The sequence below is a fragment of the Pseudonocardia sp. Ae331_Ps2 genome (assembly GCF_001932405.1).
Classification (GTDB): Bacteria; Actinomycetota; Actinomycetes; order Mycobacteriales; family Pseudonocardiaceae; genus Pseudonocardia.
In genome coordinates this window covers 1,058,498-1,283,080 of the sequence record NZ_MCIM01000001.1, presented here as the reverse complement: position 1 = coordinate 1,283,080, position 224,583 = coordinate 1,058,498, and the positions used below count along the sequence as shown (strand labels likewise).

General features: G+C 74.4%; 214 protein-coding genes and 4 pseudogenes (2 of these 218 only partly in view). 125 read left to right on the top strand and 93 right to left on the bottom strand.

The features are described 5' to 3' along the window. The 7 genes from Ae331Ps2_RS05980 to rimI all read left to right on the top strand — a co-directional run. Positions 1 to 689: the end of an NAD(P)H-hydrate dehydratase gene (locus tag Ae331Ps2_RS05980; RefSeq protein ID WP_075310184.1), read on the top strand. The gene continues 850 nt to the left of window position 1, outside the view; only the last 689 of its 1,539 coding nucleotides appear in the window; its start codon lies beyond the left edge, outside the window; the stop codon is at positions 687 to 689. Between the two features lie 51 nt (positions 690 to 740). Next, positions 741 to 2,165: an argininosuccinate synthase gene (gene argG, locus Ae331Ps2_RS05975; protein ID WP_075310186.1), complete on the top strand. Its 1,425-nt coding sequence runs from the start codon at positions 741 to 743 to the stop codon at positions 2,163 to 2,165. 146 nt (positions 2,166 to 2,311) lie between these two features. Continuing rightward, a complete protein-coding gene (gene alr, locus Ae331Ps2_RS05970; RefSeq protein ID WP_075312782.1) occupies positions 2,312 to 3,436 on the top strand; it encodes an alanine racemase in 1,125 nt (374 codons plus the stop codon). Next, a complete protein-coding gene (locus Ae331Ps2_RS05965) occupies positions 3,433 to 4,686 on the top strand; it encodes an alpha/beta fold hydrolase (protein ID WP_075310188.1) in 1,254 nt (417 codons plus the stop codon). Before alr ends, Ae331Ps2_RS05965 begins: the two co-directional genes overlap by 4 nt. Then, positions 4,683 to 5,159 (top strand): tRNA (adenosine(37)-N6)-threonylcarbamoyltransferase complex ATPase subunit type 1 TsaE, encoded by a 477-nt coding sequence (gene tsaE / locus Ae331Ps2_RS05960; protein WP_075310190.1) that lies wholly within the window; start codon positions 4,683 to 4,685, stop codon positions 5,157 to 5,159. Before Ae331Ps2_RS05965 ends, tsaE begins: the two co-directional genes overlap by 4 nt. A gap of 10 nt (positions 5,160 to 5,169) precedes the next feature. Then, complete coding sequence (gene tsaB / locus Ae331Ps2_RS05955) at positions 5,170 to 5,892, top strand: tRNA (adenosine(37)-N6)-threonylcarbamoyltransferase complex dimerization subunit type 1 TsaB (RefSeq protein WP_075310192.1); 723 nt, start codon at positions 5,170 to 5,172, stop codon at positions 5,890 to 5,892. Then, positions 5,889 to 6,380: a ribosomal protein S18-alanine N-acetyltransferase gene (gene rimI / locus Ae331Ps2_RS05950; protein ID WP_075310193.1), complete on the top strand. Its 492-nt coding sequence runs from the start codon at positions 5,889 to 5,891 to the stop codon at positions 6,378 to 6,380. The genes tsaB and rimI overlap by 4 nt, the downstream gene beginning before the upstream one ends. Here rimI and Ae331Ps2_RS05945 read toward each other — a convergent pair. Together Ae331Ps2_RS05945 and Ae331Ps2_RS05940 are read right to left on the bottom strand one after the other, a co-directional pair. Continuing rightward, entirely contained in the window at positions 6,359 to 7,270 is a 912-nt protein-coding gene (locus tag Ae331Ps2_RS05945; protein ID WP_083695280.1) for an aldo/keto reductase, read from the bottom strand. The genes rimI and Ae331Ps2_RS05945 overlap by 22 nt on opposite strands. Before the next feature lie 17 nt (positions 7,271 to 7,287). Further along, positions 7,288 to 8,882: pseudogene (locus Ae331Ps2_RS05940) on the bottom strand (alkaline phosphatase). 276 nt (positions 8,883 to 9,158) lie between these two features. Between Ae331Ps2_RS05940 and groES the strand changes: the two are divergent. Continuing rightward, entirely contained in the window at positions 9,159 to 9,449 is a 291-nt protein-coding gene (gene groES, locus Ae331Ps2_RS05935) for a co-chaperone GroES (RefSeq protein ID WP_020623960.1), read from the top strand. Positions 9,450 to 9,569: 120 nt separating this feature from the next. Continuing rightward, positions 9,570 to 11,192, top strand: a complete 1,623-nt coding sequence (gene groL / locus Ae331Ps2_RS05930) for a chaperonin GroEL (protein WP_020623961.1) — start codon at positions 9,570 to 9,572, stop codon at positions 11,190 to 11,192. 130 nt (positions 11,193 to 11,322) lie between these two features. Here groL and Ae331Ps2_RS05925 read toward each other — a convergent pair whose 3' ends face one another. After that, positions 11,323 to 11,664 carry a WhiB family transcriptional regulator gene (locus Ae331Ps2_RS05925; RefSeq protein WP_075310195.1) on the bottom strand — a complete coding sequence of 114 codons (342 nt, stop codon included), beginning with the start codon at positions 11,662 to 11,664 and terminating at the stop codon, positions 11,323 to 11,325. Between the two features lie 84 nt (positions 11,665 to 11,748). Between Ae331Ps2_RS05925 and Ae331Ps2_RS05920 the strand changes: the two genes are divergently transcribed. The 4 genes and pseudogenes from Ae331Ps2_RS05920 to Ae331Ps2_RS05905 all read left to right on the top strand — a co-directional run bounded on the left by Ae331Ps2_RS05920 (position 11,749) and on the right by Ae331Ps2_RS05905 (position 16,217). Beyond that, on the top strand, positions 11,749 to 12,798 hold the full coding sequence (locus Ae331Ps2_RS05920; protein WP_075310196.1) for a hypothetical protein: 1,050 nt from the start codon (positions 11,749 to 11,751) through the stop codon (positions 12,796 to 12,798). A 202-nt stretch (positions 12,799 to 13,000) separates the two neighbouring features. Further along, positions 13,001 to 13,597 (top strand): response regulator transcription factor, encoded by a 597-nt coding sequence (locus tag Ae331Ps2_RS05915; protein WP_010225624.1) that lies wholly within the window; start codon positions 13,001 to 13,003, stop codon positions 13,595 to 13,597. Positions 13,598 to 14,463: 866 nt separating this feature from the next. Then, a pseudogene (locus tag Ae331Ps2_RS05910) lies at positions 14,464 to 15,037 on the top strand (sigma-70 family RNA polymerase sigma factor). Next, complete coding sequence (locus Ae331Ps2_RS05905; protein ID WP_075310197.1) at positions 15,030 to 16,217, top strand: anti-sigma-D factor RsdA; 1,188 nt, start codon at positions 15,030 to 15,032, stop codon at positions 16,215 to 16,217. The pseudogene Ae331Ps2_RS05910 and the gene Ae331Ps2_RS05905 overlap by 8 nt, the downstream one beginning before the upstream one ends. Positions 16,218 to 16,317: 100 nt before the next feature. Here Ae331Ps2_RS05905 and Ae331Ps2_RS05900 read toward each other — a convergent pair whose 3' ends face one another. Further along, positions 16,318 to 16,725 carry a DUF5319 domain-containing protein gene (locus tag Ae331Ps2_RS05900; RefSeq protein WP_083696187.1) on the bottom strand — a complete coding sequence of 136 codons (408 nt, stop codon included), beginning with the start codon at positions 16,723 to 16,725 and terminating at the stop codon, positions 16,318 to 16,320. 149 nt (positions 16,726 to 16,874) lie between these two features. Here Ae331Ps2_RS05900 and guaB point away from each other — a divergent pair, with 149 nt between their 5' ends. Further along, positions 16,875 to 18,386 carry an IMP dehydrogenase gene (gene guaB, locus Ae331Ps2_RS05895; protein ID WP_020622332.1) on the top strand — a complete coding sequence of 504 codons (1,512 nt, stop codon included), beginning with the start codon at positions 16,875 to 16,877 and terminating at the stop codon, positions 18,384 to 18,386. Between the two features lie 50 nt (positions 18,387 to 18,436). Continuing rightward, a complete protein-coding gene (locus Ae331Ps2_RS05890) occupies positions 18,437 to 19,561 on the top strand; it encodes a GuaB3 family IMP dehydrogenase-related protein (RefSeq protein ID WP_075310199.1) in 1,125 nt (374 codons plus the stop codon). Positions 19,562 to 19,652: 91 nt separating this feature from the next. Here Ae331Ps2_RS05890 and Ae331Ps2_RS05885 read toward each other — a convergent pair whose 3' ends face one another. The 3 genes from Ae331Ps2_RS05885 to Ae331Ps2_RS05875 all read right to left on the bottom strand — a co-directional run bounded on the left by Ae331Ps2_RS05885 (position 19,653) and on the right by Ae331Ps2_RS05875 (position 21,920). Continuing rightward, the gene (locus Ae331Ps2_RS05885) at positions 19,653 to 20,750 is read right to left on the bottom strand and encodes a Fic family protein (protein WP_212567604.1); all 1,098 of its coding nucleotides are present in this window, start codon (positions 20,748 to 20,750) and stop codon (positions 19,653 to 19,655) included. A gap of 165 nt (positions 20,751 to 20,915) precedes the next feature. Further along, positions 20,916 to 21,293, bottom strand: coding sequence for an NUDIX hydrolase (locus Ae331Ps2_RS05880; RefSeq protein WP_075310200.1), 378 nt, complete (start codon positions 21,291 to 21,293; stop codon positions 20,916 to 20,918). Between the two features lie 138 nt (positions 21,294 to 21,431). Beyond that, a complete protein-coding gene (locus Ae331Ps2_RS05875) occupies positions 21,432 to 21,920 on the bottom strand; it encodes an FBP domain-containing protein (RefSeq protein ID WP_075310201.1) in 489 nt (162 codons plus the stop codon). Positions 21,921 to 22,019: 99 nt separating this feature from the next. Here Ae331Ps2_RS05875 and Ae331Ps2_RS05870 point away from each other — a divergent pair, with 99 nt between their 5' ends. Continuing rightward, on the top strand, positions 22,020 to 22,454 hold the full coding sequence (locus Ae331Ps2_RS05870) for a hypothetical protein (RefSeq protein ID WP_020622337.1): 435 nt from the start codon (positions 22,020 to 22,022) through the stop codon (positions 22,452 to 22,454). A 3-nt stretch (positions 22,455 to 22,457) separates the two neighbouring features. On the opposite strand, the gene Ae331Ps2_RS05865 is transcribed toward Ae331Ps2_RS05870, so the two are convergent. Beyond that, complete coding sequence (locus Ae331Ps2_RS05865) at positions 22,458 to 23,306, bottom strand: hypothetical protein (protein ID WP_075310203.1); 849 nt, start codon at positions 23,304 to 23,306, stop codon at positions 22,458 to 22,460. Between the two features lie 179 nt (positions 23,307 to 23,485). Here Ae331Ps2_RS05865 and guaA point away from each other — a divergent pair, with 179 nt between their 5' ends. From guaA to Ae331Ps2_RS31825, 3 genes are all read left to right on the top strand, one after another. After that, positions 23,486 to 25,036 carry a glutamine-hydrolyzing GMP synthase gene (gene guaA / locus Ae331Ps2_RS05860; protein ID WP_075310204.1) on the top strand — a complete coding sequence of 517 codons (1,551 nt, stop codon included), beginning with the start codon at positions 23,486 to 23,488 and terminating at the stop codon, positions 25,034 to 25,036. 225 nt (positions 25,037 to 25,261) lie between these two features. Further along, complete coding sequence (locus tag Ae331Ps2_RS05855; protein WP_075310206.1) at positions 25,262 to 26,461, top strand: IS701 family transposase; 1,200 nt, start codon at positions 25,262 to 25,264, stop codon at positions 26,459 to 26,461. After that, a complete protein-coding gene (locus Ae331Ps2_RS31825; protein WP_170917006.1) occupies positions 26,458 to 26,625 on the top strand; it encodes a hypothetical protein in 168 nt (55 codons plus the stop codon). The genes Ae331Ps2_RS05855 and Ae331Ps2_RS31825 overlap by 4 nt, the downstream gene beginning before the upstream one ends. Positions 26,626 to 26,643: 18 nt before the next feature. Here the strand turns inward: Ae331Ps2_RS31825 and Ae331Ps2_RS05850 are convergent, their stop codons facing one another. Both Ae331Ps2_RS05850 and Ae331Ps2_RS05845 read right to left on the bottom strand, forming a co-directional pair. Further along, positions 26,644 to 26,850, bottom strand: coding sequence for a hypothetical protein (locus Ae331Ps2_RS05850; protein WP_020626386.1), 207 nt, complete (start codon positions 26,848 to 26,850; stop codon positions 26,644 to 26,646). Next, the gene (locus tag Ae331Ps2_RS05845) at positions 26,843 to 28,084 is read right to left on the bottom strand and encodes a PspC domain-containing protein (protein ID WP_075310210.1); all 1,242 of its coding nucleotides are present in this window, start codon (positions 28,082 to 28,084) and stop codon (positions 26,843 to 26,845) included. The genes Ae331Ps2_RS05850 and Ae331Ps2_RS05845 overlap by 8 nt, the downstream gene beginning before the upstream one ends. A 214-nt stretch (positions 28,085 to 28,298) precedes the next feature. Here Ae331Ps2_RS05845 and Ae331Ps2_RS05840 point away from each other — a divergent pair, with 214 nt between their 5' ends. Beyond that, positions 28,299 to 29,618: a PspC domain-containing protein gene (locus Ae331Ps2_RS05840; protein WP_075310212.1), complete on the top strand. Its 1,320-nt coding sequence runs from the start codon at positions 28,299 to 28,301 to the stop codon at positions 29,616 to 29,618. Next, entirely contained in the window at positions 29,615 to 30,322 is a 708-nt protein-coding gene (locus Ae331Ps2_RS05835; protein ID WP_020623003.1) for a response regulator transcription factor, read from the top strand. The genes Ae331Ps2_RS05840 and Ae331Ps2_RS05835 overlap by 4 nt, the downstream gene beginning before the upstream one ends. Before the next feature lie 105 nt (positions 30,323 to 30,427). Here Ae331Ps2_RS05835 and Ae331Ps2_RS05830 read toward each other — a convergent pair whose 3' ends face one another. Beyond that, positions 30,428 to 31,813 (bottom strand): hypothetical protein, encoded by a 1,386-nt coding sequence (locus Ae331Ps2_RS05830; protein WP_075310214.1) that lies wholly within the window; start codon positions 31,811 to 31,813, stop codon positions 30,428 to 30,430. 302 nt (positions 31,814 to 32,115) lie between these two features. Continuing rightward, entirely contained in the window at positions 32,116 to 32,430 is a 315-nt protein-coding gene (locus tag Ae331Ps2_RS05825) for a chorismate mutase (RefSeq protein ID WP_020624867.1), read from the bottom strand. A gap of 263 nt (positions 32,431 to 32,693) precedes the next feature. Between Ae331Ps2_RS05825 and Ae331Ps2_RS05820 the strand changes: the two genes are divergently transcribed. Beyond that, entirely contained in the window at positions 32,694 to 35,144 is a 2,451-nt protein-coding gene (locus Ae331Ps2_RS05820) for a UvrD-helicase domain-containing protein (protein ID WP_075329817.1), read from the top strand. 3 nt (positions 35,145 to 35,147) lie between these two features. On the opposite strand, the gene Ae331Ps2_RS33955 is transcribed toward Ae331Ps2_RS05820, so the two are convergent. From Ae331Ps2_RS33955 to Ae331Ps2_RS05805, 3 genes are all read right to left on the bottom strand, one after another. After that, positions 35,148 to 35,771, bottom strand: coding sequence for a DUF1707 domain-containing protein (locus tag Ae331Ps2_RS33955; RefSeq protein WP_075310216.1), 624 nt, complete (start codon positions 35,769 to 35,771; stop codon positions 35,148 to 35,150). Positions 35,772 to 35,820: 49 nt separating this feature from the next. Next, a complete protein-coding gene (locus Ae331Ps2_RS05810; protein ID WP_020624864.1) occupies positions 35,821 to 36,675 on the bottom strand; it encodes a M23 family metallopeptidase in 855 nt (284 codons plus the stop codon). A 338-nt stretch (positions 36,676 to 37,013) separates the two neighbouring features. Then, complete coding sequence (locus tag Ae331Ps2_RS05805; RefSeq protein ID WP_075310218.1) at positions 37,014 to 37,988, bottom strand: triacylglycerol lipase; 975 nt, start codon at positions 37,986 to 37,988, stop codon at positions 37,014 to 37,016. A gap of 261 nt (positions 37,989 to 38,249) precedes the next feature. On the opposite strand from Ae331Ps2_RS05805, the gene sucC reads away from it, so the two are divergent. From sucC to Ae331Ps2_RS05760, 9 genes are all read left to right on the top strand, one after another. Beyond that, entirely contained in the window at positions 38,250 to 39,440 is a 1,191-nt protein-coding gene (gene sucC, locus Ae331Ps2_RS05800) for an ADP-forming succinate--CoA ligase subunit beta (RefSeq protein ID WP_255407945.1), read from the top strand. Positions 39,441 to 39,443: 3 nt separating this feature from the next. Then, positions 39,444 to 40,328, top strand: coding sequence for a succinate--CoA ligase subunit alpha (sucD, locus tag Ae331Ps2_RS05795; RefSeq protein WP_020623374.1), 885 nt, complete (start codon positions 39,444 to 39,446; stop codon positions 40,326 to 40,328). Between the two features lie 159 nt (positions 40,329 to 40,487). Beyond that, positions 40,488 to 41,732, top strand: coding sequence for a DUF5336 domain-containing protein (locus Ae331Ps2_RS05790; protein WP_139318924.1), 1,245 nt, complete (start codon positions 40,488 to 40,490; stop codon positions 41,730 to 41,732). 77 nt (positions 41,733 to 41,809) lie between these two features. Further along, positions 41,810 to 43,438, top strand: coding sequence for a DUF6350 family protein (locus Ae331Ps2_RS05785; protein ID WP_075310224.1), 1,629 nt, complete (start codon positions 41,810 to 41,812; stop codon positions 43,436 to 43,438). 126 nt (positions 43,439 to 43,564) lie between these two features. After that, positions 43,565 to 44,191 (top strand): phosphoribosylglycinamide formyltransferase, encoded by a 627-nt coding sequence (purN, locus tag Ae331Ps2_RS05780; protein WP_075310226.1) that lies wholly within the window; start codon positions 43,565 to 43,567, stop codon positions 44,189 to 44,191. Next, on the top strand, positions 44,184 to 45,743 hold the full coding sequence (gene purH, locus Ae331Ps2_RS05775; RefSeq protein ID WP_075310228.1) for a bifunctional phosphoribosylaminoimidazolecarboxamide formyltransferase/IMP cyclohydrolase: 1,560 nt from the start codon (positions 44,184 to 44,186) through the stop codon (positions 45,741 to 45,743). The genes purN and purH overlap by 8 nt, the downstream gene beginning before the upstream one ends. Before the next feature lie 284 nt (positions 45,744 to 46,027). After that, positions 46,028 to 47,119 (top strand): hypothetical protein, encoded by a 1,092-nt coding sequence (locus Ae331Ps2_RS33055; RefSeq protein WP_075310230.1) that lies wholly within the window; start codon positions 46,028 to 46,030, stop codon positions 47,117 to 47,119. Further along, positions 47,116 to 48,978, top strand: a complete 1,863-nt coding sequence (locus tag Ae331Ps2_RS05765) for a DNA polymerase Y family protein (protein ID WP_075329699.1) — start codon at positions 47,116 to 47,118, stop codon at positions 48,976 to 48,978. The genes Ae331Ps2_RS33055 and Ae331Ps2_RS05765 overlap by 4 nt, the downstream gene beginning before the upstream one ends. Continuing rightward, the gene (locus Ae331Ps2_RS05760; RefSeq protein WP_075310234.1) at positions 48,920 to 49,150 is read left to right on the top strand and encodes a hypothetical protein; all 231 of its coding nucleotides are present in this window, start codon (positions 48,920 to 48,922) and stop codon (positions 49,148 to 49,150) included. Before Ae331Ps2_RS05765 ends, Ae331Ps2_RS05760 begins: the two co-directional genes overlap by 59 nt. Positions 49,151 to 49,238: 88 nt before the next feature. Here Ae331Ps2_RS05760 and Ae331Ps2_RS05755 read toward each other — a convergent pair whose 3' ends face one another. Continuing rightward, positions 49,239 to 50,750 carry a M28 family peptidase gene (locus tag Ae331Ps2_RS05755; RefSeq protein WP_083695274.1) on the bottom strand — a complete coding sequence of 504 codons (1,512 nt, stop codon included), beginning with the start codon at positions 50,748 to 50,750 and terminating at the stop codon, positions 49,239 to 49,241. 486 nt (positions 50,751 to 51,236) lie between these two features. Between Ae331Ps2_RS05755 and Ae331Ps2_RS05750 the strand changes: the two genes are divergently transcribed. Beyond that, positions 51,237 to 54,578: an error-prone DNA polymerase gene (locus Ae331Ps2_RS05750; protein ID WP_075312792.1), complete on the top strand. Its 3,342-nt coding sequence runs from the start codon at positions 51,237 to 51,239 to the stop codon at positions 54,576 to 54,578. A 92-nt stretch (positions 54,579 to 54,670) separates the two neighbouring features. On the opposite strand, the gene Ae331Ps2_RS05745 is transcribed toward Ae331Ps2_RS05750, so the two are convergent. Further along, positions 54,671 to 55,336 carry a GPR1/FUN34/YaaH family transporter gene (locus tag Ae331Ps2_RS05745; protein WP_075310236.1) on the bottom strand — a complete coding sequence of 222 codons (666 nt, stop codon included), beginning with the start codon at positions 55,334 to 55,336 and terminating at the stop codon, positions 54,671 to 54,673. 229 nt (positions 55,337 to 55,565) lie between these two features. Here Ae331Ps2_RS05745 and Ae331Ps2_RS05740 point away from each other — a divergent pair, with 229 nt between their 5' ends. Both Ae331Ps2_RS05740 and Ae331Ps2_RS05735 read left to right on the top strand, forming a co-directional pair. Continuing rightward, positions 55,566 to 56,420, top strand: a complete 855-nt coding sequence (locus Ae331Ps2_RS05740; RefSeq protein WP_075310238.1) for a bifunctional methylenetetrahydrofolate dehydrogenase/methenyltetrahydrofolate cyclohydrolase — start codon at positions 55,566 to 55,568, stop codon at positions 56,418 to 56,420. Positions 56,421 to 56,439: 19 nt separating this feature from the next. Next, positions 56,440 to 56,748, top strand: coding sequence for a DUF3017 domain-containing protein (locus Ae331Ps2_RS05735; protein WP_043276732.1), 309 nt, complete (start codon positions 56,440 to 56,442; stop codon positions 56,746 to 56,748). 449 nt (positions 56,749 to 57,197) lie between these two features. Here Ae331Ps2_RS05735 and Ae331Ps2_RS05730 read toward each other — a convergent pair whose 3' ends face one another. After that, positions 57,198 to 59,426, bottom strand: coding sequence for an NADP-dependent isocitrate dehydrogenase (locus Ae331Ps2_RS05730; RefSeq protein ID WP_075310240.1), 2,229 nt, complete (start codon positions 59,424 to 59,426; stop codon positions 57,198 to 57,200). 258 nt (positions 59,427 to 59,684) lie between these two features. Here Ae331Ps2_RS05730 and Ae331Ps2_RS05725 point away from each other — a divergent pair, with 258 nt between their 5' ends. The 9 genes from Ae331Ps2_RS05725 to yhjD all read left to right on the top strand — a co-directional run bounded on the left by Ae331Ps2_RS05725 (position 59,685) and on the right by yhjD (position 68,611). Then, positions 59,685 to 60,014, top strand: coding sequence for a hypothetical protein (locus Ae331Ps2_RS05725; protein WP_139318925.1), 330 nt, complete (start codon positions 59,685 to 59,687; stop codon positions 60,012 to 60,014). A gap of 43 nt (positions 60,015 to 60,057) precedes the next feature. Next, positions 60,058 to 60,900 (top strand): exodeoxyribonuclease III, encoded by an 843-nt coding sequence (locus Ae331Ps2_RS05720; protein WP_075310244.1) that lies wholly within the window; start codon positions 60,058 to 60,060, stop codon positions 60,898 to 60,900. Continuing rightward, complete coding sequence (locus Ae331Ps2_RS05715; RefSeq protein ID WP_075310246.1) at positions 60,897 to 61,709, top strand: protein kinase; 813 nt, start codon at positions 60,897 to 60,899, stop codon at positions 61,707 to 61,709. Before Ae331Ps2_RS05720 ends, Ae331Ps2_RS05715 begins: the two co-directional genes overlap by 4 nt. A 61-nt stretch (positions 61,710 to 61,770) precedes the next feature. Then, complete coding sequence (locus tag Ae331Ps2_RS05710) at positions 61,771 to 62,283, top strand: YbaK/EbsC family protein (RefSeq protein ID WP_051050060.1); 513 nt, start codon at positions 61,771 to 61,773, stop codon at positions 62,281 to 62,283. 82 nt (positions 62,284 to 62,365) lie between these two features. Further along, on the top strand, positions 62,366 to 65,035 hold the full coding sequence (locus Ae331Ps2_RS05705; RefSeq protein ID WP_075310248.1) for a bifunctional FO biosynthesis protein CofGH: 2,670 nt from the start codon (positions 62,366 to 62,368) through the stop codon (positions 65,033 to 65,035). Positions 65,036 to 65,139: 104 nt separating this feature from the next. Continuing rightward, positions 65,140 to 65,355 carry a hypothetical protein gene (locus Ae331Ps2_RS05700; RefSeq protein ID WP_075310250.1) on the top strand — a complete coding sequence of 72 codons (216 nt, stop codon included), beginning with the start codon at positions 65,140 to 65,142 and terminating at the stop codon, positions 65,353 to 65,355. A gap of 197 nt (positions 65,356 to 65,552) precedes the next feature. After that, positions 65,553 to 66,464: a helix-turn-helix domain-containing protein gene (locus Ae331Ps2_RS05695; RefSeq protein WP_139318926.1), complete on the top strand. Its 912-nt coding sequence runs from the start codon at positions 65,553 to 65,555 to the stop codon at positions 66,462 to 66,464. A 25-nt stretch (positions 66,465 to 66,489) separates the two neighbouring features. After that, positions 66,490 to 67,503 (top strand): tryptophan--tRNA ligase, encoded by a 1,014-nt coding sequence (trpS, locus tag Ae331Ps2_RS05690; RefSeq protein WP_075310254.1) that lies wholly within the window; start codon positions 66,490 to 66,492, stop codon positions 67,501 to 67,503. Positions 67,504 to 67,546: 43 nt separating this feature from the next. Next, complete coding sequence (gene yhjD, locus Ae331Ps2_RS05685) at positions 67,547 to 68,611, top strand: inner membrane protein YhjD (protein WP_083696184.1); 1,065 nt, start codon at positions 67,547 to 67,549, stop codon at positions 68,609 to 68,611. Between the two features lie 317 nt (positions 68,612 to 68,928). Here the strand turns inward: yhjD and Ae331Ps2_RS05680 are convergent, their stop codons facing one another. Then, entirely contained in the window at positions 68,929 to 70,254 is a 1,326-nt protein-coding gene (locus Ae331Ps2_RS05680; protein ID WP_075310256.1) for a D-alanyl-D-alanine carboxypeptidase family protein, read from the bottom strand. Between the two features lie 79 nt (positions 70,255 to 70,333). Between Ae331Ps2_RS05680 and Ae331Ps2_RS34160 the strand changes: the two genes are divergently transcribed. Continuing rightward, complete coding sequence (locus tag Ae331Ps2_RS34160) at positions 70,334 to 70,522, top strand: PT domain-containing protein (protein ID WP_139319213.1); 189 nt, start codon at positions 70,334 to 70,336, stop codon at positions 70,520 to 70,522. Here Ae331Ps2_RS34160 and Ae331Ps2_RS05670 read toward each other — a convergent pair. Next, positions 70,500 to 70,949, bottom strand: coding sequence for an SRPBCC family protein (locus tag Ae331Ps2_RS05670; RefSeq protein ID WP_075310258.1), 450 nt, complete (start codon positions 70,947 to 70,949; stop codon positions 70,500 to 70,502). The two genes, Ae331Ps2_RS34160 and Ae331Ps2_RS05670, sit on opposite strands and share 23 nt — an antisense overlap. A 193-nt stretch (positions 70,950 to 71,142) precedes the next feature. On the opposite strand from Ae331Ps2_RS05670, the gene Ae331Ps2_RS05665 reads away from it, so the two are divergent. The 6 genes and pseudogenes from Ae331Ps2_RS05665 to Ae331Ps2_RS05640 all read left to right on the top strand — a co-directional run bounded on the left by Ae331Ps2_RS05665 (position 71,143) and on the right by Ae331Ps2_RS05640 (position 77,831). Continuing rightward, on the top strand, positions 71,143 to 72,291 hold the full coding sequence (locus Ae331Ps2_RS05665; RefSeq protein ID WP_083695272.1) for a BMP family protein: 1,149 nt from the start codon (positions 71,143 to 71,145) through the stop codon (positions 72,289 to 72,291). Then, positions 72,203 to 73,799: pseudogene (locus Ae331Ps2_RS05660) on the top strand (ABC transporter ATP-binding protein). Before Ae331Ps2_RS05665 ends, Ae331Ps2_RS05660 begins: the two are co-directional and overlap by 89 nt. Next, positions 73,796 to 74,875 carry an ABC transporter permease gene (locus Ae331Ps2_RS05655; protein WP_020627201.1) on the top strand — a complete coding sequence of 360 codons (1,080 nt, stop codon included), beginning with the start codon at positions 73,796 to 73,798 and terminating at the stop codon, positions 74,873 to 74,875. The pseudogene Ae331Ps2_RS05660 and the gene Ae331Ps2_RS05655 overlap by 4 nt, the downstream one beginning before the upstream one ends. Next, on the top strand, positions 74,872 to 76,107 hold the full coding sequence (locus Ae331Ps2_RS05650) for an ABC transporter permease (RefSeq protein WP_075310260.1): 1,236 nt from the start codon (positions 74,872 to 74,874) through the stop codon (positions 76,105 to 76,107). The genes Ae331Ps2_RS05655 and Ae331Ps2_RS05650 overlap by 4 nt, the downstream gene beginning before the upstream one ends. Before the next feature lie 39 nt (positions 76,108 to 76,146). Beyond that, complete coding sequence (locus tag Ae331Ps2_RS05645) at positions 76,147 to 76,548, top strand: cytidine deaminase (RefSeq protein ID WP_060714343.1); 402 nt, start codon at positions 76,147 to 76,149, stop codon at positions 76,546 to 76,548. Beyond that, entirely contained in the window at positions 76,545 to 77,831 is a 1,287-nt protein-coding gene (locus tag Ae331Ps2_RS05640) for a thymidine phosphorylase (RefSeq protein WP_075310262.1), read from the top strand. The genes Ae331Ps2_RS05645 and Ae331Ps2_RS05640 overlap by 4 nt, the downstream gene beginning before the upstream one ends. A gap of 58 nt (positions 77,832 to 77,889) precedes the next feature. Here Ae331Ps2_RS05640 and Ae331Ps2_RS05635 read toward each other — a convergent pair whose 3' ends face one another. Further along, positions 77,890 to 78,714 carry an enoyl-CoA hydratase/isomerase family protein gene (locus Ae331Ps2_RS05635; RefSeq protein WP_075310264.1) on the bottom strand — a complete coding sequence of 275 codons (825 nt, stop codon included), beginning with the start codon at positions 78,712 to 78,714 and terminating at the stop codon, positions 77,890 to 77,892. A 247-nt stretch (positions 78,715 to 78,961) separates the two neighbouring features. Here Ae331Ps2_RS05635 and murJ point away from each other — a divergent pair, with 247 nt between their 5' ends. Continuing rightward, positions 78,962 to 80,947 carry a murein biosynthesis integral membrane protein MurJ gene (gene murJ, locus Ae331Ps2_RS05630; RefSeq protein WP_075329697.1) on the top strand — a complete coding sequence of 662 codons (1,986 nt, stop codon included), beginning with the start codon at positions 78,962 to 78,964 and terminating at the stop codon, positions 80,945 to 80,947. A gap of 273 nt (positions 80,948 to 81,220) precedes the next feature. Here the strand turns inward: murJ and Ae331Ps2_RS05625 are convergent, their stop codons facing one another. Continuing rightward, positions 81,221 to 82,546: a hypothetical protein gene (locus Ae331Ps2_RS05625; protein ID WP_075310268.1), complete on the bottom strand. Its 1,326-nt coding sequence runs from the start codon at positions 82,544 to 82,546 to the stop codon at positions 81,221 to 81,223. 186 nt (positions 82,547 to 82,732) lie between these two features. On the opposite strand from Ae331Ps2_RS05625, the gene Ae331Ps2_RS05620 reads away from it, so the two are divergent. Next, complete coding sequence (locus Ae331Ps2_RS05620) at positions 82,733 to 83,836, top strand: adenosine deaminase (RefSeq protein ID WP_020625439.1); 1,104 nt, start codon at positions 82,733 to 82,735, stop codon at positions 83,834 to 83,836. Here the strand turns inward: Ae331Ps2_RS05620 and Ae331Ps2_RS05615 are convergent. Further along, a complete protein-coding gene (locus Ae331Ps2_RS05615) occupies positions 83,833 to 85,095 on the bottom strand; it encodes a primosomal protein (RefSeq protein ID WP_075310270.1) in 1,263 nt (420 codons plus the stop codon). The genes Ae331Ps2_RS05620 and Ae331Ps2_RS05615 overlap by 4 nt on opposite strands. An 85-nt stretch (positions 85,096 to 85,180) precedes the next feature. Beyond that, positions 85,181 to 85,417 (bottom strand): hypothetical protein, encoded by a 237-nt coding sequence (locus Ae331Ps2_RS05610; protein ID WP_010230125.1) that lies wholly within the window; start codon positions 85,415 to 85,417, stop codon positions 85,181 to 85,183. 523 nt (positions 85,418 to 85,940) lie between these two features. Here Ae331Ps2_RS05610 and upp point away from each other — a divergent pair. Continuing rightward, positions 85,941 to 86,564, top strand: coding sequence for a uracil phosphoribosyltransferase (gene upp / locus Ae331Ps2_RS05605; protein WP_020625437.1), 624 nt, complete (start codon positions 85,941 to 85,943; stop codon positions 86,562 to 86,564). Positions 86,565 to 86,571: 7 nt separating this feature from the next. Further along, positions 86,572 to 87,321: a GDSL-type esterase/lipase family protein gene (locus Ae331Ps2_RS05600; protein WP_075310272.1), complete on the top strand. Its 750-nt coding sequence runs from the start codon at positions 86,572 to 86,574 to the stop codon at positions 87,319 to 87,321. A gap of 6 nt (positions 87,322 to 87,327) precedes the next feature. Here Ae331Ps2_RS05600 and Ae331Ps2_RS05595 read toward each other — a convergent pair whose 3' ends face one another. From Ae331Ps2_RS05595 to Ae331Ps2_RS05580, 4 genes are read right to left on the bottom strand one after another with little or no spacing between them, the layout of a single operon-like run. Further along, on the bottom strand, positions 87,328 to 87,789 hold the full coding sequence (locus Ae331Ps2_RS05595) for a flavodoxin family protein (protein WP_075310274.1): 462 nt from the start codon (positions 87,787 to 87,789) through the stop codon (positions 87,328 to 87,330). Next, the gene (locus tag Ae331Ps2_RS05590) at positions 87,786 to 89,405 is read right to left on the bottom strand and encodes a phospho-sugar mutase (protein WP_075310276.1); all 1,620 of its coding nucleotides are present in this window, start codon (positions 89,403 to 89,405) and stop codon (positions 87,786 to 87,788) included. The genes Ae331Ps2_RS05595 and Ae331Ps2_RS05590 overlap by 4 nt, the downstream gene beginning before the upstream one ends. Then, complete coding sequence (locus Ae331Ps2_RS05585) at positions 89,405 to 90,208, bottom strand: purine-nucleoside phosphorylase (RefSeq protein WP_075310278.1); 804 nt, start codon at positions 90,206 to 90,208, stop codon at positions 89,405 to 89,407. The genes Ae331Ps2_RS05590 and Ae331Ps2_RS05585 overlap by 1 nt, the downstream gene beginning before the upstream one ends. Positions 90,209 to 90,245: 37 nt before the next feature. Next, positions 90,246 to 91,922, bottom strand: coding sequence for a serine/threonine-protein kinase (locus Ae331Ps2_RS05580; RefSeq protein WP_249265632.1), 1,677 nt, complete (start codon positions 91,920 to 91,922; stop codon positions 90,246 to 90,248). 481 nt (positions 91,923 to 92,403) lie between these two features. Between Ae331Ps2_RS05580 and Ae331Ps2_RS05575 the strand changes: the two genes are divergently transcribed. After that, the gene (locus Ae331Ps2_RS05575; RefSeq protein WP_075312800.1) at positions 92,404 to 93,651 is read left to right on the top strand and encodes an amidohydrolase; all 1,248 of its coding nucleotides are present in this window, start codon (positions 92,404 to 92,406) and stop codon (positions 93,649 to 93,651) included. Between the two features lie 104 nt (positions 93,652 to 93,755). Here the strand turns inward: Ae331Ps2_RS05575 and Ae331Ps2_RS05570 are convergent, their stop codons facing one another. After that, a complete protein-coding gene (locus tag Ae331Ps2_RS05570; RefSeq protein WP_020624005.1) occupies positions 93,756 to 94,220 on the bottom strand; it encodes a gamma-glutamylcyclotransferase in 465 nt (154 codons plus the stop codon). Positions 94,221 to 94,363: 143 nt separating this feature from the next. Between Ae331Ps2_RS05570 and Ae331Ps2_RS05565 the strand changes: the two genes are divergently transcribed. Continuing rightward, positions 94,364 to 95,767: an NAD(P)H-quinone dehydrogenase gene (locus Ae331Ps2_RS05565; protein WP_020624004.1), complete on the top strand. Its 1,404-nt coding sequence runs from the start codon at positions 94,364 to 94,366 to the stop codon at positions 95,765 to 95,767. On the opposite strand, the gene Ae331Ps2_RS05560 is transcribed toward Ae331Ps2_RS05565, so the two are convergent. From Ae331Ps2_RS05560 to Ae331Ps2_RS05500, 13 genes are all read right to left on the bottom strand, one after another. Then, entirely contained in the window at positions 95,742 to 96,521 is a 780-nt protein-coding gene (locus tag Ae331Ps2_RS05560; RefSeq protein WP_158071536.1) for an ESX secretion-associated protein EspG, read from the bottom strand. The genes Ae331Ps2_RS05565 and Ae331Ps2_RS05560 overlap by 26 nt on opposite strands. After that, entirely contained in the window at positions 96,514 to 98,463 is a 1,950-nt protein-coding gene (locus tag Ae331Ps2_RS05555) for a PPE domain-containing protein (RefSeq protein WP_075310282.1), read from the bottom strand. The genes Ae331Ps2_RS05560 and Ae331Ps2_RS05555 overlap by 8 nt, the downstream gene beginning before the upstream one ends. After that, positions 98,460 to 98,825, bottom strand: coding sequence for a hypothetical protein (locus tag Ae331Ps2_RS05550; protein WP_075310284.1), 366 nt, complete (start codon positions 98,823 to 98,825; stop codon positions 98,460 to 98,462). The genes Ae331Ps2_RS05555 and Ae331Ps2_RS05550 overlap by 4 nt, the downstream gene beginning before the upstream one ends. A 139-nt stretch (positions 98,826 to 98,964) precedes the next feature. Next, positions 98,965 to 99,471 (bottom strand): hypothetical protein, encoded by a 507-nt coding sequence (locus Ae331Ps2_RS05545; RefSeq protein ID WP_051050033.1) that lies wholly within the window; start codon positions 99,469 to 99,471, stop codon positions 98,965 to 98,967. Between the two features lie 312 nt (positions 99,472 to 99,783). Continuing rightward, positions 99,784 to 100,368 (bottom strand): GNAT family N-acetyltransferase, encoded by a 585-nt coding sequence (locus Ae331Ps2_RS05540; RefSeq protein WP_139319212.1) that lies wholly within the window; start codon positions 100,366 to 100,368, stop codon positions 99,784 to 99,786. 4 nt (positions 100,369 to 100,372) lie between these two features. Continuing rightward, positions 100,373 to 102,151: an acetyl/propionyl/methylcrotonyl-CoA carboxylase subunit alpha gene (locus Ae331Ps2_RS05535; RefSeq protein ID WP_075310286.1), complete on the bottom strand. Its 1,779-nt coding sequence runs from the start codon at positions 102,149 to 102,151 to the stop codon at positions 100,373 to 100,375. Positions 102,152 to 102,266: 115 nt separating this feature from the next. Continuing rightward, positions 102,267 to 102,701 carry a hypothetical protein gene (locus tag Ae331Ps2_RS05530; protein ID WP_139318929.1) on the bottom strand — a complete coding sequence of 145 codons (435 nt, stop codon included), beginning with the start codon at positions 102,699 to 102,701 and terminating at the stop codon, positions 102,267 to 102,269. Next, a complete protein-coding gene (locus tag Ae331Ps2_RS05525; RefSeq protein ID WP_075310288.1) occupies positions 102,698 to 103,591 on the bottom strand; it encodes a DUF692 family multinuclear iron-containing protein in 894 nt (297 codons plus the stop codon). The genes Ae331Ps2_RS05530 and Ae331Ps2_RS05525 overlap by 4 nt, the downstream gene beginning before the upstream one ends. Before the next feature lie 93 nt (positions 103,592 to 103,684). Next, positions 103,685 to 104,635 (bottom strand): TIGR04222 domain-containing membrane protein, encoded by a 951-nt coding sequence (locus tag Ae331Ps2_RS05520; RefSeq protein ID WP_075312804.1) that lies wholly within the window; start codon positions 104,633 to 104,635, stop codon positions 103,685 to 103,687. A 168-nt stretch (positions 104,636 to 104,803) separates the two neighbouring features. Beyond that, positions 104,804 to 105,268 carry a SufE family protein gene (locus Ae331Ps2_RS05515; RefSeq protein WP_020622450.1) on the bottom strand — a complete coding sequence of 155 codons (465 nt, stop codon included), beginning with the start codon at positions 105,266 to 105,268 and terminating at the stop codon, positions 104,804 to 104,806. After that, entirely contained in the window at positions 105,265 to 106,155 is an 891-nt protein-coding gene (locus Ae331Ps2_RS05510) for a sulfurtransferase (protein ID WP_075310290.1), read from the bottom strand. The genes Ae331Ps2_RS05515 and Ae331Ps2_RS05510 overlap by 4 nt, the downstream gene beginning before the upstream one ends. A 40-nt stretch (positions 106,156 to 106,195) precedes the next feature. Beyond that, complete coding sequence (locus Ae331Ps2_RS05505; RefSeq protein WP_075310292.1) at positions 106,196 to 106,813, bottom strand: nucleoside triphosphate pyrophosphatase; 618 nt, start codon at positions 106,811 to 106,813, stop codon at positions 106,196 to 106,198. An 11-nt stretch (positions 106,814 to 106,824) separates the two neighbouring features. Beyond that, positions 106,825 to 108,639, bottom strand: a complete 1,815-nt coding sequence (locus Ae331Ps2_RS05500) for a helix-turn-helix domain-containing protein (RefSeq protein WP_075310294.1) — start codon at positions 108,637 to 108,639, stop codon at positions 106,825 to 106,827. Positions 108,640 to 108,776: 137 nt separating this feature from the next. Between Ae331Ps2_RS05500 and Ae331Ps2_RS05495 the strand changes: the two genes are divergently transcribed. From Ae331Ps2_RS05495 to Ae331Ps2_RS05485, 3 genes are all read left to right on the top strand, one after another. Then, the gene (locus Ae331Ps2_RS05495; protein WP_075310296.1) at positions 108,777 to 109,589 is read left to right on the top strand and encodes an N-acyl homoserine lactonase family protein; all 813 of its coding nucleotides are present in this window, start codon (positions 108,777 to 108,779) and stop codon (positions 109,587 to 109,589) included. Then, positions 109,589 to 110,884: a hydroxyacid-oxoacid transhydrogenase gene (locus Ae331Ps2_RS05490; protein WP_075310298.1), complete on the top strand. Its 1,296-nt coding sequence runs from the start codon at positions 109,589 to 109,591 to the stop codon at positions 110,882 to 110,884. The genes Ae331Ps2_RS05495 and Ae331Ps2_RS05490 overlap by 1 nt, the downstream gene beginning before the upstream one ends. 62 nt (positions 110,885 to 110,946) lie before the next feature. Further along, positions 110,947 to 111,426 (top strand): zinc ribbon domain-containing protein, encoded by a 480-nt coding sequence (locus tag Ae331Ps2_RS05485; RefSeq protein WP_075312806.1) that lies wholly within the window; start codon positions 110,947 to 110,949, stop codon positions 111,424 to 111,426. Positions 111,427 to 111,526: 100 nt separating this feature from the next. Here the strand turns inward: Ae331Ps2_RS05485 and Ae331Ps2_RS05480 are convergent, their stop codons facing one another. From Ae331Ps2_RS05480 to Ae331Ps2_RS05460, 5 genes are all read right to left on the bottom strand, one after another. Then, the gene (locus Ae331Ps2_RS05480) at positions 111,527 to 112,177 is read right to left on the bottom strand and encodes a response regulator transcription factor (RefSeq protein WP_075310300.1); all 651 of its coding nucleotides are present in this window, start codon (positions 112,175 to 112,177) and stop codon (positions 111,527 to 111,529) included. Further along, positions 112,174 to 113,355: a sensor histidine kinase gene (locus Ae331Ps2_RS05475; RefSeq protein ID WP_075310302.1), complete on the bottom strand. Its 1,182-nt coding sequence runs from the start codon at positions 113,353 to 113,355 to the stop codon at positions 112,174 to 112,176. Before Ae331Ps2_RS05475 ends, Ae331Ps2_RS05480 begins: the two co-directional genes overlap by 4 nt. Before the next feature lie 39 nt (positions 113,356 to 113,394). Then, positions 113,395 to 113,892 carry a hypothetical protein gene (locus Ae331Ps2_RS05470; RefSeq protein ID WP_075310304.1) on the bottom strand — a complete coding sequence of 166 codons (498 nt, stop codon included), beginning with the start codon at positions 113,890 to 113,892 and terminating at the stop codon, positions 113,395 to 113,397. A gap of 154 nt (positions 113,893 to 114,046) precedes the next feature. Next, positions 114,047 to 114,304 carry an acyl-CoA carboxylase epsilon subunit gene (locus tag Ae331Ps2_RS05465; RefSeq protein ID WP_075310306.1) on the bottom strand — a complete coding sequence of 86 codons (258 nt, stop codon included), beginning with the start codon at positions 114,302 to 114,304 and terminating at the stop codon, positions 114,047 to 114,049. Next, on the bottom strand, positions 114,304 to 115,944 hold the full coding sequence (locus Ae331Ps2_RS05460) for an acyl-CoA carboxylase subunit beta (RefSeq protein WP_043280731.1): 1,641 nt from the start codon (positions 115,942 to 115,944) through the stop codon (positions 114,304 to 114,306). The genes Ae331Ps2_RS05465 and Ae331Ps2_RS05460 overlap by 1 nt, the downstream gene beginning before the upstream one ends. Before the next feature lie 145 nt (positions 115,945 to 116,089). Here Ae331Ps2_RS05460 and Ae331Ps2_RS05455 point away from each other — a divergent pair, with 145 nt between their 5' ends. The 3 genes from Ae331Ps2_RS05455 to Ae331Ps2_RS05445 all read left to right on the top strand — a co-directional run bounded on the left by Ae331Ps2_RS05455 (position 116,090) and on the right by Ae331Ps2_RS05445 (position 118,570). Further along, positions 116,090 to 116,938, top strand: coding sequence for a biotin--[acetyl-CoA-carboxylase] ligase (locus tag Ae331Ps2_RS05455; RefSeq protein WP_075310308.1), 849 nt, complete (start codon positions 116,090 to 116,092; stop codon positions 116,936 to 116,938). Positions 116,939 to 117,017: 79 nt separating this feature from the next. Beyond that, complete coding sequence (locus Ae331Ps2_RS05450; protein ID WP_075310310.1) at positions 117,018 to 117,641, top strand: PH domain-containing protein; 624 nt, start codon at positions 117,018 to 117,020, stop codon at positions 117,639 to 117,641. Positions 117,642 to 117,661: 20 nt separating this feature from the next. Beyond that, positions 117,662 to 118,570 (top strand): hydroxymethylglutaryl-CoA lyase, encoded by a 909-nt coding sequence (locus tag Ae331Ps2_RS05445; protein ID WP_233147660.1) that lies wholly within the window; start codon positions 117,662 to 117,664, stop codon positions 118,568 to 118,570. 20 nt (positions 118,571 to 118,590) lie between these two features. Here the strand turns inward: Ae331Ps2_RS05445 and Ae331Ps2_RS05440 are convergent, their stop codons facing one another. Then, positions 118,591 to 119,409, bottom strand: coding sequence for an inositol monophosphatase family protein (locus Ae331Ps2_RS05440; protein ID WP_051050249.1), 819 nt, complete (start codon positions 119,407 to 119,409; stop codon positions 118,591 to 118,593). 65 nt (positions 119,410 to 119,474) lie between these two features. On the opposite strand from Ae331Ps2_RS05440, the gene Ae331Ps2_RS05435 reads away from it, so the two are divergent. Continuing rightward, the gene (locus tag Ae331Ps2_RS05435) at positions 119,475 to 120,131 is read left to right on the top strand and encodes a response regulator transcription factor (RefSeq protein ID WP_043279754.1); all 657 of its coding nucleotides are present in this window, start codon (positions 119,475 to 119,477) and stop codon (positions 120,129 to 120,131) included. Positions 120,132 to 120,138: 7 nt separating this feature from the next. Then, complete coding sequence (locus Ae331Ps2_RS05430) at positions 120,139 to 121,413, top strand: HAMP domain-containing sensor histidine kinase (RefSeq protein ID WP_075310314.1); 1,275 nt, start codon at positions 120,139 to 120,141, stop codon at positions 121,411 to 121,413. On the opposite strand, the gene Ae331Ps2_RS05425 is transcribed toward Ae331Ps2_RS05430, so the two are convergent. Then, positions 121,410 to 121,943 (bottom strand): GtrA family protein, encoded by a 534-nt coding sequence (locus tag Ae331Ps2_RS05425; RefSeq protein WP_020625224.1) that lies wholly within the window; start codon positions 121,941 to 121,943, stop codon positions 121,410 to 121,412. The two genes, Ae331Ps2_RS05430 and Ae331Ps2_RS05425, sit on opposite strands and share 4 nt — an antisense overlap. A 34-nt stretch (positions 121,944 to 121,977) precedes the next feature. Here Ae331Ps2_RS05425 and Ae331Ps2_RS05420 point away from each other — a divergent pair, with 34 nt between their 5' ends. The 3 genes from Ae331Ps2_RS05420 (at position 121,978) to Ae331Ps2_RS05410 (ending at position 125,120) form a co-directional block, all read left to right on the top strand. Then, positions 121,978 to 123,222 (top strand): 5-(carboxyamino)imidazole ribonucleotide synthase, encoded by a 1,245-nt coding sequence (locus Ae331Ps2_RS05420; RefSeq protein ID WP_255407942.1) that lies wholly within the window; start codon positions 121,978 to 121,980, stop codon positions 123,220 to 123,222. Continuing rightward, on the top strand, positions 123,219 to 123,734 hold the full coding sequence (gene purE / locus Ae331Ps2_RS05415) for a 5-(carboxyamino)imidazole ribonucleotide mutase (protein ID WP_020625222.1): 516 nt from the start codon (positions 123,219 to 123,221) through the stop codon (positions 123,732 to 123,734). Before Ae331Ps2_RS05420 ends, purE begins: the two co-directional genes overlap by 4 nt. A 462-nt stretch (positions 123,735 to 124,196) precedes the next feature. After that, the gene (locus tag Ae331Ps2_RS05410; RefSeq protein ID WP_075312810.1) at positions 124,197 to 125,120 is read left to right on the top strand and encodes a hypothetical protein; all 924 of its coding nucleotides are present in this window, start codon (positions 124,197 to 124,199) and stop codon (positions 125,118 to 125,120) included. Positions 125,121 to 125,247: 127 nt separating this feature from the next. On the opposite strand, the gene Ae331Ps2_RS05405 is transcribed toward Ae331Ps2_RS05410, so the two are convergent. Next, the gene (locus tag Ae331Ps2_RS05405; protein WP_075310316.1) at positions 125,248 to 125,955 is read right to left on the bottom strand and encodes a TetR family transcriptional regulator; all 708 of its coding nucleotides are present in this window, start codon (positions 125,953 to 125,955) and stop codon (positions 125,248 to 125,250) included. Between the two features lie 60 nt (positions 125,956 to 126,015). Between Ae331Ps2_RS05405 and Ae331Ps2_RS05400 the strand changes: the two genes are divergently transcribed. After that, entirely contained in the window at positions 126,016 to 127,170 is a 1,155-nt protein-coding gene (locus Ae331Ps2_RS05400) for an acyl-CoA dehydrogenase (protein WP_075310318.1), read from the top strand. A gap of 47 nt (positions 127,171 to 127,217) precedes the next feature. Here the strand turns inward: Ae331Ps2_RS05400 and Ae331Ps2_RS05395 are convergent, their stop codons facing one another. The 9 genes from Ae331Ps2_RS05395 to Ae331Ps2_RS05355 all read right to left on the bottom strand — a co-directional run bounded on the left by Ae331Ps2_RS05395 (position 127,218) and on the right by Ae331Ps2_RS05355 (position 133,334). Beyond that, positions 127,218 to 128,447 (bottom strand): site-specific integrase, encoded by a 1,230-nt coding sequence (locus Ae331Ps2_RS05395; protein ID WP_075310320.1) that lies wholly within the window; start codon positions 128,445 to 128,447, stop codon positions 127,218 to 127,220. A gap of 3 nt (positions 128,448 to 128,450) precedes the next feature. Next, complete coding sequence (locus tag Ae331Ps2_RS05390) at positions 128,451 to 128,633, bottom strand: helix-turn-helix domain-containing protein (protein ID WP_075298826.1); 183 nt, start codon at positions 128,631 to 128,633, stop codon at positions 128,451 to 128,453. 20 nt (positions 128,634 to 128,653) lie between these two features. Further along, entirely contained in the window at positions 128,654 to 130,153 is a 1,500-nt protein-coding gene (locus tag Ae331Ps2_RS05385) for a replication initiator (RefSeq protein ID WP_075310321.1), read from the bottom strand. A 6-nt stretch (positions 130,154 to 130,159) separates the two neighbouring features. Beyond that, complete coding sequence (locus Ae331Ps2_RS05380; protein WP_075310322.1) at positions 130,160 to 130,480, bottom strand: hypothetical protein; 321 nt, start codon at positions 130,478 to 130,480, stop codon at positions 130,160 to 130,162. 80 nt (positions 130,481 to 130,560) lie between these two features. After that, entirely contained in the window at positions 130,561 to 130,938 is a 378-nt protein-coding gene (locus tag Ae331Ps2_RS05375; RefSeq protein WP_075310323.1) for a hypothetical protein, read from the bottom strand. Beyond that, the gene (locus Ae331Ps2_RS05370; RefSeq protein ID WP_198932224.1) at positions 130,935 to 131,258 is read right to left on the bottom strand and encodes a hypothetical protein; all 324 of its coding nucleotides are present in this window, start codon (positions 131,256 to 131,258) and stop codon (positions 130,935 to 130,937) included. Before Ae331Ps2_RS05370 ends, Ae331Ps2_RS05375 begins: the two co-directional genes overlap by 4 nt. Beyond that, positions 131,255 to 131,542: a hypothetical protein gene (locus Ae331Ps2_RS05365; protein ID WP_139318930.1), complete on the bottom strand. Its 288-nt coding sequence runs from the start codon at positions 131,540 to 131,542 to the stop codon at positions 131,255 to 131,257. The genes Ae331Ps2_RS05370 and Ae331Ps2_RS05365 overlap by 4 nt, the downstream gene beginning before the upstream one ends. A 46-nt stretch (positions 131,543 to 131,588) precedes the next feature. After that, entirely contained in the window at positions 131,589 to 132,428 is an 840-nt protein-coding gene (locus tag Ae331Ps2_RS05360) for an FtsK/SpoIIIE domain-containing protein (protein ID WP_075310326.1), read from the bottom strand. 90 nt (positions 132,429 to 132,518) lie between these two features. Next, a complete protein-coding gene (locus Ae331Ps2_RS05355) occupies positions 132,519 to 133,334 on the bottom strand; it encodes a hypothetical protein (protein ID WP_075310328.1) in 816 nt (271 codons plus the stop codon). A gap of 356 nt (positions 133,335 to 133,690) precedes the next feature. On the opposite strand from Ae331Ps2_RS05355, the pseudogene Ae331Ps2_RS30260 reads away from it, so the two are divergent. Next, positions 133,691 to 134,516: pseudogene (locus tag Ae331Ps2_RS30260) on the top strand (transposase family protein). Here Ae331Ps2_RS30260 and Ae331Ps2_RS34155 read toward each other — a convergent pair. Next, the gene (locus Ae331Ps2_RS34155; RefSeq protein WP_075310330.1) at positions 134,517 to 134,876 is read right to left on the bottom strand and encodes a restriction endonuclease; all 360 of its coding nucleotides are present in this window, start codon (positions 134,874 to 134,876) and stop codon (positions 134,517 to 134,519) included. Between the two features lie 164 nt (positions 134,877 to 135,040). Here Ae331Ps2_RS34155 and Ae331Ps2_RS33830 point away from each other — a divergent pair, with 164 nt between their 5' ends. Together Ae331Ps2_RS33830 and Ae331Ps2_RS05340 are read left to right on the top strand one after the other, a co-directional pair. After that, the gene (locus Ae331Ps2_RS33830) at positions 135,041 to 135,190 is read left to right on the top strand and encodes an acyl-CoA dehydrogenase family protein (RefSeq protein ID WP_249265207.1); all 150 of its coding nucleotides are present in this window, start codon (positions 135,041 to 135,043) and stop codon (positions 135,188 to 135,190) included. 157 nt (positions 135,191 to 135,347) lie between these two features. Beyond that, positions 135,348 to 136,169, top strand: a complete 822-nt coding sequence (locus Ae331Ps2_RS05340; RefSeq protein ID WP_233147658.1) for a squalene cyclase — start codon at positions 135,348 to 135,350, stop codon at positions 136,167 to 136,169. Positions 136,170 to 136,186: 17 nt separating this feature from the next. Here the strand turns inward: Ae331Ps2_RS05340 and Ae331Ps2_RS05335 are convergent, their stop codons facing one another. The 3 genes from Ae331Ps2_RS05335 to Ae331Ps2_RS05325 are packed head-to-tail and all read right to left on the bottom strand — an operon-like array spanning position 136,187 to position 137,552. Beyond that, positions 136,187 to 136,720, bottom strand: coding sequence for a helix-turn-helix transcriptional regulator (locus Ae331Ps2_RS05335; protein WP_075312816.1), 534 nt, complete (start codon positions 136,718 to 136,720; stop codon positions 136,187 to 136,189). A 48-nt stretch (positions 136,721 to 136,768) separates the two neighbouring features. Then, complete coding sequence (locus Ae331Ps2_RS05330) at positions 136,769 to 137,008, bottom strand: MerR family DNA-binding transcriptional regulator (RefSeq protein WP_083695266.1); 240 nt, start codon at positions 137,006 to 137,008, stop codon at positions 136,769 to 136,771. Between the two features lie 25 nt (positions 137,009 to 137,033). After that, a complete protein-coding gene (locus Ae331Ps2_RS05325) occupies positions 137,034 to 137,552 on the bottom strand; it encodes a DUF1097 domain-containing protein (RefSeq protein ID WP_020627729.1) in 519 nt (172 codons plus the stop codon). A 234-nt stretch (positions 137,553 to 137,786) separates the two neighbouring features. Here Ae331Ps2_RS05325 and Ae331Ps2_RS05320 point away from each other — a divergent pair, with 234 nt between their 5' ends. Further along, positions 137,787 to 138,965: a benzoate/H(+) symporter BenE family transporter gene (locus tag Ae331Ps2_RS05320; RefSeq protein WP_075310334.1), complete on the top strand. Its 1,179-nt coding sequence runs from the start codon at positions 137,787 to 137,789 to the stop codon at positions 138,963 to 138,965. Between the two features lie 9 nt (positions 138,966 to 138,974). Here Ae331Ps2_RS05320 and Ae331Ps2_RS05315 read toward each other — a convergent pair whose 3' ends face one another. The 4 genes from Ae331Ps2_RS05315 to Ae331Ps2_RS05300 are packed head-to-tail and all read right to left on the bottom strand — an operon-like array spanning position 138,975 to position 143,016. After that, the gene (locus Ae331Ps2_RS05315; RefSeq protein WP_226360665.1) at positions 138,975 to 139,247 is read right to left on the bottom strand and encodes an MSMEG_0570 family nitrogen starvation response protein; all 273 of its coding nucleotides are present in this window, start codon (positions 139,245 to 139,247) and stop codon (positions 138,975 to 138,977) included. Positions 139,248 to 139,305: 58 nt separating this feature from the next. Continuing rightward, positions 139,306 to 140,571: a threonine ammonia-lyase IlvA gene (gene ilvA / locus Ae331Ps2_RS05310; protein WP_051050468.1), complete on the bottom strand. Its 1,266-nt coding sequence runs from the start codon at positions 140,569 to 140,571 to the stop codon at positions 139,306 to 139,308. Between the two features lie 22 nt (positions 140,572 to 140,593). Further along, positions 140,594 to 141,340, bottom strand: a complete 747-nt coding sequence (locus Ae331Ps2_RS05305) for a TIGR03089 family protein (RefSeq protein ID WP_083695264.1) — start codon at positions 141,338 to 141,340, stop codon at positions 140,594 to 140,596. A gap of 17 nt (positions 141,341 to 141,357) precedes the next feature. Then, positions 141,358 to 143,016: an LCP family protein gene (locus Ae331Ps2_RS05300; protein WP_083695262.1), complete on the bottom strand. Its 1,659-nt coding sequence runs from the start codon at positions 143,014 to 143,016 to the stop codon at positions 141,358 to 141,360. A gap of 404 nt (positions 143,017 to 143,420) precedes the next feature. Here Ae331Ps2_RS05300 and Ae331Ps2_RS05295 point away from each other — a divergent pair, with 404 nt between their 5' ends. The 6 genes from Ae331Ps2_RS05295 to Ae331Ps2_RS05270 are packed head-to-tail and all read left to right on the top strand — an operon-like array spanning position 143,421 to position 149,289. Beyond that, a complete protein-coding gene (locus Ae331Ps2_RS05295) occupies positions 143,421 to 144,299 on the top strand; it encodes a glycosyltransferase family 2 protein (protein ID WP_233147657.1) in 879 nt (292 codons plus the stop codon). A 38-nt stretch (positions 144,300 to 144,337) separates the two neighbouring features. Next, positions 144,338 to 145,408, top strand: a complete 1,071-nt coding sequence (locus tag Ae331Ps2_RS05290; RefSeq protein ID WP_020625544.1) for a sugar phosphate nucleotidyltransferase — start codon at positions 144,338 to 144,340, stop codon at positions 145,406 to 145,408. Positions 145,409 to 145,419: 11 nt separating this feature from the next. Continuing rightward, positions 145,420 to 146,367: a DNA-3-methyladenine glycosylase gene (locus Ae331Ps2_RS05285; protein ID WP_249265206.1), complete on the top strand. Its 948-nt coding sequence runs from the start codon at positions 145,420 to 145,422 to the stop codon at positions 146,365 to 146,367. Positions 146,368 to 146,386: 19 nt separating this feature from the next. Beyond that, positions 146,387 to 147,385, top strand: a complete 999-nt coding sequence (gene cofD / locus Ae331Ps2_RS05280; RefSeq protein WP_075310338.1) for a 2-phospho-L-lactate transferase — start codon at positions 146,387 to 146,389, stop codon at positions 147,383 to 147,385. Then, complete coding sequence (locus tag Ae331Ps2_RS05275; RefSeq protein WP_075310340.1) at positions 147,378 to 148,754, top strand: coenzyme F420-0:L-glutamate ligase; 1,377 nt, start codon at positions 147,378 to 147,380, stop codon at positions 148,752 to 148,754. Before cofD ends, Ae331Ps2_RS05275 begins: the two co-directional genes overlap by 8 nt. Before the next feature lie 4 nt (positions 148,755 to 148,758). Beyond that, a complete protein-coding gene (locus tag Ae331Ps2_RS05270; protein WP_020627715.1) occupies positions 148,759 to 149,289 on the top strand; it encodes an NUDIX hydrolase in 531 nt (176 codons plus the stop codon). 173 nt (positions 149,290 to 149,462) lie between these two features. Here the strand turns inward: Ae331Ps2_RS05270 and Ae331Ps2_RS05265 are convergent, their stop codons facing one another. Further along, on the bottom strand, positions 149,463 to 150,230 hold the full coding sequence (locus tag Ae331Ps2_RS05265; protein WP_139318933.1) for a site-2 protease family protein: 768 nt from the start codon (positions 150,228 to 150,230) through the stop codon (positions 149,463 to 149,465). A 221-nt stretch (positions 150,231 to 150,451) separates the two neighbouring features. Here Ae331Ps2_RS05265 and Ae331Ps2_RS05260 point away from each other — a divergent pair, with 221 nt between their 5' ends. Further along, complete coding sequence (locus tag Ae331Ps2_RS05260; RefSeq protein ID WP_043282017.1) at positions 150,452 to 150,742, top strand: WhiB family transcriptional regulator; 291 nt, start codon at positions 150,452 to 150,454, stop codon at positions 150,740 to 150,742. A 168-nt stretch (positions 150,743 to 150,910) separates the two neighbouring features. Here the strand turns inward: Ae331Ps2_RS05260 and Ae331Ps2_RS05255 are convergent, their stop codons facing one another. Further along, positions 150,911 to 151,396, bottom strand: coding sequence for a metallopeptidase family protein (locus Ae331Ps2_RS05255; RefSeq protein WP_170917003.1), 486 nt, complete (start codon positions 151,394 to 151,396; stop codon positions 150,911 to 150,913). A 134-nt stretch (positions 151,397 to 151,530) separates the two neighbouring features. On the opposite strand from Ae331Ps2_RS05255, the gene Ae331Ps2_RS05250 reads away from it, so the two are divergent. The 5 genes from Ae331Ps2_RS05250 to manA all read left to right on the top strand — a co-directional run bounded on the left by Ae331Ps2_RS05250 (position 151,531) and on the right by manA (position 156,027). After that, positions 151,531 to 151,881, top strand: coding sequence for a DUF3499 domain-containing protein (locus Ae331Ps2_RS05250; RefSeq protein WP_020627719.1), 351 nt, complete (start codon positions 151,531 to 151,533; stop codon positions 151,879 to 151,881). 64 nt (positions 151,882 to 151,945) lie between these two features. After that, the gene (locus Ae331Ps2_RS05245; protein ID WP_075329696.1) at positions 151,946 to 153,358 is read left to right on the top strand and encodes a phosphomannomutase/phosphoglucomutase; all 1,413 of its coding nucleotides are present in this window, start codon (positions 151,946 to 151,948) and stop codon (positions 153,356 to 153,358) included. Between the two features lie 110 nt (positions 153,359 to 153,468). Beyond that, positions 153,469 to 153,672, top strand: coding sequence for a Trm112 family protein (locus Ae331Ps2_RS05240; RefSeq protein ID WP_020627721.1), 204 nt, complete (start codon positions 153,469 to 153,471; stop codon positions 153,670 to 153,672). Beyond that, on the top strand, positions 153,669 to 154,787 hold the full coding sequence (locus Ae331Ps2_RS05235; protein WP_139318934.1) for an SIS domain-containing protein: 1,119 nt from the start codon (positions 153,669 to 153,671) through the stop codon (positions 154,785 to 154,787). Before Ae331Ps2_RS05240 ends, Ae331Ps2_RS05235 begins: the two co-directional genes overlap by 4 nt. A gap of 28 nt (positions 154,788 to 154,815) precedes the next feature. Further along, complete coding sequence (gene manA / locus Ae331Ps2_RS05230) at positions 154,816 to 156,027, top strand: mannose-6-phosphate isomerase, class I (protein ID WP_075329695.1); 1,212 nt, start codon at positions 154,816 to 154,818, stop codon at positions 156,025 to 156,027. A 40-nt stretch (positions 156,028 to 156,067) separates the two neighbouring features. Here manA and Ae331Ps2_RS05225 read toward each other — a convergent pair whose 3' ends face one another. Beyond that, a complete protein-coding gene (locus Ae331Ps2_RS05225) occupies positions 156,068 to 157,297 on the bottom strand; it encodes an NAD(P)/FAD-dependent oxidoreductase (protein WP_075310348.1) in 1,230 nt (409 codons plus the stop codon). Between the two features lie 75 nt (positions 157,298 to 157,372). On the opposite strand from Ae331Ps2_RS05225, the gene Ae331Ps2_RS05220 reads away from it, so the two are divergent. Then, a complete protein-coding gene (locus Ae331Ps2_RS05220; RefSeq protein ID WP_020623596.1) occupies positions 157,373 to 157,963 on the top strand; it encodes a TetR/AcrR family transcriptional regulator in 591 nt (196 codons plus the stop codon). A gap of 61 nt (positions 157,964 to 158,024) precedes the next feature. On the opposite strand, the gene Ae331Ps2_RS05215 is transcribed toward Ae331Ps2_RS05220, so the two are convergent. Further along, positions 158,025 to 158,528 carry an Lrp/AsnC family transcriptional regulator gene (locus tag Ae331Ps2_RS05215; protein ID WP_020623597.1) on the bottom strand — a complete coding sequence of 168 codons (504 nt, stop codon included), beginning with the start codon at positions 158,526 to 158,528 and terminating at the stop codon, positions 158,025 to 158,027. 96 nt (positions 158,529 to 158,624) lie between these two features. On the opposite strand from Ae331Ps2_RS05215, the gene ald reads away from it, so the two are divergent. The 14 genes from ald to secA all read left to right on the top strand — a co-directional run bounded on the left by ald (position 158,625) and on the right by secA (position 176,648). Further along, positions 158,625 to 159,725 (top strand): alanine dehydrogenase, encoded by a 1,101-nt coding sequence (gene ald, locus Ae331Ps2_RS05210; protein ID WP_075310350.1) that lies wholly within the window; start codon positions 158,625 to 158,627, stop codon positions 159,723 to 159,725. Between the two features lie 94 nt (positions 159,726 to 159,819). Next, the gene (locus Ae331Ps2_RS05205) at positions 159,820 to 161,355 is read left to right on the top strand and encodes an amino acid permease (RefSeq protein ID WP_075310352.1); all 1,536 of its coding nucleotides are present in this window, start codon (positions 159,820 to 159,822) and stop codon (positions 161,353 to 161,355) included. A gap of 84 nt (positions 161,356 to 161,439) precedes the next feature. After that, positions 161,440 to 162,984 (top strand): amino acid permease, encoded by a 1,545-nt coding sequence (locus Ae331Ps2_RS05200; protein WP_075310354.1) that lies wholly within the window; start codon positions 161,440 to 161,442, stop codon positions 162,982 to 162,984. Between the two features lie 186 nt (positions 162,985 to 163,170). Next, on the top strand, positions 163,171 to 164,508 hold the full coding sequence (locus Ae331Ps2_RS05195) for a glutamate mutase L (protein WP_075310356.1): 1,338 nt from the start codon (positions 163,171 to 163,173) through the stop codon (positions 164,506 to 164,508). A gap of 264 nt (positions 164,509 to 164,772) precedes the next feature. Beyond that, positions 164,773 to 166,260 (top strand): adenosylhomocysteinase, encoded by a 1,488-nt coding sequence (gene ahcY / locus Ae331Ps2_RS05190; RefSeq protein ID WP_020622194.1) that lies wholly within the window; start codon positions 164,773 to 164,775, stop codon positions 166,258 to 166,260. 143 nt (positions 166,261 to 166,403) lie between these two features. Beyond that, positions 166,404 to 166,883 (top strand): NUDIX hydrolase, encoded by a 480-nt coding sequence (locus tag Ae331Ps2_RS05185; RefSeq protein ID WP_075310358.1) that lies wholly within the window; start codon positions 166,404 to 166,406, stop codon positions 166,881 to 166,883. Positions 166,884 to 166,901: 18 nt separating this feature from the next. Then, positions 166,902 to 167,546, top strand: coding sequence for a dTMP kinase (locus tag Ae331Ps2_RS05180; protein ID WP_075310360.1), 645 nt, complete (start codon positions 166,902 to 166,904; stop codon positions 167,544 to 167,546). A gap of 25 nt (positions 167,547 to 167,571) precedes the next feature. Next, entirely contained in the window at positions 167,572 to 168,249 is a 678-nt protein-coding gene (gene mtrA, locus Ae331Ps2_RS05175; protein WP_020622190.1) for an MtrAB system response regulator MtrA, read from the top strand. A 28-nt stretch (positions 168,250 to 168,277) separates the two neighbouring features. After that, positions 168,278 to 169,615, top strand: a complete 1,338-nt coding sequence (locus tag Ae331Ps2_RS05170; RefSeq protein WP_371336323.1) for a histidine kinase dimerization/phospho-acceptor domain-containing protein — start codon at positions 168,278 to 168,280, stop codon at positions 169,613 to 169,615. Beyond that, a complete protein-coding gene (locus Ae331Ps2_RS34150) occupies positions 169,545 to 170,060 on the top strand; it encodes an ATP-binding protein (protein WP_371336321.1) in 516 nt (171 codons plus the stop codon). The genes Ae331Ps2_RS05170 and Ae331Ps2_RS34150 overlap by 71 nt, the downstream gene beginning before the upstream one ends. Next, the gene (locus Ae331Ps2_RS05160) at positions 170,057 to 171,781 is read left to right on the top strand and encodes an LpqB family beta-propeller domain-containing protein (protein WP_075310362.1); all 1,725 of its coding nucleotides are present in this window, start codon (positions 170,057 to 170,059) and stop codon (positions 171,779 to 171,781) included. The genes Ae331Ps2_RS34150 and Ae331Ps2_RS05160 overlap by 4 nt, the downstream gene beginning before the upstream one ends. 117 nt (positions 171,782 to 171,898) lie before the next feature. After that, on the top strand, positions 171,899 to 172,627 hold the full coding sequence (locus tag Ae331Ps2_RS33950; protein ID WP_083696178.1) for a ComF family protein: 729 nt from the start codon (positions 171,899 to 171,901) through the stop codon (positions 172,625 to 172,627). Positions 172,628 to 172,951: 324 nt separating this feature from the next. Next, positions 172,952 to 173,611 (top strand): ribosome hibernation-promoting factor, HPF/YfiA family, encoded by a 660-nt coding sequence (gene hpf, locus Ae331Ps2_RS05150; protein WP_020622735.1) that lies wholly within the window; start codon positions 172,952 to 172,954, stop codon positions 173,609 to 173,611. A gap of 211 nt (positions 173,612 to 173,822) precedes the next feature. Continuing rightward, positions 173,823 to 176,648: a preprotein translocase subunit SecA gene (gene secA / locus Ae331Ps2_RS05145; RefSeq protein WP_139318935.1), complete on the top strand. Its 2,826-nt coding sequence runs from the start codon at positions 173,823 to 173,825 to the stop codon at positions 176,646 to 176,648. 140 nt (positions 176,649 to 176,788) lie between these two features. On the opposite strand, the gene Ae331Ps2_RS05140 is transcribed toward secA, so the two are convergent. Then, a complete protein-coding gene (locus Ae331Ps2_RS05140; protein ID WP_139318936.1) occupies positions 176,789 to 177,559 on the bottom strand; it encodes an Rv3235 family protein in 771 nt (256 codons plus the stop codon). Positions 177,560 to 177,816: 257 nt separating this feature from the next. Between Ae331Ps2_RS05140 and Ae331Ps2_RS05135 the strand changes: the two genes are divergently transcribed. From Ae331Ps2_RS05135 to Ae331Ps2_RS05120, 4 genes are all read left to right on the top strand, one after another. After that, entirely contained in the window at positions 177,817 to 178,320 is a 504-nt protein-coding gene (locus Ae331Ps2_RS05135) for a MarR family winged helix-turn-helix transcriptional regulator (RefSeq protein ID WP_175581823.1), read from the top strand. 16 nt (positions 178,321 to 178,336) lie between these two features. Next, positions 178,337 to 179,323, top strand: coding sequence for an ABC transporter ATP-binding protein (locus Ae331Ps2_RS05130; RefSeq protein WP_075310368.1), 987 nt, complete (start codon positions 178,337 to 178,339; stop codon positions 179,321 to 179,323). Then, positions 179,320 to 180,084, top strand: a complete 765-nt coding sequence (locus Ae331Ps2_RS05125) for an ABC transporter permease (RefSeq protein WP_020622729.1) — start codon at positions 179,320 to 179,322, stop codon at positions 180,082 to 180,084. Before Ae331Ps2_RS05130 ends, Ae331Ps2_RS05125 begins: the two co-directional genes overlap by 4 nt. Before the next feature lie 288 nt (positions 180,085 to 180,372). Further along, entirely contained in the window at positions 180,373 to 180,777 is a 405-nt protein-coding gene (locus Ae331Ps2_RS05120; RefSeq protein WP_020622728.1) for an HAD-IA family hydrolase, read from the top strand. Positions 180,778 to 180,904: 127 nt separating this feature from the next. On the opposite strand, the gene Ae331Ps2_RS05115 is transcribed toward Ae331Ps2_RS05120, so the two are convergent. Genes Ae331Ps2_RS05115 through Ae331Ps2_RS05105 form a run of 3 tightly spaced genes read right to left on the bottom strand, consistent with a single transcriptional unit; the run spans position 180,905 to position 183,263 of the window. Beyond that, positions 180,905 to 181,156 carry an antitoxin gene (locus Ae331Ps2_RS05115; RefSeq protein WP_020622727.1) on the bottom strand — a complete coding sequence of 84 codons (252 nt, stop codon included), beginning with the start codon at positions 181,154 to 181,156 and terminating at the stop codon, positions 180,905 to 180,907. An 18-nt stretch (positions 181,157 to 181,174) separates the two neighbouring features. After that, a complete protein-coding gene (locus tag Ae331Ps2_RS05110) occupies positions 181,175 to 182,446 on the bottom strand; it encodes an alpha-hydroxy acid oxidase (RefSeq protein ID WP_075310370.1) in 1,272 nt (423 codons plus the stop codon). Between the two features lie 22 nt (positions 182,447 to 182,468). After that, the gene (locus tag Ae331Ps2_RS05105; RefSeq protein WP_075310372.1) at positions 182,469 to 183,263 is read right to left on the bottom strand and encodes an RNA methyltransferase; all 795 of its coding nucleotides are present in this window, start codon (positions 183,261 to 183,263) and stop codon (positions 182,469 to 182,471) included. Here Ae331Ps2_RS05105 and Ae331Ps2_RS05100 point away from each other — a divergent pair. Together Ae331Ps2_RS05100 and Ae331Ps2_RS05095 are read left to right on the top strand one after the other, a co-directional pair. Then, positions 183,262 to 184,698, top strand: a complete 1,437-nt coding sequence (locus Ae331Ps2_RS05100; RefSeq protein ID WP_020622724.1) for a wax ester/triacylglycerol synthase family O-acyltransferase — start codon at positions 183,262 to 183,264, stop codon at positions 184,696 to 184,698. The genes Ae331Ps2_RS05105 and Ae331Ps2_RS05100 overlap by 2 nt on opposite strands. 22 nt (positions 184,699 to 184,720) lie before the next feature. Further along, positions 184,721 to 185,227 carry a hypothetical protein gene (locus Ae331Ps2_RS05095; protein ID WP_043276975.1) on the top strand — a complete coding sequence of 169 codons (507 nt, stop codon included), beginning with the start codon at positions 184,721 to 184,723 and terminating at the stop codon, positions 185,225 to 185,227. Positions 185,228 to 185,241: 14 nt separating this feature from the next. Here Ae331Ps2_RS05095 and Ae331Ps2_RS05090 read toward each other — a convergent pair whose 3' ends face one another. The 4 genes from Ae331Ps2_RS05090 to aroA all read right to left on the bottom strand — a co-directional run bounded on the left by Ae331Ps2_RS05090 (position 185,242) and on the right by aroA (position 189,320). After that, complete coding sequence (locus Ae331Ps2_RS05090) at positions 185,242 to 186,066, bottom strand: crotonase/enoyl-CoA hydratase family protein (RefSeq protein WP_075310374.1); 825 nt, start codon at positions 186,064 to 186,066, stop codon at positions 185,242 to 185,244. A 77-nt stretch (positions 186,067 to 186,143) separates the two neighbouring features. After that, positions 186,144 to 186,941: a hypothetical protein gene (locus Ae331Ps2_RS05085; protein WP_075310376.1), complete on the bottom strand. Its 798-nt coding sequence runs from the start codon at positions 186,939 to 186,941 to the stop codon at positions 186,144 to 186,146. 65 nt (positions 186,942 to 187,006) lie between these two features. Continuing rightward, a complete protein-coding gene (gene rsgA, locus Ae331Ps2_RS05080; RefSeq protein ID WP_020622720.1) occupies positions 187,007 to 188,026 on the bottom strand; it encodes a ribosome small subunit-dependent GTPase A in 1,020 nt (339 codons plus the stop codon). Between the two features lies 1 nt (position 188,027). Continuing rightward, a complete protein-coding gene (aroA, locus tag Ae331Ps2_RS05075; RefSeq protein WP_020622719.1) occupies positions 188,028 to 189,320 on the bottom strand; it encodes a 3-phosphoshikimate 1-carboxyvinyltransferase in 1,293 nt (430 codons plus the stop codon). A 35-nt stretch (positions 189,321 to 189,355) separates the two neighbouring features. On the opposite strand from aroA, the gene Ae331Ps2_RS05070 reads away from it, so the two are divergent. The 3 genes from Ae331Ps2_RS05070 to Ae331Ps2_RS05060 are packed head-to-tail and all read left to right on the top strand — an operon-like array spanning position 189,356 to position 191,772. Then, positions 189,356 to 190,174, top strand: a complete 819-nt coding sequence (locus Ae331Ps2_RS05070; RefSeq protein ID WP_075310378.1) for an SOS response-associated peptidase — start codon at positions 189,356 to 189,358, stop codon at positions 190,172 to 190,174. After that, a complete protein-coding gene (locus tag Ae331Ps2_RS05065) occupies positions 190,171 to 190,773 on the top strand; it encodes an alpha/beta family hydrolase (RefSeq protein WP_075310380.1) in 603 nt (200 codons plus the stop codon). Before Ae331Ps2_RS05070 ends, Ae331Ps2_RS05065 begins: the two co-directional genes overlap by 4 nt. 51 nt (positions 190,774 to 190,824) lie before the next feature. Further along, positions 190,825 to 191,772: an ABC transporter substrate-binding protein gene (locus Ae331Ps2_RS05060; RefSeq protein WP_212567599.1), complete on the top strand. Its 948-nt coding sequence runs from the start codon at positions 190,825 to 190,827 to the stop codon at positions 191,770 to 191,772. On the opposite strand, the gene Ae331Ps2_RS05055 is transcribed toward Ae331Ps2_RS05060, so the two are convergent. The 3 genes from Ae331Ps2_RS05055 to ybaK all read right to left on the bottom strand — a co-directional run bounded on the left by Ae331Ps2_RS05055 (position 191,769) and on the right by ybaK (position 195,399). After that, entirely contained in the window at positions 191,769 to 193,970 is a 2,202-nt protein-coding gene (locus Ae331Ps2_RS05055) for a bifunctional diguanylate cyclase/phosphodiesterase (protein WP_075310382.1), read from the bottom strand. The two genes, Ae331Ps2_RS05060 and Ae331Ps2_RS05055, sit on opposite strands and share 4 nt — an antisense overlap. A gap of 20 nt (positions 193,971 to 193,990) precedes the next feature. Continuing rightward, a complete protein-coding gene (locus Ae331Ps2_RS05050) occupies positions 193,991 to 194,812 on the bottom strand; it encodes an SAM-dependent methyltransferase (protein ID WP_075310384.1) in 822 nt (273 codons plus the stop codon). 110 nt (positions 194,813 to 194,922) lie between these two features. Next, positions 194,923 to 195,399, bottom strand: a complete 477-nt coding sequence (gene ybaK, locus Ae331Ps2_RS05045; RefSeq protein WP_075310386.1) for a Cys-tRNA(Pro) deacylase — start codon at positions 195,397 to 195,399, stop codon at positions 194,923 to 194,925. Between the two features lie 318 nt (positions 195,400 to 195,717). Between ybaK and Ae331Ps2_RS05040 the strand changes: the two genes are divergently transcribed. Beyond that, positions 195,718 to 196,362: a sigma-70 family RNA polymerase sigma factor gene (locus Ae331Ps2_RS05040; RefSeq protein WP_254849651.1), complete on the top strand. Its 645-nt coding sequence runs from the start codon at positions 195,718 to 195,720 to the stop codon at positions 196,360 to 196,362. A 41-nt stretch (positions 196,363 to 196,403) separates the two neighbouring features. After that, positions 196,404 to 196,742, top strand: a complete 339-nt coding sequence (gene rsrA / locus Ae331Ps2_RS05035) for a mycothiol system anti-sigma-R factor (RefSeq protein ID WP_043277336.1) — start codon at positions 196,404 to 196,406, stop codon at positions 196,740 to 196,742. 95 nt (positions 196,743 to 196,837) lie between these two features. Here the strand turns inward: rsrA and Ae331Ps2_RS34145 are convergent, their stop codons facing one another. After that, on the bottom strand, positions 196,838 to 196,912 hold the full coding sequence (locus Ae331Ps2_RS34145) for a 50S ribosomal protein bL37 (RefSeq protein WP_369804880.1): 75 nt from the start codon (positions 196,910 to 196,912) through the stop codon (positions 196,838 to 196,840). Positions 196,913 to 197,004: 92 nt separating this feature from the next. Here Ae331Ps2_RS34145 and Ae331Ps2_RS05030 point away from each other — a divergent pair, with 92 nt between their 5' ends. Beyond that, positions 197,005 to 198,519, top strand: a complete 1,515-nt coding sequence (locus Ae331Ps2_RS05030) for a sensor histidine kinase (RefSeq protein ID WP_075312834.1) — start codon at positions 197,005 to 197,007, stop codon at positions 198,517 to 198,519. Positions 198,520 to 198,903: 384 nt separating this feature from the next. On the opposite strand, the gene Ae331Ps2_RS05025 is transcribed toward Ae331Ps2_RS05030, so the two are convergent. Both Ae331Ps2_RS05025 and Ae331Ps2_RS05020 read right to left on the bottom strand, forming a co-directional pair. Then, the gene (locus tag Ae331Ps2_RS05025; protein ID WP_043277332.1) at positions 198,904 to 199,155 is read right to left on the bottom strand and encodes a WhiB family transcriptional regulator; all 252 of its coding nucleotides are present in this window, start codon (positions 199,153 to 199,155) and stop codon (positions 198,904 to 198,906) included. 475 nt (positions 199,156 to 199,630) lie between these two features. Next, a complete protein-coding gene (locus Ae331Ps2_RS05020) occupies positions 199,631 to 200,581 on the bottom strand; it encodes a diacylglycerol kinase family protein (RefSeq protein WP_020623034.1) in 951 nt (316 codons plus the stop codon). 83 nt (positions 200,582 to 200,664) lie between these two features. Here Ae331Ps2_RS05020 and Ae331Ps2_RS05015 point away from each other — a divergent pair, with 83 nt between their 5' ends. After that, complete coding sequence (locus Ae331Ps2_RS05015) at positions 200,665 to 201,093, top strand: hypothetical protein (protein WP_060710703.1); 429 nt, start codon at positions 200,665 to 200,667, stop codon at positions 201,091 to 201,093. Here the strand turns inward: Ae331Ps2_RS05015 and Ae331Ps2_RS05010 are convergent. After that, the gene (locus Ae331Ps2_RS05010; protein ID WP_020623032.1) at positions 201,090 to 201,575 is read right to left on the bottom strand and encodes a GNAT family N-acetyltransferase; all 486 of its coding nucleotides are present in this window, start codon (positions 201,573 to 201,575) and stop codon (positions 201,090 to 201,092) included. The two genes, Ae331Ps2_RS05015 and Ae331Ps2_RS05010, sit on opposite strands and share 4 nt — an antisense overlap. Further along, entirely contained in the window at positions 201,572 to 202,192 is a 621-nt protein-coding gene (locus Ae331Ps2_RS05005) for a histidine phosphatase family protein (RefSeq protein WP_075310388.1), read from the bottom strand. Before Ae331Ps2_RS05005 ends, Ae331Ps2_RS05010 begins: the two co-directional genes overlap by 4 nt. 161 nt (positions 202,193 to 202,353) lie before the next feature. On the opposite strand from Ae331Ps2_RS05005, the gene Ae331Ps2_RS05000 reads away from it, so the two are divergent. The 3 genes from Ae331Ps2_RS05000 to Ae331Ps2_RS04990 all read left to right on the top strand — a co-directional run bounded on the left by Ae331Ps2_RS05000 (position 202,354) and on the right by Ae331Ps2_RS04990 (position 207,913). Then, a complete protein-coding gene (locus Ae331Ps2_RS05000; protein ID WP_075310390.1) occupies positions 202,354 to 203,358 on the top strand; it encodes a hypothetical protein in 1,005 nt (334 codons plus the stop codon). A 283-nt stretch (positions 203,359 to 203,641) separates the two neighbouring features. Beyond that, on the top strand, positions 203,642 to 204,811 hold the full coding sequence (locus Ae331Ps2_RS04995) for an NADP-dependent malic enzyme (protein WP_075310392.1): 1,170 nt from the start codon (positions 203,642 to 203,644) through the stop codon (positions 204,809 to 204,811). Between the two features lie 315 nt (positions 204,812 to 205,126). Beyond that, positions 205,127 to 207,913 carry a bifunctional diguanylate cyclase/phosphodiesterase gene (locus Ae331Ps2_RS04990; RefSeq protein WP_139318937.1) on the top strand — a complete coding sequence of 929 codons (2,787 nt, stop codon included), beginning with the start codon at positions 205,127 to 205,129 and terminating at the stop codon, positions 207,911 to 207,913. Between the two features lie 39 nt (positions 207,914 to 207,952). On the opposite strand, the gene Ae331Ps2_RS04985 is transcribed toward Ae331Ps2_RS04990, so the two are convergent. Together Ae331Ps2_RS04985 and Ae331Ps2_RS31815 are read right to left on the bottom strand one after the other, a co-directional pair. Beyond that, positions 207,953 to 209,194 (bottom strand): acyl-CoA dehydrogenase family protein, encoded by a 1,242-nt coding sequence (locus Ae331Ps2_RS04985; protein WP_075310394.1) that lies wholly within the window; start codon positions 209,192 to 209,194, stop codon positions 207,953 to 207,955. A 60-nt stretch (positions 209,195 to 209,254) separates the two neighbouring features. Further along, positions 209,255 to 210,034: a hypothetical protein gene (locus Ae331Ps2_RS31815; protein ID WP_075310396.1), complete on the bottom strand. Its 780-nt coding sequence runs from the start codon at positions 210,032 to 210,034 to the stop codon at positions 209,255 to 209,257. Between the two features lie 153 nt (positions 210,035 to 210,187). On the opposite strand from Ae331Ps2_RS31815, the gene Ae331Ps2_RS04975 reads away from it, so the two are divergent. The 5 genes from Ae331Ps2_RS04975 to Ae331Ps2_RS04955 are packed head-to-tail and all read left to right on the top strand — an operon-like array spanning position 210,188 to position 214,415. Further along, on the top strand, positions 210,188 to 211,270 hold the full coding sequence (locus Ae331Ps2_RS04975) for an ABC transporter ATP-binding protein (RefSeq protein ID WP_075310398.1): 1,083 nt from the start codon (positions 210,188 to 210,190) through the stop codon (positions 211,268 to 211,270). 7 nt (positions 211,271 to 211,277) lie between these two features. Beyond that, the gene (locus tag Ae331Ps2_RS04970) at positions 211,278 to 211,931 is read left to right on the top strand and encodes an ABC transporter permease (RefSeq protein WP_075310400.1); all 654 of its coding nucleotides are present in this window, start codon (positions 211,278 to 211,280) and stop codon (positions 211,929 to 211,931) included. Further along, positions 211,928 to 212,647, top strand: coding sequence for an ABC transporter permease (locus tag Ae331Ps2_RS04965; protein WP_075310402.1), 720 nt, complete (start codon positions 211,928 to 211,930; stop codon positions 212,645 to 212,647). Before Ae331Ps2_RS04970 ends, Ae331Ps2_RS04965 begins: the two co-directional genes overlap by 4 nt. Before the next feature lie 32 nt (positions 212,648 to 212,679). Then, positions 212,680 to 213,615, top strand: coding sequence for an ABC transporter substrate-binding protein (locus tag Ae331Ps2_RS04960; protein ID WP_020623163.1), 936 nt, complete (start codon positions 212,680 to 212,682; stop codon positions 213,613 to 213,615). Beyond that, the gene (locus Ae331Ps2_RS04955) at positions 213,615 to 214,415 is read left to right on the top strand and encodes an MOSC domain-containing protein (RefSeq protein WP_075310404.1); all 801 of its coding nucleotides are present in this window, start codon (positions 213,615 to 213,617) and stop codon (positions 214,413 to 214,415) included. The genes Ae331Ps2_RS04960 and Ae331Ps2_RS04955 overlap by 1 nt, the downstream gene beginning before the upstream one ends. Positions 214,416 to 214,421: 6 nt before the next feature. Here Ae331Ps2_RS04955 and Ae331Ps2_RS04950 read toward each other — a convergent pair whose 3' ends face one another. Continuing rightward, positions 214,422 to 215,780, bottom strand: coding sequence for an Nramp family divalent metal transporter (locus tag Ae331Ps2_RS04950; protein ID WP_075310406.1), 1,359 nt, complete (start codon positions 215,778 to 215,780; stop codon positions 214,422 to 214,424). A gap of 260 nt (positions 215,781 to 216,040) precedes the next feature. On the opposite strand from Ae331Ps2_RS04950, the gene Ae331Ps2_RS04945 reads away from it, so the two are divergent. From Ae331Ps2_RS04945 to Ae331Ps2_RS30965, 3 genes are read left to right on the top strand one after another with little or no spacing between them, the layout of a single operon-like run. Further along, on the top strand, positions 216,041 to 216,301 hold the full coding sequence (locus Ae331Ps2_RS04945) for a hypothetical protein (RefSeq protein WP_020623160.1): 261 nt from the start codon (positions 216,041 to 216,043) through the stop codon (positions 216,299 to 216,301). A 19-nt stretch (positions 216,302 to 216,320) separates the two neighbouring features. Further along, the gene (locus Ae331Ps2_RS04940; RefSeq protein ID WP_083695258.1) at positions 216,321 to 219,191 is read left to right on the top strand and encodes an FtsK/SpoIIIE domain-containing protein; all 2,871 of its coding nucleotides are present in this window, start codon (positions 216,321 to 216,323) and stop codon (positions 219,189 to 219,191) included. After that, positions 219,188 to 219,550 carry a hypothetical protein gene (locus Ae331Ps2_RS30965; RefSeq protein ID WP_139318938.1) on the top strand — a complete coding sequence of 121 codons (363 nt, stop codon included), beginning with the start codon at positions 219,188 to 219,190 and terminating at the stop codon, positions 219,548 to 219,550. Before Ae331Ps2_RS04940 ends, Ae331Ps2_RS30965 begins: the two co-directional genes overlap by 4 nt. Before the next feature lie 43 nt (positions 219,551 to 219,593). Here the strand turns inward: Ae331Ps2_RS30965 and Ae331Ps2_RS04930 are convergent, their stop codons facing one another. Together Ae331Ps2_RS04930 and Ae331Ps2_RS31810 are read right to left on the bottom strand one after the other, a co-directional pair. Then, positions 219,594 to 221,033, bottom strand: coding sequence for a CitMHS family transporter (locus Ae331Ps2_RS04930; RefSeq protein ID WP_075310408.1), 1,440 nt, complete (start codon positions 221,031 to 221,033; stop codon positions 219,594 to 219,596). A 125-nt stretch (positions 221,034 to 221,158) separates the two neighbouring features. Beyond that, positions 221,159 to 221,335: a DUF6104 family protein gene (locus Ae331Ps2_RS31810; protein WP_020623156.1), complete on the bottom strand. Its 177-nt coding sequence runs from the start codon at positions 221,333 to 221,335 to the stop codon at positions 221,159 to 221,161. A gap of 87 nt (positions 221,336 to 221,422) precedes the next feature. Between Ae331Ps2_RS31810 and Ae331Ps2_RS04925 the strand changes: the two genes are divergently transcribed. Together Ae331Ps2_RS04925 and Ae331Ps2_RS04920 are read left to right on the top strand one after the other, a co-directional pair. Beyond that, positions 221,423 to 222,631 (top strand): DUF418 domain-containing protein, encoded by a 1,209-nt coding sequence (locus tag Ae331Ps2_RS04925; RefSeq protein WP_075310410.1) that lies wholly within the window; start codon positions 221,423 to 221,425, stop codon positions 222,629 to 222,631. A gap of 193 nt (positions 222,632 to 222,824) precedes the next feature. Further along, positions 222,825 to 223,301 (top strand): hypothetical protein, encoded by a 477-nt coding sequence (locus tag Ae331Ps2_RS04920; protein WP_075310412.1) that lies wholly within the window; start codon positions 222,825 to 222,827, stop codon positions 223,299 to 223,301. Between the two features lie 64 nt (positions 223,302 to 223,365). On the opposite strand, the gene Ae331Ps2_RS04915 is transcribed toward Ae331Ps2_RS04920, so the two are convergent. Next, positions 223,366 to 224,583: the final stretch of a multifunctional oxoglutarate decarboxylase/oxoglutarate dehydrogenase thiamine pyrophosphate-binding subunit/dihydrolipoyllysine-residue succinyltransferase subunit gene (locus Ae331Ps2_RS04915; RefSeq protein ID WP_020625998.1), read on the bottom strand. The gene runs 2,670 nt beyond the window's last position; the window shows 1,218 of its 3,888 coding nt (coding positions 2,671-3,888); the start codon falls outside the window, past its right edge — the gene reads right to left on this strand; its stop codon occupies positions 223,366 to 223,368.

The following is a 224,583-nucleotide window of genomic DNA, read 5'->3' as shown; positions in this document are numbered from 1 at the left end:
CCGCGGCCCTGGCCACCTCCGGGATGGTGCGCTTCGCCGGGTCCGCCGCCGACGAGGTCCGCAGGCACTGGCCGGAGATCGTCGCCACCGGGGACATCACCGACGCCGGACGCACCCAGGCCTGGGCGGTCGGGCCGGGGCTCGGCACCGGTGGGCAGGGCCTGGCCGTGCTGGAGGAGGCACTGGGCCGGGAGGTGCCGCTCTGCCTCGACGCCGACGCGATCACCCTGCTCGCACAGCACGCGCACCTGCGGGACCGGATCCACGGCGAGCCCGTCGTGCTCACCCCGCACGCGGGGGAGTTCGCCCGGATCGCGGGCGAGGTCGGGCCCGACCGGATCGGCGCCGCCCGCCGCGCCGCCGCCGACCTCGGGGTGACGGTGCTGCTGAAGGGGAACGCGACCGTCGTCGCCGCACCGGACGGACGGGTGCTGGTCGACCCCGCCGCGGACTCCTGGGCCGCGACCGCGGGCTCCGGCGACGTGCTCACCGGCATGATCGGCGCGCTGCTCGCCGCCGGGCTCGACCCGTGGTGGGCGGCGGGCTGCGCGACGCTGGTGCACGCCCGCGCCGCGACGGCGGCCGCCCGCGAGCACGGCCTGCCGCCGGTCCCGGCTCCGGCGTCGGCGATGCAGGCGGCGATCCCGGTCGCGCTGCGGGCGGTGCGGGCGGCCGCAGCCCCGTACTGAAGCGGCACACCGGCGGACCTGCGCCGGGAGCGGGTTGTTAGCGTTCCGCGCGTGCCGAAGATCCTGACCAGCCTCCCCGTCGGCGAGCGCGTCGGCATCGCCTTCTCCGGTGGCCTCGACACCTCCGTCGCGGTCGCCTGGATGCGCGAGAACGGCGCGGTCCCCTACGCGTACACCGCCGACCTCGGACAGCCCGACGAGCCCGACCTCGTCGCCGTCCGCGAGCGCGCGCTGGAGTACGGCGCCGAGGCCGCCCGCGTCGTCGACTGCCGCCGCGCGCTGGTCGACGAGGGCATCGCCGCGATCGCCTGCGGTGCCTTCCACATCCGCGCCGGCGGGATGCCCTACTTCAACACCACCCCGATCGGCCGCGCCGTCACCGGCACGCTGCTGGTCCGCGCCATGGCCGACGACGGCGTCTCCATCTGGGGCGACGGCTCGACCTTCAAGGGCAACGACATCGAGCGGTTCTACCGCTACGGCCTGCTCGCCAACCCGGCCCTGCGGATCTACAAGCCGTGGCTGGACGAGGCGTTCGTCGACCAGCTCGGTGGCCGCGCGGAGATGAGCGCCTGGCTGGGGGAGCGCGAGCTGCCCTACCGGGACTCCGCGGAGAAGGCGTACTCGACCGACGCCAACATCTGGGGCGCCACCCACGAGGCGAAGAAGCTGGAGCACCTCGACACCTCGATCGAGATCGTCGAGCCGATCATGGGCGTGCGGTTCTGGGACCCGGCCGTCACGGTCGAGACCGAGGACGTCACCGTCGAGTGGGAGTCCGGTCGCCCGGTCGCGATCAACGGTGTCCGCTACGACGACCCGGTCGCGCTGGTCGCCGAGGCCAACCGGATCGGTGGCCGGCACGGCCTGGGCATGACCGACCAGATCGAGAACCGGATCATCGAGGCCAAGAGCCGGGGCATCTACGAGGCCCCGGCGATGGCGCTGCTGTTCGTCACCTACGAGCGCCTGGTCTCCGCGATCCACAACCACGACTCGCTGTCGGCCTACGAGGAGCAGGGCCGCCGCCTGGGCCGGCTGCTCTACGAGGGCCGCTGGTTGGAGCCGCAGTCGCTGATGCTGCGCGAGTCCCTGACCCGCTGGGTCGGCAACGCGGTCACCGGCTCGGTCACCCTGCGGCTGCGCCGCGGCAACGACTGGTCGGTGCTCGACACCCGCGGCCCCGCCCTGGCCTACGCCGAGGACCGGCTGTCGATGGAGCGCGTCGAGGACGCCCCGTTCACCCCGGGCGACCGCATCGGCCAGCTCACCCTGCGCAACCTGGACCTGGCCGACTCCCGCGCCAAGCTGGAGCAGTACTCGGCCACCGGGATGCTCGGCGGCGAGTTCGGCACCTTCGTCGGCGAGGTCGAGGCCGGGCGTGCGGCGGAGATCACCGCGACGCCGTCGGACCCCGACGCCGAGCAGGCAGAGGAGTCCCTCGACCGGGCCGCGATGGAGGCCGGGAACGACTGAGCCGGGCGCAGGACCGGGCCCCGTCGGGCCGGGATGCGATGATCGGGGCCGTGTCACCCACGACCGACCACGCTCCCGGCCCGGGACCCGGACGCACGTACGGGCCCGGCCACGGTCGCGTCCCCGGCGCACCGGCGGCCGAGGCGGTGGTCGACCTCGACGCCGTCCGGCACAACACCCGGTACCTGTCCGGTCTCGCCTCGGGCGCCGAGACGATGGTCGTGGTCAAGGCCGACGGCTACGGCCACGGCGCCGCCGCCGTCGCCCGGGCGGCGCTCTCGGCAGGGGCGACCCGGCTCGGCGTCGCCACCCTGGACGAGGCGCTCGCGCTGCGTGCCGAGGGGGTCGACGCGCCGCTGCTGTCCTGGCTGCACCTGCCCGACGAGAACTTCGCCGCCGCCGTCGCCGCCGGGGTGGAGCTGTCGGTGTCCGGCCGTGAGCACCTCGCCGCGGTGCTGGCCGGTGCCCGCGCCGCGGGCCGCAGGGTCCGGCTGCACCTCAAGGCCGACACCGGGCTGTCGCGCAACGGCTGCCCGCCCGGCGAGTGGCCCGCCCTGCTCGACGCCGTCGCGGACGGGGTCGCCGACGGCACCTGCGAGGTCGCGGCCGTCTGGTCGCACCTCGCCGCCGCCGACGAGCCGGGCCAGCCCGCCGTCGACAGCCAGGCCGCGCGGCTGCACGCCGCCGCCGCGCTCGCCCGGGACCGCGGGTTCGCACCGCAGCTGCACCTGTGCAACTCCGCGGGCCTGATGACCCGCCCCGACCTGCACCTCGACGTCGTCCGGCCGGGGATCGCCGTCTACGGCCTCGACCCGATCGCCGACCCCGCCGACAGCCCGCTGCGCCCGGCGATGACGCTGCGCGGCCGGGTCGCGCTCACCAAGACCGTCGAGCCGGGCGAGGGCGTGTCCTACGGCCACGAGTGGGTCGCCCGCGAGCCCCGCACGCTGGCACTGGTGCCGCTGGGCTACGCCGACGGCGTCCCGCGCCGCCTCAACGACGGCGGTCGGATGCGCGTGCGCATCGGCGGCACCGTCCGGCCGGTCGCCGGGCGGGTCTGCATGGACCAGTTCGTCGTCGACTGCGGTCGGCCGGGGACGCTGCCGGTCGCGATCGGCGACCCGGTCGAGCTGTTCGGCACCGGCACCGAGGGCGGCCCGACCGCCCGCGAGTGGGCCGACGAGCTGGGCACCATCCACTACGAGATCGTCACGGGCGTCCGGGGGCGGGTCCGCCGCACGGTGACCGACGGGCGCGGGGGAGTCGCATGAGCCGCAGGGGATGGACCGTCGCCGGGATCGCGGGCGGTGTGGTCGGCGCGGCGGGCGCCGCGGCCGGGGTCGGTGTCGCCGCGCAGCGACGCAAGATCGCCGCCACCCGCCGCAGCCTGGCCACCGAGATGTCCGCGCACGCCGAGACGCCGCCGGGCACCGTCGGCGAGGAGATGTCGGTGATGGCCGACGACGGCATCCGCATCGCCTGCGAGGTGGTCGCGCCGGCCGACGGCTCGGAGCCCGCGCTGACCGTCGTGCTCGTGCACGGGTTCGCCCTCGACCGGCGCACCTGGCAGGAGCAGCGGCCGCACCTGGCCGGGCTGACCGGCCCGTCGGTGCGGATGGTGCTCTACGACCAGCGCAGCCACGGCCGCTCCGAGCGGGCGCCCGCGGACTCCTGCACGATCGACCAGCTCGGCCGCGACCTCGACGCGGTGATCCGCTCGCTGGCTCCCGAGGGGCCACTGGTGCTGGTGTCGCACTCGATGGGCGGCATGACCGTGATGGCGCTGGCCGAGCAGCACCCCGAGCTGTTCCACGAGCGCGTCGCCGGGGTGGCGCTGGTGTCGACCTCGGCGGGGGAGATGGCGTCCTCGGGGCTGCCGGGGACGTTCCTGTCCCGGCGCAACCCGATCATCCGGACCCTCGGTGGGCTCGCCGCGTGGCAGCCCGGCCTGGTCGAGACGGGCCGGCGCGCGCTGGGCGACATCATCTGGATGTTCACCAAGCGCTTCGCCTACGGCGACCGTCAGGTCGACCCGCGGATGGTCGACCTCGTCGACACGATGATCGACTCGAACGCCGTCGGCGCGCTCACCGACTTCGTCGACACCCTCGGCACCCACGACCGGCTCGCGGCGCTGCCCGGCCTGTCCGGCTGCGAGGTGCTCGTCCTGGCGGGCGACGGCGACCGGATCATCCCGTGGCGGCACAGCGAGGTCATCGCCGAGGCGATCCCGACCGCACGGCTCGTGCGGCTGCCCGGGGTCGGGCACATGCCGATGCTGGAGCAGCCCGAGGTCGTCGACGCCGAGCTGGACGGGCTGATCGCCCGCACCACCGAGCGCACCGCGGGCGGCGAACTGCGGGCCAAGCGGCCGCCGCAGGTCACCGACGCGACCGAGGACGACCAGGCCGCGGCGGGCGGCAGCGCCCTGCAGGGACTGCTGCGCAGCGCGGGCCGGGTCCGCCGGGGCAGCCGCGTCCCGGCCAGGGCCGGGCGGTCCCGGAAGAAGGACCGGCCGTGATCCCCGCTCCCGGCGCGGACGCCGTCGTCGCGGAGCTGCCGACCGTCGCCGACACCGAGTCCTTCGGCGAGACGGTCGGCCGCGAGCTGGTCGCCGGCGACGTGGTGCTCCTGGCCGGTCCGCTCGGCGCGGGCAAGACCGCCCTGGTCCGCGGCCTGGCCCGCGGGCTCGGGGTGACCGGCACGGTGGCCTCGCCGACGTTCGTGATCGCCCGTGAGCACCCCTCCGCGGGCGACGGCCCGGCGCTGGTGCACGTCGACGCCTACCGGCTGGGCGGTCCCGACGGGGACGTGGACGTGGCGGCCGAGCTGGACGACCTCGACCTCGACACCGAGCTGGACCGCGCGGTCGTCGCCGTCGAATGGGGCGTCGGGGTCGCGGAGCGGCTCGCCGGGTCCGCGGTGACGATCGCCCTGGAGCGCCGCGACGACGACACCCGGGTCGCGACGCTGCGCCGTACCGCGCGTCCGTAGGCTCGCGGGCGTGCTGGTACTGGCCCTCGACACCGCGACGACCGTCGTCACCGCCGGTCTCGTCGACCTCCGCCCCGACGCCGCGCCGGTGACCGTCGCCGCCCGCGCGCACGACGGCCGCCGGCACGGCGAGCTGCTGATGCCCGCGGTCCGCGCGCTGTGCGCCGAGGCGGGCCGTGCGCTCACCGAGGTCGAGGCGCTGGTCGTCGGCGCCGGACCGGGCCCGTTCACCGGGCTGCGGGTCGGGATCGCCTCGGCCGCCGCGCTCGGCCACGCCCTCGACGTGCCCGTGCACGGTGTCGTCACCCACGATGCGATCGCGTGGAGCGCAGGCGGAACGCACATCGACACTGCCTGGGGGCTGCACACCGGCGGGAACCTCCTGGTCGTCACCGACGCCCGGCGCAGGGAGGTCTACTGGGCCGCCTACGACGCCTCCGACCCCGCCGACGCCCACTCGGTCCGCAGGCTGTCCGGTCCCGCGGTCGAGGCCCCGGAGGCGCTGGCCGCGCGCCTGGACGAGCTGGCGATCGGCACCGTGATCGGTGATCCGGCGTTCGCCGACCGGCTCGGTCGCGACATCGGCGGCCCCGGCGCCCCGACCGTCGAGGGGCTGGTCGGCGTCGCCGCGGCGGACCTGCTCGCCGGCCGGGCCCCCGCCCCGGTCGAGCCCCTCTACCTGCGCCGCCCGGACGCCGTCGAACCGACCGGGCGCAAGCGCGTCACCGCATGAACGCCACCGTCGCGCTGGGCCCGCTGTACCGGTCCGACGCCCGGCGCTGCGCGGAGCTGGAGCAGATCCTGTTCCCCGGGGACGACCCGTGGACCGCGCAGGCCTTCCGCGACGCCGTGACCTCCGGGCAGCTCTACCTCGCCGCCCGGGCCGGGGACGAGCTGGTCGGCTACGCCGGGCTCGCCGTCGTCGCCGGGCCGCCGATGGCCGAGGCGGAGGTGCACACCATCGGCGTCGATCCGGCCTGGCAGGGCCACGGCATCGGCCGCGCCCTGCTGAACGGGCTGCTCGCCGTCGCCGACGAGCTGGCGGCCACGGTGTTCCTGGAGGTCCGCACCGACAACGAGCCGGCCCGGGCCCTCTACGAGAGCGCCGGGTTCACCGTCGTCGGGGTGCGCAAGCGCTACTACCGGCCGTCGATGGCCGACGCCTACACGATGCGCCGCGACCGCGTGCGCACGCCCGCTCAGGACGTCGCGGACAGGTAGGACAGCAGGCGCAGCTCGTCCTCGGTCAGCTCCAGGGTGAGCATCGGCAGCAGCTGCTCCAGCTGCTCGGGATTCCGCGCGCTCGCGATCGGCGCGGTCACCGCGGGCTGTGCGGCCAGCCAGGTCAGCGCGATCGCCGGGACCGGCACGCCGTAGCCGGCGGAGATCTCGTCGAGCCCGGCCAGCACGGCGCGGCCGCGGGAGTCCAGGTACGCCGCCGCGCCCTCGGCCCGCGGGCCCTCCGGCGCGGGGGAGTCCGGCCGGTACTTGCCGGTGAGAAAGCCCTTGGCCAGCCCGAAGTAGGGGTGGACGGCCAGCTTCTCCGACTCGGCGAGCGGGGCCAGGCCCGCCTCGAAGTCGTCGCGCTCCATGAGGTTGTAGTGCGGCTGGATGGCGCTGAACGCGGTCAGCCCGTCGCGCGCGGAGATCTCCAGCGCCGACCGCAGCCGCTCCGGGCTGAAGTTCGACGCGCCGATCTCGCGGACCAGCCCCTCGCGGACCAGTGCGTCGAACGCGTCGAGGGTCTCCTCCTGCGCGGTCGCCTCGTCGTCGCGGTGGGCGTAGTACAGGTCGATCCGGTCGGTGCCCAGGCGGCGCAGCGAGTCCCGCGCCGCCGCCGCGATGTTCTCCGCCGACAGACCCTCCCGGCCGGGCAGCGCGCCGACCTTCGTCGCGAGGTGCAGCGCGTCGCGGTTGCCGCGGGCTGCCATCCACTCGCCGAGGATCGTCTCGGACTCGCCGCCGGAGTTCCCCGGTGCGCGCCACATGTAGGAGTCCGCGGTGTCGATCATCCGTCCGCCGGCGGCGACGAAGGCGTCGAGGACGGCGAAGGAGGTCTCCCTGTCCGCCGTCCAGCCGAACACGTTCGCGCCGAGAACCAGGTCAGCCACGTCGCCGAACCTACTCCTCAGACGGGCCGCAGGCCGGGCCGCCGGTCCTCGGTCACGAACCGTCCGCGCGTCTGCACCGGGGCGCCCGGCTGCTTCACGAACGGCACCACCTTGAACTCGGCCTCCATCCGGTCCGCGGTGAACCGGGTGCTGACGTAGCCGCGGCGGTTGTTGTGGAACCGGATGTGCGGGTTCTCGGCGAGGACGGTGTCGGAACCGTTCTGCTTCTCCGAGCCGTCACCGCCCGAGGTGATCGAGCTGGACACCAGCTCGGTGCCGACCACCGGCGAGGCGGGGTCGTCGAAGCGACGCTTGACGTCGGCCCCCAGTGCGCGTGCACGTCACCGGTGAGCACCACGAGGTTGCGGGCCCGGCCGCGCTGCGTGGCCGCGACCCAGGAGTCGACGACGCGGTCGCGCGAGCCGGGGTAGCCGTCCCACGCGTCCGGGTTGAAGCCGCGCCCGGCGCCCGGGGTGTAGTCGACCTGGGAGAAGAACACCTGCTGGCCGAGCACGTCCCAGCGGGCGCGGGAGCGGGCGAAGCCGTCGGCGATCCAGTGTTCCTGTGCCGAGCCGGGCAGCGAGCGGGCCGGGTCGGTGCGTTCTGCGCAGTCACTGCGGAAGGTGTCGCCGCAGGGCTGGTCGCCGCGGTACTGACGGGTGTCGAGCATGTGGAAGGTGACCAGCCCGCCGTAGCCGACGCGCCGGTACAGCCGCATGGCCGCGCCGCGGGGGCGCTGGGCGGCGCGCAGCGGCATGTTCTCCCAGTACGCGCGGAACGCGGCGGCCTTGCGGGCGGTGAAGTCGCCGGGTGGGTCGATCGGCAGCTCCCGGACGTCGCCGGCCCAGTTGTTCTCGACCTCGTGGTCGTCGAACACGACCAGCCAGGGCGCGGCCGCGTGGGCGGCCTGCAGGTCGGCGTCGGCGTGGTACTGGGCCAGGCGCTGCCGGTAGCCGGCCAGCGTCGTCGTCTCCGGGCTGGCGTGGTCGCGCACGTTCCCGCCGGGCGCGACGTAGTCCTTCGCCGGGTACTCGTAGATGTAGTCGCCCAGGTGCAGCAGGACGTCCGGGCGCTCCTCGGCCATCCGCCGGTACGCGGTGAACCAGCCGTGCTCGAACTGGGAGCAGGAGGTGAAGGCCATGTGCACCGGCGTCATCGAGGCCGGCGGGGGCGCGGTCCGGGTGCGGCCCGCGTCGGAGACGGTGCGGCCCACGCGGAAGCGGTAGTGGTAGTCGCGGCCCGGGCGCAGGCCCGGCACCTCGACGTGCACGCTGTGGCCCGCCTCCGGCCCGGTGCGGACCCGGCCGCGACGCACGACGCGGGTGAAGCGCTCGTCGTCGGCGATCTCCCACTCGACGTCGGTGGCGCGGTTCCCGACACCGCCCAGGCCGTCGTCGGCGAGGGGGTCGGTGGCGAGCCGGGTCCACAGCACGACCGAGGTCGCGTCGGGTTCCCCGGAGGCGACGCCGAGACCGAACGGGTCGCCGGGCGGCCGGGCCGGTGCGGGCCCGGGCGCCGCGACGGCGGCGCCCGGCAGCAGGGGTGCGGCGGCGGTGACGGCGGCGGCGGTGAGTCCGGCGCGCAGCAGCGAACGGCGGGAGGTGACCACGATGTGCAGTGCAACGTTCCCGATCGAGTGACACCCGGCGGCCCGGCGACGAGGACGTGAACAACGGGCGACGACCGGGAACTCCGGACAGTCCCGAACGGTGCGGTTGAGCCCCCGCTCGGCTTCTGGCACTCTCATGGATAGAGTGCCAATGCGCGCGGCGGACGACCTCCGCTCCGACACCCGCGACGGCGGGGCGGGAGTCGTCACGTGCGCGCTGCTGACACCGCTAGAGAACCCGTGACACCGGATTCACCCCAGGAAGGGGAGGTCATCGTCGTGGCGAACATCAAGCCGCTCGAGGACAAGCTCGTCGTCCAGGCCAGCGAGGCGGAGACCACCACCGCCTCCGGCATCGTCATCCCGGACACCGCCAAGGAGAAGCCCCAGGAGGGCAAGGTCCTGGCCGTCGGCCCGGGCCGGGTGGACGACAACGGCAACCGCGTCCCGCTCGACGTGGCCGTCGGCGACGTCGTCATCTACTCGAAGTACGGCGGCACCGAGGTCAAGTACAACGGCGAGGAGTACCTGATCCTCTCCGCGCGCGACGTGCTGGCCGTCGTCAACTGACGCGAGCCATCGCCTGACGTACCGCCCCGGGTGGTCCACCCCACGGTGGTCCGCACCGGGGCGGTCGCGTTTCTCCCCCGAGAACCAGAGCGAAACTCCGAGAGGTAGCGAGAACAAGACATGGCGAAGCAGATCAGCTTCGACGAGGACACCCGTCGCGCGCTCGAGCGTGGCGTGAACCAGCTCGCCGATGCCGTCAAGGTGACGCTCGGCCCGCGTGGCCGCCACGTCGTCATCGACAAGAAGTTCGGCGGTCCGACCGTCACCAACGACGGCGTGACCATCGCCCGTGAGGTCGACCTCGAGGACCCGTTCGAGAACCTCGGCGCCCAGCTGGCGAAGACCGTCGCGACCAAGACCAACGACGTCGCCGGTGACGGCACCACCACCGCCACCGTGCTGGCCCAGGCCCTGGTGAAGGAGGGCCTGCGCAACGTGGCCGCCGGTGCCGCGCCGTTCGCCCTCGGCCAGGGCATCGCCGCCGCGTCGGCGAAGGTCTCCGAGGTGCTGCTGTCCAAGGCCACCCCGGTCGACGCCAAGAGCCACATCGCGCAGGTCGGCGCCATCGCCTCGCGCGAGCAGGAGATCGGCGACCTGATCGCCCAGGCGATCAACACCGTCGGCAAGGACGGCGTGATCACCGTCGAGGAGGGCTCCACGCTCTCCACCGAGCTGGAGATCACCGAGGGCCTGCAGTTCGACAAGGGCTACCTGTCGCCGTACTTCGTCACCGACTCCGAGTCCATGGAGGCGGCGCTCGACGACCCGTACATCCTGCTGCACCGCGACAAGATCAGCTCCATCCAGGACCTGCTCCCGCTGTTGGAGAAGGTGCTCGGCGAGGGCAAGCCGCTGCTGATCATCGCCGAGGACGTCGAGGGCGAGGCCCTGTCCACGCTGGTCGTCAACTCGATCCGCAAGACCGTCAAGGTCGCCGCGGTCAAGTCGCCGTTCTTCGGTGACCGCCGCAAGGCGTTCATGGACGACCTCGCGGTCGCCACCGGCGGTCAGGTCATCAACCCCGAGGTCGGCCTGAAGCTGAACGAGGCCGGGCTCGAGCTGCTGGGCCGCGCCCGCCGCGTCGTCGTCACCAAGGACGCCACCACGATCGTCGAGGGCGCCGGCGCCAAGGCCGACGTCGAGGGCCGTGTCGCGCAGCTCAAGCGCGAGATCGAGGAGTCCGACTCCGACTGGGACAAGGAGAAGCTCCAGGAGCGCCTGGCCAAGCTCTCCGGCGGCGTCGCGGTCATCAAGGCCGGTGCCGCCACCGAGACCGCGCTCAAGGAGCGCAAGCACCGCATCGAGGACGCCGTCGCGGCGACCCGTGCGGCGGTCGAGGAGGGCATCGTGCCCGGCGGCGGTTCGGCGCTGGTGCACGCCGCGGCCGAGCTCGACGGCGGCCTGGGCCTGACCGGGGACGCCGCGACCGGTGTCGCGATCGTCCGCAAGGCCCTGTCGGCCCCGCTGTTCTGGATCGCCGAGAACGGTGGCGACGAGGGCGCGATCGTGGTGTCGAAGGTGGCCGAGGGCGGCTGGGGGACCGGGTACAACTCGGCGTCCCGCACCTTCGGGGACCTGCTCGCCGACGGCGTCATCGACCCGGTCAAGGTGACCCGGTCGGCCGTGGAGAACGCCGCGTCCATCGCGCGCATGGTGCTGACCACCGAGAGCGCCGTGGTGGACAAGCCGGAGGAGGCCGACCCGGCCCCGGCCGGTGGCCACGGGCACGGTCACGGGCACTGAGCCCTGGCTCAGCTCCACCCCGAGCACGACGACGGCGGGCGACCCGAGGGTCGCCCGCCGTTGTGCGTTGCGGGGCAGGAAGTGGATGTGCCGTCCGTCGGGAGATGGGAGCCCCCGTCGGTCGGGGCTCTCAGGCGGTGTGGACGGGAATCTCCACCGGCTGGACGGCCGCCTCGGCGGCGACCTTGAGCGTGCGGCGCGGACCGCGGATGATCGCGTCCCGCTCGGACTCCGACAGGCCGCCCCAGATGCCGTAGGGCTCGTGCACCTTGAGTGCGTGCTCGCGGCACTGCTGCACCACGGGGCACTCGGAGCAGACCTGCTTCGCTCGGGTCTCGCGACGGGCCCTGGCGGGACCGCGCTCACCCTCGGGATGGAAGAAGAACGCGCTGTCCATCCCCCGGCAGGCTCCCTCCATCTGCCAGTCGTAGATGTCGGCGACCGGGCCGGGAAGCCTCCGGATGTCCGCCATGTTCGTCACCTGCCTTCGCTATCGAACCTGACGACGCTCAGATTCCCTGGCCACGGCGGCCGCAAACCTGATTCGAGGTGAACGATGGTGCACGTCCGACAGGGTGGTGCAGACCGAGAGCCGTCGGCCGGGATCCGGGCCCTGATCACCGGGGCGGCGACGGACCGGGAGGTGGCCGGGGCGGCGCGCCCGGACGGGGCACCGGAGCTGCGGTGGGCGGCCGCGGTCGCCCGGGGCGGCTCCGGGCACTACGCGGCCGCGGCCGCGCTGCTCGACGGGGTGCGCCGTGACCCGGCGGCCGGGGTGGTGCCGCGGGCACACGCGACCGTCACCCGGGCCTCCCACCTGCGGCAGCTCGGCGGGCACCGCGCCGCGGCCGCGCTCGACGGCGCCGCGCTGCGACTCGTGCTGCCGGACGCGGGGACCCCGCGTGACCCCGGGCCGTGGGGCCTCGACCGCGCCGCGGCCGTCGCCGACGCGCTGACCGGTCTCGCCGCCGACGCGCTCGGTCGCCTCGACGTCGCGACCGCCGCCGCGCTGCTGCGCTGGGCGCGGCCGTGGTGCGGCCCGCAGGGTCACCGCACCCGGGTCCGGTACGGATGGGTGCGGGCGGAGACCGCGCTGGTCGCGGGGGACCCGGCCGCGGCGCTCGCCGCCGCCGACGAGGCACTGGCCGGGGCGCTGGCGCTCGGGTCCACACGGCACGTGCTCAAGAGCCGTCTGGTCCGGGCGGTCGCCGCCGGGGTGGCGGGGCGGGACCGGGCGGGCGCCGTCGCGGCGCTGGACGCGGTGGCCGCGGACGCGCTCGCACACGGGCTGCTCCCGCTGCACCGCCCCGCGCTGCTCGCCCGGGCCGGCCTCGCGGGGCCAGGGCCGGACGGGGCATCGGAGCCGGCCGGGGGTGGCCCGGATGCCGTACCCGTCGGGCCGCACCGCGGGCGGGCGGGGGCCGATCGGGCGACGCCGGACGCCGGTTCCGGACCGGTCGCCGCAGCGCGACACGCCGGAGCGTCACCAGTCGATACGCGCAGTCGCCGAGCGGATGCGGAGGGTCGCCGACATGCGGTGTTGCACACGGTGAGCGTCCTCTATACGCGAAGTGACCGTAGCGGGCGGGACCTGCTGCGGGAGTAGTGCCCGAAGTCCGGTCCGGACGATGTACCGTATGGACTACTCCATTCGGCGACGCTTCACCCACATGACGCTGAGGCACGTGGATCAGCGCGCCGAACGGAGGGCACAAAATCGCCCCGACCGTGTCAAGGTGAGAGTGTCACCCGCCGATTCGGAGGGTGAAGAATCACCCGGCTGCAGGAAGCTGCAGGAAGGAATCGTCGTGACGACGGTACTCATCTGCGACGATCGTCGCAGCGTCCGCGAGGGACTGACTCGCGTCATGTCCGCGGTCCCGGGGGTCCAACGCATCGACTGCGTCGCCCACGGGGACGAACTCCTCGCCCGCTACGCCCGCCAGTCCGTCGACGTCGTCCTGGTCGGGACGCAGCGTGCTGTGCCCACCGGGGTGGAGGCCACCCGCCGACTGGTGGCCGCTCACCCGCAGGCCAACGTCATCGTCTTCGGAGCCCCGGACGACGCCGGCAGCATCGCCGCCGCCATCGCCGGTGGGGCGCGCGGTTACCTGCGCTGGGACGCCTCGCGTCCCGAGCTGGTCGCCGCGCTGGCACACACCCTGGCCAGCACCTCGGTGCCGACCCCGCGCGTCCCCACCGACCCGGGGGTCCAGCTCACCGAGCGCGAGCTCCAGGTACTGCGCGGGATGAGCCAGGGCAAGAGCAACGGCCAGATCGGCCGCGAGCTCTACCTGTCCGAGGACACCGTGAAGACCCACGCACGCCGGCTGTTCCGCAAGCTCGGCGTCCGTGACCGCGCGCAGGCCGTGGCCCACGGCTTCCGACGCGGCCTGGTGTCCTGACCGGGTCCCCACCCGGAACGGCACGACCCCGCACCGCCGAGCGACCGACCCCGAACCGGCCGCTCCACCCCACCCGCGCGCGGGTGGGCATCGTGAGCCGGACCGACCCCCGCGGTCCGGCTCCACGCCCCGGACCCCCGTGTCCGGACCCCACGCACACGGGCCGCTGCCGACCTCGCGGCCCGCACCCGGGACATCGCGCCCGGGTCGTCCGCACCGACCGGCTCCGGCCGGTCCGCCGCCCCGCCGACGGGACGCCGGTCGTGCTCCCCGCGACCGGACCCCGCCGAATCCCACGACCGGGACGCCCGCCCGGCAGGTGACCGACCCCCGCCGGCGTGTGACGGTCCCCGCCGGGCACGCGGGCGGCCCCGGGCCGAGGGCGACGACGGATGCGCCGGACGTCGTAACGGCGGCCTCCGATCGGCCCTCGCTCGGCGAGCGGTCGACGGGACGCCGGGAACTGTCACCCGGTGTCCCCCACGTCCCTGGGATCACACGCGTCACCGCAGTCCCGCGACCTCGACGACGACCGTCCGGATCCCGCGCCGAACCGGACGCGACCCGCGCCGGGCGGTCCACCGCCGGTGATCGGACGCGGACGATCTTCACTGCGTCCGGTGACCGCATTCTGCGGTGGGTGACGAACCGCTTGCCGACCGTGGTCGCCCCGTGGACGTGTTGCGGACGGGCCCCGCGCAACCCGGAACTGTGCACGATCGTCTGATCTGGCATGGAGCGACTCCCGTCGGCGAGTCCCGCTCGGATACGGTGGATCCGAGCCGATCTCACCTGCGCGAACGCGGGTTGCTTCCACGATCGGATGACACTGCTGGATGCTCGTAACGCCTGGGCGGTTCCCCACGATGAGTGAATCAAGAGACGTTCCCGACGAGTGGATCGAAGCCGCCATGGCCGGCGACCGGTCCGCGGTCGAGCGCGTTCTCGCCATGATTCGGCCCCTCGTCGTGCGCTACTGCCGCGCCCGACTCGGGACCGACCGAGGGTCCGTCTCGGCGGACGACGTCGCCCAGGAGGTCTGCGTGGCCGTGCTCACGGCGTTGCCGGGGTACCGGGTGCAAGCGCCCGTTCCTCGCCTTCGTCTACGGCATCGCGTCCCACAAGGTCATCGACGCGCACCGGGCTGCGTCCCGGAACCGCTCCGAACCGATGGCCGACGTGCCGGACCGCATGGAGTCCTCCGACGGCCCCGAGTCCCGGGCCCTGCAGGTGGAACTGTCGCAGGAGATGTCCAAGCTCCTGGAGATCCTTCCGGAGAAGCATCGGGAGATCATCGTGTTGCGCGTGGTCGTGGGACTGTCCGCGGAGGAGACCGCGGCGGCTGTCGGCTCCACTCCGGGCGCCGTCCGCGTCGCCCAGCACCGGGCGCTGGCCCGGCTGAGGAAGATGATGAGTGAGCAGGTGGTCCGGGATGCGTGACCAGGGTCCGCACGGTCCGGGCTTCCCCCCACCCGGTGAGGGCTGGGAGCGTCCGCCCGCGCCGGTGACGCGTGGCCGCTTCGGCGAGCCCCGCCCGCCCCGCACCAACGGCCACTCCCACCCGCTCGGTCACCGGGGCCACCCGCTGCCGTTCGACGCGCACACCGTCCCGCAGCCGGTCGTGCGGCGGCACGCCGCCCGCGGCGACGACTGGGACGCCTTCGACGACATCGAGGACGAGGGCCCGGTCGACCTCGTCGAGCTCCAGGCCGACGACGAGCTGATCAACGCCCTGTCCTCCGGGCTCGGCGTGTCCGGGCCAGGCCGGCGCGGCTACGACGTCGACGACCACCTGGCCGCGATGCTCTCGTCGTGGAAGGACGGGGTGGACCGGGACCCGATCCCGCAGCTCGTCGACACCGACGAGGCCGTCCAGATCCTGCAGTCGGCGAAGCCGTCGCGGAAGGTCTCCTTCCTGCGCCCGCTCGTCGCCGCTGCGGCGGTCGCGGCGTGTGCGCTGGCCGTCGTGTCGATCAGCGCGCACGAGGCCCAGCCGGGCGACGCCCTGTGGGGGGTCTCCCGGGTGCTCTACAGCGAGCGCGCCGAGCAGGTGCAGGCGGCGGCCACGCTGCGCGAGGGCATCGAGCGGGTCAACGCCAAGCTCGCCGCCGGGGACACCGTCGGTGCGCAGCAGGAGCTCGCCGCGCTCGGCCCGCTGGTCGACCGCACCGCACCGGACGTGCGCGACGACTTCGAGCAGCAGAACCGCTTCCTGAGCCAGAAGGTCGCCGAGACCCCGCCGGGCACACCCACCGACCCGCGGTCGCCGCTGCGCGACGGGACCCCTGCCCCGCCGCCTCCGGTCACCGAGGGCGACGAGGACACCCCGACGCCGTCCCCGCCGCCGTCGGAGGGGACGACCACCCCGGGTGGTCCGACCTCGCCGGAGGGCACCACCGACCCGTCGGTGCTGAGCGGGCCGGGGGAGACGGCACCCACCCCGGCGCCGTCGCCGTCGGAGACCTCGCCGACGACGGAGGGCCAGGCGGACCCGACGACCCCGACGACCTCGCCCACGACCCGGCCCACCGCAGCCGGGGAGGGGCAGAGCGACCCGGCGGACGACACCACCCCGCCGTCGTCGACGACGACCGGCGCGGTGAGCAGCAGGCCGAACTGACGCCGAACCGACGCGATGACGCGGTACGGCACCGAGCACGGCGAAGGGCCCCGGAGGATCTCCTCCGGGGCCCTTCGTGTCTGGTGGGGTCGCGCCGGGCTCAGTCGGCGAGGGTCGCGTCGGCGTACCCGCGGCAGTACTCCCACGTGACGTAGTGCGCCGGGTCCGGGTCGTAGGCCGGCTCGTGCGGCCGCATCCGGCCCTCGTCGAGGAGCTGCTGCAGGCTCGCGCGCAGCAGGTTCCACTCGTGGAAGTGCTGCTCGCCGCAGTCGGCGCAGTCGACGACGATCCCGCGGACGCCGCGGCCCGCCAGCAGTGCCTGGTAGACGGCCAGGTCCGCCAGGTCGGCGAGGATCTCGCCGCGGTCGGTCTCGTTCAACGGGGTTACCTCCGGGTCACCGGAACCCGGCCACGCGCCGTCACCACGGTCGTCGTAGGCCTGCATCGACAGCGCAGGATCATCCGGGTCTCCGGCGAACGGGTCCGGTGGCAGCGCCTCTGGTGACACGGTGTACACGGTACCGGTGCGGGGGGTCGGGGCCCGGCCCACCCCGGGGTGGTGGACGTACGATGGCGGCCTGCGGCGGGAGCCCGCCGTCAGCGTCGACCGCACCGCCTCGACAACACTGCTTCGACCGCTAGAGGAGCCCCGGAGAGATGACGAGCGAGATGGGCGGCCTGCCGGACAAGTTCGCGATGCTCGGGCTGACCTTCGACGACGTGCTGCTGCTGCCCGCCGAGTCGGACGTGATCCCCAGCTCGGCCGACACCTCCAGCCAAGTGACCCGCCGGGTGCGGGTCCAGGTGCCGCTGGTGTCGTCCCCGATGGACACGGTCACCGAGTCCCGGATGGCGATCGCGATGGCCCGCGCCGGTGGTCTCGGGGTGTTGCACCGCAACCTCTCCCCGGACGCGCAGGCGGCGCAGGTCGAGGTGGTGAAGCGGTCCGAGGCCGGCATGGTCACCGATCCGGTGACCTGCAGCCCGGACGCGACCCTGGCCGACGTCGACGCGTTGTGCGCCAAGTTCCGGATCTCCGGCGTGCCGGTGACCGACGAGACCGGCCGCCTGGTCGGCATCATCACCAACCGCGACATGCGCTACGAGGTCGACACCGACCGGCCCGTGTCGGAGGTCATGACCCGCGCGCCCCTGGTGACGGCCAAGGTCGGCGTCACCGCGGAGGCGGCGCTGGGCCTGCTGCGCCGGCACAAGCTGGAGAAGCTGCCGATCGTCGACGGCGACGACATGCTGCGCGGCCTCATCACGATCAAGGACTTCAACAAGACCGAGCAGTACCCGCTGGCGACCAAGGACCCGGACGGGCGGCTCGTCGTCGCCGCCGCGGTCGGGGTCGGCGACGACGCCTACGCCCGCTCGATGCAGCTCGTCGAGGCCGGTGTGGACGTCCTGATGGTCGACACCGCGCACGGTCACTCCCGTCGGGTGCTGGAGACCGTCGCGAAGCTGCGCGCCGAGGTCGGCGACCACGTCGACGTCGTCGGCGGCAACGTCGCCACCTTCGACGGCGCCAAGGCGCTCGTCGAGGCGGGCGCGGACGCGGTGAAGGTCGGCGTCGGGCCGGGCTCGATCTGCACCACCCGGGTCGTCGCCGGGGTCGGGGCCCCGCAGATCACCGCGATCTACGAGGCCACCCGGGCGTGCGCCCCGGCCGGCGTCCCGGTGATCGGCGACGGCGGCATCCAGTACTCCGGCGACGTCGCCAAGGCGATCGCGGCCGGCGCGTCGACGGTCATGCTGGGCTCGCTTCTGGCCGGCACCGCGGAGTCGCCCGGCGAGGTCGTGCTCGTCGGCGGCAAGCAGTTCAAGACCTACCGCGGCATGGGCTCGCTGGGCGCCATGCAGGGCCGCGCCGGCGCGGCGGGCCGGTCGTACTCGAAGGACCGCTACGCCCAGGACGACGTGCTCAGCGAGGACAAGCTCGTCCCCGAGGGCATCGAGGGCCGGATCCCGTTCCGCGGGCCGCTGTCCTCGGTCGTGCACCAGCTCGGCGGCGGGCTGCGCTCGGGCATGGGCTACGTCGGCGCGCAGACCATCCCGGACCTGCAGCAGGCGCGCCTGGTGCGGATCACCGCGGCCGGTCTCAAGGAGAGCCACCCGCACGACATCACGATGACCGTCGAGGCCCCCAACTACGCCGCGCGGTAGTCACGGGGGCCCCAGCACCGCTCTGAGCAGCGCCGCTTAGGGTGGTGCCCGTGCGTGACCTCGTGGAGATCGGGATGGGCCGGGAGGCCCGTCGTGCCTACGACCTCGACCAGATCGAGATCGTCCCGTCGCGGCGGACCCGCAGCTCGAAGGCCGTCTCGACGGCCTGGCAGCTCGACGCCTACCGCTTCGACATCCCGCTGCTGACCCACCCCACCGACGCGGTGGTGTCGCCGGACTCGGCGGTGCGGATCAGTGAGCTCGGCGGTCTGGGGGTGCTGAACGCGGAGGGTCTGTGGGCCCGGCACGCCGACCCGAAGGGCGCCCTGGAGCGCATCGTCGCGGCGGCCACCGGCGACGAGCCGGACTCCGCGGTCGCCCTGCTGCAGGAGCTGCACCAGGCCCCGATCCAGCAGGACCTCATCACCGAGGCACTGCGCCCGCTGCGCGACAGCTCGCACACCGTGGCGGCGCGGGTCAGCCCGCAGCGCGCCCGCGAGCTCACCCCGGCGCTGCTCGCCGCGGGCGTCGAGATCCTCGTCGTGCAGGGCACGATCGTCTCCGCCGAGCACGTCTCGGACGGCGAGCCGCTGAACCTGAAGGACTTCATCGCCGACCTGGACGTCCCGGTCGTCGCCGGTGGTGTCGGGGACTACCGCACCGCGCTGCACCTGATGCGCACCGGCGCCGCCGGCGTGATCGTCGGGTACGGGCAGGCCACCTCGACCACCACTGACGAGGTGCTGGGGGTCGGCGTCCCGATGGCGACCGCGATCGTCGACGCCGCGGCTGCCCGTCGTGACTACCTCGACGAGACCGGCGGCCGGTACGTGCACGTGATCGCCGACGGCGGCATCGGCACCTCGGGTGACATCGCGCGTGCCGTGGCCTGCGGCGCCGACGCGGTCATGCTCGGCGAGCAGCTCGCCGAGGCCGCGGAGTCCCCGGCCGGCGGGCTCTACTGGACCTCCTCGGCGGCGCACCCGTCGCTGCCGCGGTCGGAGGTGACCGGGCTCGCCCGGTCCGGCCGGTCCCTGGAGCAGGTGCTGTTCGGGCCGACCGACAGCCCGTACGGCACCACGAACCTGTTCGGCGCGCTGCGCCGGGCGATGGCGAAGACCGGCTACTCCGACCTCAAGGAGTTCCAGCGGGTCGGGTTGAACCTGCGGACCTGAGCCGGCCCCCCGAGCCGTAGTTCCGCCGTCCGGCGGGACCACGAGCTGGTGGTCGTCGTCGCCGGTCAGCGCTCGCACTCTTCGTGCTCTGTCACTCAGGGCGAGTCAACACACTCAGGAACTCGTGGTTGACGAAGAGGGTCTCTCGACCGGCCTTGACGTCGTGGAGAAGGCCTGCCTCGACCAGGGCGTGCAGCCAGGTGGAAGCGGTCTGGCGCGATACGTCACACCGGCGTGCGACAGTGCTGATGCGGCAGTAGGGCTGTTCGAACAGCACGGCCAGGAACTGCGCGTCCCGTCCACCCGAGGTGGCAGCGCGAGCTCGCTCGGCGATGTCCTCCTGGCACGTGCGGATGGCTCCGATCTTTCGCGTCGTCGACACAGCGGACTCGCGGACGACGTCGAGCATGTAGAGGACCCACTCGATCCAGGCGCCGTCCTCTGTCACGGCTCGCAGGAGTCGGTAGTAGTCGTTCTTGCGGGCGATGATGGCGCGTGAGAGGTAGAGGATCGGGTCGTTCAACAGACCAGCCTCGATGAGCATCAGGATGTTGATGACGCGGCCGGTACGACCGTTGCCGTCGTGGAAGGGGTGGATGGCCTCGAACTGATAGTGGCCCACCGCCATGCGCACCAGTGGATCGAGATCGTCGTCAGCGTGGACGAAGCGTTCCCAAGCCGAGAGCTTGTCGCGAATGAGGTCCGCACCCTCGGGCGGTGCGTACACGACTCGCCGTGTGGCCGGGTTGGCGATGCGCGTGCCGGGCACCGCACGAACGTCTATCTCCCGGCCCTGCAACTCGGAGCAGATTCGAGCTGCTGTCACAGACGTGAGCGGCCGGTCCCTGATCGACTCGACCCCTGCGAACAGCGCGCTGCGGTAGCGCAGTGCCTCCGTGGTGGCATGATCTCCCCCGCCGGAGTCGACGTGCTTGAACAGCTCATCGGCCGTGGTCACGATGTTCTCGATCTCGGAGCTGGCCTGCGCCTCGAGTAGCGGGACAGCATGGAGCAGGATGTTCGGGTTCGGCAGGAACTGGCCGGCCTGGGCGAGTGTCGCCAGCGCTGTTCGGGCTTCGATGGTCGCTTTGAGCACGGGCTTCGGCTCGAGGTCCAGTCCGGCCGGCGGCAGCGGGGGCAGATCGTTGAAGGAACGTCGGGGCTCCAGGGCACGCGTCGACTCCTTCACCTCATCCGTTCCACACGTTAAAAAATTCGGATGAACCTAACACGTTGGCCGGACGTGTCAGGTCTCGTGACACGTCCACGCCACGCCTTGCCCGACTGATCCTGGTCGCGTCCCACGGCTCTCGGCCTCCGAGCCGTTCTTCGTGTCGTCGGGGCGACCGGCCGCTCACTCCTCCCCGAGGTACTCGCGGACCGGGCCGAACAGATCCGGCATCAGCTCGCTCAGCTCGACCGGGGACACCCACCGAACCTCGGCCAGCTCTTCCGGCGCCGCGACCGGCTCGACCTCGCCGACGGGGCGACACGCAACGTAGACCATCAGCCGTCCGGTCCGCGGGTGGCGACGGCGCCCGATCTCAGTGACGACGTCGACCACGAGGCCCGTCTCTTCGGCCGTCTCCCGCACGGCGGCCGCGGCAGGGGTCTCGCCCTGCTCGACCTTTCCGCCTGCGAACACCCACAGCGGGATGCCATCAGCCCGGCGGCCGACCAGGACGCCGTGCGGGCCACGAACCACCGCGACTGCAATCAGCTGCTGATCCACCGGTCGAGTAGATCAGCACCACCACGCGCGGGCGCAGTAGCCGCCGGTCAGCGGTCGTGTCCTCTCCTCGTCGTCGTTGTCGCAGGCAGCGACGAGGGAGCCGATGACGACAAGCGATGCGAGCAGGGGAGTGCTGGGTCACCCGGTGACGGCGGCGACGAACTCCACGGCCCGCTCCCGCAGCCCGGCCCGTCGCTCGTCGACGGTCGTGCCGGGGGTGGGCTTGAGCGCGGCCGTGGCCGTCTCCACACGGACGTGCTCGGCGCAGGCGAGGTCGGCGCAGATGTAGGTGCCGACGGTGTCGCCCTGGCGTCCCTTCGCCCCGCGCCGGGGAGCGGCGAACAGCGCGACCCCGCCGGCGGTGTGGGTGGTCCGGCACAGCGCGCACATCGCGGCGGACCGGGCGCCGCCGGAGGCTGCGCGCAGGACGACACCGGCCGGGCCGTCGTCGGTCGGGACGAGCAGTACCCCGCGGTCGGGGGCCTTCGGGTCACGCCAGCCGCGGACGTCGTCGAGCCGGTCCGGGTCCAGGTCGCGGACCCACGCGGGCAGGACCAGCCGCGTCGCCTCCCCCTTGGAACAGTTGGTGAGGGCGCGGCGGATCCGGGTCTCGGTCGGGCTGGTCACGGCGGACCACGCTAGGCGCCTCCGGTGACGGCGGTCGAACGGGTTTCGCCGCGGTAGGTTCGGGGGTGACGCCGTCGTCACCCCAGGAGGAGCCCGCCGATGAGCCGCCCCACCGCCGGAGCCGCCATGGGCGGCGGACGTGCCTTCGTCGACGCGACCGGGACCCCGGTGCCGCTGCGCGGGCCGGTCGTGCGGGTGGTCGCGACCGATCCCCGGGTGGGGGAGCTGCTGCTGGAGCTGGGCGCGCAGCTGGTCGGCTGCGCGGGGACGCTCGACGGCGTCGACCCGGTCGGCGAGGACCGCAGCCCGGATCCGGAGGCGGTGCGGGCGCTGCGCCCGGACGCGATCGTCACCGGGACGGCCGGGGGCCGGTACGACCTGGCCGCCCCGGCCCTGCTCGGCCGGCTGCGCGACATCGCGCCGACCGTCGCGGTCGACCTCGGGCGACGCGCGGCGAGCGCGGCGGACCTGCGGGCGCTGCTCGGGTCGGTGCAGCCGCCGCCGCTGCGGTCGCGCGGGCGGCACGAGGAGTGAGGGTCAGCCCGCCAGGACGGCGCGGACCCGGTCGGTGACCGCGGTCAGGTCGTCGCGCACCAGGTTCGCCTGCGTGGTGAACACCGACAGCTGGGACGGGTCCAGCGCGAGCGCCCCGGAGGTCCCCGCGGTGGCGGCGGCGGCGCCGTGGTCGAGCAGCGCGGCCCAGGACGTCTGGGCGGCGGCGTCGGGCACGGCGTCGTAGGCTCGCGCGGCGTCGACGGCGGTCCGCAGCCGTCCGCAGGCGACGGCGAGCGCCACCGCGTCCTGACGGCCCGCGGCGTCGGCGACCCGGGTGAAGCCGTCGCCGATCGCGGTGAGGTGGGTGAGGCCGCCGTTGTCGCGCCACGCCGTCATCGCGACGACCGGGTCCCCGGCCCACAGGCCGGTCCCGGCGGCGGACCCGACCAGCGACGCGGCGACGGTCTGCGGCAGCGGCGGGCCCTGGGGCACCGTCGCGCCGGACGCGGTCACGGTCTGCGGGGTGGGCAGCGGCGAGGTCGCCGGCGGGGACATGATCAGCCCTGCGGCGGCGATCGCGGCGGTGCCGGTGGCGGCGGCGCAGAGGAACACCGGCAGGACCCGGGCCCGGAAAGCGCGGGCCCGGGGGACGACCGGTGCCGCGGTCTCCCGGACCGGCTCCGCGGCCACGGGCTCGTCGACGGGGGCCAGGGTGGCGGCCGCGGTGGGCGCCGCGGTGGGCGCGGCGGCCGGGCGGGTCTCCTGCTCCGGCGCGGAGCGCTGGGCGGGGACGAGAGGCGCGACGGTCGTGGTGGTGCCGTCGACGGCCGGGTCGGCGGGGGTATCGCCGGTGCTGGTGCCGGTGGTGTGGCCGGTCGGGGTGGTGGCCATCGGGGCGTGCCTCCAGGTCGTACGGTGCCGTCATCCCCCCATCGGAGCAACCGGGCCTCGCTGTTACGCCGCACGCCTGCGGCCGGGCGGGGATCATCAGGATCGACGAGACGGTGCCGGGACGGTGCCGGGGCGGTACGGACGGCGGGTGACCTGCGTCGCCCGTTTACCCTGGTCGTGTGCAGACCCCGACCGTCCTCGTCGTGGACTACGGCGCCCAGTACGCGCAGCTCATCGCCCGTCGCGTGCGCGAGGCGGACGTCTACTCCGAGATCGTGCCCGCCTCCCTGCCCGTCTCCGAGATCGTGGCCCGCGAGCCCGCCGCGGTGATCCTCTCCGGGGGACCCGCGAGCGTGTACGCCGAGGGCGCCCCCGCGGTCGACCCGGCGCTGTTCGAGGCGGGCATCCCGGTGTTCGGCATGTGCTACGGCTTCCAGGCGATGGCCCGCGCGCTGGGCGGCGAGGTCGCCCACGACGGCACCCGCGAGTACGGCCGCACCGAGGTCGCGCTCACCGGCACCCCCGGCACGCTGCACGACGGCCTGCCGCGCACGCACCCGGTGTGGATGAGCCACGGGGACTCGGTGACCGCGGCGCCGGCGGGCTTCACCGTCACCGCCTCCACCGACCGGGTCGCGGTCGCCGCGTTCGAGGACACCGAGCGGCGCCTCGCCGGCGTGCAGTACCACCCGGAGGTCGGCCACTCCCCGCACGGCCAGGAGGTGCTCCGCCGGTTCCTGCACGACGTCGCGGGCATCCGCCCGTCCTGGACGACGGCGTCGATCATCGACGACACCGTGGAGGCGATCCGCGCCCAGGTCGGCGACGGTCGCGCGATCTGCGGGCTGTCCGGCGGGGTCGACTCCGCGGTCGCCGCCGCGCTCGTCCAGCGCGCCATCGGTGACCGGCTGACCTGCGTGTTCGTCGACCACGGGCTGATGCGGTCGGGCGAGCGTGAGCAGGTCGAGAAGGACTTCGTCGCCGCCACCGGCGCGACGCTGCACGTCGCCGACGCCGCCGACCGGTTCCTCGACGCGCTCGCCGGGGTCACCGAGCCCGAGCAGAAGCGCAAGATCATCGGCCGGGAGTTCATCCGGGTCTTCGAGGCGGCCACGGCGGAGGTCGTCGCCGACCACCACGTCGGGTTCCTCGTGCAGGGGACGCTGTACCCGGACGTCGTGGAGTCCGGCGGCGGTGACGGCACCGCGGTCATCAAGAGCCACCACAACGTCGGCGGGCTGCCCGACGACATCGAGTTCGAGCTCGTCGAGCCGCTGCGCGCGCTGTTCAAGGACGAGGTCCGGATGGTCGGCGCCGAGCTGGGGCTGCCCGAGGTCATCGTCGGACGTCAGCCGTTCCCCGGACCCGGCCTGGGCATCCGCATCATCGGCGAGGTCACCCGCGACCGGCTGGAGACCCTGCGCGCCGCGGACGCGATCGCCCGCGAGGAGCTGACCGCCGCCGGGCTGGACCGCGAGATCTGGCAGTGCCCGGTGGTGCTGCTGGCCGACGTCCGCAGCGTCGGCGTGCAGGGCGACGGCCGCACGTACGGCCACCCGATCGTCCTACGTCCGGTGTCCAGCGAGGACGCGATGACCGCGGACTGGACCCGGCTGCCCTACGACGTCGTCGAGCGGATCTCGACCCGGATCACCAACGAGGTGTCCGAGGTCAACCGGGTGGTCGTCGACGTGACGAGCAAGCCCCCGGGCACCATCGAGTGGGAGTGAGCCGGGGCCCGACGTAACAGGGGCGGGGCCGATGTCTCGGCCCCGCCCCGGCCAGCCCGGGCCTGTGCGGTGTCCGACCCCCGTCGGACGCCGCTGCCACGCGGGCGGCAGCGGGTCCGGCGGCGCTCCCCAGCCCGCCGGCTCCCGTGATGACCCTTTAGTACTGCAACGGCAGTTCGGCGTGTGGTGAGAGGCTGACGGCCGTTCGGCGGTGATGATCACCGCGTGGTTGATCTTGCCGGGTGGGTGGCCTCGTTGGACGCGGTGGTGGAGCTGATCTCTGGCCGTTTCCGCAGGGTCGAGCCGCGCCGGCGGGTCGGAACCTACCTGCGAGGCCTGCTCGCGGGGCTCGAGCGGAAGAACGGCTGGACCCTCGCCGAACACGCCGGGGCGATGTCGCCGGACGGGATGCAGCGGCTGCTGCGCACCGCGGACTGGGACGTCGACGGGGTCCGCGACGACCTGCGCGGCTACGTCCTGCAACATCTCACCGACACCGCGTCGGGGGTGTTCATCGTGGACGAGACCGGGTTCATCAAGAAGGGCCTGCGTTCGGCCGGGGTGCAGCGCCAGTACACCGGCACCAGCGGGAAGATCGACAACTGTCAGCTCGGTGTGTTCCTGGCCTACGCCTCGAAGCGGGGGCGGGCGTTGATCGACCGGGAGCTCTACCTGCCGACCTCGTGGACCGAGGACCGCGAACGCTGCGAGCGCGCGGATGTCCCCGATGACGTCGAGTTCGCCACGAAACCGCAGCTGGGGACGGCGATGCTGGCCCGCACGTACGCCGCTGGGGCACTCACGTCCGGGTCGTGGGTGACCGCGGACGAGGTCTACGGGCAGAACCCGGGCTTTCGCGACTGGCTCACCGAGCGGGAGATCCCGTTCGTGTTGGCCACCCGCAATGACGACATGCTCACCAGCCCGGACGGGAATCGTCGCCCGGCCAAGGCCCTGGCCACGATCGCCGGGGCGCGTGATCTCGACACCGGGCACGACGGGTGGGAGCGCCGCGCGATCGGGCCGGGCGCGCACGGGATGCGGGTCTATGACTGGACCGCGGTTGCGCTGGCCATCGACGGCCTCCCGGCGGGTTGGGGGCACTGGCTGCTGGTGCGCCGCCAGACCGAGCCCGCAGAGGGCAAGACCATCCGTGAGCTGGCGTTCTACCGCTGCGCGGCCCCGGCGAACACGCCGCTGCGCGACCTCGTTCGAGTCGCCGGGGCGCGGTGGGCGATTGAGGAATGCTTCCAGCCCGCGAAGAACGAGGCCGGCCTCGACCACTACCAAGTCCGCTCCTACCGAGCCTGGCACGCCCACATCACCCTGGCCATGCTCACCGCGGCCTACCTCGCCGTCACCCGCGCCGCCGAACACGCACGCGAGGCCGAAAAGGGGGATCCTCAGCCAGCCGGCGCGCATTGATTCAGCTGTCGGGCAACGAGATCCGCCGTCTCCTCGCCGCGCTCGCCTTCACCCCGCTCACCTGCATCGACCACGTCATGCACTGGTCGACCTGGCGCCGTGAACGCCAACAACAGGCCCGCGACTGCCACTACCGCCGACGCGGCGAACGACCCCCGAGCTGATCAACTGCCGTTGCAGTATTAGTCGTCCGATGTGGCCCGGGAGTTACGCACGCTCGCCATCAGGAATGCGATCCCCACCACAACCGCGGTCCCGGCGAGCATCCAGCGCAGGTCGACGACCTCCCAGGGGGCGATCCCGAGGACCCCGCACACGGCCACCAGCAGCGACAGGATCCCGGCGACGAGGGCGAACGGGTCGGCGCGACGGACGAGCGAGCTATCCACGGGTGACCTCCACGGTTCCCAGCTCGGCCCGCAGGTCGAGCTCCAGCACCCGGCCACCGGGTCCGTCCGGGCCGGGGTCGTTCACGGTCAGGTCCACGTTCTGCCCGGTGCGCGTCTGTCCGTCGACGGTCAGGTCGCCGGTGCCGACCGAGCTGCGGACGCGCAGGTCGGCGTCACGCGGGACCCGGACCTGCACCACTCCCGCGCCGACCTCGGCCCGGGTGCGGACGGGTCCGGTCGCGCCGGGCGTCGCGGTGAGGTCGAGGCGGGTCAGGTCGAGCTCGACGGCGCCGGTGCCCCGCCGGTACTCCGGGGCGAGCGCGGCCACGGTCGTCGGGGCCTCGACGGTCTCCCCGATGCCACCGCGCACGGCCCATCCGTCGGGGCCGACGGCGTCGTTGAGCGGGATGGCGGCCGTGGTGACGAGCGCGAGCAGCACCGCGAAGGGCACCAGCCAGCGTCCGGCGCGTCGCAGCGCACCGACGACCAGCCCGATCCCGACGACGGCGAGCGCGGCCCCCGGGACGGCCGAGGCCGGCACCGCCCCCGGTGCGGCCAGGGCGAGCCCGCCGACCATCCCGGCGACGACCAGCGACACGGCCAGCGTGATCGGCGTCAGCGACGACCGGGGGGCCGACGGCGGACCCGGCTCCGGGCCCGGTTCGGGCAGGTCCCAGGCGAACGGGGCAACGCCGAGCGGATCCCAGGCCGGTGGTGCAGCCTGCGCCACGGTGGGGGCGTGCGGGTCCGCGACCCACGGCACCACGGGTGTGGGCGCCGCGGCGGCCTCCCGGGCCCCGGGCCGGTTCCCCCGGGTCACGTGCAGCGTGACGAGCAGCGCGACGGTGACGGCGGCGGGGATCACCCGGTCGCTGGACAGCACCAGCGGGACGGCCAGCAGCGCGGCCATGACCAGCAGCGCCACCGACAGCGCGGAGGACGGTCCGTTGCGCGGCGGGACGGGGCTGCCGGGCGGCCCGGCGTCCGGCAGGACCGCGCAGCCCGCCAGGTAGAGCGGGATTCCGGGGCCGACGATCGCCGCGACGACGAACCCCACCCGGACCAGCGTCGGGTCGATCTCGTAGCGGCGCGCGATCGCGGCGGAGACCCCGGCGAGCTTGCGGTCGTCGCGCGGACGCAGGGGCCGGGAGTCCCACATGTCGCGCAGGGTGTTCCGGGCCGTCGTTGCCGCCGACGGTGGTCGGCCGCTCCCGGGCAGCTGCGTCTCGTTCATGGCGTCGAGCCTGCCGTCCGGGCGGGCCCCGGCGTCTCGGGGACAACCCCGAGACGACCCCGGTCCCGATCCGGAGGGGATCCGGCGGGGGGCGTGTGACGATGGTGTCGTGAACAGCTCGGATCCCTCGACCGGCGCCGCAGCGTCGTCGGCGGACGCACGGCCCTCCGTGGAGCCCTCTGGGGATGCACGGTCGTCGGCGGATGCGCCGACGGTGCCGTTCTCCGATGGCGCGGCGCCCGCGCAGCCCGGCGGTCCCTGGGCCCCGCGGCCGGGGGGCCCGGTGCCGCCGAGCCCCGGAGCGCGCGTCCCGCTGGCCCGGCGCCGCTCCGGGCGGATGGTCGGCGGCGTCGCGGGCGGGGTGGCCGACCATCTCGGCGTCGACGTCCGGTGGATCCGGGCGGCCTTCGTCGCCCTGAGCCTGCTGGGCTGGGCGGGTGTGCTGGCCTACGGCCTGCTGTGGGTGTTCCTGCGGCAGGAGGCCGACGTCGTCGAGCGGACCCTGACCCGGTCCGAACGGCTGCAGGCCGCCGGGTTGCTGACGCTGGGGCTGGGGTTGTCGCTGGTCGCGGTGACCTCGGGCTCGGCGGTGCTCGGCTGGATCGCCGGCCCGTTGGGACTGGCGACGGTCGGCGCGGCCGTCGTGTGGCGGGAGGCCGACGAGGCGCAGCGACGGCAGTGGGCGCGCGACGCCCGCAGCCGTGTCGGGGCCGGCCGTGCGGTGCTGGCCCGCACCCTGCTCGGCGCCGCGCTGGTCCTGACCGGGCTGGCGGTGTTCCTGCTCGGGAACCTGGACCTGGGCCAGGTGCGGTTCGGGATCCTCGCGGCGCTGGCGACGCTGCTGGGCGTCGCGGTCCTCACCGTCCCCTGGTGGGTGCGGCTGGTGCGCGACCTCGGTGAGGAGCGGCGGGCTCGCGCGGTCGCCGCCGAGCGCGCCGAGATCGCCGCGCACCTGCACGACTCGGTGCTGCAGACCCTGGCGCTGATCCAGCGGCAGTCCGGCGACCCGCGCGAGGTGCAGCGGCTGGCCCGTGGCCAGGAACGGGAGCTGCGCGCCTGGCTCTACGGGCCCGGTGGGCGCGCCCGCGGCGGCAGCGGCAGCCCGGACGCGGCGGAGACGCTGCTGTCGGTGGCGATCACGCGCGTCGCGGGGGAGGTCGAGGACACCTACGCGGTGACCGTCGGCCCGGTGCTGGTCGGCGACGCCGAGCTCGACGACGACCTGCGTGCCCTGGTGCTGGCGGCGCGTGAGGCGATGGTGAACGCGGCGAAGCACTCGGGCACGTCCGAGGTCGACGTCTACGTGGAGGTCGAGCCCGCCTCGGCCGAGGGCCCGGGCGCCGCGGAGGTGTTCGTGCGCGACCGCGGCACCGGTTTCGATCCGGATGAGGTCTCCGATGACCGGCACGGCCTCGCGGACTCGGTGCACGCCCGGATGCGCCGCCACGGCGGTACGGTCCGGATCCGCACCGGGGCCGGCGAGGGCACGGAGGTGCGGCTGTCGATGCCGCTGAGGGAGAAGGAGACGGCATGACCACCGCCGACGACGTACAGGACACCCCGGCCGGTCCGGACGACACCGGTATCCGGGTCTACCTGGTCGACGACCACGCGTTGTTCCGCTCCGGCGTGCGCGCCGAGCTGGACCGCGGCGACGGGCGCAGTCCGGTGCTGGAGGTGGTCGGCGAGGCGGGCTCCGTCGACGAGGCGGTGGCCGGCGTTGGGCACCTCGCGCCGGACGTGGTGCTGCTCGACGTGCACATGCCCGGCGGCGGGGGCGCGGAGATCCTGCGTCGGGCGCGCGCGGCGGGCACCGAGTCGGTGTTCCTGGCGCTGTCGGTGTCCGACGCCGCCGAGGACGTGATCTCGGTGATCCGGTCCGGTGCCCGTGGCTACGTCACCAAGACGATCTCGGGCCGGGACCTCGCCGATGCCGTGCGGCGCGTGCGGGCCGGCGACGCGGTGTTCTCGCCACGTCTGGCCGGGTTCGTGCTGGACGCGTTCTCCGACCGTCCGGGCGCGGCACCGCCGGTGGACCCGGAGGTCGACCAGCTGACCAAGCGGGAGCGGGACGTGCTGCGGCTGCTGGCCCGCGGCTACGCCTACAAGGAGATCGCGAAGGAGCTGTTCATCTCGGTGAAGACGGTGGAGACCCACGTGTCGAGCGTGCTGCGCAAGACCCAGACGTCGAACCGGCACGAGCTGTCCCGCTGGGCTTCCGACAGGAGGCTCGTGTAGGTCGCGCAGCGACCGGAGCGTGCCGGAAGGAGCGTCGGCACCGGAACGGCGTACGGCCCCGGCCTCCGCGTGTGCGGGGGCCGGGGCCGTCGTCGTGGGAGGGCGTCAGCCGCCCAGCAGCCCGCCGGCGCCCTTCGTGACACCGCCGAGCACCCCGCCGACCGGCTCGGTCACGCCGGACAGGGCGCTCCCGACCGGCTCGGTCACCGTGCTGACCGCCTGCCCCACGGGCTTCGTGACGGCCTGCAGCGGCTGGGTGGCCTCCTCGGACGAGGAACCGGTGTCGGGCTTCTTGGCCGAGGTGTCGAGGAGCCCGGTGACCGGCTCGGCGGCCTTCAGTATCGGCCCGGTGAGCGGCTTGGTGCTGTCGAGCACGGGCTCGGTGACCGGCGACAGCGCGCCGAGCACCGGCGTCGTCACCGGTTCGAGGGTGTCGGTGAGGGGCCGGGTGACCGGCTTGACCGCGTCCGTCACCGGGCGGACGGCCTCGGTGACCGGGGACACGGCACCGCCGACGGCCCTGCCGACCGGTGCCGCGGCCTGCGCGACCGGGGCGACGACGCCGCCGACGGCGTTGCCGACCGGGCGGACGTTCTCGGTGACGTCCTGGAGCGGGCCGGTGCTGGTCCCGCCGCGCGACGGCGGGGTGCCCGTCACGGGCTCGAGCAGGTTGCCGGCGGGGGCCCGGTCGGGGTTGTTGATCGGCGCGACGATCGGCGCGAGCGGCGAGCCCGTGCCGCCGGCACCGCGCGGCCCCGGGACCGTCGGCGACGACGGAGATCCGGTGCCCGGGTTGCCGGTCGAGGGCGTGCGGGGCGCGGGGACCGCGGCGGCGGGACCGGCTGCGGTGCCCGGGGTACGGCTGGCCGCGGCCGCCTGGACCGGCTGCTGCGGGCCGAAGGCGACTGCCATCCAGTCGGTGGCACCGGGGGCGGGTGCGTCCGGCAGCGGCGAGCTCAGCGCCACGTTCGCCGGGAGGTACTGGGCGGGCAGCGTGTCCGGGGTGCCCGCGGTGGGCAGGCCGAAGCCGGGGAACAGGCCGTCGGCGGCGGCGCGCGCGTCGGAGTTCTCGGTGCCGACGCCGTTGTAGAGGGCGGCGCCGAGCACGGAGCCCGCGGCGAGCAGCGCGCCGGCGACCACACCGGCGCGCCGGCGCCCGGACACCTGACGGCCGGTCCAGCCGTCGGCGACGGCCGCGGAGCGGGGCTGCGGGAGTCCGATGTCCGGCCAGCCGCCCGGGGCGCCCGCGGCGGCGATGTCACCGGCCGAGGCGGCGTCGGCGGAGGCACCCTCGGCCACCGGGGGACGCCCTTCGCGGCGCAGCAGGTCGCCGACGGACAGGACGGGCCCGGTGAGCGGGCCCGCTCCGTCGGAAGAGGCGTGGGACGCGCGCGAGTGGCGCGCCAGTAGCTCGGCGACGCTCACCACGTCGCGGGGCCCGGTGGCGCCGGGGGCGCCGGGGAGCGGGGCTCCGGCAGGTGTGTCGGTCACGGCCGCACGTCCTCCTTCGGGTCATTTCGACCTGGGAAGATGTACCGGAAGGAGCGCTTGATTCCCAAGTGATCACCCTCCGCTCGTCGCAGGTAACCCTTTCGGGCGGTTCCCGTTCATCGGCCGTATCCGACCGCTCGGCCTGCTCGTTGCCTCGGAAGGCAACCCCTGCGCAAGGGTGACCTGACCTGAACCCCAGGTGGGGCGCTCGCCGGCGTGTCGCGCTGTGCACTGTGCGTGAATCGCCGAACGGTCGTCACCTCTACCCGGTCGCCGGACGCGACCGGGTGTCGCACCAGGGGTCAGCGGCCGCCGAGGCGTCCACGGCCCAGCCGCAGGAGCATCATCGCCAGCTCGCGCCCCTCGGGTCCGAGGTCGGCGAACCGGTCGAGCACCGCCATCTCCCGGCTGTAGACGATCCGCGGTCCGCCCGCGGCCATGCGGGCGGCGCCGATGCGCTTCGAGACCTCCGTGCGGCGCAGGATCGCGTCGAGGATCTCGGCGTCGAGCCGGTCGATCTCCCGGCGCAGCTGCTCGATCTCGGGGTCGGCTCCGGTGCGCACCTCGGTGCTCGTGCCGGAGCGGGGCTGCGGGGCTGCGGGATCGGTCACGGTCATGGTCTCCTCGTCTCGGTCACGGGCCGTCGGGACCGAGGACGTACGAACGCCCCGGGTCCGTCGGACTCCGGGGCGTGCGGGTGGCGTCTGGGCTCAGACGGGCGGCGCAGCGGGAACCGGGGTCCGGTACCCGTAGCGAAATCGCCCGTCGTGTGCCACGCGGCGAGTGTAGACCACCCGGCGCACCGGGTCGCCGTGCTTCCCGGGGACCGGCGACGCCGGAGCGGGCTCTGTCGGACCCCCGGCGTACCGTGTTCGACACGATGAGTGCGCTGTTCGAACTCCCCGGGACGGGCCCTTCCGCCGCTGCCGAGCCGACGACGGCCCAGGGCCGCCGCCTGCTGGAAGGCCTCAACGACCGTCAGCGGGAGGCCGTGACCCATGCGGGTTCGCCGCTGCTGATCGTCGCCGGCGCGGGGTCGGGCAAGACCCGGGTGCTCACCCACCGGATCGGCTGGCTGCTCGCCGAGCGCGGGGTGCATCCCGGCGAGATCATGGCGATCACCTTCACCAACAAGGCCGCGGCCGAGATGAAGGAGCGCGTCGACGCCCTCGTCGGGCGGCGGTCCGGGCCGATGTGGGTGTCCACCTTCCACTCCATGTGCGTGCGGATCCTGCGCCGCGAGGCCAAGCACCTCGGCGTGCGCAGCGCCTTCTCCGTCTACGACGCCGACGACACCCGTCGCCTCGTCGGCATCGTCGGCCGCGACCTGGAGCTGGACCCGAAGAAGTTCGCCCCGCGGGCACTGGCCGCCCAGATCTCCAACCTGAAGAACGAGCTGGTCTCGCCGGACGAGGCCGCCGAGCGCGCCGCCACCGACCACGAGCGGCGCATCGCCGAGGTCTACGGCGTCTACCAGTCGCGGCTGCGCCAGGCGAACGCCTTCGACTTCGACGACCTGATCATGGAGACGGTCTCGCTGCTGGATAGGCTGCCCGCCGTCGCCGAGTACTACCGGCGCCGCTTCCGGCACGTGATGGTCGACGAGTACCAGGACACCAACCACGCGCAGTACGAGCTGGTCCGCCAGCTCGTCGCCCCGGCGACGGCGAACGGCCGGCCCGGCGAGCTGTGCGTCGTCGGGGACTCGGACCAGTCGATCTACGCCTTCCGCGGCGCGAACATCCGCAACATCATCGAGTTCGAGCAGGACTTCCCCGACGCGCGGACCATCCTGCTGGAGCAGAACTACCGCTCCACCCAGACCATCCTGTCCGCGGCGAACGCGGTGATCGCCCGCAACCCGGAGCGCCGGGACAAGCGGCTGTGGTCGGACTCGGGCGACGGTGAGCGCGTCGTCGGGTACGTCGCGGACAACGAGCACGACGAGGCGTCGTTCGTCGCCCGGGAGATCGACCGGCTCGTCGACACCGGCGAGTACCGCAACTCCGACATCGCGGTCTTCTACCGGACCAACAACCAGTCCCGTGTCTTCGAGGACGTGTTCCTGCGGGTCGGGCTGCCCTACAAGGTCGTCGGCGGGGTGCGGTTCTACGAGCGCCGCGAGATCCGCGACGCGCTGGCCTACCTGCGGGTGCTGTCCAACCCGGAGGACACGGTCAGCCTGCGCCGCATCCTCAACGTGCCCAAGCGCGGCATCGGGGACCGGGCCGAGGCCGTCGTCGCCGAGTACGCCGAGCGCGAGCGCACCTCGTTCGCCCGCGCGCTGCGCACCGCCGCCGAACAGCCGCAGCGGCTCCCCGCGCTGGCGACCCGCTCGCAGAAGAACATCGCCGGGTTCGTGCGCATGCTCGACGAGCTGCGCGAGCTCGTCGACCGCGGCGACGACACCGCCGAGGTGCTCGAGGCCGTCTACGCGCGGACCGGTTACCTGGAGGAGCTGCAGGCCTCGGAGGACCCCCAGGACGGCACCCGGATGGACAACCTCGCCGAGCTCGTCACGGTGGCGCGGGAGTTCGCGGGCGACGCCGCGGTCACCGACCTCGCCGCGGACGGAGGGGGCGCGATCGGATCCGGCGCGGCACCCGAGGGCGTGGCACCCGACGGCGCGGCACCCGAGGGTGAGGCCGACACCTACGACGACACCCCCGACGGTGTCCCGGAGCCCGGCTCGCTGGCCGCGTTCCTGGAGCGGGTCGCACTCGTCGCGGATGCGGACTCCATCCCCGACGACGACTCCGGCGTGGTCACGATGATGACCCTGCACACGGCGAAGGGTCTGGAGTTCCCGGTGGTCTTCCTGACCGGCTGGGAGGACGGGATCTTCCCGCACCTGCGCACCCTCGGCGATCCCAAGGAGCTCGCCGAGGAGCGCCGGCTGGCCTACGTCGGGATCACCCGCGCGGAGAAGCGGCTCTACCTGTCCCGGGCGATCGTGCGGTCCGCGTTCGGGCAGCCCAGCACCAACCCGGCGTCGCGCTTCCTCGACGAGGTGCCCCCGTCGCTGCTCGACTGGCGGCGCAGCGAGGAACAGCTCGCCGCGCAGCGCCCGTCGGCGCCGGTCGGGCGGTTCGGGTTCGGGAAGCGTCCGCAGGCGACCGACCGCGGGAGCTGGAAGGTCCCGGAGCGGTCGCTGAACAACCAGACGCTGAACCTCGACGTCGGGGACCGGGTCAACCACGACAAGTACGGCCTGGGCACGGTCGTCGCGGCCGACGGCATCGGCCCGCGCGCGACGGTGACGATCGACTTCGGCTCGGGCGGGACGGTCCGGCTGATGCTGATCGGTGGCGTCCCGATGCAGAAGCTGTAGACCTCAGTCGTCGTCGCGGTCCTGCACCGCGGCCTCGGCCGGGGTCAGGACCTTCACCGACCCGAACGCCCCGACGACGTGCACGTCCACCGTCCGGTCGCCGGGCGCGGCGCACGCCGTCGGGCACTCGGTCGAGCCGAACACGGTGAACCCGGAGACGTCCGCCCGCGTCCCCTCGGGCACGAGGACCGTCGTCGAGCCGAACACCGTCACCCCGCCCACCCGGTCGCCGGCCTCGGCCCCGACGGTGCGGGACCCGAACACGGTCAGTCCCTCGGTGATCGGCACGACCTGCGCCAGTCCCCAGACCGCGGCGACGGCCACCGCGACCGCGGCGAGGATCCCGCCGGCGCGTCGCCCGGCGGCCGCGGCGAACTCCCCGGCCGGTGCCCGGAGGGCCCCGGTCGGCGCCCGTTCGACGGCGGCGGTGGGCGTCCCGGCGGTGTCGGCCGGGAGGTCGCGGGTCAACGGCTCCAGGTCGGCGCGGGTGCGGGCCGCCCAGGCCGTGGCCGAGCGCTCCTCGTACTCGGGCAGGGACAGCCGTCCCTCGCTGTGCGCGCGCTGCAGCCGGGCGTCCACTGCCCGCCGCTCGTCGTCCCCCACCCGGTACCCCGCCTCGTCCCCCACCCGGCCATTCTGACCCGTCCGGGCGGGTCGGGGGAGCGGTGCCCGGCGATCAGGCGTCGCGCGAGCCCGTCGCGGCGGTGACGTCGAGACCGCGCGCGGCCAGCCACGGCAGCGGGTCGATCTTGGTGCCGTCCGGCTCCCACACCTCGAGGTGCAGGTGCGGGCCGGTGGACTGGCCGCGGTTGCCGACCTCGGCGATCTCGTCGCCGGCCTTGACCTGCTGGCCCTCCTGCACGAACGACCGGTTGATGTGGCCGTAGACGGTGCTGGTGCCGTCGGGGTGCTTGAGCACCACCCACATCCCGAAGCCGCTGGCGGGACCGGACTTCTCCACGACGCCGTCGGTGAGGGCGAAGATCGGGGTGCCGATCGGGGCGGCGAGGTCGATGCCCTTGTGCTGCACGCCCCAGCGGGCGCCGAAGCCGGAGGTGAACCGGCCCGCCGTCGGCAGGACGAACGCCTCGCCGTCGTACAATACGGCTTTCGGGGCGCCGTGCGACATCGCGGTCGTCACGGCCCGCTCCAGCTTGGCGGCCTCGCGGCCCATCCGGGCGGCCTTCGTCAGGTTGGCGACGTCGACCTTCGAGGTGGCGTCCAGGTCGGGCAGCGACGCGGCCTGCGCGCTGAGCTGCTCCCCGCCGATCGCGGAGGTGTCCAGCGGGGCGGTCGTGTCGGCCGGGCGGGTGTCGCCGGACACCGGCAGCATCGCCGACGCGGCGAGCCGGGCGTAGGACTCCTCGACCGAGGCCTCACCGCCCCAGCCGGGCACCCCGAGGGCCCCGGCGACCGTCTGACCGGCCGCGACCAGCGCACCGCCGGCCGCCGCGGCGACGGTCACCCGGGTGCGCGAGACCACCGGCGGGGGAGCCGGGAGCGCCGGGAGCCGGTGACCGGCCGGCGGCACAGGGGGGAGCGTGCCGGGCCGGGCCTCCGGTCGCGTGGCGCCGCTGGGGGAGCGGTGGCGCGACAAGACTGCCCTTCTGGTGGTCAAGGGCGCCGCGGGCCGTTCGGCGGTGATCGTCGGAGTGGGGGCTCCGTCGGGGGATGGTGTCGTTCGGGGCGACACCGATCACCGTGACCGGTCCGTGACGTGGACAACGCGACGGTAACCCGGGCCTCGCCGAGCGGCAACGGCGGGCCATCGCGCCGTTGCGGACGGTCGTGGATCATCGGCGACCGGTCGGGCGGTCATCGACGCGACGGCGAACGGAGGAGCCCCGTTCCCCCGCGCGGACCGGTCCCTCAGGCGCCTTGCGCCGCGTGCCGTCCGACCAGTCGCAGCGACCCGCGCAGCCTCCGGTCGCGCACCCGGTCGTGCTCGCGGCGCTCCGCCTCGCCGCGGGCCAGCGTGCTCGCCACGAAGTGCACGGTGCGCCGGTCCACCGGCAGGGCGAGGTGGCCGACGTCGTCGAGCTCCAGCTCGGTGACGTCGAGGTCGGGGTGGCGCAGCCGGGAGTTCCGCTGCGGGATGATGATCTCGTCCATCCGTGACCAGACCACCAGGAACCGGGTCCGGCAGCCGGGGGCCGGTTCGTCCAGCTCACGCAGGATCGGCGAGCCGGGGCGGAGCTGGCGGCACAGCGGAAGCGGCGCGAGCCGGGCCAGGTTGCTGCCCGCGTGCGGGCTGCCGAGCGTCGCCAGGGTGTCGACGACGGCGTCGCCCCCCATCCGCTGCACGTAGTAGCGGGCGATCACGCCGCCGAGGGAGTGCCCGACGATGTGCACCCGGTCTGACCCGGTGGCCTCGCGCAGTCGTTCGACGTGGCCGCGCAGCTCGTGCGCCGCGGTGCGGACGTCGTCGGTGAGCAGGCTGTAGTTGATGGCGTGCACGACGCCGAAGCCGCGCCGGCGCAGCTCGTGGGCGAACACGGTGAACACCGAGCGGTTGTCCATGATCCCGTGCACCAGCAGGATCGGCGTCCCGGCCGCGGCGGGGTCGGCGACGACCAGGCTCCGCTTGACCGGCGGCAGGCTGTCGGTGCGCCAGTGGCCCTGCGGGCGGACGGTCTCCTCGGCCAGTCCGATCGGGTACAGCGCGAGGTGCGCGGCCAGCCAGGCGCCCTCCAGCGCCAGCCCGCGCAGGCCCGCACGCGAGGTGAATGTTCGCGCGGCGTAGCCCGCCGCCTGCGCGAGATCGGACGTCGCGGCCGTCACTGTCGACAGCGCCCCGTCGGCGATCGCGTGCAGGCGAGCGCCTCCGGGTAGCGACGTCGCCATAGTCGAAAGGTAAGGCAGGTCACAGGATTCCGCTGTCTCGCGGAGCGATCCGTGGTCCCGATCACTCGGACGGTCCATCTGAATCGAGCACTGCGCCGACAGGGTGACTGCGGTCACCGGCCCAGGTCAGGACCGGTGCGCGCGGCGTGGCTAGGCTCCCCGACGCAGCATCACCGACGTCCGCGACCGCTGCCGCCCGCCACCTGTGCGGGGCGCGCCCGGGGAACGAGCCGGGGACGCGCCGGTCGCGGCGAGAGCGAAGTGGAGCGGGAGAGCCGAGTGGACCTCTACGAGTACCAGGCGAAGGACCTCTTCGCCGCGCACGGAGTCCCGGTGCTGCCGGGCCGGACCGTGGACAACGCCGCCGACGCGGCGGCCGCGGCGGCCGAGCTGGGCACCGCCGTCGTGGTCAAGGCGCAGGTCAAGACCGGTGGTCGGGGCAAGGCCGGCGGCGTGAAGCTGGCGCAGGACGCCGACGAGGCCAAGGAGAAGGCCGAGGCCATCCTGGGCCTCGACATCAAGGGCCACACCGTGCACCAGGTCCTGGTCACCGAGGCCAGCGACATCGCCGAGGAGTACTACTTCTCCTTCCTGCTGGACCGGTCCAACCGCACCTTCCTGGCCATGTGCTCGGCCGAGGGCGGCATGGAGATCGAGCAGCTGGCCGTCGAGCGGCCGGACGCGCTGGCCCGGATCGCGATCGACCCGATCGCCGGCGTCGACAAGGCCAAGGCCGACGAGATCGTCGCCGCGGGCAAGATCCCGGCCGCCGTCGCCGACGAGGCCGCGAACGTCATCGTGAAGCTCTGGGAGACCTTCGTCTCCGAGGACGCGACGCTGGTCGAGGTCAACCCGCTGGTCCGCGACCCGCAGGACAAGGTGATCGCCCTCGACGGCAAGGTCACCCTCGACGCCAACGCGGACTTCCGGCACCCGGCGCACGCCGAGCTGGTCGACGAGCGCACCGAGAACCCGCTCGAGGCGAAGGCCAAGGCCAAGGGCCTCAACTACGTCAAGCTCGACGGCGGCCAGGTCGGCATCATCGGCAACGGCGCGGGGCTCGTCATGAGCACCCTCGACGTCGTCGCCTACGCCGGCGAGGCGCACGGCGGGGTCAAGCCCGCCAACTTCCTCGACATCGGCGGCGGCGCCTCGGCGCAGGTCATGGCCGACGGCCTGGACGTCATCCTGGGCGACGACGAGGTCAAGAGCGTCTTCGTCAACGTCTTCGGCGGCATCACCGCGTGCGACGCGGTGGCCAACGGCATCGTCGAGGCCCTCAAGATCCTGGGCGACGAGGCCACCAAGCCGCTGGTCGTCCGCCTGGACGGCAACAACGTCGAGGAGGGTCGTCAGATCCTCGCCGACGCGAACCACCCGCTCGTCACCGTGGTGGGCACGATGGACGACGCGGCCGCCAAGGCCGCCGAGCTCGCGAACGCTGGAGCCTGAGACATGTCGATCTTCCTCAACGAGAACAGCAAGGTCATCGTCCAGGGCATCACCGGTGGCGAGGGCACCAAGCACGCCACCAAGATGCTGGCGGCCGGGACGAACATCGTCGGCGGTGTGAACGCCCGCAAGGCCGGCACCACGCACACGGTCGGCGGCAAGGACGTCACCGTGTACGGCACGGTCGAGGAGGCGATCAAGGAGACCGGCGCCGACGTGTCGGTCATCTTCGTCCCGCCGAAGTTCGCCAAGGACGCGGTCATCGAGGCCATCGACGCCGAGATCCCGCTCGCGGTCGTCATCACCGAGGGCATCCCGGTGCACGACTCGGCGTATTTCTGGGCGCACGCGGTCGCCACGGGCAACAAGACCCGGATCATCGGCCCGAACTGCCCCGGCATCATCTCGCCCGGCAAGTCCAACGCGGGCATCATCCCGGCGAACATCGCCGGCCCCGGCAAGATCGGCCTGGTGTCGAAGTCCGGCACGCTGACCTACCAGATGATGTACGAGCTGCGTGAGTTCGGCTTCTCCACCGCCATCGGCATCGGCGGCGACCCGGTCATCGGCACCACCCACATCGACGCCCTCGAGGCGTTCGAGGCGGACCCCGAGACCGAGGCCATCGTGATGATCGGTGAGATCGGTGGCGACGCCGAGGAGCGCGCCGCGGACTTCATCAAGGCCAACGTCACCAAGCCGGTCGTCGGCTACGTCGCGGGCTTCACCGCTCCCGAGGGCAAGACGATGGGCCACGCCGGCGCGATCGTGTCCGGCTCGGCCGGCACCGCGCAGGCGAAGAAGGAGGCCCTCGAGGCCGCCGGCGTGAAGGTCGGCAAGACGCCGTCCGAGACCGCCGCCCTGATGAAGGAGATCCTCTCCGCCTGATCGGAGCGCTCTCCGCACGTCCGACGCGCGGGCCCCGGGAACTCCTCCCGGCGCCCGCGCGTCGTGCTGTGTGCACCCCGTGCGCCTCACCCGGTCGTGTCGGGGGCATCGGCTAGCGTGCGGTGCAGCGAGTCCGTCCGTCACACGGGAGTGGTCGTCATGTCGAGCAACGAGCCAGGGGCCGCCCCGGCTCCCGAGCAGGCCCCGCCTGCTCCGACGGTGCGGATCGCCGTGCTGGCGGGGGCCGTGCTGGCCCTGCTGGCGCTGGTCCTGACCTTCTTCGACGTCACCACCGGGCTGTTCCCGGTCGCGATGGTCGTCGCCGGTGGTGTCGCGGGTGCGCTCACCCTGCTGCCCGGCACCGGCCGCACCCTGGTCGCGGGTGTGGTCCTGTCGACGACGGGTGCGCTGACGATGCTGCTGGTCCTGGCCGGTGCCGGCACCGCGGCGATCGGCGGCACGCTGGGCTGGGTCGTGTTCGTGGTCGCCCTGCTCGCGGGCGCCGCACTGCTCTACGCCCAGCTCCTCCTGTCCGGCGTGGTCGCCGCTCCCGCCCCGCGGGCACAGCGCCCGTCTCACGTCGGGCAGCCCGGCTGGGGCCCCGGCCAGGTCCCGCCGGGCCAGCAGGCGCCCTGGATGCCGCAGCAGCCCTACGGCGTGGGCCAGCCGGGAGCCGCGGCGCCGTACGGCGCGGCCTCCGGTGCTGCGCCCTACGCGGCGGACCCCTACGCCGCGGGCCAGTACGGCGCGAGTCCCTACGGGGCCCCGTCCGGCGCCGCTCCGTACGCCCCGGGGCAGCCCGGTGGGGTGCAGCCCGGCACAGGACAGCACGGTGGGGGCCAGCACGGCGCGGGCCAGCACGGCGCCGCGCAGCCGGGGGCCGGCCAGTACGGCGCCGGTCAGTACGGCGCCGGTCAGTACGGACCGGGTCAGTACGGCGCCGCCCCCTACGGCGCCTCCGGCGCGGTGCCCGCGGCGTCGCAGCCCGCCGTCGGGCAGTACCCGGGCCAGCCCGGGGCCCACGGCGCGCCCGAGGCGCCCGGGGTGCAGGACCGGACCGGCGACGACGCGGGCCGGCACGCGGTCGGCGGCGGACGCGGCCCGCAGGCCGACGCGGCACCGCACACGCCGTCCGGCGGGGGTGGCGCCTTCTCCGGGGTGTCCTACGGCGATCGCGCCGCCGCGGTGACCGGCACACCGGGATCCGAGCAGGCCCCGCCCGCGACCACCCCCCACACGGCGGGCGCGGACCAGGCGGGCGAGGACACGGGCGTCACCCGCCCCTCCGCGATTCCCGGCTCCACCCCGGCCGCCGGTGAGCAGGCCGAGGATCCCGGGCCTCCGGCCACCGGCGATGCCGAGGCCACCCGCACCTTCCGGCCCGGCGGTGACGGCTCCGCCTGACCTGCCGGGACCGTGGGCCCCGGCACGTCACGGCGTGCCTGCCCCTCCCGGACGGGGTTCGCTGCGACGCTGACCGGGTGAGCACCACCCCGCCCCGTCCCGCCCGCGGTCGCCCGGCCTCCCGGGCCCGGTCCACCGGGCCCGCACCCGAGCGGTCCCGCGGTGGGCGCGCGACCGCCGTCGCGGAGCGGGAGCGGGGGCACCGCCGCCCCGTCCGGACCCCGACGCGCGGCACCGGGACCGGCACCGGGCTGGACCGGCTGCGGATCCTCCTCGTGGCCACGATGGGTGCCGTCCTCGCCGGGTACACGATGCTCGTCCCGGTGGCGGCGCTGCTGACCGGCACCGGCGGCGTCGAGGTCACCGCGGACGGGGCACTCGCCACCGCCGTCCCGTTGTGGCTGGCCGCGCACCTCATCCCGGTCGCCGTGGACGGGCGTCCGTTCGGGGTGCTGCCGCTGCTGCCGACGCTGGTGGTCGTCGCGCTGGTCGCCTTCTGCTCGCGCTGGGCGGTGCTCCGGCTGGGCGGGCGGGTCCGGCACGACGCCGGTGCCGTCGTCGCCTCCCAGGCCGGGGCCGCCGCCGCGGTCGCCGTGCTCGCCGGGGCGCTGCTGCCGCGGGACATGGCCGTGACCGCGCCCTGGGCCTCGATGATCGGGGCCGGGCTGGTGGCCGGGACGGCCGCCGGGATCGGCGTCGTCCACGCGTGCGGGGCCCCGGCCGCGTGGCAGCGGGTGCTGGCCGGGTGGCCCGGCGCGGCACTCGCCGGGGCCCGGGTCGCGGCCGCCGGGCTGCTGCTGGTCGCCGCCCTCGTCCTGACCGTGGCGCTGCTCGCGAGCGCCTCGGACGTCGCCGACACCGCCGAGCGCATCGCCCCCGGGGCCTGGGCGGGCTTCGGGGTGCTGGTGCTGAGCGTGGGGTACCTGCCGAACGCCCTGGTCGGGGCGCTGTCCTGGGCGCTGGGCGCGGGGGTGTCGGTCGGCATCGCCCGATCGGGCCCGTTCGGCGCCGAGCCGGGGCCGCTGCCGCCGTTCCCGCCCGTGGCGGTCCTGCCCGTCACCACCGTCCCGACGGCCGCGGTGCTGGTCGTGCTGCTGCCCGTCGTCGCGGGGGTGCTCGGCGGGATCGCCTGCCGCCGGGCGCTGGGGGAGGACGCGCCGGTCGTGGAGCGGGTCGCGGCCCCGGCGACGGCGGCGGTGGTCGTCGCGGTCGGGGCGGCGGTCCCGGCGGCGCTCGCGGGCGGTGCGCTCGCGGGCGGGCCCTACGACCCGGTGTCGTTCCACCCGTGGGCGGTCCTCGGCTGCGCGTTGCTGCTGGTCGGGATCCCGGCCGTGCTGACCTGCGCGGGGACCGAGCTCGCCCGGCACGTCCCGATGGGCGGCACCGACCGGCCGCGGACCGCGGTCGACCGGGCCCGGGCCGCCCGGGACCGCCGTCGCACCCCGACGGTGGCGGAGCTGGTCGAGCGCCGTCGCACCGCCGGGGCACCCGTCCGCCGGGTCGACGCCGCGTGGGACGACGACGGAGAGCACGGCGACGTCCATCCCCACCGCCACGCCGTCTCCGACGAGGAGCCCGACGGAGCCGGGCGCACGGCCTCCCGCCGCGGCGCCGCGGACGAGGGCCCCACCGAACGGGACCGCGACCGCGGCGACCACGTGGCGGACAGGGCCGACCGGGACCGCAGGGCCGACAGGGCCGACTGACCCGTCGCGGCCCACGACCAGGGCCGGGTGACCCGGGCCACCGCACCGGGCGCCGTCGCCGTCGGAGGGCGCGTCTACCCTGGCCAGGGGCCGTGGAGCGGCCCGGACCGGCGAGGAAGGGACACGGTGGGCGCGCAGGAGCGGCACGAGGCGCTGCGGGTCGTCGTCCTCGTCTCCGGGAGCGGGACCCTGCTGCAGGCACTGCTCGACGCCGCGGACACTGCGGACACTGCGGACGCCGGGTTCGCCGTCGTCGCCGTCGGGGCCGACCGCCCGGGTGCCGCCGGGCTCGACCGGGCCCGTGCCGCCGGCGTCCCCACCTTCGTCGAACGGGTCGCCGACCACGCCGGCCGCGACGCCTGGAACACCGCGCTCGCCGCGGCCGTCCTCGCGCACCGGCCGGGCCTCGTCGTCGGGGCGGGGTTCATGAAGCTCGTCTCCCCGGCCTTCCTGGACGCGCTCGGATGCCCGATGCTGAACACGCACCCGGCCCTGCTGCCGGCGTTCCCCGGCGCGCACGCCGTCCGGGACGCGCTGGCCGCCGGGGTGCCCGTCACCGGCGCGACCGTGCACGAGGTCGACGCCGGGCTCGACACCGGACCGGTGCTCGCACAGGCGGAGGTCCCCGTGCTCCCGGGCGACGACGAGACCTCCCTGCACGAGCGCATCAAGACCGAGGAACGACGGCTGCTGGTCGCGACCGTGCGACGGTTCGCCACCGCCGCCCAACCCCACGAGGTGAACAGTGAGTGAGCGCAGGCCGGTACGCCGGGCCCTGATCAGCGTCTACGACAAGGCCGGTCTCCTCGACCTGGCCACCGGGCTGCACGCCGCCGGGGTGGAGATCGTCTCGACCGGCTCCACCGCCCAGCGGATCGCCGACGCCGGCGTCCCGGTCACCCCCGTCGAGGAGGTCACCGGGTTCCCCGAGTGCCTCGACGGCCGGGTCAAGACCCTGCACCCGCGGGTGCACGCCGGGCTGCTCGCCGACACCCGCAAGCCCGAGCACCTCGCCCAGCTCGAGCAGCTGAACATCGCGCCGTTCGACCTGCTGGTGTCGAACCTCTACCCGTTCCGCGAGACCGTCGCGTCCGGCGCGAGCCGTGACGAGGCCGTCGAGCAGATCGACATCGGCGGCCCGGCGATGGTGCGGGCCTCGGCGAAGAACCACGAGAGCGTCGCGGTCGTCGTCGACCCGTCGCGCTACGCCTGGGTGCTCGAGCAGGTCGGCGCGGGCGGTTTCGTCGTGGAGGACCGCCGCAGGCTCGCCGCCGACGCCTTCCGGCACACCGCCGCCTACGACGTCTCGGTCGCGACCTGGATGGGCGAGCAGTTCCCCACCGGCGACGACGAGGCCTCCGCCGAGTGGGTCGGCGCCACCTGGACCCGCGAGCGCCCGCTGCGCTACGGCGAGAACCCGCACCAGTCCGCCGCGCTCTACACCGACGGCACCGGCTCCGGCCTCGCCGGTGCCGAGCAGCTGCACGGCAAGGAGATGTCCTACAACAACTACGTCGACGCCGACGCCGCCTGGCGCGCCGCGCACGACCACGGGGACCGCCCGACGGTCGCGGTGATCAAGCACGCCAACCCGTGCGGGATCGCGGTCGGCGCCGACGTCGCGCAGGCCCACCGCAAGGCGCACGCCACCGACCCGGTGTCGGCGTTCGGCGGGGTCATCGCGGTCAACGGCGAGGTCTCGGTCGCGATGGCCGAGCAGGTCGCCGAGATCTTCACCGAGGTCGTCGTGGCCCCCGGCTACGCCGACGGCGCGCTGGAGGTGCTGGCGCGCAAGAAGAACGTCCGCGTGCTCCGCATCCCCGACGGCGCCGCCCGCACCGGCACCGAGCTGCGCCCGATCTCCGGCGGGCTGCTGGTGCAGCAGCGCGACCTCGTCGACGCCGACGGCGACGACCCGGCCGCCTGGAAGCTCGTCACCGGCGACGCCGTGGCCCCCGAGGTGCTCGACGACCTGGCGTTCGCCTGGCGCGCCTGCCGCGCGGTGAAGTCCAACGCGATCCTGCTCGCCCACGACGGCGCCGCGGTCGGCGTCGGCATGGGCCAGGTCAACCGGGTCGACGCGGCGAAGCTCGCCGTGACCCGGGCCGGGGACCGGGCCCGCGGCGCGGTCGCCGCCTCCGACGCGTTCTTCCCCTTCCCCGACGGGCTGGAGGTGCTGCTCGACGCCGGTGTCGCCGCCGTCGTGCAGCCCGGCGGCTCGGTCCGGGACGAGGAGGTCGTCGCGGCCTGCGCCAAGGCGGGCGTGCCGATGTACCTGACCGGGACACGGCACTTCGCCCACTGACCCGCTGCTGACCCACCGATCCACCCGACGGCCCGGGACCGCCTCGCGCGGTCCCGGGCCGTCGGCGTTCGGAGCAGCTCGGAGGGTCTTCCGGCCGAGAATGTCAGGGGTGCGTGCGACGGTCCTCCCGTCGTCGTCGCCACCCCCACCCGGGGGATGCGGAGCGGCGGCACGGGCCCTATGCTTCGAACATCAGTTCGAGCACGCGTCGCCTTCCCCGCGGCGCGCCGGGCGAGGTCGCGGCCGTTCGGCCGTGGCGCGGTGTGTGGCGGGGAGGTACTGCGGTGCGCGTCGGTGCGGGCGAGGGGCCGGTCGTCGTCGGGGGAGCGGCGGCGGTCGGCCGGGTGATCGGCGGTGCCGGTGGGGGAGCCGGCGCCGACGTCGGGGCCGACACCGGTCCGGAGGGGTCCGGGCCGGTGGTCGGAGCCGGGTCCCGTGTCCCCGGGGGCGGGCGGGAGCCGCTGCCCGGGGCGCGGGGCCCGGCCGGGGGGCCGGGGTCCTCGGCAGGCTCCGCCGCCGAGCGGCTCGCCCGGGCCCGGCACGTCCTGCACCGGACGGAGACCCGGGCGGGCCTGGAGCGGTCCCGGTCGGGGCCCGCGGGGCCCTGCCCGGAGCCGGAGGCCCCGGCCCGCAGGGTCGGGACGGTCGAGCCGCGTCCGGTGAGCGAGGCGGACCTGCTGCCGGTGCCGGGGCCGCTGGCCGGTCTGCTGCCCGGTGGGGGCCTGCGGCGGGGATCCACCGTGGCGGTGGGCGTGGGATCCGGTGCGGGGTCGCTGCTGTTCGCGCTGCTGGCCGCCGCGTCCGCGGAGGGCGCGTGGGCGGGTGTGGTCGGCCGCCCCGGACTCGGCGCGACGGCCGCGGCGGAGGCGGGCGTGCGGCTGGACCGGCTGGCGCTGGTCCCCGACCCCGGTGCGGACCTGGTCGGGGTGACCGCGGCGCTGCTGGACGGGCTGGACCTAGTGGTCGTGGCCGGGCCGGAGCGGGCCGGGCTGCGGGCCGGTGACCGGCAGCGGCTCGCCGCGCGGACCCGGCAGCGGGGCGCGGTGCTGCTGGCGCTCGGCGGGTGGCCGGGGGCCGACCTGCGGCTGCACTGCACCCGTCCGCGCTGGGAGGGCGTCGGTCGCGGGACGGGGCGGCTGCGGTCCCGGCGGGTCGAGGTCCGGGCGGAGGGGCGCGGGATCGGCCCGGCCGGCCGGGGGGTGGAGGTGCTCCTCCCCGGGCCCGGCGGGACGGTCGCCCCGGCCCCGGTGACGCCCTCGGTCCCGGTGGCGCCGTCGGTGCCCGCGATCGCCTCGGTGCCGTCGGTCCCCGCGGTCCACGGGCCGGCGGTGGGCGAGGCCCCGGTTGCGCGCCCCGTGGCCCGGGCGGCGGGATGAGCACGTCCGGTACGACGGAGGCGGGCGGCGTGACGGGTGCGGTCGGCAGGGCGGACGCGGGCCCCGTCGGGAGCGCGGGCGGCAGCGCGAGCGTGCGCGGCGGAGCCGGCCCGGGCGACGGTGGGCGGGCGGAGCCCGACCCGCGGGTGCTGGCGGTCTGGTCCCCGGACTGGCCGGTCACCGCGGCCGCCCGCGCCGCGCACGTCCCGGCGGACCGGCCGGCCGCGGTCCTGCACGCCAACCGGGTCCTGGCCTGCTCGGCGACGGCCCGCCGGCACGGCGTCCGCCGGGGGCTGCGGCGTCGGGAGGCGCAGGCCCGGTGCCCGGAGCTCGTGGTGCTCGCCCCCGACCCGGGGCGCGACGCCCGGCTGTTCGAGCCGGTCGTCGCCGCGGTGGAGGCGCTCGCCCCCGGCGTCGAGGTGGTGCGGCCGGGGCTGCTGGTGCTGTCCGCGCGCGGTCCGGTCGGCTGGTTCGGCGGGGAGCGCGCCGCGGTGGAGCGGCTGATCGACCAGGTCGCGCTGCACGCCGGGACCGAGTGCCAGATCGGCGTCGCGGACGGGATGTTCGCCGCCGAGCTCGCCGCCCGCCGGGGGCGTGGGGTGCCGCCGGGGCGGTCGGCGGAGTTCCTCGCGCCGCTGGAGGTCGCCGAGCTGGACCGGGACCCCGACGTCGACCGGGCTGCGCTGGTGGACCTGCTGCGCCGGTTGGGGCTGCGCTCGCTGGGGGCGTTCGCGTCGCTGTCGGAGGCCGACGTGGCCTCGCGCTTCGGCGCCGCCGCGGTGGCCGCGCACCGGCTCGCCCGCGGGCGAGACCCCCGCCCGCCCGCGCGCCGGGTCCCGCCGGAGGAGCTGGCCGCGGCGGTCGAGCTGGATCCACCGGTGGACCGGGTCGACGCGGCCGCCTTCGCCGCGCGGGCGCTCGCGACCCGGCTGCACACCGCGCTCGCCGGTCACGGCCTGGCCTGCACCCGGCTGGGGGTGCACGCACGCACCGAGAGCGGGGAGGAGCTGCTGCGGGTCTGGCGGTGCGCCGAGCCGTTGACCCCGTCCGGGACGGTCGACCGGGTGCGCTGGCAGCTCGACTCGTGGCTCGGGCGCTGCGGCTCCGGGACGCTGGTCGCGCTGCGGCTCACGCCGGAGGACACCGTGGTCGCCGGGGCGCTGCAGCGCGGGTTGTGGGGCGACGTCGGCGAGGGCGACGAGCGGTCCGGGCGGGCCCTGGTCCGGGTGCAGGCGCTGCTCGGGCCGGAGGCGGTGTTCACCGCGGTCCCGACGGGTGGCCGCGACCCGGGCGAGCGGGTGCGGCTGGTGCGGTGGGGCGACGAACGGGTCGTCGAGGACACCGCGGAGCCCGCCCGCCCGGGGCCCGCGGTCCCCGCGGCGGACGGTGGAGGGGGACCCGTCGGGGGCGCCGGGCAGGAGGACCCCGCGGGGGCGGCCCTCGTCCCGGGGCGGATGACGGTGGCCGCCCGCCCGGGCGCCGCCGCACCCGGGACGGTGCTGCCCAGGACGGCGGTCGGGTCGAGCAGTGTCCGGCCACGGTCAGCGGCGGGCCCGGCGGTGACGGCGCCCGCTGGTCGCGGAGCCGGGGAGCGCACCACCGCCCCGGCCGGGTCGGCAGGCCCAGTCGCCGGTCCGGGCGGTGGGCGGGCCGGGACCGAGCACCACCGCCGCGCCCCCGGGCCGTCGTCCCCCTGCCGACCCCCCGGCGACCTGGCCCGGCCGGCTCCCGGCACCGTCGCCGGCGACGGTGCCCCCGGACCCGGTCCCGGTCCGGTTGCTCGCCGCGGACGGCACCGAGGTGCACCTGGCCGCGCCGGACCTGCTCGACGGCGTCCCGCACCGGGTCGCGGGCGGTGACCCGGACCGGGAGGTCACCGGCTGGGCCGGGCCCTGGCCGGTGCACACCCGCTGGTGGGACCCCGACGGCCCCGGGCCCGCGGTCCGGCTGCAGGTCGTGCTCGCCGACGGCGCGGCCCTGCTGCTCGTGCGCCGCGGCGGCCGCTGGGAGGTGACCGGTGTCTACGACTGAGCCACCGGCCGACGGCGGGCACCGCAGGCGGCACCGTCGTGCCGACAGCGCTGCCCACGCGGCCGGAGCGGGGCCCGGCGCGGCCGGGTCAGCGCTGTGGGACCCCGGTGAGGTCGACCGCGAACCGGCCGATCGCCGAGGCCATCGCCGTCACGTTCCGGTCCAACGCGGTCCGGTCGATGTTGGTCAGCCGGTCGCAGGGTGTGTGGTAGCAGGGGTCGTAGGACTGCCCCGCCGTGCCGCCCCACTTCTGCGCCTGCTCCGGGGTCTTCCGCTCCTCGGCGCCGGTGAACAGGCCACCGGCCGGGATGCCGGCATCGATGAACGGGCCGTAGTCCGAGCGCCCGTCGAACGCGGTGCCCTCGGGGCCGTTCACGCCCGCCCCGACCAGCGCCTCGGTCAGGACGCGCTCCGCAGTGTCGGAACCGGGCGGGCCGGCCTCGCCGCCGAGGCCGTCGGAGTTGTCGCCGTCGTAGACGAGGTAGCCGGGGTTCGGCGAGCCGACCATGTCGAAGTTGAGGTACAGCGCGATCCGCGCGCGGTCGGCCTCGGACAGGCCCTCGACGTACTTCGTGGCGCCGACCAGGCCGATCTCCTCGGCGCCCCACCACGCGAAGCGCACCTTCTGACCGACCGGCGGGGAACCGCCGAGCTTCTGCGCGATCTCGAGCAGGGCGGCGCTGCCGCTGCCGTTGTCGTTGATCCCGGCGCCCTCGGGGACGCTGTCGAGGTGGGCCCCGGCGACCACGACCCTGGCCGGGTCACCGGTGGTGGTCTCGGCGATCACGTTCCGCGAGGTCTGCTGCCGGATCGTGGTGTCGAGCACGAGCGAGGCCTGCTGGCCGTCGCGCAGGGCGGCCCCGGCGGACTTCGTCACGGACGCCGTCGGGACGACCCCCGGGGTGTCGCCGAGGGTGGCGGGCAGGGCCGCGTCCTCGGTGTTGATGACGATCACCGCCACCGCACCCGCTGCGCCCGCGAGCCGGGACTTCTGCCCGAACTCGCAGGTCCCACGCTCGACGACGGCGATGGCCCCGGCCGGCATGCCGGTGTAGTCGGCCGCCTCGCAGCCCGGTGTCGGGTCCTGCGGGGTGCGCGGGCGCAGCGACAGCGGCGCGGTCAGCCCGCCGGGCGGGGTGGCGGGGGAGAAACCGAGCACCTCGGTCGTCACGGGGGCGCCGGCCACGGTCAGCCGCGCGTCGCCCGCGGAGAAGGTCCGCACCTCGAACGACGGTGTCGACACCGTGAACCCGCTCGCGCGCAGCGTCCCGACGACGTGGTCGACGGCCGCGTCGTACCCGGGGGTGCCCACGGCGCGGTTGCCGGCGTTCGCGTCGGCGAGCTTCTCGAACTGCTGCAGGTGGGCGTAGGCGCCGTCGCCGCCGAACGCGGCCGCGAGCCGCTGCGGGAGGCCGGGATCGCCCTGTGCGGCGGCCTGGCCCCCGCCGCCGGCAGCGCCGATCGTCGCGGAGCCCGGTGCCGCGGGGACGTCCGCGCAGGCCGCGAGCGCGACGACGGCCACCCCGGCCGCTGCGACCCTGACCAGCCGGTTCCCCAGCCGCGGCCGGTACCGGCCCCCCGTCGTGCTCGCCCGTCCCATGGAGCCACCCCTGTCGTCCGGCCCGGTGCCGGGCCTCGTCCGCGCCGGGTGTCCGGCGCTGCTCGGTGCGTGCGCGGCACCGGTCGGGTGCCGCGGCGTCGGACCAGCATCCGTCATCGGGCGTGGTCGTGCGGTGAACCGACGATCACGACATGGCGTCACGAACACGACGGTACGGCCCGGCGCGACCCGGGCCGCGGTGATCCTCGGTCGATCCACACCGGGGTCTCAGTCGTTCCACAGGTTCGGCTGGTGGACTCGGAGATGTCGGCGGGGCGGTCCACGAACCACCTGCCGGCACCGGATGGGTACGTCCGGGTGGCCCGCGGGCCGGCGCTGGGGAGCGGCCGGTGTGCCGCGCCGGAGCCCGGATCCGCCGTGCGGGGCCGACCGGCGCTGGGGAGCAGCCGGCCGGCCCGCACGGCGACGCCCGTCCGCGGAACCCGGCACTCGACGTTCGAACTCATGTTCGAGTACCGTGCACGGATGGGCTGGCAGAACCCGGACGTCCCCTGGGCGGAGCTGGAGAGCGCGCTGTCGGGCCGGCCCGTGCGCGACGGCGCGAGCCTGCGCGGCGGCCCGGAGGCCGACGGCGGGGACGCCCCCGCCTGGTCCGTCCACCGCGACCCCTACGAGCCGCCCGAGGGCCTGCGCCCGGCAGGGCCCGGCGTCGTGCCGTACGCGGAGCTGCACTGTCATTCGCACTTCAGCTTCCTCGACGGCGCGAGCGCTCCGGAGGAGCTGGTCGAACGCGCCGCCGAACTGGGGCTGGAGGCGGTCGCACTCACCGACCACGACGGCATGTACGGGGTCGTGCGGTTCGCCGAGGCGGCCCGCGCGCTCGGGGTGCGCACGGTGTTCGGAGCCGAGCTGAGCACCGGGCTGACCGCGCCGCAGAACGGCGTCGCCGACCCCGAGGGCGAGCACCTGCTGCTGCTGGCCCGCGGCCCCGACGGGTACCGCGCGCTGTGCCGCACCATCTCCACCGCGCAGATGCGGGGCGGGGAGAAGGGCCGGCCGGTCTACGACCCGGACGAGGTCGTCGCCGACACCGCGGGGAAGGTCGTCGTACTCACCGGCTGTCGCAAGGGCGCGGTGCGCCGGGCCCTGGACCGCTCGGGCCCGGCGGCCGCCGCGGCGGAGCTGGACCGGCTGGTCGCGTGCTTCGGTGCGGAGAACGTGCGGGTCGAGCTGACCGTGTACGGCGAGCCCGGCGACACCGAGCGCAACGACGTGCTGGCCGCGCTGGCCGAGCGGGCCGGGGTCGCGACGGTGGCGACGACCGGTGCGCACTACGCCACCCCCGACCGGGCCCCGCTGGCCGCGACCGTCGCCGCGGTCCGGGCCCGGCGCAGCCTCGACGAGATCGACCCCTGGCTGCCCGCGGCGGGCACCGCGCACCTGCGGTCCGGGCAGGAGATGGCCCTGCGGTTCGACGAGCGCCACCCCGGCGCGGTGGAACGCGCGGCGGAGCTGGGCCGGGAGCTGGCGTTCGAGCTGCACCTGGTGGCGCCGGACCTGCCGCCGTTCGACGTCCCGGCCGGGCACACCGAGACGACGTGGCTGCGGGTGCTGACCGAACGCGGCCGGATGGAGCGTTATGGCAGCTATGACGAGAACCCGTTCGCGGCGTACACCGTGCAGCGCGAGCTGGAGATCATCGAGGCGAAGAACTTCCCCGGCTACTTCCTGATCGTCCACGGCATCGTCGACTTCTGCCGCCGGTCGGACATCTTCTGCCAGGGCCGGGGCTCGGCCACGAACTCGGCGGTCTGCTACGCGCTGGGCATCACCAACGTCGACGCCGTCCGGCACGGGCTGCTGTTCGAGCGGTTCCTGTCCCCGGAGCGCGACGGCTACCCCGACATCGACCTCGACATCGAGTCCGGTCGCCGCGAGGAGGCGATCCAGTACGTCTACCGCCGCTACGGCCGGCTGTTCGCCGCACAGGTCGCGAACGTCATCACCTACCGGCCGCGGTCGGCGATCCGGGACACCGCCCGCGCGCTCGGGTTCTCACCCGGCCAGCAGGACGCCTGGAGCAGACGCGTCGAACGCTGGCACGCCCTGGAGGCGAGCGAGCTCCCGCAGGAGATGCCGCCGCTGCTGCTGGACCTCGCGGGGCAGCTGTTGGGTGCGCCCCGCCACCTGGGCATCCACTCCGGCGGCATGGTCATCTGCGACCGGCCGGTGTCCGAGGTCGTGCCGGTGGAGTGGGCGCGGATGGCCGACCGGACCGTCGTGCAGTGGGACAAGGAGGACTGCGCCGCGGCCGGGCTGGTGAAGTTCGACCTGCTCGGGCTGGGCATGCTCACCGCGCTGCACCTGATGGTGGACCTGGTCGAGACCGTCACCGGCGAGCGGATCGAGCTGCACGAGATCGGCGAGTCCGACCCGGAGGTCTACGCGATGCTGTCGCGCGCCGACTCGGTCGGGGTGTTCCAGGTGGAGTCCCGCGCCCAGATGGCCACCCTGCCGCGGCTGCGCCCACGCAAGTTCTACGACCTGGTCGTCGAGGTCGCGCTGATCCGGCCCGGCCCGATCCAGGGTGGCTCGGTGCACCCCTACATCCGGCGGCGCAACGAGCTCGAGACCTGGGAGCACGACCATCCGCTGCTCAAGCCTGCGTTGCACAAGACGCTGGGCATCCCGCTGTTCCAGGAGCAGATGATGCAGATCGCCGTCGACGTCGCGGGGTTCACCGCGGCCGAGGCCGACGAGCTGCGCCGGGCGATGGGGTCCAAGCGGTCCACCGAGCGGATGGAGCGGCTGCGGGAGCGGTTCTACGACGGGATGGCCGCGAACGGGATCACCGGCGAGCTCGCCGAACGGATCTTCACCAAGATGCTGGCCTTCGCGAACTTCGGGTTCCCGGAGAGCCACTCGATCAGCTTCGCCGCGCTCGTCTACTACTCGGCGTGGTTCAAGCTCTACCACCCGGCGGCGTTCTGTGCGGGCCTGCTCAACGCCCAGCCGATGGGCTTCTACTCGCCGCAGTCGCTGGTGGCCGACGCCCGCAGGCACGGCGTGCGGGTGCACCGGCCGGACGTGAACGCCGGGCGGGCCGACGCCGTCCTCGAGCCCGACGACGACAGCACCGGTGGCCAGGCGGTCCGGCTGGGTCTGGCGGGCGTCCGCACCGTCGGTGCGGACCTCGCCGGGGTCATCGACGCCGAGCGCGACGCGGGCGGGCCGTTCGCGGACCTGCCCGACCTGGCCCGCCGGGTCCGGCTGACCGGCCCGCAGGCCGAGGCGCTGGCGACGGCCGGCGCGTTCGGCTGCTTCGGGGTGGAGCGGCGGGAGGCGCTGTGGGCGGCGGGCGTCGTCGCGGGCGTGCGGCCCGAGCACCTGCCGGGCACCGCCGCCGGATTCGACGCGCCGGCGCTGCCGGGGATGACCGAGGCGGAGCTGACCGTCTCCGACGTCTGGGCCACCGGCGTCTCCCCGGACAGCCACCCGGTGCAGCACCTGCGCGCGGACCTCGACGCGCTCGGTGCGGTCCGGATCGACCGGCTCGACGAGGTGGGCCGCCGCGCCGGCCCGGACACCCCGGCCCGGGTGCTGGTCGGGGGACTGGTCACCCACCGCCAGCGCCCGGCGACGGCGGGCGGGGTGACGTTCGTGAACCTCGAGGACGAGTCCGGGATGCTGAACGTGACCTGCTCGGAGGGACTGTGGGCGCGCTACCGGTCGGTGGCGCTGGGGAGTGCCGCGCTGCTGGTCCGGGGCCGGCTCGAACGCAGCCCGGAGGGCGTGCTGAACCTGCTGGCCGACCGACTGCAGCGGATGCCGCTGGCGGTGAAGGTGGCGTCCCGGGACTTCCGCTGACCGTCCTGCCCGCGGCCGACACCGGGACCGGGCGGCACACCGCGGGCCCCGCCGGAGGAACCGGCGGGGCCCGCGGGTGGGCCGCGACGGGGTCAGGACCTGACGAGCGGTCCGCCCATCGACATCGCGCGTCCGCCCAGGGTCTGGCCGAACGCGTCGAACAGGATGTAGGCGAACACGAGGCAGAACGCGAACGTCGCGATCCCGGCGATCGGGAACAAGCTCGCGTTGCCCGCGGTCACGCCGATGTAGGCCAGTACGAAGGTGATGTCGACGAGCACGAAGCCGATCGTGAACATCAGCGGCAGCCGCAGCGTCGCCAGAGTCAGCAGGACGAACACCAGGGTGAAGGAGAGCAGGTAGGTCGACTGGATCGACCCCACCTGCTCGGTGGACAGCGCCTGCCCGGTCCCGGCGTCGATGATCCAGCCGTTGTTCAGCGCCATGAGCAGCACGCCGAAGCTGGTCCAGAACGCGGAGAAGACGGCGAAGATCGCGGCGGTGACGCTGTCCCCGACGCGCAGCGCGGCCATGGCCGACAGCAACAGGAACAGGCCCGCCGAGAAGGTCAGGATCGGGATCATGCCGCCGGGCAGCGCGGTGGTGTCCAGATAGCCCACGAACCACAGGCCCAGCGTGATGCCGGACGGCAGGAAGCAGATGAGACCCATCAGGGCCGGGTTGCCTGCCGGGGCGGCTGCTGCCGGGGCGGGCGGGGCAGCAGCCTGTGCTCCCGCGGTGTCGCTCTCCACGCTCATGGAAAACTCCTCGTCGAGTTCATGACCGGCCGTGCACCGGTGGTGTGATTCTCCTCTCATGGAGATCGTTCATCGCCCCTCCGTACGGCCAGACCCCGGCCTGTGCCCCGGTTGCACGCGATCGGACCGTCGTCGCAGGTCGCTGGGGCGGCGTCCCCTACCCGCCCGGCACGCGGGCGTCCTCCGGTCAGGTTCGACCGGCCCGGGCGCTGCCTGAGAGGATGCCCGGGTGAGCGCACGCGTGATGGACGGCAAGGCGACGTTGGCGGAGCTGCTCGACGACCTGCGGGGCCGTGTCGAGAAGCTGACCGCCGCCGGGGTGACCCCCGGCCTGGGCACGGTGCTGGTCGGTGACGACCCCGGGTCACACGCCTACGTGCGCGGCAAGCACCGCGACTGCGCCAAGGTCGGGATCACCTCGCTGCAGCGTGAGCTCCCCGCCGACGCGAGCCAGACGCAGGTCGAGGACACGATCGACGAGCTGAACGCCGACCCGACCTGCACGGGCTTCATCGTGCAGCTCCCGCTCCCGGGCGGCCTCGACGCCGGCGCCGCGCTGGAGCGGGTCGACCCGGGCAAGGACGCCGACGGCCTGCACCCGACGAACCTGGGCCGGCTGGTCCTCGGCGAGCCGGGACCGCTGCCGTGCACCCCGCGCGGCATCGTCGAGCTGTGCCGCCGGTTCGGTGTCGAGCTGGACGGGGCGCGGGTCGTCGTGGTGGGTCGCGGCGTGACCGTCGGCCGCCCGCTGGGGCTGCTGCTGACCCGCCGCTCGGAGAACGCGACCGTCACCCTATGCCACACCGGCACCCGGGATCTGACGGCGCACCTGCGGGAGGCCGACGTCGTCGTCGCCGCCGCGGGGAGGGCCGGGCTCATCACCGCCGACCAGATCAAGCCGGGCGCCGCGGTGCTCGACGTCGGGGTGACCCGGACCGACCTGGGTCTGGTCGGTGACGTGGCCCCCGAGGTCGCCGAGGTCGCCGGACTGCTGGCGCCGATGCCGGGTGGTGTGGGGCCGATGACCCGAGGAATGCTGCTGACGAACGTCGTCGAGGCCGCCGAGCGGAGCTTGTCGGAGTGACGGACAGCAGGGGGCAGTGATGGTGGAGACCCGCTCCGGGCACGGTCTGCGGGCCCGGCTGCGGGCGCACTGGCCGCTGCTCGTCGTCCTCGGGGTGTCCCTGGTCGGTCTGCAGCGGGTGGTGACCGAGCACTGGCGCGAGGGGTCCGCGGCGTTGGCGGTGGCGATGCTGGTCGCCGCGGGGCTGCGGGTGGCGCTGCCGCCGGACCGGGTCGGGCTGCTCGCGATCCGCGGCCGCTACGCCGACGCGCTGGTGTACGGCGGGTTCGGCGTCGTCGTCCTGCTGCTCGCGCTGACGATCACGCAGGGCTCGCTGACGATCAGCTGACCCCGCCCCGGTCCGGGCCGGGTTCAGCTCCGGCTGCCGCCGGTCGTCTCGGGCCCGGCGGGACGCCTGGTGGGTGGCCGGCGTGGGCCGGCGGGGCGCTTGCTGCCCGGACGGCCGGGGCCGGTGCTCGTCGCCCGCGGTACTCGCACCGGAGCGCCCGACGGGGCGGGGGAGCGCGGCCCGGTCGGGCTGGTGCGGGGCAGGGCGATGATGATCATAGCTAACGTAATTGTACCGGCGAGTACGGTCGGACCGTGACCGGGGTTGCGCCGGACGGGTCAGTGACGTCGCCCACGGCGTCGCTCATGATCACTCGATGATCGCAACGATCACCCTCCGGCCACCCGGACGGCGGTGTGGTGTCGCGAACGGGTCCACGGATGGTGGTCGTCCCGACACGGCGACGGCCCGCCCTCCCGGTAGCGGGGGACGGGCCGTCGCCGGTGGGGCTACTTGCCGGCGAAGGCGTCGATCGCCGCGTTGAACGTGGCGCTCGGCCGCATGATCGCGTCGGTCTTCGCGCGGTCGACGTAGTAGTAGCCGCCCAGGTCGACCGGGTCGCCCTGGACCGCGTTCAGCTCACCGACGATCGTGTCCTCGGCGGCGGCGAGCTTCTCGGCGAGCGGGGCGAAGATCGCGGCCAGCTCGGTGTCCTCGGTCTGCGCGGCGAGGGCCTGCGCCCAGTACAGCGCGATGTAGAAGTGGCTGCCGCGGTTGTCGAGCTCCCCGACCTTGCGCGACGGCGACTTCCCGTTCTCCAGCAGCCTGCCGGTGGCCTCGTCGAGGGTCTGGCCGAGCAGCTTCGCCCGCAGCGGCTCCTCGGTCTTCGACGCCAGCATCTCCAGCGAGACGGCCAGCGCGAGGAACTCGCCGAGGGAGTCCCACCGCAGGTGGTTCTCCTTCTGCAGCTGCTGCACGTGCTTCGGCGCGGACCCACCGGCGCCGGTCTCGAACAGGCCGCCGCCGTTCATCAGCGGGACGATCGACAGCATCTTCGCCGACGTGCCCAGCTCCATGATCGGGAACAGGTCGGTGAGGTAGTCGCGCAGCACGTTGCCGGTGACCGAGATGGTGTCCTCGCCCTTGCGGGTCCGCTCCAGGGTGTAGCGGGTGGCCTCGGCGATCGGGAGGATCTCGATGGTCAGGCCGTCGGTGTCGTGCTCGCCCAGGTACTTCTCGACCTTCGCGATCAGCTGCGCGTCGTGGGCGCGCGCGGAGTCCAGCCAGAAGACGGCGGGGGAGCCGGTGGCCCGGGCCCGCTCGACGGCCAGCCCGACCCAGTTGCGGATCGGGGCGTCCTTGGTCTGGCAGCCGCGCCAGATGTCACCCTCGCCGACCTCGTGCGACAGCTTCTCCTCGCCCGTGGCCGCGTCGACGACGCGCACGGTGCCGGCGGAGGCGATCTCGAAGGTCTTGTCGTGGCTGCCGTACTCCTCGGCCTTCTGCGCCATCAGGCCGACGTTCGGGACGGTGCCCATCGTCGTCGGGTCGAAGGCGCCGTTGGCCTGGCAGTGCTTGACGGTCTCGTCGTAGAGCGGGGCGTAGGACGAGTCCGGGATGACGAACTTGGTGTCCTGCAGGGCGTCGTCGGCGTTCCACATCTTCCCGGAGGAGCGGATGGCGGCCGGCATCGAGGCGTCGATGATGACGTCGCTGGGGACGTGCAGGTTGGTGATGCCGCGCGAGGAGTCGACCTGGGCCAGGGCCGGGCCGGTCTCGTAGGCGGTGGTGATGGCCTTCTCGATCGCCTCGCGCTTGTCGGCGGGCAGCTTCTCCAGCGCGGTCAGGATCGAGGCGAGACCGTCGTCGGGGTCGGCGCCGACGGAGGCGAGGTCGTCGCCGTAGGAGTCGAAGACGTCGGCGAAGTAGGCGCGGACGGCGTGCCCGAAGATGATCGGGTCGGAGACCTTCATCATCGTGGCCTTGAGGTGCACCGAGAACAGCACGCCCTTGGCCTTGGCGTCGGCGACCTGCTCGGCGAGGAAGGCCCGCAGTGCCTCGCGACGCATGACGGCGCCGTCGAACACCTCGCCGTCCAGCAGCGCGATCTTCTCCTTCAGCACCGTGACGGTGCCGTCGGCGGCGACGTGCTCGATGCGGACCGCGCCGTCACCGGCGGCGGTGAACGAGGTCTCGGAGTGGCGGAAGTCGCCCTCGTCCATGGTGGCGACGTGGCTGGTGGAGTCGGGGCTCCACGCGCCCATCGAGTGCGGGTGCTTGCGGGCGAAGTTCTTCACCGACAGCGGGGCGCGGCGGTCGGAGTTGCCCTCGCGCAGCACCGGGTTGACCGCGGAGCCCTTGACCGAGTCGTAGGCGGCGCGGGCCGCCTTCTCCTGCTCGGTCTGCGGGTTCTCCGGGTAGTCCGGTACGTCGTAGCCGGCACCCTGCAGCTCGGTGATGGCCGCCTTGAGCTGCGGGATCGACGCCGAGATGTTCGGCAGCTTGATGATGTTGGCGTCCGGGGTCTTCGCCAGCTCGCCCAGCTCGGCCAGCGAGTCCGGGACGCGCTGGGCCTCGGTCAGCCGGTCCGGGAACTTCGCCAGGATCCGGGCGGCGAGGGAGATGTCGCGGGTCTCCACGTCGACCCCGGCCTGTCCGGCGAACGCCTCGATGACCGGCAGGAAGGAGTGGGTCGCCAGCGCCGGCGCCTCGTCGGTGTACGTGTAGGTGAGCTTCATCGCGTCCTCAGGCCTGCCTCGGCTCGTCGTGTGTGCTGCCGTGTCCAGCGAGCGGGCCGCGACGGCGCCGGCGGACGGGCCCGGGACGACCGGGCGGGTCCCCGGCGCGGCGACCCGCTGACTGGGCCACACGCTATCTGTTCACCGGCTCCGCACGCCCGTAGGAGTAACCGGCCCGACACCCCCGTGATGGTCGAGCCCGTGGCCGCGGACCGGCTACCGTGGTCGGCGGCAGCGTCCGACGGGAGGGGAACCACGGTGGCGAAGGTCTTCGGGCTCACCCGGAAGTCCCTCCTGAGGGGCTGGCCGCTGGTGGGGCTCATCGGTGTCGGCCTGACGGCCGTCGCACTCGCCTACGGCGGTGTCACGGGCGATCTGGAGACGACCGGCTGCCGTGTCGTCGTGCAGGGCGAGCAGGTCACGGTGCGCGCGGCCCCCGGCAACTCGGCGGCACCGGTCCGCACGCTGCCGGTCGGCACCGAGGTCGCGGCCGAGACGATCGTCGACGGCGGCTTCCGCAAGCTCACCGAGCAGAACCAGTGGGTCCCGGTGGACTCCGTCGCCGCGACCCCGGGCAGCCGGTGCTGAACCCGTCGCGCAGCGTGATCATGGGTGCGGCACAGTAGACGGCGTGAACGCCCTCGCCACGGTCAACGTCAACGGGGTCCGTGCCGCCACCACCAAGGGGCTGCTGGAGTGGCTGGCCGCGACCGACGCGCGGGCGGTCTGCCTGCAGGAGGTCCGGGCCCTGCCCGACGAGCTGCCGGCCGCCTTCCTGGCCGCGCTCGACGCGGGCGGCTGGCACCTGCGGCTGGCGCCCTCGCTGACGGCGAAGGGGCGCAACGGCGTCGCCGTGCTGAGCCGTGACGAGCCGGAGGCCGTACGGATCGGTCTCCCGAGCGGAGCCCGCGGAGCGAGCAACAGCACCGACCCTGCGACCGACCTCGACGGCCGCTATCTCGAGGTGGACCTGCCGGGTGGGCTCACCGTGGCCTCGCTGTACCTGCCCAAGGGTGAGGCGGGCACACCGAAGCAGGACGCCAAGGACGCGTTCTGCGCCGCGTTCGGCGACCACCTGCGCACCGCGTTCGACCGGTGCGCCGCGACCGGCCGGGAGATGGTCGTCGGCGGGGACTGGAACATCGCGCCCACCGAGCTGGACCTGCGCAACTGGCGCGGGAACCGGCGCAACTCCGGTTTCCTGCCGCACGAGCGGGAGTGGTTCGCGAAGCTGCTCGAACACGGCTGGCGCGACGTGGTGCGCGAACGGCACCCGGGCGTCGACGGGCCGTACTCGTGGTGGAGCTACCGCGGGCGGGCCTTCGACAACGACACCGGGTGGCGGATCGACCACCTGCTCACCACGCCCGGGCTCGCCGACGCGGCGTACGAGGCCGTCGTGGACCGGGCACCCGCGCACGACCGGCGCTTCTCCGACCACGCCCCCGTCGTCGTCCGGCTGGGGGCCGTGTGATCGCCGGACGGATGGTCGGCGGCCGCTACCTGCTGCTCGACGAGCTGGGCCGCCGCGGCTTCGGGCCGACCCACCGCGCCGAGGACCGCATCACCGGCCGCACCGTCGCCGTCACCGAGATCGCGCTGCCCCCGGTCGCGGGGGTCCGGGAGCGGCTGCTGACCGAGGTCCGGGCGGCCGGACGGCTGCGGCACCCGTCGGTCGTCGGGGTGCTGGACCTGGTCACCGACCGGTCCTCGGCCGGGGACATGCGCGAGTACCTGGTCACCGAGCACCCGGACGCACGGCCGCTGGGCGCGGTCGTCGAGGCGGAGCCGCCGTCGCCCCGGCAGGTCGTGCTGGTCGGGCGGGACGTGCTGGCCGCGCTGCGGGCGGTGCACGCCGACGGCGGCACCCACGGCGGGCTCGACGCCGACGCGGTGCTGATCACCGCGGAGGGCCGCGCCCTGCTCACCGACGTCGGTCTCGCCCGCGCGGTCGGCCCGCGCCCCGGCGGGACCGGTGCGCCCGCCGCTCCCGAGGGCGCCGACACCCCGGCCGCGGACCTGTGGTGTCTCGGCGTCGTCCTGCGCGAGGCGGTGGGCCCGCGCCCGCCGGCGGGCAGCGCGCTCGCGACGGTCCTGGACGGCCTCACCGCCGACGACCCGGCCGACCGCCCGACCCACGACCGGGCCGCCGAGCTGTTCGAACGCGGTGCCCGGCCCCGGTCCCAGGGTGGGGACCTCGGCCGCAACCGCTGGATCCTGCTGGGCGTGGCCGGGGTGCTGGCCGTGGTCGTCGTCGTGTTGCTGGTCCTCGCCGTCCTCTGAGGAACCGCTGACGAGGAACCTCCGGGGAACCCGGCAGCGGCCGCGGCGCGGTGCGGGCAGGATGTCCCGGGTGAGCCCGAGCGTCGAACACCCCGCCGACCACCCCCGCGTCGCCGCCGTGAAGGAGGCGCTGCGCCGGGCCGGTGCCGATCCCGCGTCGATCGCGGGCCTGGTGCTGTTGCCCGACGCGGTGACCACCGCCGCCGCGGCGGCCGCCGCGCTGGAGGTCGAGGTCGGCCAGATCGCGAACTCGCTGGTCTTCGACGCCGACGGCGCCCCGCTGCTCGTCCTCACCTCCGGCGCGCACCGGGTGGACACCGACCGGGTCGCGGCCCTGGTCGGCGCGCAGCGGGTCGGACGGGCGTCGAAGGAGTTCGTGCGTGAGGCCACCGGGCAGGTCATCGGCGGGGTCGCCCCCGTCGGGCACCCGGCGCCGGTCCGCACCCTGGTCGACGTCGCGCTGGGCGGGTTCGACCGGGTCTGGGCGGCGGGCGGGGTGGCCCGCTCGGTGTTCCCGACGACGTTCGACGAGCTCGTCGCCGTCACCGGCGGCACGCCCGCCGAGGTCGCCTGAGCCCTATTCCCGTACCGGGCGTGATCCATCGCCGGGAAACGGACGGTCGCTGCGGTGTTCCGCGAAACCTAGTGTGGGTGGCATGGCCGATACTCCTGCCGCCCCCGTCCCGGCCGAGGCCGTCCCGCCGGTACCCCTCCCGACCGAGGCCGTCCCGCCGGTACCCCTCCCGACCCCCGCGCCCGCCGAGCCGGTCCCCTCGGACTCCGCGTTCCGCCGGGCCCTGCGCCGGGTCCGCGACGGGTCGACCCTCGACGTCACCGAGGCCGCGGTGCTGCTCGCCGCCCGCGGTGAGCACCTGGAGGAGCTGCTCGGCCACGCCGGCCGGGTCCGCGACGCCGGACTCGTCGAGGAGGGCCGCCCCGGCGTCGTCACCTACTCCCGCAACGTCTTCATCCCGCTGACCCGGCTCTGTCGCGACCGCTGCCACTACTGCACGTTCGCGACCGTCCCGCACAGGCTCGAGGACATGTACCTGGAGCGCGACGAGGTCGTCGAGATCGCCCGTCAGGGCGCCGCGCAGGGCTGCAAGGAGGCCCTGTTCACCCTCGGCGACCGCCCCGAGGACCGCTGGCCGCAGGCTCGTGAGTGGCTCGAGGCGCGGGGCTACGACTCGACGCTGGACTACGTCCGGGCGTGCGCGATCGCCGTCCTGGAGGAGACCGGGCTGCTGCCGCACCTCAACCCGGGCGTCATGAGCTGGGAGGAGCTGACCCGGCTCAAGCCGGTCGCGGCCAGCATGGGGATGATGCTGGAGACGACCTCGCAGCGGCTGTTCGAGAAGGGCGGCCCGCACTTCGGCAGCCCCGACAAGGAGCCCGCGGTCCGGCTGCGCGCCCTCACCGACGCCGGCCGCGTCGGCGTCCCGTTCACCACCGGCATCCTGATCGGCATCGGGGAGAACCGCACCGAGCGGGCCGAGTCGCTGTTCGCGATCCGCTCGGCGGCCCGCGCGCACGGGCACGTGCAGGAGGTGATCGTCCAGAACTTCCGGGCGAAGCCGGACACCGCGATGGCGAACGACCCCGACGCCGACCTGCACGACCTCGCCGCGACGATCGCCGTCGCCCGGCTGGTGCTCGGCCCGAAGGTGCGGCTGCAGGCCCCGCCGAACCTCGTCGGCGACGAGCAGGCGCTGATGCTGCGCGCCGGGATCGACGACTGGGGCGGTGTCTCCCCGGTGACGGTGGACCACGTGTCCCCGGAGATGCCGTGGCCGGCCGTCGACGAGCTGGCCGCGATCACCGCGGCCGAGGGCTTCACGCTGCGGGAGCGGCTCACCGCCTACCCGAAGTACGTGCGGGCCGGGTCGCCGTGGATCGACGCGCGGCTGCACGGCCACGTCGCCGCGCTGTCCGGACCGGACGGGCTCGCCCGGCCCGACGCCGTCGTGGAGGGGCGGGCGTGGCAGGAGCCCGACGGCGGGTTCGCCTCGACCGGGCGCACCGACCTGAACTCCACGATCGACACCACCGGGCGCACCGAGGACCGACGCAGCGACTTCGGTGACGTCTACGGCGACTGGAACGAGGTGGCCGCCGAGCTGGAGCACCAGCGCGCCGGGCACGGGGCGGCGCCGGAGCGGCTCGACTCCGACGTCCGGGCCGGGCTGGACCTGGCCGCGTCCGACCCGGCTGCGCTGCTCGACCCGGCGCACGCCGACGCGGCGATGGCCGTGCTGACCGCCGACGGGCCCGCGCTGCGCACCCTGCTCGACCTCGCCGACGACGTGCGCCGGCAGGTCAACGGGGACGACGTCACCTACGTGGTCAACCGGAACATCAACTTCTCGAACGTCTGCTACGTCGGCTGCCGGTTCTGCGCCTTCGCCCAGCGCGAGCGCGACGCCGACGCCTTCCGGCTCTCGCTCGACGAGGTCGCCCAGCGCGCCGCCGAGGCCGCCCGCGACGGCGCCACCGAGGTCTGTGTGCAGGGCGGCATCGACCCCCAGCTGCCGGTGTCGTTCTACGCCGACCTGGTCCGCGCGGTCACCGCGGCCGTGCCCGGGATGCACGTGCACGCGTTCTCCCCGATGGAGATCGTCTCCGCCGCCGCGAAGGCCGGCGTGTCGATCCGGGAGTGGCTGACCGAGCTGAAGGCCGCCGGGCTCGGCTCGATCCCGGGCACCGCCGCCGAGATCCTCGACGACGAGGTCCGCTGGGTCCTGACCAAGGGCAAGCTGCCGGCGTCGCAGTGGATCGAGGTCGTCTCGACCGCACACGAGCTGGGGATCCCGAGCAGCTCGACGATGATGTACGGCCACGTCGACGAGCCCCGGCACTGGCTCGGGCACCTGCGCACCCTGGCGTCGATCCAGGACCGCACCGGAGGGTTCACCGAGTTCGTGCCGCTGCCGTTCGTGCACCACAACGCCCCGATCTACCTGGCCGGAATCGCCCGACCGGGTCCGACGGAGCGCGACAACCGGGCGGTGCACGCGTTCGCCCGGCTCGCGCTGCACGGACGGATCGACCACGTCCAGTGCTCCTGGGTGAAGCTCGGCGACGACCTCGCCGCGGACATCCTGGCCGGGGGCGCCGAGGACATGGGCGGCACGCTGATGGAGGAGACGATCTCCCGGATGGCCGGCTCGGAGAACGGCTCCGAGCGCTCGGTCGCCGAGCTCACCGCGATCGCCGCGGCGGCCGGTCGCCCGGTCCGGCAGCGGACGACGACCTACCGCGGCGAGCCCCGCGTGCTCACCCCGGCGTCGGGCGACGGGCCGCGGATGCTGCCGCTGACCCCGGCCTGACCCCGGCCTGACTCCGGCCCGGGCCTGGTTCGAGCCCGGCCGGTCCCGCGTCGCCCTCGGCCGCGTGGGACCGGCCCGGCCGCCGATCGCCGTACGGTGGCGGCATGGGTGTGCTCGGAGAGATGTTCCCGCGGAAGCGGATGCACGAGGACTCGGACGCCGCGCAGGGCGGGCAGCAGTGGCGGCTGGGCCCGATCGACCTCGACAAGGGCGTCGTGAGCGTCGAGGCGGTGACGGCCGAGGCGGTGGGGGACGAGGCCGCCCCGCAGCCCGAGGAGCCGGAGCGGGAGAACGGCCGGGGGAGCCGGGAGAACGGGTGACGTGCTGACCGGGACGACGCCCCGCAGCTGACGCAGCCCCCTCACCGCGCTGCCGCAGGACGTCCGCCCCGGCCGGTGGGCCGACCCCCCGGATCCGGCCCACCCCGCCGACGGTCACACACCCGGGTGCGACTTCGATCGGCAGAGTGAGACAACGGTACGATCTTGCGCAGTCCGGGGTCAAGGGAGGCGAGCGGGTGCGGCCGCAGCAGCTGGGCGCCGTCGGGCGCGGTCTCGGCCTGCTCGCCGACACCTGGACGCTGCTGATCCTCCAGCGTGCGTTCCTCGGGGTCAGCCGGTACGCGGGGTGGCGGGAGACCCTCAACATCTCCGACGCGACGTTGTCGGCGCGGCTGCGCGGGCTCGTCGAGGCGGGCCTGCTCGAGACCTGCAGCTACGCCGACGGCGGCCGTGAGCGCCGCGGCTACGTCCTCACCGAGCGCGGCGGGGACATCTGGAAGCTGCTGATCTGCACCTGGGACTGGGAGAAGACCTGGGTCCCGCGCGAGGTCCCGCTGCCCGAGATCGTGCACCGCGACTGCGGGCGCCCCACCCGGGTGCGGGTGTGCTGCGCTACCTGCGGCGGCGAGGTCGGCCCGCGGGACACCGAGGTCGAGCGCGAGCCGTGGGCACCGGGACTGGATGTGCTGGCCCGCCGGCACCCGCGGCGCACCCGCGGCACGCTGCCCGCCGACCCGCTCTCCTTCCTCCCCGGCGCCATGGAGATCATCGGCGACCGGTGGGGCGCCGCGGTCATCGGCGCCGCACTCACCGGCGTCCGGGCGTTCAGCTGCTTCGCCCACGAGCTGGCGATCTCCCCGGAGGTGCTGTCGGACCGGTTGCGCCGCTTCGTCGGGCTCGGGGTGCTCAGCCGCAGCGGCGACGGCGAGTACCGCCTCACCGACAAGGGACGCGCCTGCTTCCCGATCCACGCCTGCCTGGTCGAGTGGTCGCACCGCTGGTGCGGCGCGGACGGCGCCCCGATCGACTTCACGATCCGCCACCGGGCCTGCGGGCAGCCGCTCCGTGTGCGGCTGGACTGCGAGCAGTGCGGGCGGGCGTTCGCCAGGGACTCGGTGTCCCCGGTGTCCCCGGTGCGCCCGAGATGACCGACGGTAGGGAACGATGGCGGGCATGAACGACGCCCACCGTCCCCGGGTGCTGTCCGGGATCCAGCCCACGGCCGACTCGTTCCACCTCGGCAACTACCTGGGTGCGCTGCGGCAGTGGGTGGCCCTGCAGGACGACCACGAGGCGTTCTACTGCGTCGTGGACCTGCACGCGATCACGGTGGAGCACGACCCGGCCGAGCTGGCCCGGCGGACCCGGGTCGCGGCCGCGCAGCTCCTCGGGCTGGGGCTCGACCCGGACCGCTGCACGCTGTTCGTGCAGTCGCACGTGCCGGAGCACGCGCGGCTGTCCTGGATCCTGGAGTGCATCACCGGCTTCGGCGAGGCCGGCCGGATGACCCAGTTCAAGGACAAGTCCGCCAAGCAGGGCACCGACCGGGCGACGGTCGGGCTGTTCACCTACCCGATCCTGCAGGCCGCGGACATCCTGCTCTACCAGGCCGACCGCGTCCCGGTCGGCGAGGACCAGCGCCAGCACCTGGAGCTGACCCGCAACCTCGCGCAGCGGTTCAACCACCGGTTCGGCGAGACGTTCCGGGTGCCCGAGCCCCACATCCCGCAGGCCACGGCGAAGATCTACGACCTGCAGGACCCGACGGCGAAGATGAGCAAGTCGGCGTCGTCGCCCAGCGGGATCGTCGAGCTCCTCGACCCGCCGCGGACCTCGGCGAAGAAGATCCGCTCCGCGGTCACCGACAACGAGCGCGAGATCCGCTTCGACCCGGAGAACAAGCCGGGCATCGCGAACCTGCTCACCATCAACGCGGCGATGACCGACCGGAAGGTCGCCGAGGTCGAGGCCGAGTACGTCGGCCGCGGCTACGGCGACCTGAAGAAGGACCTGGGCGAGATCGTCGCCGCGTTCGCGGAGCCGTTCGCGGAGAAGGTGAACGGCTATCTGGCCGACCCGGCCGAACTCGACCGGGTGCTCGCCCGCGGTGCCACCCGTGCGCGTGAGGTGTCCGGCGCGACACTGGCCGCGGTTCACGAGAGGATCGGGTTCCTCCCGCCCGTCTGAGCCGCGCGCCCGGGGCGGGGAGTACCACCGAACCGGGGGAATGATGGCCGAGAACCGCGCCGCCACGATCGCGCACCGGCTGGAGACCGACGAGGAGGAGACCGACACCTTCCTCGACCGCCAGCGGGAGAAGCATCCGTGGCTGGACCACCTGGTGCGGGCGGGGGAGCGCTACACCGAGAACCACGGCGACCACTACGCCGCGGCGATCACCTACTTCTCGATCCTGGCGCTGGTGCCGCTGCTGATGGTGGGCTTCGCGATCGCCGGTTTCGTGCTGCGGGGGAACCCGGATCTGGTGGCGCAGCTGCGGGACGGCATCACCAGCGCCGCTCCCGGCGACCTCGGCCAGACGCTCGGGCAGGTCGTCGACACCGCGATCAACCGCGCTGGCGCGATCGGCGCGGTCGGTCTGATCGGTGCGCTGTACTCCGGCATCGGCTGGATGAGCAACCTGCGCGAGGCGCTGACCGAGCAGTGGGGTCAGCGCGACGAAGCCCCACCGATGATCAAGCGGCTCGCGTTCGACCTGCTCGCCCTGGTCGGTCTGGGGCTCGCCCTGGTGGCGTCCTTCGCGATCGCCTCGGTGACCGGGGCACTCGGCTCGTCGCTGCTCGGCCTGGTCGGTCTCGGTGACGTGGGCTGGGCCCGGTTCCTGCTCAGCGTCCTGTCGTTCCTGGTCGGCATCGGCGGGAACTGGCTGGTCTTCCTGTGGGTGATCGCGCGGCTCCCGCGCGAGCCCGTCACCCTGCGCAGCGCGGTGAAGGCGGCGCTGCTCGGCGCGATCGGGTTCGCCATCCTGCAGCGCGTCATGGTCGTCTACCTCGCGACCATCGGCGCCTCACCGGCCGGGGCCGCGTTCGGGTCGATCCTCGGTCTGCTCATCTTCATCTTCTTCACCTCCCGGTTCCTGCTGTTCGTCACCGCCTGGGCCGCCAGCGCCGAGGAGAACGACCAGGGTCCCCGCGACCTGCCCGCCCCGGCGATCATCCGGCCGCAGTACGTCGTCCGCGACGGTCCGGGCGCGCTGGCCTCGGCGGGCCTGCTGACCGCGGGCCTGATCGGTGGAGCGCTCGGCCTGCGGGTCCTGGGGCGCCGACGGCGCTGACCGGGTAGGGCGCTGACCGCGGACGGCGCTCACCGGTGCGGCGCCGGCTCGGGCGCGGCGCCGCCTGCGGAACGGTGGCCGTCGTGCGGGTCGTCCGCGGGGCTGTGGGGACGGGGCCCCACGAACTCGCTTACCCGGTAAGCGACTACGCACCAGGCGCCCCCGCGTCCCGCGCCCGGCCCCGGGGTGCCGGGGAGATCAGGAGTGGGATCCCGGGCGGGGCCCGACGAACGTCCAGCCGGCGAACGGTGCGTGGAGGAGAGTCCCCAGGCCGCCGCGGTGGTCCGTGCGTCCGCAGATCGTCGTCCGGGCCCGGGTCAACGACCCCGGCGCAGCCGCGCGGCCACCAGCGCCCCGACGCCGGCGAGCGCGGCGACCCCGCCGACCAGCACCGCGGCCGGAACCGGCGGGGCGCCCGCGGGATCCGGGGCGTCGGCCGTCGTCGCCTCGTCGGTGCGCCCCGTCGCCCCGTCCGCGCCTCCTCCGGACGCCGATGTCGCGCCGTCGGCACCGCCGGCGGGGGCCGCGACGCCCGGGGTCGTTCCCGAGCCGTCGGCGGAACCGGTGGTGCCGGGCTCGACCAGCGTCCCGATCCCGGTGGCCGGGGCGCCGAAGCCCCAGTCCAGCAGGGCCCGGGCCTGGTCGACCATCCGCACCGGCCGTTGCTCGCCGCGCACCACGGCGACGACCAGGCGTCGCCCGTCGCGCTCCATCGCGCCGACGAAGGTGTGCCGGGCGGCGTCGGTGAAGCCGTTCTTCCCGCCGAGGAAGCCGGGGGTGCCGAGCAGCCGGTCGTCGTTGCCGAGCAGGAAGCCGGGCTTGTCGGCGAACCCGGGGAAGGGGATGTTCCGGGTGGTCAGCGCGGCCGCGATCCGCGGCCGTTCCAACGCGGCGCGCAGCAGCAGGCTCAGGTCGTAGGCCGAGGAGGACATCCCCGGGCCGTCGAGACCGGCGGGCGTCGCGGGGCGGGTGTCGAGTGCACCCAGGCCGGCGGCCTCCTCACGCATCGCCGCCAGCGTCGCCGGGACGCCGCCCAGCTCGCGGGCCAGGGCGTTCGCGGCGTCGTTGCCCGAGGACAGCAGCAGCCCGTGCAGCAGCTGGTCGACGGTGTAGCGCCCACCGGGGCCGATCCCGGCCCGGCTGCCGTCGACGTTCGCATCCTCGGTGGTGCCCACGACCACCCGGTCCATCGGCAGCCGCTCGTCGACGACCAGCGCGAGCAGCAGCTTGATCGTCGACGCCGGACGTTCCCGCGCGTGCGGGGCCCGGGCGGCGAGCACGGCACCGGAGTCGAGATCGGCGACCACGTAGGACGCCACCCCCACGGGCGGGGGCGGCACCGACCCGGCGTGGGCGTCACCGCAGCCGTCGAGCCCGCCGACCGCCGGCGACGGCACGGGCAGCGGGGTGACCGGCGCCGTCTCCTCCCGAGCGGGCGGACCGGGCGGGGCGTCCTGGCCCGGACATCCTGCTGTCGCGGTGACCGTCGCGGCGCCGGGCACCCCGCTCGGGGCCGCCGCGGTCCCGGAGGCGGCGGCCGCGGTCCCGGGGTGTCCGAGCAGCGTCAGCACCACGAGCAGCGGCACCACCACGAGGAGCGCGAGCGGCGTGGCACGGCATGCACGTCCTGGGGAGGCGGTCACCGGTGCAGCATGGCCCACCGCCGCACGTCGTCGCACCGGACCGCCGGGGACCGGCACTGCGCGCCGCGGCCTCCGGACGATGATCGCCAGGAGTGGAGCGCCCCGGCGAGTGCACTGCGTCCCGCGCTCCACTCCTGGCGATCATGCCCGGCCGCCGGTCGTGCCCAGTGCCCAGCCCAGTGCCCAGCCCAGTGCCCAGCCCAGTGCCCAGCCCAGTGCCCAGCTCAGTGCTCAGTGGTCAGGGGTCACTGCTCGACGATCTCCTTGACCCGGTCCAGGCTGCGCTCCAGCCCGTCGCGCATCAGGGTCTCGCGGTCCCGGCCCAGGATCCCGCTGCGTTGCAGCAGCCGTACCGGCAGCGCCGCCTCGCCGACCTTCTCCCGCCAGGCGACGACGGTCGTCGCCCCGTCGCCCGCAGGCTCCAGGACCCAGCCCCAGGCCGTCCGCGACTCGGTCACGACGAAGGTGAACCGGTGCGGCGGCTCGCACTCGGTGACCCGGCAGTGCGTCGACCAGCGGATCCGGCCGTTCCGGTTGCCGCCGGTGAATCGCGCACCCACCGCGGGCCCGGTCGCGTCGCCCCGCCACCGCCCCCCGGTGGCCTCCGGGCTCCACTCACCCGCCCGGGTGATGTCGGAGACCAGCTCCCACACCCGCTCCGGCGGCGCCTGCACCGTACGTTCCGCGCGATCCATCGGTCCTCCTCGACGACAGCGGTCACCTCCCGGTACAAGATCGTCCGGGTGCGCGGACGGTACCGTCCGTCAACCGCTCGACGATTCCGCGTCACGGCCGTGTTTCGAGTTCTGCCGAAACCGTTGTCCAGCAGTTACGGTCCCGTCCGGACACGCGCCGCCGACCGGTGGCGCCGGAGGGGGAGGACACCTCGTGCGGATCAACCAGCGCATCGGAGGCAGGGGCCGGTACGCGACCGCGATCGCGCTCGTGGCCGCGGCGGCACTCACGCTCGCGGGGTGCGCGCGCGACACGGGCGGGGGCGGCGGGGCCCAGGCCGGGGAGTGCGAGCGCGTCGCGCCGCCGTCGGTCCCGGCCGCGTCGGCCCAGCCGGCGCCGGAGGCCCCGAAGGCGGACGCGAGCAGGCTGAAGGTCGGGCTCGCCTACGACATCGGCGGCCGCGGCGACGCCTCGTTCAACGACGCTGCTGCCGCCGGGCTCGACCGCGCCGTCGCCGAGCTGGGCCTGCAGAAGGCCAACACGCGTGAGGCCACCGCCCAGGCGGGCGAGAGCGAGGACGCCGGCACCAACCGCCTGCGCCAGCTCGCCCAGAGCGGGTTCAACCCGATCATCGCGGTCGGCTTCAACTACGCCACCGGCGTGAAGACCGTCGCGACCGAGTTCCCGAACGTCCAGTTCGCCATCGTCGACGACGACACGGTGGAGCTGCCGAACGTCAAGCCGCTGGTCTTCGCCGAGGAGCAGGGCTCGTTCCTGGTCGGTGCCGCGGCGGCGCTGAAGACCTCGACCTGCAAGGTCGGGTTCATCGGCGGCGTCGACAACCCGCTGATCCAGAAGTTCGACGCCGGCTACGCGCAGGGCGCCAAGGCCGTCGCGCCGAGCATCGACGTCGAGTCGGCCTACATCTCCCCGGCGGGTGACTTCACCGGCTTCAACGACGCCACCCGCGCCACCGAGATCGCCTCCGGCCAGTACGACGGCGGTGCCGACATCTCCTTCGCCGCGGCGGGCCAGTCGAACCAGGGTGTCTTCGCCGCCGCGCAGACCGCGCAGAAGAAGGCGATCGGCGTCGACTCCGACCAGTACAACTCGCCGCAGCTGACCCAGGTCCGCGACACGATCATGACGTCGATGATCAAGCGGGTCGACGTGGCGGTCTACGACTACGTCAACGCGGTCGCGGGCAACACGGTCGCCCAGCTCCCGGCGCGGTTCGACCTCGCCAACAACGGTGTCGGCTACTCCACCTCCGGTGGCCAGGTCGACGACATCGTCCCGCAGCTCGAGGCGTACAAGGCCGCGATCATCGCCGGACAGATCGACGTCAAGTCCACGAAGTGACCGAGGAGCGCCACGCGGTCGAACTGCGCGGGATCACCAAGCGGTTCCCCGGCGTCGTCGCGAACGACGGCGTGGACCTCACCGTCACCCACGGTGAGGTCCACGCCCTCTGCGGCGAGAACGGGGCCGGCAAGTCGACCCTGATGAAGATCCTCTACGGGATGCAGACGCCCGACGAGGGCACGATCGTCGTCGACGGGACGGACACGCACTTCCGCAGCCCCGCCGACGCCATCGCCGCGGGGATCGGGATGGTCCACCAGCACTTCATGCTGGCCGACAACCTGACGGTCGCCGAGAACGTGCTGCTCGGTGCCGAGCGCCTGCACGGCATCGGGAAGGCGGCCCGCGCGCGGATCGCCGAGCTGTCCGCGACGGTCGGGCTCGCCGCCCGGCAGGACGCGCTCGTCGAGCACCTCGGCGTCGCAGACCGGCAGCGCATCGAGATCCTCAAGGTGCTCTACCGCGGTGCCCGCACGGTGATCCTCGACGAGCCGACCGCGGTGCTGGTCCCGCAGGAGGTCGACGAGCTGTTCGCGACCGTGCGCGCGATGCAGGGCGACGGCTACACGTTCCTGTTCATCTCGCACAAGCTCGACGAGGTCCGCGCGGTCGCCGACCGGATCACCGTGATCCGGCGCGGCCGCACGGTGGGCACCGCGGACCCGCGGACCGTCACCAACCGCGAGCTGGCGGAGATGATGGTCGGCTCGGAGCTGCCCTCGCCGGAGACCCGCGACTCGACCGTGACCGACCGGGAGGTGCTGCGCGTCGAGGGGCTGGGGCTGCCGAGCCCGGACGGCGGCCGCGACCTGCTCGACGGCGTCGACCTCGTCGTGCACGCCGGTGAGGTGCTGGGCATCGCCGGCGTCGAGGGCAACGGCCAGACCGAGCTCGTCGAGACGGTCATGGGCATGCGCAGGCACGCCCGTGGCCGGGTGCTGCTCAACGGCACCGACATCTCGGCGGCGTCGACGATGTCCCGCCGCGAGGCCGGCATCGGCTACGTCCCCGAGGACCGGTCCCGCCACGCCCTGCTCGGCGAGCAGCCGCTGTGGGCGAACCGGATCCTCGGGTTCCAGTCCCGGCCGCCGATCGCCCGGCGCGGGCTGCTGGACACCGCCGCCGCGCGCACCGACACCGAGCGGATCGTGCGCGACTTCGACGTCCGCACCCCCGGCATCGACGTCATGGCCGCCGCGCTGTCCGGCGGCAACCAGCAGAAGCTCGTCGTCGGACGGGAGCTGTCCGGCGACCCGGTGCTGCTCATCGCGGCCCACCCGACCCGTGGCGTCGACGTGGGCGCGCAGGCCGGGATCTGGGCCGAGCTGCGTCGGGCCAGGGCCGCCGGGCTCGCGGTGCTGCTGGTCTCGGCCGACCTGGACGAGCTGATCGGCCTGTCCGACACCCTCGCCGTCATCTCCGGCGGGCGGCTGGTCGGCACCGCCGATCCCGCGACCGTGACCCCCGAGGAGCTGGGTACCAAGATGACCGGAGCAGCCACGTGAGCCGGCTGCGGGGCGCCGTCGTCGCGCCCGTACTGGCGATCGCGGTCGCCGCCCTGCTGTGCGGGGTCGCGCTGGTGATCAGCGGGGCGTCGCCGTGGACGGCGGTCACGACCATCCTCGGGCAGGTCGGGTCGGGCACGGTCGTCGTGGACACCGTGAACTCCGCCGCCGTCTACTACCTCGCCGCGCTGGCCGTCGCGATCGGCTTCCAGATGCGGCTGTTCAACATCGGTGTGGAGGGCCAGTTCCGGGTCGCCGCCTGCGTCGCCGCGATCGTCGGCGGGACGGTGGCGCTCCCGCCGGTCCTGCACACCGTGCTGATCATGGTGGTGGCGCTGCTGACCGGTGCGGCCTGGGTCGCGATCCCGGCGCTGCTCAAGGCCTACCGCGGGGTCTCCGAGGTCATCTCGACGATCATGCTGAACGCGATCGCCACGGGGCTGATCGCCTACCTGATCCGCGCCGAGACCTTCGGCGAGCTGCGGGGCAACAACATCACCACCCCGCCGATCCCGGAGTCGGGCTGGTTCCCCGGCATCGGGGTCGGCAACGGCGAGATCTTCGGGATGGTGTTCGTCGCCGCCGCGCTGGGCGTGGGCTACTGGTTCCTGCTCGGGCGCACCCGGTTCGGTTTCGAGCTGCGCGCCTCGGGCGAGTCGGCGACGGCCGCCGCGACCGGCGGGGTGAACGCGCGCCGCACGATCGTCGTCGCGCTGCTGCTCTCCGGCGCCGTCGCCGGGCTGGTCGGGCTGCCCGAGCTGCTCGGGCGCGACCACGCCTACACGCTGTCCTCGCCGCAGGGCTACGGCTTCACCGGCATCGCGATCGCGCTGCTGGGACGCAACCACCCCGTCGGCATCGCGCTGGGCGCGCTGCTGTGGGCGTTCCTGGACAAGTCCGCGGTGGCGCTCGACGTCGTCGGCATCCCGCGGGAGATCGTGCTGATCATGCAGGGCCTGATCGTGCTGTCGGTGGTCGTCGCCTACGAGATCGTCCGCCGGGTCGAGCGGCGGGCCGAGCAACGGCGGGTCGCCGCCGCGGCTCCCGCACCGCAACCCGCGGAGGTGTCGTCGTGACCGCGGTCGGAGAACGTGCGCGGACCCTGCCCGGCTGGGCCCGGTCGGCGCTGATCGCGGCCGCGCTCGTCGCGGGCCTGGCGATCACGGTGACGCTGACCGGCCAGACCCAGCTGACCTCCGGCGGCACCGCGTCCGCCGCGGTCCGGCTCGGGCTGCCGATCCTGCTCGCCGGCCTGGGCGGCCTCTGGGCCGAACGCGCCGGGATCATCAACATCGGCCTCGAGGGCATGATGGTGCTCGGCACCTGGGGCGCGGCCTGGGCCGGCTACCAGTGGGGCCCGTGGGCGGCGATGCTCGGCGGGCTGGTGTTCGGCGCGCTCGGCGGGCTGCTGCACGCCGTCGCGACGGTGACGTTCAACGTCAACCACATCGTCTCCGGCGTCGCGATCACCCTGCTCGGCACTGGCCTGACGAAGTACCTGGCCACGCTGGTGTTCACGCCGGTCTCGCAGAACCCGCGCCAGTCCCCGCGGCTGCAGGGGTTCACCGAGTTCTCGATCCCCGGGGTCTCCGACGGCCTCGCGGCGCTGCAGGCCCAGCAACGGGTGTTCGTCTCCGACCTCGCCGGGCTGCTGTCCGGGCTGGTCACCGGCCTGACGCCGATCCTGATCATCGGGGTCGCGCTGGTCCCGGTGAGCTACCTCGTGCTGTGGCGGACGGCGTTCGGGCTGCGGCTGCGCAGTGCGGGCGAGTCGCCGGTGGCCGCGGAGTCGCTCGGTGTCAACGTCGTGCTGCACAAGTACGTCGCCGTCACGATCTCCGGCGCGCTCGCCGGGCTCGGTGGCGCGGCGCTGGTGCTCAACCCCGGCCAGCTCGGCTACCTGGAGAACCAGGTCGGCGGCCGCGGGTACATCGGTCTCGCCGCGATGATCTTCGGCAACTGGCGGCCGGCCGGGCTGCTCGTCGGCTCGGCGCTGTTCGGCTACGTCGACGGCCTGCAGCTGCGTGCCGGGGGCGAGGCGGTGCACGCGCTGCTCTACGGCGCGACGCTGGTCGCGGTCGTCGTCGCGGTGCTGTGGGCGATCCGCCGGATGTGGACCGCCGCCGCCGTCGCGCTCGTCGCGGGGCTGCTGGTGTACGCGATCTACTGGTCGGTCGACACCGTGCCGAGCGAGTTCGCCTCCTACGCCCCGCAGCTGGTGACGCTGATCGTGCTCGCGGCGGCCTCGCAACGACTACGGCCACCGGCCCGGCTCGGCGAGCCGTACCGGCGCGGGGAAGGACGCTAGATGGCAGGTGGGGGACCGTCCGGAGCGGGCGCGGACATGATGCGGCCCGACGCGCCCGTCCCGGACTGGGACGCCCTGCGGGCCGCCGCGGTGCAGGCCGCGGCCTGGGCCTACGCGCCCTACTCCCGGCTGCACGTCGGCGCGGCCGCGCTCGTCGACGACGGGCGGGTCGTCACCGGCTGCAACGTCGAGAACGCCTCCTACGGCCTCGGCGTCTGCGCCGAGGTGACCCTCGCCGGGCAGCTGCGCCTGTCCGGCGGCGGGCGGCTGCTCGCGGTCGCCTGCCGCTCCGGCGACGGCGACCTGCTCATGCCCTGCGGCCGCTGCCGCCAGGTGCTCCACGAGTTCGGCGGCGCCACCCTGCTCTGCGACACCCCGCGCGGGGTGCTGCCGTTCACCGAGGTGCTGCCCGACGCGTTCGGCCCGGAGGACCTGCCGTGAGCTTCTCCGCGGTCGAGGTCATCGCCGCCAAGCGCGACTGCCGCACGCTGTCGAAGGCCCAGATCGACTGGGTGGTCGACGCCTACACCCGCGGTGAGGTCGCCGACGAGCAGATGGCCGCGCTGGCCATGGCGATCCTGCTCAACGGCATGGAGCCCGGCGAGATCGCGCACTGGGCCCAGGCGATGATCGACTCCGGTGAGGTCCTCGACTTCGGCGACGTCGGACGCCCGCTGGTCGACAAGCACTCCACCGGTGGCGTCGGCGACAAGATCACGCTGCCGCTGGCGCCGCTCGTCGCGGCCTGCGGGGCCGCGGTGCCGCAGCTGTCCGGGCGCGGGCTCGGCCACACCGGCGGCACCCTGGACAAGCTGGAGGCCATCCCCGGCTGGCGCGCGTCGCTGACCACCGACGAGATCGCCGAGCAGCTCCGCGAGGTCGGCGCGGTCGTCTGCGCGACGACGCCGACGCTCGCCCCCGCCGACCGGCGGCTCTACGCGCTGCGCGACGTCACCGGCACCGTCGAGTCCGTCCCGCTGATCGCCAGCTCGATCATGAGCAAGAAGCTCGCCGAGGGCACCGGCGGGCTGGTCCTCGACGTGAAGGTCGGGTCCGGGGCGTTCATGAAGACCCTGCCGCGCGCCGGGGAGCTCGCCGACACGATGACCGCGATCGGCGCCGCCCACGGCCTGCCGACCACCGCGCTGCTCACCGACATGTCCCGCCCGCTGGGCCGCTGCGTGGGCAACGCCCTGGAGGTCGCCGAGTCGGTCGAGGTGCTGCGTGGCGGGGGGCCCGCCGACCTCGTGTCGCTCACCGTCGCGCTGGCCACCGAGATGCTCGCCCTCGCCGGTCTGCCCGACGCGGACCCGGCCGCGGTGCTCGCCTCGGGCGCCGCCCACGACGTGTGGGAGCGGATGATCGCCGCGCAGGGCGGTGACCCGTCCGCGCCGCTGCCGGTGGCCGCGCACGTCGAGACGGTCGTCGCCGAGCGGTCCGGCACCTTCACCGGTGCCGACGCGCTCGCCGTGGGCACCGCGGCCTGGAAGCTCGGGGCCGGGCGCGCCCGCAAGGAGGACCCGGTGCAGGCCGGGGCCGGGGTCCGGCTGCTGGTCGGCCCCGGCGACGAGGTCCGCGCCGGGACACCGCTGGCCGAGCTGCACACCGACGACGCCGACCGGCTCCCGGCGGCCCGGCGGCTGCTCGCCGGCGCGGCGCTGCTGATCACCGCGGACCCGCCGCCGGAGCGGGACCTGGTGCTGGACGTCCGCCGGGGCGGCTGACCCGCCCGGCCGGGCGTCGTGCGGTCCCCGGACGGCGGCCGGGTCTCCCGGGCGGGCGTCACCGACCCCGGTAGGTCGCCCGTCCGGGACCGTCGGCGAGGAACGAGGCCACCGCACCGCGCAGGTCCTCGCTCGCGAACAGCGGCCCGGAGACCTGGGGCAGTACCGCGTCGGCTGCGCGGACGCCGTCGCGCACCGCGGTCGACACGAGCTGCTTGGTGGCGGCGTGCGCGACCGTCGGGCCCGCGGCGAGACGACGCGCGTACTCCCGGGCGGCCTCGGCGAACCCCTCGTCGGGCAGCACCCGGTTGACCACGCCCCACTGCTCCAGCCGAGCGGCCGGATACCGCTCACCGCCGAACACCAGCTCCTTCGCCCGGGTGGGGCCGGCGCGCTCGGCGAGCCGCTGCGGGCCGCCCATCGAGGGCGTGAGCCCGACGACGATCTCGACCAGCCCGAACGACGCCTGCTCGGCGGCGACGATCAGGTCGCAGGCCAGGGCCAGCTCGAAGGCGGCGGTCAGGGTCAGGCCGTGCGCGGCGAACACCGTCGGTACGGGCAGGTCCTCCAGGGTCTGGGCGAGCCGGATCAGCCGGGCCCACAGCGCGGTGCCCTCCCCGACCGGGTCGGGGCCCTCGGCGATGTCGCGGAACGTCTCCACCTGCACCCCGGCCGACACCACGCGGCCGCGGGCCTCCAGGAGCACGGCGCGGGCGCGGTCGGCGCGGCCGGGCGCGGTCAGCGCGACCAGCTCGGCCACGGCCCGCTCGAACCCGGCGAAGACGGACTCGTCGAAGAGGTTGAGCGGCGGACGGTCGAGGACGACGGCGACGTCGCCGTCGCGCTCGACACGGACGGGGGCGGCGGGTGCGGGAGTGGTCACCGGGCCATCCTGCGTCGCGGCGACGCACGGTGCGGCCCCGGCCCGCCTCCGGCCGCCTCGCGTGGGCCGCGACACGCCCGCGGCTGCGCCGTGCCGCCGGGCGGGTGCGCCCACCGGTGGGTGACGGCCCAGGACGGCACACGACGGCACACGACGGCCCAGGACGGGACGGCACAGGACGGCGCAGGACGGCACGGGACCGGGCGGGCGTCGGCACGACGATTCCGATCCGGCACGATGGACCACGATGCGTGAGGACCGACGAGCGGCGGAGCGGGCGCCCCACCCCGCGGTGGTACGGCACGAGCCGCTGCCCCGACCGGTGATGGGCGCGGACCCCCGACGGACCCCGCGGACGCCTCCCGAGGGCGCCGCCGAGGTGACCCGTCCGCTCGGATCCGGCCGGGTCCCCGACCCGGGGGAGCCGACGACCCCACTGGGACCGGTCGCCGACCCGAGCTCTCCTGCCGGACCGACGGGTGGCCGGCCCCCGGCGCCCCTGAACGGCGCCGCCGTGGGCCCGGGAACGTCGTCGAACGGCACCGCGTCGACCGGGGACGCCCCCGGGGGCGGGGCACCGGTCCCGGGGACATCCGCGGACGGCTCCGCCGCCTCGACGCCGTCCGGCGGGACGGAGCGCACCGGGTCGCTCGTCCGCTCCTCCGGCATGATCGCGATCGCGAGCCTGGTCAGCAGGATCACCGGCTTCGTCCGGAACCTCGCGCTGGTCGCGGTGTTGGGCTTCGCGGTCGTCAACGACTCCTACACGATCTCGAACACGCTGCCGAACATCGTCTACGAGCTGCTGCTCGGCGGGGTCCTGACCAGCGTGATGATCCCGGTGCTGGTCCGCGCCCAGTCCGAGGACGCCGACGGCGGCGAACGGTTCACCCGGCGGCTGCTGACCGTCGTCGGGGCGGCGTTGCTGGTCGCGACCCTGATCGCGATGGCCGCCGCCCCGCTGCTGACCAGGCTCTACCTCGGTTCGGGGGACAACGGGCAGGCCAACCCGGCGCTGGCCACGGCGTTCGCCTGGTTGCTGTTGCCGCAGATCTTCTTCTACGGCATCGGTGCGCTGCTCGGCGCGGTCCTCAACTCGAAGCAGGTGTTCGGGCCGTTCGCCTGGGCGCCGGTGCTCAACAACGTCGTCATGCTGGGCGTGCTCGTGGTCTACGTCCTCGTGCCGGGGGAGATCTCGGTCGACCCGGTCCGGATGGGCGACCCGAAGCTGCTGGTGCTGGGCATCGGGACGACGCTCGGCATCGTCGTGCAGGCGCTGGTCCTGATCCCCTTCATGCGCAGCATCGGGTTCCGCTACCGCCCGGTGTGGGGCTGGGACCCGCGGTTGTCGCTGGCCGGCGGGATGGCCCTGTGGATCGTCGCCTACGTGCTGGTCGGGCAGGCCGGCTACATCGTGACCACCCGGGTCGCCGCCTCGGCGTCCGAGGGGTCGGTCGCGACCTACATGAACGCGTGGCTGCTGCTCCAGGTCCCCTACGGCGTGCTCGGCGTGTCGCTGCTGACCGCGCTCATGCCGCGGATGAGCCGGGCCGCGGCGAAGGGCGACGTCGACCAGGTCGTCACCGATCTCTCGCTCGGCGCCCGCCTGTCCACCGTCGGGCTCGTGCCGATCGCGGCCGTCATGACGGCGTTCGGCCCGGCCCTGGGCACCGCGCTGTTCTCCGTCGGCGCGGGCAGCGGGGCCGGGGCGGAACGCCTCGGCCAGGCCGTCGCATGGTCGGCGTTCGGGCTCCTGCCCTACGCGGTCACCATGCTGCAGATGCGCGTGTTCTACGCGATGACCGACTCCCGCACCCCGACCCTGATCCAGGTCGGCATGGTCGGGGTCAAGATCCCGCTGCTGCTGGCGTGCCCGCTGCTGCTCCCGCCGGAGCAGGTCGTGCTCGGCCTCGCCGCGGCGAACGGGCTCTCGTTCGTCGGCGGTGCCGCGCTCGGGCAGTGGCTGCTGCGTCGTCGCCTCGGCCGGGCCCGCTCCGGTGAGGTGCTGGTCTGCCTGGCGAGGGTGGCCCTCGCCTCGGCCGCCGCGGCCGTCGTCGCCTGGGGGATCACCCGGCTCGTGGACCCGGCGCTCGCGGACTGGCCGGACGTCGCCCGGGCCTGGACGCTGCTGGTCGGGGGCACGCTGATCGCCCTGCCCCTGGCCGTGGTCGCGATGCGGGTGCTGAGGGTCCGGGAACTCGACGCCGTCTTCCGGCGCTTCGCCCGCCGCTGACCCGGGGCGGCACCCGTTCCCCGGCGCGCCCTCGTCCCCGGCGCGCGTGTCCCGGGCATGTCCCCGGCGCGTCCTCTCCAGTACGTCCCCCGCCGCGTCCCTCCGGTGCGCCTACGGCCGTGGCGCGGGGCCGGGTGCCGGGCGGGGCCGAGATCCAGGCCGGGGGACAGAGAAGAGCCCGGCGGGGATGCCGGGGCCGGACGCGGCGACGCCGCGCCCCGGAGCGGGACGCGGCGTCGCCGTGGTCGTCGTGCGCGCGGACGGCGCGCGGGCTCAGTCGTCCGGGTCGTCGCCGACCAGGTCGGCGGCGGAGGCACCGTTCTGGCTCTTCACCGCGACCTTCGCTCGCCCACGGCGCTGGGCCGGGCGGGGCGGGGGCGGCGGGGCCTGCTGGGCGTACTGCCCACCCCGGCCCATGATCAGCTCCGCGAAGGTCGCCATGGCCTCGTCGAGCTGGCTGGCGTTGCGGCGCTCGGACTCGGCGTTGGCCTTGGTGACCAGGTCGGTGACCGCGCCGGTGTCCGGCCGGTCGCGCAGCACCGTGTCGATGCCGGCCAGCCGGTCGTCGACGCCGGCGGAGAGCGTGGAGACGTCGCCCGTCAGCTTCTCCAGGCGGGTGTCGACCTCCCCGGTCAGCTTGTCGAGGCGGGTGTCGACGTCGCCGGTGAGCTTGTCGAGCTTCCCGTCGACGCTCTCGCCGAGCGCGTCGAACCGGCCGTCCACGGCCTCCGACAGCGACGTCAGCCGCTCGGTGACCGAGCCGTCGAGCTCGCCCAGGCGGTCCTTGAGGGACCCGCCGAGCTTGCCGACCCGCTCCTTGACCGACCCGTCCAGGTCGGTCAGCTTGCCGTCCAGCCCGGACTCGACCGAGTCGAGCCGCGTGCCGACCTCCTCCAGACGGGCGGAGAGGGCCTCCAGCCGCTCGGTGAGGGCGTCGAACGCGGGGGTCGGGTCGACGGCCGGGCGCTGGGCCAGGTCCTCCAGGCGGCGGTGCAGGCCCACCGAGGTGTCGCCCAGCAGGTTGCGCAGGCCCTCGCCGGTCTCCTCGAAGGAGTGCACGGCCGCGTCGAGCTGCTCGCGCACCTGACGCTCGACGCCGTCGATGCGCTCCTTGATCGGGGAGGCGACGGCGTTGGGCATCGCGTCGAGCCGCATCTCGTGCCGGTCGAGCCGGTTGTCGAGGTCGTCGAGGCGCTTGTGCAGGCCGCCCAGGCGGTCGTCCAGGCCGTCCATCCGGCCCGAGACGCCCTCGAGGCGCCCACCCATGCCGTCCAGCCGCCCGTCGAGCTGGGCGATCGGCTTGGCCAGCTTGTCCGGCAGGGACTCGATGGCCCGGGTGATCGCGCCGAGCACGATCTCGGTGTTGTCGAGCTTGGAGACCGTCTCGTCGAGGCGCTCGGCCAGGACGTTCAGCTCGGTCCGGTCGGGGAGCTCGGTGAGTTTCTTGCGCACGGTGCCGATGGCGTCCAGGGCCGCCAGCCGGGCGTGGATCTCGTCGAGGGAGTCGAAGATCTGCTGCTGTTCGCTGTCACGGATCTCGGCCGCCCGCATGAGCATGCCGCGCATCCGGTCGAACGAGAGGTTCGAAGTGTCGCTCATGGCACCTGCTGCGCTTCCTCTGAGCCAAGTGGGGAGTGCCCAGAGGGTAGCGACCGCCGGACGAGGGTCGACGGACGGTGTTGTGTTGAGCCGTCCGGGGCATGTCTCCGCGCCCGGATCGAGTGCCGATCATGGCAGGTCCGGGCGCCGGTCGTCGCGCGCCACGCCGCTCGGTACGGTGCGCGAGTGGCAGATCCCACCGGTCCCGCCCCGGTCACCCCCGACACCGTCCGCCGCGCTCCCAAGGTGCTCCTGCACGACCATCTCGACGGCGGCCTGCGCGTCGGGACCGTCATCGACCTGGCCCGCGAGTACGGCTACGACAAGCTCCCCACCACCGACCCCGGCGAGCTCGCGGCCTGGTTCCTCGGCGCCGCCCACTCCGGCTCGCTGGTCCGCTACCTCGAGACCTTCGGGCACACCGTCGCGGTGCTCCAGACCCGCGAGGCACTGACCCGGGTGGCGGCCGAGGCCGCCGAGGACCTGGCCGCCGACGGCGTCGTCTACGCCGAGGTCCGCTTCGCCCCCGAGCTGCACGTCGAGGGCGGCCTGGACCTCGACACCGTCATCGCCGCCGTCCTCGACGGGTTCCGGATCGGCACCGCCCGCGCCGCGGCGGCCGGCAACACCATCCGGATCGGCACCCTGCTCACCGCGATGCGGCACGCCGCGCGGTCGCGGGAGATCGCGGAGCTGGCGGTTCGGCACCGCGACGCCGGCGTCGTCGGCTTCGACATCGCCGGCGCCGAGAAGGGCTTCCCACCCACCCGCCATCTCGACGCCTTCGAGTACGTCCGCCAGCAGAACGCGCACGTGACCATCCACGCCGGTGAGGCGTTCGGGCTGCCGTCGATCTGGGAGGCGATCCAGTGGTGCGGCGCCGACCGCCTCGGCCACGGCGTGCGGATCGTCGACGACATCGAGGTCCGCGAGGGCGAGCCGCCGCGCCTGGGCCGGCTGGCCGCCTGGGTCCGCGACAGCCGGATCCCGCTGGAGATGTGCCCGACGTCGAACGTCCACACCGGGGCCGCGACGTCGCTGGCCGAGCACCCGATCGGGCTGCTCACCGCGCTGCGGTTCCGGGTCACGGTCAACACCGACAACCGGCTGATGTCGGGCTGCACGATGACCAGCGAGATGTACGACCTGGCCGAGACCTTCGGCTACGGCTGGGACACCCTGCGCTGGTTCACCGTCAACGCGATGAAGTCGGCGTTCATCGGCTTCGACGAGCGGCTGGCGCTGATCGAGGACGTCATCAAGCCCGGGTACGACGCCCTGTCCCGTTAGTGCTCCCGCAGCCGGGCCTCGAGCCCGGCGACGAGCTCGCCCCAGGCCTGCGCCTCCTGGGTGAACGGCGGGCTGGGTGCCATCCGGGTCGGGTCCGGCCGCACGACGAACGACACGAGCCAGCCGAGGCTGCTGGACTCGGCGAGGGCCTCGGCGGGCTCGGGGTCCCCGGCCCACTCGCCGACGTCGGTCAGCAGCTCCGTGGCCAGGTCGAGCTGGACCGGGTCGAGGTCGAGCACGCCGTCGGCGAGGTCCTGGCCGATCCCGGTCAGCACGTAGGTGTTCATGTCCTCGACGCCGCCGTCGAGCTCGCCGACGGCGGCCGCGTCGAGCACCTCGGCGAAGGTGACGGCCGCGGTCAGGTCGGTCCCGGTGACGGCGGGGTGCTCCCGGTCGGCCAGCGCCCGGAACAGCGCGCGCTCGGAGTCGAACACGTCGATCCGGCCGTCGGAGCCGAGGAAGACCGGCTTGTCGTCGAGGTAGCAGCGCAGGCTGACCACGGAGCGGTCGCCGATCTCGATGCGGATCGGGTCGATGCCGACCTCGGCCCAGAAGCCGGTCGGCTCGTCCTCGGCGGCGTCGGCGTCGTCGGTGCCCGCGGCGAGCGCGGCGGCCTCGAGGGCCTCGTCGTCGTCGAGGGGCTGCTCGGCGAGGCGGTCGCGGAGCTCCTGCTCCTCGGCCCGCGCCTTGTCCAGCGCGCCGGCGTCGATCTCCGGAGTGGCGACGAGGTCGTCGACGGCGTCCACGATCCCGTCCCAGTGCGTCGCGATCGCCTCGGACAGCGCGGTCCAGCGCCGGGCCCCGTCACGCCCGGCGAAGGCCTGCTCGCCCTCGCGCAGCAGCGCGAACGTGGGCTCGCCGTCGAGCGCGGCGATCACGTCGGTGAGGTCGCAGACGTCGGCCAGCGACCGGACGATCGAGACGGTCTCGTGCAGCTCCTGCACGGTCGCCGCGTCGGGGTCGGCGGCGGCCAGCTCCGGCAGACCCACCAGGTCGTACCGGTGCACGGCGTCGGGGGTCAGCTCGGCGACCGCGAGACCGGGGACCGCGGACCACGCGGGGTGGTCGACCAGGTCGTGCTCGGGCGCGGTCCGGACGAACGCGGCGAGACCGGCCACCTCGTCGAAGACGAACACGTGCTCGTCGTCGCCGAGGAAGGCTTCCCACTCCTCGCCGTCCTCGCGCCAGGGGGGAGCCCACAGGGTGACCACGTCGCCCCGGGTGAGAGCGAGCCGGATCGGGACGATGTCGCTTGCCACGGGGCGAGCCTATCGTCGCGTCCTTCCGCCGGCCGGTCCCACCACCTCGGGTGTCGCCGGCCCGGCGGATCACGGTCCTGCGGGGTCAGGCCTGGGAGTGCAGTCGGACCACTCCGATGGACACGTCCTCGAGTCCACCCCGGTCGAAGTCGCGGCGCAGCTGATCGGCCTTGATGGTCGCCGTCATCCCGTCGAACGGGCCGTGTGCGTCCACCTCCCCGGTCTGCGGGTCCACCGCCAGAACGACGTATCCGTCGCACTGCGTGAGCTTCTCGGCAGCAGCGATCAACGTCTGCTCCTCGGAAGTCGTGTTCTCCGGCATCGGATCACCTCCTTGTTGTCTAGTACAGCGTCGGCGGTGCCCTCGATGTGACACCGTTTCGGCCATACCACCCGTTCGGGTCAGGTGAATCGCGAGATCGGCGACCGCGTGTGCTGATCGTGGCACTCCTCGCGGTCGGTCACGCGATCCGGGGAACGAGACGTGCTCGGCCGGACACCGTTGGTGATCACGGGTCGGTGCGGAGATCGGCTGTCACGCAAGGTCTGCGAGGGTGTCCCCGGCCTCACCCGGCAGGACGAGAGGGTGCATCCGGCCGGTTCTGGCGTCACTCGTCGGTGAGCGGCTGCTTCTCACGCTTCGTGAACCGTGACACGAACCAGTGTCAACGTTCGTGGATGACGTCCCGGTGTCCTTCCGGTCACGGGACGGCATCGTCGCAGGATGCGCGGCGCGTCCCGGCGGGCGGGGTCCGCCCGCAGCGGGTGACGGCACCGGATCGGTGGGCCGGGCGCCTCCGCACGGGGGATCTCCCGGGGGCCGGACCGCCGTAGGCTGTGCGCCCGTGGACACGATCGTCGTCGACCACCCGCTCGTGCGGGCCCGGCTCAGCACCATGCGGGACGCCCGCACCGACAACGCCACCTTCCGGGCGGCGTTGCGCGAGCTCACCCTGATGCTGGTCTACGAGGCCACCCGCGCGGCGCCGCTCACCGAGGACCGGATCCACACCCCGGTCTCGCGGACGGTCGGCCACCGGCTCGCCGTCCCGCCGGTGCTGGTCCCGGTGCTGCGGGCCGGGCTGGGGATGGCCGAGGCCGCGCTGAACCTGATCCCGGACTCGCAGATGGGCTTCGTCGGCATGGCCCGCGACGAGACGACCCACCAGCCGGTGCCCTACATGGAGTCGCTCCCCGACAGCCTCGTCGGCCGGCCGGTGTTCGTGCTCGACCCGATGCTGGCCACCGGCGGTTCGATGGTGCACACCGTGGAGCTCCTGACCCGCCGCGGCGCCGACGACGTGACGATCCTCTGCGCGCTGTCCGCGCCGGAGGGGGTGGAGCGGCTGCGCGCGTCCGGGCTGCCGGTCCGGATGGTGACCGCCAGCATCGACGAACGGCTCAACGACTCCGCGTTCATCGTCCCCGGCCTCGGCGACGCCGGGGACCGCCAGTTCGGCGCGGTCTGAGCCGGCCGTGAGGCCCTCCCGGCGCGTCCTCACCGGGGTCGTGGCGGCGGTGGTGGCGGTCGCGCTGTCCGCGCTGCCCGCGGCGGACCGGCCGGAGGACGTCGAGGTGCCCGCCGCCGTCGACGATCCCGGGGTGGTGCGGGTGATGCCGCTGGGCGCGTCGTCGACGGTCGGGGTGGGGAGTCCGGCGACGGCCGGCTACCGCCTCCCGCTGTGGCAGCGCCTCGCTGCCGACGGCGTCCGCGTCGACTACGTCGGCTCCCGCAGCTCCGGCCCGGACGCGCTGCCCGACACCGACCACGAGGGCCGCTCCGGCTGGACGGCGGCCCGGATGGTGCCGATGACGGGTGGCTGGGTGCTGGCCGCGCAGCCGGACGTCGTGCTGCTGCACGCCGGCACCAACGACCTGCTGCAGGGGGCCGGCGCACGGGCGACGGCGGCGAGCCTGGACCGGTTGCTGGACCGCGTGTTCGCGGCCGCACCGCACACCCACGTGATCATGGCCGGGGTGTGGGCACCGCTGCCGAAGCAGCGGGCCGAGCGGGCGCGGCTGGCCGAGTACCTGCCCCGCGTCGCCGCGGCGCACCGGGCGGCGGGCCACTCGGTGGAGTTCGTGGACACCGCCGCCCTGTTCCCCGCCGGGCGGACCGCGGACGGCCTGCACGCCGGACCGGACGCCTACCGCACGATCGCGTCGATGTGGGCCGACCGGATCGAGGCGCACCTCGGGGTCCGGCCCGCCACCGGGCGCCGGTGACCGAGGTCAGTCCTCCGGCATGACGGTCGCGGCCACGACGGCGCCCAGCTCGCGGCACGCGGCCCGGGCGGCGGCGTCCGGGGGGCCGGCGACCTCGACCGGCACGGCCGCCGCGGTCCAGCCCATCGCCTCGGCGATCGTCGTCACCGAGCGGGTCGCACCCGAGGTGTCCGAGCCGCCGTGCACCCACAGCCCGTAGGGCAGGCCGCGGGTGTCGTCGGCGCAGACGTAGAAGACCTGGTCGAGGAAGTGCTTGAGCGCGCCGGACATGTAGCCGATGTTCGCCGGCGTCCCGAGGACGACGGCGTCGGCGGCGAGCAGGTCGCTCGCCGTCGCGGCCAGGGCGGCGCGTGCGACGACCTCGACCCCGGTGATGTCCGGGTCGGCCGCTCCCGCGCGGACCTCGGCGAGCAGCTCCGCGGTCGCGGGGGACGGGGTGTGGTGGACCAGGAGCAGGCGGGCGCTCATTCGGCGAGCATCCCGTCGACCTCGGCGCGCACCGCGGCCAGGCGCTCCGCGGCGACGGCCCGCGACGCCGGCACCGCGGCCACGTCGCCGGTGGGGTCCAGGGCGACCTCCAGGTAGGCCTTGAGCTTCGGCTCGGTCCCCGACGGGCGGATCACCACCCGGGTCCCGGGGCGGCGCAGCCGCAGCACGTCGGGGGCCGGGCGGTCGGCCTCCCAACCGGCCGGGGGCGCGGCGCGCAGCCGGGCGACGGCGGCGTCGCGCTCGGCGGGGGCCATCCGGATCGAGACGCCCCGGGTGGCGTGCACGCCGAACTCCGCGGCCAGCTCGTCGAGCCGCCGTGGCACCGACGACCCGGCCGCGGCGAGCCCGCGCACCAGGTCCGCGGCGACGACGGCGGCGGAGATGCCGTCCTTGTCCCGGACGCCGTCGGGGTCGACGCAGAGCCCGATCGCCTCCTCGTAGCCGAAGACCAGCCCGGCACCGGCCCGCACGATCCACTTGAAGCCGGTGAGGGTCTCGGCGAACCGGGCCCCGCGGGCCCGGGCGATGCGGGCGAGCATCGACGACGACACCACGGTCGTCGCGACCAGCGGGTCCGGCGTGGTCCCGGTCCGCAGCAGGTGGTCGCCGAGCAGCACGCCGGTCTCGTCGCCGGACAGCATCCGCCAGCCGTCACCGAAGGCGACGCCGAGCGCGCACCGGTCCGCGTCCGGGTCCAGCGCGACGGCGAGGTCCGCGCCGCTCTCGGCGGCCAGCGCGAGCAGCGCGTCGGTGGCGCCGGGCTCCTCCGGGTTCGGGAAGGCGACCGTCGGGAAGTCGGGGTCGGGCACGGCCTGGCTCGCGACGACGGCGACGTCGTGCACCCCGGCCCTGGCGAGCGCGGCGACCGCGGTCGCGCCGCCGACCCCGTGCATCGGGGTGAGCGCGATCCGCGGCGCGGGCGACCCGGTGTTCGCCGGCAGCGTCGCGATCCGGTCGAGGTAGGCGCCGGTGACCTCCGCCGGGTCCGGCAGCGGACCGAGCGGGACCGACACCGCGGGCGGTGCGGCGGTGATCGCCTCCTCGATGGCGGCGTCGTCGGGGCCCACGAGCTGCGCGCCGTCGGCGAGGTAGACCTTGTAGCCGTTGTCCGCGGGCGGGTTGTGCGAGGCGGTCACGGCGATCCCGGCGACCGCGCCGAGGTGCCGCACCGCGAACGCCACCAGCGGGGTGGGGACGGGGCCGTCCAGCAGGGTCACGGTGAACCCGGCGCCGGTCAGCACGCGGGCGGTGGCCTCGGCGAACGCGGCGGACCCGTGCCGGGCGTCCCGGCCGACGACGACCCGGCCGGTGCCCGCGGTCCGGGCCAGGTGGGCGGCGAGCCCTGCGGTCGCCCGGGTCACGACGGCGACGTTCATCCCCGACGGCCCGGCCCGCACCGGCCCGCGCAGCCCGGCGGTGCCGAAGCGCAGCGGCCCGGACAGCCGGTCGGCCAGGTCGTCGACCGCCTCCCTGGCGCCGTCGCCCCCGGCCATCGCGGTGGCCAGGACGCGCTGCAGCTCCGTGCGGGTGGCCGGGTCGGGGTCGTCGGCGATCCAGCGCAGCGCCGCGTCGCGCAGCGGTCCCGGGAGCACCATCAGACGCGGCCGACGAGGTCGCGCAGCAGCGAGCCCATCCGGGTCGCAGCGGCGGCGCCGGCGTCGAGGACCTCCTGGTGGTTCAGCGGCTGCCCGGACAGGCCCGCGGCCAGGTTGGTGACCAGCGAGATCCCGGCGACCTCCAGGCCGGCGGCGCGGGCGGCGATCGTCTCGGCGACGGTGGACATGCCGACCAGGTCCGCGCCCAGCGTGCGCAGCATCCGGATCTCGGCCGGGGTCTCGAAGTGCGGGCCGGGCAGCCCGGCGTAGACGCCCTCGACCAGCGACGGGTCCAGCTCGCGGGCGGCGGCGCGCAGCCGGGGGGAGTAGGCGTCGGTGAGGTCGACGAAGTGCGCGCCCTGCAGCGGCGAGCGGGCGAGGAGGTTGAGGTGGTCGGCGATCAGCACCGGCTGCCCGACCGACAGGCCCTCGGTGATGCCGCCCGCCGCGTTGGTCAGCACGACCGTGCGGACACCGGCCGCCGCGGCGGTGCGGACGCCGTGCGCGACCGGGTCCATCCCGTGGCCCTCGTAGAGGTGGGTGCGCCCGAGCAGGACCAGCACCCGGGTGTCACCGATGCGCAGCGAGCGGGCGGTGCCGCCGTGGCCGACCGCGGACGGCGCGACGAAGCCGGGCAGCTCGGCCATCGGGACCTCGGCGTCGGGGGTGCCGAGCACGTCGGCGGCCGGGCGCCAGCCGGAGCCCAGGACCACCGCCACGTCGTGGGTGTCGGTGCCGGTGCGGCGGGCGAGCTCGGCGGCGGCGTCGTGGGCGCGAGCGGTGGGGTCGGCGGTGTCGGCCATGGGCGCCAGCCTAGGGGGCGCCGGCGCCGTGGCCGGCTCAGCCCGGGGTGGCGCGGAAGCCCGAGGCGACGGCGTCGAACAGGCCCGCGACGGCGTCCTCGGCGCGCCCGGCGGGGGAGGTCAGCTGCAGGACCCAGACCCCGCCCTGCCGGTCGCGGCCGGGGACGATGCGCATGAGCGTGCTGCGCTGCGCGCTGCCGCTGCCGGTGGTGAGGGCGACCTGGCTGGAGCCGTCGGGCAGCTGCTCGACCGGCCCGGCCTCGACCGGGTCGACGCCCAGCGCCTCGGGGGTGAGCGCGTCGGTGACGGCCTGCACCGAGGTGGCCGCGCGGACCGACAGCTCCTGACGGCCGTCCGGGCTGACGAAGCGGACGACGACCGACCCGTCCGGGGTGGGTGAGCGGAACTGCGTCCAGCCGTCGGGGACCGGCACGGTGAAGCCGAGTGGGTCCGGGTAGGTGGTGCGCAGCGACCGGTCGGTGGCGACGGTGACCGTCGACAGCGGTTCCTGGCCGGCCAGCGCGCGGACCCCGGTGAACCCGGCGAGTGCGCCGAGCAGCACGAGCAGCGCGCCGCCGAGCACCAGCGGGACGGCACCGAGCACGGTGGTCGGGCCGGTCGCCGCGACCCGGGCGGGCGCGGCCCCCCGCGACGACGGCCGGGCCGGACGCGGGCGCTCCGCGGGCGGCGGTGCCGGTGCGGGCACGGGGTCGGCGACCGGGGAGCGGCCGTAGGTGCCGGTCCCGGTGGGCCCGAGCGGGCCGGGCGGTGCCGGTGCGGGCACCCGCGGCGGGGCCGCGGTCCCACCGGGCGGTGCCGGCACCCGCGCCATGACGGTCGGCACGTCCGGGGAGCCGGGGAAGATCGGGTCGTCGGGGTCGGCGAGCAGCGGGCGCAGCCGGGCCCGTACCTCGTCGAGCGGCATGCGGGCGGCGGGCTCCTTGACCATCAGCCCGGCGATGACCTCGGCGACCGGGCCGGTGACCGTCGGCACGGGGACGGGGCCGTCGACGACTTCGGTGATGGTGCGGACCGGGTCGCCGTCGACGTCGTAGGGCGGGCGGCCCTCGACGGCGGCCCAGAGCGTCGCGCCGAGGCCCCACAGGTCTGCGGCCGGGGTGACCGGCTGGCCCGCGGCGACCTCGGGGGCGATGTAGGCGGGCGAGCCGAGCACGAGGCCCGCGGAGGTCATCGGCGCGTCGGACTCGTTGCGGGCGATGCCGAAGTCGGTGAGCTTGATCCGGCCGTCGTCGGAGATCAGGACGTTGCCCGGCTTGACGTCGCGGTGGGTGATCCCGGCCCGGTGCGCGGCCCGCAGCGCCGCCGCGGTGCCGTGCCCGACGACGCCGGCCTGCGCGGCGTCGAGCCTGCCCAGCTCGGTGATCGCCGCGGCCAGGTTCTTCGACGGCACCAGCTCCATGACCACCAGCGGCTCGTCGCCGCCGGAGTCGAGCACGTCGAAGACGGTCACGACGTTGGGGTGCGACAGCCCGGCCAGCGCCCGGGCCTCCCGCATGATGCGTTCCCGCAGCTCCAGCTTCTCCCCGGCCGGGATGCCGTCGGGGATCTTCAGCTCCTTGAGCGCGGCGCGGCGGTGCAGGACCTCGTCGAAACCCGACCAGACGGTGCCCATCGCGCCGCTCCCGAGCGGACCGTCGACGCGGTACCGCCCGGCGAACTGTCGGCGCTGGACCTCGCCCTCGGGAACGGACACGGCGCCGATTGTTCCATCGTGCCCGCGCGGCCCGTCCCCGCACACCGCCTCCGGCCGTGATCGTCACCGCCGGTGCGCAGGAGTGACGGTAGGTGACGGCGCCGGCCGGTCCGGACGGCGGACGGCGGCCACGGCGGGCCGGGCGTGCCGACGGTCACGGTCCGGTGGCGTTCCGGCCGCGGTCCGGTGTCGTCGTCGGCCACGCGTCCCGTGACGGGCGCCCGAACCGCCGGTGAACGGCGAGGACGCCCGTTCGCCGACGGGAGGAGCGGTCGCCCGAGCCCGTTCACCTGGGGAGGTGAACCCGCTGGCAGCACCCCGTCGACCCCTTGCCGCGCGGAGGCGTGAACGGACGATTTCGACTGGAACACCGCCGGACGGGTGAGCACCATCATGAGTGGTGGGACACGACCGATCGCCGTCCGCGTCGACCGCGGGCAGGCGGGCCGTTCCGGCCGGAGGCCAGTACGAGGAGGACAAGGTGACTGCGCTGCAGACCCGCACCGAGCTCCCGGAGATCACCGATCTCGCGGTCGACGATCTCGGCGTCGGCACGGGTCCGGCCTGGCTGGAGTCGTGGATGCGGGCGCACAAGGGCGAGATCGTGGGCTGGCGCCGCGCCATCCACGCCCAGCCCGAGCTGGCCCGTCGCGAGCACCTCACGACCGCGCGGGTCGCGGAGACCCTGGTGCGGGCGGGCCTGGAGCCGCGCACCCTCGCCGACGGCACCGGCGTCGTCTGCGAGGTGGGGTACGGCGAGCCGCTGGTCGCCCTGCGCGCGGACATGGACGCGCTGCCGCTGCAGGAGCAGACCGGTCTCCCGTTCGCCTCCGAGGTGCCCGGTGTCATGCACGCCTGCGGGCACGACGCGCACACCGCGATGCTGCTGGGTGCGGCCCTGGCGCTGCAGTCCGCGCCGTCGCTGCCCGGCCGGGTCCGGCTGGTGTTCCAGCCGGCCGAGGAGGTGCAGCCGGGCGGCGCGCTCGACGCCGTCGGCCAGGGCGTGATGGAGGGTGTGCAGCGGATCTTCGCGCTGCACTGCGACCCGCGTCTGGAGGTCGGGCGGCTCGGCACCCGGGTCGGGCCGATCACCTCGGCCTGTGACCTCATCGAGGTCCGGCTGACCTCACCGGGCGGGCACACCTCGCGCCCGCACCTGACCGCCGACCTCGTGCAGGCGCTCGGGCTGCTGGCCACCCAGGTGCCGCTGCTGCTGACCCGCCACGTCGACCCGCGCTCGGGCACCGTCCTGACCTGGGGTGCGGTGCACGCCGGGGACGCGGCGAACGCGATCCCGCAGTCCGGGCTGCTGCGCGGCACCCTGCGCACCGCCGACCACGCGACCTGGACCGAGCTCGAGGAGAAGCTGCGGGCGCTCGTGGCGGCCGTGCTCGCCCCCACCGGTGTCGGCTACGTGCTCGACCACGTCCGCGGTGTCCCGCCGGTCGTCAACGACGAGGTGTCCACCGGGATGCTGCGCGACGCCGCGGTGACCGTCGGCGGCGAGGCCGCCGACGCCTCCACCGAGCAGTCCTCCGGCGGCGAGGACTTCGCCTGGTACCTGGAGCACTCCGCGGGCGCCATGGCGCGGCTCGGGGTGTGGTCGGGCACCGGCAAGCAGCGCGACATCCACCAGCCGACCTTCGACCTCGACGAGCGGGCCCTGCCGTTCGGCTCGCGGGTGCTGGTCCAGGCCGCGCTGTCCGCGCTGGCACAGGCGGCCTCCTGAGCCACTGACGCACCCACCGACCCACCGCCTCCCGCGGTGAACGACGACGGCCCGGCCTCCGCACGTGCGGAGGCCGGGCCGTTCTCGTCGGCCGGTGGGCCCGGTCAGGAGTGGTTGCCGGGCGAGGACTTGCGGCTGGGCCTGCTGCGCAGCTCGTTCACGTAGTCGTCCGGGGCGCCCGCGGTCTCCGCGGCGTCGGCGATCACGCCCAGGTAGCGGGCCGAGGGCTCCCCGCCCTCGTAGGCGTTCAGCACGTAGATGAACGCGAGGACGCTGCCGTCGAGGGTGGCGACGCGCAGCCGGAGCTTCTTGTGCATGCCCAGCTCGCCGCCCTCCCAGCGGTCGAGCTGGCGTTCGTCGTGCTCGGGGACGTCGTAGAGCACGACGAACACCTGCGAGCCCGGCTCCTCCACCACGGTGGCGAGCGCGCCCTCCCAGGTGTAGTCCTCGCCGCCGAACGTCAGCCGCCAGCCCTGGAGCCACCCGGTCCCGGCCATCGGCGAGTGCGGGGCGCGCTCCTTCATCTGCTCGGGGTCCATGTTCGACCCGTACGCGGCATACAGCGGCACGCATGCAGGGTAGTGGGGAGCCCGACGGGGCCTCGACCCGCCCGGTCGTAACGATGGGACACGCGTACTGTGAGCCCCGTCGACGCTGGCGGGCGGGACCGCCTGCCGGTCCACCACCACCGACTTCTCCAGGGGGATCTCCCGTGACCCGCATCGTCATCATGGGCGGCGGACCGGCCGGTTACGAGGCCGCACTCGTCGCGGCACAGCACGGCAGCGAGGTGACCGTCGTCGAGCGGGACGGGATGGGCGGCGCCTGCGTCGTCTACGACTGCGTCCCCTCGAAGACCTTCATCTCCTCCGCGGCCGTCCGGGTCGACCTGCACCGTGCCGAGGACCTCGGCGTCCTGGTGGACCGCGGCAACTCCGCGGTCGACCTGCCCGCGGTCAACGAGCGGGTCAAGTCCCTCGCCCTCGCCCAGTCCGCCGACGTGCGGGCCCGGCTGGAGAACGAGGGCGTCCGGATCATCGCCGGCACCGCGCGGTTCGCTGGGCCCGCGGAGGCCCGCGCCGCGCACGAGGTGACCGCCACGCACGCCGACGGGACCGTCGAGGACCTCGTCGCCGACGTCGTCCTCATCGCGACCGGGGCCACCCCGCGGGTGCTGGACTCGGCTCGTCCGGACGGCGACCGGATCCTCGACTGGCGTCAGCTCTACGACCTCGACGAGCTGCCCGAGCACCTGATCGTCGTCGGCTCGGGCGTGACCGGCGCCGAGTTCTGCTCGGCCTACGTCGAGCTCGGCTGCCGGGTCAGCCTGGTCTCCAGCCGCGACCGGGTCCTCCCGCACGAGGACGCCGACGCCGCCGCGGTGCTGGAGGAGGTGTTCGCCGACCGGGGGGTGGAGATCCTCGCCCACGCGCGCGCCGACTCCGTCGAGAACACCGGCGACGGCGTCCGGGTCACCCTGTCCGACGGTCGCGTCGTGGAGGGTTCGCACGCCCTGATGACCGTCGGGTCGATCCCCAACACCGCCGAGCTCGGCCTGGAGAAGATCGGCGTCGAGACCGACCGCGGCGGGTTCGTCCCGGTCGACAAGGTCTCGCGCACCTCCGAGCCGGGTGTGTACGCGGCGGGCGACTGCACCGGCGTGCTCATGCTCGCCTCGGTCGCGGCCATGCAGGGCCGGATCGCGATGTGGCACGCGCTCGGGGAGGGCGTGTCCCCGATCCGGCTGCGGACCGTCGCGGCGAACGTGTTCACCCGGCCCGAGATCGCGACCGTCGGGATCAGCCAGAACGCGATCGACTCCGGCGAGGTCCCGGCCCGCACCGTGATGCTGCCGTTGTCGACCAACCCGCGCGCCAAGATGCGCGGACTGCGCCGCGGCTTCGTGAAGCTGTTCTGCCGTCCGGCGTCCGGTGTGGTCATCGGCGGTGTCGTGGTCGCGCCGGTCGCGAGCGAGCTGATCCTGCCGATCGCGATGGCGGTCCAGAACGGGCTCGGCGTGGACGACCTGGCCCACACCTTCTCGGTGTACCCGTCGCTGTCCGGGTCGATCACCGAGGCGGGCCGTCAGCTCATGCAGCACTCCGACCTGGACTGAACAGCTCGGCGAACCGGTCGCGCAGCTCGCCGTCGCCCGCGGGGGCGAGGGTGGACCACTCGGGTCCGCCGTGCGCGCCGGTCCCGCGGGTCAGCCGGTAGCGACCCCGCGGCGTGTCGACGACGGCGACGTGCCCCGGCAGCCGCGCCGGGCTGCCCCAGTGGTCGTGCCGGACGGCACAGATCTGCGCACGGTGCGCGGGCCCGGCGAGCAGGGAGGCGAGCCGGGCCCGCTGCTCGTCGTCCCCGGCGGTGCCGGGGTCGGTGCGTGCGTCCCCGTCGAGGACGCGGGCCAGCTCGGCGGTGGGCAGGGTCACGGCGGGCCCGGGGCCCGGCGCGCGCCGGGGCAGGGCCGACACCGCGGCGAACGCCGGTGATCCCGCCGCGGTCACGGTGACGGCCGTTCCGGTGTGGACGGCGAGGACGCCGTCGCCGTCGCGTTCGGCGGCGACCGCGCGCAGCGGGCCGTCGTCGAACCGGCCGCGCACCTCCAGGTGACGGTCGGGGCGGGCGAGCAGGGTCAGCAGCCGCACCAGCGCGGGGTCGGGTCCGGCCGGACCGGCGAGGCCGCGGGCGCGCAGCCCGGCGACGCCGGCCGCCACGACCCGGCGCCGCTCCTCGCGGGTGCGCCCGGGGGAGGGGAGCCGCAGCGCCACCGGTGTGGCGCCGAGTCCCAGGTGCTCCCAGACGACGTCGAACTCGGTGCCGGTGAGCACGAACGGCACCGACGGGATCCAGGGCGCGGGCTCAGCCACGGCCCCGCCACCGGGCCTCGGGACGCAGGACGCCGGGGTCGGGTCGGGCATCGGGCTGCTCCAGGGGGTCGTCGGGGACGGCGTGCCGGTCGGCGACGAGGCGCCAGGCCGGGACCCGGAGGTCGGCGGGCGCGCCTACGGCAGCCGCGACCGGCGGCGGGGCGGCCGGAACCGCGCCCACCGGCACGCCGGCCGGGGTGACGGCCGGGTCGCCGTGCGGCGGCACCGGCGGTAGGGCGTAGCGGCCGTGGGTGGCGGCACCGTGCGTGGCGTCGAGGTGGGGGACGGCGAGGTCGCCGGTGGTGACGGCGTGGTGGGCCGGGCCCGGGGGCCCCGCGGGAGTGGGGCAGTGCGGGGCGACGGCGTGGTCGGCGATGCGGGGCTCGGTGACGTGGGGCTCGGTGACGTGGGGGTGGGTGGTGTCGGGGCCGGTGGGCTGGGCGCCCGCCGGGCTCCCGGGGGTCGGGCCGTCGGTCGTGGGCCGGTCCGGCGCGCCGCCGCCGGCCGTGGGGTCGTCGGGCCCGGTGGGCGTCGCGCCGTGCGGGGCGGGATCGCCGGTGGCGTCCGGGACGGGGCCGTCGTGCGTCGACGGCGGCACCCCGTCCGCGGCACCCGTGGCCGGCACGCCGCTGGGGGCGCGGGTGCCGCTGGTCGTCGCGTCGCCGGAGGGCGGGCGGTGCTCGGCTCCGCTGGGCGTCGTGTCGCCCGGTCGGTCCCGGGCGTCGTCAGGGTGTGGTGTGTCGCCCGTACGTGGTGCGTCGCCAACGGGCGGAGTGTCGCCACCGGGTGGTGTGCTGCCACCGGGTGGTGGGGTGCCGTCACCGGGCGGTGTGGCGCTGCCGGGCGGTGCCCCGTGGTCGGCGGCGCTGCCGGGTGGCGTCCCGCGGCCGGTGGTGTCGCCGTCGCCGGAGGGGCTCCGCCCGTCCCGGGCCTGCCGCTCCCCACGGATCGTGGCGCCGATCAGGATCCCGGCGCCACCGAGCGCCCCGCCCGCGAGCACCGCGGCGGTCACGGCCGTGCCGCCGTCGTCGGGGCCACCGCGGTCGCCCGGGGTGCCGGCGTCGCCCGCCGGGGACGCCGGAGCGGCCCCGGAGTCACCGGTCTCGGGGTCACCGGTCCCGGGGGCGGTGTCCGGTGCGGGGGTGCCGCCGGTGCGGGGGTCGTCGGTCGCGGCGGCGTCCGCGGGGTCCCGCCCGGCGGAGGGCCCGCCGACGTCGATCGGTCGCGCACCGGGCACCCCGGCCCGTCCGTTCCCGGTCAGCACCGCCGCCGTGAGCCCGCCGAAGCCGATCCCCGCGAACACCGTCGTCCCCGACCCCGCGCCGTCCACCGGGACCGGACCCGCGTCGCCGCCGGCGCCGCCGGTGCCGTGCGGGGGCCCGCCGGGGGGCGGGGCCGGGACGGCGGGGGAGGCGGCCGCGGTGCCGTCGTGGGTCACGACCGGGGCCGCGCCCCAGCCGGTCCACGGTGCGCCGGTGGCGTGGGTGTCGTCGTCGTAGCGGATCATGAGCTCCGCGGCCCGACCGGCCGAGTTGCCCGCGGCGAGGTCGGCGGCCGCCCAGTCGTCGAGCAGGGCCGGGCCCACGGGTGCGGTCTCCGGCGGTGTCGGGGCCGCGGCGGCCGGCATCCGGGCCCGCAGGTCCGCGGCGAGCCCGGCCTGGGTGGCGAGTGCGTCGGCGGTGCGCTCGGCGTCGGCGGTGGCGGAGACGACCCAGCCGTCGAGGGTCCCGAGCGCCACGGTGACGCCGTCCGCGGCCGTGCCGGACCATCCCCCCGGCAGACCGCGGACCTGGCCGGACAGCTCGCGGTGGACGTCGGCGAGCGCGGCCGCGGCGTCGCGCCACGCCCGTTCCGCCCCGGCCGACGCCGAGGGGCCCGGACCGGCCGCCACCATCGCGGCGATCTCGGCGTGGCCGAGCCCCGCCCAGCGCGGCGCGGTCACCGGGCGCTGCCGTTCAGCGCGTCCGTCGTCGACTCCTCGGTGCGGGTGTAGGCGCGACCGGTGGCGGCGGCCGCGTCGCGTGCCCGCAGCAGCTCCGTGTGCACCGTGTGCAGCCGGCCGATCGCCGCGTCCGGGCCGTCCGCGGCGTGGACGGCGTAGCGGGCGGCGGCCTCGGCGCTGGCCGGGTCACCGAGCCAGGGCTCGACCCGGCGGGCGTCGGCGTCGAGGGTGCGCAGCGCGGCGGCCAGCCGGGACGCGGCCCGGTCGAGAGCCTCCGCCGCCCCGGCCGGGGCCGCCGGGTCGACGCGCAGGTCCGGGGAGATGTTGGGCACGTCGGCCTCCGGTGCGGACGGGCGGATCACGGACGGGCACACGCTAGGCCGGCACCGGTCGTCGCCGCGGGGGTTCGGCGGGGACCGGTCGCGATCGCGAAGCCCGCACACGACGACACCCCCGTCCGCGGCCGGTCGGTACCGGTGCGGACGGGGGTGTGCGTCGCGGTCAGGCCGCCGTCACCTCGGCCGGGGCCGGGACCTCGACCGGAGCGCACCCGCGGAGCGGGCACGGCGGTGGGGCCCAGGGCCGTGGTGTCCCGTCGTGGGCGGGAACGGTCCCCGCGAACGGCCACCGGCCTGCGAAACGCTGCAGGTACCAGTAGACGAACAGGTGGTCCGGGTCCTCCGGGGCGGTGACGAACAACGCGCGTCCGCCCAGGTCGGTGACCCAGGCGGCGTACTCGTTCGAGACCTGGCCCGGTGGGCGCGAGGCCCGCCGGGTGAGGAGCCAGTCCTCCGCCCGGGTGCGCCAGGTCGCCAGCGCGGTCGGGTGCAGGGTGGCCCCCGGGAGCTCCCGGAGGTTGGCGGTGAAGGTGCCGATCAGGACCCCGCCCGCGCCGTACGCGGAGGAGGTCAGGGTGAGCAGGGAGTGCGGGCCCGGGATCGGGCCGTCGGTGTGGACGTGCGTCGTGACGTGGAACGTCGGCGACGCGGGGTCGAACTCTGGGGGCATGACGGATCCTGTGACGTCTCGGTCGAACTGGGACGGCTCACGGCGCGGCAGGGCCTGCGTGGTGAGCGGATCCGCGGCGCGGTACTCCGCGTGGCGGTAGTTCCGGGCCCCGTGGATCGGGCACACGGGTCGGCTGTGGAGTTGTCGTGGGTACTGCTCGGTGCATGCCGCGGGCGCCGGACGGCGTGCGCGACACACCGAGGACGCTAGAACGGCCGGGCGTGCCGGTCAACGGGCCGTGACCCGCTCGGCACCGCCCGTCGCCACGGCCCCGTCGCCACGGACCGCGGAGGGTGAGCGTGCCGGACCGGGTCAGCCCTCGTCCGCCAGCCGCCCCAGCACGACGACGTCGACCCGCTCGCCGTCGACGGTCCACGCCTCCCGCAGCCGGCCCTCCGGCACGAACCCCAGCGCCGCGGCGACGGCGGCGGAGGCCCGGTTCGGCTCGGCGTGGCACCAGGTGACGCGGTGCAGCCCGAGCCCGCCGAAGGCGAAGCGCACGACCGCCCCGGCCGCGGTGCGGGCCAGGCCGCGTCCGCGGGCGGCGGGCAGCGTCCAGCAGCGCAGCTCCGCGGTGCCGTGGGCCAGGTCGAGGTGCTCCAGGGTGATCTCGCCGAGCATCTCCCCGGTCGTCGGCTCGGCGACGGCCCAGGCGCAGCGGGCGCCGCGGGCCCAGCCGTCGATCCGGTCGGCGACGTGCGCGGTCACCCGTGCGTCGAAGTCCGGGGCCGCGGGGTCGGGCCGGTTGCGCCAGCGCCGGATCTCCGGGTCCCGGCAGGACGCGGCGACGGCCGGGCGGTCGTCCACCCGGCCGTCGTGCCGCAGCCCGCGCAGGTACCAGGCCCCGGCGTTGATCTCGACCGGGTCGAGCACCGGGTCGAGCACCGGGACGGGCACCGCGTCAGTCCTTGATCTCGCAGATCACGGTGCCCTGGGTGACCGAGGAGCCCTGCTCCGCGTCCAGGCCGGTCACGGTACCGGCCTTCGTCGCGGTGACCGGGTTCTCCATCTTCATCGCCTCGAGGACGACGATCAGGTCCCCCACCTCGACGGTGTCGCCCTCGGAGACCGCGACCTTGATGATCGTGCCCTGCATCGGCGCGGTGACGGCGTCGCCCGAGGCCTTCGCCCCGCCGCCGCCCTTGCCGCCGCGCTTGCGCGGGGCCGCCTTGGCCGGGCTACCGCCGTTGCCGCCTCCGCCGAGGGCGAGGTCGCCGGGCAGCGAGACCTCCAGGCGTCGCCCGCCGACCTCGACGACGACGGTCTGCCGCTCGCCGGAGGTGTCCTCGGCGCCCGCACCGCCCTCGAACGGCGGAACGGTGTTGTTCCACTCGGTCTCGATCCAGCGGGTGTGCACGGTGAAGTCCTCGAGGGTCTCGGCGGCGTAGGCCGGGTCCTCGACGACGAGACGGTGGAACTCGAGCACGGTCGCCATGCCCTCGACCTTGAACTCGGCGAGTGCGCGCCGGGCCCGCTGCAGCGCCTGCTGCCGGTCGCTGCCCCACACGATCAGCTTCGCCAGCAGCGAGTCGAACTGGCCGCCGATGACCGAGCCGTCCTCGACGCCCGCGTCCATCCGCACGCCCGGCCCGGCCGGGTACCAGATCCGCTCGACGGTGCCCGGCGCCGGCAGGAAGTTCCGCCCGGCGTCCTCGCCGTTGATGCGGAACTCGATGGCGTGCCCGCGCGGCTCCGGGTCGCCGTCGAAGTCCAGCTCCTGGCCCTCGGCGATCCGGAACATCTGGCGGACCAGGTCGATCCCGGTGGTCTCCTCCGAGACCGGGTGCTCGACCTGCAGCCGGGTGTTCACCTCCAGGAAGGTGATCATGCCGTCCTGGCCGATGAGGAACTCGACGGTGCCGGCGCCGTAGTAGCCGGCCTCCTTGCAGATCGCCTTCGAGGCCTCGTACAGGGTCGTGCGCTGCTCGTCGGTCAGGAACGGCGCGGGCGCCTCCTCGACGAGCTTCTGGAAGCGGCGCTGCAGCGAGCAGTCACGCGTCCCGACGACGACCACGTTGCCGTGCTGGTCGGCCAGCACCTGGGTCTCGACGTGGCGCGGCTTGTCCAGGTAGCGCTCGACGAAGCACTCGCCGCGACCGAACGCGGCGGTGGCCTCGCGGACCGCGGACTCGTACAGCTCGGCGATCTCGGAGCGCTCCCGGGCGACCTTCATGCCGCGCCCGCCACCGCCGAAGGCGGCCTTGATCGCGACCGGCAGGCCGTGCTCGTCGGCGAAGGCGATGACCTCGTCCGCGTCCTTGACCGGGTCCTTGGTGCCGGGCACCAGCGGGGCGCCGGCCTTCAGGGCGATGTGCCGCGCGGTCACCTTGTCGCCGAGGTCGCGGATCGACTGCGGCGACGGGCCGATCCAGGTGAGGCCGGCGTCGATCACGGCCTGGGCGAAGTCGGCGTTCTCCGACAGGAAGCCGTAGCCGGGGTGGATCGCGTCGGCGCCGGACTGCTTCGCGGCACCGATGACCTTCTCGATGTCGAGGTAGGACTCGGCGGCGGTGGAGCCGCCCAGCGCGAAGGCCTCGTCGGCGAGACGCACGAACATCGCGTCCCGGTCCGGGTCGGCGTAGACGGCGACGCTCTCCAGTCCCGCGTCCTTCGCTGCTCGGATCACGCGTACGGCGATCTCTCCCCGGTTGGCGACGAGCACTTTGCGCAGTGCGGGCACGGTCGAACTCCTCCGGTCACGGCGCCGGCCCGATGCTCCGGCGCAGGGTTACCGGGGAGTGTAGGAGCCGCGGGCCGGGAAATTACCGGTGGGGAATGTGGTGATGGCAACGCCCTCACCCGTCCGAGCCCCGAGACCCCGTTCGTGATCGGTCCAGGCGTGACCGGTGCCACCACCGTGCGACCCGGCCGCGGGGCCGCGGGGCGGTCCGGCCGTCGTAGTGCAGCGCCGCCTCGCGCGCGGCCAGCTCACGTCGGGCGCCCGCACCGAGCCGACCGGCGGCCGCCAGCTCGCGGGCCAGGTCCCAGCCCTCCCGCTGGGCGCCGTAGGGGGCGACGCCGTCGAAGCGGGCGGCGAACCGGGCCTGCCAGTCCGTCCCGGCGTCGACGGCGAGCAGCGGCCACGCCGCGGCGACGAGCCCGGCCCGCTTGCGCAGCAGGGCGGCCCGGGCCGCGGCCAGCCGCGCCTCGTCGAACCCGGCCGGGTTCGCCCCGCCCGCGACGAGCGCCGCCACCAGCTCGGCCTGCCGTTGCGCGAGGTCCCCGCTCACGTCGTGCCCGTCCCGTCCGCGGCGGGCGCGGTCACCGTCCCGGCCCCGTGGCCGGAGTCCGCACCCGTCCGGCACGGCGACGCGTGCCCGGCCGCGGCCGCCACGGCGTCCAGCTCCGCGCACAGCTCCGCGGCGGGCGGGTAGCGGCCGTCGCGCTCCAGCATCACCGGCGGCGGCACCGGCAGCTGCGCCACGGTGTGGGTCAGCAGCGCCAGCACCGCGTCCGGGACGGGGTCGGTGTGGGTGTCGTGCAGCAGCCCCGTCGCGTCGGCGGCGTGCCCGGCGACGTGGCAGTAGGCCACCGCCCCCGGTGGCAGCCCGGTGAGCAGCGCGTCGACGTCGGCCCGTGGGTCGCGGCCCCGGTTGCGGGCGTTGACGTAGGTGTTCGCGATGTCGAGCAGCAGCGGCGCCCCGGTCCTGTCGTGCAGCCGGTGCAGGAACTCCGCCTCGTCGAACTCGTCGTCGGGCCAGTCGAACAGCGCCGCGATCGGCTCCAGCGCCAGCGGGACGTCCAGTTCCGGCCGGGTCGCCGCCACGTTCGCGACGAGCACGTCGAGCGCCTCCCGGGTGCGGGGGAGCGGCAGCAGGTGCCCGGCCTCGACCCCGCCCGCCCGGGTGAACGCGATGTGCTCGCTGACCAGTGCCGCACCCGTCGCGGCGGCGCAGGCCGCGAGGTGGGCGACCCGCCCCGGGTCGACGCCCTCGGGGGAGCCGGGCGACAGTCGCACCCCGTGCACGACGACCGGCCTGCGCAGCAGCGACGCCGGGACCGCGTCGGGGTGCAGCGACTCGGCGACGACCTCGTGGAAGGCGAGGCCGTCGACGTCGTCGAGGACGGCCGCGATGCCGCTGCGCCAGCCGACCCCGGTCCCGCCCGGGACACCCGTCATCCGGTCACCTCCGCCGTACGAGCCGTTCCCGCAGCTTCACACCCCCCACGGTGCAGCTGCGGGAACGGCAGATCCGGTTCCCCCGTCGCAGGCTCAGCCGCCGCAGCCGCCGCCTCCGCCGCAGCTGCTCCCGCCTCCGCCGCAGCTGGTCCCGCCGCCGCTGTCGCTGCCGGACCAGCCGACGGCGCCCCCGCCGTCGGAGGAGCTGCCCCCGGTCGCGGCGGGCGCCCCGCCGAGCGTGCCGAGCTTCTGCGCGGCGAGCTCCTCGGCGAAGGCAGGCTCGGCGGCCAGCATCGCGCCCACTCCGAACGCCCCGACCGACAGCGCGGCCGCGGCGGGCCCGACGGCCGTCCAGTCCGGGCGCATCGACGGCGACAGCGCGTCGTGGCGGGACCGCACGGCGGCGAGCGCGGCGTCCCCGGCCCGGGTCCGGGCGGGCACCTGCGTCGCGAGGACCGCCGCGAACACCGCGGTGGCGGCGACGAGCACCAGCAGGAACCCGACCGGGCGCCCACCGCCCAGCCCGGCGGCGATCCGGACCGCACCGACGAGGGCGAGCGCCCCGACCGGCCAGGCGGTCGCCCGGTAGCGGGCCCGGTCGGCAGGGGACAGCAGCAGCCCCGCGGTCTCCAGCCGCTGGGCGGCCCGGGTCAGCTCGGTGCGGACCGGCTCGTGGGTGCCCAGCATCCGGCCCGGGGTCAGGCGCTGCGCGCAGCGGTGGATCGCGCGCTGCAGCGCCGACGCGCCGTGCCCGGGGACCCGGCCCGCCCGCACCTGGCCCGTGGTGCGGCCGGAGGTGACCAGGCTGCCGTCGACGTGCATGGCCGACAGGGCCGCGTACACGGCCAGCTCGGGCCCGCCGTTGAGGTACGCGACGTCCTCGGGCCTGCTGTCGAGGGTGCCGGCGCCGCGCGGATCCCCCTGCGCGATCGCCCGCCGCCGGCGCAGCACGATCCCGGACACCAGAACCAGCGCGACGACGTAGAGGACCAGGAAGGTCTGGCCCGGGATGCCCCAGGTGTCCCCGGTGAGGTTCGTGCCCATCTCCACCACCCCCTGCGGTGAGCGACACTTCGTCGTTCGAAGCAGTGTGCGCCCGCTCACCCCTGGAGAGTGATCGATTTGAGGTGGACTTGAGGAAGGTCCGCGCACGGGGAAAGCCGGGGTCACCGACGGTGACCCCGGCTGTCGCGGGAGTGAGCTCGTGGGGCCTCAGCCGGTGGCGGCCCGCACCTGGTTCTTGATGCGCGCCAGCATCGCGGCGATGCCACGCAGCCGCAGCGGGCTGACGGCCTCGGCGAGGCCGAGGTCGGTGTAGAAGTCGTCCGGGACGGCCAGGACCGTCGCGGCGGGCTGCCCGTCGAGCCCGGTCACCATGATCGAGGCGAACCCGCGGGTGGTCGGCGCCTCCTTCGGCGCGGAGAAGAACAGGTGGACCGGCCGCTCGCTGGGCGGGTCGCCCGGGGTGCCCGCCACCTCGACCGCGAGGAACAGCGGCGACTGGCACTCGTGGACCTGCTCCATGGTGTCCGCGGTGTCGGCGTAGCGCTCGGGCAGGTCCGGCAGCTCCTGGGACAGCTCCAGCAGCAGCTGGAGACGGTCCTTCGGGCCGACCGCGGCGAAGTCCTCGACCAGCTCGGCCAGGTCGGGGGGCAGTGTGCCGGGATCGCCGCTCACGCGGACCCGCGCTCCTGTCCCTGCACGATCGGCACGCGCACGGCGTTGCCCCACTCGGTCCAGCTGCCGTCGTAGTTGCGGACCCGGTCGAAGCCCAGCAGGTGGGTCAGCACGAACCAGGTGTGGCTGGAACGCTCGCCGATCCGGCAGTAGGCGACGACGTCGTCGGTGGCCGACAGCCCCTGCTCCTGCTCGTAGATGGCCGACAGCTCGGCACGGCTGCGGAACGAGCCGTCCTCGGCGGCGGCGCGGGCCCACGGGACGCTCGCGGCGCCCGGGATGTGCCCACCGCGGACCGCGCCCTCCTGCGGGTAGTCCGGCATGTGCAGCTTCTCGCCGGTGTACTCCTGCGGGGACCGCACGTCGACCAGCGGCTTGCCCAGGTGGGCGAGGACGTCGTCCTTGAAGGCGCGGATGCCGGAGTCGTCACGCTCGACGACCGGGTAGTCGGCCCGGGCCGGGGTGGGCTTCTCGGTGACCATCTCGCGGCCCTCGGCGACCCACGTGGACCGGCCGCCGTCGAGCAGTCGCACGTCGGCGTGGCCGAACAGGGAGAACACCCACAGCGCGTAGGCGGCCCACCAGTTGTTCCGGTCGCCGTAGACGACGATCGTGGTGTCCCGGCCGATGCCGCGCTCGGACATGATCTCGGCGAAGCGGGTGCCGTCGACGTAGTCCCGGGTGACCGGGTCGTTGAGCTCGGTGTGCCAGTCGACCTTCACCGCGCCGGGGATGTGCCCGGTGTCGTAGAGCAGGACGTCCTCGTCCGACTCCACGACCACCAGCCCGGGGTCGTCCAGATGCTCCGCCAGCCAGGCGGTGGTGACCAGGCGCTCGGGGTGGGCGTACTCGGCGAGCTTCGGGTCGGGGTCGTGTCCGACAGTCATGGCCGCAGGGTAACCACGTGCCCCGACACCCACACACGGGTCAGCCGCGCGGCGCCCAGAGGTCGACGACCGACACCCCGACCGCGCCCAGCAGGCGGCGCAGCAGCGGCAGGCTGATCCCGATCACGTTGGACGGGTCGCCGTCGATGCCCTCGACGAACCAGCCGCCCAGCCCATCGAGGGTGAACGCACCCGCGACCGCCAGCGGCTCGCCGGTGGCGAGGTAGGCCTCCAGCTCGGCGTCGGTCGGCTCGGCGAAGCGCACCCCGGTGCCGGCGTGTCCCTCGGCCTCCTGGGCGACCGCGCCGCCGGCCAGGCGCAGCACCGCGTGCCCGGTCAGCAGCTCCCCGGTGCGCCCGGCCATGGCCTTCCAGCGCCGCCGCGCCGTCTCCGGGTCGTGCGGCTTGCCGACCAGCTCGCCGCCGACGAGCAGCATCGAGTCGCAGCCCACGACCACGCAGTCACCGGTCAGCCGCTCGGCGACGGCGGCGGCCTTGGCCGCGGCCAGCAGCGTCACCACGGCCGCGGGGTCGGCGTCGGGGTGCGCGGCGAGCAGGGCGTCCTCGTCGACGTCGGAGACCTCCACGGCGGGGTCGGCCCCGGCGGCGCGCAGGACCGACAGGCGGGCGGGGGAGGCGGAGGCCAGAACCAGACGCACGCCGGCAGACGCTACCGGCCCGCCGTCGCGGCGCCGTGGTCCGTCGCCGGGTCGGCGCTGCGGTCCGGCCCGGCGACCCGGTGCAGGCGCAGCGCCAGGTGCAGGTGGAACCGCCCCTCCGGGGTGCGCCAGTCCGGGCCCAGCAGGTCGTCGACGCGTTCGAGGCGCTGGCGCACGGTGTTCGGGTGCACCGACAGCGCGTCGGCGGCCGGGGCGAGCAGCTCGCCCGCGGCGAACCAGTGCCACAGCGTGTCGGCCAGCCGGGTCCGCCGGCGCCGGTCGTAGTCGAGGACGGGCCCGAGGTGGCGCCCGACGATCTCCCGCGACGTGGTGCCGGTCCGGTCCCGGATCACCGCGCCGACCGCGCCGAGCGAGGCGAAGTCCGCGTGCCCGGTGGTGCGGCCCAGGGCGCGGGCCGCGGCGGCGACGTCGGCGGCCTCGGTGTGCGCCCGGCGCAGGTCCGACGGCCCGCCCGAGGGGCTGTGCGCGGCGCCGACGAGCACCGGTGTCCCGGCCGCGGCGAGCCCGTCGGCGACGAGTGCGGCCGCCCCGGTCCCCGCGCAGCCGGGACCGGTCGTCCCGGCGGAGGCGATCACGCACACGTGCCCGTCGTGCACCGACACCAGCCAGCGGCCCGCCCCGTCCAGGCCCCGGACCGCCCGCGCCGCGGTCACCGCACCGGCCGGGTCGACGTCGACGACCAGCACCGTCGCCGGGACGTCGGGGGAGATGCCGTACTGCGCGAGCCGGCTCCCCAGCGTCGGCCGCGGCGGCACCCGGCTGTCGACGAGCTCCTCGACCAGTGTGGTCTGGGCGGCCTCATCGGCCTGGGCCAGCGCCCGCTCGACCAGCAGCGCGACCGTCATGAACGCCGAGGCGTGCGCCAGCCGGGCGACGGCGTCGTCGTCGGCGCCCTCCATGACCAGCGTCGCCAGGTGCTCGCCCGCGGTGGTGATCGCGAGCAGCGCGTAGGTCCCGCCGCCGGGCAGGTGCGCGATCGCGACGCCGCCGGCCTGCTGGGAGGTGCGGACCGCCGCCCGCAGCCGCCACCCGGCCAGCTCCTCGGGGGTGAGCAGCCGCCGCCCCGTGCGCAACGCCCCGGACGGGTCGTGCAGGGAGAGCGGGTGCCCGACCGACTCGGCGAGCACCGCGAACACCCCGGCCGCCTCGGCGGTGGAGCCGGCCATCGCCCCCATCAGGCGTTCGTCGAGGTGCAGGAGGTGCTCCAGGCGCAGCCGGGCGCCGGGGGCGGAGCCGTCGTCGCGGGTGGTGCGCAGGCGGCGGATCTCCTCGCCGCGCCGGGTCTGCTCCAGTGCGACGGCGGCCTGGACGGCCATGTGCTCCAGCGCCGCCTCCGCGGCCGGGCCGAGGACGCGGGGCGCGCGGTGGGCCACCAGCAGCGCCCCGACCACCCGGCCGCCCAGGCGCATGGGGGCGCCCGCGATGGCCCGCACACCCTCGCCGCGCACGATCGTGTCGATCCCGGACAGGTGGTTGAGCGCCCGGTCGGCCAGGTAGTCCGCGGTCGCGACGGTGCCCGCGCCGGCCGCCGCGCGACCGAGCACCCCGGTGCCGAACGGCATCCGGATCGCGCGGTACTTCGGGGTGCGGACGCCGTCGGTCAGCTCGATGTAGGTCGTACCGGAGTGCAGGTCGTTGAGGCTGAAGTAGGCCATGTCCGCGCCGAGCAGCGCCCGGGTGCGGCGCAGGACGGCGCCGAGCATGACGTCCCGGTCGCCGACGTTCGCGAGGTCCACGGCCGTCTGCCCGACGGCCTGCAGGATCGCGTCCTGGCTGGGCTCGGGGAACGGCGGAGCCGGCTTCATGCGCCCGACCCTATGTCTGTCCGCGCCATGTCCTGCGATCAAGACAGGCGCATACGACCATGGACGCCCGACCCCGGCTTCCCGAGACTGGCCCGGCGACGAACTGCCAGAACCCTCCATCGACGAAGGGACTCCTCATGGCCACGGCGAACAAGCTCAGTGTCATCCCCTGCGGGGCGATGCACACCAATCTCCCGTTCCTGCTCCTCAAGCCCGGTGTCAGCATCAAGCCACGGTCCGAGAAGGACTCCCCGATCGACTGGGTGGAGGTGCCGACGCACTGCGTCCTCGTCGAGACCGACGAGGGCAAGCTGCTGTGGGACACCAGCTGTCCGTCGGACTGGGAGACGCGCTGGGCGCCGACCGGTCTGCAGGAGTTCTTCCCCTACGACCAGGTCGCCGACGACGAGTACCTGGACAAGCAGCTGCACAAGATGGGCGTCGGACTCGACGAGATCGACTACGTGGTGCTCTCGCACCTGCACTTCGACCACGCGGGCAACGCCCAGATGTTCACGAACACCAACGCGAAGATGATCTGCTCGGACAAGGAGAAGGAGTTCGCGCTCGGCTTCGAGGGCCCGTTCAACGGCGCCCACCTCAAGGCCGACTACGAGGGCATCGACTGGGAGATCGTCTCCGGCGACGTCGAGCTGCTCCCCGGCGTCAGCATGATCCAGACCCCCGGGCACACCCCGGGGTGCATGTCGATGCGCGTCGACCTCCCCGACACCGGCACGATGATCTTCACCTCGGACGCGGTCTACATGGGCGAGAGCTACGGCCCGCCGGCCGCCCCCGCGGCGATCGTGAACAACCTGGAGGACTGGTTCTCCTCGGTGGAGAAGCTGCGCGGCATCCAGGAACGGACGAACGCGCAGATGGTGTTCGGCCACGACGCCGAGCAGATCCACCAGCTGCGCAAGGCGCCCGAGGGGTCGTACACCTGATGACGTTCGAGGTTCCGGAGTTCACCGAGGAGACGATCTTCACCTGGGGCGCGCCGCCGCTGAAGTTCGGCGCGGGCGCGATCGACGAGGTCGGCTTCGAGCTGTCGGCCTACGACGTGTCGCGGGTCCTGATCGTGACCGACCCGGGCGTGAACGCGCTCGGCGCCCCGCAGCGGCTGGCCGACAACCTGGCCCGCTACGGCATCGAGTCCGAGATCTTCGACGGCGTGCACGTCGAGCCGACCGACGACTCGATGAACAAGGCGACCGAGTACGCCCGCGCGCAGGGGCCGTGGGACGGCTTCGTCGCCGTCGGGGGCGGGTCGGCGATCGACACCGCCAAGGCCATCAACCTGCTGACCAGCCACCCCGGCGAGCTGATGGACTACATCAACAAGCCGATCGGCAACGCCAAGGTGCCGCCGGGGCAGCTCAAGCCGCTGATCGCCATCCCGACGACGGCGGGCACCGGCTCGGAGTCCACCGCGATGTGCGTGCTGGACATCCTGTCGATGAAGGTCAAGACCGGGATCAGCCACTGGCGGCTGCGGCCGACCCTGGCCGTCATCGACCCGCTGCTGACGATGACGCTGCCGCCGCAGGTCACCGCGGCCGCCGGGATGGACATCACCTGCCACGCGCTGGAGAGCTACACGGCGCGGTACTACACGACCTTCGACCGGAAGAAGCCCGAGGAGCGGGTCACCTACTGCGGCTCCAACCCGGTCTCGGACCTGTGGTGCGAGAAGGCGATGTCGTTGCTGGCGAAGTCGTTCCGGGCGGCGGTGCAGCGCGGCGCCGAGGACGTCGAGGCCCGTTCGGACATGATGATGGCCGCGACGTTCGCGGGCATGGGCTTCGGCAACTCCGGGGTGCACATCCCGCACGCCAACGCCTACCCCATCGCGGGCATGGTCAAGGACTACCGGCCGCAGGGTTACCCGCAGGACGAGGCGATGGTGCCGCACGGGGAGTCGGTGTCGCTGACGGCGCCGGAGGCGTTCCGGTTCTCCTTCGACTCCGCGCCGCAGCGGCACCTGCGGGCCGCGGAGCTGATGGACCCGCGGGCGGACAAGGTGAACGACCCGCGGGAGCAGCTGCCCGGGGTCCTGACCCGGCTGATGCGCGACATCGGCATCCCGAACGGCATCGGCGGCGTCGGGTACACCGAGGCCGACGTCCCGGACCTGGTCCCCGGCACGATGAAGCAGCAGCGGCTGCTCGCGACCTGCCCGCGGACCCCGACCGAGGACGACATCGCCGACATCCTCACGAAGTCCGTCCAGAACTGGTGACCCCCGTCCGCCGGCGGTTCCCGAGCGGGGCCGCCGGCGGACGCCGATCCGAAGGCGGCACGATGCCGATCTACGTCTTCCGGTGCGGGTGCGGAGCCCGCTTCGAGCACCTCGCGTCCATGTCGGACTCCCACACCCCGCCGTGCCCGGTCTGCGGCGACGGCGCGACGAGCAAGGTCCCGGCCGGGTTCGCGCTCGGCGGTCAGGCCAGCCCCGGCCTGTCCAAGGACGAGATGCCCCAGACCTGGCGCGGGGTCTACAACGGCAACTCCGAGTACATCGACTCGATGCGCCGGACCTGGGACCAGCGGCGACGGCTGGAGGAGAAGTACCCGGAGATCGCCGGGGACCAGCGGCCGATCCTGGCGCACGAGGGCAAGTACCACGACGTCCCGCTGCGGGCCGGTGACATCCAGCTGGGGGGTACCGCCCCGATGCCCGGCGCCGGCGTGGTCGCCAAACAGGCCCATGGCCACGGCCACGGACATGGCCACGGACACGGCCACACCCCCGCACCCCCCACCACGGGCACCTCCGACTGACCCCGACCCCCGTCGGCATCCACACCCCCTGGCCGGTAGCCACACCCGTTGCAACGGGTGTGGCTACCGGCCAGGGGGTGTGGACACGAGGGTGTCCGGGTCAGCGGCCGGTCAGGCCGTGGCGGTAGGCGTAGCCGACGGCCTGGGCGCGGTCGCGCAGCCCGGTCTTGGCGAACAGGTGGTTGACGTGGGTCTTCACCGTCGCCTCGCCGACCACGAGCCGCCTCGCGATCTCGGTGTTGGACAGCCCGTCGGCGATCAGCCCGAGCACCTCGACCTCGCGCGGGGTGAGCCCGTCGGGCGGGTCGACCGGCGCCGGCGGTGCGGTCGTCGCGCGGGCGGCGACCAGCCGGGACAGCACGCCGGCGTCGACGGTGGACACGCCGTCGGCGGCCGAGCGCAGGGCCCGGCCGATGGCCTCGGCGTCGGCGTCCTTGGACAGCCAGCCCGAGGCGCCCGCGGCGATCGCGTCGACCACGGCGTCGTCGTCGACGTAGGTGGTGAGCACGACGACGGCGGTGCCCGGGTGCTCGTCGCGGACCCGGCGGGTCGCGGAGACGCCGTCGCCCGCGGGCATCCGCAGGTCGGTGAGCAGCACGTCCGGGGCCAGCTCGGCGACCCGGGCGAGGGCCTCGTCGCCGCCCGAGGCGGTGCCGCCGCCCTCGATGCCGTCGAGCAGGCCCAGGACGGTGGCGAGGCCGTCGCGCACGATCCGCTGGTCGTCTGCCAGTACCACCCGCAGGTCGCTCACGTCGTGATCCTCTCGCGGTCCGGGGAACGGGCGGGCAGCCGGAGCCGGACCCGCCAGCCGTCGGGGGTGGGGCCGGTCTGCAGCTCGGCGCCGACGAGCGCCGCGCGCTCGGCCATCCCGGTCAGCCCGGAGCCCTCGCCGTCACCGGGCGCCGGCGGCGCCCCGGCGACGTCGACGACTTCCAGCTCGGCGCCGTCGCCGTCGCGGCGCAGGTGCACCGTCACGGGGGCGCCGGGGGCGTGCTTGCGGGCGTTGGACAGCGCCTCCTGCGCGGTGCGCAGCACGGTCTCGCCCTCCCGCGCGCCGAGCCGCAGCCCCTCGGCGACCTCGACGGTCGCGTCCGGGTGCGCCCGGCCGAGCTCGCGCAGCTCCTCGGCGACGTCGACCGGCGCCGGTCCCTCGCGCAGCGCCCGCACGGCGCGGCGGGCCTCGGTGATCCCGTCGGAGGCGAGCCGCTGGGCCCGTTCGATCTGGGCGACCGTGTCCGGCGCCGCGCCGTCGCGCAGCGCCATCAGCCGGGCGCCCTGGAGCTGGACGGCCAGCGCGGACAGCGAGTGCGCCAGCACGTCGTGGACGTCGCGGGCGACCCGGGCGCGGTCGGCGATGGCCTCGGCGCGGGCGTGCTCCTCGCGGGCTCTGGCATCGGCGACGAGCGCCTGCTCGTGCTCCTCGAGGCGCCGGGTCGAGTCGCGGCGGCCGAGCCCGAACAGCACCATCGCGGTCAGCGCGGTGACCACCAGCAGCGCCTCCCAGAGGGAGTCGTAGGGACCGACGGCGATCGTGGTGGCCGCGATGAGCGGCACGTCGACGAACAGCGCGGTCCGGTAGGGCAGCCGCAGCGCGGCCACGAACACCGCCAGCATCGGGAAGGCCGCCGAGGTGGTCCAGCCGTCGGACCCGGCCAGCAGGGCGATCCCGCCTCCGCCGAGCGCGACGCTGGTCAGCACCGTCGCGACCGGCGGCATGTTCCGGTAGAGGGCGAAGGCCACCCACCCGGCGACGGCCGGGACGAGCCCGGCGTAGAGCCAGGGCGGCGAGACCTGCTGGCCCGGCGACCAGTACAGCAGGAACAGCACGATCGGCAGCCACACCAGTGACAGCAGCCGTCGGGGGACCCCGAACAGCGGCGACCGGTCGGCCTCGACGCGACGGGCCGCGCGGGCGGTGGGCGTGCTCACCGTTTCACTCTGACACAGCAGCCGGGCCAGGCGGGCCGGTCAGGCCACCGTGCGGGCACGGCGCGGCTCGGCCGGCCGGACCGGCAGCCCGGCCGCGTCCACCCGGTGACGCAGGACCAGGCTCTGGACCAGCAGGCTCCCGCCGAAGACCAGCGCCGACGACGTCGACAGCAACAGTCCGGCGCCGACGGCCCCGCCGAGCACCCCGGCACCGACCCGCACCCCGATGGTCAGCACCCAGGCGACCAGCAACGCGGCCGAGCCGCTGCGGTACGCCCAGCCGTCGCGGGTGCCGAGACGGAAGGCGTACCCGCGCAGCACCCCGAGCCCGGCCGTCAGCACCAGCTCGGCGGCGAGCAGGCCCACCCCGGCCGCGGTGACCTCGGGGCGGGCCTGGGCGAGGGTGAGCACCCCGATACCGACCAGGATGAGCGGGAGCTTCACGTCCCGTGATCCGCCGACGAACTGCCCGCGGAACTGCTTGTAGAGGACCAGGCCGACGATCGCGACCGTGATGACGAGGGAGGTGGCGTCCATGGGGAGAACGATCTCTCCGCGGGGCCGGTCGTCGCGTCGGCGCCGGGGTCGATCCCGGGTGGACGCGCGCCCTCCACCCCCGGGTGGACCGCGCCCGGCCCCGGGCACCGTGGTGTGCCGGGGCCCGGGCGTCGGCCGGTGGTGCGTAGGTGGGTCAGCGGGGGAGGCCGGAGGCGCGCCACGCGCCGGGGCCCGCGTGCAGCGGGGCGCGGAGCTGGACCGCGGGGTGCGACCACAGGTCCGGCGTCCGCGGCGGGGCGGGCGGCCCACCGGCGCTCGCCGCCGCGGCGACCACGGCGGTCAGCGCGGCGAGCTCGCGGGCGTCCGGGGTGCCCCGTACGACCCGGAACAGCGCGCGGCGCTCCTCCGGGGTGGCCTCGGCCGATTCCTGCGTCTCCTGCGGCTCGCCCATCAGAGCGGGATGTTCCCGTGCTTGCGGGTCGGGCCCTGCTCCCGCTTGGTGGACAGCATCCGCAGCGCCCGGCCGACGTAGCCGCGGGTGTGCGACGGCGGCACGACCGCGTCGATGTAGCCCCGGTCGGCGGCGATGTAGGGGTTGCAGAGGGTGTCCTCGTAGTCCTGCTGCAGCTCCGCGCGCTTGGCGGCGAGCTCGTCGCCCTCCAGGCCCTTGAGCTCCTTGCGGTAGAGGATCGACACCGCGCCCTGCGCGCCGGTGACCGCGATCTGCGCGGTCGGCCAGGCGATGTTGACGTCGGCGCCGAGGTGCTTGGAGCCCATGACGTCGTAGGCGCCGCCGTAGGCCTTGCGGGTGATCACGGTGACCTTGGGGACGGTCGCCTCGGCGTAGGCGTAGATCAGCTTCGCGCCGCGGCGGATGATGCCGTTCCACTCCTGCTCGGTGCCCGGCAGGAAGCCCGGCACGTCGACGAAGGTCAGGACCGGGATGTTGAACGCGTCGCAGGTCCGCACGAACCGCGCGGCCTTCTCCGAGGCGTCGATGTCGAGGCAGCCGGCGAACTGGGTCGGCTGGTTCGCGACGATGCCGACGCTGCGGCCCTCTACGCGGGCGTACCCGATCACGATGTTCGGCGCCCAGAGCTCCTGGACCTCGAGGAAGTCCTCGTCGTCGACGACCCGGTTGATGACCTCGCGGATGTCGTACGGGGTGTTCGCCGAGTCCGGGATGAGGGTGTCGAGCTCGCGGTCGGAGTCGATGATCCCGTCCTCGATCGACCCCTCGACGGGCTCGCTCGCCGGGAACGACGGCGGCTCGGACAGGTTGTTCGACGGCAGGAAGCTCAGCAGCTGCTTGACGTAGTCGAGCGCGTCGGCCTCGTCGCCGGCCAGGTAGTGGGCCACACCGGACTTGGTGTTGTGGGCCCGGCCGCCGCCGAGCTCCTCCATGTCGACGTCCTCGCCGGTGACGGTCTTGATGACGTCCGGTCCGGTGATGAACATGTGGCTGGTCTCGTCGACCATGACCGTGAAGTCGGTGATCGCGGGGGAGTACACCGCGCCGCCCGCGCACGGGCCCATGATCAGCGAGATCTGCGGGATCACGCCGGAGCTCGACACGTTGCGGGTGAAGATCTCGCCGTAGAGGCCGAGGGCGACCACGCCCTCCTGGATGCGGGCGCCGCCGCCGTCGTTGATGCCGACGACCGGGCAGCCGATCTTCGCGGCCACGTCCATGACCTTGACGATCTTCTCGCCGTAGACCTCGCCCAGCGCCCCGCCGAAGACGGTCGCGTCCTGGGAGAACACTGCGACCGGGCGGCCGTCGATGGTGCCCGTGCCGGTCACGACGCCGTCGCCGAACGGGCGCTTGGCCTCCATCCCGAAGTTCGTGGACCGGTGCCGGGTCAGGGCGTCCAGCTCGACGAAGGAGCCGGGGTCGAGCAGCTGGTCGATCCGCTCACGGGCGGTCTGGCGCCCCTTCGCGTGCTGCTTCTCGACCGCGGACGCCGAACCGGCGTGGACCGCGTCCTCGAAACGCTGGTAGAGGTCGGCGAGTTTGCCGGCCGTGGTGTGGACGTCCGGCTCGGCGCTTCCGTCTTCCGGGGTCGCCATCGGCTCCGTTGCGGCGCTCATGAGATCGGAGCCTAACCCGCAAGTAGCGTCGGTCCGGGCGTGACGTCCGACGCAGCCGACCGGGTGGCCGTCCCCGGACACCGTTACCGATCCGTGCACCCTCCGCGGGCCCCGGCGGGTCGCGGTGCCGTTACGGTGCGCGGTGATGACGACCGGGACGAATCACGGTGACGGGGATCCGCTGGACCCGTACGCCCTGCGGACTGCCGTGCTCCGTCCCGCCGGGGGCTGGACGGCGCTCGACGTCGTCGCCTCCACCGGATCCACCAACGCCGACCTGCTGGCCGAGGCCGTGCGCGGTGCCCCGGACCGCTCGGTGCTGATCGCCGAGGACCAGGTGCGCGGCCGCGGCCGCCTCGACCGTACCTGGCTCTCGCGGCCCGGGGCGGCGCTGACGCTCTCGGTGCTGTGGCGCCCGGAGGGCGTGCCCGCCGACCGGCTGGGCTGGCTGCCGATGCTCGCGGGCGTCGCGCTCGCCGACGCGATCACCGAGCTCGCCCCGGACGTGCCGGTGGCCCTGAAGTGGCCCAACGACCTGCTCGTCGGGACGACGCGGGGCAAGGCCGCGGGGATCCTCGCCGAGATGACCGCGGTCTCCGGCGGCGGCCCGGGGATCGTGCTGGGCATCGGGCTCAACGTCTCCACCCCGGCCACCGACCTGCCGTGGGGCGCGACCTCGCTGGCCGCGCACGGGTTCACCGCGACCCGCGCCGAGACCGCGACCGTGTTGCTGGGGCACCTGTACCGGCGCGAGGCGCAGTGGCGGGACGCCCACGGCGACGCCGACGTCTGCGGCCTGCGCCGCGACTACCGGTCGGCCTGCGCCAGCCTCGGCTCGCGGGTCCGGGTGGAGCGCCCGGCCGGGGACCATCTCGTCGGGACGGCCGAGGACGTCGACCCGCAGGGCCGGCTGCTGGTCCACCCGGACGGCGGAGCCCGCGTCGCGGTGGCGGCCGGGGACATCGTCCATCTGCGCGCGGCCGACCAGCCCTGAGTCACCCACTGCGCTGACCTGCGACGCAGCCCCCGCGCGTCGCGGTGGCGGCGGGCGCCCTTCGCCCTACCGTGGGGACATGGCGTCCCCCGACAGCGCTCTGGACCGGGCACTGGACCGGGTTCTCGACGAGGGCGAGCGCGTCGTGCTGCTCGGGCACCCGCACTGGCGGCTGGGTCTGCGCCCGGCCGCGGTGCTGGTCGGGGTGAGCGCCGCCGCCGGGTTCGGCGCCGCCGTTGTCCGGCTGCAGCCGTGGGCACCGTGGGCCTGGCTCGTGCTCGGGGTGCTCGCCGCGCTCGTCGCGGTGCGCTGGACGCTGCTGCCGATCGCGCGCTGGCGCGCCACCCTGCTGGTCGTCACCGACCGGCGGTTCCTCGTCCGGGAGGGGCTGCTCGTCCGCGACGGTCTCGACGTGCCCATCGACCGCATCGACTCGGTCCGCGTCCGGACCGGCGCCGCGGGACGGCTGTTCGGCCACGGCACCCTGCTGCTCGACGTCGCCGGGGAGCGGCTGCGGTTCACCGACGTCGCGGGCGTGGAACGGGTCCAGGCCCGGCTGCACCGCGAGATCGGTCTGCTCGCCGAGCGGCGCCGCAGCCACGAGAAGGCGAGCGAGCACACGGCCCGCCGCGCTCACGCCGACGCGGCCGTGCGGGGCAGGATGGAGGCTCCCGCACCGCAGCGAGAGAGGGCGTCCCTGTGAGCAACGGTCTACCCACGACGGTGCGCGACCCTGCGCTCCCGGAACGCGTCGAGATCTACGAGGTCGGCCCCCGCGACGGGCTGCAGAACGAGAAGACCGTCCTCCCGGTCGCGGTGAAGGCCGAGTTCCTCGACCGGCTCGCCGACGCGGGCCTGCGCACGCTGGAGGCGACCAGCTTCGTGCACCCGAGGTGGGTGCCCCAGCTCGCCGATGCCGCCGACCTGCTGGCCGTGCTCGACCGCCGCGCCGGCCTCGACTACCCGGTGCTCACCCCGAACGAGCGCGGCCTGGACCGTGCGATCGAGGCGGGCTGCGACCACGTCGCGGTGTTCGCCTCGGCCACCGAGACGTTCGCGAAGCGCAACCTCAACCGCACGCTCGACGAGCAGTTCGCGATGTTCGAGCCCACCGTCACCCGCGCGGTGCGCGAGGGCCTGCGGGTGCGCGCCTACGTGTCGATGGTGTTCGGCGACCCGTGGGAGGGCGGCGTCGACCCGGACCAGGCCGCCGCCGTCGGGGCCCGGCTGATGGAGATGGGCTGCGACCAGCTCTCCCTCGGCGACACGATCGGCGTCGCCACCCCGGCGCACGTCGGCGCGGTGCTCGACGCCTGCATCGCCCGCGGGGTCGGCGTCGAACGGCTCGCGGTGCACTTCCACGACACCTACGGCCAGGCGCTGGCCAACACCCTCGCCGCGCTGCGGCACGGCGTGACCACCGTCGACGCCAGCGCGGGCGGCCTGGGCGGCTGCCCCTACGCCGGGTCCGCGACCGGCAACCTCGCCACCGAGGACCTGGTGTGGATGCTCGACGGGCTCGGCATCGACCACGGCGCCGACCTGGCGAAGCTGGTCGACACCAGCGTGTGGATGGCCGGGCACCTGGGCCGGCCGTCGCCGTCGCGGGTGGTCACGGCGCTGTCGGCCTGACCGCGGGCACCCGCTCGGGCTCAGCCGCGCAGCACTCCCAGCACCGCGTCGTGCAGCAGCCCGTTGCTGGTCAGGCCGTGCCCCCCGGACCAGGTCGGGTTCCCGGCCAGGTCGGTCAGCCGCCCGCCGGCCTCGGCGACGACGGCTGCCGGCGCGGCCAGGTCCCACGGGTTCGCCGCGGGCTCGACCGCGACGTCGACGACCCCCTCGGCGACGAGCACGTGCTGCCAGAAGTCCCCGAACGCACGGGACTCCCAGCAGGCCTCGGTCAGCGCGATCCAACCCTCCCGCGACGCCGGGGACGGGTCGGTGCGGAAGGTCTCGGTGTTGGTGGTCGACACGTAGGCGTCGGCGACGTCGGCCACCCCCGACACCGCGATCCGCTTCGGCGTCCCCGACGGCAGGTCGCGCGCCCAGGCCCCGGCCCCCGCCGAGCCCCACCAGCGGCGGTGCAGCGCCGGCGCGCTCACCACACCCACCGTCGGCACGCCGTCGACGACGAGCGCGATCAGGGTCGCCCACGCGGGCACCCCGCGGGAGAAGTTCTTCGTCCCGTCGATCGGGTCGATCACCCAGCCGCGGCCGTGCGCGGTGTCGGTGGACCCGCCGCGCTCCTCGCCGAGGATCGCGTCGCCCGGGCGCTCATGACCCAGCGCGGCCCGGATCGCGTCCTCGGCGGCGGTGTCGGCGTCGGTCACCGGGGTCCGGTCCGGCTTGCGCTCCACCCGCAGGTCGGCGGCCCGGAACCGGGGCAGCGTGATCGCGTCGGCGAGGTCCGCCAGGCGCAGGGCGAGATCCAGGTCACCGGGTTCGGCGGGCACGCATCGCTCGGGGTTCACGTTGGGCGAGCATGCCAGCTCGCACCGCCACCGTGCCCGGGGCCCGGAGCCCTATGCTCGGTGAAATGACCACAGTGGTTCTGGCCGAGGACGACGCGGCGATCGCCGAGCCGCTGTCGCGGGCCCTGCAGCGCGAGGGGTACGACGTCGACGTCGTCGCCGACGGCGTGGGCGCCGTCGACCGCGTCACGCGTGCCCAGGTCGACCTGCTCGTGCTCGACCTCGGGCTGCCCGGGATGGACGGCCTGGAGGTCTGCCGGCGGGTCCGCGCGACCCTGCCGGACCTGCCGGTCCTCATGCTCACCGCCCGTACCGACGAGGTCGACTTCGTCGTGGGGCTCGACGCCGGCGCCGACGACTACGTGTCCAAGCCGTTCCGGCTGGCCGAGCTGCTGGCCCGGGTGCGGGCGCTGCTGCGCCGCCGCACCCAGGACGTCGTCGAGGTGGACGGGCTGCGGATGGAGCTGTCCGGCCGCCGTGTCCTGCTCGACGGCGAGGAGGTCTCGCTGGCCAACAAGGAGTTCGAGCTGCTGCGGGTGCTGATGATCCACGCCGGTCAGGTCGTGACGCGTGAGGAGATCCTGCACGCGGTCTGGGGCGACGCGGACATGAAGTCGTCGAAGACGCTGGACATGCACATGTCGTGGCTGCGCCGCAAGATCGGCGGCGAGAAGCGGATCGCCACCGTCCGGGGCGTCGGCTTCCGGTACAACTCGGACTGAGGTCGCCGTGCGCCGCCGGATCCTGATCTCCACCCTGCTGACGGTGGCGCTGACCGCGCTGTTCCTGGGCGGTCCGCTCGCGCTCGCGACCTGGCAGCTCGTCGAGGACTTCACCCGTGCCGAGCTGACCCAGCGCCTGGAGCAGGTCACCGAGACCGTCGAGGAGTACGGCCCCGGGCCGCAGTCGCAACAGCTGGTGGAGGCGGCGATCCCGCCGAACTCGCGGCTGGTCGTCGTGCCGCCGGACTCCGCCCCGATCGTCTACGGCGTGGACCGGGTCGACGAGCCGGTGACCGAGTCGCTGCCGTTCGGGCCCGGCGGGATCATGGAGCTGTCCCAGCCGACCTCGGTGATGCGCTCCCAGCAGACCCAGGTGGTGGCGGTCGTCGTGCTGCTGGTCGGGTTCTCCGTCACCGTCGGCACCGGGGTCGCGGTGTACACCGCCCGCCGGCTGTCCGACCCGCTGCGTGACCTCGCGGCCCGTGCCGCCCGCCTCGGGGCGGGCGACTTCCGCCGGTCCCCGGCCCGCTACGACATCGCCGAGCTCGACCGGGTCTCGGAGGTGCTGGACTCCTCGGCGACCGCGCTGTCCCAGCTGCTGCACCGCGAACGGTCGCTGGTCGGGGACGTGTCCCACCAGCTGCGCAGCCGGATCACCGCGCTGCAGCTGCGCCTCGACGAGCTGGCCTGCCACCCCGACCCGGACGCCCGCCGCGAGGCCAACGCGGCACTGGAGCAGACCGAGCGGCTCACCGCCGTCCTCGACGACCTGCTGGAGTCCGCCCGCGCCGCACGGGCGGTCGGGGCCGAGCCGGTCGACCTGGCCGAGGCCGTCGCCGACGCCGAGCGGGAGTGGCGCGGTCCGCTCACCGCGGCCGGCCGGTCGCTCAGGGTGCGGGTGCCCGAGGGGCTGCTCGCGCGGGTCACCGCGGCCCGGCTGCGCGAGGCGATCGGGGTGCTGGTCGACAACGCCCTGCAGCACGGTGAGGGCACCGTCACGATCGCGGCCCGGGAGGGCGAGAACGCGCTGCTGGTCGAGGTGTCCGACACCGGCCCGGGGGTCCCGGAGGACCTGGTCCCGCACGTGTTCGACCGCGGCATCTCCGCGCAGTCCTCGACCGGTCTGGGGCTCGCGCTGGCCCGGACGCTGGTCGAGGCCGACGGCGGGCGGCTGGAGCTGTCGCGGGCCCGGCCGCCGGTGTTCCGGCTGTACCTGCCAGCGGCGCGCACCGACGACGTCGCCGCCGCCGCGCCGGTCCCGGACCGGACCGGACCCCGTTAGGGGCGCGGCTCCTGGTCCACCGGGGCGGGCGGGGGCTGACGCCGCACGAACTGGTCCGGCCACACGAACCGGCGGAAGGCCCACCAGCGGAAGGCCATCCCGACCAGGGTGCCGACGATCTGCCCGGCCACGAAGTCCGCGGACTCCTGGGCGACCAGCGAGACGAACGGCACCTGCAGCTCGAAGACGTAGCGCGAGACCCACAGCGGTGCCGAGTACACCGCGACCCCGATCCCGCTGATCACGAAGAACAGGAGGGCCTCGTGGTGCCGCTCCCGCCCGCCGCGGGTCCGGAAGGACCATTCGCGGTTCAGCACGTAGGACACCATCGTCGCCACCAGCACCGCGATCACCTTGGCGGTCACCGGCTTGTCGGCCAGCACCGTGGCCTTCAGCACCAGGAACACCACCGTGTCGATGACCCAGGTGCTGCCGCCGACCATCAGGAACTTGATCAGCTCACGGTGTTTGATCGCCTTGTCGCGGTACGGCTGGGGGATCCTGGCGAGCGTCGCCTCCACCACCGTCACGGGATCGATCGTGCCAGATTAGGCTCCCGGTCTCGTGGAGAGGGTTGACGCGCAGAAGACCGCCCTGCCCGTCGTCGGCATGGTCGGCGGTGGCCAGCTGGCCCGGATGACCGCCCAGGCCGCCGTCGCGCTGGGGCAGACGCTGCGGGTGCTGGCCGGGTCGCCGACCGACCCGGCGGCCCGGGTGACGCCGGACGTGGTCCTCGGCGACCCCGACGACGCCGCCGCGCTGCGGGAGCTCGCGACGGGCTGTTCGGCCGTCACGTTCGACCACGAGGGCGTCCCGCAGGAGGTGCTGGTCCCGCTCGCCGAGGCCGGGGTGCCGCTGCGGCCGCCGCCCTCGGCGCTGGTGCACGCGCAGGACAAGCTGGTGATGCGCCGACGGCTGTCGGAGATGGGCCTGCCGGTGCCGGCGTTCGCCGAGGTGGCCGCGCCCGGCGACGTCGCCGCCTTCGGGGCCGAACACGGCTGGCCGGTCGTGCTCAAGGCCACCCGCGGCGGCTACGACGGCCGCGGGGTCTGGTTCCTGCGCGCCGGTGGCGACGACACCGAGCGGCTGGTCGCCGACCTGCTCGACGCCGGCACCCCGCTGCTCGTCGAGTCGGCGGTCCCGATGACCCGGGAGCTGGCCGCGAGCGTCGCCCGCTCGCCCTTCGGCCAGGCCGCCGCGTGGCCGGTCGTCGAGACCCTGCAGGTCGACGGCCAGTGCGCCCGGGTCACCTCGCCCGCCCCCGGGCTCGACCCGGACCACGCCGCGCGGATCCAGGAGCTGGCACTGCGGATCGCGGCCGAGCTCGGCGTCGTCGGGCTGATGACGGTCGAGCTGTTCGAGACCGCGCCCGGCGAGGTCGTCGTGAACGAGCTGGCGATGCGCCCGCACAACTCGGGTCACTGGACGATCGAGGGCTCGGTCACCTCGCAGTTCGAGCAGCACCTGCGCGCGGTGCTGGACTACCCGCTCGGCTCGACCGCCTCGGTCGCCCCGGTCGCGGTGATGGCGAACGTGCTCGGCGCGGCGCAGGAGCCCGCGATGGGCATGGACGAGCGGCTGCACCACTGCTTCGCGCGCTTCCCCGAGGCGAAGGTGCACCTCTACGCGAAGGACGGCCGCCCGGCGCGCAAGATCGGCCACGTGACGATCCTCGGTCGCGACGAGAGCGACGTGCGCACCCGCGCGGAGCTCGCCGCGGGGTGGCTCGCCACCGCGACGTGGGCGGACGGCTGGTCCGCCCACACCGGTGATCCCCGCTCCCCGCACTCCCCGGAAGGACCTCGATGACGCAGACCGGCTCCCCGCGCGTGGGCGTGATCATGGGCAGCGACTCCGACTGGCCGGTGATGGGCGCCGCGGGCGCCGCGCTCGACGAGTTCGGCGTGCCGTGGGAGGTGGGCGTCTACTCCGCGCACCGCACTCCGCAGCGGATGCTCGACTACGCCGCCTCGGCCGCCGACCGCGGCCTGCAGGCGATCGTCGCCGGGGCGGGCGGCGCCGCGCACCTGCCCGGCATGGTCGCCGCCGCGACGCCGCTGCCGGTCATCGGCGTGCCCGTGCCGCTGAAGTACCTCGACGGTCTGGACTCGCTGCTGTCGATCGTGCAGATGCCCGCCGGTGTGCCGGTGGCGACCGTCGCGGTCGGCAACGCGCGCAACGCCGGGCTGCTCGCGGTACGCATCCTCGGCGCCGGCGACGAGCGGCTCCGGCAGGCGATGGTGGAGTTCCAGGCCGACCTCGAACGCAGCGTCCTGGACAAGGACGCGGCGCTGCGCGTGACCGCCCGCGAGAGCCGCTGAAATTGCGGTGGCGGGCCGCTGGACCCCGTGCGTACGGTGTGGGCACACGGGAGAGGAGGTGGTCCAGCAGATGAGCTACAGCAGGACACGTGAGGTGGCCGTCAGCTAGCACCACGTTCTGCTCCGGCGGGGAGAACCCGTCGGAGAGGCGGTCGTGGAAGCCGGTGTGGTGCCGGCGAGTTCCCGACGGTCACCCGTGATCCCCGGGTCCGAACGCTGTCCGGTTCGGTCGACGCACTCCCGGTGCGGCCCGGGGATCACGCATGTCCGGGGTTCGTCCGGATCGACACTCCCGGGGTCCCGGATCGGCTACCCCGGCCCGGGTTCGGGGTGGTCCCCGATGAGACCGGCTACGGGCTCCGACACGCTCGGTGACACGGCACACACCGTGCCGGCCGAGGGGGATCCGTGCGCCACACCACCGAGCCGCAACCGCCGTCCTGGCACCGGCCACTGCTCGTCATGTCCGTTCTGATGGCCGCCGTCGCCGCGGTCGCCGCGGTCGGCCTCGTCGTCGACGACCGCACCCTGCTCGCTGAGTCCGTCTGGGCCAAGCCGCTGAAGTTCGGCGTCTCGTTCGCCGTCTACGGTCTGACGCTCGGCGCACTCGTCCCGATGCTGCCGCGGGCCCGCCGCACGATGTGGTGGCTCGGTACGGCGTTCGCCGCCACCGGCGTCGTCGACGTCGGGTTCATCGTCCTCGCCGCGGCGCGGGGCACCTACAGCCACTTCAACCAGAACACCGACCCGGTCAACGCGATCGGTCAACAGGTCTTCTCCAGCGGTGTCGTCGGACTGTTCGGGGTCAGCCTGGTGATCGCGGTGATGCTGTTGTTCCAGCGGGTCGGCGACGTCGCGCTGACCCGGGCGCTGCGGGCCGGGCTGCTGCTCGCGACGGGCGGGATGGCGGTCGCGTTCGGGATCGCCGGTGCCGGTCCGAGCCGGACGGTGCCCGACGCGTACGGCCGCCCGGTCACCCTCGCGGGTGCGCACGGGGTGGGGACGCCCGACGGAGGTGGCATGCCCCTGACGAACTGGAGCGTCACCGGGGGCGACCTGCGGGTGCCGCACTTCGTCGGCCTGCATGCGATCCAGGTGCTGGTGCTGTTCGCGTCGGCGCTGGGGTTCGCGGCGGCCCGGGTGGTCTGGCTGCGGGACCCGGGAGTGCGGGCCCGACTCACGGGAGTGTCCGTGCTCGGGGTGACCGGTGTCTTCGCGATCACGACGTGGCAGGCGTTGCGGGGGCAGCCGCTGGTGCACCCGGACGGGCTCACCTGGGGTGCCGTCGGACTGCTGGCCGTGCTGACCGGCGGGCTCGCCCTGGCCGTCGTCGCGGCCGCCCGGCGGCGGGTCGGACCACCGAGTCCGGACCTGGTCCGGGCGTGACCGGTCCCCACGGCGATGCCCCGGGGCGTGCGCCGCCGGTGTGGTGCTCGACGTGGCGGTACTGCGGGGCGGGTGCTGGTGACCGCGCACTCCCGGCCGGCGCGCGATCGCGGGCCCCGGCGGCCGCTCAGCCCGTCCGCCGGGTCGACTCCCGCTCCAGGGTCCGTGCCGCGCGTTCCAGGCGCCGGGTCACGTCCTCCAGGTCGGGCGCCGCGGCCGGCTCGTCCGCGTCCTCCAGCGGCAGCATCGGCGCGACCCGCCGGAAGTGGTCGACGGCGCCGGGCAGGTCGGCGTCGCGCGCGCCGTCGACCAGCCAGCGGCGCAACGCCTGGTTGTGCGCCGCGACCAGTGCCGCGGCCGTCACCGCGGCGCGCAGCTCGCCGTCGGGGCGGTCGCCGAGGCGCGCGGTGAGCTCGCGGGTGAACAGCCGCCGGTAGTGGTGCACCGACGCGGCCTCGCGGTCGCGCAGCGCCGGCACCGAGCCGACCAGCGCGAACCGCAGCCGGGCGACCTCGGGGTCCTCGGTGTAGAGCTCGAACACCGTCTCCGCGGCACGCAGTGCCAGCGACGGCAGCGGCTCGTCGGGGTGCGCGCCGTCGAACACCTCGCTGATCCGGGCCAGCCCGCGCTCGTGGTCGGGGGACAGCGCGTCCTCCTTGCCGCGGAAGTAGCGGAAGAAGGTCCGGCGGCCGACGCCCGCGGCGGCGGCGATGTCGTCCACCGTGGTGTCGTCGTAGCCGCGTTCGGTGAACAGCCGCGCGGCCGCCGCGACCAGGTCCCTCCGCACCTCGGCGCGCCCCTCGGGGGAACGCCCGCGCCGCGTGCTGGTCGCCATGGCACGGAGGGTAGCAAGGTCCCCTGGCCTGTGGCACGGAGTGCCGTTAGCATGGGCGGTATGAACAGCGAGTTCGACAGCTACCGGCTCAGCGACGAGCACATGGCCCTCCGCGAGGCGGTCCGGGACCTGGCGGAGAAGGAGATCGCCCCGCACGCCGCCGAGGTCGACGAGCAGGGCCGGTACCCCGTCGAGGCGCGCGACGCGCTGGTCAAGGCCGGTTTCCAGGCCGTGATCATCCCCGAGGAGTACGGCGGCCAGGGCGCCGACGAGCTCGCCGGCTGCATCGTGATCGAGGAGGTCGCGCGGGTCTGCGCGTCGTCGTCGCTGATCCCGGGGGTCAACGGGCTCGGGCTGACCCCGATCCTGCTGTCGGCCTCGGACGAGCTGAAGAAGCAGGTTCTCCCGTCGGTCGCCTCCGGCGAGGCCATGGTGAGCTACGCGCTGTCCGAGCGCGAGGCCGGCTCCGACGCCGCGTCGATGAAGACCCGCGCCCGCCGCGACGGCGACGAGTGGGTGCTCAACGGCACCAAGTGCTGGATCTCCAACGCCGGCGAGTCGACCTGGTACACGGTCATGGCGGTGACCGACCCGGAGAAGAAGGCCAACGGGATCTCGGCGTTCGTGGTGCACTCCGACGACCCGGGCTTCGTCGTCGGGACCAAGGAGCGCAAGCTCGGCATCCACGGCTCGCCCACCCGTGAGATCCACTTCGAGGACGCCCGCATCCCGGCGGACCGGATCATCGGTGCCGAGGGCACCGGATTCAAGACCGCGCTGCGCACCCTGGACCACACGCGTCCGACCATCGGCTCGCAGGCCGTCGGCATCGCCCAGGGCGCGCTCGACGTCGCGACGCAGTACATGAAGGAGCGCAAGCAGTTCGGCAAGCACCTGGCCGAGTTCCAGGGCCTGCAGTTCATGCTCGCCGACATGGCGATGAAGGTCGAGGCCGCCCGCCAGCTCTGCTACGTCGCCGCCTCGCGCGCCGAGCGCGACGAGCCCGGACTCGGCTTCATCTCCTCGGCCGCCAAGTGCTTCGCCTCCGACACCGCGATGCAGGTGACCACCGACGCCGTCCAGCTGCTCGGCGGCGCGGGCTACACCCGTGACTTCCCGGCCGAGCGCATGATGCGCGACGCGAAGATCACGCAGATCTACGAGGGCACCAACCAGATCCAGCGCATGGTGATGGCGCGTTCGCTGCTCAAGTGAGGTGTACGGGGCCCTGAGCCCTGCTGCGGACCCCGGGGCGACCATGATCAGGCCGTCTCGGGGCCGTCCGAGGTCGACGACGAACGACCGAGGACCCCGTCGATGGCGGCACGGGCGCGCTCGTAGCTGGACGGCACGAGGTGGGTGTACGTCCGCAGTGTGAAGCCAGGGTCGCTGTGGCCGAGGTAGGCCGCCAGCTCTTTGACGGACACGCCCTGCGAGAGCAGGGTCGAGGCGTAGAAGTGGCGCAGTGCGTGCATCCCGTCGGCACGCTTGCGGTAGACGAGGCCGGCGGACCGGAAGGCGCCCTGCCAGACGACCTTGTTGAAGAGGACTCCGCTGTAGAGACGGCCGTCTTCCCCGGTGATCAGTAGGTCGGTGGTGACCGGCTCCCCGTCGGGGTTATCCCACGGCAACGTGATCGTTGATGGCGGGAAGCCGTCCAGGTGCGCGGTGATGTGGTCGAGGACCGCGCCGGACAGCGGGACGACACGCGTCTTTCCGCCCTTGGGAAGCGCGAACACGATTCGTCGTTCGACCATCCGGATCTGACGGCGGACATGGACGACCATGGAGTCGCGGTCGATGTCCTCGGTGCTGAGTCCCAGGATCTCGCCCTGGCGCAGACCACAACCCGCTCCGATGATCACGGCGAGCCGGAATCGGTCGCTGATGTGCTGCTCGATCGCGTTGAGCCGTGTGCGAGGCCAGATGACGATGTTGCTCGCCGACGAGGTCGGGCGTTTGATCGTCTGCGCCTTGCACGGGTTGTGGGTGATCAGTCGTTCCTCGACGGCGGAGTCGAGCACCGACGAGACGATCGTGAACAGCACGGTCCGGTAGTTGGCGCTGTAGCCGCGGTCGTCGAGTTCTCCGAGCCAGTTCCGAACGATCGCGGGTGTGATCGAGTTGAGCGGGCGTTTCTCGAAGAACGGGTAGATGCGGGCGTCGAGACGGCTGCGGAGCGCGCCCCGGGTGGCCCGGTCGGTCGACTGGCCCTTCAGCCAGTTCTCGGCGTGAGCTTTGAAGCTGATCTTTCCTGCGCTGACGCTGACGTACTTGCCCTCGCGCTTGGCCGACTCGACCTCGACGAGGAAGTCGTCAGCCTCCTTCTTGCAGCGGTCGGGGAAGGTGCGCGAGCGTTCGACGCCATCCGGGTCGATGTAGCGGACCTTGTAGCGCTGGCCCTTGCCGTGGATCGAGGTCTTGACCTTGCGGACCTTCTCGGTCGTGGGGTCGACCTCCGGGCGGTACCAGCGGTCCTGGACGTGCCCCACGGGTCAGGCCGCGTGAGCGGTGAACCAGTCGCGGACACCTGCTGGGTCGTAGCGCAGGTGCTTGCCCATCTTGCAGGCCGGCGGGCCCTGCTTCTTGCGGCGCCACTGGTACAGCGTTTCGACGGGGATGCGCAGGTAGCGCGAGACGTCCTCGATCGTCCACATGGGTTCGGGCTGGTCGTTCACGGTTGTCCTCCTGGTGGTTGCTAGTGGCTCTCCCTGCTGGTGGTGCGTTCCTCGCGGGCCAGGGCGCGGTGCTCGCGGGCGCGTGCTGCGGCGTCGGCGGCGAGCTGGGCGTCAGCGGTGCTGTTCCAGCCGATCCCGGCGAGGGTGAGGCGGCAGACGACGAGGGTGGTGTCGTCGAGGTCCTGGTCGTCGTCGCCGTGGTGGCGGCGCCAGTGGTCGGTGCGGCTGGTGCGGCGCCAGGTCCGGCGTTCGGCGCGCAGCCGGGTGTGGGTGGTGGAGTAGCGCCGGGACTTGGTGGCGAAGTGGCCGCCGAAGCCGAGCATGTGGGTCCAGCGCTCGAGCCGGCCGTAGGTGTCGTGCCAGGTGGCGCGGTCGTCGTCGCTGGTCCAGTCGGCGGGTCGGGTGCCGAGCTGGCGGGCGTAGGCGATGAGGCGGCCGAGGTGGGTGTGGGCGTCGGCGTAATGCTCGACGAGGTCGGCGGTGAGCCGTCCGGTGATGGGGAGGCCGGCGGGTTCGGTGGCCTTGGTGGCGTACTTGGCGAGGTACGCGGCGACGGCGTCGGAGGTGATCGCGCCGGAGTCGAGTCCGTGGGTGACGGCGCGGATGTCGGTCTGTGGGCCCCAGGTGATCGGCCAGGTGTGGCCGGTGTCGGCATAGGACGGGGTGTCGAAGCCGGTGGCCCGGGTGGCGCCTGCGACGAGCTCGGCGAGGTGGGCCGGGGTGATGGTGTCCGGCGGCGGGAGTATCGCATCGGGGTCGTCTGGGTCGACGGTGTCGAGGCGGATGAGGGCGTGGAAGTGGACGACGCCGCGGCGTTGGTACTCGGCGACCTTGCCGTAGGAGACGCGCAGCTTCGTGCCGTGGGGCTTGGCGAGGGGCCGCAGCGCCCGGTTGAGGGCGATCATGGTGCGGCGCCAGAGTTCGCCGGCCCAGCCGTTCCAGACGACGTGGTGGGCGTGGTCGTAGCAGTCCAGGCACAGCGGCCGGCCGAGACAGGCCGCTGACTCGGTGTGGCGCTGGGTGCAGGTCAGCAGGCGCCCGTGAGGGCAGGGAGTCGCGTTGCGGCGCGGGCGGCAGGGGCGGACCTGTCCGGTGCGGGGGTTGACCACGCGGGTGTGGACGGGGCCGAAGGACGGTGCGGTGAGGGTGGCGAACACGGCGGGGTGTCCGGCGACGGTGTCGGGGACGCCTTTGCCGCCGACGAGGCCGGAGCGGATGAGCTGGTAGGTGTCGGCGCGGTAGGTCTCGGCGCACGGTGGGCAGACGCTGGCGCGGCGGTCGCCGCAGGGGACGTAGATGACTCCGTCGGGCAGCTCGTTGGTGTGGCGGGTGCGGGTGATGGCGCCGGTGGTGGTGTCGACGTCGTGGAGTTCGCCGGTGAGTCGGACGGGGCGGACGCATCCGCGGGTGGCGGCGGTGTGGTCGAGCCAGCGTCGGTGGTCGCGGGATCCGGCACGGCGCAGGAGTGCGGTGCGGGTGGTGGTGAATCCTGGTGGTCGGGGTGTCGTCGTGGTCGTCATGGGCGGCTACCAGGGGACGGCCGGGAAGGCGTGGCCGAAGTAGTCGCGGGCGATGTGCTCGGCGCGGGCGCGGATGGCGGCGATGTCGTCGGGGGTGCGGCTGGTGGTCCAGGTGTGGAGGTCCCCCCCGTCGAACCGCATGACGGCGTCGATGGCGGAGAGCGGGTCGACGACCTTGACGGCGAGGGTGTCGCCGTAGCGGGCGAGGTGTGCGGCCAGGGCGAGGACGAGCTGTCGGGCGGTGAGGACGTACTCGGCGGCGGTCAGGAACGGCTGCTCGGTGCTGACGTCGTGGCGGTCGGTCGGGGTGTCGAGGGTGGCGGTCATGGCGGTTCTCCTTGCTCTGGTGGGTGGTTGGCGGTCACCGGGCACCCCCGGCCGGGCGGGTCGGGGGTGCGGGGTCGCCGTCAACGACCAGGTGCGTCGTCGGTGGTCGGGAGTGCGGCGAGGGTGGTGGTCTCGTGGGCGTCGCATCCGGGACGCAGGCACGAGCGGTAGAGGTCGCAGCCGAACAGGGCGTGGTCGGGGATGAGGCCCCGGCAGTGGCAGGGGGTCCAGTGGCACCAGATGTGGCCCTCGAAGACGCAGCGGGCGCGGTTGCGTCCCAGGACGCAGGACCGGCAGATGAGGCGTCCGTCGTCGGCGGTCCAGCCGTCGGTGGTGATGTGCTGTATCGCCTGCTCGGCGGTCTCGAAGTGCAGCGGGCGTTCCTCGATGCCGTCGGTGTCGTACTCAGACGAGCAGATGTCGCAGGTGATCGCGTAGCAGGTGACGGCGCGGATCACGGTGCACCTCCGGTGCCGTAGCGCTGGTGGGCGGCCTGTCGGGTGGTGCCGAGGCGGGTGGCGATGTCGGCCCAGGAGAAGCCGGCTGCGCGCAGTCCGGTGACGGCGTGGCGGATGGCGGTGTCGATGTCCTCGGCGAGGCGGGCGAGGTCGGTGAGTCCCTCGATGTCGCCGTGGCCGATGCGGCGGCCGTGGGCGGTGACGATGCAGCGGGTGAAGGCGGCGTAGTCGTCGTTCTCGCAGATCCGGCGGGTGCGGCTGCCGGGGCGGTGGGTGGGGCGCTCGGGTGTCAAGCCGGTCTTGACGGTCGGCGCGGTCACCGGAGGGCTCCGGCGTAGGGGGCCCGGGTGCTTGCCTCGGTGTCGTGGCGGTCGCTCAGGGCGATGCGTGTCCGGTGCGACGAGGTGAGCCGGTCGGTCAGGGCGACCAGGGTCAGCAGGACGGGCAGGGTGATGAGGAAGCCGATCAGCAGGACCAGTGGGGCGGCTTCGCCGAGGGTGTTGCGGGCGGCGAGGACGAGGCCGGTCGTGGCGGCGACGAACGGAATGGCGATGAGCAGGTGACGGATGTCGTTCTTCATCTGGGCACACTTCTCCTGGGTCACGAATAGCGGTGCTATTCGGCGGGTGGGTGGAATTGCGGGATCGCGCTTATGCGGCGGGATCGCCGGGCGCGTTGTCGCGGAGGCGACGGGCGGCGTTCACGACGGCGCGGATGTGGGCATCGGTGAGGTACGCGGCCTTGAACCGGCGAGGGATTCCGCCTTCGGCGAGCAGCCAGCCCACGCCCCGGTCCTCGGGGCGGATGTCCTTGGCGGAGAAGCCTTCCTTGGCCCAGCCGACGGACAGGATGATGTCGGAGCTGGAATCGGTGGTGCAGCGGAAGGCGACGCGGTAGCCGAACAGGTCCCGCAGGCTGGTCGGGATGATGTCGGCGGACGGGCGTTGGGTGGCGGCGACGACGATGATTCCGGCGGCGCGGCCCCGGGCGACGAGGTCGCGGACGAGGGTGCGGAACTCTTCCTGCTCGTCCTTGGTGCCGATGGTGACCGAGTAGTAGGCGAGTTCGTCGATCACGCAGAGGATGACGTCGAGGCCGTCGGTCTGGACGATCTTGCGTCGTCCGGCGGCGTCGAGCTGGGTGTATCGGATGTCCATCTCGGACTGGAGTTCGCGGAGCTTGTCGAGTGCGAGGCCGATGGAGTTGCCGACGAACACGTCGGCGACCGGGCGCCAGAGTCCGAGTTCGACGATCTTGCCGTCGAAGAGCCACAGCCGGGCGTCGGTGCAGAGTGCCGCGTGGCCGATGATGGTGTTGAGCAGCGAAGACTTCCCGGAGCCGGGTTCGCCGCCGTCGAGCAGGTTGCGGTACATCAGGGTGACCTCGACCGGGTCGCCGTTCTCGTCGATGCCGAAGCTGATCGGGTCGTAGATCGAGCGCGGGCCGCCAGGTCGGTTCCGGCGGGTGCGCCGGCGGTTGAGGATCGTCATGGCGGTGTCCTTCACTCGGCGTGGATGCGCGGTGCGTGTGCGGGTGTGGTCGCCGAGGTCCGGCCCGCCGGGCGGCGGGTCAGGTGAGCGCTACAGGCTCGGGTCGGCGTCCTCGTCGTCGGCGGGCCGACGCGCGGTGGCGTTCTTGCCGCTGGTGCGTCCCGGCTTCTTCTCGGCCGGTGGGGTGGGCGCCGTGGTGCGGGCGCCGGTGAGGGTGTCGCGGGAGGGCAGGGCGACGACGTTGCCGGTGTCCTCGGGCGTGATGTGCTCGTCAGCGTCGACCGCAGCGAGGTCGGCGAGGTCGTGGATACCGGTCGGAACGATGTCTCCGACGGTGAGCGGGTCGCGGCGGATGACGTCCACGACGACGAGTGCTGCTTGGGCGCGGACCGGGGTGACCCGGGTGGTGCGGGCCCAGCAGGCGGTGGAGATCCGGTCGGTGACCTGGTCGATGTCCTTGACCGAGAGCCCGGCCGGGAGCCACACTCGCACGCGTTCCCCGACCGGGGACGGCCGTGACCACAGCAGCAGCGGCATCTTGCCGTCGTGGGTCATGGTCCGGGTCTGGCCGAAGCAGGCCCGCATCCGATGGCGAGTCGTCACGGCCCAGCAGCGGGCGGTGATGTACCGGCGAGATGCCGGGATACCGATCACCATGACGGTGACGAAGCCCAGTGCGAGGGCGGTGTTCGCGGGGCCGATGTGGTCCCGCAGGACCAACGTGATCGTCAGGATCACGGCGATGCAGGTCAGTTCCGCTCGGAAGCGGATGATCCAGCCCACGACCCGCAGGTACGGGTTCTGGTGTGGGCGGGTGAAGATCTCGATCGTCCCGCTCCGGTACGAGGTCCGGGACGAGTTCCGGCCGCCGGAGCGGCCTTGCGCACGTGAGGTGCGTGCCATCATCGATCAGTCCTTCCGACTGCTCTGGCTGAACCGGGGTGGAAGGGCGAACAGAGGCGGACGCGGGGCCGCGTATGTGGTCGGGAAACCTCGGCGGTCCCGTGTCCACCTCTGCCCTTCATCGGGCGAGTCCGGGTAGACCGGCTAGAAGCCGGAGCCGGAGTTGCGCTCGTCCTCGACGTGCAGGCGGTGTGACATCGCCGCCTTCCACTGACCGACGTGGGTCAGTGAGGTGTTCTCAGTAGCGGGGTGGGAGGTTGTGGCGACACGCCGAGGGTGGTGAGATGAGCGGGAACGGGGCAGGACCCCGGTAGATCGGTTCGGTCCAGCACAGATCGACACCGTCACCGAGGTCCTGCATGTCTGATCCTGTCACCTACACCGCTGTCCTCCCGATCGGGGAGCGCACCGTGGCCTATCTGGCGCGGCTCCTGGTCCTTCAACGCCGTCGACGTGGCACCCGGCGGCGGGCGTTGACCCCGTTCGCCCAGGCAGTGCTGGTGATCCGCTGGTTCTGTGATGCTACCCGGGTCCGATGTTTGGCCGGTGACAACGCGATCAGCACTGCAACGGCCTACCGTTACCTGCACGAAGGCATCGACGTCCTCGCCGCGGCCGCACCCGGCCTGCACGGAGCCCTGCTCGCCGCCCGCACAGCCGGGCACACCCACGTGAATCTCGACGGCACCCTGATCGCCACCGACCGGTGCCGCGCGCTCGGCCTCACCCCCCGGGGTCGACCTGTGGTGGTCGGGCAAGCACCGCCGCCACGGCGGGAACATCCAGGTCCTCACCGCACCTGATGGATGGCCGCTATGGACCAGCGACGTGCGGCCGGGCCGCGAGCACGACACCCGCTGCGCCCGTACCCACCCCGGGCTGCTCGAGGGCCTGGCCGCGTTCACCGACGACACCCACGCCGCGCTGGGCGACCTCGGCTACGAAGGCGAAGCCGACCGGCTCACCGTGCCCATCAAACCCGTCCCCGGCCGCGGGCAGACGGTCAACCAGCGCACCGTCAACACCCTGCACTCAGCCCTTCGTGCTCTGGCCGAACGCGGAAACGCCCTGCTCAAGACCACCTTCGCCGCGTTGCGGCGAGTCACGCTATGTCCCTGGCGCACCGGCGCGATCACCGCAGCTGCGCTCGTACTACTCCACACCGAGTACGACCGCACGACATGATCAACCCGCTACTGAGAACACCTCATTGGCCTCTGCGGTCAAGCGTGGCGTCACCACCATAAATGCGTGAAGTTCTGGACTGCGCCGTCGCAGGGCTGAGAACTTCCCGTAGAACTGTGTAAGAGGGCCAATTTTGACGGCAGACGTGTATGCCTTGCACTCGATTATCGCCGGCTTATTCGAGAGCGTATGTGAGACCTTAAGGTCTAGTTCAATCCCATTTGATGTTACGTTACGTTCGCGCCAAGAAGGGTCTTGATAGCCGAACGCATTGAAGAGGCGTCCGATGAACATCTCAAAAAGGTGGCCACGGGTGTGGTTCCGAGCGCCGTCTGTGTCACCCTCGGCGACGACAAGCACACTGGCGTCGGTTGGCTTCACACTACGCACTCGAGCTCCCGCGTTGGGTAACGTTGACCTTCGTTGGTAGGTCGGCGCTGGGTAGGCAATCCGTTACATCACTGGTGCCTCACTCTGCGCAGGCCGTCTGCAGGCCGTGAGAGGTGGACGGCTCATCACGGCTGATGACTGGTGACGAGCGAATCAAAGCAGCTCAGGCCGCCAATCGACGGCAAGGCTGTAGGTCGACAGCTCGCAGCCTGAAGATCACGCAGATCTACGAGGGCACCAACCAGATCCAGCGCATGGTGATGGCGCGCAACCTCCTGAAGTGACACTCTGACCGCCCATGGACGGGGCTGTCGTGGACCGAGCACTGCTCGACCGGCTGCTCGACACCGATCCGGCGCTGCGCTGGCAGGTCGAGCGCGACCTGGCGGGTGCGCCTCCCGAGGTCTGGGAGGCCACCCGTGCTCGGGTCGCGACCGGGGGATGGGCGCGCGGCTGCTCGCCCGTCAGGATCCCGACGGCACCTGGGCGGGCGGCGCGTACTTCCCGGCCGAGCCGTCGACGGTGGAGGGCCAGCCGTGGACGGCGACGACCTGGTCGCTGAACGCCCTGCGGGAGTGGGGCCTGGATCCCGCGGCGCTCGCGGGCACCGCGGAGAAGCTCGAATCGTGCCGCTGGGAGTACGACGACCTGCCCTACTGGGACGGCGAGGTCGACGCCTGCATCAACGCCTGGACCGTCGCCAACGGGCTCTGGCTCGGCCGCGACATGGATGCGCTCGCCGCCTGGTTCGCCGAGCACCAGCTCCCCGACGGCGGTTGGAACTGCGACTGGGTGGACGGTGCCACCCGGTCGTCGGTCCACTCGACGCTCAACTCCCTGCACGGGCTGCTGGCCCACGAGCGGGCGACCGGAGGGACGTCGGGGACCCGGGCCGCCCGCCGCTCCGGTGAGGAGTACCTGCTGTCCCGACGCCTGCTCTACCGGCTGTCCACCGGGGACCGCCTGCCGCTCGAACGGGACCCCGCCGAGCTCGCGTACCCGCTGCGCTGGCGGCTCGACGTGCTGCGTGGCACCGAGTACTTCCGCCGCGCCGCGGAGCTCGACGGCGCGGCGCCCGACCCGCGCCTGGCGGAGGCCGTCGCGGTGCTGCGTGCGGCGCGCCGTCCGGACGGGTGGTGGGTGCAGGGCCGTCGCGATCCCGGCGAGATGTGGTTCGAGGTCGACGTGCCGCCGGGGGAGCCGTCACCGTGGCTGACCTTGTACGGCACCCGGATCCTCGCCTGGTGGGACGCGGTGGCCTGACGCTCAGGTACTGATGATCATGGAGTCGGTGGGGTGCGGATGACGAGCACGGCAGCGGCCGGCTCCCCGGCGAGGGCGGCGTAGGTGTGCTCGCCGTCCGCAGGCCAGCGTGTGGCCTCGCCGGTGCCGAGCTCGGCCTCGTGCCCGCTGCGTCCGGCCCGGACGGCACCGCGGGTGACGAGCAGGTGCTCCACCACCCCGGGACCGTGCCCGGGGGACACGTGCACCGCCCCCGGGACGAGTGCCAGCGCGTACACCTCGACGGTGCCGTGGTCGTCGGTGGTGGTCTCCAGCAGGCGCACGGTGATGCCGGGGCCGGCGAGCTCGGCCCCGGGGTGCTCGGCGAGCAGCCGGGACAGCGGCACGGCGAGGGTGTCCGCGAGGGCGTACAGCGTGGACAGGGTCGGGTTGCGGCTGCCGTTCTCGATCTCGGACAGCGACCCCTTGCCGATCCCGGCCCGCTCCGCGAGGACCCCGAGGGAGAGACCGCGTGCGGTCCGGGCCGCCCGCACCCGTGCGCCGAGGGCCGTGCGCAGCGCCCCGTCGTCCACCGGGCGACTGTAGCCGGGGCCGGTCGACACGAGGCCCCTGCGCCCGGGCTACCGGGCCGGGGTGTCCGGACCACCACGTGGCGGGCCGGGTGTTCCGGGGTCGCGCACCGCGGTGGCCGCGGAGAAGCGTGCCGGGAGCGCCGTGACCTGGTCCCGCAGATCCTCCACGTCCCAGAGATCTCTGCCGTCCGGTTCGCGGAAGGCCGGCGTCACCAGACCGGCCCTGGCCCAGCGGTGCAGTGCCCGCGGGCTCAGGGCCAGCCTGGTCGCGGCCTCGCCGGTGGTCACCAGTCGCACCGGGTGCCGCCGCCGGTCAGGCCGCGGCGGGTGCCGTGGCGCGGGCGGTCAGGCGGCCGACGATCAGGCTGCAGCCGTAGCCGAGCGCGACCGAGCCGACCACGAACGACAGCAGCATCACCGTGAACGGGCCGGTGGGCAGCGAGAAGTCCGTGCCGGAGGCGCCGCTGAGCAGGCCGAACGCCGCCGTGGTGGCGAACCCGACGACCGACCCGGGCACGAACCCGAGCGCCGGCACGAGCGCACCGAGGATGAACACCGCGGTCATCCCACCGATGATCAGGCCCAGCAGGGCGGGGTTCGTGGTGAGTCCCGCCAGGATCAGCATGACGGTGCCGGTGACGATCCCCCAGATGTTCGTGGCGAGGGCGGTGACCAGCGCGGGCCGGTCACCACCGGCCGCGAAGAAGGTCGCGGCACCCAGGAACGTGGCGGGCACGAACAGGCCGAGACCGGAGAGCGGGCCGAGGTAGAGGTACGCGATCACCGCCCCGGCGACGCCGATCACCAGGGCCAGAGCGACGGGCAGCTTCATGGGACGGTCCTCCCGGTTGGGCCGCACCCGGCAGGCGCGGCGACCCACGCAGGATGGGCCGCCGCCGGTGCCCGTTCCAAGATCGCCGGGCCGGACGTCACCGCCTGTTTTCCGGACGACACGGTTCGGTCATCTTTGGTCCCGCAGAGGGCGTCCCGTGTATCGGCTGCAGAACATCCTGCTTACCGCCCGACGAGAGTTCTGTTTACAGAACGACGCGGTTAGAGTGGGCCCGTGGATCGTTCCTGGGCGCAACCGGTGTCGGTCGGTGTGGTCTCCGCGGTGATCGGGGTGACCAGCTCCTTCGCCGTCGTCCTCGCGGGGCTGTCGGCGGCCGGTGCCGACCCGGCGCAGGCCGCGTCCGGGCTGGTGGTGCTCACCGCCCTGATGGGGCTGGCGACGATCTGGCTGTCCCGCCGGTTCCGCCGCCCGCTGACGATCGCCTGGTCCACGCCCGGTGCCGCGTTGCTGGCGTCCACCGGCGCCGTAGCGGGCGGGTGGCCCGCGGCGGTCGGCGCGTTCGTCGTCGTCGGCCTGCTGGTCGTCGCGACGGGGCTCGTGCGCCCGCTCGGGCGGCTCGTCGGGGCGATCCCGGCGCCGATCGCGCAGGCGATGCTGGCCGGGGTGCTGCTGCCGCTCTGCCTGGCGCCGGTCCGGGCGCTGGTGGAGCGGCCGCTGCTCGTCGCGCCGATCGTGGTGCTGTGGGTCGTCCTGTCGCGCGTCGCGCCGCGCTGGGCCTCGCCGGCCGCGTTCGGGCTGGCACTGGTGATCGTCATGGCACTCGCCGACGGCTGGGGGTGGCTGCAGGCCCCGCGGATCGCGCTGACGTTGCCGTCGTTCTCCCTCGCCGCGGTGGTCGGGGTGGCGCTGCCGCTGTGGGTGGTGACGATGGCCTCGCAGAACGTGCCGGGCGTCGCGGTGCTCGGCGCGGCGGGCTACCGCGTGCCGTGGCGGTACGCGATGGTCCTCACCGGCGCCGGCACGGCGCTCGGCGCCCCCGCCGGGGCGCACGCGATCAACCTGGCCGCGATCACCGCGGCCCTGCCCGCCTCGCCCGAGGCCCATCCCGACCCGGCCCGGCGCTGGATCGCGTGCCAGGCCAACGGCGTCACCTGCCTGCTGCTGGCCCCGCTCGCGACGACGCTGGCCGCCCTCGTCGCGGCCGCGCCGCCCGGGGTCGTGGAGTCCGTCGCGGGGCTCGCCCTGCTCGGCACGTTCGGTGCCGCGCTCGCGGGGGCCCTCGCCGTCGCCGACGGGACGCCGGACCCGGCCGTCGCGCGGGTGCCCGCGGCGGCCACGTTCCTGGTCTCGGCGGCCGGGGTCACGATCGCCGGGATCGGCGGGGCGTTCTGGGGGCTGCTCGCCGGGGTGGTGCTGCACCTGGCGCTGCGCCGACGCGCGGCGGCCGCGTGAGGCGCGGGATCAGCGGCGGAAGCCCTGCACCCGCACCTCGTCGGTCGGGGCGAACCGCCCCGCGGCGGCGTCGATGAGCGCGATCGTGCGGGCCGACTGCGCGCAGCCGAACCCGTACTTCGCGCGGACCCGCGAGTCGGCGATCTCCATGCAGGTGCGGCTGCGGGTGACGAACTCCGCCACCGGGTAGGTCGTGCCGGTGTCCAGGTGCTCGGTCACCACCAGCGACGGCGAGTAGTAGCTGACCTCGGTGCCGTCCGGCCAGCGGACGTCGAACATCATCTCGGGCACGGTCGTGCACGGTAGGCGGCCCGGATTGCCACCGTGTTGCGCGCGACGTCTACAGGATGAAGCCGAACAGCGGGCTGTCCGGCGGGATGGGCTCGATGTGCGGGGGAGCCTCCTGCATCCGCTTGAGCAGCGCGGGCAGGTCGTCCGGGGAGCCCAGCTCGATGCCGACCAGCGCCGGGCCGGTCTCCCGGTTGGAACGCTTGGTGTACTCGAACAGGGTGACGTCGTCGTCCGGGCCGAGGACGTCGTCGAGGAAGCGGCGCAGCGCGCCCGGCTCCTGCGGGAACTCGACGAGGAAGTAGTGCTTGCGTCCCTCGAAGACCAGGGCGCGCTCGACGATGTCGGCGTAGCGCGAGACGTCGTTGTTGCCGCCCGAGAGCAGGCAGACCGTCGTCGCGTCGCGGGGGATGCCGAGCCGGTCCAGCGCCGCGGGGGACAGCGCCCCGGCGGGCTCGGCGATGATGCCGTCGGACTGGTAGAGCGCGAGCATCTCGACGCAGATCCGGCCCTCGGGCACCGCGAGCAGCTCCACGCCCGCATCGCGCACCACGTCGAAGGTGGCCGCGCCGACCTTGCGCACGGCGGCGCCGTCGACGAAGGGGTCCAGCGTGCCCAGGTCCACCGGCTCGCCCGCGGCCACCGCGGCCGCCATGCTCGCCGCCCCGGCGGGTTCGACGCCCACGATCCGGGTCGACGGCGCGTGCTCGCGCAGGTAGGTGATGGCCCCGGCGAGCAGTCCGCCGCCGCCGACCGGGACGACCAGCACGTCCGGCGGGTCGGCCAGCTGGGACAGGATCTCGCGGGCGATGGTGCCCTGGCCCGCGACGGTGCGCGGGTCGTCGAAGGCGGGGACCTGGGTGGCGCCGGTGGACTCGGCGTCGGCGCGGGCGGCCGCGGCGGCCTCGTCGTAGGTGTTGCCGACCACCCGGATCTCGACGGCGTCGCGGCCCAGCCGCGCGACGCGGTCCCGCTTCTGGCGCGGGGTGGTGCCGGGCAGGTAGACCCGCCCGGTCACACCGAGGCGCTGGCAGGCGAACGCGACGCCCTGGGCGTGGTTGCCGGCGCTGGCGCAGACGACGCCGGCGAGACGGTCGGCCTCGGGCAGCTGCGCGATTAGGTTGTAGGCGCCGCGGATCTTGTACGAGCGGACCGGCTGGAGGTCCTCGCGCTTGACCCAGACCTCGCCGCCGAGCGCGTCGGACAGGCGGGGGTTGAGCTGCAGCGGGGTCGGGCCGATGACGGCGCGGAGCCGGGCCGCCGCGTCGTCGACGTCCCGGGCGCTCACAGAGGGGGTCACGGTCGACCAGGGTGTCATGACCCCCGGCCGGGGCCGCCGCTCACCCCAGGCGCAGGGTGACCCGCTCGGTCTCGGCGCGCCGGTCCAGGGCGGCGGGGTCGGCGGCCGGGTTCACCGTCTGGACCAGCGACGCCCCCGCCGCGAGAACGGCGAGCAGCCCGTCGCGCAGGCCGTCGGCGCTGTCCCAGCCGATGACCGACAGCACCCGGGCGCCCGCGGTGATGCCCAGCGCGTCCGCCCGCTCCCGGGCCGTGGCCAGCACCTGCTCGCCGCTCGCGCCGTCCCAGGCCGGGGCCGCGCCGTCGACCGGGTCCCAGGGGACGAACTCGTCGCCGTGCGCCCGGACCTCGGTCGCGAAGTCGACGGCCCCGCCGGGCAGGTCGCCCATGCCGCGGCCGAAGAAGTCCAGCGAGAACGCGACGACCGTGCCCGCGCCGGCGGCGAGCGCCACGTCGAGCCGCGCCGCGTCGGCGAGGACGACGTCGGCGCCCGCCGGGTCGCCGACGAGCTCCGCGCCGCAGGACCAGACGGCGAGCAGCGCCGCGACGGTCTGCCAGTGCGCGGGCAGCAGCGCCGCCACCCGGGTGCCCGGCTCGACGTCGACCTCGTCGCGGAGCAGGTTCGCTGCCTTCGCGGTCCAGTTCGCGGTCGTCGTGCCGGACAGCTCGGTCCGCTCGCCGGTCGCGTCGTCGTAGTGGGTGACCAGCGGGCGCGGGGCGGCGGCGCCGAGCGCCGGGCCGAGCAGTGCGTCGGTGAGGAACAGGCCGGAGCCGAAGACGGTGTCCATCGCCCCGGAACGCTACGTCAGTCGATGCACGGGACCCCGCCCGCGGTGATCGGCGGGGTCGACGGCGCCGGGGCGGCGGCGGGCGCGGCCGCCGCGGCGCTGGTCCGGCCGCCGTTCGCGCGGTCGGTGCCGAGCAGGACCTGCACCCGGCCCTGGGCGACGGCGTCGGACTGCTCGACGCCGATCCCGCCCAGCGCGTCGGCGACCCGGCGGGCGGCGGCGTCGCCGTCGGCCTGGCTGTAGCGGACCACCGAGGTGGTGCGGTCCGGGGCGTTGCCGACCTCGCCGGGGGTGAACCCGTTGCGGCCCAGGGTGTCGGCGACCTGCGCCGCGAGCCCGGTCACCCCGGACCCGTTCGCCACGTCGGCCACGACCGGCGGCGCCGCCTCCGTGGAGGTCGCGGCGGCCTCCTCGGGCTCGGGCTCGGTGTGGCGGGCGACGAAGTCGCGGACCTCGGCGGGGTCGACGAGCAGCACGTCCTTGCCGCCGGTGGTCTCCGGGCCACCGGTGGGGATGGTCAGGAAGTCCATCTTCCCGGCGGCGATCGACGACGCCTCGCGGGCGAAGCCGAGCAGGTCCCAGCCGCTGTCGATGACGACCGACTGCTGGATCACCTCGACCAGCGCGCCGAGCTTGCGGGGGTCGGTGAGCGTGCCCGAGGAGAGGACCTTGTTGGCGACGGCCGCGAGGAACACCTGCTGGCGGTTGATCCGTGACAGGTCGCCGCCGGCCAGGCCGTGCCGCTGCCGCACGAACGCGAGCGCGTCGGCACCGGAGATCGTCTGCGGGCCCGCGGGGAAGTCGGCGCCGGAGAAGGCGTCCTTGGCCGGGGCCTTCAGGCAGACGTCGACGCCGCCGACGGCGTTGGTGAGGTTGTAGAAGCCGAGCAGGTTGACCTCGGCGAAGTGGTCGATGGCCAGCCCGGTGAGGTCCTGCACGGTGTCGATCAGCGCCTGCCGGCCGGCCTGCGAGGAGTCCTGGTCGATCTGCCGGGGGTCGCGCACGCCCTCGGCGACGAGCCGGGACGCGGTCTGCGCCTTCGTCTGCGGGTACGCCGCGTTGATCTTGTTGCGGCCGATCCCGGGGATCGACACCTCGGAGTCGCGCGGGATGGAGAACGCGGTCGCGCTGCCGCCGTCGGCGGGCAGGTGCACGACGATGATCGTGTCGGAGTTGAGGACGCCGGACTCGGCGCCGCTGCGCAGCTGGGCCAGGACGTCGGCGGGCAGCGGGTTGCCCTGCGCGTCGGTGCGGCTGTCCACACCGACCAGCAGGATGTTCTGCTCGCCCCCGGCGGAGCCGCCGAACAGCAGGTTCGTCGTGGTGATGCCGCCGGTGACGTCGCGGTAGAGGGTCCACGCGGCGCCGGTGAGCAGCACCGTCAGCGCCGACAGCACGGCGACGGCGAGGCGCAGCCGGGCCAGCAGCCCGCGGCCCCGGGGCGGTCGTCCGCCGGTGCGCCCGTCGCGCGCCGGGTACGGCGGGTGCTCGTCGGGGCCGGTCCCGGCCCGGCTCCAGCCCACGGAGCCCGCCGGTCGCCCGCGTGCGGCGCCGGTGTCGGGGCGGACGCGGGGTGAGCGGGACCGGACGTCGGGGGCGGTGGGGCGGCCGGACCGCCGGGCGGCGGCGCGCTCGGCCGCCGACGGGCGGGAGCGGTCCCGGTAGCTCTCGCCCATGCTCGCTCCCCTCGGGGTCCGTCTCGTCCGCGCAGCCGTGTCTCACCCGGACGGGGGAGTCCGGTGAACCCGGGCGCGCGCCGTGCGTCTCCAGGACCGGACACCCCGGTCGGGACCAGGGTGCAGCATCGGGACCCGCGCCGCGGGCCGCGCGGGCCTGCGTGTCGGGCCGCTCGCCCGGTCGTCGTAGGGGGTCGGGACTTGAGGGTGACGCACGGCTGTGGCGTGTCGCCGCAGCTCGGGGACGGTCCCAATATTAGGGTTACAGTATCGCGATCTCCGATATGGTGACGGAGTGTGATCTTCGCTGGCGCGAACGGGCGGTGCCGCCGGGCCCGGCCGCACCGGTGCTGACTAGGTTGCCGGACATGCGCCGGGTGGACGGAGAAGGACGGGGAGGCCAGGTGGCCGACGACGTGCGGTCCTACGGCGACGAGGTCGCCATCGTCACGGTGACCTACTCGCCGGGCGCGCTGCTGGACACCTTCCTCGACTCGCTGCGCGGTGCCACGACCCGCACGGACGTGCCGGTCGTCCTGGCCGACAACGGATCCGTCGACGGCGCCCCGGAGCGCGCGGCCCGCGAGCGCGACCACGTGACGTTCCTGCCGATCGGGGAGAACGTCGGCTACGGCGCCGCCGCCAACCGCGGGGTGGCCTCGTTGCCCGACCGCTACGGCTGGGTCGTCGTGGCGAACCCGGACCTGGAGTGGGGCGCCGGGTCGCTCGACACCCTGCTCGACGCCGGCCGTCGGCACCCCCGTGCCGGGGCGCTCGGCCCGCTGATCCGCGAGCCGTCCGGCGAGGTCTACCCCTCCGCGCGTGAGGTCCCGTCGCTGCTCGCGGGCGCCGGGCACGCCGCGCTCGCGCCGGTCTGGCCCGCCAACCCGTGGACCGCGGCCTACCGGCGCAGCCGCGAGGACCTGACCGAGCGGTCGGCCGGCTGGCTGTCCGGGTCGTGCCTGCTCCTGCGGCGCGCCGCGTTCGACTCCGTCGACGGTTTCGACCCGCGCTACTTCATGTACTTCGAGGACGTCGACCTGGGGGAACGCCTGGGGCTCGCCGGATGGCGAAACGTGTACGTCCCCGGTGCCGATGTCGTACACGTGGGCGGAGCGTCCACGGGCAAGCCGGGGGTGTCGGCACGGATGCTCGCCGAGCACCACCGCAGCGCCTACCGGTACCTGGCCGACCGCCACCGCGGTCCGGTGCACGCACCGCTGCGTGCGGCCCTGCGTGCCGGCCTGGCCGTGCGCTCGGGTCTGCTGCGGCGGACCGGCTGAGCGCGAACGAGAAGAAGGAACCTGAGGGGGAACCTGCATTGCAGGACGTCGAGGCGGTCGTGCTGGTCGGGGGCAAGGGCACCCGGCTGCGGCCACTGACCCTGTCGGCGCCCAAGCCGATGCTGCCGACGGCGGGGGTGCCGTTCCTGGCGCACCTGCTGTCGCGGATCCGCGAGGCGGGCATCCGGCGGGCGGTGCTGGGTACGAGCTACCTGGCCGAGACCTTCGAGGAGCACTTCGGCGACGGCTCGTCGCTGGGGCTGGACCTCACCTACGTGACCGAGACCGAGCCGCTGGGCACGGGCGGGGGCATCCGCAACGTGGCCGGCAAGCTCTCGGCCGAGCACGTCATGATCTTCAACGGCGACGTGCTGGCGGGCACCGACCTGACCGCGGTCGCCGACACCCACCGGAGCACCGGTGCCGACGTGACGCTGCACCTGGTGCGGGTGCAGAACCCGCGGGCCTTCGGCTGCGTCCCCACCGACCCGACCGGCCGGGTGCTGGAGTTCCTCGAGAAGACCGAGGACCCGCCGACCGACCAGATCAACGCCGGGTGCTACGTCTTCCGTCGCGAGGTGATCGACACGATCCCCGCGGGCAGGCCGGTGTCGGTGGAGCGCGAGACGTTCCCCGACCTGCTCGCCTCCGGGGCGCACGTGCAGGGCCACGTCGACGTCGCGTACTGGCGCGACATGGGCACCCCCGGCGACCTGGTGCACGGCTCGGCGGACCTGGTCCGCGGGGTCGCGCCCTCGGCGGCGCTGCCCGGCCCGACGGGCGAGTCGATGGTGCTGGAGGGGGCCGAGGTGGCCGCCGACGCGTTCGTGTTCGGCGGGACGACCGTCGGCCGCGGCGCCCGGATCGGCTCCGGGGCCCGGGTCGAGGGCTCCATGCTGTTCGACGGCGCGGTCGTCCGGGCCGGAGCGGTCGTGGAGAACTCGGTGATCGGGGCCGGAGCGGTCGTCGAGGAGGGCGCGAGCATCCGCGACACCGTGGTCGGCGACCGGGCCGTGATCGGCGCGCACTGCGAGCTGCGGCACAACATGCGGGTGTGGCCGGACGTCACGCTGCCGCCCCACGGGGTCCGGTTCTCGCCCGACGTGTGACCATCGGGGGCGTGGACGCGGTCGCCGTGGTGGTGGACCGGGAATGGCGGCCGCCGTTCCCGCTCGACCTGCACGGCGTGCTGGCCCCGCTGCGCCGCGGCCGGGGCGACCCCACCTGGCGCACCGCCGTCGACGGTGCCGTGATCTGGCGGGTCTCGACGACGCCTGCCGGCCCCGCCACCGTCGCGATCCGCCGCCGGGCCGACGGGGGCCCGTACGGCACCGTGCGGGCGTCCGGCTGGGGACCGGGCGCGGCCTGGGAGATCGACCGGCTGCCGTCGCTGCTGGGGGCCGACGACGACCCGGCGGCGTTCGTGGCGCACCACCCGCTCGTCGCCGACGCGCACCGGCGCCGACCCGGCCTGCGGCTGGGCTCCACCGGCCGGGTGTGGGACGCGCTGCTGCCCGCGGTGCTGGAACAGAAGGTCACCGGCACCGAGGCGCGCCGCAGCTTCCGCGAGCTCGCCCGGCGCTTCGGCGACCCCGCACCGGGGCCCGCCGGGGTGGTGCCCGCCGGGATGCGGGTGCCGCCGACGCCCGAGCAGGTCCGGGCGATCCCCGAGTGGGAGTGGCACCGGGCCGGCGTCGACCACGCGCGCCGGACGGCGATCCTGCACGCCGCCGTCGTCGCCCACCGGCTGGAACGGGCCGCCGAGCTGGGCGGGGAGCAGGGCCGGGTGCTGCTGCGCCGGGTCCGCGGCATCGGGGTGTGGACGGCCGCGGAGACCGCCCAGCGCGCCTGGGGCGACCCGGACGCGGTCAGCTTCGGCGACTTCCACGTGCCGAACACCGTCGGCTGGGCACTGCTGGGCCACGACCTCGACGACGCCGGGATGCTCGAGGTGCTCGCCCCCTACGTCCCGCAACGCCAGCGCGCGGTGCGCTACATCGAGGCGTCCGGGTTCCGCCGCCCCCGGTTCGGGCCGCGGTTCTCCCCGCGCGACTACCGCTCGTTCTGACCGACGTAGGGTCGTACCCGTGAAGGTCACCGTACTGGTCGGCGGCGTCGGCGGGGCCCGCTTCCTGCAAGGCGTGAAGGTCGCGCTCGGACTGCCCGCGGTCGGCGCGGGGGAGTCCGAGCACGAGATCTCCGCCGTGGTCAACGTCGGCGACGACATCTGGCTGCACGGGCTGCGGGTCTGTCCGGACCTCGACACCGTCATGTACACCCTCGGCGGCGGCATCGACGTCGAGAAGGGCTGGGGCCGGTCGGACGAGAGCTGGTCGGTCAAGGCCGAGCTGGAGGCCTACGGCGCCGACGCGACCTGGTTCGGGCTGGGCGACCGCGACGTCGCCACCCACCTCGTCCGCACCCGGATGCTGCGTGCCGGCTACCCGCTCTCCCAGGTCACCGAGGCGCTCTGCCACCGCTGGCAGCCCGGGGTGCGGCTGCTGCCCGCCACCGACGACCGCGTCGAGACCCACGTCGTGATCGACAACCCCGACCCGGCCGCGGTCGAGGAGACCCCGCAGGTCGCGATCCACTTCCAGGAGTGGTGGATCCGGCACCGGGCCGCCCCGAAGGCGTACCGCTTCGCGTCGGTCGGCGCCGACCAGGCCGCGATCCTGCCCGACGCCCGGGCCGCGATCGCCGGGGCCGACGTCGTGCTCGTCGCCCCGTCCAACCCGGTCGTGTCGATCGGCACCGTCGTCTCGGTGCCCGGGGTCGCCCAGGCCCTCGCCGCGACGCCCGCGAAGGTCGTGGGGCTGTCCCCGATCGTCGGCGGGGCGCCGGTGCGCGGCATGGCCGACGCCTGCCTGACCGCGATCGGCGTCGAGACCAGCGCCGAGGGCGTGGGCCGGCACTACGGCGGCCGCGGCGAGGGCGGCCTGCTCGACGGCTACCTGGTGCACACCGGTGACGCCGCGACCGTGCCCGGCGCGACCGTGCGCGAGGTGCCGCTGCTGATGACCGACCACGAGGCGACCGCCGACATGGCCCGCGCCGCGTTCGAGCTGGCGGGCGTCGGTGTCTGACGGGGCCGACAGGGCCGACAGGGCCGGCGGTTTCCCCGACCACGCGTCGCAGAAGCTGGAGATCCTCCCGGTCCCCGGGCTGCCGGAGTTCCGCCCCGGCGACGACCTCGCCGCCGTCCTGGCCGAGCGGATGACCTGGCTGCGCGACGGCGACGTCGTGGTGGTCACCAGCAAGGTGTTCTCCAAGGTCGAGGGCAGGCTGGTGCCGGCCCCCTCCGACGACGAGGAGCGCGACGCGCTGCGTCGCAGGCTGGTCGACCAGGAGACCGAGCGGGTGGTGGCCCGCAAGGGCCGGACGCTGATCGTGGCCGGGAAGCTCGGCATCGTGCAGGCCGCCGCGGGCATCGACGGCTCCAATGTCCGCCGCGACGAGCTCGCCCTGCTGCCCGTCGACCCGGACGCCAGCGCGGCCGGGCTGCGCGCGGGGCTGGCCGAGCGGCTCGGCGTCGAGGTCGGCGTCGTCGTCACCGACACCCTGGGGCGCAGCTGGCGGGTCGGCCAGACCGACATCGCGATCGGCGCGGCCGGGCTGCCGGTGCTGCACGGCTACTCCGGCGCCGTCGACGGCCAGGGCAACGACCTGGTCGTCACCGAGATCGCCGTCGCCGACGAGATCGCCGCGGCCGCGGACCTGGTGAAGGGCAAGCTCGGCGGGCTGCCGGTGGCGGTGCTGCGCGGCGCGGCCCTGCCCGACGACGGGTCGACCGCCCGTGACCTGATCCGGCCGATCTCCGAGGACCTGTTCTGGCTGGGCACCGAGGAGGCGATCGACCGCGGACGCCGCGAGGCGGTCCTGCTGCGGCGCAGCACCCGGGACTTCGCCGAGGAGCCGGTCGACGCCGACGCCGTGCGCCGCGCGGTGGGCGTCGCGCTGACCGCACCCGCGCCGCACCACAGCACCCCGTTCCGGTTCGTGTGGCTGCGCGACCCGGCGCGGCGCACCGCGCTGCTCGACGCCCTGCGCGAGCGCTGGCGTGCCGACCTGGTCGCCGACGGGCGCCCGGCCGACGAGGTGGAGCGCCGCCTCGCCCGCGGGGACCTGCTGCGCCGCGCCCCGGAGCTGGTGCTGGCGTTCCGGTCCACCGCGGGGATGCACGGCTACCCGGACGCGGCCCGCAACGCCGCCGAGCGGGACATGTTCACCGTCGCCGGCGGGGCGGCGGTGCAGTCCCTGCTGGTCGCGCTGGCCGCGGAGGGCCTGGCGTCCTGCTGGGTCGGCTCGACGATCTTCGCCGCGGACGTCGCCCGCCGGGTCCTGGACCTGCCCGAGGACTGGGCGGCGCTCGGCGCGGTCGCCGTCGGTGTGCCGGTCGAGCCGATCGCCCCGCGCGAGCCCCGGCCGGTCGGCGACGGCCTGCTGGAGCTGTGAGCCCGTGGTAGCCCCGGCGACGGCCGCCCGCGAGCTCGCTGCGTGGACCCCGCCCGACGCCGGTCAGCGGGCTCTGCAGCACGCCCTGCTGGCCTTCCTGGACGCGCGCCCGGACGACGCCTGCGACCGCTCCTGCGTGCCCGGCCACCTCACCGCGTCGGCGCTGCTGCTCGACGCGACCGGCGAGCACACGCTGCTGACCCTGCACCCGCGGGTCGGGCGCTGGATCCAGCTGGGTGGGCACTGCGAGCCCGGCGACGGCTCGCTGCGCGCCGCGGCGCTGCGGGAGGCCACCGAGGAGTCCGGGATGGCGGGGCTGGAGATCGGTGAGCACCCGCTGCACGTCGACGTCCACCCGGTCACCTGCTCGCTCGGCGTCCCGACCCGGCACCTCGACGTGCGCTACCTGGTCCGCGCCCCGGCCGGGGCGACCCCGCGGATCAGCGACGAGTCGCTCGACCTGCGCTGGTGGCCGGTCGACGCCCTCCCGGACGACGACGACACCGTCGCGACGATGGTCGCCGCCGCCCGCTGACCTGCCGCCCCGCCCGCCCCACCCCGGCGGCGTCCGCTCGCGAGACCGGCATCCGCTCGGAAACCGACGTCCGCGCGCAGAATCGGGGTTTGCGCGCGGGACCGAGGTTCGCGCGCGTCACGACACGCGCGGACTCCGAACTCGCGCGCGAACCGTGGAGCGGTGAGCGGGGCTCAGAGGTTGCGCCAGAAGAACAGCTCGGAGTAGCCGAGCTGGAACAGCTGCTGGTTGCCGCCGGCGGCGCCGAAGAGCAGCTGGGTGACGGCGAAGAACAGTGCGCCCACCCCGGGCACGAACAGCAGCAGGGCGAGCAGCACGAACGGGGCCCAGGGCCGGACCCGCTCGCCGAGACGCAGTGCCGGCACGGACAGGTACGGCTCCAGCACGCCCCAGCCGTCGAGGCCGGGCACGGGCAGCATGTTCAGCACGAACGCGATGATCTGGAAGTAGGCGAGCGCGGACAGTCCCGCCGCGACGGGGATCGGCATCTCCGGGAACGCGGCCACCGTGATGATCAACACGATGCCCAGGACGAGGTTCGCCGCGGGGCCCGCCAGCGAGACCGCGCTGCGCCGGGCCCGCGACCGCAGCGCCCACTGGTTGATCCACACCGCGCCGCCGGGCAGCGGCAGCCCGCCGATCAGCAGGATGATCAGCGGCAGCACCAGCGACAGGCCGGGATCGGTGTAGCGCCGCACGTCGAGGGTCAGGTAGCCCTTCGCCGCGACCGAGGTGTCCCCGCCACGGTAGGCGGTGATGGCGTGCCCGTACTCGTGCAGGCACAGCGACACCACCCAGCCTCCGAGCACCATGACGAAGATCCCGAGGGTCGCCAGGGCCTGCGACTGTGCGGGGACGGCGGCGGCGAGGACACCACCGAGCAGGGTGACGCCGAGGATCAGCAGGAACCAGGGGCTGATGCGGCGTGTCAGGGACGGCACGTACCCATACTCCATGCCGGAGGAAACGTCCGCGCGCGACCCTTCACTCAATCGGCAGAGCCGGCTTGCACAGAGCTAGTGTCAGCGCTGTACTTACAGCGGTGTCATTCGCCAGTGCGTTGCGGGGAGGTGGGCGAGTGGACGACGTCGAGGGGTTCATGCGGATGCTGCGGCCGGTGGAAGCCGAGCCGGTGGGGGCGGTCGAACGACCCGGCCAGGAGATGGCCGACTACGACCAGGTCGCCCAGATCCTGGACCTGAGGGGCCTGCTGGACGACGGCTCCGCCGAGGAGGTCCCGGACTGGCAGGAGCGCGCGCTGTGCGCCCAGACCGATCCGGAGGCGTTCTTCCCCGAGAAGGGCGGCTCCACCCGGGAGGCCAAGCGCATCTGCTCCGGCTGCGAGGTCCGCGCCGAGTGCCTGGAGTACGCGCTGGCCCAGGACGAGCGCTTCGGCATCTGGGGCGGGCTGAGCGAGCGGGAGCGTCGTCGCCTCCGCCGGGCCGCCGTCTGAGCGGAGAGCGCAGGCAGCACCGCCGTCTGAGCGGAGCGAAGAGCGCAGACAGCACCGCAGTCTGAGATCCGCCTGCGGGGGAACGAGCACGGGGCCGGTCGCCGTCACGGTGACCGGCCTGTCGTCGTACCCGGTGTCGGTGGTCGCCGGGCAGCCGTACCGCGCCGCTCAGCCGCCGTCGACGGCGTCGGGCTCGATGTTGAGGTACTCCGCGACCTGTTCGACGAGCACCTCGTGCACGAGGTCGGCGAGGTCCTCGCCGTTGCGCGCCCTGGCCTCGAGCGGGCGGCGGTAGAGCACGATCCGCGCCCGGGTCGGCATCCCGGCGGAGTCGACCCCGGCCGGGACGAGGTGCGCCAGCGGGACGCCGACGTCGGCCAGCACCCCGGTGCCCCACACGATCTCGTCGGGCGAGGTGCGGTCGACCGACGGCACGTCGTCGACGGCGAGGTCGAGGTCGACCAGCTCCGGGCCCCAGCGCGCCTCGATCGGCTCGAGCGCCTCCAGCACCTTCGCGTCGAAGCGTTCGGCGCGGGTGCGGAAGGCCGGCGTCGACACCGGGTACATCAGGCCGCGCAGGCCGCGTCCGCGCCGGTCCCGCCGGCGCGGGCTGCGCGGCGGCCGGCGGTCTTTCTCGGGGCGAGCGGTGGGCACCAGGGCATTCTAGGACCCCGTGCCCCGTCGAGGGGCGACCCGCGACCGCGGCGGGCGGACCGTCCGCCGAGCGGGGTGCGCGTCGCAGTACGGCGGCGGGCCTGCGACGGGCTATCGTCGACGACGTGTTGAGTGTGCGGAGATGTTCACGGACGGGCTGCACCGAGCTCGCCGTCGCCACGCTCACCTACGTCTACGCCGACTCGACCGCCGTCGTCGGCCCGCTGGCCACGCAGGCCGAGCCGCACTCCTACGACCTCTGCACCGGGCACGCGCACAACCTCACGGCCCCCCGCGGGTGGGAGGTCGTCCGGTTCGAGGGCGAGTTCGCCCAGCCCCAGCACAGCGGTGAGGACCTCACCGCGCTCGCCGACGCCGTCCGCGAGGCGGGCCGGGTGGACCGCCCGGTCGAGGTCGTCGCACGGCCGGGTGGCACGGGGCGGCGCGGGCACCTGCGGGTGCTCCCGAAGCCCGAGGACGGCTGAGCCGCCCCACGGGGTGAGGAGACCTGCGCGGACGGGTGACACGACTGCGCTAGGGTCGTGCGTCGTGCCCGACCTCTCGGCGATCGTGAAGGCCTACGACATCCGCGGTGTCGTCGGCGACCAACTGGATGAGCCCACCGCGCGTGCACTGGGTGCGGCGACGGCGCGGCTCGTGGCGGGCGACGACCCGGCGCCGTCGGCGGTGGTCGTCGGGCGGGACATGCGGGACAGCTCGCCCGCGCTGGCGGCGGCGTTCGCGGACGGGGTGACTGGGCAGGGGCTCGACGTCGTCGACATCGGGCTCGCGAGCACCGACATGCTCTACTACGCGTCCGGCTCGCTGGACCTGCCCGGCGCGATGTTCACCGCGAGCCACAACCCGGCCGCCTACAACGGCATCAAGCTGTGCCGTGCCGGCGCCGTCCCGGTCGGTCAGGACTCGGGTCTCGCGACGATCCGCGACGAGGCGGCCCGCTTCCTCGACTCCGGGGTCCCCGAGGTCCCGTCCCGGGGGGCGGTGCGCACCGAGGACATGCTCGACGGCTACGCGCGTCACCTCCGCGGCCTGGTCGACCTGACCTCGCTGGACGCGTCCCCGGAGCTGACCGTCGTCGTCGACGCCGGGAACGGGATGGGCGGGCACACCGTCCCGACCGTGTTCGACGGCCTGAACGTGCGCGTCGTCCCGCTGTACTTCGAGCTCGACGGGAACTTCCCGAACCACGAGGCGAACCCGCTGGACCCGGCGAACCTGGTGGACCTGCAGAAGCGGGTCGTCGCCGAGGGCGCGGACCTCGGTCTGGCCTTCGACGGCGACGCCGACCGCTGCTTCGCCGTCGACGAGCAGGGCGAGGCGGTGAGCCCGAGCGCGATCACCGGTCTGGTCGCGGCCCGTGAGCTCGCCAGGGCGCACGCGGCGGGGGAGTCCGACGTCGTCGTGATCCACAACCTGATCACCTCGCGGGCGGTCCCCGAGCTGGTCGCCGAGCACGGCGGCCGCGCGGTCCGCACCCGGGTGGGGCACTCGTTCATCAAGCAGACGATGGCCGAGACCGGCGCGGTGTTCGGCGGCGAGCACTCCGCGCACTACTACTTCCGCGACTTCTGGAAGGCCGACTCCGGGATGCTCGCGGCGCTGCACCTGCTGGCCGCGCTCGGCGAGCACCGGGCGGCGGCCGACGGCGCGACGGTGTCCGGGCTGATGGCCGACTACGACCGCTACGCGGCCTCCGGCGAGATCAACTCGACGGTCGAGGACCAGGCGGGGCGGGTCGCCGAGATCGAGCGCGTCTTCGGCGCGCGCGACGGGGTCGAGCTCGACCGGCTGGACGGGCTGACCGTCTCGCTGCCGGACGGCTCGTGGTTCAACCTGCGGGCCTCGAACACCGAGCCGCTGCTGCGGCTCAACGTCGAGGCGGCGGACGCCGCGGCCGTCCGTGCCCTGGTCGACGAGGTGCTGGCGGTCGTGCGCGCCTGATCGCACGACCCCGCACACCTGCGGTGACGGCGTCCGTACCCGGTCGGCTGCCGCGGAGTGTCGGTACCGGGTGGCAGCATCGAGAGCGCGAGATGACGACGAGGAGAACCGTGGCCCTACAGCTCGACCCCCAGCTGCTGGAGATCCTGGCCTGCCCGTGCGACGCGCACGCGGTCCTGACCCCGGGTGAGGACCGGCTGACCTGCACGGCGTGCGGTCGCGCGTTCCCGGTGACCGACGGGATCCCGGTGCTGCTCCTCGACGAGGCGCTGCCCGGTACCGGGCCGGCGGGGGACGGACGGGACGACGGGTGAACGGGGTGCTCGACGACACGCTGCTGGCCGATCCCGAGGAGCTGGCGGCGCGGGACACCACGGGTGTCCTGCGGGCCGCCGCGACCGCGGGCGCCCAGGTCCGGTCCGCGTTGTACACCGCGGGCCAGGCCGGTCTGGACCGGCTGCGCGGGCACCGTCCCCGCGCGCTGGTGCTGCTGCGCCGGCCCGGCGTCTCCGGGGCGGTGGCCGACCTCGTCACGGCCCTGCTCACCGACCGCTGTCCGGTTCCGGTCGTGGTCGCCGAGCGGATGCCGGGCTGGATCGGGCCGCTGGACGTCGTCGTCGCGCACTCCACCGACCCCACCGACCCCGAGCTGGCCGAGTCGGTCTCCGTCGCGGTGCACCGCGGCGCCGAGGTCGTGCTCTCCGCGCCGGACTCCGGGCCGGTCGCCCAGGCGGGCGCCGGGCGCGCCCGGCTGGTCGAGCCGCGCATCCCGCTGCCCGAGGGCCTCGGGTTCGCCCAGGCGCTGACGGTCGCGCTGGTCGCCGTCGCCGAGCTGGACCTGCTGCCCGGGATGCGCAGCGAGGAGGTCCCGGCCCGGCTCGAGGCGCTGGCCGACGCGCTCGACGCCGAGGCCGAGCGCTGCCAGCCCGCGCACGAGCCGTTCGTGAACCCGGCGAAGGCGCTCGCGCTGCGGCTGGCCGAGCGGACCCCGCTGCTGTGGGGGGTGGACCCGGCCGCCGCCGCGGTGGCCCGGCACGGCGCGCTGGCACTGGCCACCCACGCCGGTGTCGTCGCGCACGCCGACGGGCTCGCGCAGGCCGGCACCCTGGCCGGGCTGCGCGTCGCCGTCGACCTGTCCGAGCGGGGCGGGGGCGACATCTTCCACGACCCGTTCGACGACCCGGCCCCCGGTGGCGACGCGCCGCCGCCGCGCCTGGTGCTGCTCGGCACGGGTGAGGAGGACCCGCAGGCGGTGAGCCGCCGGGTGCTCGGCCGGGAGTGGCCGAACGCCGACCTGGCGCACCCGGTCGACGAGATCCCGCGGGGCACCCGCGACGCGGCGCTGCTGCGTGCCGGCGTCCTCGCCCTGCGTGCCGACATCGCCGCCGTGTACCTCGGCCTGGCGACCGGCGCCACCCTGATCACCTGACCCCCGCGCACCTGACACCGGGAGACCCGTGGAACTGCTGGAGAACCCGATCCGCACCTACGCCTGGGGTTCGCGGACGGTCATCGCCGAGCTGCTCGGCGAGCCCGTCCCGTCACCGCACCCGCAGGCGGAGCTGTGGCTGGGCGCGCACCCGGCCGCCCCGTCGACGGTCGCCGGGGGCACCTGCCCGCTGCACGAGCTCATCGCCGCGGACCCGGTCGCTGCGCTCGGCCCGGGACGCGACCGCTGGGAAGGGCGGCTGCCGTTCCTGCTGAAGGTGCTGGCGGCCGAGGAGCCGCTGAGCCTGCAGGCCCACCCGAGCCTGGAGCAGGCCCGCGAGGGCTGGGAGCGGGAGAACGCCGCGGGGATCGCGGTGGACGCGCCGGACCGCAACTACCGCGACGCCCACCACAAGCCGGAGCTGATCTGCGCGCTGACCGAGTTCGTCGCGCTGGTCGGGTTCCGTGAGCCGGCCCGCACGGTGGAGCTGCTGCGCGCCCTCGACGTCCCCGAGCTCGCCACCTACACCGAGCTGCTCGCCGGTCAGCCGTGCCCGGACGGGCTGCGCGCACTGTTCACCACCTGGATCACGCTGCCCCAGTCGGTGCTCGACGGGCTCGTCCCGGCCCTGCAGGACGGCGCGATCAGGCTGCTGGAGCGCGGTACGGCCCCGGAGTGGACCGGCGAGGCGAAGACCACGCTCGACCTGTCCGAGCGCTACCCCGACGACGCGGGCGTGCTCGCCGCGTTGCTGCTCAACCGGATCACCCTGGCCCCCGGCGAGGCGCTGTACCTGCCGGCCGGGAACCTGCACGCCTACCTGTCCGGGGCGGGCATCGAGGTGATGGCCAACTCCGACAACGTGCTGCGCGGCGGCCTGACGCCGAAGCACGTCGACGTGCCGGAGCTGCTGCGGGTCCTCGACTTCACCGCCCCGCCGCCTCCGGTCCGCACCCCGGTCCCCGACCCGGGCGCCGACGGCTGGCAGCGCTACGACGTGCCGGTGGAGGAGTTCCTGCTCCGCCGTGCGGTCACCGACGGCCGGGACAAGCTCGACGTGCCCGGCACCGGCGCCCGCATCCTGCTGTGCGTCGACGGTGACGCCGCGGTCGACGCCGACGGTGGCAGCGTCGAGCTGCCCCGCGGCCGCGCGGTGTTCCTCTCCGCGACCGACAGCGGCGCCGTCCTGACCACCGGCGAGCACGGCGCCACCGTCTTCCTGGCGGGCGACGCCCTGTAACCGCGCCCGCACTCGCGCGCAGCGCTGTCGCACCGGCGGCTCATCCGCGGCGGGCCCGGTCTCCCTCGGCTGCCGCGGCGACGGCCGCCGCCACCTCGGCGAACGCCGCCACCGGGTCCGCGGCGGCGGCCGCCGAGAAGAAGCGCTCCAGCCCCTGTGCCGCAGCGGCGGCGTTGGCCTCGGCCCGCGGGAACATGGTCGCCTCGTAGCGGGCGACCGCCGCGACGAGGTCGTCCGGGGTGGCGGCGATCTCCCGGGCCAGGTCGGCGGCGTCGAGCATGGCGGAGTTGGCGCCCTGCCCGGAGAACGGCGACATCAGGTGGGCGGCGTCGCCGATCAGGGTGATGCCCGGGACCGGCTCCCACCGGTGCCCGACCGGCAGCATCTCCAGCGGCCGGTCGATGATCCGGTCGTCGCAGCGGACGATGAGCTCCCGCAGCTCGGGGGCGGCGTCGCCGAACGCGTCGAGCAGCACGGCGCGGGCGGCCGCCGGGTCGTCGAGCACCCCGCCGGTGCTGCCGAGCCCGTGCGCGGCGGCCCACCCGCGCTCCCGGCGGAACCCGGCGTACACGCGGGCGGAGCCGTCGGCGAGCCGCTGGCAGAACAGCGCCCGGCCGGTGGCGCGGGCGCTCATGGAGCCGCGGCCGACCAGGTCGTCGAGCCCGGGGAACGCCGACGGCGTGACCCGCAGCTCGACGAACGTGACCCCGGCGTAGGACGGCATCGCGTCCGACAGCAGCGGGCGGACCCGGGAACGTGCCCCGTCCGCCCCGACGACGAGGTCCGCGGTGATCCGGTCGCCGTCGGAGGCCCCGTCGGGTGCCCCGTCGAGTACGGCGTCGAGTCGTCCGTCGTCGCGGTGCTCGACGTGGTCGAGCCGGGCGCCCCAGCGCACCGTGCCGGGGCCGAGCGACCCGAGGAGCAGGGTGCGCAGGTCGCCGCGGTCGATCTCGGGGTTGAACGTCTCGCCGGGCGCGGCGCGCTCGTCGAGCAGGACGGTCCCGTCGAGGGCGAGCATCCGCATGTCTTGACCCTCGGGCCGGGAGATGCGCAGGAACTCCTCGAGCAGGCCGGCGGCGTCGAGCGCGATCTGTCCGCTGTCGCGCTGCATGTCCAGGGTGCCGCCCTGGTCGCGGGTGGCGATGTCGGTCTCGCGCTCGAGGACGGTGACGGCGATGTCGTGGCGCTGCAGGACGCGGGCGAGGGTCAGGCCGCCGGGGCCGGCCCCGGCGACGAGGACGTGCGGTGCGGTGCTGGTGGTGTCGGTCATGACGCCGACTGTAGATGAAGCGACTACAAAAATGTAGTAACTTCACTTTCAGAGTGACTGCGCTAACCTGTCGCCGTGACCACGCCCGGACGCCGCGAACGCAAGAAGGCCGCCACCCGCCAGGGCATCGCGGACGCCGCACTGCGGCTGTTCCTCGACCGGGGCTTCGACGAGGTGACCGTCGCCGAGGTCGCCGAGGCCGCGGACGTCTCGGTCACCACGCTGTTCAAGCACTTCGGCAGCAAGGAGGCGTTGCTGTTCGACGAGGACGGGGCGCAGGAGGCCGAGCTGGTCGCCGCGGTGCGCGACCGTGCGCCGGGGACCGACGTCGTCGACGGGCTGCAGGCCTGGCTGCTCCGGCGCGTCGACGGGCCGCCCTCGGACCGGCGGCCGAGCGCGGAGGACCTGGAGCGCTTCCGCAGGCTCACCGACGCGGCGCCGAGCCTGCGCGACCACGCACGACGGATGTGGGCCCGCCACGAGGCCGCACTCGCGGCGGAGCTGGCCCGCGACGCAGGCCGGGACGAACCGTCACCGGCGGACCGGGTGCTCGCGCACGTCGTCGTCGGGATCCCGCCGCTGCTGCGTGAGCAGGCCGGTCGGGCCCGCGAGCACCTCGACGCCGCGTTCGCGTTGATCCGCCACGGCTACGACGCCGCTCAGTAGGAGACGCGGCTCAGTAGGAGACGCAGCTCAGCAGGAGACGCGGCTCAGGTGGTGACGCTGCTCAGTAGGTGTCGGGCGCCCGGTGGTGTTCGAAGATCAGTGACGTGCGGGTGCCCGCGACCTCGGCCCACGCGTTGAGCGTGCCGACCAGGTCGCGCAGTGCCACGGTGTCGGCGGTCGCGACCCGGATCATGTAGTCGTCCTCGCCGGCGAGGAAGTACACGTCGCGGACCTCGGGGCGGCGGGACACCCGGGTCACGAACTCGGCGAGCCGGTCGCGGGCGTCGGACTGCAGGCGGACCGAGATCATCGCCTGCAGGGGGTGGCCGGTCGCCGCCGGGTCGACGTCGGCGTGGTACCCGCGGATCACCCCGCTCTCGCGCAGTGCCCGGACCCGGCCCAGGCACGTCGACGGGGCGATTCCCGCCCCCGCCGCGAGTGAGTTGTTCGGCGTCCGGGCATCCCGCTCCAGCTGGCGCAGCAGGGCGCGGTCGACCCCGTCGAGCCGAACAGGGTTCGACGACGGCGGCCTCTTCCGTGGCGTCGACGAAGGATCGTCGTTCATGAGTCACCTCAGAGAATCTTGTTCAGTTCTGTTGGCAGCTTATCGATGTTTCTTCACCATTGATGCAGGACAGGGCCCCGAGCGGAGGAGAAGGACATGCGCGTCGCAGTGCCGAAGGAGACCAAGGACAACGAGTTCCGGGTGGCGCTCACGCCCGCCGGGGTGCACGAGCTCGTCGGACGGGGGCACGAGGTCCTCGTCGAGCACGACGCCGGCGCCGGGTCCGCGATCTCCGACGCCGACTTCAAGGAGGCCGGGGCGCACATCGTGTCCGACACCGCCGAGGTGTGGGGCTCGGCCGAGCTGCTGCTCAAGGTGAAGGAGCCCATCGAGTCCGAGTACGGCTTCCTCCGGCCCGACCTGACGCTGTTCACCTACCTGCACCTGGCCGCGTCGCGCGCCTGCACCGACGCTCTGCTCTCGGCGGGGACGACCTCCATCGCCTACGAGACCGTCACCGACTCCCGCGGCCGGCTGCCGCTGCTCGCCCCGATGAGCGAGGTCGCGGGCCGGCTCGCCCCGCAGGCCGGCGGCTACCACCTCATGCGCTCGGCCGGCGGGCGCGGCATGCTCCTGGGCGGCGTCCCGGGCGCCCCGGGTGCCGAGGTCGTCGTGCTCGGGGCCGGTGTCGCGGGGGCGAACGCCATCGCCATCGCCGCCGGCATGCGGGCGAAGGTGACCGTGCTCGACGTCGACGTCGACAAGCTCCGCGCGATCGACGAGCAGTACGGCGGGGCCGTGCGCACCCAGTACTCCACCGCGCTGTCCGTGCGCGAGGCGGTGACCACCGCCGACCTCGTGATCGGCGCGGTCCTGCTGCCCGGGGCCAAGGCGCCGACCCTGGTGTCGAACGAGCTCGTCTCCCAGATGCGGCCCGGCGCCGTGCTCGTCGACATCGCGATCGACCAGGGCGGATGCTTCGAGGACTCGCGGCCGACCACCCACGCCGACCCGACCTACCAGGTGCACGACACGATCTTCTACTGCGTCGCGAACATGCCCGGCGCCGTGCCGCACACCTCGACCCGCGCGCTGACCAACGCCACGATGCCGCACGTGCTGCGCCTGGCCGACCGGGGCTGGCGGGCCGCGACCGAGGCCGACCCGCACCTGGCCGCCGGCCTGTCGACCCACGCCGGGACGCTGCTGTCGCACGAGGTCGCGCAGGCCCACGGACTGCCGCACGGCACCGTCTGACCGGGACCGGTTCGACGGCGCAACACCATCGTGACCTTAAATCCGGCCCCGGATTCGTGACGCAGGCCGCACCGCGGTCGTAGTTTCACCGGCCATGACGGTCACGAGCCGTGGTGGCGGCATGTTCCGCACCAAGACGGTCGAGCAATCCATCCGGGACACCGACGAACCGGACACCCGGCTGAAAAAGGACCTCGGGACGATCGACCTGATCGTCTTCGGGGTCGCGGTGGTCATCGGCGCCGGCATCTTCACCCTGGCCGCCAGCACGGCCGGCAACATCGCAGGACCCGCGGTGTCGCTGTCGTTCGTGCTGGCGGCGGTCGCCTGCGGTCTGGCCGCGCTCTGCTACGCGGAGTTCGCCTCGACGGTGCCGGTCGCCGGCAGCGCCTACACCTTCTCCTACGCCACCCTGGGCGAGTTCATCGCCTGGATCATCGGCTGGGACCTGGTGCTGGAGTTCGCTGTCGGCTCGGCCTACGTCTCGAAGGGCTGGTCGGAGTACCTGGCCCAGACCCTCGGCCTGCTCGGCATCGAGGTGTCGACCTCGTTCGAGCTGGGGAGCTTCTTCTCCTTCGACTGGGGCGCGCTGCTGCTCGTGGTCGTCCTGGCGTTCCTGCTCTACCGCGGCACGAAGCTGTCCAGCCGGGTCAGCCTGGTGATCACCACGATCAAGGTCGCGATCGTGCTGTTCGTGATCATCCTGGGTGCGTTCTTCATCAACGCGGCGAACTACACCCCGTTCGTCCCGGAGCCCACGCCCGGCAGCGTCGACACCGGAACCGGCATCCAGCAGTCGCTGCTGTCGTTCTTCGGGGGCGCCTCGTCGAGCGTCTTCGGCGTCTACGGGGTGTTCGCCGCCGCCGCGATCGTGTTCTTCGCCTTCATCGGCTTCGACGCCGTCGCCGCGACCGCGGAGGAGACGAAGAACCCGTCCAAGGCGCTGCCGCGCGGCATCCTCGGCTCGCTCGCGATCGTCACCGTGCTCTACGTCGCCGTCGCGCTCGTGATCACCGGCATGGTGCCCTACACCGACCTGGCCACGAAGCCCGACGGCACCCGCGCCACGCTGGCCACCGCCTTCGCCTCGCTGGGCATCAACTGGGCGGCGACGATCATCGCCATCGGTGCGCTGCTCGGTCTCACCACGGTCGTCATGGTGCTGATGCTCGGCCAGATCCGCGTCATCTTCGCGATGTCGCGCGACGGGCTGCTGCCGACCGCGCTGGCGAAGACGAACCGCTTCGGCACCCCGGGCCGTGCCACCTGGCTGATCGGCGTCGTCATCGCCCTGGTCGCGACGTTCTTCCCGGCCCAGGACCTCGAGCAGATGGTCAACATCGGCACGCTGTTCGCGTTCGTGCTGGTCTCGATCGGCGTGGTGGTCCTGCGCCGGACCCGGCCGGACCTGCCGCGCGGCTTCCGCACCCCGCTGGTGCCGCTCGTGCCGATCCTGGCCGTGCTCGCCTGCGTCTGGCTGATGCTGAACCTGTCGGTCGAGACCTGGCTGCGGTTCATCATCTGGATGGTCATCGGTGTGGTCGTGTACTTCGCCTACTCGCGGAAGAACTCGATCCTCGGTCGTCGCGAGCGCGGCGACCTGCCCGCCCAGGCGTCGTCCTCGGACTGACCCGACCCGCTCCACGACGGCGGCGCACCTGGACCGGGGGCGCCGCCGTTCCGCATCAAACGGACTTTCCGTATCTTTCCCGCCATGACGGCCAGAAGCCCGAACAGTGGTATCTTTCGTACGAAATCGGTCGAGCAGGCGATCCGGGACACCGAGGAACCGGAGTTCCAGCTCAAGAAGGCCCTCGGCCCGGTCCAGCTGACGATCATGGGGATCGGTGTCCTGATCGGCACCGGCGTGTTCGTGCTGGCAGGGGAGGCGGCGGCGCTCTACTCGGGCCCCGCGGTGTCGCTCTCGTTCCTCATCAGCGGGATCGTGTGCGCGCTCGCGGCGCTCTGCTACGCCGAGTTCGCCTCCAGCGTCCCGGTGGCGGGCAGCGCGTACACGTTCTCCTACGCCTCGATGGGCGAGTTCATCGCCTGGATGATCGGCTGGGACCTCGTCCTGGAGTTCACCCTCGGCGCGGCCACGGTGTCGAAGGGCTGGGGCGGCTACTTCGACACGGTGATGGCGAGCATCGGGCTCCCGGTGCCCGACGCCGTCTCGGCCGGGCCCGGCGGCGGCGGGATCGTCGACCTGCCCGCGGTGTTCATCGCGCTGCTGATGATGGCCGTGCTGATCGTCGGCATCAAGCTGTCGGCCTGGGTCAACGCCACGGTCACCACGCTCAAGCTCGTCATCGTCGCCGGGATCATCGGCATCGGTGTCTTCTTCGTCTCGGGCGAGAACTGGATCCCGTTCGTCCCCGAGTCCCGGCCGGCCGACTACTCCACCGCGGCGGGCACCCCGCTGATCATGGACCTGTTCGGCATCGACACGGCGTTCGGCCTGACCGGCGTCTTCACCGCCGCCGCGCTGGTCTTCTTCGCCTACCTGGGCTTCGACATCGTCGCGACGCTGTCGGAGGAGGTGCGGGAGCCGCAGCGCACGATGCCGATCGGCATCATCGCCTCGCTGACCATCGCGACCCTGCTCTACATCATCGTGTCGCTGGTCTACACCGGGATCCTGCCCTACGAGCAGCTCGGGGTGGAGGCGCCGGCCGCGGCGGCGATGGCCGCGACCGGGCTGCCCGCGGCGGAGTTCATCATCTCCTTCGGCATCCTGATCGGCCTCACCGTCGTGATCATGACGCTGATGCTCGGCCAGACCCGCGTCGCGTTCGCGATGAGCCGCGACCGGCTGCTGCCGCCGTGGCTGGCCCGGGTGCACCCGCGGTTCCGCACCCCGTACCGGCTGACGATCATCACCGGTGTCTCGGCGGCCCTGATGGGCGGCTTCCTGGAGCTCACCGAGCTGGGCCAGCTGGTCAACATCGGCACCCTGGCCGCGTTCGTGCTCGTCTCGATCGGCGTGATCGTGCTCCGCAAGCGCCGTCCGGACCTGCCCCGCACGTTCAGGGTGCCGTTCATGCCGGTGCTGCCGATCGTGTCGGCGGTGGCCTGCTTCGGCGTGGCACTGTTCCTGCCCGCCGACACCTGGATCCGGTTCTTCGGCTGGATGGCGCTGGGCGCGGTCCTGTACTTCGTCTACGGCCGCAGGCGCTCGCGGCTGGCCACCGGCCAGTCCCTGGCCGAGATCGCCGCCGAGTCCCGCGGACGCAAGGCCCCGCAGCAGTCCGAGCAGTAGTCGATCCGAGACGCAGTCGATCAGTACCTGAGCGCTGTCCGGCCGGTCCGCGGCAGCGCTCAGGTACTGCTGATCACGGGGTCGATGGTGGAGCCGGGGCACCCACCTCTCGGCCAGGTGCGCGTCGCAACCGATCTTTCCCGGACCACTCCCTGTAACCGCCCGGCCGCAGTACGCTCGCCCTCCATGACCGCCGCGTCGCCGGACGACCCGCACACGCCTGCGGTCTGCCTCGACGTCGGCTCCTGCTGGACCAAGGCCGTGCTGGTGCTGCCCGACGGGACCCCGGCCGGGTTCGCCGAGCACCCCACCACCCCCGACGTGCTCACCGGGGTCGACGCGGCGGTCGCCGCCGCTGCGGCCGCCGCGGGCCGGCGCAGGCGTGCCGCGCCGCGGGTGCTGGCCTGCTCCTCGGCCGGCGGGGCCCTGCGCCTGGCCGTGGTCGGGGCCGAGACGTTGACCGCGACCGAGGCCGGGCACCGGGTCTGCCGCTCCGCGGGGGCCCGGGTGGTCGGGGTGCACCCCGGTCCGCTGGAGCCCGACGCGGTGCTGGAGCTGTCGAGCCGTCGTCCCGGCGCGGTGCTGCTGCTCGGCGGGGCCGACGGGGCCGACCCGGCGGTGCTGCTGCACAACGCGGGCAGGCTGGCCCGCACCCGAGGGCACTGGCCGGTGCTGCTCTCGGTCGGCGAGGACGCCCTCGCCGACGCGCTCGGCCTGCTGCTGGCCGGCGGGCGGGCCGTGACGACCTGCCCCAACGTCACGCCGCAGCCGGGCCGGATCGTCGCCGGACCCGCGCGGGACGCCGTCGCCGCGCTCTACGCCCGGCACGTCCTCGGGGCGGGCACCGGCCGGTTCGGCGCGCTGGTCCGCTCCGGCACGCACGCCGCCGTCGGCGACGGGGCCGGGGTGCTGGCCCGGCTGACCGGGACCGGGGTGCTCGTCGTCGACGTCGGGTCGGCGACCACCGACGTGCACCGCCACGGCCCCGGCTCCGGTCCGGCGGCCGCGACCGTGGAGGGCGACCTCGGGGTGCGCGACGGCGCCGTCGGCGTCCTGACGGAGGCCCAGACCGAGGGCATCGTCGACCCGGTCGAGGCCGATCTGCTCGGCCCGGCCGTCGCCACGCTGCAGGAGTCGCGGGCCACCGTGCCCGCCGACCGGGGCGCGGCGGCCGAGGACCGCAGGCTGGCAGCGATCGCCGCGGTGGTCGCGCTGCGCAGGCACCTGCGCCACACCGGCGTCCTCGCCGACCCCGCGCAGCCCGAGCCCGGCCCGGGCACCCCCGTCGACGCAGGTGAGATCGGTCTCGTCGTCCTCACCGGGGGCGTGTTCCGCCAGCGCGACGCGGCCGGGCTGGCCGCCGCGGCCCGCACGGTGCGCCACGACGCCGTCCTGGCCCCGTTGCTGGCCCGGGCGGAGGTGCGGGTCGACAGCGAGTCCGTGCTGGCCCCGGCCGGGCTGCTGGCCGCCCACGGCCGCGAGGTCGCGGCGAGCGGGCTGCTCGCCGAGCACCTGACGGGCTGATCACGCATGAGTTGACACCCCCGCACCGGCTCGCGACCATGGAGGTCGCGACATCGCCGGGCGCCGAGAGGCGCTGCAGCGGCCGTGACCGTCACCGGTCCGTCCGCCACGCTCGGGCCCGGCCGGCACGGACGAGAAAGGGCGCCTGTCTCCGACGAGGAGGGAGGACGCCGTGCCCCGTGCACGTCGCTCCTCCTCGCCGTCGGACCGCACCCGTCGTGCCGACGAGTACGACTCGATCGCCTGAGGAGGCGCACCCACCCCATGACCGATCACCCGAAGCTGCAGCACGCCGGCGGCCTGGACTTCGCGATCGCCGACATCTCCGAGGCGGAGTACGGCCGCAAGGACATCCGGCTCGCCGAGAACGAGATGCCGGGCCTGATGGACCTGCGCCGGGAGTACGGCGAGTCGAAGCCGCTGTCGGGCGCCCGGATCGCCGGGTCCCTGCACATGACCACCCAGACCGCGGTCCTCATCGAGACCCTCGTCGCGCTCGGCGCCGACGTCCGCTGGGTGTCCTGCAACATCTTCTCCACCCAGGACTACGCGGCCGCCGCGACCGTCGTCGGCCCGCACGGCACCCCCGAGGAGCCCAAGGGCGTCCCGGTGTTCGCCTGGAAGGGCGAGTCGCTGGAGGACTACTGGTGGTGCACCGAGCAGCTGTTCAAGTTCCGTGACGCCGACGGCAACGTCGTCGGCCCGAACATGATCCTCGACGACGGCGGCGACGCCACCCTGCTCGTGCACAAGGGCGTCGAGTTCGAGAAGACCGGCGTCGTGCCGAGCTTCGCCGACGACGACCTGTCGGTCTCCGACGAGGAGCGGGTCGTGTTCGACACCCTGCGCCGCAGCCTCGCCGAGGACCCGCAGCGCTGGACGACGATCAACTCCGACATCCGCGGCGTCACCGAGGAGACCACCACCGGCGTCAACCGGCTGTACCAGCTGGCCGAGCGCGGCGAGCTGCTCTTCCCGGCGATCAACGTCAACGACTCGGTCACCAAGTCGAAGTTCGACAACAAGTACGGCATCCGCCACTCGCTGGTCGACGGCCTCAACCGGGCCACCGACGTGCTGCTCGGCGGCAAGGTCGCGGTCGTCGCGGCCTACGGCGACACCGGCAAGGGCTCGGTCGAGGCGCTCGCCGGCCAGGGCGCGCGCGTCATCGTCGCCGAGGTCGACCCGATCTGCGCGCTGCAGGCGCTGCTCGAGGGCCACGAGGTCAACACCCTCGAGAACGTCATCGAGAAGGCCGACATCGTGGTGACCGCGACGGGCAACAAGGACATCGTCACGGTCGACCTGATGAAGCGCATGAAGCACCAGGCGATCGTCGCCAACGTCGGTCACTTCGACAACGAGATCGACATGGCGGGCCTGTCCCGCGTCGAGGGCATCAAGAAGATCAACATCAAGCCCCAGGTCGACGAGTGGATCTTCCCCGACGGGCACTCCATCATCGTGCTGTCCGAGGGCCGGCTGATGAACCTGGGCAACGCGACCGGTCACCCGTCGTTCGTGATGTCCAACAGCTTCTCCAACCAGGTGATCGCCCAGATCGAGCTGTTCACCAAGCATGAGGAGTACAACAACGACGTCTACCGGCTGCCGAAGCACCTGGACGAGAAGGTCGCGCGGATCCACGTGCAGGCCCTCGGTGGCGAGCTGACCAAGCTCAGCAAGGACCAGGCCGAGTACATCGGCGTGGACGTCGAGGGTCCGTACAAGCCCGAGCACTACCGGTACTGAGCGAGTAGCTCGCGGATCGCGCATCATCGGTACTGAGCGAGTAGCTCGCGGATCGCGCATCGGTACAGTTTTCTCGCTCCGACGGCGCGGCGGCCCCTTCCCGGGCCGCCGCGCCGTCGGCGTACCAGGAGGTCACCGTCGAGATGACGATCGAGGCCGGGTCGGGTGACGGCTGGGTCCACTGCGCCCTGGGGCACCGGCACTGGGGCCTGTTCGGCGCGGCCGGGCTGCTCGTGCGGCACCACGACGACGCCGACCCGGTGGGCGTCGACCGGGTGCTGCTGCAGCACCGGGCGTCCTGGAGCCACCACGGAGGCACCTGGGGGATCCCCGGCGGTGCCCGGGACCGGGGGGAGTCCGCGGTGCAGGCGGCGCTGCGCGAGGCGGCCGAGGAGAGCACGCTCGACGTCGCCGGGCTGGCACCGGTGCGGGAGTTCGTCGACGACCACGGCGGCTGGAGCTACACCACCGTCGTCGTGCGGACACCGGACGCGCCGCCGGTCCGGGTGCGGGGCGCGGAGAGCACCGAGCTGCGCTGGGTGCGTACCGACCGGCTGGGCGAGCTGGAGCTGCACCCCGGTTTCGCGACGAGCTGGCCCACGGTCTCGACCCTGGGCGCCTGACCCCTAGGCTCGACCGCCGTGGGGAGACTGGTGGTCGTCGAGGGGCTCGACGGCGCGGGCAAGCACACGTTCACCACGGCGCTGGTCGCCGAGCTGGGCGGGCGCGGCGCCTCGGTCGCCACGCTGGCCTTCCCCCGGTACGACGACGACGTGCACGCGGAGCTGGCCCGCGACGCGCTCTACGGGCGGATGGGCGACCTGGCCTCCTCGGTGCACGCGATGGCCGTGCTGTTCGCACTCGACCGGCGGGCGGCCGCCCCCGGCCTGCGCGAGGCGCTCGCCGCCCACGACGTGCTGCTCGTCGACCGCTACGTCGCCTCCAACGCGGCCTACAGCGCCGCCCGGCTCGGGCAGGACGCCGCGGGCGAGGTCGTCGCCTGGATCCGGGCGCTGGAGATGGACCGGTTCGGCCTGCCGGTCCCGGACCACCAGCTGCTGCTCGCCCCGCCGCGCGAGGTCGCGGCCGAGCGCGCACGGTCCCGGGCGGCCGCCGACGCCGCCCGCGCCCGCGACGCCTACGAGAGCGACGACGGCCTGCAGACCCGCACCGACGCCGTCTACCGGGCCCTCGCGGCCGGGTCGTGGCTGAGCCCGTGGACGGTGCTCGACGACCCCGCCGTCACCCCATCGGCGCTGGTTCCCGCCCTGCTGCACGGGGCCTGACCGGACGACTGGGATAGTGGGGCCCATGAAGTCGCGCGTACTGGTGGTCGACGACGACCCGGCCCTGGCCGAGATGCTCACCATCGTGCTGCGGGGCGAGGGGTTCGAGACAGCGGTCGTGTCCGACGGCACGCGGGCGCTGCCCGCCGTCCGGGACACCCAGCCGGACGTGGTGCTGCTCGACCTGATGCTGCCCGGCATGAACGGCATCGACGTGTGCCGGGCGATCCGGGCGGAATCCGGCGTCCCGATCGTCATGCTGACGGCCAAGAGCGACACCGTCGACGTCGTGCTCGGCCTGGAGTCCGGTGCCGACGACTACGTCGTGAAGCCGTTCAAGCCCAAGGAGCTCGTCGCACGGATCCGGGCGAGGGTCCGCCGCAACGACGCCGAGCCCGCCGAGCAGCTGTCCATCGGCGAGATCGACATCGACGTGCCCGCGCACCAGGTCACCCGGGAGGGCCGGCCGATCGCGCTGACCCCGCTGGAGTTCGACCTGCTGGTGGCGCTGGCCCGCAAGCCGCGCCAGGTGTTCACCCGCGAGGTCCTGCTGGAGCAGGTGTGGGGCTACCGGCACGCGGCGGACACCCGGCTGGTGAACGTGCACGTGCAGCGGCTCCGGTCGAAGGTCGAGCGCGACCCGGAGCGCCCCGAGGTGGTCCTGACCGTCCGCGGGGTGGGGTACAAGGCCGGTCCTCCGTGACCGGCGCGCCGTGGGTGGTGCACCGGCCGTGGTGACCGGCCGCCGCGGACTCCGCACCCGGCTGGCCCGGCTGCCCGGCGCCCGGCGGGTCGCCCGCGTGCTGGGCCCGCTGCGGGTGCAGGCGCGCGAGCTGGGCGCGCTCACCGCCGCGGCCTGGCGGCGGTCGCTGCAGCTGCGGGTGGTCACCTCGACGCTGGCGCTGTCGTCGGCGGTGGTGCTGGTGCTCGGTCTGGTGCTGCAGAGCGAGATCGCCGAACGGCTGCTGCAGAGCAAGCTCGACGCCGCGATCTCCCAGTCGGACGCGAACCGGCAGGTCCTGGAGGGGCAGCTGGCGAGCGTCGACCCGGACCGGGAGGGCGTGCAGGAGACCCTGGACAGCGCCCTGGAGCGGCTGACCGACACCACCGGCCCCGGGCGGGCCGGGTCGGCCGGGGAGTTCAGCGCCGCGCTGACCACGGGGTCGGCGAACGGGCCGGAGGTGTCGGCGGGCGACGTCGGCCAGATCACCGCGCGCCAGCAGGACATCACCGCCCGCGGGTCGCTGGACAGCCTGAACCGCCAGTACACGACCGTCGACGGCGTCCCGAACCTCGTCATCGGGCAGAAGATCGCCACCGCGGGCCGGGAGATGCAGTTCTACCTGCTGTTCCCGCTCAACGGTGAGCAGCTGACGCTCGGGCTGGTGCAGAGCACGCTGATCGTCGGTGGTCTGGTGCTGCTGGTGCTGCTGGCCGCGATCGCCAGCCTCGTCACCCGGCAGGTCGTTCGTCCGATCCGGCACGCCGCCGACGTCGCCGAACGCTTCGCGGGGGGACACCTCGACGAGCGGATGGCCGTCCGCGGCGAGGACGAGGTCGCCCGGCTCGCCGAGTCCTACAACGAGATGGCGGGCAGCCTCGCCGCGCAGATCGCCCAGCTCGAGGAGTTCGGTGCGTTGCAGCGGCGGTTCACCTCCGACGTGAGCCACGAGCTGCGCACGCCGCTGACCACCGTGCGGATGGCCGCCGACGTCCTCTACGCCTCCCGCGACGAGCTGCTCCCGGCGCTGCGCCGCAGCTCCGAGCTGCTGGTCACCGAGCTGGACCGGTTCGAGGAGCTGCTCGCCGACCTGCTGGAGATCTCCCGGCTCGACGCCGGCGTGGCCGAGCTGGGTGCCGAACGGGTCGACCTGTCCGCGGTGGCGCACCTCGACCGACGCGGTGCGCGGCATCGCCGCCGACGCCGGCACCGACCTCGTCCTGGACCTGCCGGCCGGCGAGCTGATCGAGGCCGACCCGCGCCGGGTGGAGCGCATCGTGCGCAACCTCGTCGCGAACGCGATCGACCACGGCGAGGGCCGCCCGGTGGAGGTGACGGTGGCCGGTGACCACGCCGCGGTCGCCGTGGTCGTGCGCGACCACGGCGTCGGGCTGCGCCCCGGCGAGGCCGACCTGGTGTTCAACCGGTTCTGGCGGGCCGAGGAGTCGCGGGCCCGGCGCAGCGGCGGCACCGGCCTCGGGCTGTCGATCAGCATCGAGGACGCCCGGCTGCACGGCGGCTGGCTGCAGGCCTGGGGGGAGCCGGGCAACGGCTCGGCGTTCCGGCTGACCCTGCCGCGCGAGGTCGGCGGGCACATCACCGCCTCGCCGCTGCCGCTCGGCCCACCGGCCGCGGACGCCGGGGAACGGCGCAACGGCAGCTCGGTGCCGACCCCGCCGCAGGGGATCGGCCGCGAGCTGCGTGAGGAGGACCTGTGGCGGCTGCGGGCCGAGGAGCACGCGCCGATGCAGCCCGCCGAGCGCGCCATCATCGACCCGGGTGGCGACCGGTGACCGCCCGGCCCGCGTGGGCGGCCCTGGTCGTGGCGGTCGTCGCCGCCGTCGTCGCCGGGTGCGCGACGGTGCCCCAGCAGTCCGACGTGCAGGTGCTGCGCCAGGGCGAACAGGCGGCCGAGCGGGACCTGAGCGGCCCGATCGAGGACGACGAGCCGCTCGGCCTGGTCCGCGGGTTCGTCTACCGTTCCGGCTCGCCCGACGACCGGCACGCGCAGGCCCGCCGCTACCTGACGGCGTCGGCGTCGGGATGGGACGACGCGGCGTCGCTGACCGTCCTGGACGACCGGTTCGACACCGTGGTGTCCCCGGACGGCGGCACCCCGGGCCCGGACCGGATGACGGTGCGGGTGCGGGGTACCCGGTTGGGGACGGTCGGGCCCGGCGGGGCGTTCGAGTCCTCGCCGCAGCGGGTCGAGGTCGACGTCGGGGTCGTCCGGGAGGGTGAGCACTGGCGGATCGACCGGCCGCCGCCCGGGGTGATGGTCCGGCTGGCGGACTTCCGCCTGTACTACAGGGAGCTGCAGGCCTGGTTCGTCGACCCGGTCCGCCGGATGTTGCTCCCCGACGGGCACTACATCCGCAGCGGGCGTCCCGGCGAGCTCGCGATGGACGCCGTCGACGTCCTGCTGCGCGGGCCGTCCACCGGTCTGGCCGGGGCCGCGGTGACGATGTTCCCGGCGACCGCCCGGATCCGGTCGGCCACCACCGACCCCGCGGCGGGTACCGCGTCGATCGACCTGACCGGGGTGTCGGGGCTGTCCGTGCAGGACCGGGAGCTGCTCGCCGCGCAGGTCGCGCAGACCCTCGGCGGGGTGGGCGTCCCGCGGGTGGAGCTGCTGACCGACGGCGGACCACTGGTCCCCGGCAGGCCGACGGTGGCCGCCGCGGACCAGGCCGACCTCGTCGCTGGCCCGGGCCGGGCCCCCGCCTTCCCCTACGTCGTCGACGGTGGCCGGGTGCACCAGCTCAGCGCGACCGGCGTCAGCTCGCCGGTCGCCGGGCAGGCCGGGAACGGCTCGTTCGACATCACCGAGGCCGCCGCGTCCGCGCGCAGCGGGCGGATCGCCGTCGTGTCCCGGGAGTCGACGGGCACCCAGCGGCTGCTCACCGGCCCGCTGGGCGGCGAGCTGACCGCCACCCCGGTGTCCGGAGCGGACGTCCGCTCGCTGAGCTGGAACGGGCCCGGCGACGAGATCTGGGCGGTCGTGGACGGCAGGCTGCGCCGGGTCCTCGTCCCGCGGACCGGGCCACCGGTCGAGGGCGCGGTGGACGCGGGCAGGCTGGCGCCGCTGGGCCGGATCGGGGACATCGCGCTGGCGCGTGAGGGCGGCCGGATCGCCGTCGTCGCCGACGGTGCGCTGCTCGTCGGCCCGATCGTCCCGCTGGAGGCCGGCGAGGTCGCCGTCGGGCCGCTGCGCCGGCTGCGCCCCGGCGACCTCGACGACGTGGTGTCGGTCGACTGGCATTCGGCGGACCGGATCGTGGTCGCCTCCGACTCCGACCGCCCCATGTCCGAGGTGAGCGCCGACGGGCTCCGTCTGGACCAGATCCCCGGGACGAACCTGACCGCGCCGCTGCGGGCACTGGCCGCCGCCGAGGGGCGCCCGCTGTACGTGACCGACCGGACCGGCCTGTGGAGCTACACCGGCAGCGAGTTCGACGCCTGGCAGCAGGTGGGCGGGACCGGGGCGGCCACCCAGCCGTTCTACCCCGGCTGACGCCGTCCCGGTGACCGGACCGCCGGCCTGTGGACAACTCCGGAGCATGTGGACAACCCGCCTTCGGCGGGCTCCGCCGGCGCCGCGGTGACGGTGGCCGGGGCGAGTATCGGTGTCGTGACCCCCACTCGAGCCCCGTCCCCGGCCGCCGCCCTGCTGGACCTCCTGCTGCCCCGGACCTGCGGCGGCTGCGGTGCCGGGCCGCCCGGTGGCGGGGGCTGGTGCCCGGCCTGCGCGCAGGACACCCCGGGTCCGGTGCCGGTCCGGGTATCCCGCGCCGGCCGGGTCGCGGCGGCCGGGCGCTACCGCGGGCCGCTGCGCCGCGCGGTGCTGGCCTACAAGGAACGCGGCCGGCGGGACCTGGCGCCGGACCTGGCCCGGCTGCTGGTCGGACCGGCGTCGGCGGTGCTCGCGCCGCGGGCCGACGGGACGCCGGACCCGACCGCGGTGCGCCTGGTGCCCGTCCCGTCCCGGCCGTCGGCGGCCCGGGTCCGCGGCGGCGACCACGTGGTGCGGCTGTGCCGGGCGCTGGCGCCGCTGCTGACCGCGGCCGGGCTACCGGCCCGCACGGACGCGGTACTGGCCCTGCACCGCCGCGCCCGGGACTCGGTGGGGCTCGACGGCGCGGGCCGGGCGGCGAACCTGGCCTCGGCGCTGCACCCGGCCCGCGCCCGCGAGCCGGTTCCGGCGGCCCTGGGGGAGGCGGTGCTGCTGGTCGACGACGTCGTGACCTCCGGGGCGACGCTGCGCGCCTGCGGGGCTGTGCTCGCCGGGGCCGGGTTGCCCGCGGTGGGCGCCGTGGTGCTCGCCGACGCCTCGGCGCGGCGACGTCGACCGAACCACTGATTGTGACGGCTGTCACATAGGGAGGCGGTCGCGTGCCGGTCCTGTCGGGGGTCCACTGTGGTCGTCGGGCGCGCGATCCGGAGGTCGGCGCGCCAGTCCGGGGCGGTGGATCACCCGGGTGCCGCGGAGTCGTCGCACACCGCGTCCGTCGGCGCCAGGCCGTCCACCCGACGGGTCGGCGAACGACCTGTCCCGGAGGCAGATTTCCCGATAACGTCGGCCGAACTCCGACCGCTACCACATCAGGAGGAACGACCGCGAGCCCACCCCCTGGGGCCGTCGTCGGGTCCCGGGTTCAGCACGACTGAAGCGAGGGATGTTCGAGTGGAGATCGTCGTCACCGGCCGCAACGTCGAGGTGCCGGAGCACTTCCGTGGCCTGGTCCAGGACAAGCTGAGCCGCCTGGAGCGCCACGACCACAAGATCGTCGGAATGGAGGTGGAGCTCTTCCACGAGCCGAACCGCCGTCAGCAGAAGTCCTGCCAGCGCGTCGAGATCACCGGACGTGGCGGCTGCGGAGCGGTCGCCCGCGCCGAGGCCTCCGCCGCCGACTTCTACGCCGCACTCGACCTGGCCGTCGGCAAGCTCGCCGAACGGCTGCGCCGCTCCCACGACCGTCGCAAGCCCAGCCGCCGCGACCGCGTCGCCGCCTCCCGCGCCGCCGCCGACGCCTCGGCCGTCGCGCTGATGGAAGCGGCTCCTCCGATGACCGACACCATTCCCGCACCGCGCAGCCACGACGAGTCCCTGACCGACGACGAGCTGGCCCGCCTCGAGGAGCAGTGGGAGGCCGAGTACCGGCCCGGCCGCATCGTCCGCGAGAAGTCCCACCCGGCCACGCCGATGAGCGTCGACGAGGCGCTGTCGCGGATGGAGCTCGTCGGCCACGACTTCTACATGTTCTCCTGCAGCGAGACCGGCCGTGCCTCGGTCGTCTACCGCCGCCGCGGCTACGACTACGGCGTGATCCGGCTCGACGGCTGAGCACCCGCGCCCGACGGTGCCCCGAACCGCGGCGGGGAACGCCTCCCCGCCGCGGCGCGGGTCATCGCCCGGGTGCCCGTACCATGGTCGGCGGGGTCGGTCCGCCGCGCGGCGCCGGCGCCGCGCCGATGCCGTCCGAGGCGTCGGGACGCGGCGCGGAGACCGTGGTGGGAGGCCCCGTGTCCTGACCGCGACGTGAATGAGGTCGGCAGTGCCCTTCCTGAGTCGACTCCTCCGGGCCGGCGAGACCAAGCTGGTGAAGCGGCTCGCGAAGATCGCCGCGCACATCGACGGACTGGAGCCCGAGTTCGAGGGCCTCACCGACACCCAGCTGCGCGCCAAGACCGACGAGTTCCGTCGTCGCCACGCCGACGGCGAGTCGCTCGACGACCTGCTGCCCGAGGCCTTCGCCACGGTGCGCGAGGCCGCGCAGCGCACGCTGGGCCAGCGCCCGTTCACCGTGCAGCTGATGGGTGCCGGCGCGCTGCACATGGGCAACGTGGCCGAGATGGGCACCGGTGAGGGCAAGACCCTGACCTCGACGCTGGCCGTCTACCTCAACGCGCTGCCCGGCGACGGCGTGCACGTGGTCACCACGAACGACTACCTCGCCAAGCGCGACTCCGAGACCATGGGCCGCATCCACCGCTGGCTGGGTCTCACCGTCGGCGTGATCCTGTCGGAGATGACCCCGGCGCAGCGGCGCGAGCAGTACGCCTGCGACGTCACCTACGGCACGAACAACGAGTTCGGCTTCGACTACCTGCGCGACAACATGGCGTGGAACACCGCCGACATGGTCCAGCGCGGGCACAACTTCGCCATCGTCGACGAGGCGGACTCGATCCTCATCGACGAGGCCCGCACCCCGCTGATCATCTCCGGTCCGGCCGAGCAGAGCGCCCGCTGGTACCAGGAGTTCGCGCGGCTCGCGCCGATGCTGTCCAAGGACATCCACTACGAGGTCGACGAGCGCAAGCGCACCGTCGGCATCACCGAGGAGGGTGTCGCGCTGATCGAGGACCAGCTCGGCATCGACAACCTCTACGAGTCCGCGAACACCCCGCTGGTCGGCTACCTCAACAACGCGGTCAAGGCCAAGGAGCTGTTCAAGAAGGACAAGGACTACATCGTCAACGACGGTGAGGTCCTGATCGTCGACGAGTTCACCGGCCGGGTGCTCGCCGGTCGTCGCTACAACGAGGGCATGCACCAGGCGATCGAGGCCAAGGAAGGCGTCGAGATCAAGCCGGAGAACCAGACCCTGGCGACGATCACGCTGCAGAACTTCTTCCGGCTCTACGACAAGCTCGCCGGCATGACCGGTACGGCCCAGACCGAGGCCGCCGAGCTGCACGAGATCTACAAGATGTCGGTCGTCTCGATTCCGCCGAACCGCCCGCGGGTGCGCGTCGACCAGTCCGACCTGATCTACAAGACCGAGCCCGCGAAGTTCGAGGCGGTCGCCGACGACATCGCCGAGAAGCACGAGAAGGGCCAGCCGGTCCTGATCGGCACGACGAGCGTCGAGAAGTCCGAGTACCTGTCGAAGCTGCTGCTGCGCCGCGGCGTGCCGCACGAGGTGCTCAACGCCAAGAACCACGCGCGTGAGGCGCAGATCATCGCCCAGGCGGGGCACGCGGGCGCCGTCACCGTCGCGACGAACATGGCCGGTCGCGGCACCGACATCATGCTCGGTGGCAACCCCGAGTTCCTCGCCGACCTGGAGCTGCGCAGCCAGGGGCTGGACCCGGTCGAGACCCGTGAGCAGTACGAGGCCGCGTGGGACGCGGTCCTCGACCGCATGCGCAAGCAGGTCAAGGCCGAGGCCGACGAGGTCCGCGCCGCGGGCGGTCTCTACGTGCTCGGCACCGAGCGCCACGAGTCCCGGCGCATCGACAACCAGCTGCGCGGCCGCTCCGGCCGCCAGGGCGACCCGGGTGAGTCCCGCTTCTACCTGTCCCTGGGCGACGAGCTGATGCGCCGCTTCAACGGCCAGGTCGTCGAGTCGATCATGAACCGGTTCAACCTGCCGGACGACGTGCCGATCGAGGCGGGGATGGTCACCCGCGCGATCCGCAGCGCGCAGACCCAGGTCGAGCAGCAGAACTTCGAGATCCGCAAGAACGTCCTCAAGTACGACGAGGTCCTCAACCAGCAGCGCAAGGTCATCTACGACGAGCGCCGCCGGGTCCTCGACGGCGAGGACGTGCAGCGTCAGACCCGCAACATGCTCGAGGACGTGATCCACGCCTACGTCGTCGGGGCCACCGCCGAGGGCTACTCCGAGGACTGGGACCTCGAGAAGCTGTGGACGGCGGTCAAGGGTCTGTACCCGATCCAGCTCGACTGGCGCACCGTCGCCGAGGACATCGACGACCTGTCGGCCGAGGAGCTCGAGCGGGTCATCCTCGCCGACGCCGAGGCCGCCTACGCCCGGCGTGAGGCCGAGATCGACGCGCTCATCGGCCCGCAGGGCGGCATGCGCGAGCTCGAGCGCCAGGTCCTGATGCAGGTCATCGACCGCAAGTGGCGCGAGCACCTCTATGAGATGGACTACCTCAAGGAGGGCATCGGGCTGCGGGCGATGGCCCAGCGCGACCCGGTGATCGAGTACCAGCGCGAGGGATTCGACATGTTCTCCGCGATGCTCGAGGGCATCAAGGAGGAGACGATCGGACACCTGTTCAACGTCGTCGTCCAGGTGCAGCAGCCGGCCGCGCCCGTCCAGGAGGCCGAGCCGGAGACGACCGAGATCCCGGTCGTGCGCCGGGTCCCGGCCGAGGACCCCGCCGAGTCCACCGTGGTCCTGCCCAACCTGTTCCGCACCAGCCCGCCGCAGAACCTGCAGTACAGCGGTCCGGGTGAGGACGGCGGGGTCGCGCGTCGCGGTGACGGCGGGGCGGCCGCCCCGGGCACCGGTCGTACCGGCCGCCACCAGGTGCCGGCCCGTGGCAACGGGGCCTCCCCGACCGGCGACGAGGGCGTCAACCGCGCCGAGCGGCGCCGCGCGGAGAAGGCGCGCCGGCGGCGCTGAGACCGTGCGCCGTCCGGTGGGGCCTCCCGCCGGCGGCGCCGCTCCCGCGGTCGCGACGCCCTCACGAGCGGAGGCCCGACGGCAGGCCTCCCTCGATCCCACCGGCAGGACGTGCACGAGCGGGCACCCGGACGCGGGTCTCACACGAGCCGGACGGCGGTCGCGAGCCACCGGCCGTCCGGGGTGCGGTCCAGCCGCAGCGCCAGGGCACGTACCCGCCCGCCGACGGTGACGGTCGCACAGACCTCGGCCACGTCCGGCCGGGGCAGGCCCACGTGCACCCGCGGCGCCCGGCGCGCGGTCGGTCCGCCCGGACGCCCGCAGCCGGGGGCACCGGCCCGTCCTCCGACGCCCGAGAGGCCACGGGACCGGTGGCCCGAGTGCACGAACCGGGCCGCGGTCAGGTAGCGACGCACCGCCGGGGTGGTGACGGCCGCGACCCCCTCCGGCGGGCGACGCCCGGCGAGCACCTCGGTCAGCAGCCGGACGATCCCGGTGGCCGGGGCCCGTACCCGGGCGAGGTCGGCCGGGGAGACGTCCTCGGGCACCGTCGGCACCGGGACGGGGTGGACCGCCTCGCGCGGTGCGGGCGCCGGTCCGGAGGACATCCGGAAGCCACCGGGCAGCACGACGACCACCCCCGGCGCGAGCGGTTCGGGCACGTCGGCGGGGGTCCGGGCCAGGAGCGGTGCAGGTCCGGACGGCAGGGCCGGCGCCGGCTCCTCGGCGGCCCCGGGGCGGGCGGTGTCGGTGCGTGGACCGGATCCGGCCCCGGAGTCCGCTCCGGTCCGCGTCCGGCCTCCGGCATCCGGGGCGGTGTCGGCCCGCACGTGGGTACCGCTCCCCGGAGCGGTACCGGTCCGGGTGCGGGCACCGGCATCCGGGTCGGCGTCGGTCGTCGTCGTGGTCACGGCGTCAGACTGCGGCGCGCCCCGACGCCACGGCGGGAACCGGCCCGCGTCCGCCACCGGACCGTCCGGCTCCGCATGGTCCGGCTCCGCATGATCCGGACCAGCACGACCCGGGGGAGGCGGGTCGGGCCGCGGCTGATCCATCGGCGTGGGTGGCCGTGTGTGGCCCACCACGGCGACGGCGGCCGGTGTTCGCGAACGCGACCGGCTCCGCCCGACCGCGCCCGCCGGGCCCGGCCCCGTCCTACCCTCCCGCGATGCCCGCACCCCGCCCACCGGGACGGATCGATCTCACCCCGCCCCGTCTCGTCGCCGCGCCCGACCCGGTGGAGGGCCCCGCGGAGTCGATGGCCGACCTCGTCGTCCGGGCCGGGGCGGCGGTGCTCGCCGAACGTCGCCGGCGGACCGGGGCGCACGGCCTCGGCGTCACCGGGTTCGCCGTCCTCGACGTGCTGCAGCGGTGCGGCGGGCTCGCCCAGCGCGAGCTCGCGGCCCGGGTCCGGGTCGCCCCGACCAGCCTGACCCCGGTCGTCGACGCGCTGGAAGCGGCCGGGTTGGTGGCCCGCCGCGGCGACCCGGCCGACCGGCGGGTCTGGCTCGTCGCGCTCACCGACGCCGGACGGGACCGGTGGCGCGCCGCCCGTCCGGACGGTCGCGGGCCGTGGCTGCGGGAACCACCGGACGGACTCGACGCCGCCGTCCGCGACTATCTGGTCGCGGTGATCGTCGACCTGGAGCAGGATCGGTCCGACGCGACGTGATCGGCAGGGGAGTGCGATGGGGCGGACCGCGGTCGAGGTGGTCGACCTGGTGAAGCGGTATCCGAAGGCGAAGGGCAACGCCGTCGACGGCCTGTCGTTCTCGGTGGCCGAGGGCGAGGTGTTCGGGCTGCTCGGCCCCAACGGCGCGGGGAAGACCACGACCGTCGGCGTGCTCACGACCCGCGTGGTGCCGACCTCGGGCACGGCCCGGGTCGCCGGTCTCGACGTGCGCACCGACGCCGTCGCCGTCTGCGCGAAGCTGGCCGTCGTCCCGCAGCGCCAGAACCTGGACCGGTCCCTCGGCGTCCGCGACAACCTGATCTTCCACGCCGCCTACCACGGTGTCGGTCGGGCCGAGCGCAACCGCCGCGCCGACGAGCTGCTGGAGCGGATGGGGCTGACCGACAAGGCGAAGGCGGTCGCCGACGACCTCTCCGGCGGTCAGGCCCAACGCGTCATGATCGCCCGCGGGCTCATGCACCGGCCGGAGGTGCTGTTCCTCGACGAGCCTTCCACCGGCCTGGACCCGCAGGCCCGGCTGTTCGTCCACGACCAGATCGGTGGCCTGCGCGACGAGGGCGTGACCGTCGTGCTGACCACCCACGACATGGACGAGGCGCACAAGCTGTCGGACCGGATCGGGATCGTCGACCACGGCAGGCTGCTCGCCCTGGACACCCCGGACGCGCTGGTCCGGTCGCTGCCGGGGAGCGCGACGGTGGAGATCGTCGCCGACCACGGCCCCGGTGCGGCGGAGACGCTGCGGGCGGCGTTGGCCGGGCTGGGCGGTGTCGCCCGCGCCGAGACCCCGCCGGGCCGCGGCCCGGGGGAGAGCGGCACCGCGACGGCGTTCCGGCTGTCGGTCACCGGAGAGCCGGCGGCGTTGCTCGCACCGGCCGTCGACCTGCTCGGGCGGCACGGCGCCACGGTGCGCGACGTCAGCCTGGGGCAGGCGACGCTGGAGGACGTGTTCATCGACCTGACCGGGAGGGACCTCCGATGACCGGGCGCGCCTTCCTGGCGGTGCTGCGCCGCGACCTGTTCGTCACCGGCCGGGAGCTGCCGTCGTTCCTCGCCCAGACGCTGGTGCAGCCGTTCTTCTTCCTGCTGGTGTTCGTCGTGGTACTCGGCCGCGGCGGCTTCGTCGCGCCCGAGTACGGGCAGATCATGCTGCCGGGTCTGATCGCGCTGAACGCGATGTTCGGCGCCTTGCAGGCGGTGACGCTGCCGCTGGTGTTCGAGCTGTCCTGGACCCGGGAGATCGACGACCGGCTGCTCGCGCCGATGCCGGTGTGGGCCGTCGCCGTCGAGAAGGTCGTCTTCGCGGGGCTGCGCGGCCTGATCGCCAGCCTGCTGATGGTGCCCATCGGCTTCCTGATGATCGACATCCGGTGGCCGGTCGAGGGGCTGGCGCCCGCGCTGCTGATGGTGGTGCTGGGGAGCCTGCTCGGTGCGGCGATGGGGCTCACGCTCGGCACCGCGGTGCCGCCGCGGCGGATCAACATCCTGTTCGCGGTGATCTTCACGCCGCTGCTGTTCACCGGCTCGGTGCAGTACCCGTGGCTCACACTGGCGGACCTGCGCTGGTTCCAGGTGCTGTCGGCGCTCAACCCGCTGACCTACGTCAGTGAGGGGATCCGCGCGTCGCTGGTGCCGCAGGTCCCGCACATCCCGCTGTGGGTGTGCGTGCTCGTCCCGGTGGCGGCGATCGTGCTGTTCACCCTGCTGGGGATCCGCGGTTTCCTGCGCCGCGCGCTGGACTGAGCCGCGGCGGTCGAGCGGCGAGGCGGCAGCACTGAGCCGCGGCGGTCGAGCGGCGAGGCGGCAGCACTGAGCCGCGGCGGTCGAGCGGCGAGGCGGCAGCACTGAGCCGCGGCGGTCGAGCGGCGAGGCGGCAGCACTGAGCCGCGGCGGTCGAGCGGCGAGGCGGCAGCACTGAGCCGCGGCGGTCGAGCGGCGAGGCGGCAGCACTGAGCCGCGGCGGTCGAGCGGCGAGGCGGCAGTGCTGAGCGAGGGCCCCGGGCGGCCGCGACACTCGGTACCGTCGGTCGCGTGGCGGACACCCGGACCCTGCGCGGCCTGATCGTCGACTACGGCGGTGTCCTCGACGACCCCGCCGACGGCGCCCTGCTGCTCGCCTACGCCCGTCGCGCCGCGGCCGCGGGAATCCGCACCGCGCTGTTCTCCGGCGCGCACGCGGTGCCCGACGAGGTCGCCGCGGCGTTCGGCACGGTGCTCCTCGGCGCGGTCCGCGGCGCCCGCAAGCCGAGTCCCGACTCCTTCGCCGCCGTCGCGGCGGAGCTGGGCCTGCCCGCGGGGGACTGCGTCGTCGTCGACGACATGGGGGCGTGTGTGCGCGGCGCCGCCGCGGCCGGGGCGGTCGGGGTGCGGCACACCGGCGCCGAGACCACCCTCGGCGAGCTGGAGGTCCTGCTCGGGGTCCCCGCCCGGGGCTGAGCCGCCGGGGACCGGGCCGGGGGGGGGCGTGACGTGCGGAGGCGCCGCCCGCGGTGAGCGGACGGCGCCTCGTGGGCGGCCCGGCGGTCGGCCGGGTCGGTCGTGCTCTGCCTACTGCTGCGAAGGCTTACTGCTGCGGAGGCGGCGGCGGGGCCTCACCCGGCGCGGGCGGCGGCGGGGCCTGCCCGTCCGGGCCCGGCTGCTGGGCGGTGGTGTCGCCGGTGCCGGTCTTCTCCCGGGCGAACTTCGTCGCCGCGTCGATCTGGCCGTCGTGACCGGCGTACTTCTGCTTCGCCGCGTCACCGGCCTTGTTCAGCGCCTGGTCGACCTTGTCGTCGTGCTGGCCGAGCAGTTCCTTGGCCTTGTCCAGGAAACCCATGCGCCCATGCTGGCCCGGTCAGCGCCGGGGCGCAGCGCCGGGACGTCGCTCGTTCGGGTGATGGTGGCCGCTGGTCGACGAGCGGAGCCGTGCGTGCTCCGGGCGGAGGTCGTCGACCCGGGTGACGCCGAGCAGCTGCATCGTGCGCTCCACCTCGGCCCGCAGGATCTCCACGGCGCGCGCCACCCCGGCCTCGCCCCCGGCCATCAGCCCGTACAGGTAAGCGCGGCCGACCAGCGCCGCGCGGGCGCCGAGCGCGACCGCCGCGACGACGTCGCCGCCGTGGGTGATCCCGGTGTCCACCAGGACCTCCGCGTCGTCGCCCAGCTCCTGCACCACCGGCTCGATCAGCTCGGCGGGCACCGGGGCGCGGTCCAGCTGGCGTCCGCCGTGGTTGGACAGCAGCACGCCGTCGGCGCCCGCGTCGGTGACGCGGCGGGCGTCGGTGACCGACTGGACGCCCTTGACCACCAGCTTCCCGGGCCAGGCGCCGCGCAGCCACGTGACGTCGTCGAGGGTGAGGGCCGGGTCGAACACCCGGTTGATCACCTCGTACGGGCTGCCGCCGCCCGCGGCGAGCGACTCGAACGTCAGCGGTTCGGTGGTGAGCAGGTCGAACCACCAGCGGGGGTGGCGGGCGCCGTCGACGAAGGTCCGCAGCGACAGCGCCGGTGGGATGGACAGGCCGTTGCGCGCGTCGCGGCGCCGGTTGCCGCCGACCGGGGTGTCCACGGTGAGCAGCAGCGTGTCGTAGCCGGCCTCCCGTGCCCGGGAGACGAGCTCGTGGGCGACCGAGCGGTCGCGCCACAGGTAGAGCTGGAACCAGTGCCGCCCGCCGCGCCCCGCCTCGGCGACGCCCTCGATCGTCGTGGAGCCCATGGTCGAGAGGGCGTAGGGGATCCCGGCCCGGGCGGCGACGGCGGCGACCGCGCGCTCGCCCTCGGTGTGCATCATGCGGGTGAAGCCGGTCGGGGCCAGCGCGAACGGCAGCGACGAGCGTCCGCCGAGGACGTCCCGGCCGGTGTCCACCCGGGAGACGTCGGTGAGCACGGTCGGCGAGAACTCCACCGAGGCCCACACCTCGCGGGCCCGGCGCAGGCTCACCTCGTCCTCGGCGGCCCCGTCGGTGTAGTCGAACACCGCCCGCGGCGCCCGCCGGCGGGCCAGCTCGCGCAGGTCCCCGATGCTCGACGCGCGAGCCAGCCGGGCCGCCGTGCGGTCCAGGGTGAACGGGGCGGGCCGCAGCAGCGGCGCGAGCTCGGACGGGCGGGGAATGCGACGGCGCACCATCGCCCCGACACTAGGTGACCGCTCAGCGTCGGCGCAGCAGTTCGTAGGCGGCGACGGCACCGGCGGAGGCGACGTTGAGCGACTCGACCCCGCCGTACATCGGCAGCGAGAGGATCCCGTCGAGCCGGGAGCGGACGTCCTCGGTCAGGCCGTCGGTCTCGTTGCCCAGCACCAGGGCGACCCGGGGCGGGAGCGACGCCTCCAGCAGCGAGTCGCCGCCGGCGTCGAGCCCGAACACGCCGAACCCGGCCGCGTGCATGAGGTCGACGCCCTCGGCGGCGGTGGCACAGCGCAGCACGGGCGCGGCGAACGCCACCCCGGCCGAGGCCTTGATCACCAGTGGGTCGATGGCGGGCACCCCGCGGCGGGGCAGGAGTACGCCGTCCAGACCGGCGGCCGTCGCGCTGCGCAGGATCATCCCGACGTTCGACGGGTTGGTGACGGCGTCGAGGACCAGCACCGACGCCGGCCGCCGGGTGCCCAGGTCGGACAGGAAGTGCTCCAGCGGCGACATCCGCGGGGCGACGACGTCGGCCAGCACGCCCTGGTCGTGGCGCCCGTTGCCGGCCAGCACCTTCACCCGCTGCGCGGTCGCACGCTGCACCGGCACCCCGCGGTCTCGGGCGGCCGCGGTGATCTCGCGTTCGCCGCCACCGCGCACCGTGTCGGCCAGCACGACCTTGTCGACCTCCAGGTCGGGGTCGGCCAGCGCCTCCAGGACGGGCTTGCGGCCGTAGACCGTGATGAACCGGTCCTTCGGGGAGACCGCACCTGCATCGCTCACGGGGAGAAGCGTCGCACGTAGGATCGCGGCCATGCCGTCCCGGCTCTCCGCACTCGACGCGTCCTTCCTGTACCTGGAGGAGGCGACCACCCCGATGCACGTCGGCGGGGTCGCCGTCTTCGAGCGCGCGGACGACGGGTTCGACTACGACCGCCTGGTCGAGCTGATCGAGCAGCGGATCGCGCTGGTGCCGCGCTACCGGCAGAAGGTGCGCCACGTCCCGGCCAACCTCGCGCGTCCGGTGTGGGTGGACGACCCGGAGTTCGACATCGCCTACCACGTGCGGCGCTCGGCGCTGCCCCGTCCGGGCAGCGAGGACCAGCTGACCGACCTGGTCGGACGGCTGATGTCCCGGCCGCTGGACCACACCCGTCCGCTGTGGGAGATGTACCTCATCGAGGGGCTCGGCCCCGCCGGGGACGGCGACACCGGCCGGGTCGCGATCCTCACCAAGACCCACCAGGCGATGGTCGACGGGATCTCCGCGATCGACATCGGCCAGGTCATCCTCGACGTCTCCGCCGAGCCGCGGGCCACCCCGGACGAGCTGTGGATGCCGCGCCCCGAGCCGACCGACGGGCAGCTCGTGCTCGACGCGATCTCCGAGGCCGTCACCCGCCCCACCGAGATCGTGGACAACGTGCGGGTCGCCGCGGGGGACGCGCTGGCCACCGTCGGCAAGCTCGCCGGGGCCGCGGGCAAGGTCCTGAACATGGCCCGGACCGCGGGTCGTCGCGCGCCGGGGCTGCCACTGAACGCCGAGATCTCCACCCAGCGCCGGTTCGCGCTTGCCCGCACCGACCTGGAGGACTACCGCAAGGTCCGCGCCGCCTACGGCTGCGACGTCAACGACGTGGTGCTCGCCGTGATCGCCGGTGCCCTGCGGACCTGGCTGATGTCACGCGGCGAGCCGGTCGCCGGGTCGTCGTCGGTGCGGGCGCTGGTGCCGTTGTCGGTGCGCGGCGAGGGCGACGTGCCCAGCTCGGCGGCCGGCGGGTCGCTCGGGAACCGGGTGGCCTCGTTCCTGGTGGACCTGCCCGTCGGCGAGCCGAGCCCGCTGGTGCGGCTGCACCAGGTCACCCACCAGATGCGCGAGCACACCGACACCGGCGACGCCGTCGGTGCCGACACCCTGGTCCGGATCGGCGGGTTCGCCCCGCCGACGCTGCACGCCGTCGGTGCCCGCGCCGCGAACGGCATGGCACGGCACTTCTTCAACCTGGTCGTCACCAACGTCCCCGGGCCGCAGTTCCCGCTCTACGCGGCCGGGGCGCGGATGCTGGAGATGTTCCCGGTGGTCCCGCTGGCGAAGGGCCAGGCCGTCTCCATCGGCCTGACCAGCTACGACGGCGGTGTCTACTACGGCCTGAACGGGGACCGGGACGCCATGGGCGACCTGGACGTGCTGGCCGGGATGGTGGACGAGTCGCTCGAGGAGCTCCTCGAGACACTGCGACAGTCGGGGTGAGCCCCGTCAGAGGAGAACACCGTTGAGGATCTACCTCCCCGCAACCTGGCCGATGCTGGCCCGCGCCGTGAAGACCGGGAACTTCGAGCCGCTCGGCGGCACCGCCTTCGCGCTCACCCCGAAGCTGCGCGAGTCCTACACCGCGGGTGACGACGAGGAGCTCGAGTACGCCGCGATGAACGAGGCAGCGCGGGCGTCGCTGCGGCTGCTCGCGGTCGAGTTCGGCCTGGGCGAGAACGACACCCCCGCCCGCCGGGTCGTGGTGTCCGCCGACACCGACGACGTCACCCTGCGCCCCGACCTCGACGACGGCGCGGTCCGGGTGACCGGCCCGGTGCCGCTGTCGAAGATCGCCGCCGTGCACGTCGACCTGCCGGAGGCCGAGCACGCCGTCCGGGAGGCGGCCGGTGCGGTCGACAAGGCCGACCTGGGCGACATGGACGCCGAGTTCCTCGTCGGCGAGGCCGAGGACCACGAGCTGGCCTGGTACGACGGCACCGAGCTGCCGTTCCTGGTCGAGCTGGGCTGAGCCCCGACGGGCCCTCAGCCCGCTCCGGCCCCCGGCGCGGGGTCGTGGAACACCGGGTCGCGGCCCTCCAGCCGCGCGGCGACGGCCTCGCGCTGGTTCGGGCTCGCGATCAGCGCACCGATCTCGGCCTGCTCGGCGGCGAGCTGCTCGGCGGGCGGACGGGGCGTCGTGAGCAGCCGCTTCGCCGCGCGGACCGCGTGCGGGTTGCGGGCGGCGATCTGCCGCGCGGTCGCCAGCGCGGCGGCCCGCGGGTCCTCGGCGGTGCGGGTCGCGAGCCCCAGCGCGACGGCCTCGGTGCCGGACACCGTGCGCCCGGTGAAGGTCAGGTCGCGGGCGACGTCGCGCCCGACCAGCTGCGGCAGCAGCAGCGTGCCGCCCATGTCGGGCACCAGGCCCCAGACGATCTCCAGCACCGACAGCGTCGCGGTGGGGGCGACGATCCGCAGGTCCGCGCCGAGCGCGATCTGCAGTCCGCCGCCCAGCGCGTGCCCCTGCACGGCGGCGATCACCGGCACGTCCAGTTCGGTCCAGGCGTACGCGGCGCGCTGCCCGGTCGCGCGGGCCGGGGAGCCGTCGCGCGGCGGGGGCAGCTCGGCGGTGGCCGAGAGCCGTTCGCCGGCGCGCATCGCGCGGAACATGTCGCGGTCCAGACCCGCGCAGAAGTCCGGCCCCTGCGCCGACAGCACCACGACGCTGACGTCCGCGCGGTCGCGCAGCGCGTCCGCGGCGTGCACGATCGCGGTGAACTGGGCGACGTCGAGGGCGTTGCGGCGCTCCGGCCGGGTGAACCGCACCTCGGCGACGCCGTCGTCCACGGTGGTCCGGACCCGCTCGCTCATGCACCGCACCGTAGCCCGGATCGGAGGCAGCCACGGCCCGTCGTCGCGCCGCAGCGGCACCCGGAGGGCCGGGGCCCTCAGCCGCGGACGGGTGGCTCGATGGTGATCGGGGCGCCCCAGCCGTCGTAGCGGACGAGGACATCGAGGGCCGCGCCGTCGGGCAGCTGCTGGCGGACCCGGCTGCGCAGCGGCCTGCGTTCGGCGTCGACCCAGATCTCCGAGCTCAGCCGGGTCAGCCCGGCCCGCTGCTGGGCCTGCAGCGCCCCCCGGCGCGCCGGGTCGGTCTCGGTCGCCACGGCCCGCACCAGGTCGACGACCAGCGTGTAGTGCACGGCCGGGGTGCCGTCGACGGCGTCGTCGGCGGCGTCGGCGACGAGCACCGCGTCCGGGTAGCGGGCCACCGCCCCCAGCGGGTCGACCCCGGCGGCGACGTTCGCGGCGAGCGTCGCGTGCGCCATCTGCTCCGGCGGCAGCGGGACCCGTCCGGCCTCGCCCCAGCCGCCGTCGCCGGGGCGCAGCCAGGTGCGGCCGCCGATCCGGATGATCTCGGTGCTCCGTGCGACCGTGCCCGACGGCCCCGAACGCAGCAGCAGCCGCACCGCGGGGGCGTCCCCGGCCCCGTCGACCCGCAGGGCGCCGTCGCCGGTCACCGGGACGGTCGTGCCGTCGTGGGTCAGGGTGCCCGCCACCGACAGCGTCGAGCCGCCGTCGAGCCGGGTGCGGGCCCGCACGTCGGCGACCAGCGGGGCCGGGTCGTAGTACTTCGGCAGCGCCGCCGGCGCGACCGCGGGCGGCGGGGTGGCGCCCGACGAGCCGGGCCACGAGCACCCGGACAGCCCGGGTACCAGCACCGCCCCGCACAGCAGCAGCGTCATCGCGCGCCGTCCCGGCACTACCCGCTCCCCGGCCGTCGTCGTGATCGTCGGAACTGTCAGGACCGTCAGAACCTGTCGCTCGCCAGCGCCACCAGCACGCGGCGCAACGCGTCGAGTCTGCCTCCTCCGAGTGCGCCGGAGGCGACCAGGTCGTCCAGTGCACACTCCGGGTCGGCGGGCGGCCCGAGGTGCCCGCAGCCGCGCGGGCAGTCCTCGATGGCCTCGGCGAGGTCGCCGAACGCGGCGACGACGTCGTCCGCGCTGACGTGCGCGAGCCCGAACGACCGGACCCCCGGGGTGTCGACGACCCAGCCGTCGGCGTGCGGGAACGCCAGGGCCGCGGTGGTCGTGTGCCGGCCCTTGCCGACGCCCGACACCCGCCCGATGGCCTGGGTCGCGGCCGGGACGATCGCGTTGACCAGCGTGGACTTGCCGACCCCTGAGTGTCCGACGAGCGCGCACAGCCGCCCGGACAGCTCCGCGCGCAGCGCGTCCAGCCCGGTCGGCGGCCCGGACTCCGAACGTCCGGTCACCAGCACCGGCACCCCGAGCTCGCGGTACTGCGCGGCGAACGGCTCGGGGTCGGCGAGGTCGGACTTGGTGAGGCACAGCACCGGCTGCAGCCCGCCGGCGAACGCCGCGACCAGGCAGCGGTCGACGAACCCGCTGCGCGGCACCGGGTCGGCGACGGCGGTGACCACGATCAGCCGCTGCGCGTTCGCGACGACGATCCGCTCGTAGGGGTCGGTGTCGTCGGCGGTGCGGCGCAGCACGGTCTCGCGCTCGGCGACCCGCACGATCCGCGCGAGGGTGTCCGGCTCGCCGGACAGGTCCCCGACGAGGTCCACCCGGTCCCCGACGACGACCGGCGTCCGGCCCAGCTCGCGGGCCCGCATGGCGACGACCTGGGGGAGGCTCGGGTCGGCGTCGACCGCGCAGGTCCAGCGGCCCCGGTCGACGGCGGTGACCATCGCGCGGGTCGCGTCGGCGTGCGCGGGGCGGCGCTTGCTGCGCGGACGGCTGCCGCGCCGTCCCGGGCGGACGCGGACGTCGGACTCGTCGAGCCTGCTGATGTCGCGGGGCACGTCAGTTCCCGACCAGCGCCGCCCACCGGCCGGGGAAGTCCGGGATGGTCTTGTCGGTGCTGGCGACGTCGTCGATCTCGACGCCCGGCACGACCAGACCGATGATCGCGCCCGCGGTCGCCATCCGGTGGTCGGCGTAGGCGCCCCAGGGCCGGTCGGCGCGCCCGGTCAGCGGCTTCGGTTCGATGACCAGCCCGTCGTCGGTCTCGGTGACGGCGCCGCCGAGCGCGGTGATCTCGGTGGCGAGCGCGGCGAGCCGGTCGGTCTCGTGCCCGCGCAGGTGCCCGATCCCGCGCAGCCGCGAGGTGCCCGAGGCGAGCGCGGCGATCGCCGCGACGGTGGGTGCGAGCTCGCCCGCGTCGTGCAGGTCGACGTCGACGCCGCCGAGCCGGTCCGGGCCGGTCACGGTCAGCCCCTCGGCGGTGTGCGACACGGTCGCGCCGAACTGCTCCAGCACCGGCAGCACGTCGACGCCGGGCTGGGTGGTCTCGGCGGGCCAGCCGCGCACGGTGACCCGCCCGCCGGTCACGACGGCCGCGGCGAGGAACACCGCGGCGTTCGACAGGTCGGGCTCGACCGTCCAGTCCCGCGCCGCGACCGGCCCGGGCTCGACCCGCCAGCTGTTCGGCTCGCCGTCGTCGACGACCACCCCGGCGGTGCGGAGCATCTCCACCGTCATGGCGATGTGCGGCAGCGAGGGCAGCGGCTTCCCGTCGTGGCGGACGGTCACCCCGCGCTCGAACAGCGCCCCGGACAGCAGCAGCCCGGACACGAACTGCGACGACGCCGACGCGTCGATCGTGACCTCGCCACCCCGGACCGGGCCCCCGTCCAGGACGAACGGCAGCGCGTCGGCGGCGCCGTCGAAGGACACCGTCGCTCCGAGCTGGCGCAGGGCGCCCAGCACGGTGCCCATCGGGCGCTCCCGGGCGCGCGGGTCGCCGTCGAAGCGGACCGCGCCCGACGCCGTCGCCGCGGCCGGCGGGACGAACCGCATGACCGTTCCGGCCAGCCCGCAGTCGACCTCCGCCGGGAACGCAGCCGTGCCGCCACGCAGGCCGCCGTGCGCGCCGATCCGCACCGTGTCGCCCTCGGTGACGACCGGGACGCCCAGCGCGGTGAGCGCGCCGGTCATCAGCGCGGTGTCGCGGGTGGGCGGCGCACCGTCGACCCGGACCCCGCCGCCGGACAGCCCGGCGAGCAGCAGCGCACGGTTGGTCACCGACTTCGACCCGGGGACGGTCACGGTGCCGGTCACCGGCGACCCGGGCGTGGGGGCGGTCCAGTAGCTCACGCCCCCATCCTTCCCCACATGGGAGCATGGGATGCATGTGCGGCCGTTACGCCTCCACCAAGGCCCCCGCGGACCTGGCCGACGAGTTCCACGCCGTCGACGCGACGCAGGAGTCCTCGCAGCGTCCGGACTACAACGTGGCGCCGACCAAGGACATCACCGTGGTGGTCGAACGCCACCCCCGCGACGAGAGCGGCGAACCCGACCGGGACGTCACCGAGCGGTCGCTGCGGACCGTCCGCTGGGGCCTGGTGCCGTTCTGGGCGAAGGACCCGTCGGCGGGTGCGCGGATGGTGAACGCCCGGTCGGAGACGATCACCGAGAAGCCCGCGTTCCGCCGTGCGGCCGCGTCGCGGCGCTGCCTGTTCCCGATGGACGGCTGGTACGAGTGGCAGCGCCACGACGCCGTCCCGAAGAGCCAGGGCGGGACCGGCAAGCCGACCAAGCAGCCGTACTTCACCCACTACGCCGACGACGCCACGATGGCGATGGCCGGCCTGTGGGAGTACTGGCGTCCCAGCGGCGGCGAGCTCGCCGAGAAGTACCCGGACGGCCTGGTCACCGCCTGCGTGCTCACCACCGAGGCGGTCGGCCCGCTCGCCCAGGTGCACGACCGGATGCCGCTCGTGCTGCGCCCCGACGACTGGTCGGACTGGCTCGACCCGGACCGCGACACCGGCGACGACCGGGTCACCCGGCTGCTCGTCCCGCCGACCCCCGAGCTGGTGTCCACCCTCGAGATCCGGCCGGTGTCGCCGCAGGTCAACAACGTCCGCAACAACGCTCCCGAGCTGCTCGACCGGATCCCCGACGACCAGGTGACCGAGCCGATCCAGCTCGACCTGCTGTCGTGACCGGGGCGCGCGAGGTCGACACCCCGCGCGGACCGGCCCGGGTCACCCTGCACCGGGCGGAGCAACCGCGCGGCCTGCTGCTGCTCGGGCACGGCGCCGGCGGCGGTGTCGACGCCCCCGACCTGGTCACCGCGACCGCGGCGGCCACCGCCGCCGGGTTCGACGTCGGCCTGGTCGAGCAGCCCTACCGGGTCGCGGGCCGGCGGGCCCCCGCCCCGGCCGGGCACCTCGACGAGGCGTGGCTCGCCGTCGTCGCGGCGGTGCGGCCCGGCCACGACGGGCCGCTGGTCGTCGGCGGCCGCAGCTCCGGTGCGCGCGTCGCCTGCCGCACGGCGACGACGGCCGGTGCCGCCGCGGTGCTGTGCCTGGCCTTCCCACTGCACCCGCCCGGCCGCCCGGAGCGGACCCGGGCCCCGGAACTCGACGGGGCCGGGGTGCCGGTGCTCGTGGTGCAGGGCCGCAGCGACCGGTTCGGCGTCCCGGCCGACGGGCCCGACCGGCGGGTGGTGCTGCTCGACGGCGACCACGGTCTGAAGAAGCAGCACGACCGGCTGCGCGAGGTCGTCGCCGGATGGGCGGCGGAGCAGCTCGCCCGGTAGAAGCCGGTAGAAAAGGTATGCCTACCCTTATGTGCCCGGTATGTTCCCTCCGTGTCGAAGATCCGATCCTTGAGAGCGTCGGCGGCCGCCGCGGTCCTGTCCGCGCTGCTGCTCGTGGTGGCCGGGTGCGCCGCGGCGCCCGAGCCGGCCCCGTCCGGGGGAGGCGGCTACACGGTCACCCACGCGATGGGCGAGACGCGGCTGCCGGCGCGGCCGTCGCGCGTCGTGGTGCTGGACTCCCCGCACCTGGACGCGCTGGTCGCGCTCGGGATCGTCCCGGTCGGGGCGAGTGAGTCGTCGGTCGGGGCCGGGTTCCCGCCGTACCTGGCCGACCGCCTGACGGGCACCCGACCGACCGGAGCGATCAACGATCCCGACCTCGAGGCGGTCGCGTCGTTGCGGCCCGACCTGATCATCGGCTCGGCCACGCGGCACACCCCGCTCCACGCGCAACTCGCGCGGATCGCCCCGACCGTGTTCTCGGTCGGCAGCGGCACCGACTGGACCGAACAGGCCCGGGTCACCGCTGCCGCGGTGCAGCGCACCGGCGAGATGGAGGAGCTGCTCGAGGGGTGGCGGCTGCGCGCCGAGCAGGTGGGCAGGGAGGTCGGCGCGCCCGGTCGGACGGCGTCGATCGTGCGGTTCCAGCCGGAGTCGTTCCGGCTCTACGGGCCGAGGAGCTTCTCCGGGTCCGTGTTGACCGCGATGGGCTTCGAACTGGGCGACCGTGCCTGGAACGAGTACTCGATGCTGCAGGTCGGACCGGAGATGGCCTCGGAGATCGACGGCGATGTCGTGTTCTTCACCGACCGGGCCGGTGACCCGTCGGCCGGTGCCCGGGGTGCGGTGAGCAGGTTGTGGGGCACCGCCGCCGCCGTCCGCGCCGGCCGGGTGCACGAGGTCGAGGACGAGACCTGGATGGTGGGGATCGGCGTGCTGGGCGCCGACCGGATCGTCGACGACGTGCGGCAGCGTCTGGCCCCGGGCCCGCCGTCCTAGCGGGCCCCGGCCAGCAGCGCGGCGAGCTCGGCCGCGGGGCGTGGCGACCCCAGGTGCCAGCCCTGGCCGATGTCGCATCCCAGGTCGTGCAGCCTGCGGGCCTGCCAGCCGGTCTCGACCGACTCCGCGACGACGGTCAGCCCGAGGGTGTGCGCCAGCTCGATCATCGCCGAGAGGATGACCGGGCTGTCGACGTCGCCGGGGCCCGGGTCGTCCGGGCCCTCCTCGCCGGGGCAGGCGCCACCCCGGCCGGTGACGAACGACCCGGCCAGCTTGAGCACGTCCACCGGCAGCCGGTGCAGGTAGACCAGGTTCGAGTAGCCGGTGCCGAAGTCGTCGATGGCGATGCGCACCCCGAGCCGCGACAGCTCCTCCAACGCCTGCACCGGGCGCCCGGCGGCGGACATGAGGTCGCTCTCGGTCAGCTCCAGCTGCAGCGACGAGGCGGGCCACCCGGTCCGCTCCAGCACGTCGGCGATGCGGAGGACGGCGTCGGGCCTGCGCAGCTGCTGGCCCGCCACGTTCACGCTGAGCACCAGCCCCGCGTCGGCGCCCGAGTCCACCCAGGACCGGGCGTCGGTGCAGGCCTGCTCCAGCAGGTGCAGCCCCAGCGGGACGATCAGGCCGGTCTGCTCGGCCAGCGGGATGAACACGTCCGGGCCGAGCCGCTCGCCGTCGGCGGTGCGCCAGCGGGCCAGCGCCTCCACCCCGACGACGGCGCCGTCGTCGAGCGCGACCAGCGGCTGGTACTCCAGGTGGAACTCGCCGCGCTCCAGCGCACCCGGCATCCGGCCGGCCAGCTCGAACAGGTGCACGTCGTTGGCGTGCCGGGCCGGGTCGAAGACCGCGATGCGGTCCCGGCCGTCGCGCTTGGCCCAGTACATGGTGGTGTCCGCGGCCTGCATGAGCTCGGCGGCGCCCGCGGCACCGGCGACGTCCTCGCCGGTGGCGGTGCCCGCGGCGTCGCGGAACGGGCGGGCGACGACCCCGATGCTGGCCGACACCACCACCTCGCGGCCGCGCACGTGCACCGGCCGCCGGACGACGGCCAGCGCCCGGTCGGCGACCTCGGCCAGCTGCTCGACGCCGGTGCACTGCTCCACGAGCACCACGAACTCGTCGCCGCCCATCCGGGCGACGGTGTGCCCTGCCGGGCGGAGCTCGGCGTCGAGGCGGTGCGCGACGGTGCGCAGGAGCTGGTCACCCGCGTCGTGGCCGAGGGTGTCGTTGACGGCCTTGAAGCCGTCGAGGTCGAGATAGCAGACCCCGACCGGGGCGGGGGAGCCGTACGGCCCGGCGAGCGCGGTCTCGAGCCGGGTGAAGAACAGCGAGCGGTTCGGCAGCCCGGTGAGCGGGTCGTGCTCGGCCTGGTGACGCAGCCGTGACTGCAGGCGGCGGCGCTCGGTGACGTCGGAGACCATCGCGATGAGGTAGCGGGGCTCGCCGTCGGGGGAGCGGACCAGCGAGACGGTCAGCTCGGTCCACACCTGGTCGCCGTCGACCCGGAAGTAGGCCTTCTCCATCCGGACGTGCCCGATCCGCCCGGCGAGCATGGACTCGATCTGCGGCCACATCTCGGGGGTGTCCTCGGGATGGATGAACTCGAACACCGAACGGCCCACGAGCCCACCGGGCCGGTGGCCGAGCATCTGGGTCAGCGTGCGGTTGGCCTCCAGGATCTGGCCCTCGGTGTCGGCGACGCCGATGCCGATCACGGAGCTCTCGAACACCACGCCGTAGCGCGCCTCGGAGCGCCAGCGGGCGTCCTCCGCGGCGGCGCGTGCGGCGAACGCGGCCGAGCTGATCCGCTCCTGCTCCAGCCGGGTGCGGTCGCGCAGCATCCGGGCGTACCCCGTCGACAGCGCCCCGACCGCCCTGCTCCAGCGGCGGAACCGCTCCGGGTCGAGGGTGTGCTCGGCGAAGTGCTCGGACAGCACGTCGATCGAGCAGCGCAGGGCGGCCGGGTCGGTGAGGTGCGCGGCGACCAGCTCGGCGCCGACCTCCTCGGCCATCGTCTCCTCGGCCCGCCCCTCGACGACGGCGGTGAACCACCAGGCCGCGCCGGACAGCACCGCGTGCAGGTCGGCGCGGGCGGCGGAGACGAAGCTGCGGGCCTCGATCGCGGCGACCCAGGCGTCGGCCAGCGCCGAGGGCCCCGGGCCCCCGTCGTCGGGCAGGACGGGGACGGGTTTCGCCATGACGGCTCTCCCTCCCACTGTCAGTCGCCGGGCGGCCCGGTGTGACGGGCGACGGCGGCCAGGCCGGGGTAGCGCTGCGCCTCGGGGCCCACCGGGGTCTCCGGACGCCAGAGCGGGATCCGCACGACTCCGGGTTCCACCAGCTCCAGGCCGGCCAACAGCGCCGTGAGCTCCTCGGTGTCGCGCATCCGCATCCGGTTCGGGGACGTGTCCCTGTTGTAGAGGTTCTGGGCCTGACTCGCACCGGAGAGGCCCCCCTCGTCACTCGCGTGGCTGACGACCACGTGGCTGCCGGGGACGGTCGCGGCGGCGTAGGCGGCGATGATCCCGGCCGGGTCGGCCTCGTCCGGGACGAAGTGCAGCACCGAGACGAGCAGCACCGCCACCGGCTGCGTCAGGTCGAGGTGGCTGCGGGTCAGGGGGTCGTCGAGGACCCGTCGCGGGTCGGTCAGGTCGGCGGCGAGGACGGCCGTCGACGGGTCGTCGTCGAGCAGCGCACGGCTGTGCGCGACGGCGATCGGGTCGTTGTCGACGTAGAGCACCCGGGCGTCGTCGCAGGCGGTCGCCGCGACCTCGTGCACGTTGCCGACGGTCGGGATGCCCGAGCCGAGGTCGAGGAACTGGCGGATCCCCCGCGCGCACAGGTGGTGCACGGCCCGGCGCAGGAACGCCCGGTTGGCCTGCGCGACGGCCGCCATCTCGGGCAGCGCGTCGAGCACCCGGTCGGCGAAGGCACGGTCGACCTCGAAGTTGTGCGACCCGCCCAGGTAGTAGTCGTAGACCCGGGCGACGCTCGGGCTGGTCATGTCCACCTCGTCGGGCGCCCATTCCGGTCGGTCCACGCGTGCTCCCCGTTGCTCGTCTCGACGGTGCCGACGGCGGTCCGGGGCCGTCGGTGACCGACCCTACTGGCGCGGAGCCCGGATCGGACCCGTCCGTGTGACCCCTGCGGTCAGCCGGTCGCGATCGGTGAGACGACGGCGCCGGTGAGTGCCACCAGGTCCGCCGGGGCGAGCTCGATCTCCAGGCCGCGCCTGCCCCCGGAGCAGAACACCGTCGGGTGCTCCTCCGCGGAGACGTCGAGGACCGTCGGCAGCCGCCGACGCTGGCCCAGCGGGGAGATGCCGCCCGCGACGTAGCCGGTGGTCCGCTCGGCGTCGGCGACGTCGGCCATGACGGCCTTCTTCCCGCCCGCGGCGGCGGCCAGCGCCTTGAGGTCCAGCTGGGCCGACACCGGCACGATCCCGACCGTCATGGTCCCGTCGACGAGTGCGACGAGGGTCTTGAACACCCGTCGCGGGTCCTGCCCCATGACGGCGGCGGCCTCCTCGCCGTAGCCCGCGCCGTCGTGGTGGGTGTAGGTGTGCAGCTCGTGCGCCACCCCACGCTTGCTCAGCAGCGCCGTCGCCGGGGTGCCCCTGCCCGCCATCGTCGGTGTCCTCCCGTCCTCGTCCCGGGGTCCCGACCCGGGGGGTGACGGAGAACCTACGGGAATGCCGTCCGGCGCCGCACCGTTGTTGCGGGGGTGACGACATCAGTGATGGAGAGGCCCGGGGCCGCGCCGCCGGACGGCCGCGAGCGGCCGGGGCGCGTACCCTCCGACGCGTCCGTCGTGCCGGTGACCCGCACCGGCGCGCGACTCGTGTCACTGGAGAGGGAACCTTTGTCAGTACAGCCGGATGAGCCGGACCAGCCGGAGACGGGTGCGGCAGGGACCGATCCCGCGGAGCTCGCCGCCATGGTCGGCGTGGCCGACGAGGACGGCAACCGCGCGCCCGAGGACGAGAGCGTCTCCGACCGCACGGCCCGCTTCGAGCGCGACGCGATGCCGCTGCTCGACCAGCTCTACGGTGCGGCGCTGCGCATGACCCGGAACCCGGCCGACGCCGAGGACCTGGTGCAGGAGACGTTCCTGAAGGCGTACTCGGCGTTCGGGTCGTTCCGCCGCGGCACCAACCTCAAGGCGTGGCTGTACCGGATCCTGACCAACACCTACATCAACGGGTACCGGAAGCGGCAGCGTCAGCCCCTGCAGTCGCCGACCGACGAGATCACCGACTACCAGCTGGCCCAGGCCGGTGAGCACAGCTCGACCGGTCTGCGCTCGGCCGAGGTGGAGGCGCTCGACGCGCTGCCCGACAGCGACGTCAAGGAGGCCCTGCAGGGCCTTCCGGAGGACTTCCGCATGGCGGTCTACCTCGCCGACGTCGAGGGGTTCGCCTACAAGGAGATCGCCGAGATCATGGGCACCCCGATCGGCACCGTGATGTCGCGGCTGCACCGTGGCCGGCGCCAGCTGCGCGACATGCTGACCGACGTCGCCCGTGAGCGCGGCTTCGTCCGCGACGGGGGCGCCGGCGCGACCGGGGACCGGGAGGTGACGGCATCGTGAGCGCCGCCGAGGGCTCGGGCGCACCGCTCGAGCGCAACCCCATGATCCAGGACCCGCCCGCGAACACCGGGTGCAGCGAGGTGCTGGCGGAGGTGTGGCTGTTCCTCGACCACGAGTGCGACCAGGAGCGGCGACGCCTGCTCCAGCAGCACCTGGACGAGTGCGGGCCCTGCCTGGCCGAGTACGGCATCGACGAGAAGCTGAAGGCGCTGCTGGCCCGCAAGTGCGGTGGTGAGGCGGCCCCGGCCGGGCTCAAGGACCGGCTGCGGTCCCAGATCCGCTCCGCGGTGCTCGAGCAGGCCCAGGTGACCGTGGAGAGCGGCCCGGAGGGCACCAGCGTCTCCGTGTCGCACCAGCGCACCGAGTACCGCAGCGGCTGACCGGCACCGCCGCTCCGGCGGCCGACCCGCCACCGACGCGAGAGGGCGGGCACTCCCACCGGGGTGCCCGCCCTCTCGCGTCGGTGTCGCCGAGCTCAGCAGTTCGGCTTCTTGCCGTGGTTGGCGCCCTTCTTGGCGCGGTCACGGCGCTTGCGTGCACGCTTGGACATCTCGACCCTCCTTCCCGTCCGGGTCACGGTTCCGCGGCGGTGCCGCGGGAGCTTGGTAGGGGCGATTCTCGCATGTGATGGGATGGGCGATCGTGACCACGCTGAGCGAGCTGCTCGCCGAGCACACGACGATGGACGGCGAGACCGCCGATCACCTCCAGCGCGTGGTCGGTGAGTGGCAGTTGTTGGCCGACATGTCCTTCGCCGACTTCCTGCTGTGGGTGCCGCTGGACGACCTCCACGCGGGGACCGGCGGTGCCTCCCGGGCGGCGACCGCGCAGTTCCTGTGCGTCGCCCAGGCCCGGCCCACCACCGCGCCGACCGCCCACCCGGACGACGTCGTCGGACGCCGGGCGGTGCCGGTGGAGGTCGGCCAGCTGCGCCGGGCGGTGCTGGAGGGCCGGATCTGCCGCGACGACGACCCGCGCTGGCACCTGGAGGTGCCGGTGCGGCGGGAGACCATCCCGGTGCGGTTCAAGGGCCGCACGGTGGCGGTGCTGTCCCGCGACACCAACCTGTCCACCCCGCGCGTCCCGAGCCCGCTGGAGATCGCCTACCTCGGCAGCGCCTCGGACCTGTGCCAGATGATCGTGGACGGGACGTTCCCGCCGCAGTCGGGTCCGCCCGGCTCGGCCGAGGGCAGCCCGCGCGCGGGGGACGGCCTGGTCCGCCTCGACGTGCACGGCAACGTGGCCTACGCCAGCCCGAACGCGCTGTCGGCGTACCACCGCATGGGCCACGCCAGCGACGTCGCCGGGGCCGACCTCGCGACGGTCACCAAGGCGCTGGTGCTGGACCCGTTCGACGCGAAGGACGTCGCGGGCCGGATCAACGAGGCACTCGACGGCGTCCCGTCCACCCGGATGGAGATCAAGGGCCGTCGGGCGACGATGCTCGTGCGCGCACTGCCGCTGCGCCCCCGCGGCGACGCGGCGGGCGCACTGGTGCTGGTCCGGGACGTGACCGACCTGCGCCGCCGGGACGCGGCGTTGATGAGCAAGGACGCCACCATCCGCGAGATCCACCACCGGGTGAAGAACAACCTGCAGACGGTCGCGGCGCTGCTGCGGATGCAGGCCCGGCGCAGCGAGCACCCGGAAGCCGGTCGCGCGCTGGAGGAGTCGGTCCGCCGGGTCACCTCCATCGCGCACGTGCACGAGGCCCTGGCCTACTCCGTCGCCGAGGTCGTCGAGCTCGACGAGCTGCTGCCGAAGGTGCTGCCCGCCATCCGCGACGGCGCGACGACCGAGTCCCGTGCCCGGGTACGCGTCGACCCCGGTTTCGGGGCGCTGCCCGCGGCGAAGGCGACCCCGCTGGTGCTGGTCCTGGCCGAGCTGACGCACAACGCGCTGGCGCACGCCTACGACCCCGGTACGGCGGGGGAGGTGGTCGTCAGCCCGGTGCGCTCGGCGAGCCGGCTGGAGGTGTCGGTGGCCGACGACGGCCACGGGATGCCGGCCGACTTCGACTTCGAGAAGTCCAAGGGGCTGGGGCTGCAGATCGTGCGGACCCTGCTGACCTCCGAGCTGGAGGCGACGATCGAGGTGCGGGCCCGGGAGGGCGGCGGCACGGTGGCCGTGGTCCGGGTGCCGCTCGGCGGCTCCTGAGGACAGGGGATGGGAGGGCGGCGGGGCAACGGTTCCGCCGCCCGTCGTCCCCGGGCGGTCGCTGCGGTGCGGCGGACGACCGATCCCGGTCACTCCCGGTGACCCGGGGCGTGGGAGAGGGCCCGGAGGGCACCGGATACGCTCGTCCCGTGACCGTTGATCCCGGTGCCGTGGTCGCGCCGGTACCGTGGTCGACCGTCACACCGGGGTGGCAGATCACCCCGAACGCACCTCGGGCCCGTGGCCGGTGGCGTCCGGCTACGGGCCCGAGGTCGGGGAGCTACTTCTTCTACTTCTCGGAGCTACTGCCCGAGGCGCGCGAAGCGACTGTTCCCGGGACAGCTGTTCCTGCCGTGGTCCGGGCGAGTGCCCGGAGGCGGCTGCCTACGCGGTGCGAGCGCGCGGACGGGTGCTGCGCCGCTTCAGGGCGCGCCGCTCGTCCTCGCTCATGCCGCCCCAGACACCCGCGTCCTGACCGGACTCGAGGGCCCACTGCAGGCACGACTCGGTGACCGGGCAACGCCGGCACACGCTCTTGGCCTCCGCGATCTGCATCAGGGCGGGGCCGCTGGTGCCGACCGGGAAGAACAGCTCCGGGTCCTCGTCGCGGCAGATCGCGTCGTGACGCCAGTCCATGATCACTTTCTCCTCTGGTGCGCGATCGGGGTCGCGCCGATCGTCTGTGCGCTGATGTTACGTGCATGTTTCGCAGCTTGTGAATACTTTCACGAGCCACCACGGTCCTCAATGGGGAACTGCTCGCGGGATACGTGAGCGCCCTCATAGGGAACGCACGCAGACAGACCTGTGCCCGGGACTTCGAGCCGCCCTGGGCCGGTTCCACGATCCAGTGTCCCTGTCCCACGCGGAATCGGCCACCCGAAAACGGTGTCGACCCGGACACCCTCTGAGTGAGGGGCCCGGCCCGGTGGGACGGAACCTCCACGAGCGGCGCTGCTCGTGGCCTCGCTTGCGTAGGACCACCTTGGATCACGGGTTTGGCCTGGTATAAGCCCCAACGGGACCGACGGTCCGCTCACATCGGTGAATGGCGGGGTAGCTCACTCCAGCGTGTGAGAGCGCCCGCACGATGAGCGACGAACCGTCCGTCTCACACGACGACGCGTAACGCTCCGGGCACGCTCAGGAATTCCACGTCGGTGCGCATTCCGAGGTGGTCGCCGTCGAGCTGGAGCGCGAGGGGCTGTTCCGAAGTGATCCGCACCCGGCCGACCGCGTCGTGCCGGACGATGTGCCGCCCGTGCGGGTCGCCGTCGGCGGCCAGGATCTGGCGCAGGGTCGAGGCGATCGTCCGCGGGCTCAGCCCGGTGAGGGCGAACAGCCCCAGCCCGCTGCCGAACGACGAGCGGGGGTTGGTCCGCACCGCGCGGCCGGACAGGAAGGTCCACGGGTCGGTGTTGGAGACGAACGCCAGCCGCACCCCGGTCAGCGGCGCCGCGTCGGGCAGCTCCACCGTCATCGACGGCGGCCGGCGCAGCTGCGCGAGGTACTGGGCGATCGCGGTCAGCGCGTAGCGGCCGGGGCTGGCCTCGTGGCCCTGCGCGCGGGCGCGCTCCACCGCGGCCACGACCTCGGCGTCCCAGCCCATGCCGGCGTTGAAGGTGAACCAGCGGTCGTCGGCCCAGCCCAGGCCGACCAGCCGTCGTCGTCGCTGGGCCAGCGCGGTCAGCACGTGCCCGGTCGCCTCGACCGGGTCGCGCGGCATGTCCAGGGCGCGGGCGAAGACGTTCGCCGAGCCACCGGGGACCACCGCGAGCATCGCCGTGGCGTCCGGGTCCGGCCGCGGGGCGCCGCTGCCCGAGCCGGTCTGCGCGGCCAGGAGCCCGTTGACGACCTCGTTGACCGTGCCGTCGCCCCCGAGCGCCACGACGAGCTCGACGCCGTCCGCCACGGCCGCCGCGGTCGCCTCCGCCGCGTGGCCCCGGTAGCGGGTCTGCAGGACGTCGAGCTTCAGCTCGCTGGCCAGGGCCTTGGTCAGCACGTCCCGGCCGGCGGCGGTGGTGGACGTGGCCTGAGGGTTGACCACGAGCAGCGCGCGCACGGGCCGACTGTATCGACCGCGCACCGGGCGGTCCGTCGGCCGCCCGGCGGTGGCCGTCACGCCGGGCGGCCTATCCTCGCGAGGTGGCCGATGACCGTGACGCCCGCCCCGCGACGCGGGAGCGACCGCCGGAGAACGTGCGGGTGGCGGGGGTGCTCGTCGCGGCGCAGGGGCTCGTCGGCGCCGTCCTCGCGGTCGTGCTCGGCGTGCGCGCCCTGGAGGCCGGTGGCGCACGCCTCTACTACGGGCTCGCCGAGGCTGGGATCTTCGTGCTCATGGCGGCCGCCGTGGCCGGTGTCGGCTACGGGCTGGTCCGCGGGGTGCACGGCTGCCGCACGCCGGCGATCGTCGTGCAACTCCTGCTGTTCCCGGTCATCTACTACGCGCTGGGCCCCAGCCGGCAGCTGGTGTGGGGCATCGTCTGCGGCCTGTTCGTGCTGTTCACGTTCCTGATGCTGATCAGCGAGCAGTCCCGCCGCTGGTCGATGGGCGACGAGTACCCCGAGGACTAGCGTCCGGCCCGCCCGGCCAGCGCGACGAGCGGGTCGCCGGTGAGCCGGTAGGTGGTCCATCCCTCGTTCGGCACCGCGCCGACGGAGCGGTAGAAGCCGATGGCCGGGGTGTTCCAGTCCAGCACGTTCCACTCCAGGCGCTTCCAGCCGCGCCGGGCCACCTCGGCGGCCAGCTCGGCGAGCAGGGCCGCGCCGTGCCCGCCGCCGCGGGCGGCGGGGGTCACGTAGAGGTCCTCCAGGTGGATCCCGGCGACGCCCTCCCAGGTGGAGAAGGTCCGGAACCAGATGGCCGTGCCGACGACCGCGCCGTCGTCGCCGGTGGCGACCAGGGCCCCGGCCGACGGGTCGGGGCCGAACAGCGCGGCGTGCAGCTGCTCCTCGGTCAGCCCGCACTCGTCCGCGGCCTTCTCGTAGTCGGCCAGCTCGTGCACAAGCCGGACCATCACCGGCACGTCGTCGGGGGTGGCCGTCCGGACGCTCACTGGTCCTCCGTTGGGGTGGGGCGCTGGTTGACGTGGTCGAGGCGGGGGACCCCGCGCTCGAACCCCAGCACGCTGACCCCGGCCGGGTCCATGCGGAAGTGCACCCCGCCACTCGTGGGCAACCCGATCCAGCGCGCCGTCAGCACCCGCGAGAAGTGGCCGTGCCCCACGAGCACGACATCGCCGTCGCCGAGCAGGGCGCGTGCGTCGGCGAGCACGGCGTCGGCGCGGGCCGCGACGTCGTCGGGGGTCTCACCGCCGGGCCACGGTCCGTCCCAGATCGTCCAGCCCGGTAGGGACTCGCGGATCTGCGGCGTGGTCCGGCCCTCGTTGTCGCCGTAGTCCCACTCGACGAGCCGGTCGTCGACCGCGTCCACCCGCAGCCCGGCCAGCTCGGCGGTGTCCCGCGCGCGCGAGCGCGGGGAGCAGAGGACCCGGGCGGGAGGGGCGTCGTGGCGGACCAGGGCCAGCGCGGTGCGCACCCGGCGGGCGGCGACCCGGCCCTGGTCGGTCAGCGGGACGTCGGTGCGGCCGGTGTGCTTGCCGGTGCGCGACCACTCGGTCTCGCCGTGGCGCAGCAGGAGGATCCGTCCCTCGGGATCGGCGTCGGTGCTCACGTGCGGCGACGCTAGTCGCGGACGCTGCGGGACGCTCGCGGTGATCACGTCACCCGGTCGGGTCGGATCGGTCCCCGACCGGGGAGTCCGCCGGGCGCGCCGTACCCGCAGGGTGGCCGGTTCGGCTGAGATCCGTGGCGGACCACGAGCCGAGGAGCGTCATGTCGTCGCAGTTCTCCCACCGCCCCTCGCGGCGGCGCATCGCCGGGATCGCCGCCGCGGCCGGCCTCGCGGTCACCGTCGCGCTGACCGCGCCCGCCGCCGCGGGCACCGCGGTGGCCGCGCCGTCCGCCCCGGCGGCGCAGGCGGGCGCGATCGGCCCGGGCGTGCAGATCGCCACCCCGGTCACCGGCGGGGCCGAGCTGTGCACCGCCAACTTCCTCTACACCCCGGCCGCCGCGCAGGACGGACACCGGGACGGGGCCGACGGCGCCGAGCACCAGGCAGCGCCCGCCGGGGCGCTCTACCTGGGCGCGGCCGCGCACTGCATGGCGGGCGAGGACGCGATGTCCTCGGTGGACGGCTGCAGCGAGCCGGTCATGCCGGAGGGCATCGAGGTCGGCATCCGCGGCCGCGACGGCAGGAACTACACCGGACGGGTCGCCTACAACTCCTGGGCGGTCATGCAGGACCGCGGGGAGAGCGACCCGCAGCTGTGCCTCTACAACGACCTGTCGCTGATCCGCCTCGACCCGGCGGCCGTCGCCGTCGCCGACCCCACGGTCCCCGGCTTCGGCGGCCCGACCGGGCTCGACACCGACGGCACCGAACAGGGGGAGAAGGTCTACAGCTACCAGCCCAACCAGCTCGTGGCGACGCCGTACAAGCAGGGGCTGAGCCTCGGGCAGCCGGAGGGGCCGCGCACCCACGTCGTCTCCACCACGCCGCCGGGGGTCCCGGGCGACTCGGGCTCGGGCTACCTCGACGCGCGCGGCCGTGCGTTCGGGCTGCTGTCGAGCCTGATGCTGCCGACCAACACCAACGGGGTCACCGACATCGCCCGCGCGCTGGCCTACGCCGAGCGCTACGGCGACGTCGGCGCGCTGGAGGTCGTCCCCGGGCGGGTCCCGTTCACCCCGGGCGTGCTGCCGCTGACCGAGCTGCCCACCGGCCCGTCGCTGCCCGCGCTCCCGCTGCCCGACCTCACCCCGGCCCCGCTGCGCTGACCCGCTGAGCCGACCCGGTGCACCGCCGGGGACCGGCGCCGCACGCCCCTCGGTGTGCGGGTGGCCACTCCGGACGTGCCGGGTGACCGGTTCCCGGCGCGCGCCCGGTTAGACTCGCCGCCAGATCCGACAGCTCGTCCCGGCGCGGCGCCCCTATCCCGGCGTGGCGGGCGGGATGGCCGTCCGGCACCGCGAGCAGGTCGACGTCAACCCGCGACGCCCGGTGCGACGGCAGGCGCGTCCGTGCGCCGCTCTCGTACCGCACCACCCGTGGAGTTCTCCCATGACGCTCGCCCAGGACCCGACCACGCGCTCCGCCCCCGACCGGCACGAGGTGTTCGGCGCGCACGAGGGCGGCAAGCTCGCCACCGGCCTGACCGCGCCGCTGGCCGACGAGCGCGACCTGTCCATCGCCTACACCCCCGGCGTCGCCTACGTCTGCCGCGCCATCGCCGACGACGCCTCGCTGGCCGCCCGCTACACCTGGGCGCACCGGCTGGTCGCCGTCGTCAGCGACGGCACCGCGGTGCTCGGCCTCGGTGACATCGGGCCGCGCGCGTCGCTGCCGGTGATGGAGGGCAAGTCGGCGCTGTTCAAGTCCTTCGCCGGGCTCGACTCGATCCCGCTGGTCCTCGACACCACCGACGTCGACGAGATCGTGGAGACCCTGGTGCGGCTGCGACCGACCTTCGGTGCGGTCAACCTCGAGGACGTCGCCGCGCCGCGCTGCTTCGAGCTGGAGCGGCGCCTGGTCGAGGCGCTGGACTGCCCGGTCATGCACGACGACCAGCACGGCACCGCCGTCGTGCTGCTCGCCGCCGTCGACGGCGCCTGCCGGGTGCAGGACCGCTCGCTGTCGGACCTGCGCATCGTGATCTCGGGGGCCGGCGCGGCCGGCATCGCCTGCGCCCGCATCCTGCTGACCGCGGGCGCCTCGGACGTCGTCCTGCTGGACTCGCGCGGGGTCGTCGACGCCGGACGTGGCGGGGAGAAGGCCGCCCTGGCCGCCGTCACCAACCCGCGCGGGGTCACCGGCGGGGTCGCCGAGGCACTGGCCGGTGCGGACGTGTTCGTCGGGCTCTCCAGCGCCACGCTGCCCGAGGAGCTGCTGGCCACGATGGCCCCGGAGGGCATGGTCTTCGCGCTGTCCAACCCCGATCCCGAGGTGCACCCGGAGGTCGCGGCCCGGCACGCCGCGATCGTCGCGACCGGCCGCAGCGACTTCCCGAACCAGATCAACAACGTGCTGGCCTTCCCGGGGATCTTCCGCGGGGCCCTCGACGCGCACGCCCGCCGCATCACCGACGACATGAAGATCGCGGCCGCGCGGGCCATCGCCGACGTCGTGGCCGACGAGCTGTCCCCGCAGAAGATCGTGCCGGGCCCGTTCGACCCGCGGGTGGCCCCGGCCGTCGCCGCGGCGGTGGCCCGCGCCGCGGCGACGCCCGTCTGACCGTCGGCCGTCGGGCGGCCATAACCCCGGTTACGAAACGTGTGCAATCGGGGTCTGCGCCGAACGGCACGGTGCGCTGTGAGCGGTCGACCACGCACGGTCGGATCGGTTGCCACCGCTCGCCGAGCGCGCCACACCCTTCACCCTCCGACGACTACCTGTCACCACCCGTGAGTGACGGGCGGAGTAGCGACATTGGGCCGAACGGCCTCATCACTCGCTGTATCGGGTGGCTCGATCGGTCTACCCGCCCGGATCGCCCGGCACGGTGGCTCGTTGTTCCCGACGGAGCTGCCGAACGGAACGGAGGCGGGCGTGTCGGAGCAGGAGTCGCGGGCGGGACACCGTCCGGGTGCATCGGTCGGAGAACCGGCCGGTGGACGCGCGGAGCAGGCACCGGGTGTCCGCCGGGACCGGGATCGTGACCCCGGCCTGGCCGGCGACCTCGCCCGGGCCTTCGCCGGTCCCGGCGGCACCCCGGCGGGTCGCACCCGGCCCGGTCCCGACGACGAGCAGCTCCTCGCCCCGGCGGAGGCCCTGAACGCCGCGGCCGCGCCGGACGCCGAGATCTCCGGCGCGGGCTTCGGGGAGCCGCCGTTCGGCATGGCCCGGCGGCTGCCCGGTGCACCGCGCCCGCCCGGTCCGGCCCCGTCGGACACCGCCGCGGGTCCCGGTCCGGGGACCGCCGGATCCACGGGCGCCGACGGCGCCGACCACTCCGCGGTGCAGCTCCCGCCCTCGCCCGCGCTGGTCTGCGACGCCGGGGGCGTCGTCGTCCACACCAACGCCGCGCTCCGTCGCCTCGCCGGCTCCGCCGACCCGACCGGCATGCGGCTCCCACAGCTGCTCGTCGGCCCGGACTCCGACGCCCGCCTGGTCCGCGCCGACCGCCGGCTGGCCCGGGTCAAGGTCGTCCGCTGGAACCAGCCCGGCGACCGCACCGTCGTGCTGCTCACCCCGTTCCCCGACGCCGCGCCCGCGCCGTCGGACGAGGCACCCGCGCTCGACCTCGAGCGCGCCACCCGCTCCGGCACCTGGACCTTCGACCTGCAGGCCGGGACGCTGACCCGCAGCGAGGGGCTCGTCGAGCTCTACCGCGCGCTGGGCGTGCGCCCCGACGGCCCGGACGGCCCCATCGAGGGCGAGCAGGTCGAGCGGGTCTGCCGGATGCTGCGCCGCGGCCCGGAGGCCGCGCCGGAGCCCACCACCGCGCACAGCTCCGAGATCCGCCCCGAGGGCGGTGCGGTGCTGTCGTGCCGCACCCGGATCGACCGCACGCCCGGCGGCGCACCGCTGCGCCTGATCGGGACCGTGCAGGACGTCTCCGACCGGCGCCGCGCCGAGTCCCGCGCGCAGCGTTCCGGGCAGCGGTTCGCCGACCTCGTCGCCGCGATCACCACCGGCGTCGCGATGCTCGACGGGCGTGGCCGGATCGTCGACGCCAACCCGGCGCTGTGCCAGTTGCTCGACGCCGATCTGGAGACCCTGCGCGGGGTCCCGGCACGCAGCCTGTCCGCCGAGCCCGGGTCCGACCGGCGCGGGGGGTTGCCGGACTGGCTGCGCGACCCGTCGCACCCCGAGCCGACCTACCGGATCGAGTCGCTGCCGCTGCTGCGGGCCGACGGCACCCGGGTCGACTGCGAGGTCGTGGTCAACGCCGCACCCTCCGACGACGGCCGCCCGTTCTGGCTGCTCGTCGTCACCGACGTGGGGGAGCGCCGCCGCGCCGCCGACGTGCTGCGCGAGGCCGACACCGTCGACCCGCTGACCCGGCTGCCCAACCGGGCCGGGCTGCTGGAGCTCGCCGACCGGCTGCTGGCCGGTCCGGACGCCGACCGGGTCGCCGTCGTCTGCGGTGACGTCGACGACTTCTCCCGCGTCAACACCGGCCTCGGCCACGACGCCGGTGACCTGCTGCTCATCGAGCTGGCGGGGCGGCTGCAGCGCGAGCTGCCGTACCACTGCACGGCCGGGCGGCTGTCGGCCGACGAGTTCGCGGTGGTCTGCGCCGACGTCGACGAGGTCGGCGGACCGCAGGCGCTCGCCGCCGTCGTCGCCGAGCTGCTGCGTGGGGAGGTCACCGTGGCCGGGAGGCCGATCACGCTGACCGCCTCGGTCGGCGTCGCCGGGCGGGACGCCGCGCTGACCGGCCCGCACGCCGACGCCCGCGGCCCCCGCGGCGACGACCTGCTGCGCTCGGCCGAGGTCGCGGTGCGCGAGGCCAAGCAGCGCGGACGCGGCACGGTCGCCGTCGCCGACCGCGGCGCCGTCGCGCCGGCGCGCCGCCAGCTGGAGCTGGAGGCCGAGCTGCGCGCCGCGATCGAGGGCGACGCGCTGCGCCTGGAGTACCAGCCGGTCGTCGCGCCGGACGGCACGGTGCTGTCCGCCGAGGCGCTGCTGCGCTGGTCGCACCCGGTGCACGGGGAGGTCTCGCCCGGCGAGTTCCTGCCGGTCGCCCAGCGCGGCGGCCTGCAGCGCGAGCTGGACCTGTGGGTGCTGCGCTCCGCGGTCACCGAGGCCGCGACCTGGCCCAGGACCGGTCAGGCCGTCGCCGTCGCGGTGAACCTGGCCGGGCTGCTGCCCGCCGACCCGTCGTTCCTGGCCGACGTCACCGCGATCGTCGAGGGTGCCGGGCTGCCGTGGAACCAGCTGGTGCTCGAGCTCGTCGAGACCAGCCTGGTCGCGCTGCCGCGCCCCGCGCTGGACGCGATGAGCGAGCTCGTGCACCGCGGTGTCCGCTTCGCCGTCGACGACTTCGGCACCGGCTACTCGTCGCTGGCCCGGCTCAAGGAGCTCCCGGCGCAGACGGTCAAGGTCGACCGGGCCTTCGTCACCGGCGTCGGCACCGACCCGGCCGACTTCGCGCTCGCCCGCGCCGTCGTCGAGGTCGCCCGGGCGATGGGCCGCAAGACCGTCGCCGAGGGCGTCGAGACCGCCGAGCAGTTCCACGTGCTGCGCGGGCTCGGTGTGGACGCGTTCCAGGGCTGGCTGTTCGCCCGCTCGCTGCGCCCCGCCGACCTGCACCGCGTGCTGCGCGGCGGCGGCCTGCCGACCCCGGCGACGAGTGCCACCCCGCCCGAGGGGACCCCGGACCTCTGGTGAGCCGGTCGCGCCCGCCCAGCGCGGGCGCGACCGCCGTCGTCACCGCACGAACGCGCTCTGCCCGGTGATCGCCTTCCCGACGATCAGCGTGTTCATCTCCCGGGTGCCCTCGAAGGAGAACATCGCCTCGGCGTCGGCGAAGTACTTCGCGATCCGGTTCTCCAGCACCACCCCGTTGCCGCCGACGAGCTGGCGGCCCATCGCCACGGTCTCGCGCATCCGGGTCGCGCAGAACTCCTTCACCAGCGACGAGTGCGCGTCCGACCCCCGGCCCTCGTCGAGCAGCTGGGCGTTGCGCACCGCCATGCCCAGTGAGGCGCTCACGTTGCCGAGCATCCGCACCAGCAGGTCCTGCATCAGCTGGAACCCGCCGATCGGGCGGCCGAACTGCTCGCGCTGCGCGGCGTAGGACAGCGCCAGCTCGTAGGCGGCCATCTGCACCCCGACCGCACCCCAGGCGGCGTTGGCCCGTGTGCGCTGCAGGACCAGCCCGGCGTCGCGGAACGTGCCCGAGCCGCCGGAGAGCCGGTGCGACTCCGGCACCCGGACCTGGTCGAGCAGGATGTCGGCGTTCTGCACGATCCGCAGCGACTGCTTGCCCTCGATCTTCGTGATCGTCATGCCGTCGGACGGCGACGGCACGACGAAGCCGCGCACCGCGCCGTCGGCGTCCGGGTCGGTGTCCCGGGCCCATACGATGATCAGGTCGGCGAAGGTGGCGTTGCCGATCCAGCGCTTCTCGCCGTCGAGGACCCACTCCGCGTCGGGCCCGGACCCGTCCCGGGTGGCGGTGGTCTCCATGCCACCGGCCACGTCGGACCCGCCGTGCGGCTCGGTCAGCCCGAACGCGCCGATGGAGTCCATCCGGGCCATCGCGGGCAGCCAGCGCCGGCGCTGCTCGGGGGTGCCGCCGGCGTGGATCGAGCCCATCGCGAGGCCGGTGTGGACCCCGTAGAAGCTGTTGACCGACGGGTCGACCCGCGAGATCTCCGCATGCAGGAACCCGAGGAACAGCCGCGACGCAGGAGGGTCGGCATAACCGGCCCCCGCCAGGTCCAGCCCGGCGAAGCCCTTCACCAGCTGCATCGGGAACTCGGCGCGGTCCCACGCGTCCAGCACGACCGGGGCGACCTCGGCCCGCAGGAACTCCCGCACCCGGCGCAGGTCGGCGCGCTCGGCGTCGGTGAGCAGGTCGGCGTAGTGGAACCAGTCCGCGACGTGCGGGTGGTCCGGGTCGAGGTCCAGCTCGGGACGCGGCAGACGCGTGGGCTCCTTCGGCATGGCCCCACTGTTGCGCCGCGGCGCACCGGCCGCACGGCAGGACGGGCCGGCCCGGGGCGCCTACCGGAGCGCGCGCAGCAGCGCGGCACCGGATCCGGGGTCCCCGACCGGGCTGAGCACGACGTGGTCGGCGCCCGCGGCCCGGTGCTCGGCCATCCGCGCGACGATGTCGTCGCGGTCGCCGCGGGCGGCGACGGCGTCGAGCAGCCGGTCGGCGCGGGTGTCGATCTCGGCGTCGGTGAACCCCATCCCGCGGACGGCGGCGCGGTAGCCGGGCACGTCGAGGAGGAACCCGGCCAGCTCGCGCAGCCCCGTCCGGTCGGTCCCGAGCACGGTCGGCAGCATCACCGCGAGCAGCCGGCCCGTACCGAGCGCCGCCCGCGCCCGGGCGGTGTGCTCCGGGGTGACCAGCAGCGTCACCGCCCCGGCGCAGCGGGTACGGGCGAGGTCGAGCTTGCGTGGTCCGAGCGCGGCCAGCAGCCGCTGCGACGCGGGCAGCCCGAGTGCGTCGAGCTCGTCGAGGTGGCGGTGCAGTGCGTCCAGCGCCCCCGGTTGCTGGGACGCCCCCAACCCGGTGAGGTAGCGCCCGGGATGACGGCGGGCCGCGTCGGCGTGCACCGCGGCGACGGCCGCCGCCGGGTACACCCCGGTCGGGACGATGCCGGGCACCACGACGGCGTCCCGGGTGCCGTCGAGCAGCGCGGTCAGCCGGTCGAGCCGGTCGATCGCGCCCCCGGCGAGCCACAGGGTGCGGGCACCGGCGTCCTCCAGGGCCGCGGCATCGGCGGGAGCGGGTCCGGTGGCGATGCCGAGCGGGCCCAGGGCGGTGGTCGGGGTCATGTCCGCAGCGTCGGTGCTGAACCGGGCTGCAGGTCAAGCGCGACGGGGTGTCGTGACCTGCGGCCGACCGCTCGCCCGTCGCGCACGACCGGGTTAGTGTGCTGCGACCAAGCGGGGAGCAGGGGTCCCGCGCGACGGCAGGGGGAACCGCCGATGATCGAGTTCCGGGGCGTCACGAAGCGCTTCCCGGACGGGACGGTCGCGGTCGACGAGCTCGACCTCGTCGCCGAGCAGGGGCGGATCACGGTCTTCGTGGGTCCGTCCGGCTGCGGCAAGACGACCTCCCTCCGCATGATCAACAGGATGATCGAGCCGACCGGCGGCGAGCTCCGCGTCGACGGGCGCGACGTGCTGTCCGCCGACCCGGCCGAGCTGCGCCGGGGCATCGGCTACGTCATCCAGCAGGCCGGTCTGTTCCCGCACCGCACGATCGTCGACAACATCGCGACCGTGCCGATGCTCGTCGGGAGCAGCAAGAAGGCCGCGCGGGACCGGGCGATGGAGCTGATGGAGATCGTCGGCCTCGACACCTCGATGGCCAAGCGGTACCCGGCGCAGCTGTCCGGCGGCCAGCAGCAGCGCGTCGGCGTGGCCCGTGCGCTCGCCGCCGACCCGCCCGTGCTGCTGATGGACGAGCCGTTCTCCGCGGTGGACCCGATCGTCCGGGAGAGCCTGCAGGAGGAGCTGCTGCGCCTGCAGTCCGAGCTCGGCAAGACCATCGTGTTCGTCACCCACGACATCGACGAGGCCATCAAGCTCGGCGACAAGGTCGCGGTGTTCCGGGTCGGCGGCAGACTGGCCCAGTACGACGAGCCGGGCGTGCTGCTGTCCCGCCCGGTCGACGGCTTCGTCGACAACTTCGTCGGCCGCGACCGCGGATACCGGGGCCTGGGCTTCCTGTCCTCGGACACCATCCCGCTCGGGTCGCTGCCGATGCTCTCGGTCGGCGATCCCCTCCCCGACGACGGCTGGGCGGTCGTCGTCGACGAGTCCGCCCGGCCGCTGGGCTGGGTCGAGGCCGGTGCGGGACGGGTGACCGAGGAGGCCCTCGTCCCGGGCGGATCGCTCTACGCCGTCGAGTCCGGCTCACTGCGCGGCGCGCTCGACGCGGCGCTGTCCTCACCGTCCGGGCAGGGCGTCGCCGTCGACGCCGACGGCCGCGTCGCCGGCTCGGTCACCGCCGACTCGGTGCTCGAGGCCCTGCCCGCGGCCCGCGACTCGCACAACGCCGCCTGAGGCCGCCGTGACCTGGGTGCTTGCCAACCTCGACTCCGTGCTCGACGCGCTCGCCGAGCACGTCGTGTACGCCCTGATCCCGGTGCTGCTCGGGCTGCTGTTCGCGATCCCGCTGGGCTGGGTCGCCAACCGCAACGGAACCCTGCGCACCGTCATGACCAACGCGGCCGGGCTGCTCTACACGGTGCCGTCGCTGGCGCTGTTCGTGTTCATGCCGCCGCTGCTCGGCACCCAGATCCTCGACCCGGTCAACGTGGTCGTCGCGCTGACGGTCTACACCGTCGCGCTGCTCGTACGGACGGTGTCCGACGCGCTGTCCGCGGTGCCCGGCAACGTCGTCGACGCCGCGAACGCGATGGGCTACACGCCGCTGCGCCGCTTCGTCGGCGTCGAGCTGCCGCTGGCCGTGCCGGTGATCGTGGCCGGGCTGCGGGTCGCCGCGGTGTCCACGATCAGCCTGGTCACCGTCGGTGCGGTGATCGGCTTCGGTGGGCTCGGCCTGCTGTTCACCGAGGGCTTCAACCGCAGCAACGACGCCCAGATCGTCGCGGGCATCGTGCTCGTGCTGCTGCTGGCCCTCGTCGTCGACTCGGCCCTGCTGCTCGCCGGCAGGCTGCTCACCCCCTGGCAGCGGGCCCGGACCGGGAAGGCGGGGACATGACCTACTTCGGCTGGCTGTTCGACGGCGCGAACTGGACGGGGTCGACCGGCATCCTCGCCCGGCTCGCCGAGCACCTCGGCTACACCGCCCTGACCCTGCTGGTCGCGGTCGTGATCGCGGTGCCGCTGGGCGCCTGGATCGGGCACACCGGGCGCGGCGGGTTCGTCGTCGTCGGGCTGGCCAACGGCCTGCGCGCGCTGCCGACCCTCGGCCTGCTCGTGCTGCTGGCGACGCTCACCGGGCTCTCCCTGGTCGGCCCGATCATCACCCTCATCGTGCTGGCGGTGCCGGCGGTGCTGGCCGGCACCTACGCCGGCATCCGCAACGTCGACCCGGCGGTGGTCGACGCCGCCACCGGGATGGGCATGCGCGGGTCCGAGGTGCTCTGGAAGGTCGAGCTCCCCAACGCGCTGCCGCTGATCATCGGCGGGCTGCGCAGCGCCACCCTGCAGGTCATCGCCACCGCGACGATCGCCGCCTACGTGTCCCTCGGCGGGCTCGGCCGGTTCATCATCGACGGCCTCGGCCAGCGCGACTTCGGCATGATGATCGGCGGCTCGATCCTGGTCGCGGTGCTCGCGATCCTCGCCGACCTGATCCTGGGCGGGCTGCAGAAGCTGATCGTGTCACCCGGCCTGCAGGCCACCGGCCGCACCGCGCCGCGCCGGCTGCGCGCGGTGCCCACCCGCCCCGAACCCGTCCGCGAAGCGGCCTGAACCACCCCGCACGTCCCGAGAGGACACCCACCATGAGACGCACCCGCCTCCTGACCGCCGTCGCCGCGACGGTGACCGCCGCGTTCGCGCTGACCGCCTGCGGCGGGGGCTCCGACCCCCTCGCCGGGGGCGGGCAGTCCGGCAGCGGTGACCAGAACACCGTCGTCGTCGGCGCCGCGAACTTCACCGAGAGCCAGATCCTGTCCTCGGTGTTCGCCCAGGCGCTGCAGGCCAAGGGCGTCACCGTCGAGACCCGGCCGCCGATCGGGTCCCGCGAGGCCTACGTGCCCGCGCTCAAGGACGGCTCCATCGACCTCATCCCGGACTACAGCGGCACGCTGCTGCAGTACCTGGACAAGAGCGCCGCGCAGACCCAGCCGGACGAGGTCTACACCGCGCTGCAGTCCACCCTGAACACCGCGGCGCCGACGCTGACCGTCCTGAACCGGGCCGAGGCCGAGGACAAGGACGCCGTCGTCGTCACCCGGGAGACCGCGCAGCGGCTGAACGCGACCTCCATCGCCGACATCGCGCCGCGCTGCGGTGAGCTCGTGTTCGGCGGCCCGCCGGAGTTCCAGACCCGGCCCGACGGCATCCCCGGCCTCCAGAAGACCTACAACTGCTCGTTCAAGTCCTACCGCTCGCTCGACGCCGGCGGCCCGCTGACCGTCGCGGCACTGAAGAACGGCGACGTGCAGGCCGCGGACCTGTTCACCACCGACGCGGCGATCCCGGAGAACGACTTCGTGGTCCTCACCGACCCGAAGAACAACTTCGCCGCGCAGAACGTCGTGCCGCTGATCAACAAGGCGAAGGCGACCCCGCAGGTCACCGAGATCCTGAACGCGGTCTCGGCGAAGCTGACCACCCAGGAGCTGCTCGGCCTGAACGAGGCCGCGGCCGCACCGGACAAGCCGTCGGTCGAGACCGTGGCGAAGAACTGGCTGACCGCGCAGGGCCTGCTCTGATGGTCGGCGAGGTCCGATCCCTGCACCGCTACCCCGTGAAGTCGATGCTGGGGGAGGACCTCGCCGCCCTGGAGCTCGACGTGCACGGCGTCGTCGGCGACCGGGCACTCGCCCTGACCGACCCGGACACCGGACGGGTCGCGACGGCCAAACAGCCCCGGCACTGGCGACGCCTGCTGACGTGCACCTCCGAGGGCGTCGGCGACGACGTGCGGGTCACCCTGCCCGACGGCCGCACCGTCGACGCCGGGCAGGCCGCCGGGCCGCTCGCGGAGCTGCTCGGGCGACCGGTCGTCGTCGCACAGCAGCGGGCCGACGGTGCCGTCGTCGAGCGCCCGGACCCGGAGGACGTACTGGCCCACGGCCTGGACGCCGAGGTCGACGCGCCGATCCTGGAGATCGCCCAGGGCGCTCCCGGCGGGCGGTTCGTCGACCACTCACCGGTGCACCTGATCACCACCGCGACGCTGGACGCGCTCGGTGTCGAGGCGCTGCGTTACCGGCCCAACGTGGTCGTCGCGACGCCGCCGGGCACCGAGCCGTTCGTGGAGAACGACTGGCTGGGGCGCCGGCTCACCCTGGGCGACGTCGTGCTGGTCCCGACCCTGCCGACGCCGCGCTGTTCCGTGCCGACGCTGGAGCACGGCGACCTGCCCCGGGCCCCGCACGCCCTGCGCGGCCCGGCCGAGGCCAACCGTGTGGAGGTCGAGGGCTTCGGGGTGCTGCCGTGCGCGGGTCTCTACGCCCGCGTCGAGCACACCGGCACGCTGCGCGTCGGCGACCGCGTCGAGGTGACCTGACCTCGGTCAGGTGAGGCGGCCGTAGACGTCGGTGATGAGCAGGACCGCGAAGAGCACCGACGAGATCCCCAGGATCGCGTTGGACAGCCACCGCGAGCGCGCCTCGCGGGCCACCATCGTCGTGTTCAGCAGCAGGAGCAGCGTGACCGCCAGGAACGGCATGAAGAACGAGCCCAGCACGCCGTAGACCAGCGTCAGCGCGAACGGCCGCCCGATGAGCAGCAGCGCCATCGGCGGGAACGTCAGCCACAGCAGGTAGCCGCGGAAGGGCAGCGAGCGCTCGGCGCGGGCCGCCTCGTAGGCGCCCGGCCGCCCGGGGCCGTCGCCGCGCTCGGCGGTCGCCTCCTCGCCGGGCACGACGGCGTTGACCTCGTCCGGCCCGATCGCGGCCTTCTTGCCGTGCGGGAGCCGGATCGCCCGCACCCAGTCGGTGAACAGCAGCGACACGCCGTTCCACACGCCGAGCAGCGAGGTGAAGGTGACCGACAGGAAGCCGACGAGGAACAGGATCCGCACCGGGTCGCCGTAGAGGGCACCGAGCCGGTCGGCGAGGGTGAGCAGGCCACTGTCGGACTCGGTGAGGTTCTCCCCGAGCAGGATCGTCGACCCGACGACGAGCATCGAGACGACGAAGATGCCGGTCATGATGTAGCCGGTCGCGTTGTCGAGCCGCATCATCGACAGCCACTTCGGGCCCTTCCAGCCCTTCGCGAACAGCCAGTAGCCGTAGGCGGCCATGGTGATCGTGCCGCCGACGCCGCCGATCAGCCCGAGCACGTAGACCGTTGACCCCTCCGGCAGCCGCGGCACCAGGCCGTTCAGCAGGGCGGGCACGTCCGGGCCGACCAGGATCGCGACGAACACGACCGTCGCGAACTTGATCAGCACGAGCACCGTCATGAACTTCTCGAAGGCGTGGTAGCGCTGCACCCACACCAGCACCAGCCCGACGACGCCCGCGATCGCCGCCCACCCGCCGACCGGCAGTCCGCCGAACAGCGCGTTGAGGGGCAGCCCGACCGCCGACATCGCGGTGGCGCCGTAGACGAAGCCCCACACCACGATGTAGACGCCGAAGAAGCCGGTGGCCCAGTAGCCCAGCCGCCGCCAGCCGTCGAGCATGGTGGCCCCGGAACCGAGGTGCCAGCGGCCGACGGCCTCGCCGAGCGCGAGCTTGACCAGCGTCCCGACGACGGCGGCCCACAGCAGCACCGTCCCGAACGACGCTCCCGCCACCATCGTCGCGACGAGGTCTCCCGCCCCGACGCCGGTCGCCGCGGCGAGCAGCCCCGGCCCGATCGAGCGGATCTTCCGTGCACCGGTGGGCGGTTCCAGGAAGTCCGTCTGCGGAGCGGGGGAGGCCATCGTCACAGTCTCCGATCACGGCGTCGTGGGTGGTGTGCCGTGCACGCTAGGCGAGCGCGCCGGGGGGTTCCAGCGCGAGAGGGTCACGAACGGACGAACCGGACCCCCCGAACGCGGGCCGGGGTGGGGTGGCCGGCGCACCCGGCGTTGCAGCGGCCGCAGGTGCGGCGCACCATGAACGGGTACCGGGACCGGCCGATAGATTGGCCGCGGCGTCGGCCGGGTCACGGTCGTCGCACGCGCACGCACGGAGGGTGGGCATGGCGAACATCGACGAGATCCGGGCCGGGATCGGGCGGGCCAACCAGCAGGCCACCGAGAGCCTCGGCGCACTGAGGCACGCCCGCCAGGCCATCGAGGAGGCCGGCGCCGCGTTCTCGCAGAACATCTACGGCACCGCCCAGAACGACGCCGACGACGCCCGCGCCCGCTTCGCCGCCGCGTCGGAGAAGATCGACGAGGTCGAGCAGGCCCTGCACATCGCCATGCAGTCCGCCGACGACGTCGCCTCGCGGCTCTGACCGCGCCCGCCCGCCCCTGATGGCCCGTCGTCCGAACCGCCGCGAGCGGATCCGGTCCGCCTTCGACGGGTTCCACCGGGCGGCGTCGCGGGCACTGGGCGCGGCGGAGGGGCGCCGCGACCGGGCCGCGACCCGGCACGCCGAGGTCATGGCGGAGCTGTGGCTGCGCGAGACCGGGTACGACGCCGCGCGCCGCGACCCGGGGCTCTCCCGGTTGTTCGACAACCCGCGGCTCGACGGCGTCCTCACCCGGGTCGCCGAGGACCGGGCGCACGTGTTCGACCGCTGGCAGGGCGACTCCCCGCAGACGCTGTCGGAGATCGTCGCCGACGCCACCCCGGGTGCCGCCGGTGACGACCCGACCGACTGGAAGCCGGTCGCGGGTGCTGTGGAGCCGACCGGTCCGGTGCCGGAGATGTGGGTGCTCGGCACCGGCTCGGTGGAGGGTGGCGCCCCGTTCCGGGTCGCGGTCCCGCTGCTCGACGGCGCGCACCTGCAGGTGGTGTCGACGCCGCGCTCCCGCGACCGGGCCGAGGCGATGGTCGAGCAGCTGGTCCTGCGCACCGTGCGGTACTTCCGGCCCGGCGCGGTGAACGTGCACGTCTGGGACGTCGGCCAGCTCGCCGGCGCGCTGCCCGGGCTGTACCCGCTGACCCGCACCGGGCTGCTGACCGTGCACGACCCGACCCGGCTGGGGCGGCTGCTGGACCAGCTCGCCGACCGGATCCGCCGGGTGCAGACCCGGGTGCTCGCCGACGGCGCCACCTCGCTGCGCGAGCTCGCCGACCGCATGGGGGAGCGCCCCGAGGCGTGGCTGGTGGCGGTGCTCGTCGGCAACGGCCGCGAGCTGCCCGAGGCCGAGCTGCGTCAGCTGCAGCGGGTCGCGCGCGGCGGTGTCGCGGCGGGGGTGCAGCTGGTGCTGCTCGACGTCCCGGCGGCGCTGCCGCGTCCGGTGGAGACCGTCGACTTCGGGGACCCGCCGGGCGTCGACCCCGCCGACGACCGGCAGCCGGTCCCGGTGCGGACGTCGGTGACCGGGCCGCACGTGCTCGTCGAGCCGGACCCTCCGGTACCGGCCGACGACGTCACCGCGGTGTGCGAGGCGATCGCCGCCGGGCACGAGCAGTGGCGCGGACGGCTGGGCGCGTTCAAGGACATGCTGCCCCGGCGGCGTGGCGAGGGCCGCTCGCACGACGGGCTGAAGGTCGTCGTCGGGCACGAGGACGGCATCCCCGCCGAGCTGAGCCTCGACGACCACTCCCCGCACGCACTCGTCGGCGGGCCGAGCGGGTCGGGCAAGACGAACCTGCTGCTGGCCTGGATCGCCGGCCTCGCCGCGCACTACGGCCCCGACGAGGTCGAGCTGTACCTGCTCGACTTCAAGGAGGGGGTGTCGTTCACCCCGTTCGCCCCGGACCCCGACGGGCACCGCGCCGACCGGCTCCCGCAGGCCCGCCTGATCGGCGTCAACATCAACACCGACCGGGAGTTCGGGCTCGCGCTGCTGCGCCACCTCTCCGAGGTCATGCGCAGCCGCGCCGAGGCCGCCCGCCGGCACGGCGCGACCAAGCTGGCCGAGCTGCGGGCCGAGCGTCCGGACCTGCGGCTGCCGCGGATCGTCGCGGTCATCGACGAGTTCCAGTTCCTGTTCACCGGCCGGGACGCGGTCAGCGCCGAGGCGACCGCGCTGCTGGAGGACGTCGCCCGGCGCGGCCGCTCGCAGGGCGTGCACCTGGTGCTGGCCAGCCAGGACGTCTCCGGCATCGACGCGCTGTGGGGCCGTTCGGCGATCTTCGAGCAGTTCGTGCTGCGGATCGCGCTGCCCCGCGCGCGGCGGATCCTCGCCCAGGACAACGAGGCGGCGCTGGCGCTCCCGCGCTGGCACGCGATCGTCAACCACGACTCGGGCGTCGCGCACGGCAACCGGGTGGTCCGGCTGCCCGAGGCGGGCGGTCCGGTGGTCCGCGACGTCCAGGTGACCGCGTTCGCCGACTTCCCGGACACCCCGGAGCCGGTCGTCTTCGACGGTGCCCGCGCCCCCGGGTACGACGCGCTGGCCGCCCGGCTGCCCGCCGACGGTGTGCCCCGCGCGCTGGTCGGGCAGTTCGTCGACGTGCACGGCAGCCCCGCGGCCGCCGAGCTGTCCGACGGTCCCGGTCGCAACCTCGGGGTGATCGGGCCCGATGCCCGCGTCGCCGTCCCGCTGCTGTGCTCGGCCGTCCGCTCGGTGACGTCGTCGCTGCCCGACCCGGCCGGCGCGCAGATCGTGCTCGTGCCGCTGGTCCCGGACGCGGTGGCCGCCTCGGGCGCGCTCGCCCCGGATCTGCCCGGCACGGTGGAGAAGGTGTCCGCCGACGGGTTCGCCGCGCGCGTGGCCGAGCTGGCCGCGACGGTCCGCGCCCGGGCGGCGACGGGCGGCGGAGGGCATGCACCCCTGCTGGTCGTGGTGTTCGGCGCCGATGCCGCGGAGTCGATGCTGGACCGCGCCGGCACCGAGGACCTGCGGGCGCTGCTGCGTCACGGCCCGGGTGTCGGGGTGCACGTGCTGGGCTGGTGGCAGGGCGCGCAACGGTTGAAGATGCTGCTGGCCCCGCCGGGTGCGGCGATCGACGACCTGGGTGCCTGGGTGGCGACCGGCGTGCAGGGCACCGACCTGGTGGCGCTGCTGGGCGGTCAGCCGCTCGACTGGACGCCGACGCCGGGGCGCGCGCTGTTCCTCGACCGCTCCCGGCACGGACGCCCGCAGCTGGTCATCCTGACCGACGCCGGGGGTGGCGGCTCGGACACCTTCTCCGGTGGCGGCAGCTCGGACACCCTCGCCGGACGCGGTGGCTCGGGCACCCCCGCGGGTGGCGGCGGCTCGGGGACTCTCGCCGGAGGTGGGGCGTGAGTGCGGTGGAGCGTTACCGGGCGGTGGTGTCCGAGCTGGCCGGCGCCGTCGTCGACCTGCGGGAACACGACGCCCGGCGGGCCGAGGAGCTGCGCCGCGAGCTGCGTGGCACCGAGCGGGAGCTGCGCGAGGCCGCGGACCGGCTCACCCTGGCCCGCGGCATGTTCGAGCTGCGCTGGGAGGCCGCGTTGCAGCTGATGTGGGCGGCCGAGGAGCCGGGGCGGCCCCGGCCACGACCCGACCTGCGGGCCGACCCGGACGAGCACGCCGCGCTGGAGGAGGCCGCCGACGAGGCTCTGCGCGAGCTGCGCTCCTCGGGCGACCGGCGGCTGTTCCGCCTGCGCCGCGACGACGACTGACCCCGTCCCGCGCCCCGCATCGGGCCCGCGCCGCACCGGGCGGTCAGCCCAGCGGGACGACGCCCAGCAGCAGCGCGACCCCCAGCATCACCAGCGAGCAGACCGCGGCCCGCCAGATCACCTTGCGGTGGTGGTCGGCCAGGTTGACCTTCGCCAGCGAGACGAGCAGCAGCAGCGCCGGGACCAGCGGGCTGGTCATGTGCACCGGCTGGCCGATGATCGAGGCGCGGGCCATCTCCACCGGGGCGATGCCGTAGTGGCCCGCGGCCTCGGTGAGGATCGGCAGGATGCCGAAGTAGAACGCGTCGTTGGTGATGAAGAACGTCAGCGGCATGCTCAGCACCCCGGTGATCACCGCGAACCAGGAGCCGACCGACGGCGGCACGGCCGAGACGATCCCGTTCGCCATCGCCGTCACCATGCCGGTGCCCGACAGCACCCCGACCAGGACCGCGGCGGCGAACACCATGGACACGACGCCGACGATCGAGGTGGCGTGCGAGGTCACCGCCCGGAGCTGGTCCTCGGGCTTCGGGAAGTTCACGACCAGGGCGATCGCGGCGGCCGCGACGAACACCAGCGACAGCGGGAGGACGTCCATGCCCAGCAGCACCAGCAGCGCGACGGTGAGCCCCAGGTTGAACCAGATCAGCTTCGGCCGCAGGGTCGGGCGGTTCGGGTCGAGGGTGCCCCCGAGATCGTCGGAGACGTCGGAGGCGCCACCGGCGGAGCCCGACGCCGGGCGGTCGGCACCGTGCGTGCCGTCGGTGCCGGTGCCCCCGCCGACCAGGGCGGGCTCGCGCACCGCCACCATCTCGTCGGCGACGACCGACAGTGTGCGGCCCGAGGCGAGCAGCCGCTTGCGCTCGGAACGACCGAGCTGCCAGGCCAGCAGCAGCACCGTGGCGATGCCGGCCACCATGCCCGGGACCATCGGGTTGAACAGCTCCGAGGGGGACACGTTCAGCACCGTCGCGGCGCGGATCGTCGGGCCGCCCCAGGGCAGGATGTTGAGCACGCCGTTGGCGAGGTTGGCGACGACGGTCAGCACCACCGGGCTCAGCCCGAGCCGCAGGTAGATCGGCAGCAGCGCGGACACCGTGATGATGAAGGTGGTCGAGCCGTCGCCGTCGAGGGAGACGACCCCGGCCAGCACCGCGGTCAGCACGACCAGGCGCACCGGGTCGTTCTTCACCGTGCGCAGCACGAAGCGGATCAGCGGGTCGAACAGCCCGACGTCGATCATCGTGCCGAAGAAGATGATCGCGAAGAACAGCAGCACGGCCGTCGGCGCGAAGTCCTTGAAGGCGGACGAGATCGAGTCGACGACGCCGTCCTCACCCGGTTCGGACAGGCCGGTGCCGGTCACCACGAGGGCGAAGGTCAGCGGGACGAGGACCAGCGCCAGTGTCGGCGCGAGCCGCTTCGACAGGATCAGGTACATGAAGACCGTGATCATCGCGGACCCGAGAACGATGAGCATCGGTGCTCCTCTTCGACGGACGTGTCGAGGAGCAACGCTAGGTCCGGACCCCCGCCCCGGTCCCGCTTGCGGACACAGCCCACGTAGTGGTCGCTGCGTGCCCTGTGGTCGTTGTGGTCACGGGGTCACTCGTCGTCGGCGTCGTCCCGGGCCAGAAAGCTCGACAGCCGCTCGACGGCCGTCTCGAACTGCGGGTTCGCGTCGACGAAGGCGCGGAGCCGGTCGGCCAGCCACTCGACGCTGACCTGCTCGTCGCCGCGCCGGTCGACGAGCTCCTCGATGCCGCGGTCGGTGAAGTACATGCCGGCGAGGATACGGCGGGCACTGCTTGACCCGGACGCGACGGCATCGTTTTCGATGGGTCTCCCACCGCCTCGTGAGGAGACCCCATGTCCACCGCGCCGCCCGCGGCGACCGTCGCGCCGACCCCGGTCGGCGACCGTGCGCTCGCCCCCGACCTCGCCCGGGGGGCGATGCTGCTGCTGATCGCACTGGCCCACGCCCCCTGGTTCGCCTACACCTCGGAGCTGGGGGCCACGCTGCTGCACGCCGCGGACGGCGGGCCGGCCGACCGGATCGCCCAGATCGTGACGATCACCGCCGTCGACGGCCGGGCCTGGACGCTGTTCGGGTTCCTGTTCGCCTACGGCAGCGGGCAGCTCTACGCCCGCCGCATCGCCGGTGGCGGCACCGATGCGCAGGCACGACGGCTGCTGCGCACCCGGCACTGGTGGATGCTCGCGTTCGGTCTGCTCCACGCGGCACTGCTGTGGCAGGGCGACATCCTCGGCACCTACGGCCTCCTCGGCCTGGTGCTGGTACCGCTGTTCCTGCACCGCAGCGACCGCACCCTGCGGACCGTGGCCGGCGTGCTGGTCGGACTCGCCGTCGTCGTCCCCACGGTGACCGGCGTGCTCGCACAGTTCACCGGCGGCGGCACGCCCACGGCCGTCGCGCAGCAGGTGGCCCTGTCCACGCCGGGCTGGCTCGCCACCCTGCCGTTGCGGCTCGGACTGTGGGTCGCGGCGCTCCCCGGGGCGTTCCTGACCCTGGTGATGCCCGCCGCGGTGCTGCTCGGGCTGCTCGCCGCGCGGCACCGCGTCCTGGAGGAGCCGGGCCGGTACCTGCCCCTGCTCCGCCGCACCGCCGTCGTGGGCATCGCCGTCGGCTGGTCGGCGGGGCTCGCCCAGGCGCTCGTGCACGTCGGCGTCGTCGTCCTGCCGGACCCGGGCGCGTTCGCCGGTCTGCACATCGCCACCGGGATCTTCGCCGCCCTCGGCTACGTCGCGGTGTTCGGCCTCGTCGCGCACCGGCTCGGCACCCGTCCGGTGGCGCCGCTGCCGGTCCGGGCCCTCGTCGCGCTCGGCCGCCGGTCGCTGAGCGGCTACCTGGCGCAGTCGCTGCTGTTCGTGCCGCTGCTCGCCGCCTGGGGCCTCGGGCTGGGTGCCCACCTCTCGGGCTGGTCGGCGTCGCTGGTCGCGGTGGGAGTGTGGCTGCTCACCGTCGTCGTCGCGTACCGGCTCGACCGGGCTGGTGTCCGGGGGCCCGCCGAGACCCTGCTACGACGGCTGACCTACCGCTCGGCCGCCCGTCGGTGACCCCGCTCCGGGGGTGGCGGCACGGTGGCCGCACCGTCACCGTCGGCGTGCGGTGGCACCGCGGAAGCGTCGGCGTGCGGTGGCACCGCGGACGGAGGATCCCACCGGCCCGCGGGAACCCCACCGAGGGGCCGCACTAGCGTCCGGTGCGGCCGCACCCGTGGCCCGCCGCCCCCGACCCACCGGAGTACCGATGTCCCGTACCGAGCCCCTCGCCCGCACCCTGCACGACGTCGGACTGGCCGCCTGGTTCGGCGGGTCGCTGATGGGCGTCACCGGACTGAACGGCGCGCTCGACGCCGTCGGCGACCCGGCCGAGCGCGAGCGGCTCGCCGGGGCCGGCTGGGGCCGGTGGGGCCGGATCGGCAGCGCCGCGATGGCCACCCACCTGCTCGGTGGCGCGGGCCTGCTGGTGCGCGACGTGGCCCGTGCCCGGCGCGAGCCCGCCGCCGCCACCGCCGCGGTCTCCCGGGCCGCGCTCACCGGCGCGGCGCTCGCCGCGACCGCCTACGCGGGTGCCCTGGGACGGCGTGCCGGGTCGGAGGCCCCGGCCGGCGCCGGTCCGGCCGCGCCGGAGCCTGCCCTGGCGCGCCGGATCCGGGCGGTCGAGTGGGCCGTGCCCGCGTTGACCGGGGCCGCGGTCGTCGTCGGTGCCGTGCGCGGACGCTGACCCCGCACAGCACGACGGCCGGGCGGGGGGAGTCCCCGGCCCGGCCGTCGTCGTCGCGTGTGCCCTAGCGGGCGAACGCCTTCTCGATCAGCTCGGCCTGCTCGACCTCGTGCACCTTCGACGAGCCGGCGGCCGGGGCCGCCATCCTCCGCCGGGACACCCGGGTGAAGTTGCCCTGCAGCTGCGGGAGCTTCTGCGGCAGCTCCAGGCCGTAGTACGGCCACGAGCCCTGGTTGGCCGGCTCCTCCTGGACCCAGCGGACGTCACCGGCGGCCTCGGGGTAACGCTCGAGGACGGCGGCGATCTCCTCGGCCGGCATCGGGTAGAGCCGCTCGACCCGGACCAGCGCGGCCTCGTCGACCGACTCGTCGCCGTTCTTGCGGCGCTTGTCGCGTGCCGCGGCCAGCTCCCAGTAGATCTTGCCGGAGCAGAAGAGTACCCGCTTCACGCCGGAGACGCGCTCGCCCTTGCCGGCGTGCTCGGGGTCGTCGATGACCGGGCGGAACCGGCCCTCGGTGAAGTCCGACAGCGGGCTGACGACCTGCTTGGCGCGCAGCATCCACTTCGGCGTGAACACCACCAGCGGCCGGCGCACCCCGTCCAGGGTGTGCTGGCGCAGCAGGTGGAAGTAGTTCGCCGGCTCCGAGGGCAGCGCGACGGTCATCGAGCCCTCGGCGCACAGCTGCAGGAAGCGCTCGATGCGCCCGGAGCTGTGGTCGGGGCCCTGGCCCTCCAGGCCGTGCGGCAGCAGCAGCGCGACGTCGGAGAGCTGGCCCCACTTGGCCTCGCCGGAGGAGATGAACTCGTCGATGATCGACTGGGCACCGTTGACGAAGTCGCCGAACTGGCCCTCCCACATCACGAGCGCGTCCGGGTTGGCGACCGAGTAGCCGTACTCGAAGCCGACCGCGGCGAACTCCGACAGTGCCGAGTCGTAGGGCAGGAACCGGCCCTGGCCCTCGGCCAGGTTGCGCAGCGGGAAGTACTCGGCGCCGGTGTGCCGGTCGATCAGGACCGAGTGCCGCTGCACGAAGGTGCCACGACGGGAGTCCTGACCGGACAGCCGGACCAGCCGGCCGTCCATCGCCAGCGAGCCGAGGGCGAGCAGCTCGGCGAAGGCCCAGTCGACGTCGCCCTCGCGGGACATCTTCTCGCGCTTGCGCAGCACGGGCTCGACCCGCTTGTGCACCGCGAACCCCTCGGGGAGGTTGGTGTGCACGTCGCCGATCCGGTGCACGACCTCGAGCGGGACCGAGGTGTCGAGGTCGGACGGGACGAGCTG

Coding starts and splice junctions, on each gene's coding strand:
- ybaK (WP_075310386.1), bottom strand. CDS start 195,399: ATGGCGGGCAGGGGCACCCCGGCGACGGCGCTGCTGAGCAAGCGTGGG.
- Ae331Ps2_RS04955 (WP_075310404.1), top strand. CDS start 213,615: ATGGTCGGCGAGGTCCGATCCCTGCACCGCTACCCCGTGAAGTCGATG.
- Ae331Ps2_RS05105 (WP_075310372.1), bottom strand. CDS start 183,263: ATGGCCGCGATCCTACGTGCGACGCTTCTCCCCGTGAGCGATGCAGGT.
- groL (WP_020623961.1), top strand. CDS start 9,570: ATGGCGAAGCAGATCAGCTTCGACGAGGACACCCGTCGCGCGCTCGAG.
- Ae331Ps2_RS05400 (WP_075310318.1), top strand. CDS start 126,016: ATGAACAGCGAGTTCGACAGCTACCGGCTCAGCGACGAGCACATGGCC.
- Ae331Ps2_RS05920 (WP_075310196.1), top strand. CDS start 11,749: ATGGTGCACGTCCGACAGGGTGGTGCAGACCGAGAGCCGTCGGCCGGG.
- Ae331Ps2_RS05465 (WP_075310306.1), bottom strand. CDS start 114,304: ATGGGCGAGCCGCAGGAGACGCAGGAATCGGCCGAGGCCACCCCGGAG.
- Ae331Ps2_RS05100 (WP_020622724.1), top strand. CDS start 183,262: ATGCCGTCCCGGCTCTCCGCACTCGACGCGTCCTTCCTGTACCTGGAG.
- Ae331Ps2_RS05055 (WP_075310382.1), bottom strand. CDS start 193,970: ATGGCGAAACCCGTCCCCGTCCTGCCCGACGACGGGGGCCCGGGGCCC.
- Ae331Ps2_RS05305 (WP_083695264.1), bottom strand. CDS start 141,340: ATGGACACCGTCTTCGGCTCCGGCCTGTTCCTCACCGACGCACTGCTC.
- Ae331Ps2_RS05870 (WP_020622337.1), top strand. CDS start 22,020: ATGAGCCGCCCCACCGCCGGAGCCGCCATGGGCGGCGGACGTGCCTTC.
- trpS (WP_075310254.1), top strand. CDS start 66,490: ATGAACGACGCCCACCGTCCCCGGGTGCTGTCCGGGATCCAGCCCACG.
- Ae331Ps2_RS05135 (WP_175581823.1), top strand. CDS start 177,817: ATGCCCGCACCCCGCCCACCGGGACGGATCGATCTCACCCCGCCCCGT.
- Ae331Ps2_RS05185 (WP_075310358.1), top strand. CDS start 166,404: ATGACGATCGAGGCCGGGTCGGGTGACGGCTGGGTCCACTGCGCCCTG.
- Ae331Ps2_RS05450 (WP_075310310.1), top strand. CDS start 117,018: ATGGCGTCCCCCGACAGCGCTCTGGACCGGGCACTGGACCGGGTTCTC.
- Ae331Ps2_RS05805 (WP_075310218.1), bottom strand. CDS start 37,988: ATGGCGACGTCGCTACCCGGAGGCGCTCGCCTGCACGCGATCGCCGAC.
- Ae331Ps2_RS05645 (WP_060714343.1), top strand. CDS start 76,147: ATGCGGCCCGACGCGCCCGTCCCGGACTGGGACGCCCTGCGGGCCGCC.
- Ae331Ps2_RS05195 (WP_075310356.1), top strand. CDS start 163,171: ATGACCGCCGCGTCGCCGGACGACCCGCACACGCCTGCGGTCTGCCTC.
- Ae331Ps2_RS05340 (WP_233147658.1), top strand. CDS start 135,348: ATGGGCGCGCGGCTGCTCGCCCGTCAGGATCCCGACGGCACCTGGGCG.
- ald (WP_075310350.1), top strand. CDS start 158,625: ATGCGCGTCGCAGTGCCGAAGGAGACCAAGGACAACGAGTTCCGGGTG.
- Ae331Ps2_RS05405 (WP_075310316.1), bottom strand. CDS start 125,955: ATGGCGACCAGCACGCGGCGCGGGCGTTCCCCCGAGGGGCGCGCCGAG.
- Ae331Ps2_RS05865 (WP_075310203.1), bottom strand. CDS start 23,306: ATGGCCACCACCCCGACCGGCCACACCACCGGCACCAGCACCGGCGAT.
- Ae331Ps2_RS05025 (WP_043277332.1), bottom strand. CDS start 199,155: ATGGACTGGCGTCACGACGCGATCTGCCGCGACGAGGACCCGGAGCTG.
- Ae331Ps2_RS05260 (WP_043282017.1), top strand. CDS start 150,452: ATGGCCGACTACGACCAGGTCGCCCAGATCCTGGACCTGAGGGGCCTG.
- Ae331Ps2_RS05745 (WP_075310236.1), bottom strand. CDS start 55,336: ATGAGCGTGGAGAGCGACACCGCGGGAGCACAGGCTGCTGCCCCGCCC.
- Ae331Ps2_RS05590 (WP_075310276.1), bottom strand. CDS start 89,405: ATGGTGCTCCCGGGACCGCTGCGCGACGCGGCGCTGCGCTGGATCGCC.
- Ae331Ps2_RS05750 (WP_075312792.1), top strand. CDS start 51,237: ATGGGCTGGCAGAACCCGGACGTCCCCTGGGCGGAGCTGGAGAGCGCG.
- Ae331Ps2_RS05125 (WP_020622729.1), top strand. CDS start 179,320: ATGACCGGGCGCGCCTTCCTGGCGGTGCTGCGCCGCGACCTGTTCGTC.
- Ae331Ps2_RS04940 (WP_083695258.1), top strand. CDS start 216,321: ATGGCCCGTCGTCCGAACCGCCGCGAGCGGATCCGGTCCGCCTTCGAC.
- Ae331Ps2_RS05710 (WP_051050060.1), top strand. CDS start 61,771: ATGTCCCGGGTGAGCCCGAGCGTCGAACACCCCGCCGACCACCCCCGC.
- Ae331Ps2_RS05485 (WP_075312806.1), top strand. CDS start 110,947: ATGCCGATCTACGTCTTCCGGTGCGGGTGCGGAGCCCGCTTCGAGCAC.
- Ae331Ps2_RS05410 (WP_075312810.1), top strand. CDS start 124,197: ATGTCCGTTCTGATGGCCGCCGTCGCCGCGGTCGCCGCGGTCGGCCTC.
- Ae331Ps2_RS31815 (WP_075310396.1), bottom strand. CDS start 210,034: ATGACCCCGACCACCGCCCTGGGCCCGCTCGGCATCGCCACCGGACCC.
- Ae331Ps2_RS05205 (WP_075310352.1), top strand. CDS start 159,820: ATGACGGTCACGAGCCGTGGTGGCGGCATGTTCCGCACCAAGACGGTC.
- Ae331Ps2_RS04985 (WP_075310394.1), bottom strand. CDS start 209,194: ATGCCGAAGGAGCCCACGCGTCTGCCGCGTCCCGAGCTGGACCTCGAC.
- Ae331Ps2_RS05520 (WP_075312804.1), bottom strand. CDS start 104,635: ATGGGCACGAACCTCACCGGGGACACCTGGGGCATCCCGGGCCAGACC.
- Ae331Ps2_RS05835 (WP_020623003.1), top strand. CDS start 29,615: ATGACCACCGCCGACGACGTACAGGACACCCCGGCCGGTCCGGACGAC.
- Ae331Ps2_RS05115 (WP_020622727.1), bottom strand. CDS start 181,156: ATGGGTTTCCTGGACAAGGCCAAGGAACTGCTCGGCCAGCACGACGAC.
- Ae331Ps2_RS05325 (WP_020627729.1), bottom strand. CDS start 137,552: ATGAAGCTGCCCGTCGCTCTGGCCCTGGTGATCGGCGTCGCCGGGGCG.
- Ae331Ps2_RS05070 (WP_075310378.1), top strand. CDS start 189,356: ATGTGCGGCCGTTACGCCTCCACCAAGGCCCCCGCGGACCTGGCCGAC.
- Ae331Ps2_RS05765 (WP_075329699.1), top strand. CDS start 47,116: ATGAGCACGTCCGGTACGACGGAGGCGGGCGGCGTGACGGGTGCGGTC.
- Ae331Ps2_RS05625 (WP_075310268.1), bottom strand. CDS start 82,546: ATGAGCGACACTTCGAACCTCTCGTTCGACCGGATGCGCGGCATGCTC.
- Ae331Ps2_RS05225 (WP_075310348.1), bottom strand. CDS start 157,297: ATGACCGACACCACCAGCACCGCACCGCACGTCCTCGTCGCCGGGGCC.
- Ae331Ps2_RS05470 (WP_075310304.1), bottom strand. CDS start 113,892: ATGGACGCCACCTCCCTCGTCATCACGGTCGCGATCGTCGGCCTGGTC.
- Ae331Ps2_RS05495 (WP_075310296.1), top strand. CDS start 108,777: ATGGCCACGGCGAACAAGCTCAGTGTCATCCCCTGCGGGGCGATGCAC.
- Ae331Ps2_RS05730 (WP_075310240.1), bottom strand. CDS start 59,426: ATGAAGCTCACCTACACGTACACCGACGAGGCGCCGGCGCTGGCGACC.
- Ae331Ps2_RS04945 (WP_020623160.1), top strand. CDS start 216,041: ATGGCGAACATCGACGAGATCCGGGCCGGGATCGGGCGGGCCAACCAG.
- Ae331Ps2_RS05610 (WP_010230125.1), bottom strand. CDS start 85,417: ATGCCGGAGAACACGACTTCCGAGGAGCAGACGTTGATCGCTGCTGCC.
- Ae331Ps2_RS04950 (WP_075310406.1), bottom strand. CDS start 215,780: ATGGCCTCCCCCGCTCCGCAGACGGACTTCCTGGAACCGCCCACCGGT.
- Ae331Ps2_RS05215 (WP_020623597.1), bottom strand. CDS start 158,528: ATGAACGACGATCCTTCGTCGACGCCACGGAAGAGGCCGCCGTCGTCG.
- Ae331Ps2_RS05380 (WP_075310322.1), bottom strand. CDS start 130,480: ATGACCGCCACCCTCGACACCCCGACCGACCGCCACGACGTCAGCACC.
- Ae331Ps2_RS04925 (WP_075310410.1), top strand. CDS start 221,423: ATGTCCACCGCGCCGCCCGCGGCGACCGTCGCGCCGACCCCGGTCGGC.
- Ae331Ps2_RS05355 (WP_075310328.1), bottom strand. CDS start 133,334: ATGATGGCACGCACCTCACGTGCGCAAGGCCGCTCCGGCGGCCGGAAC.
- Ae331Ps2_RS05595 (WP_075310274.1), bottom strand. CDS start 87,789: ATGAGCGCCCGCCTGCTCCTGGTCCACCACACCCCGTCCCCCGCGACC.
- Ae331Ps2_RS05500 (WP_075310294.1), bottom strand. CDS start 108,639: ATGAAGCCGGCTCCGCCGTTCCCCGAGCCCAGCCAGGACGCGATCCTG.
- Ae331Ps2_RS05110 (WP_075310370.1), bottom strand. CDS start 182,446: ATGGTGCGCCGTCGCATTCCCCGCCCGTCCGAGCTCGCGCCGCTGCTG.
- Ae331Ps2_RS05735 (WP_043276732.1), top strand. CDS start 56,440: ATGGTGGAGACCCGCTCCGGGCACGGTCTGCGGGCCCGGCTGCGGGCG.
- Ae331Ps2_RS05670 (WP_075310258.1), bottom strand. CDS start 70,949: ATGGATCGCGCGGAACGTACGGTGCAGGCGCCGCCGGAGCGGGTGTGG.
- Ae331Ps2_RS05085 (WP_075310376.1), bottom strand. CDS start 186,941: ATGACGCTGCTGCTGTGCGGGGCGGTGCTGGTACCCGGGCTGTCCGGG.
- Ae331Ps2_RS05090 (WP_075310374.1), bottom strand. CDS start 186,066: ATGAGCGAGCGGGTCCGGACCACCGTGGACGACGGCGTCGCCGAGGTG.
- guaB (WP_020622332.1), top strand. CDS start 16,875: ATGACGAGCGAGATGGGCGGCCTGCCGGACAAGTTCGCGATGCTCGGG.
- mtrA (WP_020622190.1), top strand. CDS start 167,572: ATGAAGTCGCGCGTACTGGTGGTCGACGACGACCCGGCCCTGGCCGAG.
- rsrA (WP_043277336.1), top strand. CDS start 196,404: ATGATCCAGGACCCGCCCGCGAACACCGGGTGCAGCGAGGTGCTGGCG.
- Ae331Ps2_RS05385 (WP_075310321.1), bottom strand. CDS start 130,153: ATGACGACCACGACGACACCCCGACCACCAGGATTCACCACCACCCGC.
- Ae331Ps2_RS05585 (WP_075310278.1), bottom strand. CDS start 90,208: ATGGCCGACACCGCCGACCCCACCGCTCGCGCCCACGACGCCGCCGCC.
- rimI (WP_075310193.1), top strand. CDS start 5,889: ATGAACGCCACCGTCGCGCTGGGCCCGCTGTACCGGTCCGACGCCCGG.
- Ae331Ps2_RS05845 (WP_075310210.1), bottom strand. CDS start 28,084: ATGAACGAGACGCAGCTGCCCGGGAGCGGCCGACCACCGTCGGCGGCA.
- Ae331Ps2_RS34160 (WP_139319213.1), top strand. CDS start 70,334: ATGATCGCCAGGAGTGGAGCGCCCCGGCGAGTGCACTGCGTCCCGCGC.
- Ae331Ps2_RS05200 (WP_075310354.1), top strand. CDS start 161,440: ATGACGGCCAGAAGCCCGAACAGTGGTATCTTTCGTACGAAATCGGTC.
- Ae331Ps2_RS05000 (WP_075310390.1), top strand. CDS start 202,354: ATGTCGTCGCAGTTCTCCCACCGCCCCTCGCGGCGGCGCATCGCCGGG.
- Ae331Ps2_RS05705 (WP_075310248.1), top strand. CDS start 62,366: ATGGCCGATACTCCTGCCGCCCCCGTCCCGGCCGAGGCCGTCCCGCCG.
- sucD (WP_020623374.1), top strand. CDS start 39,444: ATGTCGATCTTCCTCAACGAGAACAGCAAGGTCATCGTCCAGGGCATC.
- Ae331Ps2_RS05300 (WP_083695262.1), bottom strand. CDS start 143,016: ATGGGCGAGAGCTACCGGGACCGCTCCCGCCCGTCGGCGGCCGAGCGC.
- ilvA (WP_051050468.1), bottom strand. CDS start 140,571: ATGACACCCTGGTCGACCGTGACCCCCTCTGTGAGCGCCCGGGACGTC.
- Ae331Ps2_RS05790 (WP_139318924.1), top strand. CDS start 40,488: ATGTCGAGCAACGAGCCAGGGGCCGCCCCGGCTCCCGAGCAGGCCCCG.
- Ae331Ps2_RS05510 (WP_075310290.1), bottom strand. CDS start 106,155: ATGACTGTCGGACACGACCCCGACCCGAAGCTCGCCGAGTACGCCCAC.
- Ae331Ps2_RS05490 (WP_075310298.1), top strand. CDS start 109,589: ATGACGTTCGAGGTTCCGGAGTTCACCGAGGAGACGATCTTCACCTGG.
- Ae331Ps2_RS05455 (WP_075310308.1), top strand. CDS start 116,090: ATGACGACCGGGACGAATCACGGTGACGGGGATCCGCTGGACCCGTAC.
- Ae331Ps2_RS05700 (WP_075310250.1), top strand. CDS start 65,140: ATGGGTGTGCTCGGAGAGATGTTCCCGCGGAAGCGGATGCACGAGGAC.
- Ae331Ps2_RS05525 (WP_075310288.1), bottom strand. CDS start 103,591: ATGACGGGTGTCCCGGGCGGGACCGGGGTCGGCTGGCGCAGCGGCATC.
- murJ (WP_075329697.1), top strand. CDS start 78,962: ATGCGTGAGGACCGACGAGCGGCGGAGCGGGCGCCCCACCCCGCGGTG.
- Ae331Ps2_RS05965 (WP_075310188.1), top strand. CDS start 3,433: ATGAGCCGCAGGGGATGGACCGTCGCCGGGATCGCGGGCGGTGTGGTC.
- Ae331Ps2_RS05130 (WP_075310368.1), top strand. CDS start 178,337: ATGGGGCGGACCGCGGTCGAGGTGGTCGACCTGGTGAAGCGGTATCCG.
- Ae331Ps2_RS31810 (WP_020623156.1), bottom strand. CDS start 221,335: ATGTACTTCACCGACCGCGGCATCGAGGAGCTCGTCGACCGGCGCGGC.
- Ae331Ps2_RS04995 (WP_075310392.1), top strand. CDS start 203,642: ATGACGCTCGCCCAGGACCCGACCACGCGCTCCGCCCCCGACCGGCAC.
- Ae331Ps2_RS05925 (WP_075310195.1), bottom strand. CDS start 11,664: ATGGCGGACATCCGGAGGCTTCCCGGCCCGGTCGCCGACATCTACGAC.
- Ae331Ps2_RS33830 (WP_249265207.1), top strand. CDS start 135,041: ATGACTGGTGACGAGCGAATCAAAGCAGCTCAGGCCGCCAATCGACGG.
- Ae331Ps2_RS05825 (WP_020624867.1), bottom strand. CDS start 32,430: ATGACCGTGACCGATCCCGCAGCCCCGCAGCCCCGCTCCGGCACGAGC.
- Ae331Ps2_RS04975 (WP_075310398.1), top strand. CDS start 210,188: ATGATCGAGTTCCGGGGCGTCACGAAGCGCTTCCCGGACGGGACGGTC.
- Ae331Ps2_RS04960 (WP_020623163.1), top strand. CDS start 212,680: ATGAGACGCACCCGCCTCCTGACCGCCGTCGCCGCGACGGTGACCGCC.
- Ae331Ps2_RS05315 (WP_226360665.1), bottom strand. CDS start 139,247: ATGATGTTCGACGTCCGCTGGCCGGACGGCACCGAGGTCAGCTACTAC.
- Ae331Ps2_RS04930 (WP_075310408.1), bottom strand. CDS start 221,033: ATGCTCATCGTTCTCGGGTCCGCGATGATCACGGTCTTCATGTACCTG.
- Ae331Ps2_RS05545 (WP_051050033.1), bottom strand. CDS start 99,471: ATGCCCCCAGAGTTCGACCCCGCGTCGCCGACGTTCCACGTCACGACG.
- Ae331Ps2_RS05755 (WP_083695274.1), bottom strand. CDS start 50,750: ATGGGACGGGCGAGCACGACGGGGGGCCGGTACCGGCCGCGGCTGGGG.
- Ae331Ps2_RS05360 (WP_075310326.1), bottom strand. CDS start 132,428: ATGACGATCCTCAACCGCCGGCGCACCCGCCGGAACCGACCTGGCGGC.
- Ae331Ps2_RS05435 (WP_043279754.1), top strand. CDS start 119,475: ATGACCACAGTGGTTCTGGCCGAGGACGACGCGGCGATCGCCGAGCCG.
- yhjD (WP_083696184.1), top strand. CDS start 67,547: ATGGCCGAGAACCGCGCCGCCACGATCGCGCACCGGCTGGAGACCGAC.
- Ae331Ps2_RS05905 (WP_075310197.1), top strand. CDS start 15,030: ATGCGTGACCAGGGTCCGCACGGTCCGGGCTTCCCCCCACCCGGTGAG.
- Ae331Ps2_RS04920 (WP_075310412.1), top strand. CDS start 222,825: ATGTCCCGTACCGAGCCCCTCGCCCGCACCCTGCACGACGTCGGACTG.
- Ae331Ps2_RS04965 (WP_075310402.1), top strand. CDS start 211,928: ATGACCTACTTCGGCTGGCTGTTCGACGGCGCGAACTGGACGGGGTCG.
- ahcY (WP_020622194.1), top strand. CDS start 164,773: ATGACCGATCACCCGAAGCTGCAGCACGCCGGCGGCCTGGACTTCGCG.
- purE (WP_020625222.1), top strand. CDS start 123,219: ATGACGCAGACCGGCTCCCCGCGCGTGGGCGTGATCATGGGCAGCGAC.
- Ae331Ps2_RS05820 (WP_075329817.1), top strand. CDS start 32,694: ATGAGTGCGCTGTTCGAACTCCCCGGGACGGGCCCTTCCGCCGCTGCC.
- Ae331Ps2_RS05460 (WP_043280731.1), bottom strand. CDS start 115,944: ATGAGCGCCGCAACGGAGCCGATGGCGACCCCGGAAGACGGAAGCGCC.